This is a genomic window from Runella sp. R0.1_18, assembly GCF_057652155.1.
This window is the reverse complement of sequence record NZ_JBYFCK010000005.1, coordinates 173,014-403,699: the sequence shown is the minus strand read 5'-3', so window position 1 is coordinate 403,699 and position 230,686 is coordinate 173,014. Positions and strand designations below refer to the sequence as shown.

At 45.3% G+C, this 230,686-nt stretch carries 191 protein-coding genes and 1 pseudogene (1 of these 192 cut by a window edge); 115 read left to right on the top strand and 77 right to left on the bottom strand.

Annotation, left to right across the window (positions count from 1 at the left end; all coding sequences use genetic code 11):
• Nucleotides 1–99: 99 nt before the first annotated feature.
• From AC23P2_RS12085 to AC23P2_RS12075, 3 genes are read left to right on the top strand one after another with little or no spacing between them, the layout of a single operon-like run.
• Entirely contained in the window at nucleotides 100–657 is a 558-nt protein-coding gene (locus AC23P2_RS12085) for an RNA polymerase sigma factor (RefSeq protein WP_487773431.1), read from the top strand.
• On the top strand, nucleotides 632–1,429 hold the full coding sequence (locus AC23P2_RS12080) for a hypothetical protein (RefSeq protein ID WP_487773430.1): 798 nt from the start codon (nucleotides 632–634) through the stop codon (nucleotides 1,427–1,429). Before AC23P2_RS12085 ends, AC23P2_RS12080 begins: the two co-directional genes overlap by 26 nt.
• A gap of 15 nt (nucleotides 1,430–1,444) precedes the next feature.
• Nucleotides 1,445–2,557 (top strand): hypothetical protein, encoded by a 1,113-nt coding sequence (locus AC23P2_RS12075; protein ID WP_487773429.1) that lies wholly within the window; start codon nucleotides 1,445–1,447, stop codon nucleotides 2,555–2,557.
• A gap of 111 nt (nucleotides 2,558–2,668) precedes the next feature.
• Here the strand turns inward: AC23P2_RS12075 and AC23P2_RS12070 are convergent, their stop codons facing one another.
• Nucleotides 2,669–3,541: an AraC family transcriptional regulator gene (locus AC23P2_RS12070; protein ID WP_487773428.1), complete on the bottom strand. Its 873-nt coding sequence runs from the start codon at nucleotides 3,539–3,541 to the stop codon at nucleotides 2,669–2,671.
• Between the two features lie 168 nt (nucleotides 3,542–3,709).
• Here AC23P2_RS12070 and AC23P2_RS12065 point away from each other — a divergent pair, with 168 nt between their 5' ends.
• The 3 genes from AC23P2_RS12065 (at nucleotide 3,710) to AC23P2_RS12055 (ending at nucleotide 11,150) form a co-directional block, all read left to right on the top strand.
• Nucleotides 3,710–6,181 carry a glycoside hydrolase family 95 protein gene (locus AC23P2_RS12065; RefSeq protein ID WP_487773427.1) on the top strand — a complete coding sequence of 824 codons (2,472 nt, stop codon included), beginning with the start codon at nucleotides 3,710–3,712 and terminating at the stop codon, nucleotides 6,179–6,181.
• 250 nt (nucleotides 6,182–6,431) lie between these two features.
• On the top strand, nucleotides 6,432–9,590 hold the full coding sequence (locus AC23P2_RS12060; protein ID WP_487773426.1) for a SusC/RagA family TonB-linked outer membrane protein: 3,159 nt from the start codon (nucleotides 6,432–6,434) through the stop codon (nucleotides 9,588–9,590).
• Nucleotides 9,591–9,632: 42 nt separating this feature from the next.
• Entirely contained in the window at nucleotides 9,633–11,150 is a 1,518-nt protein-coding gene (locus tag AC23P2_RS12055) for a RagB/SusD family nutrient uptake outer membrane protein (RefSeq protein ID WP_487773425.1), read from the top strand.
• Nucleotides 11,151–11,334: 184 nt separating this feature from the next.
• Here the strand turns inward: AC23P2_RS12055 and AC23P2_RS12050 are convergent, their stop codons facing one another.
• Nucleotides 11,335–12,093, bottom strand: coding sequence for a LytR/AlgR family response regulator transcription factor (locus tag AC23P2_RS12050; RefSeq protein ID WP_487773424.1), 759 nt, complete (start codon nucleotides 12,091–12,093; stop codon nucleotides 11,335–11,337).
• Entirely contained in the window at nucleotides 12,068–13,189 is a 1,122-nt protein-coding gene (locus tag AC23P2_RS12045; protein ID WP_487773423.1) for a sensor histidine kinase, read from the bottom strand. The genes AC23P2_RS12050 and AC23P2_RS12045 overlap by 26 nt, the downstream gene beginning before the upstream one ends.
• Before the next feature lie 244 nt (nucleotides 13,190–13,433).
• On the opposite strand from AC23P2_RS12045, the gene rsmH reads away from it, so the two are divergent.
• Genes rsmH through AC23P2_RS12030 form a run of 3 tightly spaced genes read left to right on the top strand, consistent with a single transcriptional unit; the run spans nucleotide 13,434 to nucleotide 16,979 of the window.
• Nucleotides 13,434–14,336, top strand: a complete 903-nt coding sequence (gene rsmH, locus AC23P2_RS12040; protein ID WP_487773422.1) for a 16S rRNA (cytosine(1402)-N(4))-methyltransferase RsmH — start codon at nucleotides 13,434–13,436, stop codon at nucleotides 14,334–14,336.
• Nucleotides 14,337–14,357: 21 nt separating this feature from the next.
• On the top strand, nucleotides 14,358–14,750 hold the full coding sequence (locus tag AC23P2_RS12035) for an FtsL-like putative cell division protein (protein WP_487773421.1): 393 nt from the start codon (nucleotides 14,358–14,360) through the stop codon (nucleotides 14,748–14,750).
• 30 nt (nucleotides 14,751–14,780) lie between these two features.
• Nucleotides 14,781–16,979: a penicillin-binding protein gene (locus tag AC23P2_RS12030; RefSeq protein WP_487773420.1), complete on the top strand. Its 2,199-nt coding sequence runs from the start codon at nucleotides 14,781–14,783 to the stop codon at nucleotides 16,977–16,979.
• Nucleotides 16,980–17,357: 378 nt separating this feature from the next.
• Here the strand turns inward: AC23P2_RS12030 and AC23P2_RS12025 are convergent, their stop codons facing one another.
• Nucleotides 17,358–18,224: a TIM barrel protein gene (locus AC23P2_RS12025; RefSeq protein WP_487773419.1), complete on the bottom strand. Its 867-nt coding sequence runs from the start codon at nucleotides 18,222–18,224 to the stop codon at nucleotides 17,358–17,360.
• Nucleotides 18,225–18,510: 286 nt separating this feature from the next.
• Between AC23P2_RS12025 and AC23P2_RS12020 the strand changes: the two genes are divergently transcribed.
• Nucleotides 18,511–19,233, top strand: coding sequence for a head GIN domain-containing protein (locus AC23P2_RS12020; RefSeq protein WP_487773418.1), 723 nt, complete (start codon nucleotides 18,511–18,513; stop codon nucleotides 19,231–19,233).
• Nucleotides 19,234–19,408: 175 nt separating this feature from the next.
• Here the strand turns inward: AC23P2_RS12020 and AC23P2_RS12015 are convergent, their stop codons facing one another.
• From AC23P2_RS12015 to AC23P2_RS12000, 4 genes are all read right to left on the bottom strand, one after another.
• On the bottom strand, nucleotides 19,409–20,170 hold the full coding sequence (locus AC23P2_RS12015; RefSeq protein ID WP_487773417.1) for a LytR/AlgR family response regulator transcription factor: 762 nt from the start codon (nucleotides 20,168–20,170) through the stop codon (nucleotides 19,409–19,411).
• A 93-nt stretch (nucleotides 20,171–20,263) separates the two neighbouring features.
• A complete protein-coding gene (locus AC23P2_RS12010; protein WP_487773416.1) occupies nucleotides 20,264–20,902 on the bottom strand; it encodes a sensor histidine kinase in 639 nt (212 codons plus the stop codon).
• 3 nt (nucleotides 20,903–20,905) lie between these two features.
• Nucleotides 20,906–21,322 (bottom strand): globin family protein, encoded by a 417-nt coding sequence (locus AC23P2_RS12005; protein ID WP_472491057.1) that lies wholly within the window; start codon nucleotides 21,320–21,322, stop codon nucleotides 20,906–20,908.
• Nucleotides 21,323–21,458: 136 nt separating this feature from the next.
• Nucleotides 21,459–24,656, bottom strand: coding sequence for a ligand-binding sensor domain-containing protein (locus AC23P2_RS12000; protein ID WP_487773415.1), 3,198 nt, complete (start codon nucleotides 24,654–24,656; stop codon nucleotides 21,459–21,461).
• 260 nt (nucleotides 24,657–24,916) lie between these two features.
• Between AC23P2_RS12000 and AC23P2_RS11995 the strand changes: the two genes are divergently transcribed.
• The 8 genes from AC23P2_RS11995 to AC23P2_RS11960 all read left to right on the top strand — a co-directional run bounded on the left by AC23P2_RS11995 (nucleotide 24,917) and on the right by AC23P2_RS11960 (nucleotide 34,246).
• Nucleotides 24,917–25,084 carry a class I lanthipeptide gene (locus AC23P2_RS11995; RefSeq protein ID WP_472491054.1) on the top strand — a complete coding sequence of 56 codons (168 nt, stop codon included), beginning with the start codon at nucleotides 24,917–24,919 and terminating at the stop codon, nucleotides 25,082–25,084.
• Nucleotides 25,085–25,142: 58 nt separating this feature from the next.
• A complete protein-coding gene (locus AC23P2_RS11990; protein ID WP_472491054.1) occupies nucleotides 25,143–25,310 on the top strand; it encodes a class I lanthipeptide in 168 nt (55 codons plus the stop codon).
• Between the two features lie 40 nt (nucleotides 25,311–25,350).
• Nucleotides 25,351–25,479 carry a class I lanthipeptide gene (locus tag AC23P2_RS11985; protein WP_472491052.1) on the top strand — a complete coding sequence of 43 codons (129 nt, stop codon included), beginning with the start codon at nucleotides 25,351–25,353 and terminating at the stop codon, nucleotides 25,477–25,479.
• A 188-nt stretch (nucleotides 25,480–25,667) separates the two neighbouring features.
• Nucleotides 25,668–26,882 carry a lanthionine synthetase LanC family protein gene (locus tag AC23P2_RS11980; RefSeq protein ID WP_487773414.1) on the top strand — a complete coding sequence of 405 codons (1,215 nt, stop codon included), beginning with the start codon at nucleotides 25,668–25,670 and terminating at the stop codon, nucleotides 26,880–26,882.
• Between the two features lie 123 nt (nucleotides 26,883–27,005).
• On the top strand, nucleotides 27,006–30,182 hold the full coding sequence (locus tag AC23P2_RS11975) for a lantibiotic dehydratase (RefSeq protein ID WP_487773413.1): 3,177 nt from the start codon (nucleotides 27,006–27,008) through the stop codon (nucleotides 30,180–30,182).
• Nucleotides 30,179–32,413 carry a peptidase domain-containing ABC transporter gene (locus AC23P2_RS11970; RefSeq protein ID WP_487773412.1) on the top strand — a complete coding sequence of 745 codons (2,235 nt, stop codon included), beginning with the start codon at nucleotides 30,179–30,181 and terminating at the stop codon, nucleotides 32,411–32,413. Before AC23P2_RS11975 ends, AC23P2_RS11970 begins: the two co-directional genes overlap by 4 nt.
• Before the next feature lie 12 nt (nucleotides 32,414–32,425).
• On the top strand, nucleotides 32,426–33,700 hold the full coding sequence (locus AC23P2_RS11965) for an HlyD family secretion protein (protein ID WP_487773411.1): 1,275 nt from the start codon (nucleotides 32,426–32,428) through the stop codon (nucleotides 33,698–33,700).
• An 81-nt stretch (nucleotides 33,701–33,781) separates the two neighbouring features.
• Nucleotides 33,782–34,246, top strand: a complete 465-nt coding sequence (locus AC23P2_RS11960) for a pyrophosphohydrolase domain-containing protein (RefSeq protein WP_122934042.1) — start codon at nucleotides 33,782–33,784, stop codon at nucleotides 34,244–34,246.
• Nucleotides 34,247–34,467: 221 nt separating this feature from the next.
• Here the strand turns inward: AC23P2_RS11960 and ald are convergent, their stop codons facing one another.
• Nucleotides 34,468–35,583 carry an alanine dehydrogenase gene (gene ald / locus AC23P2_RS11955; protein ID WP_487773410.1) on the bottom strand — a complete coding sequence of 372 codons (1,116 nt, stop codon included), beginning with the start codon at nucleotides 35,581–35,583 and terminating at the stop codon, nucleotides 34,468–34,470.
• Between the two features lie 195 nt (nucleotides 35,584–35,778).
• Between ald and AC23P2_RS11950 the strand changes: the two genes are divergently transcribed.
• Together AC23P2_RS11950 and menD are read left to right on the top strand one after the other, a co-directional pair.
• Nucleotides 35,779–36,240 carry an Lrp/AsnC family transcriptional regulator gene (locus AC23P2_RS11950; RefSeq protein WP_122934045.1) on the top strand — a complete coding sequence of 154 codons (462 nt, stop codon included), beginning with the start codon at nucleotides 35,779–35,781 and terminating at the stop codon, nucleotides 36,238–36,240.
• Nucleotides 36,237–38,009: a 2-succinyl-5-enolpyruvyl-6-hydroxy-3-cyclohexene-1-carboxylic-acid synthase gene (gene menD, locus AC23P2_RS11945; protein WP_487773409.1), complete on the top strand. Its 1,773-nt coding sequence runs from the start codon at nucleotides 36,237–36,239 to the stop codon at nucleotides 38,007–38,009. Before AC23P2_RS11950 ends, menD begins: the two co-directional genes overlap by 4 nt.
• On the opposite strand, the gene AC23P2_RS11940 is transcribed toward menD, so the two are convergent.
• Nucleotides 38,006–38,659: a class I SAM-dependent methyltransferase gene (locus AC23P2_RS11940; RefSeq protein WP_487773408.1), complete on the bottom strand. Its 654-nt coding sequence runs from the start codon at nucleotides 38,657–38,659 to the stop codon at nucleotides 38,006–38,008. The genes menD and AC23P2_RS11940 overlap by 4 nt on opposite strands.
• A 127-nt stretch (nucleotides 38,660–38,786) precedes the next feature.
• On the opposite strand from AC23P2_RS11940, the gene AC23P2_RS11935 reads away from it, so the two are divergent.
• From AC23P2_RS11935 to AC23P2_RS11895, 9 genes are all read left to right on the top strand, one after another.
• Nucleotides 38,787–40,154, top strand: coding sequence for a Gfo/Idh/MocA family protein (locus tag AC23P2_RS11935; protein ID WP_487773407.1), 1,368 nt, complete (start codon nucleotides 38,787–38,789; stop codon nucleotides 40,152–40,154).
• A gap of 171 nt (nucleotides 40,155–40,325) precedes the next feature.
• Nucleotides 40,326–40,691, top strand: coding sequence for a sugar 3,4-ketoisomerase (locus AC23P2_RS11930; RefSeq protein WP_487773406.1), 366 nt, complete (start codon nucleotides 40,326–40,328; stop codon nucleotides 40,689–40,691).
• Nucleotides 40,688–41,815 (top strand): DegT/DnrJ/EryC1/StrS family aminotransferase, encoded by a 1,128-nt coding sequence (locus AC23P2_RS11925; protein ID WP_487773405.1) that lies wholly within the window; start codon nucleotides 40,688–40,690, stop codon nucleotides 41,813–41,815. The genes AC23P2_RS11930 and AC23P2_RS11925 overlap by 4 nt, the downstream gene beginning before the upstream one ends.
• A complete protein-coding gene (locus tag AC23P2_RS11920) occupies nucleotides 41,784–42,716 on the top strand; it encodes a glycosyltransferase family 2 protein (RefSeq protein WP_487773404.1) in 933 nt (310 codons plus the stop codon). Before AC23P2_RS11925 ends, AC23P2_RS11920 begins: the two co-directional genes overlap by 32 nt.
• Nucleotides 42,717–42,736: 20 nt before the next feature.
• Nucleotides 42,737–43,507 carry a class I SAM-dependent DNA methyltransferase gene (locus tag AC23P2_RS11915; protein ID WP_487773403.1) on the top strand — a complete coding sequence of 257 codons (771 nt, stop codon included), beginning with the start codon at nucleotides 42,737–42,739 and terminating at the stop codon, nucleotides 43,505–43,507.
• Nucleotides 43,504–45,045, top strand: a complete 1,542-nt coding sequence (locus tag AC23P2_RS11910; protein ID WP_487773402.1) for a hypothetical protein — start codon at nucleotides 43,504–43,506, stop codon at nucleotides 45,043–45,045. Before AC23P2_RS11915 ends, AC23P2_RS11910 begins: the two co-directional genes overlap by 4 nt.
• Before the next feature lie 100 nt (nucleotides 45,046–45,145).
• Nucleotides 45,146–46,216 carry a M42 family metallopeptidase gene (locus AC23P2_RS11905; protein ID WP_487773401.1) on the top strand — a complete coding sequence of 357 codons (1,071 nt, stop codon included), beginning with the start codon at nucleotides 45,146–45,148 and terminating at the stop codon, nucleotides 46,214–46,216.
• Nucleotides 46,217–46,408: 192 nt separating this feature from the next.
• Entirely contained in the window at nucleotides 46,409–46,936 is a 528-nt protein-coding gene (locus AC23P2_RS11900; RefSeq protein ID WP_487773400.1) for a hypothetical protein, read from the top strand.
• 4 nt (nucleotides 46,937–46,940) lie between these two features.
• A complete protein-coding gene (locus AC23P2_RS11895) occupies nucleotides 46,941–47,099 on the top strand; it encodes a hypothetical protein (protein WP_169731816.1) in 159 nt (52 codons plus the stop codon).
• Between the two features lie 194 nt (nucleotides 47,100–47,293).
• Here the strand turns inward: AC23P2_RS11895 and AC23P2_RS11890 are convergent, their stop codons facing one another.
• Entirely contained in the window at nucleotides 47,294–48,193 is a 900-nt protein-coding gene (locus AC23P2_RS11890) for an NAD(P)-dependent oxidoreductase (RefSeq protein WP_487773399.1), read from the bottom strand.
• 84 nt (nucleotides 48,194–48,277) lie between these two features.
• Between AC23P2_RS11890 and AC23P2_RS11885 the strand changes: the two genes are divergently transcribed.
• Complete coding sequence (locus AC23P2_RS11885) at nucleotides 48,278–50,023, top strand: DUF885 family protein (protein WP_487773398.1); 1,746 nt, start codon at nucleotides 48,278–48,280, stop codon at nucleotides 50,021–50,023.
• Nucleotides 50,024–50,210: 187 nt separating this feature from the next.
• Here the strand turns inward: AC23P2_RS11885 and AC23P2_RS11880 are convergent, their stop codons facing one another.
• The 3 genes from AC23P2_RS11880 to AC23P2_RS11870 all read right to left on the bottom strand — a co-directional run bounded on the left by AC23P2_RS11880 (nucleotide 50,211) and on the right by AC23P2_RS11870 (nucleotide 53,953).
• The gene (locus AC23P2_RS11880; RefSeq protein WP_487773397.1) at nucleotides 50,211–51,338 is read right to left on the bottom strand and encodes a hypothetical protein; all 1,128 of its coding nucleotides are present in this window, start codon (nucleotides 51,336–51,338) and stop codon (nucleotides 50,211–50,213) included.
• A gap of 138 nt (nucleotides 51,339–51,476) precedes the next feature.
• Complete coding sequence (locus tag AC23P2_RS11875; RefSeq protein WP_487773396.1) at nucleotides 51,477–52,505, bottom strand: glycoside hydrolase family 43 protein; 1,029 nt, start codon at nucleotides 52,503–52,505, stop codon at nucleotides 51,477–51,479.
• A gap of 143 nt (nucleotides 52,506–52,648) precedes the next feature.
• Nucleotides 52,649–53,953 (bottom strand): Gfo/Idh/MocA family protein, encoded by a 1,305-nt coding sequence (locus tag AC23P2_RS11870; RefSeq protein ID WP_487773395.1) that lies wholly within the window; start codon nucleotides 53,951–53,953, stop codon nucleotides 52,649–52,651.
• Nucleotides 53,954–54,044: 91 nt separating this feature from the next.
• On the opposite strand from AC23P2_RS11870, the gene AC23P2_RS11865 reads away from it, so the two are divergent.
• Nucleotides 54,045–55,919 carry an ABC-F family ATP-binding cassette domain-containing protein gene (locus AC23P2_RS11865; protein WP_487773394.1) on the top strand — a complete coding sequence of 625 codons (1,875 nt, stop codon included), beginning with the start codon at nucleotides 54,045–54,047 and terminating at the stop codon, nucleotides 55,917–55,919.
• Between the two features lie 114 nt (nucleotides 55,920–56,033).
• Here AC23P2_RS11865 and AC23P2_RS11860 read toward each other — a convergent pair whose 3' ends face one another.
• Nucleotides 56,034–56,462: a hypothetical protein gene (locus tag AC23P2_RS11860; RefSeq protein ID WP_487773393.1), complete on the bottom strand. Its 429-nt coding sequence runs from the start codon at nucleotides 56,460–56,462 to the stop codon at nucleotides 56,034–56,036.
• A gap of 199 nt (nucleotides 56,463–56,661) precedes the next feature.
• Between AC23P2_RS11860 and AC23P2_RS11855 the strand changes: the two genes are divergently transcribed.
• Nucleotides 56,662–57,363, top strand: a complete 702-nt coding sequence (locus AC23P2_RS11855; RefSeq protein ID WP_487773392.1) for a class I SAM-dependent methyltransferase — start codon at nucleotides 56,662–56,664, stop codon at nucleotides 57,361–57,363.
• A gap of 206 nt (nucleotides 57,364–57,569) precedes the next feature.
• Here AC23P2_RS11855 and AC23P2_RS11850 read toward each other — a convergent pair whose 3' ends face one another.
• The 4 genes from AC23P2_RS11850 to AC23P2_RS11835 form a co-directional block, all read right to left on the bottom strand.
• On the bottom strand, nucleotides 57,570–58,460 hold the full coding sequence (locus AC23P2_RS11850; RefSeq protein ID WP_487773391.1) for a hydroxypyruvate isomerase family protein: 891 nt from the start codon (nucleotides 58,458–58,460) through the stop codon (nucleotides 57,570–57,572).
• A gap of 139 nt (nucleotides 58,461–58,599) precedes the next feature.
• Complete coding sequence (locus AC23P2_RS11845; protein ID WP_487773390.1) at nucleotides 58,600–58,734, bottom strand: hypothetical protein; 135 nt, start codon at nucleotides 58,732–58,734, stop codon at nucleotides 58,600–58,602.
• Between the two features lie 79 nt (nucleotides 58,735–58,813).
• Nucleotides 58,814–59,389 carry a Crp/Fnr family transcriptional regulator gene (locus tag AC23P2_RS11840; protein ID WP_487773389.1) on the bottom strand — a complete coding sequence of 192 codons (576 nt, stop codon included), beginning with the start codon at nucleotides 59,387–59,389 and terminating at the stop codon, nucleotides 58,814–58,816.
• Between the two features lie 25 nt (nucleotides 59,390–59,414).
• Nucleotides 59,415–60,392 (bottom strand): polyprenyl synthetase family protein, encoded by a 978-nt coding sequence (locus AC23P2_RS11835; protein ID WP_487773388.1) that lies wholly within the window; start codon nucleotides 60,390–60,392, stop codon nucleotides 59,415–59,417.
• Nucleotides 60,393–60,553: 161 nt separating this feature from the next.
• Between AC23P2_RS11835 and AC23P2_RS11830 the strand changes: the two genes are divergently transcribed.
• The 4 genes from AC23P2_RS11830 (at nucleotide 60,554) to AC23P2_RS11815 (ending at nucleotide 64,334) form a co-directional block, all read left to right on the top strand.
• Nucleotides 60,554–61,888 (top strand): D-alanyl-D-alanine carboxypeptidase/D-alanyl-D-alanine-endopeptidase, encoded by a 1,335-nt coding sequence (locus tag AC23P2_RS11830; RefSeq protein ID WP_487773387.1) that lies wholly within the window; start codon nucleotides 60,554–60,556, stop codon nucleotides 61,886–61,888.
• A gap of 14 nt (nucleotides 61,889–61,902) precedes the next feature.
• Nucleotides 61,903–63,093 (top strand): DUF2252 domain-containing protein, encoded by a 1,191-nt coding sequence (locus tag AC23P2_RS11825; RefSeq protein WP_487773386.1) that lies wholly within the window; start codon nucleotides 61,903–61,905, stop codon nucleotides 63,091–63,093.
• Nucleotides 63,090–63,656: a Crp/Fnr family transcriptional regulator gene (locus tag AC23P2_RS11820; protein ID WP_487773385.1), complete on the top strand. Its 567-nt coding sequence runs from the start codon at nucleotides 63,090–63,092 to the stop codon at nucleotides 63,654–63,656. Before AC23P2_RS11825 ends, AC23P2_RS11820 begins: the two co-directional genes overlap by 4 nt.
• 69 nt (nucleotides 63,657–63,725) lie before the next feature.
• Complete coding sequence (locus AC23P2_RS11815; protein WP_487773384.1) at nucleotides 63,726–64,334, top strand: hypothetical protein; 609 nt, start codon at nucleotides 63,726–63,728, stop codon at nucleotides 64,332–64,334.
• A 29-nt stretch (nucleotides 64,335–64,363) separates the two neighbouring features.
• On the opposite strand, the gene AC23P2_RS11810 is transcribed toward AC23P2_RS11815, so the two are convergent.
• From AC23P2_RS11810 to AC23P2_RS11795, 4 genes are all read right to left on the bottom strand, one after another.
• Entirely contained in the window at nucleotides 64,364–65,032 is a 669-nt protein-coding gene (locus AC23P2_RS11810) for a Uma2 family endonuclease (RefSeq protein ID WP_487773383.1), read from the bottom strand.
• A 122-nt stretch (nucleotides 65,033–65,154) separates the two neighbouring features.
• Nucleotides 65,155–66,309, bottom strand: coding sequence for a molecular chaperone DnaJ (gene dnaJ, locus AC23P2_RS11805; protein WP_487773382.1), 1,155 nt, complete (start codon nucleotides 66,307–66,309; stop codon nucleotides 65,155–65,157).
• A gap of 4 nt (nucleotides 66,310–66,313) precedes the next feature.
• Nucleotides 66,314–66,862 carry a nucleotide exchange factor GrpE gene (locus AC23P2_RS11800; RefSeq protein ID WP_487773381.1) on the bottom strand — a complete coding sequence of 183 codons (549 nt, stop codon included), beginning with the start codon at nucleotides 66,860–66,862 and terminating at the stop codon, nucleotides 66,314–66,316.
• A gap of 193 nt (nucleotides 66,863–67,055) precedes the next feature.
• A complete protein-coding gene (locus tag AC23P2_RS11795) occupies nucleotides 67,056–69,845 on the bottom strand; it encodes a putative LPS assembly protein LptD (RefSeq protein ID WP_487773380.1) in 2,790 nt (929 codons plus the stop codon).
• A gap of 169 nt (nucleotides 69,846–70,014) precedes the next feature.
• Between AC23P2_RS11795 and AC23P2_RS11790 the strand changes: the two genes are divergently transcribed.
• The 8 genes from AC23P2_RS11790 to dapA all read left to right on the top strand — a co-directional run bounded on the left by AC23P2_RS11790 (nucleotide 70,015) and on the right by dapA (nucleotide 82,518).
• Nucleotides 70,015–71,655, top strand: a complete 1,641-nt coding sequence (locus tag AC23P2_RS11790; protein WP_487773379.1) for a sulfatase family protein — start codon at nucleotides 70,015–70,017, stop codon at nucleotides 71,653–71,655.
• Nucleotides 71,656–71,685: 30 nt separating this feature from the next.
• Nucleotides 71,686–72,828, top strand: a complete 1,143-nt coding sequence (locus AC23P2_RS11785) for a Gfo/Idh/MocA family protein (protein ID WP_028522559.1) — start codon at nucleotides 71,686–71,688, stop codon at nucleotides 72,826–72,828.
• A 162-nt stretch (nucleotides 72,829–72,990) separates the two neighbouring features.
• A complete protein-coding gene (locus AC23P2_RS11780) occupies nucleotides 72,991–73,845 on the top strand; it encodes a type 1 glutamine amidotransferase (RefSeq protein ID WP_487773378.1) in 855 nt (284 codons plus the stop codon).
• Nucleotides 73,846–74,195: 350 nt separating this feature from the next.
• A complete protein-coding gene (locus AC23P2_RS11775) occupies nucleotides 74,196–75,395 on the top strand; it encodes a hypothetical protein (RefSeq protein WP_487773377.1) in 1,200 nt (399 codons plus the stop codon).
• 351 nt (nucleotides 75,396–75,746) lie between these two features.
• On the top strand, nucleotides 75,747–78,824 hold the full coding sequence (locus AC23P2_RS11770) for a SusC/RagA family TonB-linked outer membrane protein (protein WP_487773376.1): 3,078 nt from the start codon (nucleotides 75,747–75,749) through the stop codon (nucleotides 78,822–78,824).
• Between the two features lie 27 nt (nucleotides 78,825–78,851).
• Entirely contained in the window at nucleotides 78,852–80,168 is a 1,317-nt protein-coding gene (locus AC23P2_RS11765) for a RagB/SusD family nutrient uptake outer membrane protein (protein ID WP_487773375.1), read from the top strand.
• 118 nt (nucleotides 80,169–80,286) lie between these two features.
• The gene (locus tag AC23P2_RS11760) at nucleotides 80,287–81,549 is read left to right on the top strand and encodes an aspartate aminotransferase family protein (RefSeq protein WP_487773374.1); all 1,263 of its coding nucleotides are present in this window, start codon (nucleotides 80,287–80,289) and stop codon (nucleotides 81,547–81,549) included.
• A gap of 84 nt (nucleotides 81,550–81,633) precedes the next feature.
• Entirely contained in the window at nucleotides 81,634–82,518 is an 885-nt protein-coding gene (gene dapA / locus AC23P2_RS11755; RefSeq protein ID WP_487773373.1) for a 4-hydroxy-tetrahydrodipicolinate synthase, read from the top strand.
• An 83-nt stretch (nucleotides 82,519–82,601) separates the two neighbouring features.
• Here the strand turns inward: dapA and AC23P2_RS11750 are convergent, their stop codons facing one another.
• A complete protein-coding gene (locus tag AC23P2_RS11750) occupies nucleotides 82,602–85,130 on the bottom strand; it encodes a M14 family metallopeptidase (RefSeq protein ID WP_487773372.1) in 2,529 nt (842 codons plus the stop codon).
• Nucleotides 85,131–85,298: 168 nt separating this feature from the next.
• Here AC23P2_RS11750 and AC23P2_RS11745 point away from each other — a divergent pair, with 168 nt between their 5' ends.
• The 3 genes from AC23P2_RS11745 to AC23P2_RS11735 all read left to right on the top strand — a co-directional run bounded on the left by AC23P2_RS11745 (nucleotide 85,299) and on the right by AC23P2_RS11735 (nucleotide 89,207).
• A complete protein-coding gene (locus tag AC23P2_RS11745) occupies nucleotides 85,299–86,399 on the top strand; it encodes a Gfo/Idh/MocA family protein (protein WP_487773371.1) in 1,101 nt (366 codons plus the stop codon).
• 315 nt (nucleotides 86,400–86,714) lie between these two features.
• Nucleotides 86,715–88,214, top strand: a complete 1,500-nt coding sequence (locus AC23P2_RS11740) for a choice-of-anchor I family protein (protein WP_487773370.1) — start codon at nucleotides 86,715–86,717, stop codon at nucleotides 88,212–88,214.
• A 111-nt stretch (nucleotides 88,215–88,325) separates the two neighbouring features.
• Nucleotides 88,326–89,207, top strand: a complete 882-nt coding sequence (locus AC23P2_RS11735; protein WP_487773369.1) for a serine hydrolase — start codon at nucleotides 88,326–88,328, stop codon at nucleotides 89,205–89,207.
• Nucleotides 89,208–89,571: 364 nt separating this feature from the next.
• On the opposite strand, the gene AC23P2_RS11730 is transcribed toward AC23P2_RS11735, so the two are convergent.
• A complete protein-coding gene (locus AC23P2_RS11730) occupies nucleotides 89,572–91,368 on the bottom strand; it encodes an acyl-CoA dehydrogenase (protein WP_487773368.1) in 1,797 nt (598 codons plus the stop codon).
• A 4-nt stretch (nucleotides 91,369–91,372) separates the two neighbouring features.
• Complete coding sequence (locus AC23P2_RS11725; protein WP_487773367.1) at nucleotides 91,373–93,085, bottom strand: AMP-binding protein; 1,713 nt, start codon at nucleotides 93,083–93,085, stop codon at nucleotides 91,373–91,375.
• Between the two features lie 232 nt (nucleotides 93,086–93,317).
• Between AC23P2_RS11725 and AC23P2_RS11720 the strand changes: the two genes are divergently transcribed.
• The 4 genes from AC23P2_RS11720 (at nucleotide 93,318) to AC23P2_RS11705 (ending at nucleotide 95,004) form a co-directional block, all read left to right on the top strand.
• The gene (locus AC23P2_RS11720; RefSeq protein WP_487773366.1) at nucleotides 93,318–93,866 is read left to right on the top strand and encodes an RNA polymerase sigma factor; all 549 of its coding nucleotides are present in this window, start codon (nucleotides 93,318–93,320) and stop codon (nucleotides 93,864–93,866) included.
• Nucleotides 93,867–93,888: 22 nt separating this feature from the next.
• Nucleotides 93,889–94,218 carry a hypothetical protein gene (locus tag AC23P2_RS11715; RefSeq protein WP_487773365.1) on the top strand — a complete coding sequence of 110 codons (330 nt, stop codon included), beginning with the start codon at nucleotides 93,889–93,891 and terminating at the stop codon, nucleotides 94,216–94,218.
• Between the two features lie 99 nt (nucleotides 94,219–94,317).
• Nucleotides 94,318–94,569, top strand: a complete 252-nt coding sequence (locus tag AC23P2_RS11710) for a hypothetical protein (RefSeq protein ID WP_472488383.1) — start codon at nucleotides 94,318–94,320, stop codon at nucleotides 94,567–94,569.
• 15 nt (nucleotides 94,570–94,584) lie between these two features.
• Nucleotides 94,585–95,004 carry an Hsp20/alpha crystallin family protein gene (locus tag AC23P2_RS11705; RefSeq protein WP_487773364.1) on the top strand — a complete coding sequence of 140 codons (420 nt, stop codon included), beginning with the start codon at nucleotides 94,585–94,587 and terminating at the stop codon, nucleotides 95,002–95,004.
• Nucleotides 95,005–95,120: 116 nt separating this feature from the next.
• Here AC23P2_RS11705 and fumC read toward each other — a convergent pair whose 3' ends face one another.
• Entirely contained in the window at nucleotides 95,121–96,542 is a 1,422-nt protein-coding gene (gene fumC / locus AC23P2_RS11700; protein ID WP_122934614.1) for a class II fumarate hydratase, read from the bottom strand.
• Between the two features lie 305 nt (nucleotides 96,543–96,847).
• Between fumC and AC23P2_RS11695 the strand changes: the two genes are divergently transcribed.
• Nucleotides 96,848–98,509: a UxaA family hydrolase gene (locus AC23P2_RS11695; protein ID WP_487773363.1), complete on the top strand. Its 1,662-nt coding sequence runs from the start codon at nucleotides 96,848–96,850 to the stop codon at nucleotides 98,507–98,509.
• Between the two features lie 197 nt (nucleotides 98,510–98,706).
• On the top strand, nucleotides 98,707–99,933 hold the full coding sequence (locus AC23P2_RS11690) for an MFS transporter (protein WP_487773362.1): 1,227 nt from the start codon (nucleotides 98,707–98,709) through the stop codon (nucleotides 99,931–99,933).
• A 50-nt stretch (nucleotides 99,934–99,983) separates the two neighbouring features.
• Here the strand turns inward: AC23P2_RS11690 and AC23P2_RS11685 are convergent, their stop codons facing one another.
• Nucleotides 99,984–100,217, bottom strand: coding sequence for a PspC domain-containing protein (locus tag AC23P2_RS11685; RefSeq protein WP_487773361.1), 234 nt, complete (start codon nucleotides 100,215–100,217; stop codon nucleotides 99,984–99,986).
• 122 nt (nucleotides 100,218–100,339) lie between these two features.
• A complete protein-coding gene (locus tag AC23P2_RS11680) occupies nucleotides 100,340–100,930 on the bottom strand; it encodes a Uma2 family endonuclease (protein WP_487773360.1) in 591 nt (196 codons plus the stop codon).
• Between the two features lie 153 nt (nucleotides 100,931–101,083).
• On the opposite strand from AC23P2_RS11680, the gene thrA reads away from it, so the two are divergent.
• Nucleotides 101,084–103,546: a bifunctional aspartate kinase/homoserine dehydrogenase I gene (thrA, locus tag AC23P2_RS11675; protein WP_487773359.1), complete on the top strand. Its 2,463-nt coding sequence runs from the start codon at nucleotides 101,084–101,086 to the stop codon at nucleotides 103,544–103,546.
• Between the two features lie 195 nt (nucleotides 103,547–103,741).
• Here thrA and AC23P2_RS11670 read toward each other — a convergent pair whose 3' ends face one another.
• The 5 genes from AC23P2_RS11670 to AC23P2_RS11650 all read right to left on the bottom strand — a co-directional run bounded on the left by AC23P2_RS11670 (nucleotide 103,742) and on the right by AC23P2_RS11650 (nucleotide 109,466).
• Nucleotides 103,742–104,335 (bottom strand): hypothetical protein, encoded by a 594-nt coding sequence (locus AC23P2_RS11670; protein WP_487773358.1) that lies wholly within the window; start codon nucleotides 104,333–104,335, stop codon nucleotides 103,742–103,744.
• A gap of 49 nt (nucleotides 104,336–104,384) precedes the next feature.
• Nucleotides 104,385–105,008 carry an HPP family protein gene (locus AC23P2_RS11665; RefSeq protein WP_472488374.1) on the bottom strand — a complete coding sequence of 208 codons (624 nt, stop codon included), beginning with the start codon at nucleotides 105,006–105,008 and terminating at the stop codon, nucleotides 104,385–104,387.
• 99 nt (nucleotides 105,009–105,107) lie between these two features.
• The gene (locus AC23P2_RS11660) at nucleotides 105,108–105,818 is read right to left on the bottom strand and encodes a class I SAM-dependent methyltransferase (RefSeq protein WP_487773357.1); all 711 of its coding nucleotides are present in this window, start codon (nucleotides 105,816–105,818) and stop codon (nucleotides 105,108–105,110) included.
• A gap of 20 nt (nucleotides 105,819–105,838) precedes the next feature.
• Nucleotides 105,839–106,984, bottom strand: coding sequence for a hypothetical protein (locus AC23P2_RS11655; RefSeq protein ID WP_487773356.1), 1,146 nt, complete (start codon nucleotides 106,982–106,984; stop codon nucleotides 105,839–105,841).
• Between the two features lie 97 nt (nucleotides 106,985–107,081).
• Nucleotides 107,082–109,466, bottom strand: a complete 2,385-nt coding sequence (locus AC23P2_RS11650; RefSeq protein ID WP_487773355.1) for a TonB-dependent receptor — start codon at nucleotides 109,464–109,466, stop codon at nucleotides 107,082–107,084.
• Nucleotides 109,467–109,695: 229 nt separating this feature from the next.
• Between AC23P2_RS11650 and AC23P2_RS11645 the strand changes: the two genes are divergently transcribed.
• Both AC23P2_RS11645 and AC23P2_RS11640 read left to right on the top strand, forming a co-directional pair.
• Nucleotides 109,696–110,757 carry a sensor histidine kinase gene (locus AC23P2_RS11645; protein WP_487773354.1) on the top strand — a complete coding sequence of 354 codons (1,062 nt, stop codon included), beginning with the start codon at nucleotides 109,696–109,698 and terminating at the stop codon, nucleotides 110,755–110,757.
• Nucleotides 110,754–111,452 (top strand): LytR/AlgR family response regulator transcription factor, encoded by a 699-nt coding sequence (locus AC23P2_RS11640; protein WP_487773353.1) that lies wholly within the window; start codon nucleotides 110,754–110,756, stop codon nucleotides 111,450–111,452. The genes AC23P2_RS11645 and AC23P2_RS11640 overlap by 4 nt, the downstream gene beginning before the upstream one ends.
• 25 nt (nucleotides 111,453–111,477) lie before the next feature.
• Here AC23P2_RS11640 and AC23P2_RS11635 read toward each other — a convergent pair whose 3' ends face one another.
• The 9 genes from AC23P2_RS11635 to AC23P2_RS11595 form a co-directional block, all read right to left on the bottom strand.
• Nucleotides 111,478–111,972 carry a GNAT family N-acetyltransferase gene (locus tag AC23P2_RS11635; RefSeq protein ID WP_487773352.1) on the bottom strand — a complete coding sequence of 165 codons (495 nt, stop codon included), beginning with the start codon at nucleotides 111,970–111,972 and terminating at the stop codon, nucleotides 111,478–111,480.
• Nucleotides 111,965–112,261: a type II toxin-antitoxin system TacA family antitoxin gene (locus tag AC23P2_RS11630; RefSeq protein WP_487773351.1), complete on the bottom strand. Its 297-nt coding sequence runs from the start codon at nucleotides 112,259–112,261 to the stop codon at nucleotides 111,965–111,967. The genes AC23P2_RS11635 and AC23P2_RS11630 overlap by 8 nt, the downstream gene beginning before the upstream one ends.
• Nucleotides 112,262–112,716: 455 nt before the next feature.
• Entirely contained in the window at nucleotides 112,717–113,814 is a 1,098-nt protein-coding gene (locus tag AC23P2_RS11625; protein WP_487773350.1) for a redoxin domain-containing protein, read from the bottom strand.
• A 141-nt stretch (nucleotides 113,815–113,955) separates the two neighbouring features.
• On the bottom strand, nucleotides 113,956–114,348 hold the full coding sequence (locus AC23P2_RS11620; protein ID WP_487773349.1) for a DUF1398 domain-containing protein: 393 nt from the start codon (nucleotides 114,346–114,348) through the stop codon (nucleotides 113,956–113,958).
• Nucleotides 114,349–114,471: 123 nt separating this feature from the next.
• Nucleotides 114,472–115,305 (bottom strand): alpha/beta hydrolase family protein, encoded by an 834-nt coding sequence (locus AC23P2_RS11615; RefSeq protein WP_487773348.1) that lies wholly within the window; start codon nucleotides 115,303–115,305, stop codon nucleotides 114,472–114,474.
• 185 nt (nucleotides 115,306–115,490) lie between these two features.
• Nucleotides 115,491–116,312, bottom strand: a complete 822-nt coding sequence (locus tag AC23P2_RS11610) for an alpha/beta fold hydrolase (protein ID WP_487773347.1) — start codon at nucleotides 116,310–116,312, stop codon at nucleotides 115,491–115,493.
• A gap of 128 nt (nucleotides 116,313–116,440) precedes the next feature.
• Entirely contained in the window at nucleotides 116,441–117,349 is a 909-nt protein-coding gene (locus AC23P2_RS11605; RefSeq protein WP_487773346.1) for a helix-turn-helix domain-containing protein, read from the bottom strand.
• A gap of 44 nt (nucleotides 117,350–117,393) precedes the next feature.
• Complete coding sequence (locus AC23P2_RS11600; RefSeq protein WP_487773345.1) at nucleotides 117,394–117,711, bottom strand: nuclear transport factor 2-like protein; 318 nt, start codon at nucleotides 117,709–117,711, stop codon at nucleotides 117,394–117,396.
• A gap of 28 nt (nucleotides 117,712–117,739) precedes the next feature.
• Complete coding sequence (locus tag AC23P2_RS11595) at nucleotides 117,740–118,534, bottom strand: SDR family oxidoreductase (protein ID WP_487773344.1); 795 nt, start codon at nucleotides 118,532–118,534, stop codon at nucleotides 117,740–117,742.
• Nucleotides 118,535–118,656: 122 nt separating this feature from the next.
• Here AC23P2_RS11595 and AC23P2_RS11590 point away from each other — a divergent pair, with 122 nt between their 5' ends.
• Complete coding sequence (locus AC23P2_RS11590) at nucleotides 118,657–119,025, top strand: winged helix-turn-helix transcriptional regulator (protein ID WP_487773343.1); 369 nt, start codon at nucleotides 118,657–118,659, stop codon at nucleotides 119,023–119,025.
• 227 nt (nucleotides 119,026–119,252) lie between these two features.
• Here AC23P2_RS11590 and AC23P2_RS11585 read toward each other — a convergent pair whose 3' ends face one another.
• The 4 genes from AC23P2_RS11585 to AC23P2_RS11570 form a co-directional block, all read right to left on the bottom strand.
• The gene (locus AC23P2_RS11585; RefSeq protein WP_487773342.1) at nucleotides 119,253–120,062 is read right to left on the bottom strand and encodes an SDR family oxidoreductase; all 810 of its coding nucleotides are present in this window, start codon (nucleotides 120,060–120,062) and stop codon (nucleotides 119,253–119,255) included.
• A 154-nt stretch (nucleotides 120,063–120,216) separates the two neighbouring features.
• Nucleotides 120,217–122,388: a xanthine dehydrogenase family protein molybdopterin-binding subunit gene (locus AC23P2_RS11580; RefSeq protein ID WP_487773341.1), complete on the bottom strand. Its 2,172-nt coding sequence runs from the start codon at nucleotides 122,386–122,388 to the stop codon at nucleotides 120,217–120,219.
• Complete coding sequence (locus AC23P2_RS11575) at nucleotides 122,372–122,848, bottom strand: (2Fe-2S)-binding protein (protein WP_487773340.1); 477 nt, start codon at nucleotides 122,846–122,848, stop codon at nucleotides 122,372–122,374. Before AC23P2_RS11575 ends, AC23P2_RS11580 begins: the two co-directional genes overlap by 17 nt.
• A gap of 159 nt (nucleotides 122,849–123,007) precedes the next feature.
• On the bottom strand, nucleotides 123,008–123,385 hold the full coding sequence (locus AC23P2_RS11570; protein WP_487773339.1) for a winged helix-turn-helix transcriptional regulator: 378 nt from the start codon (nucleotides 123,383–123,385) through the stop codon (nucleotides 123,008–123,010).
• 97 nt (nucleotides 123,386–123,482) lie between these two features.
• On the opposite strand from AC23P2_RS11570, the gene AC23P2_RS11565 reads away from it, so the two are divergent.
• Nucleotides 123,483–124,346: an SDR family oxidoreductase gene (locus AC23P2_RS11565; RefSeq protein WP_487773338.1), complete on the top strand. Its 864-nt coding sequence runs from the start codon at nucleotides 123,483–123,485 to the stop codon at nucleotides 124,344–124,346.
• A gap of 56 nt (nucleotides 124,347–124,402) precedes the next feature.
• Here the strand turns inward: AC23P2_RS11565 and AC23P2_RS11560 are convergent, their stop codons facing one another.
• The 3 genes from AC23P2_RS11560 to AC23P2_RS11550 are packed head-to-tail and all read right to left on the bottom strand — an operon-like array spanning nucleotide 124,403 to nucleotide 125,942.
• Nucleotides 124,403–124,705 carry a DUF1330 domain-containing protein gene (locus AC23P2_RS11560; protein ID WP_487773337.1) on the bottom strand — a complete coding sequence of 101 codons (303 nt, stop codon included), beginning with the start codon at nucleotides 124,703–124,705 and terminating at the stop codon, nucleotides 124,403–124,405.
• An 18-nt stretch (nucleotides 124,706–124,723) separates the two neighbouring features.
• On the bottom strand, nucleotides 124,724–125,089 hold the full coding sequence (locus AC23P2_RS11555) for a VOC family protein (protein WP_487773336.1): 366 nt from the start codon (nucleotides 125,087–125,089) through the stop codon (nucleotides 124,724–124,726).
• A gap of 10 nt (nucleotides 125,090–125,099) precedes the next feature.
• Nucleotides 125,100–125,942: a hypothetical protein gene (locus AC23P2_RS11550; protein ID WP_487773335.1), complete on the bottom strand. Its 843-nt coding sequence runs from the start codon at nucleotides 125,940–125,942 to the stop codon at nucleotides 125,100–125,102.
• A gap of 595 nt (nucleotides 125,943–126,537) precedes the next feature.
• Here AC23P2_RS11550 and AC23P2_RS11545 point away from each other — a divergent pair.
• Nucleotides 126,538–129,606, top strand: coding sequence for a PVC-type heme-binding CxxCH protein (locus AC23P2_RS11545; protein ID WP_487773334.1), 3,069 nt, complete (start codon nucleotides 126,538–126,540; stop codon nucleotides 129,604–129,606).
• Between the two features lie 34 nt (nucleotides 129,607–129,640).
• On the opposite strand, the gene AC23P2_RS11540 is transcribed toward AC23P2_RS11545, so the two are convergent.
• Entirely contained in the window at nucleotides 129,641–130,135 is a 495-nt protein-coding gene (locus tag AC23P2_RS11540) for an SRPBCC family protein (protein ID WP_487773333.1), read from the bottom strand.
• Between the two features lie 430 nt (nucleotides 130,136–130,565).
• Between AC23P2_RS11540 and AC23P2_RS11535 the strand changes: the two genes are divergently transcribed.
• The 8 genes from AC23P2_RS11535 to AC23P2_RS11500 all read left to right on the top strand — a co-directional run bounded on the left by AC23P2_RS11535 (nucleotide 130,566) and on the right by AC23P2_RS11500 (nucleotide 137,868).
• Nucleotides 130,566–131,732 (top strand): FG-GAP repeat domain-containing protein, encoded by a 1,167-nt coding sequence (locus tag AC23P2_RS11535; protein ID WP_487773332.1) that lies wholly within the window; start codon nucleotides 130,566–130,568, stop codon nucleotides 131,730–131,732.
• Nucleotides 131,733–131,788: 56 nt separating this feature from the next.
• Entirely contained in the window at nucleotides 131,789–132,526 is a 738-nt protein-coding gene (locus AC23P2_RS11530) for a (Fe-S)-binding protein (protein WP_183970967.1), read from the top strand.
• Between the two features lie 65 nt (nucleotides 132,527–132,591).
• Nucleotides 132,592–133,950, top strand: a complete 1,359-nt coding sequence (locus AC23P2_RS11525; protein WP_487773331.1) for a lactate utilization protein B — start codon at nucleotides 132,592–132,594, stop codon at nucleotides 133,948–133,950.
• Between the two features lie 117 nt (nucleotides 133,951–134,067).
• A complete protein-coding gene (locus tag AC23P2_RS11520; protein ID WP_487773330.1) occupies nucleotides 134,068–134,646 on the top strand; it encodes a LutC/YkgG family protein in 579 nt (192 codons plus the stop codon).
• Between the two features lie 86 nt (nucleotides 134,647–134,732).
• Nucleotides 134,733–136,106 (top strand): neutral/alkaline non-lysosomal ceramidase N-terminal domain-containing protein, encoded by a 1,374-nt coding sequence (locus tag AC23P2_RS11515; protein WP_487773329.1) that lies wholly within the window; start codon nucleotides 134,733–134,735, stop codon nucleotides 136,104–136,106.
• Nucleotides 136,107–136,122: 16 nt separating this feature from the next.
• Nucleotides 136,123–137,133 carry a PDDEXK nuclease domain-containing protein gene (locus AC23P2_RS11510; RefSeq protein WP_487773328.1) on the top strand — a complete coding sequence of 337 codons (1,011 nt, stop codon included), beginning with the start codon at nucleotides 136,123–136,125 and terminating at the stop codon, nucleotides 137,131–137,133.
• 154 nt (nucleotides 137,134–137,287) lie between these two features.
• On the top strand, nucleotides 137,288–137,506 hold the full coding sequence (locus AC23P2_RS11505) for a hypothetical protein (RefSeq protein ID WP_487773327.1): 219 nt from the start codon (nucleotides 137,288–137,290) through the stop codon (nucleotides 137,504–137,506).
• On the top strand, nucleotides 137,506–137,868 hold the full coding sequence (locus AC23P2_RS11500; protein WP_487773465.1) for a type II toxin-antitoxin system VapC family toxin: 363 nt from the start codon (nucleotides 137,506–137,508) through the stop codon (nucleotides 137,866–137,868). The genes AC23P2_RS11505 and AC23P2_RS11500 overlap by 1 nt, the downstream gene beginning before the upstream one ends.
• Before the next feature lie 53 nt (nucleotides 137,869–137,921).
• Here the strand turns inward: AC23P2_RS11500 and AC23P2_RS11495 are convergent, their stop codons facing one another.
• Entirely contained in the window at nucleotides 137,922–141,218 is a 3,297-nt protein-coding gene (locus tag AC23P2_RS11495; RefSeq protein ID WP_487773326.1) for a S41 family peptidase, read from the bottom strand.
• Nucleotides 141,219–141,228: 10 nt separating this feature from the next.
• On the bottom strand, nucleotides 141,229–142,218 hold the full coding sequence (locus AC23P2_RS11490) for an ABC transporter ATP-binding protein (RefSeq protein WP_487773325.1): 990 nt from the start codon (nucleotides 142,216–142,218) through the stop codon (nucleotides 141,229–141,231).
• 48 nt (nucleotides 142,219–142,266) lie between these two features.
• Between AC23P2_RS11490 and AC23P2_RS11485 the strand changes: the two genes are divergently transcribed.
• The 5 genes from AC23P2_RS11485 to AC23P2_RS11465 all read left to right on the top strand — a co-directional run bounded on the left by AC23P2_RS11485 (nucleotide 142,267) and on the right by AC23P2_RS11465 (nucleotide 149,756).
• Nucleotides 142,267–143,199 carry an SGNH/GDSL hydrolase family protein gene (locus tag AC23P2_RS11485; RefSeq protein ID WP_487773324.1) on the top strand — a complete coding sequence of 311 codons (933 nt, stop codon included), beginning with the start codon at nucleotides 142,267–142,269 and terminating at the stop codon, nucleotides 143,197–143,199.
• Between the two features lie 126 nt (nucleotides 143,200–143,325).
• On the top strand, nucleotides 143,326–145,125 hold the full coding sequence (locus AC23P2_RS11480; RefSeq protein ID WP_487773323.1) for a M14 family metallopeptidase: 1,800 nt from the start codon (nucleotides 143,326–143,328) through the stop codon (nucleotides 145,123–145,125).
• 33 nt (nucleotides 145,126–145,158) lie between these two features.
• Nucleotides 145,159–146,976, top strand: coding sequence for a M14 family metallopeptidase (locus tag AC23P2_RS11475; protein WP_487773322.1), 1,818 nt, complete (start codon nucleotides 145,159–145,161; stop codon nucleotides 146,974–146,976).
• Nucleotides 146,977–147,137: 161 nt separating this feature from the next.
• Nucleotides 147,138–148,970: a tetratricopeptide repeat-containing sensor histidine kinase gene (locus tag AC23P2_RS11470; RefSeq protein ID WP_487773321.1), complete on the top strand. Its 1,833-nt coding sequence runs from the start codon at nucleotides 147,138–147,140 to the stop codon at nucleotides 148,968–148,970.
• Between the two features lie 36 nt (nucleotides 148,971–149,006).
• Nucleotides 149,007–149,756, top strand: coding sequence for a glycosyltransferase family 2 protein (locus AC23P2_RS11465; RefSeq protein ID WP_487773320.1), 750 nt, complete (start codon nucleotides 149,007–149,009; stop codon nucleotides 149,754–149,756).
• Between the two features lie 10 nt (nucleotides 149,757–149,766).
• Here the strand turns inward: AC23P2_RS11465 and AC23P2_RS11460 are convergent, their stop codons facing one another.
• The 4 genes from AC23P2_RS11460 to AC23P2_RS11445 form a co-directional block, all read right to left on the bottom strand.
• The gene (locus AC23P2_RS11460) at nucleotides 149,767–150,168 is read right to left on the bottom strand and encodes a type II toxin-antitoxin system VapC family toxin (protein ID WP_487773319.1); all 402 of its coding nucleotides are present in this window, start codon (nucleotides 150,166–150,168) and stop codon (nucleotides 149,767–149,769) included.
• Nucleotides 150,168–150,401: a hypothetical protein gene (locus tag AC23P2_RS11455; RefSeq protein WP_487773318.1), complete on the bottom strand. Its 234-nt coding sequence runs from the start codon at nucleotides 150,399–150,401 to the stop codon at nucleotides 150,168–150,170. Before AC23P2_RS11455 ends, AC23P2_RS11460 begins: the two co-directional genes overlap by 1 nt.
• Before the next feature lie 119 nt (nucleotides 150,402–150,520).
• Nucleotides 150,521–151,588 (bottom strand): branched-chain amino acid aminotransferase, encoded by a 1,068-nt coding sequence (locus AC23P2_RS11450; protein ID WP_487773317.1) that lies wholly within the window; start codon nucleotides 151,586–151,588, stop codon nucleotides 150,521–150,523.
• A 114-nt stretch (nucleotides 151,589–151,702) separates the two neighbouring features.
• A complete protein-coding gene (locus AC23P2_RS11445) occupies nucleotides 151,703–152,254 on the bottom strand; it encodes a cob(I)yrinic acid a,c-diamide adenosyltransferase (RefSeq protein ID WP_487773464.1) in 552 nt (183 codons plus the stop codon).
• 107 nt (nucleotides 152,255–152,361) lie between these two features.
• On the opposite strand from AC23P2_RS11445, the gene AC23P2_RS11440 reads away from it, so the two are divergent.
• A complete protein-coding gene (locus tag AC23P2_RS11440) occupies nucleotides 152,362–152,793 on the top strand; it encodes an ABA4-like family protein (RefSeq protein WP_487773316.1) in 432 nt (143 codons plus the stop codon).
• On the opposite strand, the pseudogene AC23P2_RS11435 reads toward AC23P2_RS11440, so the two are convergent.
• Nucleotides 152,790–153,246 (bottom strand): annotated as a pseudogene (locus AC23P2_RS11435) (Uma2 family endonuclease). The gene AC23P2_RS11440 and the pseudogene AC23P2_RS11435 sit on opposite strands and share 4 nt — an antisense overlap.
• A 158-nt stretch (nucleotides 153,247–153,404) precedes the next feature.
• Between AC23P2_RS11435 and AC23P2_RS11430 the strand changes: the two are divergent.
• Nucleotides 153,405–155,120, top strand: coding sequence for an IlvD/Edd family dehydratase (locus AC23P2_RS11430; protein ID WP_028522496.1), 1,716 nt, complete (start codon nucleotides 153,405–153,407; stop codon nucleotides 155,118–155,120).
• Nucleotides 155,121–155,284: 164 nt separating this feature from the next.
• Here the strand turns inward: AC23P2_RS11430 and AC23P2_RS11425 are convergent, their stop codons facing one another.
• Nucleotides 155,285–156,211 carry a Ppx/GppA phosphatase family protein gene (locus AC23P2_RS11425; RefSeq protein WP_487773315.1) on the bottom strand — a complete coding sequence of 309 codons (927 nt, stop codon included), beginning with the start codon at nucleotides 156,209–156,211 and terminating at the stop codon, nucleotides 155,285–155,287.
• A 132-nt stretch (nucleotides 156,212–156,343) separates the two neighbouring features.
• Here AC23P2_RS11425 and rpsU point away from each other — a divergent pair, with 132 nt between their 5' ends.
• Nucleotides 156,344–156,538 (top strand): 30S ribosomal protein S21, encoded by a 195-nt coding sequence (gene rpsU / locus AC23P2_RS11420; RefSeq protein ID WP_028522494.1) that lies wholly within the window; start codon nucleotides 156,344–156,346, stop codon nucleotides 156,536–156,538.
• 67 nt (nucleotides 156,539–156,605) lie between these two features.
• Here rpsU and AC23P2_RS11415 read toward each other — a convergent pair whose 3' ends face one another.
• From AC23P2_RS11415 to rsfS, 3 genes are all read right to left on the bottom strand, one after another.
• The gene (locus tag AC23P2_RS11415) at nucleotides 156,606–156,893 is read right to left on the bottom strand and encodes a YciI family protein (protein ID WP_487773314.1); all 288 of its coding nucleotides are present in this window, start codon (nucleotides 156,891–156,893) and stop codon (nucleotides 156,606–156,608) included.
• A 118-nt stretch (nucleotides 156,894–157,011) separates the two neighbouring features.
• Nucleotides 157,012–158,988: an ATP-dependent zinc metalloprotease FtsH gene (gene ftsH / locus AC23P2_RS11410; RefSeq protein WP_487773313.1), complete on the bottom strand. Its 1,977-nt coding sequence runs from the start codon at nucleotides 158,986–158,988 to the stop codon at nucleotides 157,012–157,014.
• A 118-nt stretch (nucleotides 158,989–159,106) separates the two neighbouring features.
• A complete protein-coding gene (gene rsfS, locus AC23P2_RS11405) occupies nucleotides 159,107–159,490 on the bottom strand; it encodes a ribosome silencing factor (RefSeq protein WP_487773312.1) in 384 nt (127 codons plus the stop codon).
• Between the two features lie 38 nt (nucleotides 159,491–159,528).
• Here rsfS and AC23P2_RS11400 point away from each other — a divergent pair, with 38 nt between their 5' ends.
• Entirely contained in the window at nucleotides 159,529–160,293 is a 765-nt protein-coding gene (locus AC23P2_RS11400; protein WP_487773311.1) for a biotin--[acetyl-CoA-carboxylase] ligase, read from the top strand.
• A gap of 121 nt (nucleotides 160,294–160,414) precedes the next feature.
• Nucleotides 160,415–161,002: a gliding motility lipoprotein GldD gene (gldD, locus tag AC23P2_RS11395; RefSeq protein WP_487773310.1), complete on the top strand. Its 588-nt coding sequence runs from the start codon at nucleotides 160,415–160,417 to the stop codon at nucleotides 161,000–161,002.
• On the opposite strand, the gene AC23P2_RS11390 is transcribed toward gldD, so the two are convergent.
• Both AC23P2_RS11390 and AC23P2_RS11385 read right to left on the bottom strand, forming a co-directional pair.
• Nucleotides 160,999–161,694, bottom strand: a complete 696-nt coding sequence (locus tag AC23P2_RS11390; protein WP_487773309.1) for a TapB family protein — start codon at nucleotides 161,692–161,694, stop codon at nucleotides 160,999–161,001. The two genes, gldD and AC23P2_RS11390, sit on opposite strands and share 4 nt — an antisense overlap.
• A 32-nt stretch (nucleotides 161,695–161,726) precedes the next feature.
• Nucleotides 161,727–162,602: a geranylgeranylglycerol-phosphate geranylgeranyltransferase gene (locus AC23P2_RS11385; protein ID WP_487773308.1), complete on the bottom strand. Its 876-nt coding sequence runs from the start codon at nucleotides 162,600–162,602 to the stop codon at nucleotides 161,727–161,729.
• Between the two features lie 167 nt (nucleotides 162,603–162,769).
• Between AC23P2_RS11385 and bshA the strand changes: the two genes are divergently transcribed.
• From bshA to AC23P2_RS11325, 12 genes are all read left to right on the top strand, one after another.
• Complete coding sequence (gene bshA / locus AC23P2_RS11380) at nucleotides 162,770–163,966, top strand: N-acetyl-alpha-D-glucosaminyl L-malate synthase BshA (RefSeq protein WP_487773307.1); 1,197 nt, start codon at nucleotides 162,770–162,772, stop codon at nucleotides 163,964–163,966.
• A 20-nt stretch (nucleotides 163,967–163,986) separates the two neighbouring features.
• On the top strand, nucleotides 163,987–164,748 hold the full coding sequence (locus tag AC23P2_RS11375) for a 5'-nucleotidase C-terminal domain-containing protein (protein WP_487773306.1): 762 nt from the start codon (nucleotides 163,987–163,989) through the stop codon (nucleotides 164,746–164,748).
• 39 nt (nucleotides 164,749–164,787) lie between these two features.
• The gene (locus AC23P2_RS11370) at nucleotides 164,788–165,708 is read left to right on the top strand and encodes a bifunctional metallophosphatase/5'-nucleotidase (protein WP_487773305.1); all 921 of its coding nucleotides are present in this window, start codon (nucleotides 164,788–164,790) and stop codon (nucleotides 165,706–165,708) included.
• Nucleotides 165,709–165,962: 254 nt separating this feature from the next.
• Nucleotides 165,963–167,408, top strand: coding sequence for an arginine deiminase family protein (locus tag AC23P2_RS11365; RefSeq protein WP_487773304.1), 1,446 nt, complete (start codon nucleotides 165,963–165,965; stop codon nucleotides 167,406–167,408).
• Nucleotides 167,409–167,524: 116 nt separating this feature from the next.
• Nucleotides 167,525–168,454 carry a citrulline utilization hydrolase CtlX gene (gene ctlX / locus AC23P2_RS11360; protein WP_487773303.1) on the top strand — a complete coding sequence of 310 codons (930 nt, stop codon included), beginning with the start codon at nucleotides 167,525–167,527 and terminating at the stop codon, nucleotides 168,452–168,454.
• Nucleotides 168,455–168,491: 37 nt separating this feature from the next.
• Complete coding sequence (locus AC23P2_RS11355) at nucleotides 168,492–169,826, top strand: DEAD/DEAH box helicase (RefSeq protein ID WP_487773302.1); 1,335 nt, start codon at nucleotides 168,492–168,494, stop codon at nucleotides 169,824–169,826.
• Between the two features lie 208 nt (nucleotides 169,827–170,034).
• A complete protein-coding gene (locus tag AC23P2_RS11350; protein ID WP_487773301.1) occupies nucleotides 170,035–170,739 on the top strand; it encodes an ABC transporter ATP-binding protein in 705 nt (234 codons plus the stop codon).
• A 2-nt stretch (nucleotides 170,740–170,741) separates the two neighbouring features.
• Nucleotides 170,742–171,545: a hypothetical protein gene (locus tag AC23P2_RS11345; RefSeq protein ID WP_487773300.1), complete on the top strand. Its 804-nt coding sequence runs from the start codon at nucleotides 170,742–170,744 to the stop codon at nucleotides 171,543–171,545.
• A 31-nt stretch (nucleotides 171,546–171,576) separates the two neighbouring features.
• Entirely contained in the window at nucleotides 171,577–172,395 is an 819-nt protein-coding gene (locus tag AC23P2_RS11340) for a hypothetical protein (protein ID WP_487773299.1), read from the top strand.
• A 5-nt stretch (nucleotides 172,396–172,400) separates the two neighbouring features.
• Nucleotides 172,401–172,763 carry a GntR family transcriptional regulator gene (locus AC23P2_RS11335; protein ID WP_487773298.1) on the top strand — a complete coding sequence of 121 codons (363 nt, stop codon included), beginning with the start codon at nucleotides 172,401–172,403 and terminating at the stop codon, nucleotides 172,761–172,763.
• Nucleotides 172,750–173,412: a hypothetical protein gene (locus AC23P2_RS11330; RefSeq protein WP_487773297.1), complete on the top strand. Its 663-nt coding sequence runs from the start codon at nucleotides 172,750–172,752 to the stop codon at nucleotides 173,410–173,412. Before AC23P2_RS11335 ends, AC23P2_RS11330 begins: the two co-directional genes overlap by 14 nt.
• 159 nt (nucleotides 173,413–173,571) lie before the next feature.
• The gene (locus AC23P2_RS11325; RefSeq protein ID WP_487773296.1) at nucleotides 173,572–175,176 is read left to right on the top strand and encodes a GMC family oxidoreductase; all 1,605 of its coding nucleotides are present in this window, start codon (nucleotides 173,572–173,574) and stop codon (nucleotides 175,174–175,176) included.
• Nucleotides 175,177–175,272: 96 nt separating this feature from the next.
• On the opposite strand, the gene AC23P2_RS11320 is transcribed toward AC23P2_RS11325, so the two are convergent.
• On the bottom strand, nucleotides 175,273–176,427 hold the full coding sequence (locus tag AC23P2_RS11320) for a 2-isopropylmalate synthase (RefSeq protein WP_487773295.1): 1,155 nt from the start codon (nucleotides 176,425–176,427) through the stop codon (nucleotides 175,273–175,275).
• 357 nt (nucleotides 176,428–176,784) lie between these two features.
• On the opposite strand from AC23P2_RS11320, the gene AC23P2_RS11315 reads away from it, so the two are divergent.
• The 6 genes from AC23P2_RS11315 to AC23P2_RS11290 all read left to right on the top strand — a co-directional run bounded on the left by AC23P2_RS11315 (nucleotide 176,785) and on the right by AC23P2_RS11290 (nucleotide 181,886).
• The gene (locus AC23P2_RS11315; RefSeq protein ID WP_487773294.1) at nucleotides 176,785–177,675 is read left to right on the top strand and encodes a glycerophosphodiester phosphodiesterase family protein; all 891 of its coding nucleotides are present in this window, start codon (nucleotides 176,785–176,787) and stop codon (nucleotides 177,673–177,675) included.
• An 80-nt stretch (nucleotides 177,676–177,755) separates the two neighbouring features.
• A complete protein-coding gene (locus AC23P2_RS11310) occupies nucleotides 177,756–179,285 on the top strand; it encodes a GH3 auxin-responsive promoter family protein (protein WP_487773293.1) in 1,530 nt (509 codons plus the stop codon).
• A gap of 155 nt (nucleotides 179,286–179,440) precedes the next feature.
• Nucleotides 179,441–180,022, top strand: coding sequence for a LemA family protein (locus AC23P2_RS11305; protein ID WP_487773292.1), 582 nt, complete (start codon nucleotides 179,441–179,443; stop codon nucleotides 180,020–180,022).
• A gap of 106 nt (nucleotides 180,023–180,128) precedes the next feature.
• A complete protein-coding gene (locus AC23P2_RS11300; protein WP_487773291.1) occupies nucleotides 180,129–180,560 on the top strand; it encodes a TPM domain-containing protein in 432 nt (143 codons plus the stop codon).
• A 10-nt stretch (nucleotides 180,561–180,570) separates the two neighbouring features.
• Nucleotides 180,571–181,338, top strand: coding sequence for a TPM domain-containing protein (locus AC23P2_RS11295; RefSeq protein ID WP_487773290.1), 768 nt, complete (start codon nucleotides 180,571–180,573; stop codon nucleotides 181,336–181,338).
• Nucleotides 181,339–181,445: 107 nt separating this feature from the next.
• Nucleotides 181,446–181,886: an NUDIX domain-containing protein gene (locus tag AC23P2_RS11290; RefSeq protein WP_487773289.1), complete on the top strand. Its 441-nt coding sequence runs from the start codon at nucleotides 181,446–181,448 to the stop codon at nucleotides 181,884–181,886.
• Here AC23P2_RS11290 and AC23P2_RS11285 read toward each other — a convergent pair.
• The gene (locus tag AC23P2_RS11285; RefSeq protein WP_487773288.1) at nucleotides 181,830–183,245 is read right to left on the bottom strand and encodes a high affinity choline transporter 1; all 1,416 of its coding nucleotides are present in this window, start codon (nucleotides 183,243–183,245) and stop codon (nucleotides 181,830–181,832) included. The two genes, AC23P2_RS11290 and AC23P2_RS11285, sit on opposite strands and share 57 nt — an antisense overlap.
• A gap of 90 nt (nucleotides 183,246–183,335) precedes the next feature.
• Here AC23P2_RS11285 and AC23P2_RS11280 point away from each other — a divergent pair, with 90 nt between their 5' ends.
• Nucleotides 183,336–184,187, top strand: coding sequence for an RpnC/YadD family protein (locus AC23P2_RS11280; RefSeq protein WP_487773287.1), 852 nt, complete (start codon nucleotides 183,336–183,338; stop codon nucleotides 184,185–184,187).
• Nucleotides 184,188–184,196: 9 nt separating this feature from the next.
• Entirely contained in the window at nucleotides 184,197–184,928 is a 732-nt protein-coding gene (locus AC23P2_RS11275; RefSeq protein ID WP_487773286.1) for an esterase family protein, read from the top strand.
• Between the two features lie 3 nt (nucleotides 184,929–184,931).
• On the opposite strand, the gene porU2 is transcribed toward AC23P2_RS11275, so the two are convergent.
• Entirely contained in the window at nucleotides 184,932–189,896 is a 4,965-nt protein-coding gene (porU2, locus tag AC23P2_RS11270; RefSeq protein WP_487773285.1) for a putative type IX secretion system sortase PorU2, read from the bottom strand.
• 164 nt (nucleotides 189,897–190,060) lie between these two features.
• On the opposite strand from porU2, the gene AC23P2_RS11265 reads away from it, so the two are divergent.
• Nucleotides 190,061–191,239 (top strand): acetyl-CoA C-acyltransferase, encoded by a 1,179-nt coding sequence (locus tag AC23P2_RS11265; RefSeq protein WP_487773284.1) that lies wholly within the window; start codon nucleotides 190,061–190,063, stop codon nucleotides 191,237–191,239.
• 74 nt (nucleotides 191,240–191,313) lie between these two features.
• On the opposite strand, the gene AC23P2_RS11260 is transcribed toward AC23P2_RS11265, so the two are convergent.
• Together AC23P2_RS11260 and AC23P2_RS11255 are read right to left on the bottom strand one after the other, a co-directional pair.
• Complete coding sequence (locus AC23P2_RS11260; protein WP_487773283.1) at nucleotides 191,314–191,697, bottom strand: RidA family protein; 384 nt, start codon at nucleotides 191,695–191,697, stop codon at nucleotides 191,314–191,316.
• A 70-nt stretch (nucleotides 191,698–191,767) separates the two neighbouring features.
• Nucleotides 191,768–192,484: a pyridoxine 5'-phosphate synthase gene (locus tag AC23P2_RS11255; protein ID WP_487773282.1), complete on the bottom strand. Its 717-nt coding sequence runs from the start codon at nucleotides 192,482–192,484 to the stop codon at nucleotides 191,768–191,770.
• 146 nt (nucleotides 192,485–192,630) lie between these two features.
• On the opposite strand from AC23P2_RS11255, the gene AC23P2_RS11250 reads away from it, so the two are divergent.
• The 5 genes from AC23P2_RS11250 (at nucleotide 192,631) to AC23P2_RS11230 (ending at nucleotide 197,937) form a co-directional block, all read left to right on the top strand.
• A complete protein-coding gene (locus AC23P2_RS11250) occupies nucleotides 192,631–193,341 on the top strand; it encodes an esterase family protein (protein WP_028522464.1) in 711 nt (236 codons plus the stop codon).
• Nucleotides 193,342–193,416: 75 nt separating this feature from the next.
• Nucleotides 193,417–194,484, top strand: coding sequence for an ATP-grasp domain-containing protein (locus AC23P2_RS11245; RefSeq protein WP_487773281.1), 1,068 nt, complete (start codon nucleotides 193,417–193,419; stop codon nucleotides 194,482–194,484).
• Between the two features lie 33 nt (nucleotides 194,485–194,517).
• On the top strand, nucleotides 194,518–195,615 hold the full coding sequence (locus AC23P2_RS11240; RefSeq protein ID WP_028522462.1) for a carboxylate-amine ligase: 1,098 nt from the start codon (nucleotides 194,518–194,520) through the stop codon (nucleotides 195,613–195,615).
• A gap of 260 nt (nucleotides 195,616–195,875) precedes the next feature.
• Nucleotides 195,876–196,712 (top strand): RpnC/YadD family protein, encoded by an 837-nt coding sequence (locus AC23P2_RS11235; protein ID WP_487773280.1) that lies wholly within the window; start codon nucleotides 195,876–195,878, stop codon nucleotides 196,710–196,712.
• Nucleotides 196,713–197,127: 415 nt separating this feature from the next.
• Nucleotides 197,128–197,937: a hypothetical protein gene (locus AC23P2_RS11230; RefSeq protein ID WP_487773279.1), complete on the top strand. Its 810-nt coding sequence runs from the start codon at nucleotides 197,128–197,130 to the stop codon at nucleotides 197,935–197,937.
• 17 nt (nucleotides 197,938–197,954) lie between these two features.
• On the opposite strand, the gene AC23P2_RS11225 is transcribed toward AC23P2_RS11230, so the two are convergent.
• Both AC23P2_RS11225 and AC23P2_RS11220 read right to left on the bottom strand, forming a co-directional pair.
• Nucleotides 197,955–198,347 carry an HIT family protein gene (locus tag AC23P2_RS11225; RefSeq protein WP_487773278.1) on the bottom strand — a complete coding sequence of 131 codons (393 nt, stop codon included), beginning with the start codon at nucleotides 198,345–198,347 and terminating at the stop codon, nucleotides 197,955–197,957.
• Between the two features lie 56 nt (nucleotides 198,348–198,403).
• A complete protein-coding gene (locus AC23P2_RS11220; RefSeq protein WP_487773277.1) occupies nucleotides 198,404–199,144 on the bottom strand; it encodes a DUF6089 family protein in 741 nt (246 codons plus the stop codon).
• 277 nt (nucleotides 199,145–199,421) lie between these two features.
• On the opposite strand from AC23P2_RS11220, the gene fusA reads away from it, so the two are divergent.
• From fusA to AC23P2_RS11205, 3 genes are all read left to right on the top strand, one after another.
• The gene (gene fusA, locus AC23P2_RS11215) at nucleotides 199,422–201,530 is read left to right on the top strand and encodes an elongation factor G (protein WP_487773276.1); all 2,109 of its coding nucleotides are present in this window, start codon (nucleotides 199,422–199,424) and stop codon (nucleotides 201,528–201,530) included.
• 147 nt (nucleotides 201,531–201,677) lie between these two features.
• Nucleotides 201,678–201,983: a 30S ribosomal protein S10 gene (rpsJ, locus tag AC23P2_RS11210; protein WP_028522456.1), complete on the top strand. Its 306-nt coding sequence runs from the start codon at nucleotides 201,678–201,680 to the stop codon at nucleotides 201,981–201,983.
• A 128-nt stretch (nucleotides 201,984–202,111) separates the two neighbouring features.
• Complete coding sequence (locus AC23P2_RS11205; protein WP_487773275.1) at nucleotides 202,112–202,540, top strand: hypothetical protein; 429 nt, start codon at nucleotides 202,112–202,114, stop codon at nucleotides 202,538–202,540.
• A 325-nt stretch (nucleotides 202,541–202,865) separates the two neighbouring features.
• Here the strand turns inward: AC23P2_RS11205 and AC23P2_RS11200 are convergent, their stop codons facing one another.
• From AC23P2_RS11200 to AC23P2_RS11185, 4 genes are all read right to left on the bottom strand, one after another.
• Nucleotides 202,866–204,308 (bottom strand): ATP-binding protein, encoded by a 1,443-nt coding sequence (locus AC23P2_RS11200; protein ID WP_487773274.1) that lies wholly within the window; start codon nucleotides 204,306–204,308, stop codon nucleotides 202,866–202,868.
• Nucleotides 204,309–204,499: 191 nt separating this feature from the next.
• Nucleotides 204,500–205,741 carry a hypothetical protein gene (locus AC23P2_RS11195; protein WP_487773273.1) on the bottom strand — a complete coding sequence of 414 codons (1,242 nt, stop codon included), beginning with the start codon at nucleotides 205,739–205,741 and terminating at the stop codon, nucleotides 204,500–204,502.
• A 234-nt stretch (nucleotides 205,742–205,975) separates the two neighbouring features.
• The gene (locus tag AC23P2_RS11190; RefSeq protein ID WP_487773272.1) at nucleotides 205,976–208,378 is read right to left on the bottom strand and encodes a TonB-dependent receptor; all 2,403 of its coding nucleotides are present in this window, start codon (nucleotides 208,376–208,378) and stop codon (nucleotides 205,976–205,978) included.
• Between the two features lie 160 nt (nucleotides 208,379–208,538).
• Nucleotides 208,539–209,693, bottom strand: coding sequence for a hypothetical protein (locus AC23P2_RS11185; protein WP_487773271.1), 1,155 nt, complete (start codon nucleotides 209,691–209,693; stop codon nucleotides 208,539–208,541).
• A gap of 212 nt (nucleotides 209,694–209,905) precedes the next feature.
• Here AC23P2_RS11185 and AC23P2_RS11180 point away from each other — a divergent pair, with 212 nt between their 5' ends.
• The 3 genes from AC23P2_RS11180 (at nucleotide 209,906) to AC23P2_RS11170 (ending at nucleotide 212,997) form a co-directional block, all read left to right on the top strand.
• Complete coding sequence (locus AC23P2_RS11180; RefSeq protein ID WP_487773270.1) at nucleotides 209,906–211,312, top strand: glycine-rich domain-containing protein; 1,407 nt, start codon at nucleotides 209,906–209,908, stop codon at nucleotides 211,310–211,312.
• Between the two features lie 81 nt (nucleotides 211,313–211,393).
• The gene (locus tag AC23P2_RS11175; RefSeq protein ID WP_487773269.1) at nucleotides 211,394–212,620 is read left to right on the top strand and encodes a serine hydrolase domain-containing protein; all 1,227 of its coding nucleotides are present in this window, start codon (nucleotides 211,394–211,396) and stop codon (nucleotides 212,618–212,620) included.
• Entirely contained in the window at nucleotides 212,617–212,997 is a 381-nt protein-coding gene (locus tag AC23P2_RS11170; protein ID WP_487773268.1) for a hypothetical protein, read from the top strand. Before AC23P2_RS11175 ends, AC23P2_RS11170 begins: the two co-directional genes overlap by 4 nt.
• Nucleotides 212,998–213,172: 175 nt before the next feature.
• Here the strand turns inward: AC23P2_RS11170 and AC23P2_RS11165 are convergent, their stop codons facing one another.
• Both AC23P2_RS11165 and AC23P2_RS11160 read right to left on the bottom strand, forming a co-directional pair.
• The gene (locus AC23P2_RS11165) at nucleotides 213,173–214,675 is read right to left on the bottom strand and encodes a sulfatase family protein (RefSeq protein WP_487773267.1); all 1,503 of its coding nucleotides are present in this window, start codon (nucleotides 214,673–214,675) and stop codon (nucleotides 213,173–213,175) included.
• A 48-nt stretch (nucleotides 214,676–214,723) separates the two neighbouring features.
• Complete coding sequence (locus AC23P2_RS11160; RefSeq protein WP_487773266.1) at nucleotides 214,724–218,056, bottom strand: VCBS repeat-containing protein; 3,333 nt, start codon at nucleotides 218,054–218,056, stop codon at nucleotides 214,724–214,726.
• Between the two features lie 353 nt (nucleotides 218,057–218,409).
• Between AC23P2_RS11160 and AC23P2_RS11155 the strand changes: the two genes are divergently transcribed.
• The 6 genes from AC23P2_RS11155 to AC23P2_RS11130 all read left to right on the top strand — a co-directional run.
• Nucleotides 218,410–220,479 (top strand): tetratricopeptide repeat-containing sensor histidine kinase, encoded by a 2,070-nt coding sequence (locus AC23P2_RS11155; RefSeq protein WP_487773265.1) that lies wholly within the window; start codon nucleotides 218,410–218,412, stop codon nucleotides 220,477–220,479.
• A complete protein-coding gene (locus AC23P2_RS11150) occupies nucleotides 220,476–221,228 on the top strand; it encodes a LytR/AlgR family response regulator transcription factor (RefSeq protein ID WP_487773264.1) in 753 nt (250 codons plus the stop codon). The genes AC23P2_RS11155 and AC23P2_RS11150 overlap by 4 nt, the downstream gene beginning before the upstream one ends.
• Nucleotides 221,229–221,381: 153 nt before the next feature.
• Nucleotides 221,382–228,107, top strand: a complete 6,726-nt coding sequence (locus AC23P2_RS11145) for a T9SS type A sorting domain-containing protein (RefSeq protein WP_487773263.1) — start codon at nucleotides 221,382–221,384, stop codon at nucleotides 228,105–228,107.
• Between the two features lie 238 nt (nucleotides 228,108–228,345).
• Nucleotides 228,346–229,068, top strand: a complete 723-nt coding sequence (locus AC23P2_RS11140; RefSeq protein WP_487773262.1) for a hypothetical protein — start codon at nucleotides 228,346–228,348, stop codon at nucleotides 229,066–229,068.
• Nucleotides 229,069–229,086: 18 nt separating this feature from the next.
• Complete coding sequence (locus AC23P2_RS11135; RefSeq protein ID WP_487773261.1) at nucleotides 229,087–230,118, top strand: hypothetical protein; 1,032 nt, start codon at nucleotides 229,087–229,089, stop codon at nucleotides 230,116–230,118.
• A gap of 177 nt (nucleotides 230,119–230,295) precedes the next feature.
• Nucleotides 230,296–230,686: the 5' portion of an RNA polymerase sigma factor gene (locus tag AC23P2_RS11130; RefSeq protein WP_487773260.1), read on the top strand. It continues 215 nt past the right edge of the window; only the first 391 of its 606 coding nucleotides appear in the window; its start codon is at nucleotides 230,296–230,298; the stop codon falls past the right edge of the window.

The following is a 230,686-nucleotide window of genomic DNA, read 5'->3' as shown; positions in this document are numbered from 1 at the left end:
AATTGGGGTCAGCGCGCGCGAAAAAACTTTTATATTTTTTTGAAAACGCAGGCAACCTTTCGCCTGCGTTTTTTATTATAAGCCCAAAATTTACGCCATTTGATCACACTCGCTACCATACAAAAAGCCCAGCACCACGATAAAGTCGCTCAAAAACAACTTTTTGAAGGCTACGCAACGGTTATTTATCGGTTGGCTTATAGGTACTTGAGAGAACGGATGGAAGCTGAGGATGTTGTCTCGGAAGCATTTTGTTTGGCATTTGAACATTTACCCAAAGCAACCTTTACGAGTGTTCCGTTTTTTGAGGCTTGGCTAAAGCGAATCACCGTAAATGAAGCCCTAAAATCACTGCGGAAACGAGCTAGTTTTCACTTGTTGTCAGATACTGAGTTGGAAATCGAAGCCGTTAGCGAAAACACCATCGAGAAGCTTTCGGCCGCGCAGATTTGGGAAATCGTTTCGCAGCTTCCTGTCGGTTACCGAACGGTTTTTAACCTGTACGAAATCGAAGGCTACAGCCATGCCGAGATTGCCAAAATGCTGAACATCTCGGAAGGAACATCCAAATCTCAGTTGAGTAAAGCCAAGTCATTGCTGCAAAAAAAGGTCATTGAATTAGAGAAAGACTATGCACAATCAAAAACTATTCGATAAAATTCGGGATACGCTCGCCGAGGAAACACCGCAGGATTTTGCCCCGCTCGATTGGGATAAAAATGCCGTGTGGGAGCGTATCGAAACTCGAAATTCGCCCCGTCGTGGTTTTGCTTTTGGTAGATGGGCGGCGGTAGCCGCTGCTTTTATTGGGATAGTATTGTTGGGTAAATGGTTGTTGAACCCCCATTCTTCGACTAAACTACCTGCAAACTTGACCAAAGTTACTCCGCAACGTAATCTTTCTAATCCCCCCGTTGAGCCATTAAAAGTAGCAGCCACTCAACAAAATAAGTCTTTTGTGAAGAAAAATAAAAGCTACGGATACGTTGAAAGACAGTTAGTTGTAGAAGATACTTGGGCCGTTGAACCAGAAGATTCAAGTAGGCTTGTAGAGGTTGCTGTTCAAACCGACGCAATCACCTCCCCGCAGTCCCTCTCCTTGTTGGAGAAAGGTGAAGCGTTTTCCCGTGCCCAAAAGGAAGAGGGCGAAGCCCAAAAAAGCCCCCTTGTGCTGAAAGGGGAGGGGGAGTCAGGGGATGAGGTTAAACCCAAAGAACGGGTGCTAATTGTCGATATTGATTTACCCGAATTGCCCGAAAAATCTTCGGTCAATGATTTGTTAAAAACCTCGTTTTTAGAGCGGTTTAGCCGAGAAGCTCGCCGTTTTCGTACGGAGCGAAAATTTGATTTACGGGCTTTAGATCGCCGCGCTGGCAAAGGCGTATGGTCGTTGATGGCGCACAGCCTTGTCGTTCCAGCATCCAAATAATAATCTATTACAACCATGAAAACAGTCGTTCTATTTAGCCTTTTGGCAGCTACGCACGTGACCTTCGCTGCCGACTCTCTCATTGTGAATGCGGGGCCCGCGAGCCGTGTTATTTTTTACGGGAAAACGCCCGCAGATTTACAAAAGCTTGAGCGTTTGGACTTAAACAAGCTTCTACGTGACTTGAATCAAACCAAAGACTCTACGTTGGGGCACATTCAGTTGAGTTCAGCGCCTTATCGCTCAACGGCCAAACCACTTCCCAAATGGCAACAATATTGGCAAGATTATAAGAAAAACACGTTTTTTAATTTGCATCTGGGAATGGGTAGTTACACTTTTTTCAACCAGCCCATTGGTCGGTACGAATACTTTCGACTCAATGACCCTTCCGTTTTTATGGACAATCCACCGAGCAAGAGATATACGGTTTTTAATTCGCTTTGGTTACGAACCCGTTCGGTGGTAGGAGTGAGTTTGGTACACGACGCTTATTGGTGGAATGGAAAACGAATGGGGATGAAATTTAGGTACGGAGTAGGGGTAGAGGCGTTGGGGTTGAGGTATCAATATTCCAATGTAGAAAAAATGGATCCAGAACTGTTCTCCGACAATCGAATATCTTCTGCCAGATACGATTATTACACCAATACGTTAGCGCTTACGCCACAGCAAACCGATGTGCGCGCGTTCAGTTATAATTTTCAATTGATGCCCAAAGTGTTCCTTAAAAACAAAAAAGGAAAAGAAACTTTCTCGTTGGGAGTAGGGGTTCGTTACAATGTTAGTAGAATGAAACAGCCATTGGATGCTGGCAGTATGATCATTGGCTGGGGTGGATACTCTATAGATTCAGATGGAGTTTTGGGAGGTCGGGTTACGGCCACTAGTGGCCCCGTTATTAGGTCTAAGGATATGAGTTTCTTTGCGAAAGAGAACGGTTTGAAAAACTTCACTTACATGGCAGAAGTGGGTTACCGAAGTGTGTCACTTTTTTTTAATTATACCCCTTCGTTTACCCAGATTACACCGCGAACAGGAAATAACCCTACTAGCAATGCCCAATACTACAATCAGCAAGGTGGCAAGCTCGGTTTTATCAATTTTGGGGTAAAAATTGGACGTTAGTTCCAGGTTTGCGTCAGAGACGCTGGGCCGTGTGGGTCCCAATTGAAAATTGGGACCAGCGAGTCCTACGGACTCGCCTAAATATGTCATTCGTTCATTCCGTCATTCCTTCTACCGCTCTGCGTGGGCTTTTTGGTACGAAAAGGGACTCATGCCTGTAATGGCTTTGAACTGCTTATAGAAACAAGTGAAGTTGTTGAAACCACTTTCAAAACAAATTTGCTTGATGGTCATGGGTGTGTTGATGAGTAACTTACAGGCATTCCCTACCCGTATTTCGAGCAAAAACTGAGAGTACGATTTACCCGTTCGGTGCTTAAAATACCTACAAAAAGAGTTAGGCGTGAGTCCCGCCAGCGACGCAATTTCTTGCAGTTTTATCTTGTTATGAAAGTTCTGGAGGGTGTATTTATAAATACCGTGCAGGCGCTCATTCTCAAGGTCGGAGGCGTCGTATTGAAAACTAAGGGAAGATAATAGGTCATTCTCGTCGCAGTGTTGAGCCAATAACAAACACTGAATCAGGGCGATGAGTTGGTAAGTGCCTTCCGTGGAGAAAATGACTTCTATTTGTTGTGCCATTTGTTGGCTTAGTTCTTCCGAAAAAGAGATACCCCTTTTGGCTTTATCGAGCACATTTTTAAGCATTTTATTTTCGGGGAGTTGTAGAAACTGGCTTCCCCAAAAATCTTCGGTAAAATGAATTACTGAAGAATAAAACTCACTTCCTTTGGGGCAATCAATTTTCTCTTCGTGGTCAAAGTGCCAGTAATGTGGCAAATTAGCCCCCACCAGCACTACATCTCCAGGTTTGAAGCGTCGGATACTGTCGCCAATAAACTGCGTTCCGCTGCCTCGGTGAAACCAAACCAATTCTACTTCTTTATGGCAGTGCCAACGGTTGTTGATGTTCGGAATTGTATCACGACGAAGGCTAAAGGAGCGATTAGGACTAATCGCGACCTGTAAAAGCTGTGGCTTCATACTGAAAAAGTTAGCAGAAAATACTCGTTTATGTCTGTTTTGTAGTTAAAATAACTTATAATCTTGATAATTTCCAAATTTATACTGGATTAGAAATACACGTACTTTGTAAAACCAATAGTTCTATTTCTAATCATAGCCTTAACTTTACAAGTCTCTACACACATTATGAAGCACTTATTGAAATCTTTTGCCTTCCTCTTTTTATGTTATTTTCAAACCTTTGGCCAATCGAGCCAAAAACTATGGTATGCCAAGCCCGCCGAAAGGTGGGTGGAGGCACTTCCGTTGGGCAATGGTCGGATTGGGGCGATGGTGTTTGGCGGTGTCAATGAAGAACTGATACAGTTGAACGAGTCAACGCTGTGGTCGGGTGGGCCGCTCAAAAAAAATGTTAATCCAGAAGCCCACCAATACCTCAGTGCCATTCGCGAGGCATTGTTGGAAAAAGAAGATTATTCAAAGGCCAACGAACTCACCAAAAAAATGCAAGGTTTTTATACCGAATCGTACTTGCCTTTGGCTGATTTGGTGATAAAACATCGTTTTGCGGGTGGAAGTCCACAGGGGTATTACCGCGACCTTGATATTTCAAAAGCTATATCTACCACCCGTTTCACCATGGATGGGGTCACTTACGTACGGGAAGGGTTTATTTCGGCACCTGCCAATGTGTTTGTGGTTCGTTTGAGTGCAGACAAAGCAAAACAGCTTAATCTTGACATTAGTACCAATTCTAAATTACGGATTCAGAAACAACCGTTGAGTAGCACCGAACTGGTCGTCAATGGCAAAGCACCTGCGAAAGTGGATCCGTCCTATTATAATCCCAAAGGCCGTCAACCCGTCATTTATGAAGACAGCGAAGGTTGTAACGGAATGCGTTTTCAGTACCGAATCAAAGCGGTTGCCAAAGATGGCTCGGTAAAAACTGACACCGCAGGTATCCACATTGAGAAGGCCAGCGAAGTAGTTTTGTACATTGCGGCTGCTACCAGTTTCAATGGGTACGACAAATGCCCCGATAAAGATGGGAAAGACGAAAAACAACTGGCGGCTGGTTTCCTTACCAAGGCCCTCGCACAGCCGTACGCGACCTTACTGAAACAACACCAGAGCGAATATCAATCGTATTTTAACCGTTGCCAACTGACGATTAAAGACACCCTGAATGCCAATACAACCCCTGTACCAACCGACGAACAGCTAAAAGCATATACAGCAGGCCGTTACAATCCCGACTTGGAAGTGCTTTATTTTCAGTACGGTCGTTATTTGTTGATTTCGTCGTCGCGCCCAGGAGGACCGCCTGCCAACTTGCAAGGAATTTGGAACAAAGAGCTTCGTGCCCCGTGGAGTTCCAATTATACCATCAATATCAATACCGAAATGAACTACTGGCCTGCGGAAGTGACCAACCTTTCGGAAATGCACCAACCACTGCTTGATTGGATTCAGCATTTGGCCAAAACGGGTCACGAAACAGCCCACGATTACTACCGCGCCAAAGGGTGGGTAGCGCACCACAACTCCGACATTTGGGCGTTGAGCAATGCCGTAGGCGACGTAGGTGCGGGTGACCCCGTGTGGGCCAACTGGTACATGGGTGGCAACTGGTTGTGCCAACATTTGTGGGAACATTATCGGTTTACGGGCGACAAAACGTTTTTGGCCGAAAAGGCGTACCCTGTAATGAAAGAAGCCGCTCTTTTTACCCTCGATTGGTTGGTGACAAACAAAGACGGCTACCTCGTAACGGCCCCATCTACCACACCTGAAAATAAGTTTTTTGACGCGGCGGGCAAGCAACAAGGCGTATCGGTAGCGACCACGATGGACATGTCGATTATCTGGGATTTGTTTACCAATCTTATTGATGCTTCGACGGTGTTGGGGCAAGACAAAGAATTTAGAGAGTTGCTGATTGCCAAGCGAAACAAGCTGTTGCCGTTGCAGATTGGCGGCAAAGGTCAATTGTTGGAATGGTCGAAAGATTTTCCCGAAACCGACCCCCGCCACCGCCACGTTTCGCACTTGTTTGGTTTGCACCCAGGGCGTCAGATTACGAAAGAAACGCCTGCCTTTTTTAATGCGGCTAAAAAGACCTTGGAACTACGCGGTGACGAAGGAACGGGCTGGAGCAAAGGTTGGAAAATCAACTTTTGGACCCGATTGTTGGACGGTGATCACGCTTATACTCTCATTCGGGAGTTGTTGAAATATACCAATGAAACAGGAACCATCATGAGCCGTGGCGGAGGAACGTACCCTAACTTATTCGACGCTCACCCACCTTTTCAGATTGATGGAAACTTTGCAGGAACGGCGGGTATGGCCGAAATGCTTCTCCAAAGTCACCAAGATAAACTGCACTTATTGCCTGCGATACCTACCAATTGGCCATCGGGCAAAGTCAGTGGTTTGCGTGGGCGCGGCGGTTTTGAAGTGTCGATGCAATGGGAAAAAAATACCCTGACCCAAGCTCAAGTAAAGTCGATAAACGGCGAAGAATTGCGCCTTCTCACCCATAAACCCGTGACTGTCCAAGGAACAAATACCACTTCCGTAAAGACGGCCGATGGGTACGTGTTGCAATTAAAAACGCAAAAAAATAAAACTTATTTACTGACTGTAAAATAAGGCACGAAGCATTAAATAACTAAGGCGTTGCTATGATGACAAATAGCAACGCCTTAGTTATCACTATGCCTAAAACGCGAAAAATAGGTTACAAATAAGTCGGATTTGTACAAATATTTTACGGTTTTCTCCATTCTTTTGCTGCCCTATGGGTCTTAAATTTGTCTAACCATTTCACTGAATCTTCCTATGCACAACAACCCTAACATCTGTTCTTTTACCAAATTTTAACCTTTAATCATTTTAACTTATGGCAATTCATTCTACGCCTTTTGAAAGGAGTACAGGCACCCCTTTGCCCCAAAAACGGGTATTGTACGCAACGCAAGACAGTAACAAACAAGAATTTTTCTCCCTAACGCGTCGGTTACGCATTGGCTTGAGGTCCAGTGTATTGGCGCTAGTGATGTTGTTGGGAGGCATGGTGCAAGGGGCTTTTGCACAAAACCGACAAATCTCAGGGACGGTCTTTGACGCCAGTGGCGTGCCTCTACCAGGCACCAGCGTGAAGGTAAAAGGCACCGTGACGGGTACCATTTCCGACGTCAACGGAAAGTACAGTGTTCAAGCTGCCAACAATGCCACGTTGGTGTTTAGTTACATTGGGTATATTTCTCAGGAAGTGCTGACCGATAACCGAAGCGTTTATGATGTAACCCTCCAAGCCGACGCCTCCGCCCTTTCGGAAGTGGTAGTGGTGGGCTATGGCACGCAGAAAAAAGTAAACTTGTCGGGGTCGGTAGCGACGGTGTCGGGCGTGGAACTGACGCAACGCCCCGTGCCTAACATGCAAAACTTACTTCAAGGACGAGTAGCGGGTTTGGACATCATTCAAAGTACGGGCGAGCCAGGCCGCGACGATGCCTCTTTTCAGCTCAGGGGATTTGGGTCGTTTGGTGCTTCTTCGGCTCCTTTGGTATTGGTTGATGGGGTCATTGCTTCCATCAAGAACCTTTCGCCGCAAGACATTGAAAGCGTGACCGTTTTGAAAGATGCCGCGTCGGCGTCTATCTACGGAGCGAGGGCTGCCAACGGGGTGATTTTGATTACTACCAAAAAAGGGAAAGCAGGCAAAACCCAGATTGAATACAACGGAAGCATGGGCGTGAGTGAAGCCACGAAATATCCTGAACTCATTACCAATTCGGCAACGTATATGGAAATGTACAATTCGGCGCGCCTTCGCAGCGGACAACCTGCGCTTTATACCCAAGCCCAAATTGATTTGTACAAAAACAACCCCAACAGCGACAAGTACCCCAATTTTAATTGGTTAGACCATGTGCTAGGCAAAGGCCCGATTCAAAACCATCACATCGGGTTTTCGGGTGGAAACGAGCAGACGATTTACAATGCTTCTTTTAATTACTTAGACCAACAAAGTATCACCAAAGGGTATAAGTACAAGCGATACAACGGGTTAATTGACTTTTCGTCGCAAGTACACAAGCGGGTGCGCGTTGGTACAAACATCAACTTGTCGTTTCAGGATGCAAAAGCGCCTTGGTTGACCAACGACAACCTGTTGCTGCTCGCCTATGCCTCGGCACCGACAGTGATGCCGTTTTTGCCTGACGGAAGTGGACGAGTAACCAACCGCGATTTTACGACCAACGGAACAGGAAACCGCAGCGTAGAAGAAGTGTATGCAACGGGTGGCCAATTCACCAAAACGTACAACGTCAACGCCCAGGCGTTTGCTGAAGTAAGCATTTTGAAAAACCTAAAATGGATGAGTAAGGGGGCTATTACGTATTTTGATGAACAATACAAAAACCGTCAGTACCCATCGCAGTCGTTTGCATACCAGCCCGATGCCTCAGGAAATTATGTGCAAGTGGCCAACGGTAACCCCGATTTCAACGGGCTTCGACAAAATGAAACCCGCGCTATTACGAAAACCTTTTTCAGTACGCTCAATTACAGCACCCAATTTGGTACCGACCATAACCTGAACTTACTGGCGGGTTATGAGCAACAAAACAATTTCACCGAAAACGTAGGTGGGGCTAGATACGACTTCCCAACTACGTCCATCATGGTGCTTGACGGTAGCGGCCCGACCAACCAAACAACCAACGGTGGTGCTTCCGAATGGGCCTTGCAGTCGTTGTTTGGAAGAGCCAATTACGATTTCAAAAACAAATATTTCCTCGAAGGTAACATTCGCTACGACGGAACGTCGCGCGTGGGAATCGACAACCGTTGGGGGATTTTTGGCGGTGGCTCGGGTGCGTGGAAACTTTCGGAAGAAAATTTTATCAAAAACAACGTATCGTGGATTGACAACCTAAAACTACGCGCTTCGTACGGTACGCTTGGAAACCAAGAAATCGGGAATTATCCTTACCAAGACGTACTTAACTTAACGGCCTATCCTTGGAGCTCGTCGCTCACAACGGGAGCACAGTTGACCCGCTTGGTGACCAAAGATTTGCGGTGGGAAAAAACGTCGATGTTGGATTTTGGGCTAGACGTTGACTTGTTCAAAGGACTCTTTGGCGCTACCATCGACTGGTACAAACGCGACACTCGGGACATCCTCACGCAGCGTCAAGATTTGCCAAACAGTGTGGGACTTACCGCGCCTATTGTCAATGCAGGAGCCATGCAAAACACAGGGATTGAGTTGGAATTGAGACACAACAAAACCATCAATGAATTCAATTATGGAGTGGGTGTGCTTTTCCACCGCTATCGCAACAAAGTGACCAATTTGTTGGCTGAGACCCTAGGTACAATCGAAATAGGACAGCCGTACAACAACTTCTTTATGTATGAGTGGGCGGGTATTTTCCAAAGCCAAGACGAAATCAACAGTTCGCCCAAGCAACCTAATTCAGGTACGCTCAAGCCAGGGGATTTAAAAATCAGAGACTTGGATGGCAACGGTACCGTTGGCCCAGAAGACCGAGTGCGCATTAGCCGTTTTCCTTCGTACAACTATTCGTTTAACCTCAATGCAGGCTGGAAAGGCTTTAACCTAACGGCGTTTTTCCAAGGGGTACAGGGAATCAAGACCCAAGTGAGCGGTTGGGGGTATGAGCCATTCCAACAAGGTTCGGCACCTCCGTTGCGCTTCCTAAACGCTTGGTCGCCTACCAATCCTAGCACCACCGTTCCTGCCGTGTATCAAGTGGGCTACCCAGGGGTGTCAGGTTATACCTCTACTTATTTCTTGCAAGATGCGTCGTATTTGCGCTTGAAAAACTTGTATCTCTCTTACACTTTCAATCAAGACATCCTTAGCAAAGTAGGAGCCAAAGGGTTGATTGTGTATTTCTCGGGTGATAACTTAATTACGTGGACAAAATACGAAGGAAACGATCCCGAAAGAGCAGGTTCAGGACGATTTGCACAATTCCCTCAGTTGAAAATTTTTACGGGAGGATTGAACATCAAATTTTAGGTGATACCGCGCTTTAGTACTCATTTTAAACGTTCGACAACAATGAAATTTTATAAAAAATACATGACCCAATGCCTCGCAGCTTTGATGTGCTTCAGCACGTTGAGTTCTTGCGACAAAGACTTTTTGGATAAAAACCCACTGAATGCCATCTCGGGCGCGACGTTCTGGAAAACCGAAACCGACGTCACTATGGCGTTGGCGGGGGTGTACCGTACGCTTCAAAATGGGATTTATGGCCACCGAAAGCCATTTTTTGATACGTATTCTGACAATGCCTATGACCGACATAATTTCTTTGGCTATCAGGCCGTAACCCTAGGTGTTGTGAATCCAAGTAACGTCAATTCGGGGCTTTACAACCAGCCTTATCAGGGCATTGCGGCTTGTAATTATTTCTTAGAAAATATAGGGTCGGTCAGTGCGGTATCGCAAGCCAACAAAGATGTTTACTCGGCCGAAGTACGCTTCTTGCGAGCCATGTACTATTTCGACTTGGTACAACTATTTGGCGGAGTCGTGTTGTACAAAGTAGCCCCTAAAACTGCCGAAGAAGCCAAAATCAAACAAAGTACCAAAGAAGAAGTACTCGCCTTTGTGTTGGAAGACTTGGACTATGCCATTTCAAAACTGCCCGCCACGGCTTACACGGGACGTGCGGTGAAAGCCAGTGCGCAGTTTTTGAAAGCCCGCGTGCGGCTCTACCAACAAAACTGGGCGGAGGCTGCGACCATCACCAATGAGATCATCAACTCAAAGTTGTTCTCGATTTATCAGGGTGGATATGCCAATCTCTTTTTGACAACAACCCAACAAAACAACAACGAGATATTGTTTTCGACCAAATATTTGGCCCCTAACAACCCCCAAGGCAACGAAGGAATGTTGGTGGAAATTGGTTGGTACGGTGCCATTGCTCCTTATCAAAACTTGGTGGATGAATACGAAATGACGAACGGGAAAATGATTTCGGAAGCAGGTTCTGGCTACGATGCGGCCAATCCGTACACCAACCGTGACCCGCGTCTGCGTATGACAATCAAAGCCCCTGGAGATCCAGAAACAACCAATTATAGTCATACGGACCCACTTCTAACGGGATTTGCCCAGAAAAAATACATGGATTTGTCGAAATTGCCGTACGATAGAACCAAGATTCCACTCACGGATATGAACGTGGTACACATGCGTTACGCCGAAGTATTGTTGGCATACGCCGAAGCCAAAAACGAAGTGTCGGGGCCTGATGCGAGTATTTACGACGCGCTCAACGCCATTCGCACTCGGACGAGTGTGAAACTCCCCGCAGTTGACCAAGCAAAATACAATACAAAAGAATCGTTGCGGGAGTTTATTCGCCACGAGCGCCGTGTGGAATTAGCCTTGGAAGGGCACCGTTATTTTGATTTGAAACGCTGGAACGCGATGGCTTCGAGACTAACCGCGGTAAAAAATCCTGCGGGACAAACCTTGGTGTTTGGGGAGAAAAACAACGTGTTGCCGTTCCCACAATCAGAAGTGGATAGAAATAAAAGCTTGACGCAAAATACAGGATATTAATTGTTGATTGTTTACTATCACAGGCCCCGACATAATGTCGGGGCCTGTATGGTTTAACGTCTCTGACGTTACTCTGCACGAATCAATCATCATCTCGGTAGATGAACTTTTATTGCATTGCTTTCGCCCGTTCAACGGGTATTTTTTTAAGTGTTTTTTGAAACTTTGACAAAATTCTAAAGCTCTACGTCCATTTATTCAAAAAAACGCTGAAGGCATCTTTGTATTGATCGCTGACAGGAATTGTCATCGTCCCAATTTGAATGCTATTTCGGGTGAGACTGGCGATTTTATCCAACGAAACGATAAACGACCGATGTACCCGCATAAACTTGCGGGCAGGAAGTTTGTCTTCCAAAGCTTTTAGGCTCGTCAACGACAAAATAGGTTTGTTGCTTCCCTGAAGGTGAACTTTGACGTAATCCTTTAGCCCTTCGATGTACAAAATATCTTTGAAGGCTACCCGAACAAGCTGGTATTCAACCTTCAAAAAGAGCGAATCTTCTTCGGGTTCGGTGGCAACGGGCGCTGCTGCAACGGCAGGGGCTGGTGCAGGGCGGTTGATTAACTCAAAATACGCCTTGGCTTTGTTGGCAGCCCGAAGAAACTCTTCGTAATTGAAGGGTTTCAACAAATAGTCTAAGGCATCGACTTTATAGCCCTCAATGGCAAAATTGTTGAAGGCGGTCGTGAAGATAATGCGCGGGCCAACGCCATTTTGTTGGGCTTGTCCCAAAACCCTAGCAAGCTCAATCCCCGTCAAATCAGGCATTTGGATGTCCAAAAAAATGAGGTCAACTTTTTGGTCATGCAGCCCTTGTAGTGCTTCTACGGCACTGGAGTATTTGCCGACTAACGTCAGAAAAGGCGTCTTTTCGATAAATACACTGACCAATCCCAAAGCGAGGGGTTCGTCATCAACGGCTATGCAAGTCAGGTTCATAAGAAGGAGTTTGGGTCGATTGCGTTACATTAGGCGTTTGAATCACCAATATCACCAAGTATTCGTTGGTGGGGGTATGCTCGGTGATGTCGAGGCGATAGCGGTTGGGATAAAGCAAATCTAACCGACGGCGGGTATTTACCAAACCAATGCCATTACTCTCGTCCAAAGTAGGCCCTTTTCCCGAAAAGAGGGTATTTCTAACTTCTACTCTGAGGGTAGCGCCTTCTTGTTTCAAACCTACAAAAATTTCGCTAGGTTGTGTGGCACTGACGCCATGTTTGAAGGCGTTTTCCAAAAACGGCAACAAAAGCATGGGTGCAATCGACACATCTTGGTAAGGCTCAGGTTTGTCGAAGGTGATCTTTACTTTGTCCGTTAGGCGCAGTTGCATGAGCTGAATGTAGTCCTGTAAAAATGCAATCTCGTGGCTCAGGCTTACCATGCCCTCTTTGGTTTCGTACAATACATACCGCATCATGCGCGAAAGCCGATGAAGTGCCTCACGGGCGTGTTCTACGTCGAGCATCGTCAACGCGTAGATGTTGTTGAGGGTATTAAAGAAAAAGTGTGGGTTGATTTGCGCCTTTAAAAAAGACAATTCGGAAGTCACTTTTTCTTGTTCAAGCTGTTCGCGGATGCGGGCGTCTTTTTGCCATTTTTGAACCATCGTTAAGCTCGTACTTGCTCCCAGCGACAAGAGCGAATAAAGCAGCGTAAAGGTATCAAAACGACGCCCCCTAGACACGCCATCCCATTTTTTATCGGGGCGAACGGCCTTGTGCCAAAGCTCAGGTAAGTTCAACCACGACTCCACACCCTGAATCGTCCAATAAATGACGAATACCACGGCAGCTATCGAGACTAAGTACCACAAGGTGTGGTTTTTAAAAAGCAATTTGGGAATGAGTACTTTGGCGTTAAAATAAAAACTACTGATAAGCAGCACCAAAAGTATCCATTGTTTGACCCAGTATTCATCGGGAATGGCCAGCCGCCCGCCAAAGGGAGGCATTAAGACCAGTCCTGAGATGAGGGACCATGCCAAGAGATGAATGACAAGCGGTAGGTTTTTTCTATTCGGATTGAGTAACATGTGTTTCCTGATACAGTATGACGGAACAATCTTACTTAAAAAACAAAAATGATGGTTGCTATAATCGGCAGTTTATGGAAATTTACCGATAAAATACAAGTCAGATTCTTTTGGCAATCAGTGAATTGGTTAAGTGTCTGTAAAAAAGAAAGTTTAATAACTGTCCCTCTTCTCAACAAGTTGTTAAATTTGTGGCGGTTCGCATACCCATTTACTAAAACGAACCCAGCAGCTAAAAACCGAGATGTATCATAACCCAGTATTATTGGAAGAATGTTTGGAAGGATTAGACATACAGCCCGATGGCGTGTATGTGGACGTGACGTTTGGCGGCGGTGGTCACTCAAAAGCGATTTTGGCGCGCTTGGGTGAAAAAGGCCGTTTATTTGCCTTCGACCAAGACCCCGACGCGCGGGCCAATGCCGAAGCCATCAACGACAAGCGTTTGACGTTTGTGGATGCCAATTTTCGCTACCTTCAAAAGTACCTTCGCCTGTACGGTGTCAAGCAAGTCAATGGGATTTTGGGCGACTTGGGCGTGTCTTCGCACCAATTTGATACCCCAGAGCGGGGTTTTTCTACGCGTTTTGAGGCATCGCTTGACATGCGCATGAACCCCCGAATTGGCAAAACGGCCCGCGATATTATCGACAACTATACCGTGGAAGAACTACATCGTATTTTTGGGATGTACGGCGAACTCCAAAATGCCAAAACTGCGGCGCAGGCCATTGTGGCGGCCCGTGCCAATCGCTCGATTGAAACAGTGACCGACCTCAAGACGGCCCTGCAACGGTTTGCGCCCCGTGGAAAAGAGAACAAATATTTTGCGCAGGTGTTTCAGGCGCTGCGGATTGAGGTAAACGACGAAATGGCCGTTTTGCAAGAGTTTCTTACGCAGTCGGCCGAAGTGCTCAAGCCTCAGGGGCGTTTGGTGGTGATGTCGTATCATTCATTGGAAGATCGTCTTGTTAAAAACTTCATCGCCAAAGGAAAATTTTTTGGGGAAGTCGAAAAAGACTTTTTTGGAAACGACCTCAAACCATTGCAAGCCATCACCCGCAAGCCCATCGAAGCCAGTCCTGAGGAAATTGCTGAAAATTCTCGTGCTCGTAGTGCCAAATTACGGGTAGCTGAAAAGTTATAAACCCAAACCATTAAAACTGTTATGGCTGTTAACGTAGTAGGTGGGCCGAATGCAAATGGTCGCCCAAATAAAAAAAACAAAACGGGCAATAGTAAAGTCTTGGGGTGGCTGAGCCGATGGTTTAACGTAGAAAATGTAATGGGAGGGAAGCAGTTTCCCGTCAAGTACATCGACGGCTCCCTTTTTTTGCTATTTCTAGGGTTAATTATGGTCTTTTGTCGAATCAACGCCGAGCGCCAAATGCGCCAATTGCGCAAATCAAATGAAGAAGTAAATAACTTACGGGCCGAATATACCATCCTGAAAGCCAATTATATGAAGATGGGCAAACAATCGGAATTGGCTCCCAAGGTGGAGGTGTTTGGTATAAAAGAGAGCCGTAAAACGCCACAGCGGATTGTGGTGGAAGAGTAGTTTGAGGTTTCCATTTTAAAAAATTAAACGATGCTTTCCCGACCCAAAAATATTCGTGAAGATATATCTCGCCGCTCGTGGATAGTGGCTATTGGCCTGATTGTCCTCGGTGCAGTGGTAATTTACCGTATTTTTTATATCCAGCATTTTGCCCTTCACAACGATAAGCCTTGGATTGAGCACATGTCAACCACGATGCACATTGATACCATTGAGGCAATGCGTGGAAACATTTATTCTAATGATGGGAGTTTGATGGCCACGTCGCTGCCGTACTTTGAAGTATCTCTGGATCCTACTGTCACGGATAGTACGTATTTCTATAGTCGCGTTGATTCCGTGGCGACGCTTCTTTCCACTTTATTTAAACAAAGAACGGCTGAAGACTATCGCCGTGAGATGGTTTTTGCACGCCATGAGTTTGAAAAAAATAAGAAAAAAGGGAATCGCAACATTCGGCTGGTGAAACGAAGAATAACGTATCGTGAGTACAATATCATTCTTAACCAGTCTTTTACGGGGGTTGTTTATGATAAAAAATCGAAGAAAAAAGTAAAAGGGACTTGGAAAGGCTGGCCGTTTTTTCGCCGATTTGCCACAACTGGCCGAAGCCGTGGCGGAAAACTAACGGTGGTTTATGAGCGCTATAACCCGTTTGGGTCGCTGGCTGAGCGTACCATTGGTGATTTAGACAAAAAAACACGGCACGGCTCTTTTGGGATAGAGGCTAGTTTTGATAATCGATTGGCGGGGACGCCTGGTATTGGCTTATACCGCGTCTTGGACGACCAAACTTTTATGCCCAACGACGATGATGAAAAAATACAGCCTGTGAATGGTTACGATTTACACACAACCATTGACGTGAATTTTCAGGACATTGCCGAAACAGCCCTGCGCAATACGCTCGAACGCTACAATGCTTCGTACGGTTCGGTGATTGTGATGGAAGTACAAACGGGTGAGATTAGGGCCATTGCCAACTTGTCGCGTTCCTCAGATTCTACCTACAGCGAAACCTACAACCATGCTTTGGCGGGACTTAGTAACCCAGGTTCTACGTTTAAGTTGCCTACGATGTTGGCGGCTTTTGAAGAAGGACTTCCGTTGAACAAGATGTACCATACGGGCAATGGCATCGCCAAATACCGTTCGGCGATAATTCGGGATACCAAAAAAACGGGGCATGGCAGCATTACAGCCCAGCAGGTATTTGAGAAATCGTCGAACGTAGGGGTGCATTTGATTATGAAAGATTATTTCTACGCCCACGCAGACAAGTACGTGGGGTACTTAAAACGTTTTCATTTGCGCGAGCCTACGGGCATTCACATGAAAGGGGAGCCTGCACCACGGGTTCGGACGCCGTCGGACAAGCGTTGGAGCAAAACCTCGCTGACCTACATGAGCTACGGATATGAGTCGGAGCTGACGCCTTTGCAGATGTTGGCTTTTTATAATGCCATTGCCAACGACGGGTATTGGGTGCGCCCCATGATAGTGAAGCAAGTAAAAGATGCTGATAAGGTGATTCAGGAATATCCTGTGTTTAAAAGCGAAGAACGCATTGCGTCGGAAAATTCAATCAGAAAAGCGCGTACGATTCTTGAAGGGGTAGTGGACCACGGAACAGCTACGAACATTAGAAATGAGCATTATAAAATTGCGGGTAAAACAGGAACGGCGCAAAAATTGGTCAATGGGCGATACCTGCAAGGGCTATATAATACGTCGTTTATTGGTTATTTTCCTGCCGACGAGCCGCGTTATACTTGTTTGATTGTCGTTGACAGTCCGCGCGGGTTTAGCATGGAGCAATTGTACGCGGGAAGTGTGGCCGCGCCCGTGTTTAAGGAAGTGGCTGACCGTATCATTGGGTACGACATAAAAATGCACCCGCCGTTGACGAAGCATAAAAATAAAACATCGGAAATGCAGAAACAACTGCGGGCGGGACATTCGGATGATATTCGGATTGTGGCCGAAGAAATGGACATCGAAGCACCTGTGAACGTAGATGGTTGGGTGGAAGCTAAAAAAGACGGGGACAAGGTTGCGTGGGCCAACCGCGATACGGATCCTACGAAAGTGCCTAATTTGAAAGGAATGTCGCTACGTGATGCCTTGTATCTGCTGGAAAATCACGGTTTCAAGGTCAAATATTCGGGGCGGGGAAAAGTGGCTTCTTATACCAATCAGGGAGGCATGTACTCGCTGGTGCTGAGGTAAAAAGTGACGAACTGTCATCAATAAAAAGGGGCTGTCCAAAAAGTAACAGGTTACAAAATATTCTTTGGATTCAACCTCATCCCAACCCTTCTCCTTTCTGGAGAAGGGCTTTAAAAGTCCCCCTCTCCAGAAAGGAGAGGGGGGATTTAGGGGACGGTCGGCCGCTGCCGTGAGGTTGAACAGACGCCGAAGATAATTTGGTGATACCAGACTTTTTGGACAACCCCTTTTTTGTATGATTTGCCTAGATTAACGAGGTTTTGAGAAACCTCGACTTTCGGTTTTGAGAAACCGAAAGCACGTTGAGAAACCTAAAACACGAAAACAGGAAACCGAAAGCACGGAGAGAAACCCGAAACTGAAAACAGGCAACCAAAATTACCCCCACTTAGCAGCTTGGATGTTGTCGATGCTGATTTTGATGCTTTCTAGTGGTGGACGCTGACACACGTCTTGTTCTACAAAATAGTGTTTTAAGCCTGCTTTTTTGGCATCCTTGAACAACGCGCCAAAATCAATGGTGCCTACGCCTACTTCCGCAAACTCTTTCTTTTCGGTATTGGCCATGTCTTTTACGTGCCAAAGCGGGAAACGACCTGGGAATTTTTTGAAGTATTCGTTGGCATTTTCACCTGCTTTAGCTACCCAATACAAATCAACTTCCATGATGACGTTGGTGTTTTTCAACAACAAGTCGTATGGTTTTTCGCCGTCAATTTTTTGGGTAAATTCAAAGTCGTGGTTATGGTAGCCGAGCGTAAGACCTGCTTTTTTTGCTACTTCTGAGCCTTTGTTCAACAGGTCAAAAAGTTGTTTGTAATCTTCAGGTTTGCGTTCGTTGTCAATCAAATAGGCGATAACTGCGTATTCTTGCCCAATCGCTGCGGCATCTTCCACGATTTTATCCCAATTTTTGGTCAAGCCATCTGAGTCTCCAAATGCCTTAGAGCGGGCTGTCATGTAGTGACCGCTGATGGCTTTGAGGCCATTGTCGTCAAGAATCTTACGGTATTCGGTCGGCGTTTTTCCAAAAAACTTGCCTTGGTTATACCCAAAGTTTTCTACTTTTTTATATCCAAGTTTGGCAACTTCGGCCAAAATTTTCTCAATTCCCTGCTTTTGGATGTCGCTGCGAAGGGTGTACAACTGTAATCCTACAGATTTGGCATTGGGGCGGGCTTCCAACCCGAGCATGGTAAGAGCACTAAGACCCGCTGTGCTTTGAAGAAAGGTTCTACGGTTCATTTGGTACAAAAGGTGATTTGATAGGTTGAACTTCGTACAAAAGTAATCAGAATCTGATAATTACTTGAAAAGTATTTATCAATTTGATACTAAGTTGTATTTCAGTGTGTTATGAATTAAAAAAGAGCTTTGTGCTAAAACAAAGACGTTTGCGTGCTAAAAACGGCAAAAACGACTTAGTAGTATGACGATTAAAAAATAACTTTGAGGAAAATGCAACGTTAGCCGTTTTAGGTGCATCTTATAGATAAATACCAAATACAACCGTTTTAACAATAGTAACCACATGAAAACAATCTTCAGAAGTCAGTTAATGCTTGCGATGTTGGCAAGCGCATTGGTAGTAGTCGCCTGTTCATTTTCTTCAAAACAAGACGACAGCCGCATTTCGCGCAACTACGATTTAAAAGGTTTTGACCGTTTATCGTTGGGAAGTGCGTTCGAAATTTCGGTAACAAAAGGCAATTATTCGGTCAAAGTGGAAGGTCGTAAACAGGATATTGACGATTTGGAAGCAGGTGTTTCGGCGGGGAAACTTCGGATTCGCTACAAGGACTCATTGGGCTGGGGCAGAAACCGCAAGCGTGTGACAGTGACGATTTCGATGCCTACGCTCAAAGGACTGGACTTGTCGGGCGCAACGACCTCAAGGGTTTCTGGTTTCAACGATTTAGGAACACTCGATTTGGATATTTCGGGGGCTTCTAAGTCGGATATTCAAGTAAAAGCACAAAAAATAATTATGGACGCCTCGGGTGCTTCTAGCATTACATTGACAGGAAATGCCAACCGTATCGAAGGAGATGTATCGGGAGCAACGTCGCTTAGAGCGTATGATTTTCCCGTAAAAGAAGCATTTTTGGACGTATCGGGCGCAAGCAATGTACGCGTGAGTGTCAATGGCAAAATGGACGTAGAAGCGAGTGGCGCTAGTAGTGTGCGTTACCGTGGGACGGCCTCGGTTCGTTCAAATACTTCAGGTGCCAGCTCCGTCAAAAGCGAATCATAGTTGAGTGTCGAATGTCAAGTGCAGAATGTCAAATGGAGTGCAGAATGTCGAATCCAATGTCGAGTGCAGAATGTCGAATCCAATGTCAAGTGCAGAATGCAGAGTGTCGAATATTTGTTATTTTTTAAACTTTGTATTTTCTTATTCGACATTCTGCACTTGACATTCGACATTCTTATCTATCTATCCAGCGCTTGAAAACGGGTGCTTTTTCACGACTAATTTCTACTTCGGAGAGGTGATTGGTTTTGAGTTTTAGGTATAATTTTCCTGCCGCGTCTCCTTTATAACTTTCAATGGCTTGCTGATTGATAATTTGTCGGCGGCCTGTTCTGAAAAATTCAATAGGATTCAGAATATCTTCTACTTCATCAAGCGTGTTTTGTTCGGCAATGTATTTTTGTCCGTCGTGCGTAACGACATAGATGACTTGGTCGAGGTAAAAAGCGGCGATGTCGGAGATAGAAATAGGAATGGAGGCATTGCGGTGCTGCACAATGAGTTTTTCTTTGTACAACTTCCCTTTTTGCGCTGGGTGATTGACCAACGTCTGGAGCAACTCAGTCGGCATCTGGGCATTCTTTTTCAGCGCTTTGTATTTTTCCAACGCCCGAATAAGATCCTCTTCATCAATGGGCTTGAGCAAATAGTCGATACCGTTTACTTTGAAGGCTTTGATGGCGTATTCGTCGTAGGCGGTCGCAAAAATAATGGGGCATTTGATGTCGAAATAATTGAACAAGTCGAAGCTGATACCATCCGAAAGTTGGATATCCATAAACAGCAAATCAGGTTCAGGATTTTGCATAAACCAACGGCGGGCGGTTTTGACGCTGTGGAGTACGTCAAGGATTTCCGTTTGGGGGGCGATGTCTTTTAGCATCCGTTGGAGCTGTTCAGCAATCAAAATTTCATCTTCTACGATTAGGACTTTCATATAAGTTAGGACTTGGGAATTACGAATTGAGAATTACGAATTAGGGAAAACCAATAACCAATCAATCAGTTAACCCATAACCAACAACCAAAATCACAGCAAAGGCAGGGTGACTCGGAAGGTTTCGGGGGTTTGTTCTACGACCATGGGTACACTCGAAAAATAAGCATACAAGTCGGTGAGACTTTGAAGGGCTTCGTTGCGTTTTGGTTCTAAAATTTGCTTCTTTTGAAGGTTGTTTTCTATAATTAATTGGTTATCAATTGATTTTATTGATATTGTCAATGGACTATCGGGGTCGGTAATGTTGTGACGGGTCGCGTTTTCTACTAAAATTTGCAAAACAGCAGGAACAAGCTTTCGTTCAAAATACTGAGGTGGCACGTCGATGAGCACCGTAAGTCCTTTCCCAAAGCGAGTTTGGAGCAAGTCGGCATAATCTTTAATAAAATTTAGCTCATCGCTGAGTGGTATGAGCGGGGTGTTGCGGGTCGAAAGTAAGTAGCGATACACCCGCGTAAGTTGGCTCAGAAACTTGACGGCGAGTCGTTGATCGCTGTAAATGAGGCTTTCTAAGGTGGCGAGGCTATTAAACAAAAAGTGCGGGTTTAGTTGGCTAACTAAACTCTGGTACCTGACGTCGGATTGGGTACTGTCATAGTTGGGTACTTCACTCGCTGGTGTTGCGGGGATTTCGGGGGATTGGTTAGGTTGGTTAGCGAGTGGTTTCATAGATTAGGTGATTTCTTGGCTGGCTGCCTCGGTCATAGCAGCAGCCATTAGGCTGTAAACATCGAGCCACGCTTGCCGAATTTCGGGCGTGAAATCGTCTTTAAGTACTTTATCAAGTGTCCAAATCAGTGATTCTCCAATAAAGGCATAATGTTCATTTTTTGTGCCATATTTTACGTGGCGGCGCCCCAAATCATGGAGCAAAGGGAGCAACTCGTCCATGTTATCTAACGAACAAACCGCAAAACTTATGACTTGAAACAACTTAATACCTTGGGTTTTAAGGTCGCTTTTAAACAAAGGTTGTACTTCGGGGATAATTTCAAATAAGCGACCATAAAAAACTTTGGCGGCATATTCAGATTTAGGAACAATACGCGCAAAACTTGTTTGGACGAGTCTTTTCTGTTGGTCATTCATGGTTTCAACAATTGAGCAAGGGTTGATGTACTAATCAGATGGCTGAAATTATGTAAATTCAATGGGGACTTTACAAAAAAAGCAATTGAGTCGTGGGTTTCGCGACTTAATCCGTCCTAAAAACTTGGGCGAACCGTTAATCTAATAAGGGCACCCGTACGACAAAATGCGTGTTTGTTTCTTCGATAAACAGTGGTCGGTTGGTTAGGTAGCTGTACAACGCCTTAAAATCATTGAGTCCACGTTTGTTGGAGGTCGCAACGGTGCCTCGTTTTTGTAAGTTATTTTCAAAAATCAGGTAATCATTGTCTTCATATATCAGCACTTTCAGCGGTGATTCCAAAGCGGTAACGTTGTGTTTGATGGCGTTTTCAATCAGGTTTTGGAACGTCACTGGGACAATTCGTTTTTGGTTTAAAGTTTCCGACAGGTGGATGTCAATCTGTAGCCCGTCGCTATAACGCATGTGAAGCAGGCTGACAAAATCGCGGGCAAAACGTAATTCTTGTTCCAACGTCACGGTTTCGTGGTCGTCGTTTTCGATGAGGTAGCGATATACCTTTGTTAGCTGACGCAGGTACTTCGAGGCCAGTTTATGGTCTTTGTAAATCAAACTGTCGAGCACGGCCAAACTATTGAACAAAAAGTGCGGATTGAGCTGATTGACAAGGTTTTGGTATTTGGATAAAAACTTTTCTCGTTCCAGCAAAATCGTTTTACGTTCTGTCTCGGCTTGTTGTTTTTGGGCTATTTCAAACTTCTGTTGGTAGTCGAGTTTTTCGGTCAATTCTTGGTTCAATTGATTTTGAAGCGTTTGTTGTTCCTCCAACAGTTTTACTTCGGTGGCGTGTTCGTGTTCAATCATTTTGACCCGCCAGCGGTACAAATACACGCCCGAACCAATCAGGGTAGCAAGCACCAAAAGCCGAAACCACCAACGTTGCCAGAAGGGTGGATGAATGATGATGTGCAGGTGGTACGGGACAGGGTTCCAGACACCGTCGTTGTTGGCCGCTCGCACGTGCAAAATATATTCATTGGGCTGTAAATTGAGGTAATTGAGGGTGGTTTGATGGGTGGGCGCTCCCCAGGTTTTTTCAATGCCTTCGAGCCAAAACGAAAATAGATTGTTTTCGGAATGGTCATAACTCAGGGCAGCGACCTCAATCGTCAGGTCGTTTTGGTCATAATCTAGCTCTATTGGGACGTTGGCCTGACGGTAAAGCGTTGGCAATACTTCTTTGCCATACACTTTGACCGACGTTACGGCCACGGGGGGGATAAACGAATTGGTCTTGACTTGATTGGGATGAAAACTCACCAGCCCGTACAAGCCGCCAAAAAGCAAATTGCCTTGGCTGTCTTTGGCGACGCATTCGGTTTCTATCGACAATACCTGCAAGTTGTCGGCCGAGCCAAAAGAGGTAAAGCGTTTGCCATGTTCTTCGAAACGAGTTAAGCCATTGGCCGTTCCCATCCACAGGGTATTGCCCACACGAATCAAGGCCGATATGTAGTTGTTGGCCAGCCCGTTGTGGGTAGTAAAGTTGGTAAATTGCTGCGTTTGTCGGTTCAAACAACCCAATCCGTTGTCGGTTCCCATCCAGATATTTCCCCTGGAGTCTTCGGCAAAAGCCATGACGCCGTTGTCGGGTAGTCCTTTGGGGTTACTTTCTTCGTAACGGTATGAAACAGTTTTGGTCAAATCGGGGCTAATGCAAAGCACCTCATCGACCCCGCAGCCTACCCATAGGTAATTTTTACTGTCGAAATAGAGGGAATTAAAACGATTGACGGGCACTTTCCGCACCTGCGCATCATTAAAATGGTTGGTGAAAATGCGCGTTTTAGGATTGTAAATGGTCAGACCTTCTTCAGTCCCGATAAAAATGCGCCCGTCGGCACTTTCGGCAAGGTCGTAAATCAGTTTGCCTGCCACAAAATCGGTACGCGTAATATCCTCCGAAGGGGAGGGGTTGGTTTCGTTTGGCAGGTGGTCGAAGTGCGTAAATTTGCCCGTTTTAACGTCAAAATAGTGTAAATACGAACGAGTTCCTACCCATACACCGTCGTTGCGATCCACCAGCACACTGTTGATGTAATTGTCGGTCAGGCTATAAGGGTTGTTGGGATCGTGTAAATAGCGTTTATGGGCAGTTTTTTTTGCATCAATCCAGAGTAAACCTTCGCTTGTGGCCAGCCAAAGGTTGTCTTTGCTATCGACCGCAATCCGATTGATGGTACTTGCGTTGGCATTGGGTTGAGGAACGTTGGCATCTTTGAGTAACGAGCGAAACGACTGATTATAAGGGTTGAACCGACTTAGTCCTTTGTAAGAAGTAGAAAACCAAATAACCCCCGCACGGTCTTGAAAAACGGATTTGACGTAGTTGGAGCCAAGGCTGCTTGGGGTATTGATGTCAGATAAAAACTGCCCTACTTTGTCCGAATTTTTGATAAAATAAAAAACGCCTTCGCCCAAGGTAGAAATCCATAAGGTCTGGTCACGGTCAAAGAAAATACGGCTGATTTCTTGGGGTTCTTTGAGGGGGAGTTTGATGATCCGAAAAAGCTCACTGGATAAACTCAACGACGCCACCATTCCGCTCCGCGACCCTACCAGAATATCGCCCGTTTGGGGGTGCTTGGCCAAGGCCGAAAGCGAATTGTCGGGGATGCTGCCAAGCTCATCGCTTTTGCAAAATACCTGAAACGACTTAGACGAACGATGATAACGATACAACCCCATGTCGGTACCCACCCAAATCGTCTCGCCGTCGGCCATAATGCTCCTGATGGAATAAACCTGGGCTTTGGAGGATTCGTCGGTGGGGAGCTTGAGTAGTGCTGATTTTTTGGAGATTGGGTCAAAAACGATAAGCCCAGAAGCGGTGCCTAGCCAAAGTTTCCCTTGGGTATCTTCGGCAACGCAGCGAATGTAATTGCAGCGCTTGCCGTGTTGGCTAAAGTAAAATCGTTCAAATTGCTGAGTTCGGAAGTCAAAGCGGTTAAATCCATTTTGGGTGCCGACCCATAGCGTACCATTTTTGGACATAAAAACGGTACGCACTAGCATGTCCGACAAGGAATGAGGGTTGAGCCGTTCGTGGTCGAAGATACGGCACTGTTTTCCATCGTATCGAACCATTCCCATCATGGTGCCCACCCACATAAAACCTGAGGTATCCTGCACTGCCGCCGTGATGTAATGAATGGGAAGCCCTTGTTCGGGGCCGAGGTGTTGGAAAGAAACGTTCGAGAATTGGGCATGACTCCTATGCTGCCCCCAGCAGATGAAAACCAAAAAGAGCAGGGACGACAGGCGAAATGGCATAAATGCGACCAATTTTAGAGGGTTAAAGCTAAAATGTTACGAAGTAAAAACCCAAAAAGAGAAAGCGAGTCGTGGATTTTGGGAATTAAACCGTATTGAAACGACAAATGAACCGTTGGAAAGGGAGTTAAAACGTTTCAATGGAGAATTTAACCGCTTTACTTTTTTGATTTTTCCTAGCGTCGTTTTACCCGCCACCTTTGCAATGTCAATCACGACAAACAAATCAAACAAAACACAAAAACAAAACAAACACAACAATGAAAAAGCAACTTTCAAAATTGAACTTGAAGACCGACAAAGTAGTAAACTTGTCAAAAGACAACAGCCAAGGCGTAGTAGGTGGTCGTCCGCAATCGAACCCTACCTCAAAACACTACTGCTACTCAGATTTATGCTCATTTACTTGCGCATCTTGGAGCTGCTAATTTTTTAATCTCTCATTTTTCAAATCAAACAAAACACAAAAACAAAACAAACACAACAATGAAAAAGCAACTTTCAAAATTGAACTTAAAGACTGACAAAGTAGTAAACTTGTCAAAAGACAACAGCCAAGGCGTCGTAGGTGGCCGTCCGCAATCGAACCCTACCTCAAAACACTACTGCTACTCAGATTTATGCTCATTTACTTGCGCATCTTGGAGCTGCTAATTTTTCTTTCCATTCACTTACAGCCAAAAAATCAATAGCAATGAAAAAGCAAATGTCGAAACTCAGCCTGAAAACCGACAAAGTCGTATCGCTTTCAAAGACCCAACTTCAAGATGCTCAAGGAGGTGCCGTGCCTTTTACGCAGAAAAAAACTTGTTTTTGCTTGTAGTAGCTAGCTTTTAGCGGTCTTATGTGGCAGCCATCCTTCTTTAGGATGGCTGCTTTTTTATAACCAATATTCGCTTTCTTACGGTGGCTTGCCTACGCTTCAAGAGAGATTTATGACGGTTTAGCAAAATTGATTTTAGACCCTGAGAAAGTTCAATGAATTTTAAGCCTTACTCATCTAAGTTAACCATGACAAGTGTTTATACGCTTACTTCGGAGGATTTCTCCGCCAACTGTAGAACTATTTTAGATCGAATCTATCAGCATATTGCGGGTCAGCCAACCGATGGGCACGCGTCGCTGTTGGGGGGGCAAATGGGCTATGCCTTGTTTGAGGCGTATTATCACCGCCATTTTGGAATCAAAGACGATGGACGAATTTGGGAACGGGTGTCATCGAGCCTCAATGATGTTCAAGAAGGCAAACTCATTCATTCGTTTGCGGGTGGAATCGCGGGGGTCGCGTGGGGCTTTTTGCATTTATTCAACGAAGGCTTATTGCAAGACGACGAAACAGACCCGCAGTCGATTGTCGAAGACCTCGACGAAGGGTTGTTTGAAAGTGCGATGTTGTTGTTGGCCGACGGTAATTTTGACTATTTGCACGGGGCGCTTGGCGTGTGTTTGTATTTTTTGGAACGAACCCCCAGTCCTAAAATAACTTCGTACATCGACCACATTGTCGAACAGCTATCGTTGGTAGCCGTTCGTTTTCCAAGTGGTAGCATTACGTGGGAGTTTGATGATTTTGGCCGTCGAGGCGCTTCTTCGCCTCCTTTGTATAATTTGGGGTTGTCGCACGGAACCGCCAGTATTGTGGCTATTTTAACACTTCTTTACGAAAAAGGCCATGCACCAGCTCTTTGTAAAGAACTGATTGCGGGGGCGCTTCGGTGGATGTGGAACGTTCGTAATAAAAGTGCGCAATCGGTGTTTCCGAGCGTAATTCAGGCCAATGCGCCCGACCAAGAGAGCCGCCTTGCGTGGTGTTATGGAGATTTGGGCATAGCCAATACGTTTTTGTTGGCGGGGCAAAAACTCCAAAACGAATTTTGGGTCGAGATTGCCGAACAAACGATTACCCGCGCAGCGGCGCGTCGAGGCCGTGATGTGGCGATGAAAGACGCGGCACTTTGCCACGGCACTTTGGGGGCGGCGTATCTCTTTGGAAAATTTGCCAAAGCTTTTCCACAACACCTGCTGGGAGCAACAGAAGCTCATTGGCTCTCAAAGACATTTGACTACGTCCAACCGACTGAGAGCAACGACGTTTTTTTGAGTTATAACGGCGAGAGATACGAATCAAACTTATCATTACTCGACGGAGAGGCTAGCATTGGCATGGCGCTTTTGACGTATTTGGGGGCGCCAAGGGCTTGGGAACGGTTTCTGTTGTTGTTGTAAAAATTGGTAAATCGCTTCCGTAGCAAAATGACACTGCTTAATGGCAAAAAACCACGCTTCGCTCCCCTTTTTTTGAGTCAGGCAGACAGTCTCGCTAGTTTTACTAAAAAATCAGCCACAGTCATGTCAACTACCTATTTTTCAACGGCCTTTGTACGAGTGCCTCTCGCGGGGAGCGAAGCAATTGAAAACATTGATTGGGAAAAACTCAGCTGCCAGCTCACCCAGCCAGCTTTTTTGGAAGCACTCTATATTGCTTCTCCCGCTTTGTATGAAGAAGTAACAAAACTGGACTTTACGCAACGTCCTGACGAAAAATCGAAGCGAATCATTTATTCCCTCATCAAATACTTAGCTCGCTATTCAACCCGCTGTACGCCTTTTGGGTTGTTTGGTGGGTTCGCTACATTACCCATTTCAAACGCGCCTACTGAAGTACGTATAGAGAATATCGGTATCCCTCGTAAGGTTACCCGCCTCGACATGAACTACCTCTGTGCGTTGACCCAAGACCTTGAAAAACACCCTGATATTAAGCCTTTCCTTAGGTTTTACCCCAATACCAGTTTGTACAGTATCAACGGCCAATACCGCTACGTGGAGTATCGGTACAACGGCGGCGGAATGCGCGTTCATCACTTGAGTAGCGCCGAGCAGTCGGAATACTTGGAGGCAGTGCTGGCACGGGCTCAAAAAGGAGCGTCACTATATAACTTGGCCGAAGTGCTTGTTTCGGAAGAGATTACGCCCCAAGAAGCCCTCGAATACGTCGAAGACGTGGTAGCTTCGCAGCTACTGGTGAGCGAGCTAGAACCTGCGCTTACGGGCGGTGACTTTTTGGCACAAATCATCGGGACGCTTCAAAAGATTGCGGAGATTGAAACTTCGGAACATTTAATAGCAATTTTGGGCCTTCTGGGCGAGGTTCAGCAGGCATTGGTTGCCATTGAGCAATCGGGGAGCGATTATGGTAGCGTCAAATTTGAAAAAGTTGAAGCCCTATTAAGCCAACTTCCGACGCCATTTGACCGTAAAGTGCTGTTCCAAATAGATACATATTTACCCGAACTTTCAGGCCAATTGAACCGTGGTTTACTGAATAAATTAGCTTCCAAAATCCCTACTTTATTAAAACTGTCGCCCGCAGGAAACCCGATGCTCGACGAATTTCGTAATCGGTTTTATGAAAAATATGAAGACGAAGAAGTTCCTTTTGTATTGGCCCTCGACCCCGAAGTGGGCATTGGGTATCCTGGAGGGCAAGCCAAAAACGATATTTCGCCTTTGGTGGAAGGCGTGTGGGTGGGTAGCAACCATCCATCCAATCAAACCCTCAATATTCCGCCTGAACACAGCTATTTGTTGCAAAAAGTAGCCGAAGCCCAACTGACAGGTACGTACGAAATTTGTCTCAAAGAAGAAGACCTGCGTGCCTTAGAAGTACGTCAGCCGCAGTTGCCGCTTACCAACACGGCCATGTTTTCGGTGATTCGTGAGGAAGGGCGGGAGAAAATTGTACTCGATACCTTTGGCGGTACTACGGGAACGTTTTTGCTCGGGCGCTTTGGCCATACCGACGCCTCGGTGTTGGCGTTGCTCAAAGAAATTAGTGCCGCCGAAGACCGCAGCGTGCCCGAGGTGATTTTTGCGGACATTGTCCACTTGCCCGAAGCTCGGACGGGTAATGTCATCATTCGCCCTCAGTTAAAAAATTACCAAATTCCGTTTTTGAGTAAAGCCTCCACGGCGTCTGAATTTGAAATCGCGCTTTCGGATTTGATGTTGAGCGTACGGGGTGGGACTATTTTTTTACGGTCAAAATCACTGAACAAAATCATCGTTCCGCGTTTGTCCAATGCCCATAATTTTTCGGGCACTCAGTCATTGGATACGTACCACTTTTTGTGTGCTTTGCAATCGCAGCACGTGCGCTCAGGACTCAGTAATTTTACGGGTAGTTTTGCGCAGTTGTTTATGTTTATTCCGCGTTTGGTACTCGACAACATTGTGTTGGCCGAAGCCCAGTGGAGTTTTAAAGAACAGCACGTAAAGGCGATGGTAGCGGCGTTTAAAAATAATCATTGGCCTGCGTTAAAAGCCGAAATTGAAGCGTGGAGAGCGCAGTATTCGGTGCCGAGATACATCTGTTTGACGCAGTTTGACAACGAACTGTACGTTGATTTAGAAAACCAATGGATGGTCGAAACCTTCTTAAATGAAATAAAATCGCTCGAGCAGTTCAGCATCAAAGAGTTTTTGCACCGTGCCGATTCGTCGGTGGTGCAGTCGGGGCGGGGCTGGCACACCAATCAGTTTGTTGTTGCTTTTGACAATACCGCTTCGTATGCTACAGTCTCGGCAGCCTCCCCTGCGTTGCCCGTGCGGAACACCACTCAAACTACGCGTAAATTTTTTACAGGTTCGGAGTGGCTCTATTATAAAGTTTATACGGGTATCAAAACCGCCGACCGCCTTTTGACCGAGGTGCTTTATCCTCTGACGGAACGCTTTAAGGCTAACGGTTGGACCGATAAGTTTTTCTTCATTCGCTATGCCGATCCGAACGTGCATTTTCGTTTGCGTTTTCATTTGGCAAATCCTGTGCACATTGGGCAGGTAGTGCAAGAGCTTCACGATGCCTTGGCGCCGTACATGGCCAACAAAACCGTCACGTCGGTCGTAAACGATACCTACAACCGAGAATTGGAGCGATATGGAAGCAATTCTATTGACGCCATTGAAGACTACTTCCACCTCGATAGTGACACTATTCTGCGGTTTTTGTCGATGATTGACGGCTCTGAAGGCGAAGAATGTCGCTGGCGTTTTGGCATGAAACTTACCGACGACCTGCTGACGGCATTCGGGTTTGGTTTAAAACAAAAAATGGAGTTTACCGAAAAACGTGCTGCCGATTTTGGCCGTGAGTTTGGGTACAATGCTGGGTTGAAAAAACAGCTGGATGCCCGTTACAAAGACGTTGAACCTGCGCTCCAAGAACTATTTGCGTTGGCGAATCCCGAACACGAGTTTTTCTACGAATTGTCAAACCAACGTACCGAGGATTTGCAGTTGATGATTGAGTACGTTCGGATGTTGCACGCGCAGTCGGAGTTGCAAATTTCGTTGGAAGACTTGCTGGCGAGCTTGGTTCACATGAACATCAATCGCCTGTTTCGTAGCCAACAACGCTTGGTGGAATACATGGTTTTTTACCACCTTCATAAATATTATCGCATCAACTACGGACGTAACGTATTAGCCAAAAAAACAGCCGATTCCAACGTAATAGCCCAATGAAAGACTTCACAAAAACCATTTTTGGTGGTAAAATGAGTTCCTATGGATTAGTTGACCGCTTCCCCCATATTCAACAGGGGGCGTCGATGGACTGTGGTCCTACCTCGTTGGCCATCATTTTTCGGCACTATGGCGTTGATAATGTCAAGCATTTGTTTACGCAGTTGGCCGAAATCAATCAAGAAGGGACGAGCTTATACGCCTTGCTCGAAATTGCCGAAAATTACGGTTTCAAAGCCGAAGGTTATGAGCTGGATTACGACTATTTACAGCAGATTCAGCTGCCCTGTATTGCCCATTATGAAGGGCAGCATTTTGTGGTGATTTACGAAGCCCACGACAACTATGTACGTGTTTCTGACCCTGCTTTTGGAAAAGTTCGTTATTCCAAAGAAGAGTTTACCAACAAATGGAGCGGGATTGTGCTTGAGCTTAAACCCACCGAGGCATTTTTTCAAAACAAAGAACTAGAAGAAGCGGGTAAAAAGCACAAAGCAGAAACTACCTCTATTTTTCGCCAGATTTATTGGCCCATTATCAAAGAAAACAAGCGAGTTTTGGGTGAAATCTTACTATTTTCATTGCTGCTCGAATTGGTAGGGTTAGTGATGCCGCTTTTTACTCAAACCATGCTCGACGACGTACTGGTCAACCAAAATAAAAAGCTGATGCTGGGGCTGCTGGTAGGGCTTGGGTTGGTGTTTGTCGTGCAAGTCATTCTCACCTACACGCGTAGTATGCTCATGGTGCATTATCGGTTTCGGTTTGAGGTCGATTTTATGACGAAATTTTTTGACCGCCTCATTTCGCTCAAACAAAAATACTACGATAGCCGCAAGCGGGAAGAGTTTATGTCGCGCTTTCAGGAAGGTATTGGGATTCGGCAGCTCACCAATCCCATGATTATCCAAAACTTCCTCGACATCTTTTTCATGCTTATTTATTTCCCCGTGTTGTTTGCCTTTAGTGGCTCGCTGGGGCTTATTTCTTTGGTATGTTTTTTAGCTTACTGTGTTACCACTGTTTTCTTCATTCCCATTGTCAAAAACCTCCGTTCTAAAGTGTATCACAAAAACCAAGCATCGTTGGGAGGCTTCTTGGATACCCTTTTAGGAATTAAGACGGTCAAGTTATTATCCCTCGAAAAATACAAATTGGTAAAGTGGAAGCACCTTCACCGCGAGTCCATCAACTCAGTGATGCAAGATGAGCAAAAGCAAATCCTAATCAACTCTCTTCAGCGCCTTATCTTTATTTTTAGCCAAATTGCGGTGTTTTGGGTGGGAGCTTATCAGGTGTTTACGGGTCAACTGAGCATTGGGCAATACATGGCGTTTTCTTCGATTTTTATGACCCTGATGAACTCCGTCAATAGCGTAAGTACACTTTGGATGATGATGACTCAGCTGACGGTGAGTTTTGAAAAAGTCAACGAAATTTTCTTAGAAGAGCGCGAAACGAGCAATTACCAAGAACAAATCAATGCCTGTTCGAGCAAAGTTGTAAAGTTTGAAAATGTATCATTTCGGTATAGTCAACGCGATGAAAAGTACCAATTGCGCAATATTAACTGCGAAATCAAAAAAGGAGAGCGCATTGGTATTGTGGGTCGAAATGGCGCGGGGAAATCAACTTTTGTGAAACTACTCGTAGGGCTTTATCCCGAATACGAAGGGAAAATACGTTTTGATGGCGTTGAGCTTCGTGAAATCAACCCCAAAGTGCTGCGCAGCCATGTACACATGTTCCCGCAGGATACGTACATTTTCAACGATACCATCAAAGAAAATATCCGCTGTGCCAACCTCGCTGCTTCCACGGAAGAAGTCGTTGAGGCTGCCAAGCTGGCTGATTTGCACCATTTTGTTAAAGGCAACCACCTCGGATACAACCAAATGGTGGGCAATTTTGGCGGAAACCTTTCGGGCGGACAAGTACTCAAAATTGGTTTTGCACGCTTGTTTATTTGCCCTGACCCTGACATTATTATTCTGGACGAAGCGAGTAGTGCGTTGGACGTAGAAACTGAGCGTACCATCTTAGAAAATATCTATAAACGTTTTGAAGGTAAAACCATCATTTCGATTGCGCACCGCCTGCATACACTCAAAAAAGCCGACCGTATCTTGGTGTTTGACGATGGAATGATTTCCGAACAAGGCAAGCACGAAGAGCTCATTGCGCAACGCGGCATTTACTATGATTTTATGAAAACATACATTGATTATTAATTAGCATCAGCCATGAACAATCCTGCATTTCAAGATCTTCAAGCCACGCAATACGAAGATTTGTACCACGTTGACGATGCGCCCGTGGCCGATTTGCGCGTCAAAGCCCTCAGCCGAATGGGGTGGTGGGTCGTTATTTTTGCCCTGACGGGCGTGTTAGCGGGCGCTCTGATTATTTTGCCCGATACCATCCAAACCCCCTTTGTGCTAAAATCAGAAGTGACCGAAGATATTTATCGTTTTCCATCGGCGGTGTATGTGGAGCGGGTACATGTTCATAATGGTCAGCAAGTAAAGGCAGGCGATACGATTCTCGAAATCAGTGCTCCTGACATTGCCGCATTAACAGCAGACCTGATTTCTGCCCAAGCCAATTTGAAAAGTTTTGAGCAGTTTAAATCAGTGGCAACGCAAAATGAACGGCAGATTATCGAAGTCAATATTCAACGGATTCGAGAAGAAATTGCGTTGAAAAAATCGCAGTTAGCCATCGCCGAGCAAAAATGGGCGTCGGAATCACAAAAATTAACCCACGAAGCCCAAGAAATGAAACGCCTTTTTGTGGTAAATCAAGATTTATACAAAAATGGAGACGTGAGTAAAAACGAGCTTAATCAGCACGAAACCAACGCTTTGCGGGCTAAAAATGCCCAAGAAATAGCGTACCAAAGTTATTTAGAGAACCGTAATCTACTTCAGCGTGACATCGCCTCTAAAGAACTGGAAATAAGTGGCTTAGAAAAACAAATTGCCAAAAATAACAATGACCATTTGCTGGAAGGCGACCGCCTCAAAGGAAGTTATTCGTCGGTGCAGCAGCGTTTGAAAGGGACGTACGGAGTTTTTGAAACGACGGCCGACAACCATTTGCTCTTAAAAGCCAAGCACAACGGCACGGTTTCATTTGTGTTTGAAGGTGATAAAGAAGTAGCTCCAAGCACCATTTTGCTCAAGATGATTTATGAAAACGCTCCTTTGTACGCTTATACTCAGGTCAATTCGTCGCAAATTGGTAAAGTAAAAGTGGGACAAGAAGTCGTGATGAAGCTGGATGCCTACCCCGTGTATGAATGGGGAGGCGCTACGGGCATCGTATCAGAGGTATCGCTGACGCCCAATGAAAAGGGACTGTTCAACGTGCGGGTACAAGTCGAAGACCTACAAAAACTGCGCGGCCGCCTCAACATTGGGATGCAAGGGAAAGCCAACATTGTGACGGATGAACGCACGATTTTTGGGTACTTGTTCCGCAAGTTTCAAAAAACAACGTCCGAGTTAGTTGAGTAGGTATTTTAGAGAAGTTAGCCACCTTACTCAAAATTTTGTTATTTTTGGGCAACGTTAGTCAACAACACACTCGTCCCAAGCATGGAAAAATTAGACTGTCTCAATCAAGTCGCTGAATTTCACCGTACCTTCAAACATCCTATTCTCTCTACTCCCCAAATTCCTTCTGAAGACCGTTGTAAATTGCGCGTTGCCCTTATCGCCGAAGAGTTAAAAGAATTGGAAGTAGCTATTTTAGAAAAGGATATTGTTGGGGTGGCCGACGCACTTGCCGATATTCAGTATGTATTATCAGGAGCAGTGCTTGAATTTGGTTTGGGGGAGCAGTTCAAAGCATTGTTTGACGAAGTGCAGCGCTCCAACATGAGCAAAGCTTGCAACACCGAAGAAGAAGCCCAAGCAACCGTAAAACACTTCCAAGACAAAGGCACGGAATGTTATTATGTCGAAGATGCAGGGAAGTATTTGGTGTACCGTACCGCCGATAACAAAACGCTCAAATCTATTTTTTATTCACCTGCCGATTTGGAAGGTGTCTTAAAATAATAAATTATGTCGTTTAAGAAACTTGTTTGGCATGGAGTTTGATGTCAAATTAAGTATAATAATAGAGTAGGGTAATTTGGCATTAGCCCCGTTCCATTGGAGCGGGGCCATGTTTTTTTATAAGGGTAACTCATTGAGTCGCATTTAATAAAAAAGGCCGAACCAAAGTTCGGCCTTTTCAGACATCAATCTCAATTTATAAAAAATTAACCCACCAGTTCTTAATTTAGGACCTCCTCAAGGGGAGTATATGTGAGGCCCCACGCATCGGCAACGGCTTTGTAAACAATCTTACCGTTTACGACGTTTAGACCTTTTTTCAATTCTTCGTTTTGTGCACAAGCTTGTTGCCAACCTTTGTTTGCCAATTGGATTGCGTACGGCAAAGTCGCGTTGGTCAATGCAAGTGTCGAAGTATAAGGTACGGCACCTGGCATGTTAGCTACGCAGTAGTGAACAATACCGTCGATTTCGTACGTTGGATTCTCGTGCGTAGTCGGCGTACATGTTTCGATGCATCCGCCTTGGTCAACGGCTACGTCCACCAACACCGTTCCTTTTTTCATCAATGAAAGCATATCGCGTGTGATAAGGTGTGGTGCTTTCGCGCCAGGAATCAATACCGCTCCTACGATAAGGTCAGACTGACTTACCAATTGACGAATGTTGTACTCGTTCGACATGACGGTATCGGCATTGGCAGGAAGTACATCTTCCAAATAACGTAGGCGATTGAGGTTTACATCCACAATCGTCACGTTTGCGCCCAAGCCTGTTGCCATTTTAGCGGCTTGTGTTCCTACAATACCACCGCCCAAAATCAGCACATTGGCAGGTTTTACGCCTGCTACACCGCCGAGCAAAATACCGCGTCCGCCCATTGGTTTTTCCAAATATTTGGCACCTTCCTGAATCGCCATCCGACCTGCTACTTCCGACATAGGTACAAGAAGTGGCAACGAGCGATCCGCTTTTTCTACGGTTTCGTAGGCCAAACATACGGCGTTACGTTCAATCATTGCGTGCGTCAAAGGCTCTGACGATGCAAAGTGAAAGTACGTAAACAACAATTGATTTTCTTTGATTAATGCGTATTCCGACGCAATCGGCTCTTTCACTTTCACAATCATTTCGGCGATTTCGTACACCGCTTCAATGGTTGGAAGGATAGTCGCACCTGCTTTTTCGTATTCTGAATCTTCAAATCCGCTACCTACCCCTGCCGTTGACTGTATATAAACGGGATGGCCATTTTTACGAAATTCTGCTACTCCTGCGGGAGTTAACGCTACGCGGTTTTCGTTGTTTTTAATTTCCTTAGGTACGCCGATAATCATTGTCGTAATTGGTTTAGAGTAAGTGTCAGAATGTTGATTTTTGGAATACGATACAAAATTACGGGGAACGAAAATATTTTCTGTTATTGAAAAATAAATAAGAAAATAAAACTTATTAATCAAAAAAAAGATGAAAAATTTCTATTATTGGGCTAAATTTTGATTGAAAGACGAAAAATATTCGCCCCCTTTATTATGGTTCATCTTGACGATACCGATTTGCAGATTTTGAGGTTACTACAAACCAATGCACAGCTGACAATCAAAGAGATTGCGACGCAGATTAATCTCTCCATTACGCCCGTTCATGACCGTATCAAAAAACTGGAACGGGAAGGAATTATCGAAAAATACGTGACGATGCTAAACCGTAAAAAACTAAATAAAGGTTTGGTGGTTTATTGTAACGTAACGCTCGATAAACAACAGCACGAAAATTTTCGCGAGTTCAACGAAGCCATGCTCCAAATGCCTGAGGTGGTAGAATGCTGCGTCGTGTCGGGGACGTTTGATTACCTCATCAAAATCGTAGCGACCGACGTGGAGAGTTACCACGCCTTTTACCAAGAAAAACTGGCCAGTTTTAAAGCCATTTCGCACATAAGCAGTTTTTTTGTGATGTCGGAAGTGAAAAGCACGACGGCCATACCGATATGATACTTCAATCCATCAATAACATCGCCGAACTCTGCGCCCGAAAAGGAGTTCAAAACGTAGTCATTTCACCTGGCTCGCGGAGTGCGGCGCTTACCTTGGCGTTTGCGCGTCATCGTGGCATAAAAACAAAAGTAATTCCCGACGAACGAGTGGCGGGTTTTGTCGGTATGGGTATGGCACAGTACAGCGGCCAGACGGTGGCCTTGGTATGTACCTCTGGCAGTGCAGCTTATAACCTTGCCCCTGCGGTAGTGGAGGCGTTTTTCCAAGAAATACCATTGCTGGTTTTGACCGCCGACCGCCCCAAAGAATGGATACATCAACAAGATGGGCAAACAATTTTTCAAAATGAGTTGTACGGCAAGCACGTCAAAAAATCGTTTGAATTACCCGCGGATTATGCTCATCCTGATGCAAATTGGTACATCGAACGCGTGCTCAACGAAGCGATCAACCTTTCCCAAGCGTATCCCAAAGGCCCCGTACACGTCAATGTGCCGATTCGGGAGCCGTTTTACCCCACAGCCAACGAAAAAATTACCTACGACCGCAACGTTCGATTGGTCGAGCGACTTTCGACACAACCGACCCTTTCTCCCGAAACGTGGCACCGTTTGCAAGGGGAGTTTGAAAATACGTCTCGCGTATTGATTGCGGTGGGACAGCTTCCACCCCAATCGGCTTTATGGAAGGTTTTGAAAGAATTTAGCGAAGAAATGGGCGTGCCTGTGTTGGGAGATATTATTTCAAACATTCCTGCCGATGATGCTTTTGTTCGTCACCATGATGTGTGTTTACGACCAAAAAATCACGAACAATTGGCTGATTTACAGCCTGATTTGTTAATCACCGTGGGGGATTCGTTTATTTCTAAAAACCTGAAACTGTTCCTTCGCAAGTTTGCTCCCGCGCGCCACTGGCACATCAAACCCACCGAGCAGTTGGTAGATACCTTTCAAACCCTGTCGTTGCAGGTACCTGTGGAACCAGTTTATTTCTTTCAAAAATTGCTGGAGGATATTGATTATCAGCAGTTTGTGCATCAAGATGATGACAGTGAGGAGCGTGCTCAATACCGCGAAAAATGGTTGCAAGCCGACCGTAATGCCCAACGGAAACTTGCACAGTTTTTCCGTCAAGAAAAGCGTTGGAATGAATTTACGTTGGTTGATTCACTCATGCGTTTGTTGCCCGAAAATTGCGTCTTGCATTTAGCCAACAGTATGCCCGTGCGTTATGCAAACTTAGTGGGCACAAGCACCCAAGTTGAAGTGTTTGCAAATCGTGGTACAAGCGGGATTGATGGTTGCACAAGTACGGCCGTCGGTTCGGCGATGATGACCGATAAGTTGGTGTTTTTGCTGACTGGCGATGTCTCGTTTTTTTACGATCGCAACGCGCTTTGGCATCCACATATTCCTGAAAATCTGCGCATTGTGCTTTTTAATAATAACGGTGGAAATATTTTTAGGCTGATTGATGGGCCATCGGCACAACCTGAATTAGAACAATATTTTGAAACGCGCCACCATACATCGGCACGTAATGCGGCAGAAGATGCAGGCGTAGCCTATTTTGCTTTGGATAATAATACGAATAATCACCAAGACATGATGGCGGCTGTTTTGACTGGGACTGTCAAAGAAGACGCATTTGAATCCATCTGGAAGCAATTTTTGGTTCAAGATGGCAAAGCCAAACTGTTAGAAATTTTTACCGATCCCGTGACGAATGGAAATGTTTTTGAGGCGTATCGAAAAATGAGCTAGCTTGAACATTTAACTGTTTTGAAATAAGATAATGTCCCAAAGAGGGTGGATTGATTCCCAAGAATTTCCACCTCCTTAAAACCTGCTTTTTGCATTAAATCGGGGAGTTTTCCTTTGACGTTATCGTTGGTGGTATAAAAATTATCAAACACCTGTAACACAAAAAATAAAAACCTCATCAGTGTGGTTTCTGATTTCCCCCAATCCGCAATGTGCAACTCTCCTTGTGGTTTTAGTACCCGATTGATTTCTTTAAAAGCCGTTATTTTCTGGGCAGTAGTCAAATGATGAAATACCCAAGAAGATAAAACCTTATCAAAGGCACAATCGGGGAAAGGGAGGGCGGTTCCTTCGTATGCTAGCAAGGTAATTGCTGACTTTTTTTGACTTATTTTCGTTTGAGCGATGGCCAATATCTGCGGGTCGGTATCTAAGCCAATAACTGTAGCACTGTTACACTGCTCTTCGATGAGTAGCGTCAGGGTGGCAGTACCGCAGCCAAAGTCTAATACTTTTTCATTCGGACGAAGTTGTGCTTGGTGAATCAAACGATTTTTGACTTTCAGCTCAGGCATGGTCAATCGGATAAACCAATCGTAGAAGGGTGTTAGAAAGTGATATTTGAGGGCTGGGATGTAGGTTGTGGGCATCAATTTTGGTGAGGTTGTGGGTATAATAGACAAATAAATGACTCATATTGCAGTAATTGCAAAACCTGATGTACTTTATTTCAGAAAATAAGCAATCCAATAAGAAACAACCGCTCCTTTTCCACAAATGAATAATTTTACGCTCAATCGTCGTCGATTTCTTCAAGGGACTTCTGCTTCTATAGCATTATCCACCCTAGATGCTAGTGGTTTGAATGTGAATAATCCTGCCAAAACGTATCGTGTGGCCTTGATTGGAACTGGCTGGTACGGAAAAAGTGATTTGTTTCGCCTTATTCAAGTGGCTTCGGTAGAGGTAGTAGCCCTTTGTGATGTGGACAAAAATATGCTTGAAGCCGCTGGAAAGCTGGTAAGTCAACGTCAGAAATCAGGCAAAGTACCTCTGCTGTACGGCGATTACCGCAAAATGCTGGCCGAAAATAAACTCGATATTGTGCTGATTGGCAGTCCTGACCACTGGCATGCCATGCAAGCGATTGACGCCGTTAAGGCAGGAGCGCACGTATATGTACAAAAGCCGATTAGTGTCGATGTAATGGAAGGCGAAGCGATGGTAGCGGCTGCCCGTAAGTACAAGAAAGTAGTACAAGTAGGTACCCAGCGAAAAAGTACGCCGCACTTGATTGAGGCCAAAAAGAACATTGTCGATGCAGGTTTGTTGGGAAAAATATCGCACGTAGAAATGTGTTGCTATTATCACATGCGCAACAATGGAAATCCACCTGTGCAAGCCGTTCCCGACTTCTTTGACTATGAAATGTGGACAGGCCCCGCGCCAATGCGTCCGTACGATGGTTTGCCGCATATTCGTTGGTGGCGGACGTTTAAAGAATACGGAAATGGCATCATGGGCGATATGTGTATTCACATGTTTGATACCGTGCGCTGGATGTTGCATTTGGGCTGGCCCAAGCGCATTACATCGTCGGGAGGGATTTATGTGCAAAAAGAGGGTAAATCAAATATTTCAGATACGCAGTCGGCGATTTTTGAGTATGATGAATTGAACTGCGTATGGCAACATCGTACGTGGGGAACACCCGCAAATCCCGATTATCCGTGGTCATTTACGCTCTACGGAGAAAAAGGGACGCTTTGGGCCAGTACGATGGCCTATGATTTTATTCCACAAGGGAAGGGCGAAAAAATCCATAAAGATGTGGTGTATGAAAAAGAAAAATATCCCGAAGATTTGACCGAAGAGCGCATTGAGCTAAATGCTGCTCCTGCAACCCGCCTTCACATGCTCGACTTTATTGCGGCTATTGAAAATAATTCGCGCCCAGTGGCAGATATTGAAGAGGGGCATATTTCGACGGCTAGTTGTATTCTTGCCAACATGTCGATGGAATTAGGACGTCCTTTGGTATATGATCCTAACAAACGGGTGGTCGTAGGTGATGCCGAAGCAACAAAAAAATTAGCTCGACCCTACCGAGGCTCGTGGGTGCATCCAGACCCCAATCGTGTCTGAAAACTAGGCGAAAAGTAGGTTTTAGGAGCAGCAATGCTCCTTTTTTGTTTTTTACGTCAAGGTTAAAAATATCCTTAGACGATGGTAACAGGAAGGTAGATTCAAAAATTTTGTGTTTATTTAGGGGATTTTTAATGCCCTTTTAATCTAGCAGCATTACTTTACCCCATTATGCCCCAATTGATAGATTTAAGTACCTTCGGAGAAGAAGAAGGGAAATTGACTGTTTTTGAGAAAGTTTTACCAGGAGATATAAAACGAGCTTTTTATATTTATGGTGTGCCTTATGACCAAGAGCGTGCAAAACACGGTCATTTTACGGCAACAAATGCCTTAGTGATGGTCGCGGGGAGTTGTCGGGTTCGGGTTAGTCATAGTGGACAAGAAGATACGTATATTCTTAATTCGCCTTCACAAGCACTTGTTTTACATCCAGGAGATTGGCACATTATGGATCAGTTTACGGCAGATGCGGTGCTGTTGGTGATGTCAAATCAGTACTATGATAAGAGCGACTATTTCTTTGAAAAACCATGATACTTCATCTCGATCTTAAACGTACAAATCAGCCGTATCAGGCTGAAATAGCGGAAGCGATGCAACGCGTGGCGGAGTCAGGATGGTATGTGTTGGGAAAAGAAGTGGCGTCGTTTGAAGAAAATTGGGCGGAGTATTGTGGTACTTCTCATTGTTTGGGAGTTGCCAACGGACTAAATGCCCTCGAACTGATTTTTAAAGCCTTTGATTTTCCCGCAGGAAGCGAAGTCATCGTTCCTGCCAATACCTACATCGCGTCGATTCTTTCGGTTACTACTTTAGGTTTAACTCCGATTTGGGTAGAACCAGACCCCAAAACGTTCAACATTGACCCACGTAAGATTGAAGAAAAAATTACGCCTCGTACCAAAGCCATTTTAGCCGTACACCTCTACGGAAAGTGTTGCGATATGAAACCCATTTGGGACATCGCGCGCCGATATAGCTTAAAGATTGTTGAAGATGCAGCCCAGGCTCATGGCGCCACTTACCAGGGTCACAAAGCGGGTAATTTGTCGGATGCGGCGGCCTTTAGTTTTTATCCTACCAAAAATCTTGGTGCACTCGGCGATGCAGGAGCGATTACGACCAACGATGCCGACTTGGCCCGCAAAATTGCCAGCTTGCGCAATTATGGTTCGACTATCAAGTACTACAACGACCACGTAGGAACCAATAGTCGTTTGGATGAATTGCAAGCGGCGATTTTGAATGTGAAATTGAAGTATTTAGAAACGGAAAACCAGCGCCGTCGCGAACTAGCGCGCTTTTATTTGTCTGAAATAAAGCATCCTGATTTGGTGCTTCCGAGCCTCAAAACGCTTTACGAAGATGCATGGCACTTGTTTGTGGTTCGTCACCCCAAACGGGAGCAATTCATTGATTATTTGATGGACAACGGCATTCAAGCAACGGTGCACTATCCAGTTCCTCCGCACAAACAAAAAGCCTATTCAGAATATAATCATTTGAGTTTGCCTATTTCAGAACAAATTCACAATGAGGTGATTAGTCTTCCTCTGAACCCTTCATTAACCGACGAAGAGGCGCGCCATATTGTTCAAGTTATCAACCAATCTGTCTATCAACCCCATGCTGCTGTCGGTTATCATTCCCGTCTATAACAGCGAACAGACGATTAATCGACTCGTTGAGCATGTACTGGAAACGCTAGACCGAACTACCCTTGAAATCGTTTTGGTCAACGACGGCAGTCGCGACCGTTCGGAGCAGGTATGCACTGAATTAGCAAAGCGTTTTTCGGAGGTGAAATTTATTTCATTACGCCGTAATTCAGGGGAGTTCAATGCCGTCATGTGCGGTTTGAACCATGCTTCGGGCGATTATTGTGTGATGATTGACGACGATTTTCAGAATCCTCCTACTGAAATTTTAAAACTCGTTGAGACCGCCCAACAAGGCGATTATGACGTGGTATATTCATTTTATGCCACAAAAAAACACTCGTGGTTCCGAAATTTTGGCAGTTGGTTGGTCAACCGTGTGACTACGTGGTTACTCGAAAAACCCAACGATTTGTACTTGTCGAGTTTCAAGTTGATTAATCAAGCTGTCGTTCAAGAAATTATCAAATACAAAGGCCCGTATCCGTACCTCGACGGCCTGATTTTTAGAGTCACCCGCAACGTCGGACGAGTGCAGGTGTCGCACAATGCCCGCGAAGAAGGTGAATCGGGGTACACTTTGCGCAAACTTACTTCGCTTTTTATGACGATTCTGTTTGGGTATTCGCTCAAACCTTTGCGGTTGCTGACGGCTACGGGTTTGGCCTTTTCGGGTTTCTCACTATTGGCAGTGCTGATAGATTTGGTGTTGTACGCCATTCATTCTGAATTTTTCATTCTTAATTCGGTACTCATTCTGCTTACTTTTTTTAGTGGATTGATTTTGACCTGCTTAGGGATTGTGGGGGAATACATTGGCCGCATTTTTATGGCCCAAAGTGGCTTGCCACAATACGTGGAAAAAATGGTGATTACAAAGGAACCGCAAATAAAAAAATAAGAATCTTTAACGCGATTGCGATGATAGGTAAACAGGATGAATACGAACGGATGTTCAACGCTGAACGCCAATTGTGGTGGTATAAAATTTTGCATCAGAAGGCAACCGAGCGTATCAAACAACATTTTACGAACCCAACAAACCTTACTATTTTGGACGCAGGATGCGGAACGGGCGGAATGTTGATTCATTTAAAAGAACAAGGTTTTAAGGCCATCGAAGGGTTTGATTATTCGGAAGATGGTGTCAAGTTTTCGCAGTCGAGAGGCTTGGACGTGACGTATTTTGACCTAACAAAAATTGCGACTTATAAACCCGAAAAAAAGTTTGACGTTATTATCTGCAATGACGTTTTTACGTATTTTTCGGATGCAGTTATTGTGGATGTTTTGGCCGCTATTAAGGCTAAATTGGCCCCAAACGGCATTTTTATTACCAATAACAATGCCCATGCTGCTTTTGCGGGAGTACACGATGTGGTGGTGGGAGGACAAAAAAGATTTGTCAAAGAGGACATGCAAAGGTTGGCAAAAGCCGCCGATTTGGAAGTGACCTACGCCACCTATTGGAGTTTCTTTTTATCGCCGCTTATCATGGCAGTACGGGCATGGCAACGGTTTCAGATGAAACGGGGATGGATTGATCTTAGTAAAGAGTCGTCTGATGTGGCAGTTCCGCCGTCTTTCATCAATAATACGCTGTATTGGTTGGTAAAAATTGAAGAAAGTATCATTGGTAAAGGCCCTTTCGGAAGTTCGGTTTTTGTGACAATGGCTCCTAAGAAAGTATGATAATAAAACGCGCTGAAGCTTGGTGGAATATCCTCTTTGTCAGTAGTTTACTTGTATTGATAATCATTAGGTGGTATTATCAAATTCCAACCGAACTGGATGTGGATACGAGTACGTGGATCAGTTCGGCCATCAGTACAGCGCACGCTGACCGCCCGCTTTGGACCTTACTCAATTACTCCGACAGCCGCCCACTCACGGTATTTCCTTTGGCGGTGGCCGAAATGGCAGGAATCAAAGTCGATTGGGCGCTGGCCGACGGGATTGGGGTCATGCTCTGGGTCGCCACGCTGACGTTTGTCTTTCTGATGTTTAAACATTGGTTTTCTTCGGCACGGTCATTTTTGTTTACTGCTCCTCTGCTGTTCTTCCAAGCGTTTCATTTGTGGCCTGGTTTTATGACCTACAATTCAGAACACATTTGTATTCTGATGTTGACAGTGGGTTTTTGGGCGGTTATCAAACTGAAAGACAGCGTTTATCCTTCGTGGTGTTATTTTCTTCTGGGGTTGTGGCTGGGGCTTTTGCCGTTTGCTAAGTTTCAAACCATTCCGATGGGGTTGATTTTGGCGCTTTTTCTCCTTTTTTTTCTACTCAAAACCCAACAATGGAAACGTCTTTTGGCGTTGATAGGAGGCGGAATTTTGCCTCTGTTGTTAGTAAATGGGTATTATTATCATTACGACCAACTGGAAACATTCTGGAATGATTATTTCTGGAATTATTATTACTACTCATTTTCTACCGTTCATTCAAAACTAGAAACCAGTAACCGTTTTAGTCCACTTACCATCGGGCGATTTGTGTTTCAGCCTGCCGCTACCCGTGTTTTTTGGGGAGTTCAACTTGTATTAATTTCGATAGGGGTTGTTCAGTTTTTACGATTTCCTTCGCGGCGCGTGGTCGTTTCCCGCTCCGTGATCGGCCTTGCGGTGGGAGTGGCCTTGGTAAGTTTGTACGCCGTTTTACAAGCAGGAAATCCGTTTGACCATTACTTATTGTTTTTGTTTGTTCCTTCGGTCGTGTTGGCGAGTTTTTGCTCTCTGTACTTTTCGCCCAAAACGTTTTCTAGCTTGTGGACAGTGGCCCTTTTGGTAATCGCCTTAGAAGGTGTGAGAAATGTGATTGCGTTTCCTTTGGGAACTATTCCTAAGCTGCCTAAGTCAGATGCAATGATACGCAGGGCAATACAAGCGAATATTTTTCCCAACGAAACAATGACGATTTGGGGCTATGCCGACCGTTTTTTTGTGTATGAACACTTGCCAGCAGGCAATCGCCTCCCACACTCATACTGGATTTATACCAAAAGCCCCTTGCAAACCCACCGTCAACGCGAATTGATTGATGATTTAGACCAAAATAAACCCGCGTTATTTATGGATGCCATGGTGGCCCCTGTGTCAACCATTTATGTTCCTGACAATGTGAATTACCGCCACGAAAAATTTCCAATCATTGCAAAATATGTTAGGGAGCATTATACGTTGGTAGATGTAGTGAAAGGCGCTCGCTTTTACCGACGAAAAAAAGAGTGAAATTTGAATCTAAGTAGCCTATCAGCGAGAGAGTGTCAGGCGCTTCATTAAATTTGTATTTATAAAAATGAGTAGTGAGTTAAATAGCAAATAAAACATCATGTCAGACAAAAGCACCGAATTCCTTTATAATTACTTAAACAACGCCTCTCCGACGGGTTTTGAATCGTCGGGACAACAAATTTGGCTTGATTACTTGAAGCCTTACATTGACGATTATCTCGTGGATACGTACGGAACCGCCGTAGGTATCATCAATCCCAACCAGCCTTACAAAGTGGTGATTGAAGCGCACTCGGACGAGATTTCTTGGTTTGTCAATTACATCTCCGAAGATGGCTATATCTATGTGATTCGCAATGGCGGTTCTGATGCCCTGATTGCTCCTTCAATGCGTGTTAATCTTCATACAAAAAAGGGTACTGTCAAAGGTGTTTTTGGGTGGCCTGCCATTCACGTTCGCGACCTCGCCAAAGAGATGGCCCCCAAAGTGGCTGATTTGACCATCGACGTAGGTGCGAGCAGCAAAAAAGAAGTAGAAGAAATGGGTATCCACGTGGGGACGGTCGCTACGTTTTCGGACGGGTTGTTTGAAATGAACAATCGCTACTACGTAGGGCGTGCGTTGGACAACCGTATGGGTGGGTTTATGATTGCAGAAGTAGCGCGTCGTTTGAAAGAAAACAATGTTGAACTTCCGTTTACGCTGTACATCGTCAATGCGGTACAGGAAGAAATCGGTTTACGCGGAGCTGAGATGATTGTACGTCGCCTGAAGCCCGACTTGGCCATTTGTACCGACGTAACGCACGACACACAGTCGCCGATGTACAAGAAAAAAGAACAAGGAGACATGAAGTGCGGTGGTGGCCCTGTATTGTGCTATGGCCCTGCGGTGCAAAACAACGTGTTGGACATGCTAATCGGAGTAGCCGAAGACAAAAAGATTCCGTTCCAACGCCAAGCCGTAAGCCGCTCGACGGGCACGGACACCGACGCTTTTGCTTACGCGACCGAAGGGGTTGCTTCTGCATTGATTTCATTGCCATTGAAATACATGCACACCACGGTGGAAACCGTCCACAAAGATGACGTGCAAAATGTAATTAATCTCATGTATGAGGTGCTCGTTCAACTCAAAGGAAACGAGGACTTTAGATACATTAAATAGGGAATATACTGCGGTTATGAGAAACCGCAGGCATGGGCGCTGCCCCCGAACTACGATTCGGGGGCAACAAGGCCCAGCGTCTCCGACGCGTCTTTTTGCAGTAATTGGGGTTTGAGAAATCGCAGGCATGGGGGCGTAGGTAACGACACCTCAAGACTTTGTAGTTCCTCAAAATTTTTGTAAATTCACAGAGTGAAAAAAGGGAAAGAAATATTATTAGACTTCTTTGTGGATAGGTTGACAAACTCCATCCAAAATACTATATCAGGAGATAGTTTCCCTACTGAAGTCTCTCGCTTTACGCTCAAAGACAGTAAACGAACTGCCAAGAAAAATGGTTGGAACTTCAATTGGAAAGCAGAATTGAAGGACGATATTAATGAAGTTTATAAGCTTACGATTGTACATAATCCTGATATTATTCAGGGAGTTTTGAGTGTTCGTAAAGAAAGTGACCATATTTTCATGAACTTGCTTGAGAACGCACCTTTTAACATTGGACAAAATAAACTCTATGTGGGCGTTGCAGGAAACCTCGTTGCTTATGCCTGTAAACTTTCTTTTCAATACGGTTTTGATGGGTTCGTGGCGTTTACTGCTAAGACGAAACTAATAGCCCATTATGAAGCTTCCTTGGGGGCTAATCACATTGGGGGGCATCGAATGATTATTGAAACCCACGCAGCAAGATTTTTAGTCGAAAAATATTTTAAATCATAATTCTATGGGATTTATAAAAGAACCTAAGGGTATTGACTTTATTATTCAAAGTAAACCCTTGACTGAGAAAGACAGGCAAGATATCAGTAAACATATTGCAGATTATAAAGAGAAGTACGCTAAGAAGCTGGTTGTCAAAACGAAAGCAAAACAACCAGCCTGAAACAGACAACTTCAGAACGAACACCACTGCCCCCGAACTACGATTCGGGGGCAACAAGGCCCAGCGTCTCCGACGCGCATTTTTGCAGCAACTGGGTTTTGAGAAACCCTGCTGCGGTTATGAGTAACCGCAGTCACGGGCGCCGCCCCCGAACTACGATTCGGGGGCAACAAGGCTCAGCGTCTCTGACGCAACTACCCCAAATAAGCCCTTAAATTAGCAATTACTTTCTGCGTCAAACGTACCTTTGACTCCTCCGTAAAACCCGCAGAATGCGGGTACAGCAAGACATTCTTCATTGTCGAAAATGCTTTATAATGTTTTCCTGCTCCATCGGAATCCAAGATGGCAAAAGACGTCGGGTCGCTTTGAAGCCAAGCCGCAAAGGCATTTACGTCAAACGTAGGCCCTAGCGAAGTATTGATGAGAATTGAGTTAGGTTTTTTGACCAAAAACTCCCGTTCTCCCAACAAAATCGTGTGTTTAGGTAAATGCGTCGTGACCACGTCGCAGGTAGCTAATAGTTCATGAAGAGGTAAAAAATGAATGCCGTTTTGTTCGGCTTCGGGTTTCGGTTGTCGCCCAAAATAATACACCGTCATGCCAAAGTGCAGGGCTGTTTTGGCGACCATCATTCCTAACGTTCCCAGTCCAATCACCCCCAAGGTTTTTCCTCCCAATTCTACGGGCTGTGGTTTCCATTGGTGCGAGCCAAAGCCTTTAAAAAGTTGAATAAGTTGCGCAAAAATGTATTCAACAACGCCTTCGTCCCCATAATCACGCACTCCCAATACCTTAATTCCTAACTCACGCGCTTTACCAATGTCAACGTTGGCCGAAGCTTCACTGTACAAACTACAACACATTCCGATGTACTTGAGCGAGGGCGCAGCGGCAATCACATCGGCCGAAACAGGCGTTTGCCAGCTGACAAGCACACAATCACTTTGCCCAATTCGAGCTAAGGTTTCTTCATCAGAGGTCGGGAGGTCGTAGTAACGAAGCAGAGGTTGGCGGGAAAAAGTGGCAATTTCTTGAATGCCTTCTTCGGTAAGGCGGCAGGAATCAATGATGGTAATTTGGTCAAATAGCATCCCAAAAGCTTTTTGTGAGAAGGTGCAATAGTATGAAGAATTTGGCCTAAATTCACACATTCATTTACAAACTCTCCCTTTTCTATGCTCCAACTTAGACCTATGTTGCTGAGTGCGTCGTTGTTGCTAAGTACCAGCGCAATCGTACTGGCACAACCTGCTCCGCTTTCTTCTTTGTACAAACAAACGAGCGACGTGCATCATTTGATGGCTAATTATGCCGCCGACCGTGGAAGTCTAATCCGTTTTTACGTCATCGAAAACTCTCCCGAGCGCCGACAACGCCTCGAACGGCTTTCGACCGATTACCTTCAGCAACTGAAAAAACTGGATTTTGATAAACTACCTGTTGATAGTCAGGTTGATTACCTGTTGTTTCAGCGCAATTTGCAGGTGGACTTACGCGAACTCGCCAAAGAAGCCAACGAAGTTTCGCAGACCCAAGCGTGGTTTCCGTTTGCCGACCGTATTTATGCTTTAGAAAAATCGCGTCGCCGTGGGACGTCGGTGGAGGGAGAAAAAATAGCTGTTGAGCTAAATACTCTAGCGCGTGAAGTGGCAGAAGCCCGAAAAATGGTTGAGAAACTCGATAAGATTGACCCAATTTTGGCCGACCGAGCATCAGGAACGGCCACGGGGCTAAAATCGGCCATGAAAAGTGTGTTTGAATTTTATAATGCCTACGACCCCGATTTTACGTGGTGGGTGCCGCAGCCGTACCAAAAACTTGATAGTGCGCTGACGTCGTATGCCTCGTTTTTTGCCAAAAAAGCCAAATTAGCTGCTCCTACAAAAGACGACGGAAGTGGTATCAATGGCGTGGCCGTGGGGCGGGATGAACTTATTCGACAGCTCGAATTTGAATTTATTTCCTACACTCCCGAAGAACTCATTGACATAGCCAACAAAGAATTTGCGTGGTGCGACCGTGAGTTGCTCAAAGCATCTCGCGAGATGGGCTTTGGCGACGATTGGAAAAAAGCACAGGAAAAAGTAAAAAATTCGATGGTGCCCGTGGGGGAACAACCTGCCATGATTTTGCGACTTTACAACGAGTCGGTTGATTTTCTTAAAAAGAATGATTTGATTACGATTCCACCAATTGCGGAAGAAACGTGGCGGATGGCGATGATGTCGGCAGAACGTCAGAAGTTTAGCCCATTTTTCTTGGGAGGTGAAACTATCTTGATTTCGTACCCCACGGCGGCAATGTCGCACGAAGATAAATTGATGAGTATGCGGGGAAATAACCCTCATTTTTCGCGCGCTACCGTTCACCACGAACTGATTGCGGGACACCACTTACAAGGGTTTATGAACAATCGCTACAAGACGTACCGCCGTTTTCGTACGCCGTTTTGGACCGAAGGCTGGGCCTTGTATTGGGAAATGATTTTGTGGGATATGAACTTCCCGCAGTCGCCCGAAGACCGCGTGGGGATGCTGTTTTGGCGAATGCACCGTTGCGCTCGGATTATCTTTTCGCTCAATTACCATTTAGGAAAATGGACGCCGCAGCAGTGTATCGACTTTTTGGTGGATAGGGTAGGGCACGAGCGTGCCAATGCGGAGGGAGAGGTGCGTCGCTCGTTTGTAGGTGGATACGAGCCACTCTATCAGTTGGCGTATATGACGGGAGCGTTCCAGTTTTATGCGCTCAAAAAAGAGTTGGTTGATTCCAAAAAGATGACTTACAAGCAGTTTCACGATACCATCATGCAGCAAAATTCATTGCCCGTGGACATGGTACGCGCTGTGATGACCAACAAAAAACTTGCTCCTGACTACAAGTCTTCGTGGAAGTTTTATGTACCTCCTGTGATGAAGTAGGGACTATTTATTTACCACATAGTACACATTAGTTTTTCACATCAGGAATCATAGCTTTCTATGTTTACTATGTGACAAATTCTAAAGTGCACTATGTGGTAAAAATATTACTTCGGAGCCATAAGCACTTGTTCGGTAGAAAAAGGCTTACCAAACGAAGGGGGAGATGGATGGATAATTTAGGAATTCATGGCTTGATTTTTACAACCGTAATGGGAGGGCACTTCTCAGTTATTGGCTCAAAGATTTGATAATTACTGTACATTGGGCATAAGCCATAAAAAAGCTCCAATCGATACCTAACACCTTTTTTTAGTGTTAATTGGGGGAGTTCATTTACGAAAGCCCAATTGCCAGGGAAATCTTCTTCTGTTAGTATGTAGGCACTAATAGTACCTTGATAGGAGATATTCAATTGGTAGTCACTAGTACAAGCACTAGTAAGCTTGTGAATTCTGGGGGTAACACATTCGCTACATGGTTGTACGTAAGATCTAATGATGGTATCTTTATAACATGAATTACTACCTTCAAATCTAAAACGCATAGAATTCATGTGAGTGCCATAAACGGTTACCGTATCGTTTATAAGGGGTTGATTAAAACTAGATGGAGTTTCAAACGTAAAATAGTTGACAAAAAAGCCATAACCATTTTGGTACCTATTCGATTTGTCAGCATTGTTCGTTTGTATAATTAGTGAACCATCACGGCTTACACCACTAAGTGAACACAAGGAGGCTTGTACAGTCAATTTTGTAATTTGCACATCACAGTTACTCAAGCCTTTGGCAACGAAGAAATAATTGATACGAAGCGTAGGTCGTATAAGTGGAGCAGGATTACTGACTGACAGAAAAGAGACGCTATTGAAATTATAAATTGTTTGAAAACTGACCTGATATTTATTTCCCCCCAAGGGCTTAATCATTGAAGGAGCAAGGGTTATACATTCCGAAGGGGTGTTATTCCACTCGGTGCAGAGTTGGTAGAAGAAAGAGTCACTCGGTCGAGTAAAGTGCTGGAGAGAATCTAACTCAAAAACAAAACCTACAATGGTTCCTTTGGGGAAAATAGTATTTGTGATAACTTTTAATTTTTTGTTATCTGTTGAAGTAGAAAATGTAAAAGTGTCAGTTGTGTCGTTATCAATTACTTGAGGAATAGAAGTGATAACAGGAGAGTTGGGATTTATGTCATATAACCCAGCACTTTTAACTACTTCTGAGCCTACTAAAGGTTTTAAACCGACGAAATTCTGCCCCAAAATGTTATTAGACAACAGTAGGAACAAGCAAATAATCAGTGACTTCATGTTTTTTAGAGTAGAGTTGTTTACCTAAAAATACAGCAAAAATTATGCCGTATTTTTAGGTGTCTTGAGACTGGTTTCTCTAGTAATAAGTCACTTTAGCTGAACTTTAAAATGCAGTTATGTACAATGGCTAGGAGGTTATTTTCCTTGTGGCGCAGTCATCTCTTGGTCGGTTGAAACGGGCTTGTCAAAGGAAGGCGTGCCGTCTTTCAAAAACGTAAACGACTGAATACGAGGCGAGCGTTTGCCTCCGCAGCCCTGACCTGCTTCGCTGTTGGCGTGGTAAAGAATCCAGTTCTGACGTCCATCAGGTGATTTGAAAAAACTGTTGTGTCCCGCTGCGTGCGTTCCGTTGGTATTCTCGGCCCAAAACACAGGATTCGGGTGCTTTTTCCACGAAGCTACTTTCATCAAATCATCGCTGGGAGAAGCGTAAATCATCCCCAATGAATAGAAGTCTGTCCAGCAACCACTGGCTGAAAAAATAATGTTAACACGGCCGTTAGGACTTTTCAAAAACTGAGGGCCTTCGTTGACCAACACCAACGGTTTGTCGTCGGGGCCTGGGCGGCTGATGGTGCCGTGTTTTTCCCACGAAAACTGAGGCTCAGAGATTTTGATTCGTTCGCCCACGCACGTCCATGGGTTGCTCATTTTGCATAAATAAATCGACTGTTGCCCGTTTTCGTCGCCTTCCCATCCTGACCACGTCAGGTAAAATTGTCCCTTGTGCTCAAACACCGAGCCATCAATCGCCCATTTATCTTGAGGCGTTTTTAGCTGTCCTTTCATTTCCCAGCTTCCTTGGGTAGGGTCTGCCGATGCATTTTCAAGTACAAACAAGCGGTGATTGCGGTTTTGGCCATCGTCGGCAGCGAAGTAGATGTACCATTTACCTTGCAAAAAATGCAATTCAGGTGCCCAAATTTCTTTGGAATAAGGCCCCGTCGCAGGAGGTGTCCACACAATTTTTGGGCTAGCGGAAGCCAGCTCCGTTAAGGTTTTTACTTTCCAGATACTCAGGTTTTTACCCGTGGTGTGCATGTAATAGTAAAACCCATCTTTGTAAATCGACCACGGGTCAGCCCCTGCGGGTAACAAAGGGTTTTTGAACGTTTGGGCGTGGATAAGAAAAGGAAAAAGTACTAGAAATATGATTTTTTTCATTGGATAAAAAGCGCTGATTTTGTTGAGATTTGCTGTTTTTTTGGAACACGGATGACACAGATTGGACGGATATTCACGGATTTTGGATGAACTCACGCTCACCTAAAATTCGACATTCTGCACTTGACATTTTGTCATTCCCTTTACACTTTCGGGTATTCCCAGCCTTTGCGGTAGGGGCGTTCGAGGAGTTTATTGGCTTCGGGGTCGTTTTTGATGAGTCCTTTTTCTCCGTCCCACTCAATACTTCGCCCCGCTTTCATCGAAAGCATTCCTAACAAAGCCATGTTAGAAGAGCGGTAGCCAATTTCAATGTCGCATACCGACGGTTGATTTTTCTCAATCGACATCAAAAAATCGGCCCAAAGATTGGCGATATTTTGCTGGTCAGGTATGTCGAGTTTGGCATCTTCGTGGATGATGGGCTTTTTGGAATCGGTCGGGTAAAACGTCCAGCCGTCGAGCCAGCCCATGTGGAAAGTACCTTCTGTTCCGTAAAAATAACAGCCTACGGCCTGTTGAGGGTGGGTTTTTTCGGCGTTGTTTCCCGCAAATTGACGATGTTCCCACGTCGCGGTGAAGTTTTCAAATTCATACACCGCCACTTGGTGGTCAGGGGCATCAGTATTGTCGGTTTTGATGGCGCGTCCTCCCGTCGAAAATACCTTTCTGGGATATTTTTCTTCCATAATCCAAAGTAACTGGTCGAGCCAGTGAATGCCCCAATCGCCGAGCGTTCCGTTGGCATAATCTAAATATTGACGAAATCCACGCGGGTGAATTTTCGTGTTAAACGGTCGTAACGGCGCGGGGCCACACCACATATCCCAATCCAACCCTTGGGGCGTTTCGGAGTCGGGCGTCACTTGGCCTGGGCCGCCGCCGTAGTGAACAAACGTCCGAATCATTCCGATTTTGCCCACTTTCCCCGAGCGGATGAAGTCGCGACCAGATAAGTTGTGGGGAGATACCCGACGGTGAGTTCCTACTTGCACAATTTTGCCAGTCTTGCGTGCAGCGGCTACCATGGCTTTGCCTTCGTTGATGGTATGGCTAATGGGTTTTTCCACATACACGTGTGCCCCTGCTTGCACGGCGGCGATGCAAATCAGCGGGTGCCAATGGTCGGGCGTGGCGACGATGACAATTTCGGGTTTTTCGGTCGCCAAAAGCTCACGAAAATCGCGGTAAAGTTTGGGTTTGTCACCGCTCAGTTTTTCTACTTCCGCCGCAGTTTTGGTGAGCTGACTTTGGTCCACGTCGCACAAGGCAACAATTTTGGATTGACCTGCGGCCATTGCCACGCGGAGAATATTGCCTCCCCACCAGCCTGTGCCAATGAGGGCGGTACGGTACTTAGAAGCACGGGGCGCAGCAATGCCATAGGGAGAAAAAAGCGTGGCAGTAGCGCCAGCGGCCGAATTTTGGATAAAGGTGCGACGGTTCATGGGGGATGTGATAGGTGTTAAAATGAATGTTGGACGAAAGTATAAAGTCAGAAAATCGGTTTGGTTACTGAATGCTTGCTACCTTTGCGGTATGAATTACCTATCTGCAGAAAATATATCGAAGTCCTTTGGCGATAAGTGGCTATTTAAGGGCATGACGCTGGGCCTGAGCCGAGGAGATAAAGTGGCGCTTATTGGGGCCAATGGTACGGGGAAAACGACGTTGATGACCATTTTGGCGGGGCTCACTCCTCCCGACGAAGGGGTGGTGAGTGTCCGCAAAGACATCCGAGTAGGGTACCTCGACCAAGCGCCTGATTTTGATGCCCAACTTCCTGTCATTGAAGTGATTTTTTCGGGCAAAAATCCCGTGGCGGCGGCGGTTAAAGAATACGAACGCGCTTTGGTGCTAGGCGATGATGCCGTGTTGGCGCGCGCCATCGAGCAAGTCGATTCGCTGGAAGCCTGGGATTTTGAGGCAAGGGTCAAAGAAATTTTGGGAAAACTAGGCATCTATGATGTTGAGGCAAAAATCGGGACACTGTCGGGCGGGCAGCGCAAGCGCGTCGCATTGGCTAAAGTACTTATCGAAAGTCCTGATTTGGTGATTCTGGATGAGCCTACCAACCACCTCGACTTGAGTATGGTAGAGTGGCTCGAAAATTACCTCAATACCCAAAACACAACGCTCCTTTTGGTAACGCACGACCGTTACTTTTTGGATACGGTTTGCAACGTCATTGTCGAACTCGACAACGGGAATTTATATACTTACAAAGGCAATTACGCCTATTTTTTGGAGAAAAAAGCCGAGCGAGAAGCCGTAGAAGCATCCGAAATCGACAAAGCGCGTAACTTATACCGCAAAGAACTCGACTGGATTCGTCGTCAACCCAAAGCGCGCGGAACCAAAGCCAAGTACCGCGTCGATGCCTTTGAAGATACCAAAGAAAAGGCGCAGCAACGCAAGTACGACAACCAAATCGAGTTGAATATCAAGTCCACCCGCTTGGGAAGCAAGATTGTAGAGCTCAACAGTGTTGGTAAAAAATACGGTGATAAAACCATCATCAATAATTTTTTATACACCTTCAAAAAAGGTGATCGCATTGGGATAGTTGGAAAAAATGGCGCAGGAAAGTCAACTTTGCTGAACATGATTACGGGCGAACTTCGTCCCGATAATGGCCAAGTCGTGCGCGGAGATACGGTGCAGTTTGGCTACTACACCCAATCGGATTTGGAATACAAAGACGGACAACGGGTCGTGGACTGGGTCAAAGATGTGGCCGAGGTGATTCGCTTAGGGACAGGGCAAACCGTGACGGCTTCGCAGTATTTGCAGGCGTTTTTGTTCCCGCCCAATAAGCAAGGAACAATGATTGAAAAATTGAGCGGGGGAGAAAAACGTCGTTTGCAGCTTTTGCGCGTGATGATGCACGAGCCTAATTTTTTGATTCTTGATGAGCCTACCAACGACCTCGACATTACGACGCTCAACGTATTGGAAGAGTTTTTGATGAATTTTCCTGGCTGTTTGGTGATTGTTTCCCACGACCGCTATTTCCTTGACCGTTTGGTGGATCACTTGTTTGTATTTGAAGACAACGGTCACATTCGCGATTTCCCAGGAAATTATACAGATTACCGCAACTTCTTAGCCGAAAATAAAGAGCAAGCAGCTGCTGCCAAACAGACAGTAGTAGCCCGCCCGCAAGCTCCTTCTGCTACGCCTGTTTCGGCTCCCGCCAAGCGTAAGCTGTCGTTTAAGGAACAACGTGAATTTGAGACGTTGGAAAGCGACATGGCGAAGTTGGAAAGTCAAAAAGCGGATTTTGTCGAAAAAATGAACGCTGGAGTAGGCTCGCACGAGGATTTTGCCACTTGGGCCAAAGCCGTGGAGCGTATTACCGAAGAACTAGAAGAGAAAGAAATGCGCTGGTTGGAACTGAGTGAGTTTATGTAATCCTCACGCCTCAGCGTACTGTATCTAGGCTTCAGGCATTCTTTTTATGGGATGCGATAACAAAAAAATAGCTTTCAGGGTCTTTTTCCCTTAAAGCTATTTTTTGTTTTTGGGCTATTTTTTAACACCTGCGTAGTAGAAAAATGCTCCTTGGGAAGTATCGGTATAGCTTACTCTCAGTACTTTTGAGCTTACTTCTTTTTTGCCATCAAACCACTTTCCATCTTCGTACGTCCCAATTTGTTGGTTTTGATAGCGCAGCGAAAACCCGCCTGACACCGCCACCGCCGAAATGTTTTCGAGGGTAGTGGTAGCGGTCTTGGGAATAAATGTGGTGCGTACCAAACGGTAGCTTCCATCCGAATTTTTAAGAATATCAAGACGAGGAAGCTGATTTACGTCGGTAATGGCAATGCACAATGGATCTAAGAAAGCGTTGGTTTGATATGCTCCTTCAAGCACGTTTGGGTCTTGGGTAATGGCTTCGCGCTGGCAATTTGTGAGCAGCAGCACTGCGAACAATAACAGAGATAAGTATTTCATTGGCGTATCATTAAGGGTTTTTAATACGACGCATTGACGTACGAAAGAGTTGGAACTTACGCCTTAATGACCAAAAATAACGGTTGAAAAGCATAAACCTACGCCTCAAAAAAGCAGACTTGAGTACCCTATTTTTCTCCATTACTTTTGAACCAACAATCAGTTTTATCCCCTAAACACTCTTTAATCAACTACAGCTATGGAAGCAAAATTTTGGTTCGACTCATGGGACAAGGGCGGTTTTTACACGAGCTTTCACCGTCGCGACATTCATCCGTTTGTTTTAACATACTTTACCCCCAGCGAATTACGCGGTAAAACGGTCCTTGTCCCTTTGTGCGGCAAAAGTCTTGACATGGTTTATCTTGCGGCTTTTGCCGACAAAGTAATCGGAGTCGAGATTGTTGAAAAAGCCATCATTGAGTTTTTTGAAGAGAATAAATTATCGTATCACCAACCAGACGAAGAGACTTACGTCGCAGGCAATATTACCCTACTTAGAAAAGATTTTATGGCGCTTACTCCCGAAGACCTCGGCCCCATCGACTGGGTGTATGACCGTGCTTCGCTCGTGGCATTGCCGCTCGACATGCGCCAAGAATACCTGCGTGCCATCGACCGCCTCACCGACGTAGGTACTCAGTCGTTAGTAATCACACTCGAATATTTCCCGCTGATTAATTCGGCACCGTTTAGCATTACTGCCCAAGAAATGGATGACTACTACGGACTGGGTCATTTTATCAACCATGCCGAAAGCCCGTTGTTGATGCAGCACGGAATGGTACGCCGCTGGAACTTAGAGTATTTGTACGAACATGGTTTTATTTTATCAAAACATACCAATGGGTTGATTTTGGAGAAAAAAAACCTTGTTCAACCAGTTTTTTGCCCTGCTTAACTTGTCTTTATATACCCATTAACAATAAAAAAGAGGCTGCCCAATGTTGTTCAACCTCACCCCCTAAATCCCCCTCTACTGAAAGGAGAGGGGGACTTTTTAAGCCCTTCTCCAGAAAGGAGAAGGGTTGGGATGAGGTTGAAGCCAAAGAATATTTTGTGACCTGTTACTTTTGAGACAGCCTCTTTTCTAGTTATTGCGTTATACTAAACGTCGCAAATCAACACGCACTTTTTCAAAGCTTCTAGCATTCCTGCTTTGTCTTTGGCTTTTGGTACAAATTCTTGTCCGATGTATCCTTTATAACCTGAGGCCACTATCGCCTTCACAATGGCAGGGTAATAAATCTCTTGGGTATCGTCGATTTCGTTACGGCCAGGGTGCCCGCCTGTGTGGTAGTGGCTGATGTATTTACCATAGCGCTGAACATTGCGAATGTGGTCTCCACTCATGCTCTGCATGTGGTAAATGTCGTACAAGAGCTTGAATTTTTCTGAGCCTACCATTTCGCACAATACCGCTCCCCATTCTACATTATCGGCTTGATAATCAGGGTGGCTAGCGCGCGAACTCAACAGCTCCATCGTCAGGGTTACGTTGTATTTTTCGGCCAATGGAATCAGGCGTTTAAGCCCTTTTTGGCAATTGAGTAAGCCTTGATAATCGCCCAAACCACGGCGGTTTCCTGAGAAACAGATTACGTTGGTGATTCCGTACTCTTGGGCTTGGGGCAACAATTCTTCGTAGCATTTGACGATGATGTCGTGGTTTTTAGGGTCATTTAAAAAACTACCTAAGCCCGTTTTTTCAGGCCAAGGGTCGGCCCATCCCAAGGCAGAGGTCAAGCCGTAGTTTTTCATAATTGCCCACTCTTTTGGCCCTGTTAACTCAATCGACTCAATGCCCATGTCTTTGCTCGCTTGGCAGAGTTCTTCGAAAGGGATAGAGGCGTAGCACCAGCGACTTACTGAGTGCTTGATATTTCCTTTGAGTTTAAGGGGGGCGTGCGCTTCAGCAGAATCGACAATAGTAGGAATGGTAGCCGCCGAAGCTCCTAAGGTTTTGAGGGCATCGCGGCGAGAAAGGTTTGATTTCATTTGATACAATGGTAAGTGTTGACTGTCCATTTATTTACATCCTACAAAAGTGTCTTTCCTTGCTAAATTACTGCTAAAGTAGAATATTACCTTTCAACCCATTTGCTGTCAGGCCGTTGTCAAATAAAACGACTATTGGCTATTTGGCGACAGGAAGCTGAGTGCTGATGGCAATTCGATTCCAAGAATTGATAACGACCGACACCATGATGAGTTGGGCGATGCTTTTTTCGTCGTAATACTTTTGGGCATTTTGATAAGTAGCCTCCAACAAGCCTTTTTACCTCTGTTTATGATATGTGAAATGATGGTACAAAGGTGAGGCAACAACGGTCAAAAAAACATAAACTGGTTTAAGAAATGCTTTTTTTTCTGATTTCGCTTAAATATTCGGGGGTAAAACCGAGGTAGGAAGCAATGAGGTATTGTGGAACGCGCTGAAGGAATTCGGGTTGGCTCTTCCGAAAAAAGTGGTACAGCTCTTCGCTAGAGTGCTCGTGCCGAAATTTGAGGCGCTTTTGAGTAGCTGCATACGCCCTTTGATAAACGCACCTAAAATATTTTTCCATTGCAGGATGGGCGTCCAGCAGCTTGTCGTGGGCATCCCGAGGGAGTGTTAATACCTCCGTATTTTCGACTGCCTGAATATAAAACTCCGTAGGCGTCTGACTGATAAACGAGAAAGTATCAGTCATCCACCAGTTTTCGAAGGCAAATTCGGTGGTTTGTTCGACGCCCTTTTCGTTGATAAAATACTTCCGTAAGATTCCCTTGGTTACAAAATAAGTTGCTTTGCAAACTTGTCCTTCGGTCAATATATTTTCCTTTTTTTTGACCGTTTGATGCTTGAAATAGCCGAAAATTTCGGCCATTTCGTCATCGTTAACAGGGACAAATTTATTGATATGTGCTTGAAGCAAGGGAGACATATAGAGCGATTTCTACGAACATAAGTTAGCTTTCGCGCCCTACCAAAAAGTCCGCAAAATCGAGTAATGGTTTCTTACGGTTTTCGGCAACGGGTAGGTTTTGCAAAACTTCAAAACCATGGGCAAAATACGCATTGGCTTTTGCTTCCGCAATTTTATCAATCCCCAGTTGGGTATAAATATCGGTCACAGCAGCTACTTTGGTAGCAGTATCATACGTCCCTTGCTCCTGAGCCAGCCAGTAGTGAAGTTTTTCTTTGCTCTCTCCTTCGGCCAACAAAAGGGCCTCGATGAGCATAAACGTTTTTTTGTTGGCAATGATGTCGCCGCCGACTTGTTTTCCAAATTTTTCGGGGTCGCCATACACGTCCAGCAAGTCATCTTTTAACTGAAAACCTAGCCCCATGCTTACGCCTGCGTCGTAGAGGGCTTGGGTGGTCGCATCGTCAGCGCCTGCAATAATTCCACCTAACTCCATAGCAAAACCCAATAAAACAGAGGTCTTGAGGCGAATCATTTCGATGTATTCTTCCTGCGACACGTCGGTACGCGTTTCAAAGTTCATGTCAAATTGCTGCCCTTCGCACACTTCCGCTGCCGTCCGATTAAAGCGCTTGATGACTTTGGGTAAATAGGCGGGTTCTACATCCAACAAAAGTTCATAGGCATTGACCAGCATCACATCGCCCGACAAAATTGCTGTATTGGCGTTCCATTTTTCGTGGACTGTCGGTTTGCCACGGCGCAAAGGCGCACAGTCCATGATGTCGTCGTGCATGAGGGTAAAATTATGAAACACTTCGACGGCCACGGCGGGTTTGAGGGTCTTCTGCCAGTCGTCCGTAAAAAGATTGGCCGAAAGTGTTGTCAAAAGAGGGCGCAAACGCTTGCCTCCCAAAGACATGATGTACTGAATAGGTTCGTATAATTCGATGGGGTTTGCTCCGTAGGTGGTGTTATCGACTTGCTTGCCAATGGCCTCTAAGAAAGGTTGAAACGTCATGCTATAAATAGGAATAAAAAGCTTTGAAGCCCAAAATAAGGGAACTTATACGTATAAACGGTGGCTGGCCAAAAAAGTTTTGAGGAAATTATGTAAAAACCTTTGGCAAAGTCCCCAACTTTGGCAAAGTTCGCGAACGTACCACCCACAAGCTTGATTTTATGCTACGTCCTCTACAAACCCTTTTTTTTGCCTTTATTGGCAGTTTTTTATTGACGAGTTGTGCTACTTCCCAAACCAAATCGACGGCCAAAGCCAACACTGCACCGCCTGCTTCCAAGTGGGGAGAACTGGTGAGTAATTCGGCGGTTTTTCGTCAAAACCATACGGGATTTGCCTTGTATGACCTCGAAAAACAAGAAACCGTGGCCGAATACCAAGCCGATCGCTATTTTACGCCAGCCTCCAACACCAAGCTTTTTACGCTCTACGCAGGGCTGTGCTTGCTCGGGGATTCTATTCCTGCTCTGCGTTACACTACCAAAGGCGATTCGTTGATTTTTTTGGGAACGGGCGACCCCTCTTTACTTCATCCCGATATGCCTGCTTCAAATGTGTTTTCCTTTTTGAAGAACTGGCGTGGTCATTTGTTTTACTATCCGCATAATTATACAGGCAAACGCTTTGGGGCGGGTTGGTCGTGGGCCGATTATGCCGACTACTACCAAGCCGAAATTTCAGCGTTGCCTTTGTATGGTAATGTCGTACGCTTTACCAATAATACTGTCAGCCCACGTACCTTCAAAGACAGCTTGCGCACGGCGGCTTGGTCAGAAAAATTCAAACTAACGCGCGACGAATTTGCCAACAATTTTTATTCAATGGGTTGGCCTACCAAATCTTTTACCGAAGACTTACCCTTCCGTGTTGCTAACTCTACCATAACGTACTTGCTTTCGGATACGCTCAAAAAAGAAGTTCGGTTGTTTCCCAAAACAGCCCTCGGGCCACAGTTCAAAACACTTTACAGCTTGCCTATTGATACCCTTTACCGCCGTATGTTGCAGGTGAGCGACAACATGTTTGCCGAACAGATTTTACTTTTGTGTGCTTCTCAAATCGACCCTAACAACGAAGGCATCGACGCTACGAAAGCCATCGAACACGTCAAAAAACAGTTTTTGGCCGATCTCCCCGATGAGCCCATTTGGGAAGATGGTTCGGGCTTGTCGCGTTACAATTTGTTTACGCCGCGTTCGGTGGTGAAATTATTGCAAAAAATACATGCGAAAGTTCCTCAGCAAGAACGTCTCTTTGGGCTCATGGCCATTGGTGGAAAAGCGGGAACTATTCGGAATCAGTACAAAAGCAAAACGCCTTTTGTTTTTGCCAAAACAGGTTCGTTGGCCAATACGTATTGCTTGAGTGGTTATCTTCGTACCAAAAGCGGCAAAACGCTGATATTTAGCTTAATGAACGGAGCATATATCAAAAAAACGGCCGAAATTCGCGCGGAAGTAGAGAAAATTTTGACCGAAATTCACGAAAAGTACTAGACGTAATTACACTTATGACAGTCAACGAACACATAAAACAGTCGAATCAAGGGCGCAACCCACAGTTGTTGGAACAAAAATACGAGCGCATGTCGGAAGGGTCGTTCCTATTTTTTCGGGCAACTTCCTCGGTCTTTTTTCAAGACTTTACGCAACATTTTTCGACCACTGACCCGACCCGCGTTTGGGGGTGTGGAGATTTGCATTTGCAGAATTTTGGTACCTACAAAGCCGAAAACCGCTTGGTTTATTTTGACATTAACGATTTTGATGATGCCGCTCTCTTGCCCGTTACTTGGGAACTAGCGCGAATGCTGACGAGCATTTACATTGCGGGCGAAGAGTTGGATTTGGAACCCGAAGAAAACGAACAAATGGTACTTGCGTTTTTGGACAGTTATACCAAAACCCTGGTTTCGGGAAAACCCATCGACATTGAGAGGCGCATTGCCACAGGTATGTTGGCCGAGTTTTTTGATCAACTCGAAAAACGCCGCCGCAAGGATTTTATCAAAGCACGTACGGTAAAAGTAGAAGGTGAACGCAAACTCAACCTCGAAAATGGAAAGGTGTTGCCTATATCGGCGCAAAAGCGTTCGGAAATCGAAACATTGCTAACGGCTTGGCTTCAACAACACCCCAATCCGTTTTTTACCCGTATTTGTGACATCGGTGTGCGGCTCACGGGTACGGCCAGTTTGGGTTTAGAACGTTACGTGATTTTGGTCGAAAATACGAAAGAGAAACAGTATTTGCTTGATCTTAAAGAAGCAAGAACGTCCACGCTAACACCGCTTTTGCCGCTTTCCCAGCCCATTTGGCCTACTGAAGCCGCTCGGATTGTGGGTATCCAAAGTCGGGTCAATAATGTACTACCAACCTTGTTTTGTGAAATTGTAGGTCAGGGAAAATCGTTTGTGTTGAAAGAACTTCAACCCGAGCAAGACAAGCTAGATTTTCATTTGTGGGACGGTGAGCTGGAAACGCTTGAAGACCTAATCCGAACTACAGCCGTTATTGTTGCCTCGGGGCATTTACGAAGTGCAGGGCGTCAAGGTTCGTCGATTGCCGATGAGCTGATTGACTTTGCGAAGCAATCGCAGTGGCAGCAAGACCTACTCACGTTTTGCCGTGAATATCCCAATAAAGTTCATCAAGATTATTTCGCATTTTGTGAAGCTTACGAAGAAGGTTTTTTTGAATGATGTCGCCCATTATTCGCTTTTTTGATGAAATAGAACGGCTTCCCGAGGAAGCAAAAGCGCTCATTGCCCAAAAAGCCAAGCTTTTCCGATTTACCAAGGGAGAAATTATTTTCCAACAAGGCCAAGTCTGCCACAATATGTTTTTTATGGTGTCGGGCTTGGCGCGTGTTTTTCACGGAAAAGAAGATAAAGAAGTGGTCGATTGGCTGGCGATACAGGGAAACCCTTTTACGGCTATCGACAGCTTTTATGCTCGGCAGCCCAGTCGATATACGATTGAAATTCTCGAAGATTCGCAGGTGTATTCCATTGGGTATGATGATTTAGAAACGCTCTGTCGGCAGTTTCACGTCGTGGAGCGCATCGCCCGTTTGGTTACAATGGAGCAATTCTTGATTTTACAAGAACGCATTGACATGATTCAGTTTCAAAATGCCCAACAGCGGTACGACACCTTTCTTCGCCGTTTTCCCGACCTCAGCAACCGCCTACAACTGACGCATATTGCTTCTTATTTGGGAATTACCCTCGAAACCTTGAGCCGTATCAGGGCCAAATATTGATTTTTTGATTTTTGTCAAATGAAGTGTTTGGCGCTTTCCTGACTTTTGGGAGTATAAACGCTCGCCACAATGAACAAGATAAAAAGCCTTCACCGAATTTCGGGAATCATCATTGCGCTCTTTGCCGCAGCCCACCTTTTTAATCATGCAATGGCGTGGTATGGCATCGAAACGCACCGCGAAATAATGGAAGCCCTGCGCAACATATACCGCCAGCCCGTTGTTGAGATAGTACTTCTGTTATGCTTTGGGTTTCAAGTATATAGCGGTATCAGGCAAGCGATGATCCTTAGAAAAGTGCCTCATTTGAGTTTAAACGACCGTTTGCAAATGTTTGCTGGTTGGGCTTTTGCCTTTTTTATTGTCCAGCATATTGGGGCAGTAGTTGGGCAGCGTCTCTACTTTGGTACCGACACTGACTTCTATTTTGCAGCTAGGGTAGTGTTAGAAGCACCTTTTAAATATTACTTTGTCCCCTATTATTTCTTGGGAATCATGGCGTTGGGCATCCACGTAGCAGCTACGCACCGTAAAAAAATCGCTGGAATGGTGAGCGACAAGCAAGCTACGTTTCATGCTTTAGTCATCGCGGCCCTGGCTTTTTTTACTGCGATGCTGATTTTGTATGTTTTTATGGGAGGGCGTTATGCGATTTTGATGCCTACTGGGTCTTTTTAAGTGTTTATTATTTGGTCTTTTAAGACTCATCAACCTTGTTTTATTAACTCCTGCAAAGCCTCTACGTTGGCGGCTTCGTCAAAGATAGCTGCTACGGGAATGGCAAAGCCCTTGATTACCCAACTTTCGATGTAGTCGCTGAAGTAAAAAGTACGGGCGGGCAAATAGTGTGTATCGTGGTCTCCGAGCAGCACGTACTGCTCAATAAAGCGCTGATTGGGGTCAATAACCCAGTATTCTTTGATGCCATGAGCTGCGTAGTCTTGCTTTTTGAGTCCACGGTCGCGAGCCGCCGTTTTTTTAGATAAGATTTCTACTACAAAATCGGGCGCGGGAAAAAGCATTTGGTCGTCGGTAAATGTATCGTATTTTTCTTTTGAGAAAAACACCAAGTCGGGCTCGTAGTCGTTGCGCGTAAGGGCAATCATGGCTTTTTCGGTCGCCACCCGCCCTAATTTATTGATGCGCACATAAAAACTCAACAAGCTCGAAAGTAGGTCTGTCACGCTAAAATGACGCTTTTTGACGGGTGAATGAAGTACAATTTCGCCATTGATAAACTCCGCTTTCACCCCAGGCGACACCCACTCCCGAAACTCATGCCGACGTTTTTTTTCTTCTAAAAGCACCTCATTGAGCTTTGCTATTTGCTCAAACGCATCGGGGGAGGCTAATATTTTTTCAACATAATTTGCCATCTTACACGGGGCTTTTTCTACAAATATACATTTTTTAAAGAATAGCGTGTAGTTACCCCTCTGCTCTATAAACAAAAAACGGGCACCTTTCAGCGCCCGTTTTTTGTTTATCCTTGCTATTTCTAGTGGAAGAAATCCTTCATTTTTTCAAAAAATCCTTTCTCATTTTTTCCAGGTTTAGGCTGGAAATTGGGAGAATTACGGAGTTTTTCGAGCAGGGCACGTTCGTCGCTGCTTACTTGTTTTGGCGTCCAAATATTAATGTGAATCAACTGATCACCACGGCCGTAGCCATTGAGTTCTTTGATTCCTTTTCCTTTCAAACGCAAAATTTTACCGCCTTGAATACCCGCTTCAATCGGTACGCGTGCCTTACCGTCGAGGGTAGGGACTTCTACGGCTGTGCCCAATGCAGCATCAATAAAGCTGAGGTGCAAGTCATAGACCAGGTTGTTGCCATCGCGCTTCAACTGTTCGTCTTCTTCTTCCTCTACGACAATCAACAAATCTCCTGCGATACCGCCACGTGGAGGCACGTTTCCTTTGCCACTCATGGAAAGTTGCATTCCGTCGGCTACTCCTCCAGGAATTTTGATGCTAATCAAATCCTCTTCCAACACGCGCCCTTCGCCTGCGCATACCTCGCAGCGTTCAGTAACGATTTTGCCGTCGCCGTTACACGTAGGGCAGGTGCTGGTCGATACCATTTGGCCGAGCATCGTGCTTACTACTTTTCGTACTTGGCCGTTTCCGTTACAAGTATGACAGGTTTTAAGCGAGCCACCATTTTTAGCGCCGTTGCCGCCGCAAGTGTTACAACTTACGTAGCGTTTTACTTTGATTTTTTTATCAGCTCCTTCGGCTACTTCGCGAAGGTCTAATTTAAGTTTGATGCGGAGGTCGGTTCCACGGCGGACGCGACGGCCACCGCCGCCACCACCACCGCCAAACATATCCCCAAATGGCGACGAATCGCCAAATATATCCCCAAACTGAGAAAAAATATCATTAATGTCAAAACCTTGGCCACCACCAAAGCCACCGTTTCCGCCCATGCCTGCGTGCCCAAACTGGTCATAACGTTTGCGTTTTTCGGCATCACTAAGGACTCCGTAGGCTTCGGCAGCTTCCTTAAACTTTTCTTCTGCCGACGGGTCGTCAGGATTTTTGTCAGGGTGGTACTTGATAGCCAACTTACGGTAGGCTTTCTTGATTTCATCCTCAGACGCCCCTTTGCTTACGCCAAGAATTTCGTAATAGTCTCTTTTTTGTGCCATTATCTTAACTGCCTATCACTACTTTAGCGTAGCGAATTACTTTTTCGTTCAAGAAATACCCTTTTTCAACCTCATCAATTACCTTCCCTTTTAAATCTTCGGTTGGGGCAGGAAACTGCGTAATCGACTCGTGTAAGTCGGCATCAAACACTTCACCTTTTGCTGTCATTGGCTTCAAGCCTTTGGCCTCCAGCGTTTTTGAGAATTTGTTGTAAATCAATCCAACGCCTTCTTTCAGTGGGGCAATCTCACTTACCGTTTCAAACGATGCCATTGCACGTTCAAAGTCGTCAACTATTGGCAATACAGCCTTCATCAATTCCTCATTGGCGTTTGAAATAAGGTCGAGTTTTTCTTTGGCAGTACGGCGGCGGAAGTTCTCAAAGTCAGCGTACAAACGCAAGTATTTATCTTTCAATTCCGCTACTTCGGCTTCCAATTTTTCCGTTTTGGTTACTTCCGTTTCTTGGGCTATTTCTGCGGCCTCTGGGGTTGGCGTAGTTTCTTCTGCAACAATCTCTTCGTTATGGATTGGTTCGTTCTCAGTTGTCATATTTTTAAGAATACCTTTATTGCTCTTTTTATAATTAAGAAGGTGTAAATTTCTTTGCCACTTTCGCAAAAACTGACACATTGGCAGGGGTTTGTGTTAAGGTTGCTTCACAACCTGCTTAAAAAGGTAAAAGTGAAGCTGAAAAATTTTAAACTGAAAAAATGCAAACAGGAAACTGAAAACCCCAAACTGACTAAAACCCACCCTGATCGTAGAATGTACGGCGGCGCGAAAGTTTCAGGTCTCGCAAGAGGGCGGATTTAGCGCGGATTTCAAAATTATAGTTGTTGGCACGGAAGCCCGACCCCGCAAAAGGCGTCCAGTTGAACGACATTTCCCAGCAGTGTAAGTCGCGAATGATACCGACATTGGTAATCGAAGGTGCTTTGGCCACCACGTCAACGCCCGTTGAATACGTAAATTTCCACTTGGGGGTCAAGCTAAAGTCACCCTGCATGGTCAGGGACTGAATGGTCGTTGCTTTGGCCAAGCCTTGTTTTGTGTATCCGAAGTTGTAACTAAAGTTAATCGTCCACGGAATATTAAAGTCAACATATGCAGCAGGATTGGCATTAATCATCCGCTGCTGTTCTTCGGTATTAGGGGTATTTGCTTTTTTAGGCTTATCGGCACCTTTGGGCGCAAACCGCGTAGAAAAGGCAATGTTCATATTCGACAATTTTGCCAATCCTTGGTTGGCCATCACCGAATACTTATTGATTTTACGTCCAACCGTACCGTAGGCGGCATCTTGCACGTAAGCGTAAGGGTCAAAACTGGCTGAGAAGTTGAAATTCAGGTTTTTAAACAACTGCGCATTGGCCGCTAAACTAATATCCGACATATTGAGTGAGTCGGCCATGAGGTTATACGAACCGTTTAAGCTCAAGTTGTCCAAAATAGATTTTTTCTCAAACTGCTTGCCCGTCGAGTCGGATTTAGGGCGGAGTTTGGCTTCAAATAAGTTGTTCAAACTCCACGAAATTGCGGCGGCTGAGGTACCTGAGGTCGTTAAGTTTCCACCCACGGTACGATAACGGTTCAAATAGCGTACTTCGCCCCGCTCATTAACCACCGTTTTTTCGTACAAATTAGACTGGTCAGGAACATAACTAATACTTGCCGAAGGAATCACGGTATGACGAATGGCCTCCAAGCGTTTGCCTTTGATAAACATTGTACCGTAGAGTCGGGTGTTGACACTGGCACTGAACGAGACGTTGTTGGCAAAATAGAACCCTTTGAGGGTATCGACTTGTACTTTGTTTCCGCTGATGTATTTATATTGAAACTTCTGCGTAAAGGCATCGCCCGACATCGAAATCCCTGGGGTGATGTTGATATAGCGGAATAGTTTAATGTTAGGCAAAGAAATAGGAATCGAAAAACGCCCTGTAAATTGCGAATTTTTGATAAACTGGCTGAATGTTTCGGCGTTCAACGCATAAGTAGTGATGGGACTTGTGCTGCTTCCAACCACGTTGGTAGGAGGGTTCGCCCATACAAATCCCAGGCGTGCACTTGACGTATCGGCATACACAATGTTGTTGTTGGCCGTCAGCCCTCCGCTGAAATCCATCCCCAAGCGAAAACTTTCGTACCACGCACCTGTTCCACCTTTGAGGGCAAAAGGAGCGATTTGGTTGATACCGAAGTTAAAATCAATGCCCGCATCAATCGAACCTGGGTCTATTTGGTTGCCATCGGCATCTACTTTGGAGCGATCGGGGAAACGCTGGTTGACGCGCACACTGGTTCCCATTCGCGCAAATTGCCCAAACTGCTTGTTGTATTGTACCGACGACCCCGCCACGTTCTGGATGTAACGCTGGGTGCTAAATTCGTTGAACTGGTTAAAGCTATTGCTACCGATGTTGACCGAAGCGCCAAAACTTGATGTCCCGCGTGTAACGGGTGTGTGCGTCCAGTTGAGGCTAAAATCGTTACGTGGTTTGTTCAATACCTTGATTTCGTTTCCTTGAACGTTGCGGTTGAAGCGCAGGTTAAAGTTACCGTTGAAACGGTATTTGACCGCATACGGCATGGCTAGTCCTACCCCCCAGCTTCCTCTGGAGTAAATCTGCCCCGTAATGCTCATGTTGATTTTATCACTAATGGCCCAGTAGTATCCCCCGTCGCGGAGGTAGTAACCACGGCCATTGGGTTCTTCGCCGTAGGTAGGCATGATGAGGCCCGACGTGCCGATTTCTTTTTTCTTAGGAATGGGGAAAAAACCAAAAGGTAAACCAATAGGCAAAGGCACATCGGCGATTACTAAATTGAACGGCCCTGAAATGACCTGTTTTTCGGGAATGACTTTGATTTTTTTTGCCGCGATGTGGAAGTGCGGGTGAGTCAGGTTGCAGGTCGTATAAATCGACCCACGAATGTACATATTGTCCTCGGCGTCTTTCTTTACGGTTGTCCCACGGATATTGCCATCGCCTTGTTGGGTAACAATACCTTTAATAAATCCTTTTCTTGTCTTGAAATTATACCGCAGTTCTTTGGTGTCATACTTTTCGCCGTTGTCCTCAAAAATAGGTTCTCCAACCCATTTTTTGGAGGTTGTATCGTATGTTCCTTTGGCAAAAACCTCGTTGGTTGTCCAGTTTAATCGAATGTAATCCGCCTGTAGCACAATGGCTCCGTAGGTTACTTTGGCTTGCCCGTAAAGATGCACTTCTTGGGCGGTAGGGTCCATAATGGTCGAATCTTTGGCGCTATAGACCACCGTGCTTTTGAGGTCGCTTTCGGCTTGGAGGGTATCTTTTTTTGTGCTATCGGCACTGGTCATCGTGACTCCAACGCCAGGCAGTGATGCCGAGCGCTTTTGGAGCGAATCGGGAGCCACAACGGGATTCGTTGGTTTACGAGGGAGCAGCCTTTGGGCCATTAACCCAAAGTTGCCCATCAAGATTAGGGCCAAACATAGCAGCCAAAGGGCGGCACTTGCGATACTCTTCTGTGTTCGTGGAGACAACTTTACAACTACTTTATTTGCAAAAGTACGGCATTCCGCGTTTTGAAGGGACGAAAGTTTGTTAAAAGTTATTAAAGCCCTTTTTTGTCGCATCTCAATTTGCTTCTCTCATCAGTAAAATCAGACTAGCCAAGTCTTAAAACGTCAGACTGTTAAACTTCGTATTTTTATGAAACACGTCTTTGTGGGGGTGCTAGTCATCGCCTTTATACTGTCAAGTTTCAAGCAAGCGACTTTCGAAGCCCTGCCGCCAAAGCATCCTAATATCCTGTGGATTACGTGCGAAGACATGAGTTATCAGTTGGGTAGTTTCGGCAATAAAATCGTCAAAACGCCCCAGCTTGATCAACTTGCGGCTGAGGGTACGCGCTACACCAACGCGTTTGCTACTGCGGGCGTATGTGCTCCTAGCCGTTCCGCGATTATTACGGGGATGTATCAACAATCCATCGGTACCCAACACATGCGTACCTTGGCCGCTTCAGCGGTGGCTTCCGACGCCTATCCGCCTGGTTTTAAGGGTTATTCGGCCGTCATTCCTGACTATGTCAAATGTTTTCCTGAATACTTACGAGCGGCGGGCTATTATTGTACCAACAATTCCAAAGAAGATTATCAGTTTGAAGCTCCTCCGACGGCTTGGGACGAAAGTAGCACGCGGGCACATTGGCGTAACCGCCCCGATAAAAATCAACCTTTTTTTGCCGTTTTTAATTTGACGGTCACGCACGAGTCGCAGGTATGGGCGCGGTCGAAAGAGCCTTTGCTCGTCAAACCCGAAGACATAACAGTCCCGCCGTATTATCCTGATACCCCAGAAGTCCGCCTTGATATTGCGCGACATTTGTCGAACGCCATGGTGATGGACCAACAAGCAGGGAAAATATTGGAACAACTGCGCGAAGACGGTCTTGCCGACAATACCATCGTATTTTTCTTTTCCGATCACGGCGACGGCCTCCCCTTTGTCAAGCGGGAAATCACACAGCGAGGGTTGCGGGTTCCGTTTATTGTTAAAAATCCGTTTATCCCCCAAAAACAAAGAGGAAAAGTGGACAGCCAACTGATTAGCTTTGTCGATTTAGCTCCTACGTTGTTGTCGTTGGCGCACATTCCTATTCCTAAACATTTGCAAGGGCAGGCATTTTTGGGAGAACAAAAAGCCCAAAGCCCACGAAAGTTTGTGTTTGCCGCCCGCGACCGCATGGATTCTGAGTATGACCGAGTACGGAGTGTCCACGACGGGCGTTATCAGTACCTCCGCAACTATATGCCCGAAAAGTCGTACTATCAGCATATTCGCTACCGATTGCAACAACCGTCGATGCAATCCATTTTAAAACTCAAAGAAGCAGGTCAGCTTAATGCTACGCAATTACGGTGGTTCAGTCCCAGCAAGCCTACCGAAGAATTGTACGACTGCCAAAACGACCCTCACCAATTTGCCAACCTTGCAGATGTGGCTCAGTATCAGCAAAAATTAAAAGAAATGCGGGTCATCTATGACCGTTGGATTCAGCAAGTAGGTGATAAAGCCGCCGAACCCGAAATGGAAATGGTCGGTCGGTGGTGGGGTGGGAGCGACAGCCCTCCGCAAACGCAAATCCCGATTATCTCCGTCAATTCTTCTAAAATTGCATTAACTTGCGCCACCAAAGGAGCCTCAATTGGGTACAAAAAGCATTGGAAAGATGCCAGTTGGCAGGTATATACTCACCCTTTAGAGCTATCCAAAGGCGATTCACTGTACGTGATTGCACAGCGAATTGGTTATCGACGTAGTGGAATTGTCATTTATCCTCAATTATAAACCCACGTTCAAACCCAAATCACTATTACTATGTCCAAAACTCAAGTAGCCGTAGTAGGTCTTGGCTTTATCGGGCCAGCCCACATCGAAGCTCTACGGCGTTTGCCCGACGTTGAAGTAGCAGGTATCGCCGATTTTTCGGCCGAAATCGCCCAAGCCCGTGCCCAATCACTCGGCACAGCGGCTTACGATTCGTTTGACGACCTTCTTCGCGACGATTCTATCGAATGCGTTCACATTTGTACGCCTAACTTCCTTCACTACGAGCAAGCCAAAAAAGCATTGTTGGCGGGCAAAAATGTGGTTTGCGAAAAACCACTTGCCACCACCACCGCTCAAGCAGAAGAATTGGTAGAGTTGGCCGATAAATTGGGCTTGGTTAACGCCGTTCACTTCAATCTTCGCTATTACCCGTTGATTCGTCAGATGAAAACGATGCGTGAAAAAGGCGAACTCGGCGATATTTATTCGGTACAAGGTAGCTATTTGCAAGACTGGCTTTTCTTACCGACCGATTACAACTGGCGTTTGGAGCCTTCTCAATCGGGTGACTCACGTGCCGTTGCCGATATCGGTTCGCACTTATTCGACCTTATTGAATACATCACGGGGCTTCATATCACCGAAGTAATGGCAGATTTCAATACGGTTCACAAAACGCGTATGAAGCCTAAAAAAGCCATCGCAACCTACTCAGGCAAATTGCTCCAAGCTTCTGATTACGAAGAAGTACCTATCACAACGGAAGATTTTGCCTCGATTTTGTACCGTTTCGACAACGGAAACACGGGCGTAGCTACCGTGAGTCAGGTGTCGGCAGGTCGCAAAAACCGCTGCTCACTCGAAATCAGCGGTGCAAACCAAACCTTCAATTGGTGCTCAGAAACTCCTAACGAAGTATGGATGGGGCGTCGTGAAGTAGCCAACCAAGTGTTGTTGCGTGACCCTGCCCTGGCCCACGAAGAAGCACGTGCGTTGATGACTTTCCCAGGAGGCCACAACGAAGGCTTCCCTGATACTTCGAAGCAGTTGTTTAAAGAAGTATATGCGGCGATCCGCAACGGAAAACCAGCCAACCCAACGTATCCAACGTTTGCAGACGGTTTGCGTGAACTTCGCCTTTGCGACAAAATCGTAGAAAGTAGCCGCGAGCGCCGCTGGGTGCAAGTGTAAGAAACCTCTTAAACCTTACAGGTTTGATAATATTTCCGTAACTTTGCGGAGAAAATAGTATTTTTACATCGTACCGCCACTGACCTTTATCTCTCTCTTTCAGGAGTTTGAAGTCAGCGGCAGTACGATTTTTTTGTTAAGTAAATACAGAGAGACATCACAATGGAGCCACTAAAGATTGCCATTTTGGACATGTACGATGGGTATGCCAACGAAGGAATGCGTTGTATCAAAGCCATCACAGAGCGTTTTGTAAATCAAGAAGGAATAGAGGCAACCTATGAGGTATTTGATGTGCGCCAAAAATGCGAAGTGCCTGATTTGAGTTTCGATATTTTTATTTCTTCGGGAGGCCCAGGCAATCCTCAACCTGTGGGCGAACCGTGGGAAAAACCTTTCTTTTTGCTCCTTGACCAGATTTGGCAATACAACCGCCAACCGCATCATCCCCGCAAAAAACACCTCTTTTTGATTTGTCACTCCTTCCAAATGGCGTGTTTGCACTGGGGCGTTGGATTGGTTTGTAAGCGCGGCTCGACTTCTTTTGGGATATTTCCAATGACGAAAACACACTTCGGCCAAAAAGAACCGTTTTTCAAAAACTTGCCTGATCCATTTTATGCCGTTGACTCGCGCGATTTTCAGGTGATTGAGCCTAACCATCATCATTTAGAACGGATTGGGGCAAAAATTTTGGGTATCGAAAAAGAACGTCCGCACGTGGCGCATTTGGAAAGAGCAGTGATGGCGGTACGCTTTTCTCGCGAAGTATTCGGTACACAATTCCACCCCGAAGCCGACGCAGAAGGGATGCTTCGTCACTTCCAAAAAGACGAGAAACGTGAAGGAATCATTAAAAACCACGGGGAAGAAAAATACAATGACATGGTAACTCACCTCCAAGACCCCGACAAAATTATGCTTACCGAAGCGTCTATTATTCCTACTTTTCTGCGCAAAGCTGCCGAACAACTCAGTGTAACGAATGTCGAAGTCCAAATGCAGATTGTCGAATAAAATACGATACGTTAAACCTGGACCAAAGTAAGTTTTATTTCAGATTTAACGCATTAAAATATAGGGTCGCTATTCATTGCTCCAGAGGAGCTACATCTTAGTAGAAAAATGAATCAAATCCACCACAAAGCCCCATCGGGGTGACACCGACGCTCGATAAAAGATGCCACCGAGCGCTGGCCGCCCTGGTGGGGCTTTTGGATTGCTTTTGCCCCTTTTGCTACTAAGATTTCGCCTCGCTGACGCTGCTTTTTTTAATGCGTTTAACCTAGTTTTATTTGGAAGAATTGATTTGTTGATTATTTTTGGTTGATGTACCAACCTTTATTGGGGTAAACCTTTTAGTTCCTATGATTACACAACTTCGACAAACGTACAACGCAGCTTTTAGCGAGGAAAAATACAACGAATTTGTTGCGGGCATTCATACCGATTGGCCCAATCAACTCGAATTTAGGGTGGCAGAAACGCCCGTTTTTGTGCCAAAATCCTTAAAAAATAAACTCATTGAAGCCTGTGAATCGTTTGTGGATGTGATTGTGGGAAGCGAGTTTAAAAACCAAACCCAACCCGCCATTCCTGCTGACCAAAACGTACCAAACGAAAATAATCATAGCTCATTTCTGGCCATTGATTTTGCTATTTGTAAAGATGCGCAAGGGGAGCTAGTTCCTCAACTGATAGAATTGCAGGGCTTTCCGTCGGTTTTTGGGTTTCAAAGCTACGTCACTGAGAAGTTTCGCGATTATTTCCCTATTCCTGCCCACTTTAGTAATTATTTCAGCGGGGTGAGTACGCAAGCCGAGTACATTGCCAAGTTGAAAGAAGTAATTGTTGGGCACGAAAACCCCGAAAATGTCATTTTGTTGGAAATTTATCCAGAACAACAAAAAACCCGCATCGACTTTGCCGTAACAGAAGCATTTTTGGGGGTAAAAGCAGTTTGTTACACAAAAATCAAAAAGCGTGGACGGGAATTGTTCTACGAAAAAGACGGCCGAGAAATCCAAATAAAACGTATATATAACCGTTTGATTTTTGACGATTTGGGTAATTTCCCTGACCTTCAAACGGAATTTAACCTTACGGATGATGTGGACGTGACTTGGGTAGGGCACCCCAACTGGTTTTTTCGCATCAGTAAATACACCCTTCCATTTCTCAAATCTCCCTACGTACCCGATACCCGCTTCTTGAGCGAATACGATGGGCAATTTCCTGCTGATTTAGAGAATTATGTCCTAAAGCCTTTGTTTTCATTTGCGGGAAGTGGCGTAAAAATCCACATTTCTCTCGAAGACTTATCGTCGGTTGCTGACCCTGAAAATTGGATTTTACAACGAAAAGTGGCTTACGAGCCTATCATTCAAGCCTTGGATGGGTTGGTGAAATGTGAGATTCGGATGCTTTATGTATGGGACGACAATGCCCCGCGCCCGCAGTTACTCACAAGCTTGAGTCGCTTGAGTCGCGGTGAAATGATTGGCGTTCGCTTCAACAAAGACTTTACGTGGGTAGGAGGGAGCACTTGTTTTTACGAGCCTGACTAAGTATATCTCCTAAGTATAGCTAACTTTTGATACGGTAAGGCTTTGACTTTTCGGTAATTGTGCGTTATGTTTGTGTTACCAAATAGTCGTTTTCCACACAAAAGGGTATTGTATGCCGAAATTGGCCAAGAAAATCAAGCAGGGTCTTCACCTGCCAATGGATGATTTGTTAAGTAAAACTTCTCAGACAATCTCATCGTATTTTCGCGTCGTTTTTTTAGTCCATTTTGGCCTAACAATTCCTCATTTGTGTAACTTTTATCGTATCCAAAGTATTCCTTAAAGACTTTGATTGGACAAGGTTCTAATTTGGTACTTTTTTTATTTTTTAACTCTAACAAACTAAACTGTATGAGACACATTTTACGTGTAAGCCTATTAGTGGCTACGTGCTTGTCGGTTCTTCTGGCAAGAGCGCAAGACAAGGTGGTGACAGGGAAAGTCACCTCGGCAGAAGATGGGGTAGGGATGCCTGGTGTCGCTGTTGCCGTTAAAGGCACAACCAAAGGAACAAACTCTGACGTTGAAGGCAACTATCGGTTGGCTGTTCCTGACAATGCAACGTTGGTTTTTAGTTTTGTAGGCTTTACTATTTTAGAAGAAAAAGTAAACGGCCGCTCAGAAATCAACGTTCAGCTAAAACCTGAAACAAGAAGTTTGTCTGAGGTAGTCGTAACGGGTTATGGCTCACAAATCAAGCGTGAATTAACGGGAAACATTGCCAAAATTCGTCCTTCTGACATTCAAGACATGCCTGTCAATACCTTCGACCAAGCCATCCAAGGTAAGGCTGCTGGGGTACAAGTGACGGCAGGTTCGTCGAAACTAGGTCAAGCGATTCAGGTGCGGGTACGTGGTAACTCCTCAGTATCAGCTTCTAATCAGCCTTTGTATGTGTTGGATGGAATCCCCGTAACTACCCAAAACTTGAGTAACAACGGAGGTGCGACCAACCCATTGGCGGATATTAACCCGCAAGACATTGAGTCGATTGAAGTGTTGAAAGATGCTTCTGCGGCAGCCATTTACGGCTCGCGCGCGGCCAATGGCGTTGTGCTTATTACGACCAAACGTGGTAAATCAGGGCGTACAAACATCAATTTTGGCTATCAGTTTGGCTCAAGCAAGCCTACGAAGCAAGTGAAGTTTTTGAATACCGAACAGTATTTGAAATTATACCGCCAAGCTGCTGCTAACTCTGACCGTATCGATGGCCTTGATCCTAAAGCCGCTGATTCGTACACGGCTTACATGGAAGACTTCTTCCAAACGCAAAGTTTAGGAACATTTGGTACTGCCAACCAAGCAAGTACCGACTGGGGTGGTTTGGCTTACCAAAAAGCACCTATGAGCCAGTATGACTTAAATATCAGTGGAGGAAATGACAAAACTTCGTTCTTTGTGTCGGGACAATTGCTTGACCAAAAAGGGATTTTGATTGGAAACGCCCTCAACCGTATGTCGGGCCGTATCAACCTCGACCAAAAAGTATCTGATCGTTTCCGCATGGGAATCAACATGAGCATGGCCCGTACGTTGAACAATCGTTTATCGGGCGACCGCCAGTTTGATAACCCGATTCAGATGGTAGCTTTGCCTCCGATGACCCCACAGAACGACCCAGAAACGGGCCTTCCAGTAGGAACGCCTCCAGGTGATATTTCGATTCCTGTGTATTATAACCCACTTATCAACATTGGTAATGCCTACTACAATACAACCGTTAGCCGCAGTATCAGCAGCATATATGGCCAATTGATGATTGTAAAAGGATTGAATTTCCGTTCTGAACTAGGGGTGGATGTACTGAACCAGCAAGAAGAGTCTTACTATAACAGTAAAACACAACGTAACTTTGGGGCGCCTAGTGGTCTGGGCGAAAATGCCTTTACTCGGGTTGAAAACTACAATACCAACAACTATTTTACGTACAATAATAGCTTCGGAAAACATACCATTGACGGAACGTTGGGGATGTCTTATCAGCAATCGCAAGAAAAATTTGCCCTTACCCAAGGCCAAGATTTTCCTTCGGATGCGTACCGTATGATTGCGAGTGCGGCCCGTAAAACGGCTGGTACTTCTACCGAAACAAACTTCCGTTTCTTGTCGTATTTTGCCCGTGCCAACTACAAATTCAACGACCGTTACCTCTTAGGATTGAGCGCACGTATCGACGGTTCGTCACGTTTCGGACGCGACAGCCGTTACGGTTTCTTCCCTGCGGTTTCGGCGGGTTGGGTACTTTCGGAAGAAAGCTTCTTGCAAAACAATGCTGTTATCAGTTTCTTGAAACTTCGTGCTAGTTACGGACGTACAGGTAATGCCGAAATCGGAAACTTCCCACAACTTGGACTATACACAGGAGATGCCGCTTATGCAGGTTTGCCAGGCCAGCGCCCTTCGCAGTTGGCTAACCCTGATTTGAAATGGGAAACTTCAGACCAAGTTGATATTGGTATCGACTTTGGTATCCTTAACAACCGTATCAGTGGGGAAATCGATTACTACAACAAACAAACCTCAGGACTTTTGTTGAACGTAAACGTACCTGGTACGACTGGTTTTACGACCCAAGTGAAAAACGTAGGTCGTTTGGAAAACAAAGGGGTTGAGTTTGTGTTAAACACCGACAACTTAGTAGGCGCATTTAAGTGGAAAACAAGCATCAACTTGGCCGCTAACCGCAACAAAATTACCGATTTGCAAGGACAGATTATCGAAGCGGGTCTTAACAACATGAGCCGTGCCGTAGAAGGACAACCACTCGGTACATTCTTTACCGCAGAATACGCAGGTGTAGATCGTGCCAACGGAGACGCTCTTTGGTATAAAAACGTGACCAATGCAGATGGTACAATCGACCGTAGCACAACAAATAGCTACAACCAAGCACAACGCGTAGTGGTGGGTAATCCACAGCCCAAACTTATTGGTGGTTTGACAAACACCTTTAGCTATAAAGGATTTGATTTGAGTATCTTCTTCAATGGCGTGTTTGGTAACAAACTCAATTTCTACGGCGTAGGACGTTTCTCGTCGGCCAACGCTCGTTTTGAAGACAACCAAACAGCTGACCAGTTGGATTCTTGGACTCAAGACAATCCAGGGGCTCAGTTCCCAGAAGCGCGTTTGTTCTTCAACAACGGAGCGCAACCTTCGAGCCGTTTTATCCAAGATGGTTCATTTGTTCGTTTGCGTAACGTGACACTTTCATACAGTTTGCCAAAATCATTGTTGAACAAAGCCAAAATCAACAGTGTGCGTTTGTTCTTGACGGGTCAAAACTTGTTGACCTTCACGAAATACACAGGTTGGGATCCAGAAGTAAATGCCGACGACATCGTAACCAACATTGCGCAAGGCTATGACTTCTACACGGCACCTCAAGCGAAAACCATCACGGGGGGTATCAACATTGGTTTCTAATTTTTCAACACTTTGATTTTTCACACAATGAATACATCCATTAAATCTTTTGTACTTGCAGGCTCAGTAATGCTCTTGAGCGCTGCTTGTGCCAACCGACTCGATGTACAGCCAACTCAAAGTATCGACGAATCGACAGCGTTGGCAACCGAACAAGACGTAACCGTAACCCTCGTAGGTGCTTACGACGGCATGAGTAGCATCAATGTATATGGTGGTGCTTTCCAATACATGGGCGACCTTCTTGGAGATGACCGTGAGGTGGTTTTTGGAGGAACATTTACGACGTTGGACGAACTATGGCGTAAAACCATGACGCCAGGAAACGCCCAAACTACGCTCACTTGGAACAACTCGTACGCGGCTATTAACCGTGCCAACAACGTCTTGAGTGCGCTCGATAAGGTAAGTACTGCCAACCGAGGTCTTGTTGAAGGTCAAGCGCGGTTTATTCGTGCAGCGGTTTATTTTGAACTCGTACGTTTGTATGCCAAAGCATGGGGTGATGGTGACAATGCCACTAACCCAGGCGTACCGTTGGTGTTGACACCTACTCGTGCTGTCACTGACGAAGATTACAGAGCGCGTAATAGCGTTGCAGAAGTGTATGCTCAAATCATTGATGACCTCACAAAAGCGGAGCAATTGTCGAAGTACCCACCTGCCATTGCCCTTTTGTCACGCGTGTATTTGATGCAAGGAAACTATGCTTCAGCGCGTGATGCGGCCAACCGTGTGATTGCATCGGGGCAATTTGAACTTGAGCCTGATTTTGCGAATGCTTTTGTTGATGATAACAACGAAAGCATCTTCAGCATCGTCGTGACCGACCAAGATGGTGCCAACGATATGAATACTTATTACGCTTCTGCCTTGAACCAAGGGCGTGGTGATATTCGTGTTCAAACAAAACACTTGGCACTCTACGAAGCAGGTGACTTGCGCGGTAAGTTTTTTGATACTAGCAACGGAGGATCACGTACGTTTACTAGCAAATTCAACGACCGTTTTGGTGACGTTCCCGTGCTTCGTTTGGCGGAAATGTACCTTACACGCGCCGAAGCAAATTTCCGCTTAGGAACAACGGTAGGAGCTGCGCCTTTGGCCGATATCAACTTGATTCGCGAACGGGCTGGTTTAGAACCACTTACATCGTTGACGATTGCGGCTGTTTTGAAAGAGCGTAAATTGGAATTAGCGTTTGAAGGTCAACAAATCCATGACATCAAGCGTACCAAAGGAACGGTTGGAACAACAGTTTTCAGCGCCAACAACTTGGTTTGCCCAATTCCACAACGTGAGATTGATACTAACAAAAAATTAGTACAAAACCCAGGTTATTAATCACTTGGGAGTTTCTTTATCAACAATTTGAAGAGTAGTTCAGACACGTCGCATATTAATTTGTGCGACGTGTTTATTTTATTCGTAAATCGCTTTTGATACCATTGTTTTAGACAGTATGACGAATCGCCACGAGCTTTTTTATAATTACCTTGCCCAAACGTCTGATTTCCCGCTTGCACTTGACATCGACCGTGCGGAGGGCATCTACCTTTATGGCGCCAACGGCGAAAAATACGTTGATATGATCTCGGGGATTGGCGTCAGCAATGTCGGCCACCGCCATCCGCATGTGCTGAAAGCCATTCATCAGCAGTTAGACAAATACCTGCACCTCATGGTGTATGGCGAATACATTGAAACACCCCAAGTCAAACTAGCGGAGGCGTTGGTTGGAACTTTACGACCCCACCCCATGCCCCCCTGTGAGGGAGGGGAACTATTGAATCTTCCTCCCTTACAGGGGAGGGTAGAGGAGGGGTTAGACAATGTCTATTTCACCAACTCAGGCGCGGAAGCCGTCGAAGGTGCCATGAAACTCGCCAAACGATTTACGGGGCGAAGCGAAATCATTTCTTGTTTCAATGCCTATCACGGTAGCACCCAAGGCGCTTTGAGTTTGGCAGGGGCGGAGTTTTTTAAACGCAATTTTCGCCCGTTGCTTCCCGATGTTCGTCACATTCGCTTTGGCGTGTTGGAAGACCTTGCCCTAATTACTAACCGAACAGCTGCCATCATCATCGAAGTGATTTCGGGCGAAGCGGGGGTTCGGGTTCCCGACGCTGCGTACCACCAAGCTTTGCGCGCGCGCTGTACGGAAACGGGTACTTTGTTGGTTTATGATGAAATTCAGACGGGATTTGGGCGAACGGGAACGTTCTGGGCGTTTGAGCAATTTGGAGTAGCTCCCGATATTTTACTGTGCGCCAAAGGCATGGGGGGCGGAATGCCCATTGGAGCGTTTATTTCGTCCAAAGACATTATGTCGGTTTTTAAAAATAATCCCATTTTAGGACATATCACTACCTTTGGTGGACATTCTGTGAGTTGTGCTTCTTCATTGGCTACGCTAGAAGTGATTCATTCAGAGGGGCTTGCTGAAAGTGCCGTCGCTAAAGGGCAGCTTATTCGTGACTTATTACAGCATCCTTCCATCAAAGAAATTCGGGGAAAAGGACTGATGTTAGCGGTCGAATTTGAGTCGTTTGAAGTGCTAAAACCCATCATCGACCGAGCGATATTGCGGGCAAAACAGGGAACAGGAGTGATAACCGATTGGTTTTTGTTTTGCGATAACTCGATGCGAATTGCACCGCCGCTTGTTATTACAGATGACCAAATTAGGGAAGCGTGTAATATCATTTTAGAAGCAATAGATTGACAAATTTTAATACCTTTGTGGCCTCAATCTACCAATCATCTACCAGTATATATTGACGGGCAAGTTGTCCGTACCACAAATCAAATGGATACCCGATTTTTAGGAGTGGGTGTGGCTTTAGTTACCCCCTTCGACACCAACCACGATATTGATTACACTGCGCTCAAAAAACTCATTGATTTTGTAAGCGATGGCGGTGTAAACTACCTTGTTGTTCAAGGTACAACGGGCGAAACCTCGACCACTACTGCTCAAGAGAAGCTCGATTTGTTGAAGTTTGTTCAAGATAATAATGCCAAAAAGCTCCCAATTGTATATGGTTTAGGTGGTAACAACACCCGTGCTGTGTTGGAAACGTTGAAACAAACCGACCTTTCGGGGGTAGATGTTATTTTGTCGGTATGTCCTTATTACAATAAACCCTCACAGCGTGGTTTGATTGCTCACTTTACGGCCATTGCCGACGCGAGTCCCGTACCTGTGTTGTTGTATAACGTACCTGGGCGTACGGTGGTAAACATGAAAATCGAAACCATTGTAGAACTCGCCAAACACCCCAACATCATTGGTATCAAAGACGCGTGCGCCAATTTTGATCAATATATGGAGTTGGCCAAACTGTGCCCAAGCGACTTTTTATTGATTTCGGGAGACGATAACCACGTTTCGCCCATGATTAGCATTGGCTGGAAAGGTGTTATTTCGGTGATTGCCAACGCTTTCCCGAAAGAATTTACGGAGATGACGTGGCACGCCCTCGAAAATCGTCCTGACGAAGCCGCCGCCATTCAGTACCGTTTCTTAGATATGGACGGCCCGTTGTATGCAGAATCAAATCCTGTAGGTATCAAAAAATGCCTTGAAATTAAAGGGATATGCAGTAGCGAGGTACGTTTACCATTGGTGAAAGCTTCGGACGAGCTAGGTGTTCAGCTTACGACGATTATGACCCGCGAAGGGTTGTTGTAGTCAATAAAGACCTCTTGATAATCAAAAAGCGGCTGCTCTCATAAGGGCAGCCGCTTTTTGATTATCTTCAAGTATGGAAACTACTACGGCAACATAAACACCGCATTAGAAAACAGCAGCTTACCGTTGTACCAGAAACCACGGAAAAGTGGGTTGTTGGCGATGTAAACGATTTTGCCACGTCCTACTTCTTCCACGCCTAAGAAAAGAGAATTAGGAAGCTTTTCTTTTACGTTTTTACCCGTAAAGCCAGCTACGTAGCCATCTTTTTCGCTTTTTAAATAGCCAACGTTCCAACCGTTTTTCAAGAAATCGTAGTTATAAACGTTGTTGACAAGGGCAAAATAGTGGTCGGGATACCCAAATGCCAATGGATGCGTGTTGTCCAATTTGATTTTATAGATACTTCCTGGCGACTCGTCTGACACCGACTCACGCTCACGGTTGGCAAACGCCTTTAGGTGATCGTCATCGTTCTTTTTGTCCGTTTTTTTGCTATCATCTTTTTTGTTTTTCAAGCCAAAACCTTCTTTGTCGGCCAAAAGAGAAGTAGCGTTTTCTAACAAAATCAAACGACCACCACTGCGAAGCCATTCACGCAAAGCTGGGAATTGACTTTCACGAATAAGTGAGCCAAAGCCTGATGGAACAATTAATACGTCCAATTTTGCAAAGGGAATACCTGCGCCGAAACGGCTGTTGGGGTCGATGAGCGTCAGCGGATAGCTGAGTTCTTGGTCGAAGAAATGCCAGATTTCGCCTACGTTGGTAGCGGTTGTTCCTTCACCTGCAAGTAGTCCAACCCGTGGGGTTGATTTGAGATTATAGACATAATCAGAGCCAAAATCCGAGCCTTTTGACGCCGCACCACTTTCGGTGGCACTGAGTGCTACGCCAAATTTAGTGGCTTCGGCCTGTACAATCTTGTCGAACGAATCGCCTAAGCCTTCGTTTCCTGCTCTGGTAATAATGAGGGTACCTGCGGCGTAGGTTTTACCTCCCATGTCAAACGTTTTTTCGGCCGCTCGAACCCGTACTTTTTGTTTTGAAATAGCGGCTAAAAACTTGGCATCTTCCGCCGATTTCCACGAAACAATATAAGCGTAAGGCTTTCCGCTGATGGCGGGTTGTGGGTTGCTGGCTGGCGCTTGTTGGCTTGGTGTGAGGCGCTCTTTTACGCCGTAGGTTTTTACACCGTATGCCAATGGTACACACCACGATGTGATGTCATATGTAATAGAATCTTCAAGCATTGGCTTGATTTCAAACAAAATCTTCAATAAGTTTGACTTGGGTTGGTAAGCACTGATGACCAAGTCGCCTGCTTCAGTTTTAAATGGCTCGTCTTTCTGGGTCAAATAGTTGTAGCCAGTCAATGCACGGTTGTCATTGGCGTATCCATAGCGGATTTGGTTTTTATCCAACAACGTTTTCAACGCTTTTACGCGGCCTTCGTCGCCTGCTGTTTTTACAACGTATGATTTATAAAGACCAATGGGACTATTTTGGTTGCGGTCGTAGAATTTCACAAACTCTTCTACTACTTTCCCCGAACGGTCAGCGATGGCTTCCATGGTGGCAATACTTGCCGCCGATACGTGCGCTACGCGGTGGGTCAAGCGAAGGGTATCTCCTTCTTCGGGGCGTTCGTAGGCCAATCCAGCGATGCCGCCACCGCCTTGCTCGTAGGTCATGGCAATCGCACCGTTGTAAGTAGGCCAAGTATCACCATAACTTGGGTAAAACAAATCGAAACGCTCGCGGGTATAATAGAGCCAGTTGTTGCGGTCAAAGTAGCGTTTGTTGTAGGTACCTACAACATCCTGCATTTCACGTTGCCACGGTGTGATGTCCTCGTGGTAAGGTTTGGCCGATGGAGCAAAATAGTAAGGGCTGTTGGGACCCATTTCGTGGAAGTCGCCGTGTACTTGCGGCATCCATTGTTGAAAAGCCGCCACGAGTTGTTGCATAATCTCTTGGGTCTGCCAAGCCCAGTCGCGGTTAGGGTCAAACAGATAGTGATTCCAACGACCTCCTGGCCAAGGTTCGCCATGTTCCCAAGCTGAGGTATTGGCATTGGCTGTCACACCCACTTTTTGATTGTACCAGTTGACGTAGCGGTCGTGGCCGTCGGGGTTAAGGCAAGGAGCCAAGATAACCACAGTATTTTTTAGAATCTTGTCGGCTACAGCTCCACCTGCCAACAATTCGTGTAATACTTTGGGAAATGCGGCCGAATTGGTTACTTCGTTTCCGTGGACGTTGTAGCTCATCCATACAATGGCAGGACGTGTTTTGCTGGTCGGTTGGCCAGCCATCAAGCCAATGCTTTTGAGGTTGTCGGTACGGATTTGGTCAATATTTTTAATGTTTTCTTCCGAACTCACCACCATCATCATCAATGGGCGTTTTTCGAAGGTCTGTCCGTAAGACATCAGTTTCACTTTAGAAGGAACTTGCTGAGAAGCGTGCACCGCATACTGATACAGACGGTGGGTAGGGACCATTTGCTCGCCAGGAGCAAAGCCAAAAAATTGGGTGGGTGATTGAAGCTGGGCTAGCGATTGTAAGCTCAAAAGTAAGCCCGTCAAAAACAATAAGGGTTTTCTCATAGAGGTCTTTAGTTGGGATGAATAGTGCCGAATGCTTGGTTTGATATAACAATTAGAAATGAATGGCCAAAAATACGCAAACTTTAAAGATACCATAAAATTATTGGACAAGCCTGAAAGAAAAAGAGATGTAGCTGCTTTTAATGGAAACTAATCCTTCTACTTTTTATGAACTCTCGTCGTGATTTTCTTCGCCAAGTGGGCGGGTCTGCTCTTACGTTGTCTTTGGCTACTACTACTTTTCCCGAACACGCCCTCGCCGCCGATGGTAAGCAGCTTGGGGTGGCTTTGGTGGGTTTGGGAAGCTATGCCGACCGCGTGGCAACGGCCATGAAAGACTGTAAACTGGCAAAACTCATAGGAGGTGTCACAGGAACCCCCGCCAAAATTGATACTTGGTCAGCCAAGTTTGGATTGGACAAAGCTAACTTTTACAGCTATCAGAATTTTGAACAACTGAAAAATAATCCTGCCATCGACGCGGTGTATATTACGCTCCCCAACTCTATGCACCACGAATACGTGATTCGGGCGGCCAAAATGGGGAAACACGTAATTTGTGAAAAACCTATGTCGGTGACGGTCAAAGAAGCCGAAGAAATGATTGCGGCCTGTAAAAAAGCAAACGTAAAACTATATATAGGTTATCGATTACATTTTGAACCTTACACGCGTGAGCTGATTCGCTTGCGCAAATCGGGCGAACTAGGAAAAATTTTGCACGTAAATACGTATGATGGATTTAAAATAGGTGATCCTACCCAATGGCGCCTCAAAAAAGCTTTAGCAGGGGGCGGCGCTATGATGGACGTGGGGATTTACTGCATCAACGGCGCTCGTTATGCCACGGGCGAAGAACCGATTTGGGTATCGGCGGAAGAAACCAAAACCGACCCCGTTAAATTCAAGGAGGTTGACGAAACCATCACTTGGCAAATGGGCTTTCCTAGTGGTGCTATCGCATCGTGCGTGACTACTTATAATTTCAATAACCTAGAACGGCTTTATGTTATTGGGGAAAAAGGCTTTGTAGAACTCGGGCCAGCGTTTGGTTACGGACCTATTAAAGGGCGTACCAACCAAGGCGCAATGAGTTGGGACACCACCAAAATGCACCAAACGTGGCAAATGGATGGCTTGGCTGATTGTATTCTCAACGGTAAACCCGATCCTAATATGACGGGAGAAGAGGGACTCAAAGACATGAAAGTGATTGAAGCCGTTTACAAATCCATCGCTGCGGGGGGCAAAAAGATTTCACTGGTCTAGCCCACTGATTGTCAGTGTACATACAGGTCGGGGTGTGAGCACCCCGACTCACCCGAGCAAAGGGGTGCTCACACCCCGACCCCACACCTAGGTCAGACGACAGTCAGACCGAAACCTAGTATTTCAGACGACGGTCAGACCGAAACCTAGTATTTCAGACGACAGTCAGACCGAAACCTAGTATTTTGCCTCTGGTTATAAACGAATTGTAAAAAAATACCCATAAATCTATTCAAAACTTCATTTGAGCTTAACTTTTGCGTGAAATTGGGGTAATACCACGAAGGTATTTTTGCGGCTTAATCCATTTCGCTTATGCAAAAGATACTTTTACCCCTCACGCTATTGTTGTTTGTATATGCTTGTGCCGACCACCGTCTCGACCCAGCATTTAATGAAAATCCAGCTACGTTTTCTGAAATTGCGAGCATTGACATCGGTGATGTAGGTGCGGCCGAAATCAGCGCGTATGATCCCACTACTGGACGTTTGTTTGTAGTGAATAACGGCACCGTTAATAAAATTGACATCCTAGAAGTATCCACCAATAGCCAACTGAAAGTTATTGGAAACATCAGTATGGCTCCTTATGGTGGAGCGGTTAATAGCCTAAGTATTTACAACGGCAAACTTGCCGCCGCCATTGAATCTTCGACTAAAACTGATCCAGGGAAGGTCGTTGTGTTTAGCACCATTGACCAAAAAGAACTCAAAGTAATTCCAGTAGGTGCTTTGCCTGACATGGTTACATTTTCTCCTGATGGTCGTTATATACTTACTGCCAACGAAGGAGAACCCAACGACGCCTACACCATCGACCCCGTCGGAAGTGTTTCTATCATTTCGGTGGATGACAATTATTCTGTAAAAACCCTTGATTTCTCAGGTTTTGCTCCTCAACAAGCAGCCCTTAGAGCCCAAGGGTTTCGTATTTTTGGGCTCAATGCCAGTTTTGCCCAAGATATTGAGCCAGAATATATTACCGTCTCGGAAGATTCAAAAACGGCTTGGGTGACGTTGCAAGAAAACAACGCCATTGCCAAAATTGACCTTACGTCAAAAACGATTAGCACTATTTTTCCGTTGGGCTTCAAAAATTATAACCTTGATGAAAACGCCATTGACGTAAGCGACCAAGACAATGCCATTGCGTTGAAAAAATGGCCTGCTTTTGGGATGTATCAGCCCGATGCCATTGCCGTTCTTGAGTCGGGTGGTGTGCCTTATCTTTTCACCGCCAACGAAGGTGACGCCCGCGAGTACACTGGTTTTTCTGAAATCCGTCGTGTAAATCACAGTTCAGTCGTTCTTGATCCAGCAGTTTTCCCGAACGCCGCAACCCTCAAAACGAATACTCAAATGGGTCGCTTGAATATTACGACTACCCTCGGTAACACCGACGGTGACACTGAATATGAGGCAATTTATTCGTTGGGAGCTCGCTCGTTTAGCGTTTGGAACGGAAATACAGGAAGCCAAGTGTTTGACAGCAAAAATGAGCTTGAAGTACGCAGCATTGCTGCGGGAGTTTATGACGATGCCCGTAGCGACGACAAAGGTGTCGAACCTGAAGGCATTGCCATTGGCCAAGTAGGGACGCGCAAAGTAGCTTTTGTGGGCATGGAACGTGCTGATGCAGTGGCTATTTACGACGTTACTAACCCTACTGCTCCCGTATTTTTACAACTCCTAAAGACAGGAGATGCACCCGAAGGCGTTTTGTTTGTCCCCGCAAACCAAAGCCCACTCAAGAAAAGCTTATTGATTGTCAGCAGTGAAAACGACGGCGTTATCAAAATTTACCGTCCTCAATAAGGTTTCCACCAAAAACAACAACGGCGTTGTCTATTTTTAGGCAGCGCCGTTGTTGTTTTTGGTGCTAAATTCCTGAAAAATCGTTATGTTTCGTGTTCAAACATCATCAACATGAAACATCTTTACCTGCCCTTTTTGTTGAGTCTATCGCTTTGCGCTTTTGCCCAAAAACCCTCGCTTTCAAGCCTAAAAGAAACGATTCAGGCCCATCTCAAAACCGTAGAAGGTGAATTTGGCGTGGCCTTTAAAGACTTACAGACCCAAGAAACCCTTTTTTTTAACGAACGTGAAAATTTCCACGCGGCTAGTACCATGAAAACGCCCGTGATGATTGAGGTCTTTAAACAAGCCAAAGCCAAGAAATTCAAACTTACGGATTCGATTTTGGTCAAAAATGAGTTCAGAAGCATTGTCGATGGCAGCCCGTTTAAGCTTGACATTAGCGACGACAGCGCCGACGATATGTATCGCCAAATTGGCAAAAAAATGACGATTTATGACCTCACCTACCAAATGATTATTGTGAGTAGTAACCTTGCCACGAATATTTTGATAGACCTTGTCGATGCCAAAAATGCCAATGCGACCATGCGTCAACTTGGGGCACAGGATATTCAGGTTCTGCGAGGTGTGGAAGACACCAAAGCGTTTCAGAAAGGGCTCAACAACTCCGTCACGGCTTATGATTTGATGCTTATTTTTGAAAAAATTGCGTTGAAAAAAGTGGTCAATAAAAAAGCCTGTGATGCCATGGTTCGCATTTTGCTTGACCAAAAATTCAACGAAATTATTCCTGCCCAACTTCCCAACAACGTCAAAGTAGCCCACAAAACGGGTTCTATTACGGGAGTTCAGCACGACTCGGGCATCGTATTTTTTCCCGATGGACGAAAATATGTGCTAGTTTTATTGTCAAAAAAATTAACCAACCCCAAAGAAGGAGTAAAAGCACTCGCGGATATTTCAAGGCTGATTTATGAGGCAGTAAAATAAGTTTGGGCTATTTTTGGAAGGTTTAGGGGCGCTAATCGTAAGTTTAGTAAAAAAATTTGTGTTAAAAAGAAGGTAGAACATAGCCTTTTTTAGCCTTTTCGTGGGCTTTTTGATGATTTTTGTCTTTTTTTCAATGAAATGTATTTCTTTCTACCAGAATAAGTCACTAACTTTGTAGAGTTGTTTAAACGACTGCCGCCCAAATAGGCTGTCTTTAAGTAAACTAGAAGCTACTACATTTACTAATGATGTTACTTCTTATTATAAGAAGAGTCAAAATAAAGAGTTTTTCATAACGTTGAGTAAAGTCAAAAAGCCGCGCGGATCTTCTGCACGGCTTTTTTGTTTTATACGATTTTTAAAATTAGAACCACTCGGGCTGCATCTCCACCGTTGCTCGACTCTGACTAAGAAGACGCTTAGCCAGCGCCGTAGTTTTTACCAGTTCGTATTCAAAGAAATAATGAGCAGTAGCTATTTTCCCCTGGTAAAAATGGCGTTCTGAATCAGCATGGGCATCGGCCAGTTTTTTGTTTGCTTCGGTGGCTTGTTTGAGCCACTGCCAAGCGATGGTCGTAATTCCAAACATTTCTAAGTATAGCGTGGCGTCGGCCAAAAATGCCTCCACATTTTGCGGAGCTAGCGCCAACAGATGTCCCGTTACTTGTTGCACTTTGAGCAACGCCTTTTCTAACTGCTCGGCCCAAATAGATAGCTTTGGTTCGTTGGCAGCGGCTTTGGCCTGCGCGATGGCTAGACTCATTTCTTCGGCCAGCAATTGTACCGCTTTTCCACCTTTGAGGGTAATTTTTCGACCCAACAAATCGAGGCCATGAATCCCCGTTGTGCCTTCATGAATCGGGTGAATGCGGGCTTCGCGGTAGTATTGTTCAAGCGGAAAATCTGTCGTATAGCCTGCTCCTCCCAAAATCTGCACGGCTGCGCTGGTCGTTTGGCAGCACATTTCAGACGGGTATGATTTGGCAATGGGCGTAAGTAAATCGAGTAAAAGTTCGGCTCTTTCTTTATCGGCGCCTTGGGCTACGTGGGCAATATCGGCCCAAAGTCCGCACTGCAACAACAATGACAAAGAGCCTTCCACCACCGACTTTTGAAATAATAACATTCGTTTGACATCGGCGTGGTGGATAATCAACGTCTGAGGTTGGGTGGGGTCTTTGGCCGCGATGGGCCTGCCTTGTGGACGCTCTTTGGCGTAGGCCAAAGAAGCGTGGTAAGCCGCCGTACCGATGGCCGCCGCGTTGGTGCCGACTCCAACCCGCGCTTCGTTCATCATTTGGAACATATAACTCAAGCCTCTGTGTTCTTCTCCCACCAAATAGCCCAAACAGTCGGTATCAGAACCAAACATCAAGTGCGCAATGGGTGCTCCTTTGTAGCCCATTTTATGATATACTCCTGCCGTGGTGACGCCGTTTGGCACCAACCCTTCAGGGGTAACGCGTTGCTGAGGTACTACAAACAAAGAAATTCCTTTGGTGCCAACGGGGCCGCCTTTGATTTTGGCCAACAACAAATGAACTACGTTTTCGCACGCGTCGTGGTCGCCGCAAGAGATAAAAATTTTTTGTCCTTGAATTTTGTAAATACCTGCAGTTTGGGTAGGTTCGGCGCTGGTAGAAATATCTGATAATGAGCTTCCTGCGTTGGGTTCAGTCAGTGCCATGGTTCCTTGCCAACGACCGTTGTACATGTTGGGCGTGTAGGTGTCAATCAGTTCGGGAGAACCAAAACTCCGAATCAAGTTGGCTGCTCCTGTGGTCAAAAACGGATACACACTGGCCGAATAATTGGCGGCTTGAAAAATAAATGCTGCCGCATTGTGAACGGTGGCGGGGAGTTGCTGCCCACCTTCTTCGTAGCGAAAAGTGGCATTTATCCAGCCATCTTCCCCAAAACGCCGCGTAATGGCTTTCATGCCTTCGTGGACGCGGATTTTGCCATCGACAAATTGGGGCTCATTTCTGTCCATTTCGGTGAGTAAAGGGCGCAGCATTTTGTCGGCTATTTGCTCGGCAGCGTCCAGTACCATGTCAAACGATTCCCGATTGTGGTCTTGGAAGTACGGGTACTGCACCAACTGCTCCACGTCAAGCAGTTGGTACAGGTTAAATTGAAGGTCGCGTTTTGAAAAAAACATACAATTATTTTTTGACCTCATCCCGCAAAGCCTTCCGTAGAATTTTGCCTACGTTGGTCTTGGGCAATTCGGTACGGAATTCGATGTGCTTAGGGCATTTGTAGGCCGTCAAATTTTCGCGGCAATAGGCCATAATTTGCTCTTTTGTGAGGCTTTCGTCTTTTTTTACCACAAAAATTTTCACCGCCTCGGTCGTTTTTTCGTCGGGTACGCCAATACAAGCGACCTCCAAAACACCCTGACATTGGGCTACCACATCTTCTATTTCGTTGGGATACACGTTAAAACCTGACACAAGTACCATGTCTTTCTTACGGTCAACGATTTTGAAAAACCCATCGGCATCCATCACCCCAACATCTCCTGTTTTAAACCACTGACGGCCATCGGCAGGGTCGGTAAACATCACTTTGGCGGTTTCGTCGGGGCGGTTGTAGTATCCTGGCATTACCTGTGGCCCTAATGCACAGATTTCTCCCGCTTCGCCCACATCTGCCCACGTGCTATCGTCGCGCATGATGCGCATTTCGGTACTAGGGAAGGGTATTCCGATGGTGCCAACGCGGTTGTCGGTGGTTTTCAATGGGTTGGCACAAAGTACGGGCGATGTCTCAGACAAGCCGTAGCCCTCGGTTGGCAAATTGCCTGTGAGCTTATACCATCGTTCGGCCACCACTTTTTGTAGTGCCATTCCTCCCGCCGAGGTTATTTTGAGGCCGCTAAAATCAACTTCGCCAATTTTAGGGTTGTTCATCAAGCCGTTGTACAGCGTATTCACACCCGTAAAGGTGGTCACTTTGTATTTTTTCAGGTCTTTGATAAACGCCTCCATGTCGCGTGGATTTGTAATCAACAGGTTCATTCCGCCGTTTTTAAGGGCCGAAAGGGCGTTGCACGTAAGCGCGTACACGTGGTACAGCGGCAAAGCTGCCACAATCACGTTGGTTTGTCCTTCAGGAATGGTATTGAGCATTGGGCTCAAATAAACGCAGTTGGCTTCTACGTTAGCAATGATGTTGCGGTGCGTCAGCATAGCTCCTTTGGATACCCCCGTTGTCCCACCCGTATATTGAATAAATGCCAAGTCTGAATTGCTCAAATCAGGTTTTTGGTAGTCGGCGGCGGCACCTTTGCTCAACGCATCCGTAAACGACTTTGCTGTAGGAAGGTCATAGTCAGGAACCATTTTCTTGACATTCTTTACGACAAAATTGACAAGTTGTTTTTTGCCAAAACCCAACAAATCACCAATCTCGGTGACCAGTACGTGCTCGATATTGGTATGAGGAAGTACTTTTTCTAGGTTAGAAGCAAAGTTGGCCAAGATTACAATGGCTTTTGCGCCCGAATCTTTAAACTGGTGCTCCATTTCGCGGGGCGTATAAAGCGGATTGGTATTGACCACTGTGAGCCCTGCCCGCAATGCACCAAACATCGCAATGGGGTATTGCAGTACGTTGGGCATTTGAATCGCAAGGCGGTCGCCTTTTTGGAGGCCAATGCTTTGCAGATAGGCCGCAAAATTGCGCGATTGTTTATCTAACTCAGCATACGTAATTTCTTTGCCCATGCAGGAGTAAGCTTTACGCGAAGCATATTTGGTAAAGCCTTCGTCAATCATTTCTAACAACGACGAATAGACATCTGGATTAATTTCAAAGGGCATTCCCGCTGGATAAAACTTTAGCCACGGAAAGGTATCTCTAGTTACAGCCATTCAGATTTTAGGTTGATGTTTAGAAAAAATTGTACACTACAAAGATATAAACGAAGTTAGAGGGAAGAAGTTTTACCCCTGACTTTTCATGACAAAAAATGATTTTAAGGTCTTTTCCACTATATTCAGTACGACAGAATGAGCAAAAACGTCTATTACAAAAAAAACTTTACACGGTTTAAAGTAATTTTCAAAGTTGTTCGTCTAACCAATTAACCACTTAAAATTAACATTGGCAACCGCACGACTACCTATTGTTCAGACCATCAAAAAGTACAGCAAGCAACTTTTTGGCTTCATTCGTCAGCGCGTAAGCAGTGACGAAGATGCTGAGGATATTTTGCAGGACGTTTGGTACCAACTGAGCAGTCAGCCCGAAGTAGAAGCCATTGAACAAGTGGGAAGTTGGCTGTATCGCGTGGCTCGGAACCGCATTGTGGATAGTTACCGCAAGCAGCGCCCCGAAACCCTCGAAGATTACGGCTACGAGGATGAAGACGGCGAAATCGTGTTCAAAGATTTATTGCTCGCCGACGACGGAACGCCCGAAAGTGACTATCTCCGCGAGTTGTTTTGGCAACAACTCATGGAAGCCCTCGATGAGCTTCCCGAAAACCAGCGCCAGGTCTTTGTGTGGAACGAACTGGAAGATCAGACGTTTCAGGAGATTGCCGACCGCACGGGAGAGAACATCAAAACGCTGATTTCTCGCAAGCGCTATGCCGTGCAACATTTGCGGCAGCGTTTGGCGGGTTTGTACCAAGATTTATTGATTGATTAACCATTTTTTGACCAACGTAAGCATGACTACTAAACACAATCGTCGGGCCTATTTTTTCTTATTTCCGCTTTTTGCGGTGGTGGCCGTTTTGGTACTTGGCGCTGCCGTCATGTGGCTTTGGAACGCTATTTTGCCTGCGTTATTGGGAGTGGCTTTTATCTCTTATTGGCAAGCCGTGGGGTTATTGATTTTGTGCCGTTTGTTGTTTGGGAACTTTAGCCGTGGCAAGGGCGCACCTTGGGCACAACACGCCCAAAAAAAAGCTGCTTTTCGGGAAAAGTGGCTACACATGAACGACGAAGAACGCGCTCGCTTGCGCGAAGAATGGCGCAAACGTTGCGGCAAAAATTAATTCAAAAAAAATCGAAATTCGTTAAAGTAATTTTTGATTTCAATCGTCATCCTATTTGTACAGGGTTTGTACACATCACCATATAACTATTTAACAGCTATGTTTACTATTTTGAGAGTTATCGGAGCCGTATTTTTTGGCGCATTATTTTTGTTCATGTTGCCTTTCTTATTGCTAAAAGCGTTCTTCTTTTTCTTGTTTTTTGGCTTGGCATTTCGACTTATGATGGGTCGTCGCCGTCGCCAATGGAAACGCTATCAGGCGTATTATACACCTTATGAGGATGTAACAGCGCAATACCGTAAAGAAAACCTGAACGATTCGTTTCAACACCCTATCACGAAAATTTAATCAATTTTAATAGCCATGTATCATCATCACAGAAAATGTGGGCACGGACACCCTGGAATGGGGTTCGGCCCGTTTGGAAAACAGTTCGGTCGTGCCTTCGCAGGTAATCAATACCGAGTACCTGTCAATGTACTAAAAACCGAAAGTAGTTACGAAATCTTCGTCATTGCTCCCGACCGCGCCAAGGAAGACTTTAAAATCAATCTCAAAGGCAACGAGTTGACGATTGCGTATCAGGCCAAAGAAGACATCAAAGAAAACCAACAGTGGATTCGCAACGAATTTACCAAGGCTTCGTTTGAGCGTACCTTTGTAATTGACGAAACCATTGAGTCGGAGGGAATTAAAGCCGAGTACAAAAACGGCGTATTGCAAGTGACATTGCCTGTTGTGCCTGGGTCAGCAAAACCCGCACAGGAGATTGCAGTGGCGTAGATGTGGAGAGGGTTGCTCACAACCCGCCCCAGGTGCATAACAAAAATAGTCGGCTGCCTTCGCAGCCGACTATTTTTGTTATGCACCTGTCAACAGGCAACCTGAAAACCACAAACTTATTTCAATCCTCCCACCATGTCTTCGGGGCGCACCCACTCGTCAAATTGGTCAGAAGTCATGTGTGTGAAATCCAAGCCTTTGAGTTCAAACTCAAGCGCGGCTTGTTTGAGGGTAATACCACGCTTGTGGGCATCTTGGGCGATGGCGGCGGCGTTGTAGTAACCAATTTTCGGGTTCAATGCCGTTACCAACATCAATGAGTTGTTGACATGCTTGCGGATGTTATCCGTCAATGGCTCGATACCTACGGCACACTTATCGTTGAACGCCACGCAAACGTCACCAATCAAACGAGCCGAGTGCAAGAAGTTGTAAATCATGACAGGCTTAAATACGTTCAACTCAAAGTGACCGTTTGAGCCACCGATGTTGATAGCCACGTCGTTGCCCAATACTTGGCAAGCGACCATGGTCATGGCTTCGCACTGCGTTGGGTTCACTTTTCCTGGCATGATAGAACTTCCTGGCTCGTTGTCAGGAATGAAGATTTCACCGATGCCCGCGCGTGGTCCCGACGAAAGCATACGGATGTCGTTAGCGATTTTCATTAAGCTAACGGCTACCGTTTTGAGGGCGCCGTGCGCTTCTACGATGGCATCGTGCGCGGCCAAGGCTTCAAACTTGTTTTCGGCCGTGATGAATGGAAGACCTGTCAACGCCGCGATGTGACCTGCTACGTTTTCAGAATATCCTTTCGGTGTGTTGATACCTGTTCCTACGGCTGTTCCACCCAACGCCAACTCTGACAAGTGTGCCAAGGTATTGTTGATGGCGCGCAAGCCATGGTCAAGTTGTGAAACATAGCCCGAAAATTCTTGCCCGAGGGTCAACGGCGTAGCATCCATGAAGTGCGTACGGCCAATTTTCACCACGTCCTTAAACGCCTCCGATTTTGCTTTGAGCGTATCGCGGAGTTTTTGGATGCCAGGGATAGTAACTTCGATCAAAATTTTATAGGCCGCAATGTGCATCGCCGTCGGGAACGTGTCGTTAGAAGACTGCGATTTATTGACGTCGTCGTTGGGGTTCAAGAATTTTTTCTCGTCCAACAACGAACCACCGTTGATTACGTGGGCGCGGTAAGCGATCACCTCGTTGCAGTTCATGTTTGACTGCGTGCCTGAACCCGTTTGCCAAACGACCAACGGAAACTGGTCATCGAGCTGACCTGCCAAAATTTCGTCGCACACTTGTGCAATCAAATTCTTTTTGTCTTCTGGAAGGATACCTGCCTCAAAGTTGGTGATAGCAGCCGCTTTTTTCAAGTAAGCAAACGCCCGAATGATTTCCTTCGGCATCTTGTTAATGTCTTGGGCAATCGGGAAGTTCATGATGGAGCGTTGTGTTTGTGCTCCCCAATACACGTGTGCTGGTACTTCTACCTTTCCCATCGTGTCTTTTTCTATACGGAATTCCATTGGATGAATGACGGGGCCGCCCGCGCGGTGAATTTGAATGAATGATTGAGTCGATGGATGAGTTAATTGGGACAATTGTTCAGCCATCTTGCAAAAGTAAACACAAATCGCTTACCCGCTTTTGATAGAAATCATAATCTCTCTAATTTTACCAAAAAAATAAACAGAGCGCTAAAAACCGCGATAAAAGATTGTTAGCGCAAATTAAGCGTTAAAAGTCTCGGAGAGACACAACCTTTGTAGAACCTACAAGATTAACCAATAATTAATAACTGTGGCCACGCCACTCATCTCAATTTGTTAAAATGCTTCACAAAGTATTAAAAGTAAACCCCAACGATAACGTAATCGTAGCTTTGCGCGACCTACCAGCGGGTGAAGTTGTTGAGTTTGAAGGAGAATCTTATCTCTTGCCCCACACCGTTTATGCTAAGCATAAGTTTGTAACCCACGATTTGGAAACGGGTGACGCCGTGACCATGTATGGCGTATTGGTAGGCCGAGCCTCTCAGCCCATCAAGCGCGGCGAACCCATTACCACTTATAACCTCAAGCACGACTCTGAGCCGTACAGCACAGCCAAGCGTCAGCCGTATAGCTGGACCCCGCCCGACGTAAGTAAGTGGGTGGGACGCACGTTTAAAGGCTACCGCCGTTCAGACGGAAAAGTAGGAACCTACAACTACTGGTTGGTGATTCCGTTGGTATTTTGTGAAAACCGCAACGTATTGACCCTGAAAACTGCTTTTGAGCGTGAGTTGGGCTACGCACAACCTGAACTGTACCGCGACCAAGTGCGCGAAATGTTGCACTTGTACCAAAATGGTCAGTTAGAAACGGTTCAAAAATTAGCGCCTTTCACCGATGCTTCAACGCCTCGCCCGTGGTCGAATGACTTAAATCGTCCTTTCAAAAATGTTGATGGGATTAAGTTTTTGACCCACGAAGGTGGCTGCGGAGGAACACGCCAAGACGCCCACACGCTTTGCTCGTTATTTGCGGCTTATGCCGTTCACCCCAACGTGGCAGGTGTGACGGTGCTGAGTTTGGGTTGTCAGAACTCGGAAGAAAAAATCTTGATGGACGAAATCCACAAGCGTAGCCCCAAGTTTGATAAACCGTTGTATATCTTCGAACAACAGCAAGGAACGGAGTCGGCGATGATGTCGGCGGCGATTAAGCAAACGTTCTTGGGCTTAATTAAAGCCAACGAATGCGAGCGCGAAGACGTGCCTATTACCGAACTGGTTGTTGGCTTAAAATGCGGCGGATCAGATGGTTTCTCGGGAATTTCGGCAAACCCCGTTTTGGGTCAGGTATCGGACATTTTGGTGACATTGGGTGGAAAAACTTTGTTGGCTGAGTTTCCAGAACTACACGGGGTAGAGCAAGAACTCCTCAACCGCTGCGTAACGGAAGAAAAAGCGGCTAAGTTTGAAAAACTCATGCGTGATTATTCGGGCAAAGCCGACGCCGTAGGTTCCGCTTTTGCGTTTAATCCGTCGCCAGGAAACATCAAAGACGGGCTTATCACGGATGCCATTAAATCGGCAGGAGCAGCCAAAAAAGGCGGTTCAGCACCGATTCAGGACGTGACCAACTACACAGAAATTTCTCACGAAAAAGGCTTGCAGTTGGTATGTACTCCAGGCAACGACGTAGAAGCCACCACGGGAAAAACCGCCGCAGGAGCAACCGTGATTTTGTTTACGACGGGCTTAGGCACACCCACAGGCAACCCGATTTGTCCCGTGATGAAAGTGTCAACCAATTCGAAATTAGCCGAAAAAATGGCGGATGTGATTGACTTTAACTGCGGAACGGTCGTGACAGGAGAGGAGACTATTGCCGAAAACGCCGATGCCTTACTCGAAGAAATCATCGCCGTAGCAAGTGGTAAACTAACTCACGCCCAGCGCCTTGGCCAAGATGACTTTATCCCGTGGAAACGCGGAGTCTCGCTCTAGCTAGGTAAACAGTACGATAGATTCAAAAGGGTCAGTCGGAACTATACCGACTGGCCCTTTTCTTTTACTAGCTTGTCCCGAACTCCGGTTCGGGACACACACGGTTCAGCGTCTCCGACGCCACAAGCTTGTCCCGAACTCCACTTCGGGACACATACGGTTCAGCGTCTCCGACGCCCATCATCACAGCTAAAACAATGATACAGAAAACAGCCACTCTCTATCGAAATGCGTACGGCGGAATGTCGCGCGAAATATGGTTACTTGCCGCCGTGATGCTCATCAACCGCTCGGGAACCATGGTAATCCCATTCATGAGCGTTTACTTGACCCAATCGCTGCATTTCACCCTGTCGGACGCGGGTTTGGTCGTAAGCTGTGCGGGAGCGGGAGGAATCTTGGGGGTCTATTTGGGTGGAAAACTCACCGACAAACTCGGCCATTATTACGTGCAATTGTGTAGTTTGGCCTTGGGTGGAATGACATTTTTTGTCCTAATGCAAATGCGAACCCTACCGACGTTGTGCATAACGGCCTTTTTTCTCAATCTCGTAGGAGAAGGATTTCGGCCTGCCAATTCGACTTCCATTGCTTATTATAGCACTCCCGAAAACCGTACGCGTGCGTACGCCCTCAATCGTTTGGCCATTAATGTCGGCTGGGCAATAGGGCCTGCTTTGGGTGGGATTTTTGCCACCATTGGGTACAAATACCTATTCATAGCCGACGGTATCACTAACATTGCCGCAGCAATGTTTTTGTTGTTATTGGTAAAAAATCGAAATGCCCAAAAAGCCGACCGTTCGTCAACGGAGGAGACAGTACCAGTGACTCAATCCGCCTTTCGAGATGGTATTTTTATGCGAATGTTGGTTTTTACGGTACTTTTTGCCATTGGTTTTATGACATTTTTTAGCATTGTACCCGTCTTTTGGCGTTCCGAACTGAAAATCAAAGAAGTCTATATTGGACTGCTGCTAGGAATGAACGGAGTGATGGTGGCGGCGATAGAAATGCTCCTCATTTATCGCATTGAGCGCCTGCGTTCCAAGCTAACGTTTATTGGATGGGGCGTGCTGCTGTGCGGTTTGGCCTATTTGTTTTTTGTTATCTTCCAAGGAATGGTCTGGATTTTGCCCATTGCGGTAATCACCATTACATTTAGCGAAATGTTGGCCATGCCGTTTCTCAATTCCTTAACGATTGAACGTTCGACACCCCAAAACCGAGGTCAGTATTCGGCCTTGTATTCGATGTGTTATTCAATAGCGCAAGTTACGGCTCCCGTTTTGGGAGGACAAATCGCTACCCGTTTTGGGTTTTATACGCTTTGGGGCGTATTGGTGGCTGTATCGGTGGTAAGTTACGTTGGTTTTCGGTGGGTAGAATCATTGGCGGAAGGGCGAAGCCGTGCGCTTTCTTAAAAAACAAAACAACCCGAAAGTTAAGAACTTTCGGGTTGTTAAAATCGCCGTTAATTCTGTAACCTAATCACGTGGATAGGTTTTTCTTCCATAATGGCTTTGGGTAAAAATGCCCATAAAAGCACATAAATAAAGACGACAGGCACGCCTGCAGTGAAGAAAAATGCCAAGACAAACAAGATACGAACAATCGAACGGTCGATGTCGAAATAATGTGCTAAACCTGCGGCTACCCCACCAATGGCGGCTTGATTTTTTATGCGATACAATCTGTTAGTTTCCATGGCTGTTAAATAGTTTTTGTGTTATTGTTGAATCAAAGGTACTATGTAATACCCAATAGTTGCAACAACACCCACACCAATGGAAAAAAAGCGGGACAAAGGGAGATTTTTAGGGACGAGTTTTAGTCGTTGATGTGCAACAACCCCACCGTTTGGGCATAAATATCTTGGAGCGAAATGGCTGATGGAAGCATCATTAATTGAATAGAATCGTCCAAACGACTGGTTTCGTGTACCAATGCCCATACATTAGGTGATTCTAGTTTTTGCCACACTTCTATTTTAACTCGCTCTGAATCAATGAGAACGTATTCTTTAAAAGAAGGAATACTGCGGTAGTATTCAAATTTTTCGCCACGGTCGTAGGGAGCAGTACTTTTAGATAAGACCTCAATAATGGTCGTTGGATTGAGCATGGTGTCAAACTGGTCATCGAGCAGCTCAAGCTTTCCACAAACAATCGTTAAATCGGGGTAGGTGTAAAATTCTTCGGTAGGAATCCAAAGACGAAAGTCATTGCCAAAATATTGGCATGATTTTCTTTTGAGTGAAATGTAAAGCTCGCCCGCCAAATTATCACGGATGCGATTATGGTTATGGCTTGCACCAGCCATCAACGTGACTGTACCTCGATGGTACTCACTTTTAAATTCAGCAGCGCGTTCCCATTGCAAATAATCATCGGGCGAGAGTGTTTTTTTAACAGCAGACATAACTTTTAAGGCATTGTTTACAACAAAAATACGATAATTCCCCCATCACCGCACTATATTTGCAGCTATACAAGTAAAAGCGGTGCTAGTCACCCGATTATTCACTCACCGAGGCGGTTCGCCGCTCCAGTTTAACGATACGCTATAGTTAGAATGAAAGTCCTCAAGTTTGGCGGCACATCGTGCGGCACAGTCGAAAGTATCCAGCAAGTCATTCAGATTTTACAAGATAATATTGCAAAAGGCGAACGCATTGCCGTGGTGTACTCGGCGATGGGGGGCGTCACGAATAAACTGATTGAGATTGGCCGCATGGCTTCTACGGGTAATACCGATTACTACGATGCGCTCAAAGCCCTCGAAGAACGCCACTTTACGGCCGTGCGCGGGTTGATTGATATTAAAAGTCAGAGTAGTTCGATTGCCAAAGTACGTGGGTTGGTCAATGAATTAGAAGATTTGTTGAAAGGTATCTCGCTGATTCGTGAATTATCGACGCGCACGCTCGACTTGTTGATGTCGTTTGGCGAACGCCTTTCAACGACCATCATTACTGAAGCCCTCAAAGCACGCGGCGTCAATGCGGAGTTTTGTGACGCGCGCACGCTCATTCGTACCAATAATCACTTTAGCTACGCCGAAGTAGATTTTGAGGTGACAAACGCCCAAATCAACGCACATTTTGCCAAAACAGACGCCTTGTTGTGCATCACAGGCTTTATTGGTTCTACCGAAGACGGAATCACAACGACGCTTGGCCGCGGAGGCTCGGACTATACAGGGTCGATTTTTGGGGCAGCCTTGGACGCCGAGGTGATTGAAATCTGGACGGACGTGGACGGAATGATGACTGCCGATCCGCGTAAGGTGTCGAATGCTTTTACCATTCCGACCATTACGTACGCCGAAGCAATGGAGTTAAGCCATTTTGGAGCAAAGGTGATTTACCCGCCGAGCTTGCAACCTGCCTTTGCCAAGAACATTCCCATCAAAGTACTCAATACTTTCAACACGGCTTCGGAAGGAACAACCGTGCACAACACGGCCCTCGAAACTCCCTACGCCATCACAGGAATTAGTTCGATTGATGACATTGCGTTGGTCAACGTCCAAGGAAGTGGGATGATTGGGGTGGCAGGGGTATCGGCTCGTTTGTTTTCGGCCATGTCGCGCAATAAAATCAGCGTGATTTTGATTTCGCAAGCTTCGTCGGAGCACTCGATTTGCTTTGCGATTGACCCAAAAAATGCCGAACGGGCTAAAGATGTTCTCGACCAAGAGTTTTCGGTTGAAATTGCCGCAGGCGACATCGACCGCGACGGTATTCAGATTCAGCGTAACGTCTCTATCATCGCGATTGTGGGAGAAGGAATGCGTCGGAGTACGGGGGTGTCGGGGAAATTGTTTACCGCCCTTGGGAAAAACGGTATCAACGTGATTGCAACTGCTCAAGGTTCATCCGAGTTGAATATTTCGGTAGTGATTCAGAAAAACGACCTTTCGAAGGCATTGAATGCAATTCACGGCGTATTTTTCCAATCAGAAGTACGGACACTCAACTTGTTTGTGGTAGGTACGGGCTTGATTGGAAGTACGTTCTTGAAACAACTTGCGGCGCAGTCTGATTATTTAGCCCAAGAAAAATTATTGAAAATCAACGTAGTAGGGTTGGCACGTAGTAAAAAAATGTGGCTCAATCCAGAAGGAATAAGTTTGCAAAATTGGACAGAAGAACTCGACGAAAACGGAAAAACGACCAGTCTTTCGGCGTTTGTACAGCGTATTCGGGAGTTCAATTTGCCCAATAGTGTCTTCATCGATTGCACGTCCGATAAAGACATCATTCAGTATTATTTCCCGTTGCTCGATGCGAGCGTGTCGGTGGTGACTCCCAACAAAGTAGCCAATTCTAGCAGCTACGCGGAGTACCGTCGTTTGCAACAAACGGCCGTTCGCAAAGGGGTAAAATTCTTGTATGAAACCAACGTAGGGGCTGGTTTGCCCATTATCAATACGATTCAGGGCTTGATGGCCAGCGGGGATAAATTTGTAAAAATTGAGGCGATTTTGTCAGGTACGTTGTCGTTCATCTTCAACAGCTTTGTGGAGGGAACGCGCTTTGTGGACATCGTACGTGAAGCCAAAGAAAAAGGCTATACCGAACCCGACCCACGCGACGATTTGAGTGGCTTGGACGTGGCGCGTAAAATTTTGATTTTAGCGCGTGAAACGGGCATTGCACTTGAAATGAGTGATATTCAAATTGCGCCAATTTTGCCTGAAAATTGTTTACAAGCTCCTACAGTCGATGCGTTTTTTAAGGAAGTAGAAGGTTCCGATGCGTATTTTGCAAATTTGCTCAACGAGGCCGTAGCCAAAGGTGAGAAACTTCGCTACATCGCTACCCTCGAAAATGGCAAAGCTACGCTCCAGCTTCGTACGGTCGATGCCGATCATCCTTTCTATTCGCTTTCGGGTGCTGATAATATTGTTTCGTTTACAACGGAACGTTACAACAGCCGTCCGTTGGTGGTCAAAGGCCCTGGGGCAGGCGCAGAAGTGACGGCTTCGGGAGTATTTGCCGACGTCATGAGTATTAGTAGTTACTTGGCATAACCCTACATCTTCTTTTCTTCGGTTTTGAGAAACCTCAGGCACAGTGCGTGTTGCTGGTTTCTCAAAACCAAGCTTGTGTGTTGCTGGTTTCTCAAAACCAGCTCTTTGGTAGCGAAGTTGGTGCGGCATTGGGTTTTGAGAAACCTCAGGCACAGGGTGTGCCGCTGGTTTCTCAAAACCAGCGCATTACAATACCTAGAAATCTGCGCGCAAATAGATTGCTTTTAATTGGACTATTTTCCACCTTTTATCGGCAAAGTCAAACACTTTTTTTTCTATCGTTAATTCAAAAGAGTCAGAGTTAATCGGTTCTAAATGAGTAATGGTGCCTATCTTTTTGTTGCTAATTGGTAGTTTATCAATGAGTTTGATTTGCTGATCTTTTTGTATTTCGTACGTAAATCCTTCAAAAGCAGGTTGGTACCAGTGTAGAAAATAGGCTCGGTTCGACAAAGAAGTTGAATCAATGGCTTGGTGCGGAAAGTTAAAATCAATGCTTGCAGCCTTGTTTTGATTACCAGCATGGGGTCTTATTTCGGCGTTATACATAGAACCTGTTGAAGCAAACATGGGAATAGTAGCCTGCTGCGTATGGTCGTAATAGCGGGCTGTTAATTCACCCAAAAAATCAAGCGAGCGTACTCCGTCGTTGTTTAAATCCACGGGAGTGTCAGAGGAAACAGACGTAAGTGTGTACCAGCCTCCTAGTGTATTGACAGGTGAGTTGGAGTTGCTAAAACAACTTTGAAGGACGAGGGATACGAGTAAAAGAAGAATAAGGTTTTTCATAACATGTTGGTTTTGTGGCAGTGTGCCGCTGGTTTCTCAAAACCAGCCGTTAGCGGTGTTTTCTTTTGATTTTCTTTAGTAGCCTTCTTGTGGGTAGTGCGGCCCATTGGAACGTTCTCGAAAAACGACTGTTGGTAGGGTATTTGCGGTTAGGGGTAAGGTTGTTAAAAATAAGTGCTACAATAAGCAAAATAAACACGCCAGTAGCAACGGGCGAAAGCACAAACCAATAGCCCAAGTGCTTGATTTTTTCTGAACCTATGACGGCAATCAACGCCGTCGCACCTCCAGGTGGGTGCAACGTCTTGGTGATTTGCATACACAAAATGGACAAAGACACTGCCAAAGGGGCTGTAAACCAGATGATATTGGGAAAGACTTGGTAGATAGTTACTCCCAAAACGGCTGAAATGAGGTGCCCGCCGACCAAGTTTCGCGGTTGAGCCAGTGGACTTTGAATCGCTCCAAAAATCAATACGGAAGATGCCCCAAATGAACCAATTAAAAATAAATTGTCAACTTCGGAGAGGGTAGTTTGCAAAAAGGCGATTAGCCCAATGCCTAAAAAAGCACCCGTAAACGACCAGAAATTTTCAACGGAATCGACGAGCGTTTCTTTGTACACGATGTACTTGGCTATGCGATAGCCTCTTCTGATTTTTGACTTGACCATTTGTGGAATACAACTTAAAGGGGGCGCTACGATGTGCGGAAATGGTAGCGAATCTGATTTTACTGCAAATATCTAAAAGTTGTCCCAAATTTCAGTAGGCTATTTTTTTACGGCCCGAATGCACATAAACGCAGGAAACGCATTGAGCTCCTTAAAATGCTTCGGGTCAAGGGTCTCAAATTCAGGTGTGGGCTTGGGTTCTACGAGTTTATCAATGTAAAAACCATTGTCGGTGAGCGGAGTGATGCACTCACTCAGAGGCCTTCGGAAACTGTTGATTTCAACGGGCGAGCCAAATCCTTTCCAAACACACTTGACGTGTTCGACCTCAAAATACTTCGTTGACTGGAAATAATTGTACTCAAAAAACGGATGTTCCATTGACACGATAAGCGTACCTTGAGGCTTGAGAACCCGACAAAACTCTTGTATTGTTAATGTCCAATCGGGTAGGTAATGCAGGGCGAGGGCGCACAGCACCAAGTCGAAGGTACCATCCGAGTGTTGTTCAAAAGGGGCCGAAAGGTCATGAACGTAGAAGTTGTTTTGGTGCTCAGGGTTTCGCTCTTTGGCCAATGAAACCATCGTGGGGCTTAGGTCAAAGCCTGTTACCTGCGCTCCTTGCGATAGTAAGATTTGGGCGTATTTGCCTGGCCCACAAGCGGCATCTAAAATTTTCTTTCCTTCTACATCGGGCAGCAAGCTAAGTGTATTAGGGCGGTCGTAATGCGCGTTATGAGGTTTGTATTCAATGAGTTCGCTGTATTTGAAAGCCAATTGCTCGTAGGCTTGTAAGATGAGGTCTTTCATGGATAGGAATGGTATAGAAATCATTTCCCCGTCACAGGCATTCGCACTGTTTTGATCACAGGCTCGGAGAATGTCTTTTTTTCGTAGCGAGGTGTGAGGTTTGTTTCGGTGATAACTTTGTCTTCGTAGGTGGTGGTTTCTACGATGGCAATCACTTTTACCGACGCATCTACGCCCTGAACGAGATTGTCGTTGGAGAGTAAAATGTAGTACGCCCCTTGGCACAGGGCAGGGTCAGAAAATTTCCTAAAACCTGCGACGCCCTTCCCTTGATCAATGACGCGGTTGGGCTGGCCCGCCATAAACAAGTCACGGTTGGTTTTGTCGGCGACGGCATAATATACGTCTTCTCCCATTTTAGGAATGGCCAAATCGGTGACAACCCCCGCTGCCAACGCCCCGAGCGGGGTGGTAAAATACGCCGCAGCTCCTTTGGCAATACTTACGATGATTTTGGAATTTTGCTTCCACGCTTCGTTGGCCTCGCTGCCCACACCTACCCAGTACGCCCACGATGCCACTTTGGTCGTTTTGTAAGGGGTAATGACGTTTTTGGGAAGGGTAAACGACAACGATGCTTTGTTGCCGTTGGTGTTGGCCGACGAATGTACCCGCTGTGGTTTGTCAAAAACCAATTCCTCGCGCTGCTCCGATTTTACCACTACTTTTTGGGTTTTTCGGGTGTAAGTAGTGTCGTAGCCTGCCAATACCTCTTTGGTATAGGTATTGTAGGTGGTCTCTTGCTTATCTTCCCACGACACGGCGGTATTGAAGTTAATCGTAGCCTCGCTGGCGGGTACGCGCTGGATTTTTATTTTACAAATACGCCCCAAAATGGCCCCGTTTTTAAACTTAAACAAATACACGCCCTGCTTCACCACCTGAATGGTTTTGGTGTCTATTTGGGTGGTTTTGTAGTCCGAAAACTTTGGCGTGTTGGGGTATTCAATGACCTCAATTTCTTTGAGTTCTTTGTCGTTGATTTCTTTGAATTGAAACAAAATTTTATCGCCCGCCGCAAATCCAAACTGTAACTCTTGCTCCTGCATGGGGCCAAGTTTGATGGTTTGTTCGGTGACGTCGATGGGGGCTTGCTGGGCAAAAACGGTGGTAGTGAAAAAAAGCAACCCAATGTGAGCCCAACGGCATAGCAACTTGAAAGTCATTTGCTTAGTACTGTTTTCTTAGATGAAGTTGACGACAAATAGAAATAACAGTAGCAAAGTTCGTAAACAATACCCAAAGAACAGAATTTTTAATTCACTACTGCACTCTTCGGCGTTCTTCTTCGGCGGCGTCTTCGGTTTGGCGGCGACGGGTGTATTTTTCGTTGCCAAAACGATAGCTAAAATTCAGCCCAATGCGGCGAGTATCGTTCTGACTTTGGCGGTATTGGGTCGTATTTTGGTAATTGTTGATGGTTTCGGTGCGGTAGTTGGTAAAAGTCGGGTCGTCAATTAGCAAACGAAGGCTGCCTTTGTCCTTCAAGATTTTCTTGCCTACGCTCACATAAATTGAGTAAAAACTACTCATCGTCATGGTAAACACCTGGTCTCGGGCTGCAATTTGGGTGTACAATTCTGCCGACCACCCTTTGCCAAAACTAAACTGCTGGTTCGTGTTGAAACGAAACGAAACGTAGCGGGTCACGGCTAGGTCGCCATTGACGGTGCCTTGAATGTTGAAACGAAACCCCTGAAAACTCACGTTGGTTGTCCAATACTTGTTGATTTTTTTGTTGTAATTACTCACAATTCCAAACCGATAGCCTTTCCCCAAATTGAACGGTTTACGCACAAATACATCACCCTCCCGAATGTTCAAATATTCATTCAACCCGTCGGCAAAATCCACCGCTAGACCTACACTTATGCCGCTGCTGTTTTGGTAACGAAGCTGGAGATTGTGTAGGTAAAAAGGTTTTAAGGAAGGATTGCCGCTGGTAAAAGTATAGTCGTCGATGTAGTTTAGGAAAGGATTAAACTGCTGGTAACTAGGGCGATTGATGCGGCGGCCGTAGTTGAAACTTAGGTTGTGTTTTCCCAAACTGTCTAACGCTCGCCGAAAAAAGAAGGTAGGAAAGAGATTGGTAAAATGTTGCGAAAACTGCTCGCCCGTCGTAGCGATATTAGGCAGCAGATTGCCCTCAATATTGGTGTTTTCGGCACGTAGCCCCATTTGTAGGCTCGTTTTTTTGTTGAGGGTATGACGTAAGCTCAGGTAGGCAGCGTTAATGTTTTCGTTGTAAACAAAATGATTGCTTTTGGTGGGGTCTATCACAAAATTTTGCTCTAGCTTATTTTCCACATCGGCTTCGTTGGTGTTTTGGACAAAACCAGTTTTTAATCCTGCTTCCACCGTTGTTTTTTTGGAAATAGGGAGTCGATAATCGGTTTTAATGGTGAAAATGGTGGCGGGGGTAAAGAAAATATTGTTGAAAATCTGGGTGTTGTCGTCATGGCTGCTTTGAAAGTTTCGCACCCCTTCCGATTTAAATCGTTGATAGCTGACATCGCCGCTCCACTCGCTGCCAGGCTTTTTGGGTTTGTGGGTAAAATTGAGACTGGTACTTAGGCTATTCCAATCAAATTGTCCACGATTGGTGCCAAAATAGGGTTCGTTGTTGATTAAATTAGTAAACACCGCCCCGTCGTTTCGATGGCTCTTTTGTACAAATAGCTGACCGCCGATGACCATATTTTTACTTTTATCGTAATCAAAACCAAGCCGAAGCGTGCCTCCCAAACTCTGATTGGTTCCGATGTTTTCGCTGCTATATTGTTGATTGTTAGTGTTTTCGGTGGTGGTGCGTGTAGAAGTCGTAACCGTACGATTGGCGTCGCGAGGTAAACCGACGCCCCCAAACAAGTTCAGTTTTCCCAATCGATAGTTGAGGTTTAGGTTGTTATAGCTTCGCCACGTGTGTCCTACGCTTTGGCTGGTACTTACGTTGCCCGTCAGGCCATACAGTCTATTTTTTTTCAGCACAATATTAACAATAGCCGAACCAGCGGCATCGTATTTGGCAGGAGGTGAATCCATGAGTTCCAGCTTGTCCAGCATTTGGGCGGGGAGCGATTTGAGGTAGGTCGATAAGTCGTTGCCACTCATGTAGGTAGGCCGCCCGTCGATGAGCACCAGCACGTTGCCGCGCCCGTTGAGTTGGACATTTCCGTTTTGATCTACCAGCACATTGGGCGTTCTTTCCAACACCTCTTGGGCGGAAAGCGTGGCAGCGCCGTTCATCGCTTCCACATTAATCACGGTTTTGTCATCTTCTTGTACCACCAATGGACGAGTCGTTTTGACAACGACCTCCGCAAGTTGTTGCGTTTTGTCAGGGAGTAAAAAAATGGTGGGAAGCGAAATAGGCGCTGTTCCCAACCGAATCGTGGGGCTTTGGTATTTTTTTGAACCTAGGTAGCTAATTTTTAGAAAATAACTGCCTTGTTTGAGGTTGGCAAACTCAAATTTACCTTGCGCATTTGCCGAGTTACCTGCCACTTGTTGACTATCGGGCAACGCCATCAGCAGGACGTTGGCTCCTACGGCGGCCTCGTTGTGGTGGTCTTTGATTTCACCTCGGAGGGAGTTTTGAGCCCAAGTCGTTGAGGCAATGAATAGAAAGAAAAGGAGATACTTTTTCATGGTGTTTTGTGGTTTTTGGGCAAAACTCGGAAAGGAGCTGCCTTTTAGAGAAGGGGACGGACAGAAAGGGCAGCTGCTGTGATAAAAAGGGAAAATCGACTGACGAGGGGAGATATGAAAAGTATAAATTCGTATTTTACAGTTTTCGTCAGTCAAAAAAGCCTTTCTGTCAGTCAAGGAGAAAAATAATGAAACAGAACCCCCATTTTTGACCAAAAATTGAAACAAAATGGCTGGAAATATTCTCGTTTTTACCCTTTCGGTGGTTGTACTTTGGCTCATTTTTGGCAAACCAAAGCAGATTGTTATCACCCTTTTTTTGTGGGCTTTGGGCTCGGTAGGGCTATTTTTTGCGGTGCTTTTCACATTTCACATCATTGATTTAGACGGTGAAAAGAACCAAGCCTTGATAAGTAGCGTGTTGACGATAGGCTGCGCGGCGGCAGGGCGTTTTATTGCGGAGTATTATTTGAGCAAAAGCGCTCGTAATGAAGACCGCGCTGTGACAATTTTGGGGATATTGTTTGTAGGTTTTTTGCTGGGCTTTGGGTTGGCAATCAATTATTTGAGGTTCAATTTGAGCTTTGTGGTATTGTTATACGTTAATTTGGCCTTGATGGGGCTCGGGTTTGTGACCACGATGGGCGTTACTATTATCAAACACCAAATAGAACGAAAGATTACCACCGCCGAAACCAAGGCCAATGTGAGCGATGCGGAGTTGAAGTTGCTGCAAAGTCAGTTGAGTCCCCATTTTTTGTTCAATACGCTCAATAACCTGTATGCGCTTTCGATACACGATGCGACTAAGCTGCCTCCGCTGCTGCTCAAATTGTCGGACTTGCTGCGCTATACGGTGTATGATACCAAAGCCACGATGGTAGCCCTCGACGACGAAATTAACTACCTCAAAAATTACATTGACTTTGAAAAAATACGCCTTGGAGAGCGCTTAGAATTGGCCGCGAATTGGCCCGAATCGTTGGCTGAAGCTCCTCCGATTGCTCCTATGCTGTTGATTGTGTTTGTGGAAAATGCGTTCAAACATTCAAAAAACACCCAAAATCCGACGATAAAAATTGCCATAGATGTGCAGATTTGGGGGAAAACAATCCTTTTTTCGGTACAAAATAGTTTTGACCCCAACGTGACCACCAATGCGTTGGAACAACACAGTGGCTTAGGTTTGGAAAATGTAAAAAAACGGCTGGAGCTGGCGTACCCCAACCGTCACGATTTAAGTATTGAGCAGAAAAACAATACGTTTATGGTTAAATTAAGACTCACATGACACTGAAGGCACTCATAGTAGATGATGAACCGCTGGCGCGCCAATTGATTGAGGGGTATTGTAAGCATTTGCCTGACATAGAGGTGGTTGGTTCGGTGGTGGATGTGTTTATGGCAAGGCCGATTTTGGAGACGGGCAGGGTGGATGTGCTGTTTTTGGACATCAATATGCCCGTGATGAGTGGGATTAGTTTCTTAAAAAGCCTACATACCAAGCCTATCACGATTTTCACGACTGCCTACAAAGAGCACGCTTACGAGGCTTTTGACCTCGCCGCCACTGACTACCTGCTCAAGCCGTTTTCGATGGAACGTTTTCTCCAAGCCATTGACAAGGCCAAAGCAGCCCTGAAACAGCAACCCAACACGCCCGAAAATTTTGTTTTCCTAAAGTCGGACAGTAAGTTGATTAAACTGTTTTTTGATGAACTGTATTACGTGGAGGCACAGGGTAATCAGGTGAAATTTGTAACCGAACACAGCACGTTCAACATTACGCAGACGTTTAGCTCGGTGTTGGAACTGCTACCTGCGTCGCAGTTTGTGCGAGTACACCGTTCGTTTGCGGTCAATGTTCAGAAAATCAGTATTATAGAGTCGTACCGAGTGCTGTTACTCCAAAAAGGCGAAGTGCCGCTCGGAAGTAATTTTCGGGAAGATTTTTTGAAAATGGTAGTGAGTAAGGGAGGGGAGTGAGGAGAGTTTCTTTGTGATAAACTTTCTAGGTAAACAGTTGTTCTAATGTTTTAACAGCGATGAACATTTTTTGGCTGCCAGGAAGCTTTATGAAGTCATATTTCGTATAAAAGTTTTCGGCTTCTTCATCTATTGGGTCAACAACAACCGCGAATGAACCTATTTCTTGTGAAATTTGGTAACTTCTTTTCAATGCATCAATCAATAATATTTTTCCAATCCCCTTTCCTTGATATTTGCTGTCAATAGCCAATCTTCCGAGTAAAGTAGTTGGGATGGAAGTGTAGGCTTTTGGGAGTTTCTTCCGAATTTGCTCGGGAAAACTACTTAGGGGAATACTATTGTTTGAAAGTGTATGATATCCTTGGATATCATTTGTTTCTCTATCTGATAGTACAAAGCAAGCCGATAGTTTCCTTTTAATGTCTTGACCAGCTTGGGTTTTTAAGTAATTATTTAGAAACTCCTTCCCACAGTCAAAATCTTCTCGGTTATGTTTTTTGTCTAAAAGCTCAATCATTTTTTGAGTTTGATATGAAGGTGTTATAATCCTCATGAGCGCTTTTCAGGGTTTTTGAGGGGGCCTTTGGGTTGGTGATTGCATCAAAAAAGAGTTGACTGTCCTTTTCAGAAGCGATTATTTGCTCCTTTTCCTTTATTATTTCTTTCGCTTTTTCTTGTACTGTCAGAATAACAAAATCTGTCAGACTTCTAAAACCACCTAAGTAAGCGGCTTTCTCAAAAAAATGTTTTTGTTCTTTTGAAAGCCTTGCGTTAAATCGTGCCTGTTCTTTGGTTGTTGTGTTCATAAATAAAATCTTTTTGTAAATGTGCTAAAATACCTGTACAAATTACTTCTTGTGTACAGATATTTTACGTACAATAGCTTGTTTTGGTATTACAAAATACTCTTCTTTAGAGAGCATCTGCCTCATGCTATCAAATGGCGTTTACAATAATTTTTCCTGTTACGAAGCTACTGTTAAGAGCTTTAGCCCTGACTTTCAACTATTACACTAAAAAAGTCAGGGCTAAAGCCCTTTTGGTATTACCCTATTTTTTAGCCCCAGCCTAAAGGCGTGGGGTTTGAGGATATTTTGGGTAGAGTCACAATAAAGCCTTTTTTGTTCGTGCTCATTTACTTGGTGCTCTAACAAACAGGAATGCCTTCTAGCTGCCCTAAAGCCAAGCCAGAAGGCTTAGAACAAATAACAGAAGGCCAAGCGTCGTGTTATCTTTCCTAGAAAACAGCCTTTTTCAAGGTTTATTGTCGAAAAATTTCGGCGAGTTTTTGGTCTAATTGTTCTCCCCGTAAGTTTTTTCCAATGATTTTACCATTAGGGTCGATGAGGAAATTTTGTGGAATAACTTGAACGGCATATTGTTTCACTATTTCGGCCTTCCATTGTTTTAGTTCCGATACATGCGTCCAGTCAAGTTGGTCTTTGTGGATAGCTTTTAACCAAGCATTTTTCCCGTCGGGTTTATCCAATGAAATGCCTAAAATGGTAAACTTCTGGTTTTTGTATCGACGATAATTCTTGACAAGATTCGGGTTTTCGGCGCGGCAAGGCCCGCACCAGCTCGCCCAAAAATCGACCAATACATATTTGCCTCGAAAACTACGCAGAGTCACAGCGTTCCCTGAAGTATCAGGTTGGGTAAAATCAGGGGCCAATGCCCCCACAGAGATTGCTTGAATAGCCGCTAATTTTTTTTCGTAATCTCTTCCTGGAATGCTGGTTTTAATTTCGTCTGATAGGCCGTTGTATAATGGTTGTATTTCAGCATAATCTGGGGCATACCAATCGGTATATTGATCCAAAATACACAGACTTAGCATAGAGGCTGTATTTTCCTTAATAAACTGTGCTTTAATATGTTGCTGCTTACTGTAAACAGCTTTCTTTTGGGTTTCATACGCCTTGGTAAACTCTTTATGCTTTTTCTGTTCGGGGGTAGCTGCCTCGTATTGTTTCTCTATGAGCTCCAACTGGTCTGCGGTGGGTTGAAGTGCCATTTTAAGCCTCTTATGGTCGATGTTCATGGGCGAAATCAGCACTGCTTCTTTGATTGAAGCAGGACTTGTTACTAAAGTAGTGCCAGGTTCTAAGTAGAAGCGGATTGTTTCTTCTCCCACTGAAAGCCACCCATAATGTGGTCGATCAATCGTTCCTGTAACAACAAATTTTCCGTTTTGAACTTGGACGGAATCTGTATGACCTTTATTGTCAAAAAAATACCCTACATAGGCTTTATCGGTGGGTTTATACGTTTTTACTTCCCCTTCAATTCGATAGTTGCTTTGCGACCAAAGGAATATTGGAGTTAGGAGCAGAAGAGCTAATGGTAAAGATTTCATGGGAGTAAATAGGTTTAGTGATTATTATGTATGAATATTGTATATGCAAGTTAGTTAAAAATACAACAACATCCACTAGCGTATCTATATATAAATAACGCGAAGCCCTGCCTCGCGTTATCAAATTGTTTTTTCCAGAAACTAAAGCTGTGGTATTTGCTCTACCAAAACTTCGACACCTGCTTTGTCAAAATAAGTACAGGTCATTTTGTCAAGGCAGATTTCCCATTTCTCGATTCCCGTTTCGGCGCACATCGCAATGAAAGTGAGGTAATCGGTTTTGCCTTGTTGGTGCGCAAGCAGTTCTGCTTTGAACGTCTCTACTTGTGCGGTATCGGCAATGGCCAATGGGGCGTATTTCTCAGGAACTTTGGCGGTGTGGTTGTTGGCACCGTGGTAATCAATGTGCCCGTCGCTGACGTAGGCTTCATAGTGGGTCACGCCCAATGCCTTAATTTCTTTGATGTAAGCGGGAAAGTCGGCACCTGATTTTACTTTGCTGTGGGCTGCTTTGATTTGCTCTGCGGTAAACATTGTTTCGTACGTTTAAAGGATGAAATAAATAACGATGCAAAGTTGCACTACCGCATTCCCCCGTAATTGTAAAAAATCGTTTTTCTACAAAAAGCGCTTAAAATTTTTAGGTATGTTGGCCGTTTATTCTTGATTTCCAGTGCTTTTTAAAATAAAATCAACAATCGGTTGGGGGTCTTTTAGGCTGTGTGGGTGATGGCCCACGCCTTTTTTTACGATGAGTTCAATCGTTCCTCCTGCGTTTCGGTACGTTTCGGCTAGTCGATACGTATTTTCCTCAATGGGGACGACATCATCCGCGTCGCCGCAGACGTGTATGAGTGGGATTTTTGCTGCCGCAAGTTGTACACAATTGTTGATGGGGCTGTCTTTCAACTCATTGACCGTCGTTTCTGTCAAACCGTATGCTTTGAGGCATTTTTCCCAATCGTTTTTTGAGCCTTTTCCCTTGCCTAAGCCGCCTGGCCAACTTTTTATGTCGCACACAGGGGCATCGGCGTAAATACAATATACTTTGTCCACGTTCCGCGAAGCCCAATTGTAGGCATCCAAACCACCTCGACTCAACCCCTCCAAGACCGTTTTACGATTTAGCCCGAAGCGTTGAATCAAATGATTGTAAAAGCCGTCGAATCGGCTCACCGATTTTGGCCCACCGTACAAGTCCACCACATCGACATACACCACATGAAACCCTGTTTGTAACAAGGCAATGTCCACTTGTGGTTCGTGCGCCCAAAACTGAGTACGCCAAATCCAGTTTTTGTTTTGGTTGGGTTGACGGGGGAAAACCACTTTGGCCTCGACGCCCTCAAATTGAAACTCCAGCATTTCAAAGCCGTTCCAGGTAGTGTAAGTAGAGGCTTGATTGCCGCCTGCATAGCTTACAAACGTAAGATTAGCTAGTAGAAATAGTAGAAAGTAGCGTTGAAACGTGGTTTTCTGGCGTGTCTTCATGGGGTGTAAGGTGAATGATAGTTTGGATTTTTCCAATTCACGAAGATAGCAATGTATTCTGTGATGTTGCCGATAGCCATTGTTAAATTTAGATGGTTCTTCGCACCCAGTTTTTTCTTTTTTAGGCCCTACAACGCCAAAAGCCCATCCGTGGATGAGCTTTTGGCGTTGTAGGCATCTTTTCGTTAAGAATTGATGAACTTTAAAATGTCGTTGTTGATGGTTTCGGCTTCGGTGGTAGGCATACCGTGCGAAAAGCCTGGATAGATAATCAGGGTTCCGTTTTTCAAAAGTTCGTGGGCTTTTACGGCAGTGGTAGCATAGGGAACAATCTGGTCGTCGTCGCCGTGGAGTACCAAAACTGGGATGTCCACACTTTTTAAATCTTCGGTGAAATCTGTTTCAGAGAATACCTTGACACAATCGTACTGCGCTTTGATTCCCCCCATCATTCCTTGTCTCCACCAATTGTCTTGGATGCCTTTTTTCACTACTGCGCCTTCGCGGTTATATCCAAAAAAGGGAAAAGTAATGTCTTGGTAAAACTGAGCGCGGTTGTGTTGGGTATTGTGGCGAATGTTATCAAATACTTCCAAAGGTACACCGTCAGGATTTCTTTCGTCGGCAATCATGTAGGGAGTAATTGCGCTGATCAATACCACTTTAGCTACTCGGTCTTTGCCGTATTTGGCGGCATATCGTATGGCCTCGCCACCTCCCGTAGAATGCCCAATGTGAATGGCGTTTTTAAGGTCTAAAAATTCGGTAAGTTCTGCTACGTCGGCTGCATAGGTGTCCATATCGTTGCCTTGGTAGGTTTGGGTAGAGCGCCCGTGGCCACGGCGGTCGTGAGCGATTACTCTAAACCCTTTTTCTAAGAAAAACATCATTTGGGCATCCCAATCGTCAGAAGATAATGGCCATCCGTGGTGGAAAAAAATGGGTTGTCCTTGGCCTAAATCTTTGAAATAAATTTCAGTTCCGTCTTTTACTGTTAGCTTGTTCATTGTTTTGATTGTCAAATGGTTAATGATTGATTTGATGATGCAAAGGTCTTTCAAAAAGCGATGGCCATCAATGGACAAACTTCGCCTTGAATTGCACATTTTGCCTCAATCATTAAAAAATGACAAAATCAGAACTGTTTTCGGAACGATGTAGGGGAAATTCCCGTGTGTTTGGTGAAGAACCGAACAAAATAAGCGTCGTCCTCGTAATTTAGGCTGTACGCAATCTCCTTGACCGATAATGACGTGTGGGCCAAAAGGCGCTTGCTTTCGAGGATGATTCGGTTTTTGATGATGTCGTTGGGGGTGTCTTTGCTAAGTAATCCTATTTTTTTGCTGAGATTTTTGGGCGTAATAGAAAGTATATCGGCATAATCTGCAACCGTATGGTGGGTTTTGTAATGCTGCTCTACCAGTTTGCTAAATTTCCTCAAAAATTGCACATCAGCATGTTGTTCATTTTCAGCCAATTGATGTTGTTCTTTCCAAGTTCTTGTGGACTTGAGAATAATAAGTTTGAGCAAAATCCGTAACATTTCTTCGGTGCTGGCATCGTCGTTTTCCATCTCATGTTGTATCTCTCTAATGATTGCCTGCATGGCCGACGATTGGTCGTCACTTAGCTTAATGAAAGGAACTTCAAACACATTATTGTACAAAATCCCGTCGCAGGCCACTTCTTGGTCGTGAATTTCGACGCAATAAAAATCTCGGTTAAAGTGCAATAATACTTCTTTATTGTACTCATTTTGAGAGAATTGTATCACTACTTTAGGGTTAATAAAGAGCAGTGCATCCGAGTCCAAGAGGAAGTGTTGGAAGTCAACTTGAATCGCCGTGTTTTTGGGCAAAAAAAGAATTTTTATGTGCTCTTCGATGGATTGTAGCACACTTTCGCTGATTTCGCTATCCAAAGAACGAAGGTTGCCAAATTGCTTTAATGAAAATTCTTTGAGCATTGCTTGTAACGTTTTTCGTTCTTTTGATTGGGTTGTAGATGATAGTTTTCGGCTGCTACTGCGTGGCAATTTAAGCATACTTTTGCTCTCTTGCCACGCGTTGTAGCATAGCTGTTCTAATCTCAGCCGATTTTTAAGGAATGAATCTGGTCATTTTTAATATCGAACCGATAGGTCAATACAAGCGGGCTGCCAGGGAAAGTACCCGAAATCTCTGCCTTTAACGTCTGGGTGTTTGCTGAATACTCACGTGGTCGCATGACTGCTTTATAGGTATCATTGGCTTTTTTTATCCAATTCCTAATTTCTGTTTTTCCTTTGTGTGTTCTTCCTTCGTCAAAAACGACGGCCGTTTCGGCAAAACAATTGGCATACGCAACGCTGTCAAAATTGTTTTGTGCTTTTATTAAATGGGCTACTACTTCTGGTAAATTACTCATACTTTTAATTGATTATAGTGGATAAATATTAAATCGTTGGGATGGTGCCGCCGTCGATGACAAATTCGGTGCCAGTGAGATAATTAGCTCTGGGTGAGACCAAAAAGCCAACGAGTTCGGCTACTTCTTCGGGTTGGGCAGGCCTGCCGAAGGGGATTCCACCTAAGGCATCCATGACGCTTTGGGTGGCTTGCTCAATGGTGCTGTTTGAACTTGCGGCGATGCGTTCCATCATTCTGGTGGAAGCGCTTGTCATGATCCAGCCAGGTGAAACTGTCAGTACCCTAACACCTTTTGGGGAAACTTCATTGGATAGGCTTTTACTGTAATTGATTAGTCCTGCTTTGGCGGCGGCATAAGGCAAGGTCGAATCGTATAAAGGTAATTTGCCTTGAATGGAAGCAATGTGAATAATTACTCCGTTTCCGCGTGTGATCATTTGTGGTAAAAATCCTCTATCTAACCTCACGGGGGCAAGCAAATTGCTTTGGAGCGTTTGCTCCCAGTCGTCGTCACTCAAAGCCGCAAAGCCACCTCCTGAGGTGTCGGAGCCACCTAGGTTGTTGACCAAGATGTCTAATCGGCCATATCTTGCCAATACTTCATTCACTACTTTTTGGGTTCCTAAGGGTTGGCTTAAATCCGCCGAGATAAAATCCAGTGCTTCGTTGGGTACTTCGGGGGCATTTCGTGCCGTGATTATTACGGTGGCACCTGCCTTCGAGAGGCGTTCAGCGATGGCCTTTCCAGCTCCTTTTGTTCCACCTGTTACCAATGCAATTCTGCCTGATAGCTCATTATTGAAATCAAAATCCTGTTTCATTGATTCTTTTTTGTGCAAATTTCAGACATACATTCAGGTGAAGCAATTACGGAAATACGATTCGGATAGGGATAAATTTTTCCCCTATTGTACGATTTGGAGCATAGGTCTAATTTTGTAGTATGTATGAAAGAAAAATTTTACCAAGCCTAAACTGCGGTTTAGACTTGATTGGCGAAGTGCTGTATGGCAAATGGAAAATCCGTTTGTTATGGTTTATCAGTGAAGGGCATCAACGACCAAGCGAACTGCAACGCAAAATCCCCGATGCAACCAGACGGGTATTGAATATTCAGTTGAAAGAACTGGAAGACCACGGGTTGGTCACTAAAGAAATTTTTCCAGTTCTTCCGCCCAAAGTGGAATACCGACTTACAGAGTTGGGTCAAACGATCATCCCCGTGATTTCAGCTTTGGGTCAATGGGGCGACACCAATGAAGATCATTTACGGTCGGTTATTTTAAAACGGCTGACGAACGAAAGCCAATAGTAAACTGCCCAAAAACATCTTTTTCATAGTTGTTGCAGGTTAAACGCATTAAAAAAAGCAGCCTCAGCGAGGCGAAATCTTAGTAGAAAAAAAGGGATAAAGGTCACCCAAAAGCCCCATCGGGGTGACATCTTTTCCGAGCGTCGGCCGCCCCGATGGGGCTTTGTGGTGGATTTGATTCATTTTTCTACTAAGAGGTAGCTCCTCTGGAGCAATCAATAGCGACCCTATATTTTAATGCGTTCAACCTGTAGTTTTTGGTTGTTTTTAAGCTTTTTAATCTCTTTAAATTCGCGGTGTCCAAAGTTTAACAACACATTGGGCATTAGTCTGCTGGCTAATTTGATAATGTTGATTGCAAAGGGTTTCAATTCCTTTTTGTCTTTTAGCATACCGTTAATCGCCACTTTTACCATGTCGTCTGCGTTCATCATCATGCTTTCGTTAGGCTGTTTTACCCAATCGTCTTGCAATTTTGTTTTTACCCCTGGCGGAATCATTTCAAATACCTTTACATGGGTATCTTCTAATTGTAATCGTAAGGATTGGGTGTAGGCGCGAACCCCTGCTTTGGTTGCGCTATAAATGGGTGCTGCCGAGTAGCTCATAAAGGCTATCCCCGATGAAACGTTGACAATGGCTGCGGATTTTTGTTTCAATAAATGGGGTAAAAATTGATGCACCATCTGAACCATTCCCGAAAGATTAGTAGCGATTTCGCGGTTGATATTTTCCAAGTCTAATGATTGGTCTCGTACATTGATTAAACGCATCAAACCTGCGTTATTGATGAGGATATTCAAATCGGGAAATTGGAGCGTAACTTCTTTGTATAATTTCTCAATATCCTTCGGATTACTTACATCACTTTGGAAAGTATGTACGTTGGGAAATTGTTTTTTTGTTTCGTTAAGAGCATCCAGTTTTCTGCCTGTAACAATGATAGTTGACCCTATCTCAGTCAATTGTTTTACAAATTCCAAACCGATTCCACTTGTGCCTCCTGTGATAAGAATTGTGCTGTTTTTTAAGTCCATTTGTTTGCGTGTTTTGTTAATGCAAAGGTCAGCACTAACCCGCAAATGGATGTAGCTAAAAGTCGGTTTGTTGTAGTCAAAAAGGAAGAAGTATTTTTAATAAAAAAAGCTATAAGGTTTTAGAAACCTTATAGCTTTGGAAAAATGAAAAACTTTATTGATTTGATGCGTTTTGGAGCGCCAATTGCAAGGGCAGTGATCTCAAACGCTTACCTGTCAAGTCAAAAACCGCATTGGCAATGGCGGGGGCAATGGGGGAAAGCGGAGGCTCTCCAACCCCAGAAGGTACCTCAGAACCTTCGTGTAAGATAACCTCTATTTCGGGCGTATCGCTGAGCCTGACTACTTGGTAATTGTGGAAATTGGTTTGCACAAATTGCCCATTTTCTACCGTGCCTTGTTCGTAGAGGCTGGCACTGATGGCCATCATGGTAGCACCTTCTACTTGCTGATTGATGCCGTCGGGGTTAATGATTTTGCCAGGGTCAATGGCTTGTATCACTTTCACAATCTTAATGGCACCATCGACTATTTTTACTTCTACCACCGCCGCTGAAACCGTTTTGCGGTCATCGCATACTGCCAAGCCACGGCCAATCCCTTCCGACTTTGGTAAGTGCCAGCCTGATTTTTCGCCAATGATTTCGAGCAACTTTTTCCGACGAACCAATTGCGGCGTGTCGTCGCAGTGATCGATTCTCAACTTCAGAGGATTAACTCCTGCTTTATGCGCCAATTCATCCATAAAACTTTCGATGGCAAACGTGTTAGCAAACATTCCCACCCCCCGCCATATACTGGTTTCAAAGGGTAGGTTGTTGTGCCATACCGTGGTTTTGACGTTGGGAACATGGTACGCACACCGCGCGCCGTGTCCTGCCACGATAAAGTCAGCACCTAAGATTGTTTCGGCTATAGCAGGGACGGAGTTAAATATCATTGGACCCGTGGCAAGGTGGTGTTCAAAGGCCAAAATTTTGCCGTCTTTACTCACTTTCCCTTTTAAAACGTGGTGGGTATTGGGCCTTACGTACCCGTTTTGAAACTCTTGCTGACGGGTAGCAAGCAAGTGAACGGGCTTCCCGACGGCCTTTGATAGTTTGGCGGCCTCTACGGCGTTGCTCTTAAATGCCTTTCGGCCAAATCCTCCTCCCATGTACGTTGGCATAATGGTAACGTCCTCGGTTTTAAGGTCTAAAGCCTCCGCAACGGAAGTTTGTAAATAGGCAGGATTTTGAAAAGAGGCGTAAAGCGTTATTTTGTTGTCTTTATAATCAGCGACGACAATGGAAGGCTCTAAATTGCCGTGAAAACCAATTGGCGTACGAAATTCGGCCGTTAGCACCTCATCGGGTACGCTGTTTGTGTCGCCATCGTTTTGGATATTGACCTTTTTGCCGTTTCCAACTGTTATCAATTTGTCCAGGTCTTTGGTAGAAACGTTGGGGTTGTAGTCCCACTCCGCCTTGATTCTCTCCACCGCCGTTTGTGCGGCGTAGCGAGACGTGGCCACCACGCCAATCCAGTTTGTTTCTTCTACAATCTTTAGTACACCCGCCGAATTTTTTGCACCACTGGTATCGGCACTTTTGAGCGTTCCTTTAACATAGGGAGAATAAAGCACCGCGCCATAGACCATATTGGGCAAGGTAGTATCAATGCCGTAAATCGGTTTGGCAAGGACTTTATCGGGTAAATCAATTCGTTTTTGTTGTTTCCCAACGTATTTGAACTGTGAAGACGGTCGTAACGCGGGTGTTTCGGTCGTTTCCCATGTGGTAATTTGTTTGGCCAAGTCGGCATACGATAATTGCTTATCACCAGCCGTCAACACTCCGTCGTTGGTTGTGATGGAAGCAACGGGAATATTCCACAATTTCGACGCCTGAAGTTTAAGGGTTTCTCGCAGGGTAGCGGCCACTTCTCGGATGGTGACATAAAAAGAAGAGGTGCTATTGCTTCCCCCCGTGTTTGAGAGAAGTCCGTTTAAGGAGTTGGCATGAACAACCTTAATTTTCTCCACTGCAATGTCCAGTTCCTCGGCGGCAAGCATGGCAAAGCCCGTAAAGATTCCCTGTCCCATCTCGGCTTTGGGCGATTTTAGGGTAATGGTATTGTCGGCATTGACTTCAAACCACAACTTGGGGTCAAAATCTGAGACATCTGCTGGAATGTCCATTTCTGAAGTGACGTCACTTATTTTTCTTCTAATGGCTCCTCGTCCGAAATAGAGCAAGGCCAACGTTCCTGCTACGCCCGAACCAGAAATGGCCAAAAATTTTCTTCTCGAAAATCCTTTTTTAGGTTTTTTATCCTTGTTTTCCATCGGTTTTCAGTTTTGCCGCCAAAAGAATTGCTTTAATAATGCGAGGATGAGTACCACACCGACAGATGTTGGAGATACCGTTTTTGATGTCATCAACTGTGGGGTTGGGGTTTTCCTCCAAAAGCTTAGCTGCCGCCATCATAAAACCCGATTGGCAGTAGCCGCATTGGGGAACTTGAACCTCCAGCCATGCCTGCTGTACGGGGTGCAAGTGGGTTTCGTCTTCCGAAAGCCCCTCAATGGTGGTTATTTTTTTGCCATTGGCCAGTTGGGCAGGATACGAACACGAGCGAATTAGGTCGCCGTCAACGTACAGGGAGCAAGCGCCGCACAGGGCTTTGCCACAGCCAAACTTTGTGCCTTTAAGCTGGGCTTCATCGCGAATGAGCCAAAGTAAAGGCATGTCGGGCTCGACATCCAAAACCGTAGGCTTGTTATTGATGGTTAGTGAAAGTTGCATAGTGATTCAATTGAGAAGTCATTTTTCTATCACTGCAAGGTTCAAAAAAAATAATGAGAAAGATGTAGCCAAAAGGCACATTGTTGTAGCCAGAAAGAAAAGAGCTGCTACGCACCATAGAAGTTGCGGAGGCTCGCAGCGGTAGCAGCGCCGAGGCGATTATTTTCCGATAATTTCTTTTCGGTGTTTTACGCCCCATTCAGACATAATCTGAATGAGTTCTTTGAAGGAATTGCCGTATTCGGTAATAGCGTATTCTACTGAAATGGGCTGGGTATCTTTGACTGTTCTCGAAATCAATTTGTTCATTTCTAGGTCTTTCAACTCGCGGCTCAATACCTTCCCAGAGATACCGTCCACCAGTTTTAATAACTCGCTAAACCTTCTTGGACTAAAACAGAGGCAGGTAACGATGGAGATTTTCCATTTTCCGCCCAATACGTCCATAATGTCTTGAATAGCCCTCATAGAGGCGGTGCAAGTGTCGTTGTCCGACACACAAGTGGCTGGTTTCTTAATTGTCACAAGCTGACTCATTGGTAAATTGGTAGATTAAAATAAACTATTACCTTATGACACAAAGTTACAAAATGTCACCACATTTGCAGCGTACTTTTTAAAATTATTACTTCAAATGAGCAACAAAGTTGTATTAATCACTGGCACAAACAGTGGATTTGGTTGGTTGACAGCCAACACGTTAGCAGGACTAGGTCACAAGGTATATGCTACGATGCGAGATACCGCATCAAAGAATGCCGAAAAGGCAAAAGCACTTTCACAGGTTGAAAACATTACGGTGCTAGATGTTACGCTGACGGACGATGTCAGCGTAAAAAAGGCGGTAGATTCAATTATTGCGGCCGAGGGACGCATTGATGTGTTGGTCAACAATGCAGGTTTTGGAGCTGCGGGTGTGGCCGAAAGCTTTACGACGACCGACGTAGAAGAAATGTTTGGCTTGCATGTGGTGGCATACTGGCGATTGATGAAAGCCGTTTTGCCCGTCATGCGTCAACAAGCCGACGGACTCATCGTGAATATCTCAAGCGGTGCGGGACGATTTGCGTTTCCGTTTATGACAGTCTATAGCGCTGCCAAATTTGGCTTAGAAGGGTTGAGCGAAGGACTACACTACGAAGTAAAACAGTTGGGCGTGGACGTAGCGATTATTCAGCCTGGTGCCTTCCCGACGGACATTTTGCACAAAGTCAGAACGGGTTCGGATGAGTCGGTCGTGGCAGGATACGGCGCATTGGCCGAAATTCCGAACCAGATGGGGAGTGGTTTGGCCCAATTATTTGAAACCACCAAACCAAATCCGCAAGAAGTAGCCGATGCCGTAGTAACGCTAATAAACTTACCCAAAGGCGAACGCCCCCTCAGAACGGTCGTTGATCCATCAACGGGTTACATTGTAGAGGCAGCCAACGAAGCGGTACAGGTAGAATATGAAAAAACAATTACCGCATTTGGCATGGGTTCATTGTTAAATTAAGACTTCGATGCCTTGAAACGGGTCAAGCAGAATACATGTTGCTTGACCCGTTTTTGTTACAATTTTTGTCCCAAATAGAGCACAGATGCCTTGATGGATTGCTCTTTGAGGTGCAAAATCTTTTTACGGTCTTCGTCTTTCATGAAATTTTGGAAGTCTTCGTGGGCGTCAAACTCCACCAAATGGATTTCGTAAGGAGGGTCGATTTGCACCTCAATAAAGCTTTCTTTGGGAGGGCGTACCCTAAACAAAAGGCGACCATTGTACTTAGCAATGGTAGGGATGGCCACGCTTTCAAACTCATCAAAAACAGCCTCTTGGCCTTCAATGACGTAAATAAGTTGAGTGATGTGTATCATTTCTTAGTTTATTTGTTGCTAAACTTTTAACCAATCAGGGGACTCTGCGGTCGGCTGATTCACTCGAATTAAATAACCGTCTGGGTCATTAAATTCAATCGAAAGCATCCCCAAATGCGATTTTTTTGGCTCGCTAAAAACAATTTTATGACTAGAGAGCCTTTCCATCAACTCTTGTAAATTATCAGTCAAAAAACTCGTTACGGTAGTTTGGGCAGAGAAATGTGTTGATGTATTAAAGTCGATTCCTGCCACTCCCGAGTTAAAAACGTTGAGCTCTGCTTGTTCTACTGATGCCTCAAGTCCCAAAATGGAGCGATAAAATGATTTACTTTTGGTGGGGTCGTTAGTGCCCAGCTCAATTTCTTGAAGTCTTATTTTCATGACATTAGAATTAATGATTCACTATTTTAGCCGCAGATACTGTCCGTGTGAAGTAAATTCCATTGTATCTTTCTGTATGGTTTTCTGGAAATAGTAACAAATAGCTATAAAAGTCTACTGATTGTGAATAAATGGATGGCTCATTGTTTATCTCCCTCATTTTTAGTCTATTACCTGTGTTGTTTAGCATTGTGCCGCTCTGGTAGAAATGGTTTAGCGAACATATTTTCTTAGAAATATTTAACTCTTCGTCTTTCATAAGATACAGAGCCATCTTAGGAGTATCTCTATAGGGTAAAATCATATTATGGATATTGCCGCTTAACGTGATGGTTTTCCAATGAGGAAATAACTTGATTTGCTTCTTGATTTTCAAATACATTAAGCTGTCCGCTGATACTACACTTTCATTGGAATCTATGTCGTAGAAGAAGATTTTAATTTTTGAATCTTGATTCAGCTTAGAAATTATCTCCGCCCAAGCGTGGGATGCTCTACCATCTTGAGAACTTTTTGCAAAAAACTCAGAGGTGTAAATATTTTCATCCGTTTGATTATTAAGGTATTGGTTCATTAATTGGGCTGGAATTTCAAGCCCAATTTGAACACTATCATTATGGCTTGTAAAAATATCGGCTAATTGAGTGACCAACTTTGCAGGTTCGTTTGTGCCGTGCATTTCACCAATCATGATAAGCTTAAAACCACTTAAAAGGTTATATACTTGATTGTTGGATGTGGCTAGTGAATCTGTTCTCACGGCGTTGTTTCTTATGTAGCTAGCAAAGTCTTGTCCGTTGGCAGGCAAGTCCCAAATTCCTACTGATAAAATGAAAAATAGCTTTTTTATCATAATACTCGAAAGTTATTCTCTATAGTGATCTTATCCATTGCTGGTAAATAAACGCCTATCCCTTTGATAAGTTTTTAATTACATGTTTTCCTTCGAGTTTCCCAAAAGTTCAACACGAGCTGATTCTTTTTAACAGATGTTATTGAGGCTACGGGACTTTAAAAGCGCCTTACGAATACTATTTTTTTACCCGATGGCGTTAAAAAAATCTTCAAGTTTTTGTTTGTCGAGTTTTCCGTTGGTTCTCACGCTACTGCAAAGGTCAACGCCAATAATGCCTGGGTCATTTGGCATGTGCCAAACCCAAAATTTTTACTCTTGGTCTGGTCAGGTTAAACGCATTAAAAAAGTAGCCTCAGCGAGGCTAAATCTTAGTAGAAAAAAAGGGATAAAGGCCATCCCAAAGCCCCATGGGGGTGGCATCTTTCCCCGAAGCCAAATATACAAAAATTTATAAGGTACTTCCTATCCCCTTTGCTGCAACAATTTTAACTATTCCCTGAAAAAACAAAAGGATTTTGGGTAAAAAAGAGCAGGTTTTTCATTTTAATAACAAATCTGCTCCACTCTTTTCTAAATTCCTTCTTCCTGCCAAATGAAAAACACGGTTCCGTTTCAGCGTAGCTCCTTCTTGGTCTGCACCGCCCTGTTGTTGTACGCCCAAGGGTGCAACGTTCCCCAGAAACAAGTAATCTCTAAAGACAAATTTGCCGACCACGTACGTACCACCGATTTCAGAACGCCCGAGCAAGAGCGGCGAGGCTTTAGGTTGCCGCCAGGTTTTGAAATAACGCTTTTTGCCTCCGAGCCGCAGATTGCCAAGCCCATCAATATGGAGTTCGACGACCGTGGGCGGCTGTGGGTTTCGCACTCGCTCGATTACCCCATGCCTGCGGTTTCGGGGGGCGGGAAAGATAAAATCACCATTTTGGAAGATACCAACGGCGATGGCAAAGCCGATAAATTTACCGATTTTCAGGATGGCCTCAATATCCCTATCGGCATCATGCCCGTAACTGACGGTGCGATTGCGTACAGCATTCCTAACGTGTATCATTTTACGGATACCAACAACGACGGCAAAGCCGACCGCCGCAAAGTGGTTTTGGGGGAGTTTGGCTACAAAGATACCCACGGCATGGTGAGCAATTTTGTGCGGGGGTTTGACGGTTGGATGCACTCGTGCCACGGGTTTACCAACACCTCTAAAATTGCGGGAACGGACGGAGATTCGGTGACGATGGTGTCGGGAAATACCTTCCGTTTTCGCACCGACGGCAGTCGCGTAGAACAAACTACCTATGGGCGTGTCAATCCGTTTGGATACGCCTACGACGAACGCGGGTTTTTGTATTCCGTCGATTGTCACTCAAAACCCATTTACCAACTCATCAAAGGTGCTGATTATCCGCATTTTGGCAAGAAGCCAACGGGAATTGGTTTTGGCCCCGAAATGATGAGCTACGAACTAGGCTCAACGGCACTTTCGGGCCTGGCGTATTACATTGGCGAGCAGTTTCCTGCCGAATACCGTAACAGCTTTTACAACGGCGATGTGGTTACGTGCCGCATCAACCGCAATACCATTACCTACAATGGTTCGACACCCGTGGCGCACAAAGAAGCTGATTTTTTGGTCAGCGACGACCCATGGTTCCGCCCCGTGGATGTGAAAGTAGGCCCCGACGGAGCGCTCTATATTGCTGATTTCTACAATCGAATCATTGGGCACTACGAAGTACCGCTCAATCACCCAGGCCGTGACCGCACCAGCGGGCGTATTTGGCGGATTACTTACAAAGGCAGCTCTGTCCAACCCCCTTTTAAAGATTGGTCAAAAGCCTCTATCGACGAGTTGGTGGCGGGGTTGAGCCATCCCCAACTGAACGTCCGTCTAAAAATAGCGGATCGTTTGGTGGATGGCTGGAAAGAAAAGGCTATCCCGCCTGTGTCGCAGTTGATGGCCTCAGCCACGACCGATGCGAAGGTGTTTGTGCAGGGACTTTGGATACTTCATCGCTTGAACGCCCTGCCCGTTTCGGCCTTGGAAAAAGCCTTGCACCATCCCGACCCGCTGGTGCAAGTACACGGATACCGCGTGTTGGCGGAGTCGGCGGCCATTAGCGATGCCCATCAGGTGTTGGCAGTGGGGGCATTGGCCGATAAAGACCCTTTTGTGCGCCGAGTAGCGGCCGAGGTTTTGACTCATTTTCCTGCTTTGAAAAATATCGCTCCTTTGGCGGACTTGTACCAACAAACCAGCGACGAAGATTCGCATTTGAAATATACAACCCTGCTAGCTATACGTACAAATTTGGCCGCAAAAGGCATGATTCGTCAGGTGGCAAGTGCCACTTGGAGCGAGGCCCAACGGACTATTTTAAGCAAAGCTGCGGTGGACATTCCCTCGCCCGAAGTGGCATCCTTTGTGTTGGAATATGCTACCCAACGCTCATTACCTACCGAGGAGTTGGCAAAATACCTGGAATACACCGCTCGTTACACGGATGCCCCTGCGCTCAACGAAACCATTGGCTCTTTGGAAAAACGTTACGCAGACAACCACGAGGGGAAATTTGCGTTTTATAACGCACTGCGAAGAGGGCTGGCGCAGGGAGGAAAAACGGTGACTAGCCGTATGCAAGAGTGGGGGACAACATTGGCAAAGCAGTATTTGGAACAACCGTTGGTGGAAAAAGAAACGGCGCAGCAATTGGCGCGTCGGGTGCAAGCGGCTGAGGTCGCGGGTGAGTTTAAGAGCAAATCTTTGGAGCCGTCGGTGCTTCGTTTGTTCAAAAATACCCAAGCCGACGACCGAGTGCGGGTAGCGGCTGCCAGTGCGCTCATGAGTACCGATGCTTCCGCGTACACGCCGCTGATTGGTGGGGTGTTTTTGGAACGTTCGGAAAAGGTAGCGTTGCGGGAAAAACTGGTGGGGGTACTGACTCGTACCCATACGCTCGAAGTAAACGGATGGCTGCGAAAAGGACTGAACGGGGGAGCACGTAGCTTACAAGGGGTGATTGCGGCGGCATTGGCCAACTCCGAGTCGGGCATTGACCAATTGCTCAATGCGTTAAAAGAAGAAGAAATCAACGTGGACGTGGTCAGGGAAGGGGCGGTGAAAGAGCGTCTGGCCTCTAAGATGACGCCTAAGCAACAAGCTTTGCTCAACGAATTGACGGCTGGCAGTGCCAATGAATTTGAAGAGCGACAACAGCTGATTCAGGCGCGTTTGGCGGGGTTTGAGTCGTCGAAGGTAACGGCCGAGGCGGGTAGAAATGTGTTTGTACAAAATTGCAGTTCGTGTCACCAAATCAAAGGTGCGGGTGGGTTGATTGGCCCGCAGCTAGACGGCATCGGTAATTGGGGTAAAAAAGCACTGGCTGAAAAGATATTAGACCCCAATCGGAACATCTCGGAGGCGTTTCGAAATTATAACATTACGCTCAACAACGGCCAAACCATGACGGGACTTTACCGCCGCACGGAAGGGCAAACGATGATTTTTGCCAACAATGCTGGACAGGAGTTTTCGGTGGCGAAAAATGACATCAAAGACTACAAAGCCTCTAAATATACACTCATGCCCGACCAATTCAGAAATACCATTCCAGAAAAGGATTTCTACGCGCTTTTGGGATTCTTGTTGAAAACGAAGTAGGTGGTGGTGCTACTTGATTGAAGATAGGCGTAGGTTACTTTTTCAGGGATGGCAATAGGTGATTGAGTTCATCCAAGATCGCTGTAAATCCTTCTTTGAATCCCATTTCAATCATTTTCTCCATCCGTTCGAGCGAGTCATTGTAAATGATAATGCTAACTTTTGTCTTGCCGTTTTCCTCACCGAAGCTATAATCCCAATCAGAACCTGGTAGGTTGGGGTTTTCGTCGGCATCCGCAAATGCGCTCAAGTACTTAAAATTGGTTTTAGGCGTGATGGAAGTATATTTCTGGACCGACCACGTCATGTGTCCTTCGGGACTTACCATGGCATAAAACCTTCTGCCACCAACCGTAAAGTCCATAACTTTGGTTTTTGAGGTCCAAGGTTTGGGTGCCCACCATTGGTCGAGAATTTCTTGTTTTGTGAAGGCATCCCAAACCAGCGAAAGGTCAGCGGCAAATTCGCGGGTTATAAAAACCGTTTTAGCGGCTTTGTCAACGGTAAAGTCAAACAATAAATGGTTCATGTTTAGTATGTTTAAATGGTTGATAATAGGCGCTCTCGTTGTTTTAAGTTGAGAAACTAAACGGTTGTAAATTTATATGCAACTTTTCGGTTTCGCAAAGTTTATCTTGAAAAAATTTAGAGGAAGTTTACGAATTGGTGGTGTTAGTCAAAGCGTTCTGCGGGAAGTGAATAGTTTGAATTTTTATTGTTCTTTTTCAATTGTACTCATTTCGTTCAATACTAAGGTCTGTAGTTCCTCTTTGGGTAGTAAAAATTGATATACTCCGCCCGAGTATTTTTTTAATCCATAAAATCCGTGTCTAATCCATATCGTCCGTGTGCTCAAATCGTCGATGAAAAAACAAACCAACTGTGGGTAAAAAAGGAGGGGAGGGACACTTTAATTAAAAATTTTCACCCCTTTTCTAAACTCCTTTTTCTCCCCAAAAATGAAAACGTATTCTTTGCCTCTAGCCCTTGGGCTGCTTATCGCGTGGATGGGCTTGCCTGCTTCTGCACAAACCAATCGCCCCATTAAATTTAAAAAAGAGATGCTGACCAACATGTTTTTCTCGGAAGGCGTAGCCGTGGGCGACGTCAACCGCGACGGAAAAAAAGATGTGCTGTCGGGCGCATTTTGGTACGAAGCCCCCAACTGGAAACAGCACGAAATTGCCAAAGGCGATACATTTACGGTCAACGGTGGCTACAGTAATTCGTTTTTGAACTTTAGCATGGACGTTAACCAAGACGGTTGGATAGATTTTATTCGGGTCGATACCCCAGGCGAATCGGTAGTTTGGTACGAAAATCCTAAAAATAAAGCGGGACATTGGAAGGCTTACACCATTCACAAATCCATTGGAAATGAGTCGCCTGCTTTTACGGACCTCGACGGCGACGGACGTCTCGACATCATCGGAAACGACCCCGAAGCCAAGCAAATGATTTGGCTCAAAGCACCTTCCAAAAAAGGTGATATCGAGTGGAAACGATACGTGATTAGTACCGATAATATTGGAATACACAAATATACCCACGGCTTGGGCGTGGTGGACATGAACGGCGATGGGCGCTTGGATGTGCTGATGCGCGAAGGTTGGTGGGAAGCCCCTGCTGATCGCACGCAGCCTAATTGGACGTTTCACCGAGCCAATTTGGGGGAAGAATGCTCGCAGATGTACTTACTCGATGTCAATAAAGACGGTTTGAAGGACGTCATTAGTATGTCGGCGCACAAATACGGCATGTGGTGGCATCAGCAAGGCAAAGATGCGCAAGGAAATCCGACTTGGGAAAAATACGAAATTGGGAAGCTATTTTCACAAACCCATGGTTTGGCCCTGGCCGACATCAACAAAGATGGAAACCCCGATTTGGTGACGGGCAAACGCTTTTTTGCCCATAACGGCAAAGACCCAGGGGCGTTCGAGCCAGCGGTATTGTACTGGTTTGAGTTTAAACCAGGTGCTACGCCTACGTGGACTCCCCACCAGATTGACGATAACTCAGGCGTAGGGCTTCATTTGGTGGTCGAAGACATGAACCGCGACGGGCTGCTGGACATCATCACCGCAAACAAAAAAGGCGCTCACGTGTTTCTTCAACAGAAATAAATAAAACAGGTGCGTACAGGACAGAATTTTGAAAGAAGGTGTCGTAAGTTTGTCGTATGAAAGTTGGTTTATTCATCCCGTGTTATGTAGATCAGTTTTACCCCAAAGTGGGTATTGCTACACTCCAATTGTTAGAGAAATTTGGTTGTGAGGTGGGTTATCCTGCCAACCAAACCTGCTGTGGTCAGCCCATGGCCAATTCTGGTTATGAACACCTGACGCATGATTGCAACCGCCTTTTTGTACAAAACTTTGCCGATTTTGACTACATCGTTGGGCCGTCGGGTAGTTGTGTTTTGCACATCAAAGAACACTTGCACACCGAAGGTGAGGGTGAAGCGAAAGCGACTCATATCCGCCAACGGGTGTATGAACTGACGGAGTTTTTGACCGATGTGCTCAAAGTCGAAAACCTATCTGCGCATTTTCCGTATCGGGTTGGGCTACACCAAAGTTGCCACGGGCAGCGCGGATTGCACCTTTCGCAGATGTCGGAGTTGGTAGCGCCTGCGTTCTCAAAGCCTGAAAAACTCTTGAGAATGGTTGATGGAATAGAATTGGTTCAACTCACACGTAGAGACGAATGCTGTGGATTTGGTGGAACGTTTTGCGTTGCAGAAGAAGCAGTTTCGGCGCGTATGGGTGTTGACCGCATTGACGACCACATCAAGAACGGTACCCAAGTCCTGACGGGAGGCGATATGTCGTGTTTGATGCACTTAGAAGGCATCATTCGCCGCCGTGAGCTGCCCATCAAAGTAATGCACATCGCCGAAATCTTAACGGCGAATTAACCTCATCTTATATCCCTCTCCTGATAGGAGAAGGACTTTTACATTCTCCTAGAAAATAGTCGGTTATGAATCATTCTGAGGCTGCTGATAAATTTAATAAAGATTTTGACCGCACTACCTGGCACGATGAAACGCTGTGGTGGGTGCGCCAAAAACGCGACCGAGCGGCGTTTGCCATTCCCGAATGGGAAGACCTGCGCAACATGGCGTCGCAGATTAAACACAACGTACTGTCTAATTTAGATACGTACTTGATGGAGTTTGAAAAAAATGCTAAAGCCAACGGCATCACCGTTCACTGGGCTGCCGATGCGCACGAACACAACCAAATCGTTCTTTCGATTCTCCAACAGCAAGGAGTGCAGCAACTCGTCAAGAGCAAATCTATGCTCACCGAAGAGTGCCACCTCAATCCTTTTTTAGAAAAAAATGGCATTGAAGTAGTTGATACCGATTTGGGTGAACGCATCGTTCAGTTGGCCGACGAGTCGCCGAGCCACATTGTATTGCCTTGTATTCATTGGAAAAAAGAAGAAATTGGGGTGCTGTTTCATAAACATTTGGGTACGCCCGAGGGTTGCGCTGATCCCGTACTACTCACCCACGCCGCCCGCGAAAACCTACGCGAAAAGTTTATGACGCGTCGCGTGGCCATAACGGGTGTTAACTTTGCGGTGGCCGAAACGGGAGAATTTGTGGTGTGTACCAACGAAGGCAACGCCGACATGGGTACGCACTTGGCCGACGTCCACATTGCCTGCATGGGCATCGAAAAAATCGTCCCTAAACGCAAGCATTTGGGGGTTTTCTTGCGTCTGTTGGCGCGTTCTGCTACGGGACAGCCTATCACAACTTATTCGAGTCACTTTGCCAAACCCCGCGAAGGTCAGCAAATGCACATCGTATTGGTGGACAATGGCCGCTCTCGACAGCTAGGACGAGAGGAGTTTCGTAACTCGCTCAAATGTATCCGTTGTGGGGCTTGTATGAATACCTGTCCCGTATATCGTCGCAGCGGTGGACACAGTTACCACAATGCCGTAGCGGGGCCGATTGGGTCGATTTTAGCTCCCAATTTGGACATGACCAAAAACGCTGATTTGCCGTTTGCAAGTACGCTTTGTGGAAGTTGCTCAAACGTTTGTCCCGTCAAAATCAACATCCACGAACAGCTTTACAGCTGGCGACAAGTACTTACCAAAAGCGGACATTCACCTACTGCCAAAACGATAGGAATGAAAGCCATGGCAGCGGTATTATCGAGCCCATCGGTGTATCGTTTTTCGGGAAAAATAGGCCGTTTGACGTTATCAAATACGCCGTTTGTAGTCAATAACTCTTTGAATCCGTGGTACAAACAACGCGAAATGCCCGAACCTCCCAAAGAGTCGTTTGGTGAATGGTATAAGAAGAATCGGAAGTAGTTACTTGGTTTCTTGTTTCGGGTGTGGAGGGTTGCTCACAACCCGACGAGTTCAGAATCAAAACACCACTTTATCTAAACAGGCAACCCGAAACGGGCAACCCAAAACAAGTACAAAATGAGTCGTGAAAAAATACTAGCGGCCGTGGCGAAAAACAAACCCACGTTGACACCGCTACCAGATATTCAAGATTTTGGAAATCCATACAGCGATTTGGCCGCGCAGTTTACTTCGGTACTGACGACCATCGGCGGTACGGTGGTGGAAGTGGGCAGTTGGGAAGAAATCCAGCAGTACGTTCAAACGCATTTTGCGGGGCGGCGTATGGTCACTAACCTTGCACCATTGGCGGATATGGCTCAGCAAAGCTGGCTAACGTCTGATCCCCATTCGTTGGACGACGTAGGGTTGGCCATTTTACAAGGACAGTTTGCTGTTGCTGAAAATTCGGCGGTGTGGGTCACAGAAGCCGAAATGGGGCAGCGGGTGACGCCTTTCATTGCCGAAACACTGGCATTGGTAATAAAAAAATCGGCGATTTTACCCAAAATGCACCACGCTTACGCCCAAATTGGCGCGTCCGAATACGGTTTTGGGGCTTTCATCGCAGGGCCTTCCAAAACCGCCGACATTGAACAATCGCTGGTCTTGGGCGCGCACGGCCCCAAGTCGATGGTCGCCTTTTTGATAGATTGAAAAAAAGGTGAAACTTTGCTAAAAGTGGCTTCCCGAAAGTGCATTAACTTTCGGGAAGTTTTTTATACAAGCAATTCTTCATTTGTATGCGATTCCTAAAGATTCTTCTCAAAGTACTTGGCGTTTTTTTATTGCTAATTGTCGCCTTGTTGGCCTGTATGCTCGCTCCTGTCGATGAGACGCCCTACCAACAAACCAGCTACTACCAAGACTGGAAAAAGTCAGTGAATGGCTTAGCAACCACCGACACCACTCGTAATGCCTCACTCTTAACTCCTAATTCATTAAAGGTTGGTTGGGCCAAAGTAAATTTCACGCCCAAATCTCCGACCCCTACGGCGGGTTACGGAGTACGTCGGGGAGCTTTGTACAAATCGGTGCATGATTCTATTTACGTTCGGGCAGTGGTGTTTGACAATGGAAATACCAAGGCTGCAATGGTGGTGGCCGATTTATTAATTCTTCCCCCCGCCGTGACCGAACAAGTAAAAACCAAGCTTTCTGCCACTGGCATTCCGTTTGAACAAGTGTATTTTGGCGCTACTCATACCCACAACAGCATGGGAGGATGGAGTGGTGGCATTGTGGGCGAGCTATTTGGCGGGAAATTTAATCCCGACAATGTGACATGGGTGGCTGATGCCATCGTAAAAGCCGTGACTTTGGCACAAAAAGATCTTAAACCTGCTACCGTAGCGTATCATCAATTGGCCGATACCTCAAAGGTACGCAATCGGGCGTTTGATGAAGGAACGATTGACCCGTTTGTCCGCACCATCCAACTCGTACGCAACGATGGGCAAAAAGCCCTGATTTGTTCGTACGCGGCACACTCTACCATTACCAGTTCGGACAATATCGTTTTATCGCGCGACTACCCAGGCGTACTGGTCGATTCGTTGGAAAAAGGCGAAGCTAATTTTGCGGTATTTCTTTCGGGTGCGGTTGGGAGTATGGGGCCAAAAGTGGGTGTGGAATCAGATTCTGATTGGGTAAAAGTAGGAACGGAAGCCGACAGTTTGGAGTCGGATGTGCAGAAACAATTGGCACAACTAAAGCCTATCGAAAACCCTGCCCTGCGCATCGAAACGCTCACCATTCCGCTCCGCGAGCCTAATCCCCGCGTTACGTTGGGGTGGCGACTACGTCCGTGGGTATTCCATTGGGCGTTTGGCAATTTTCCCAATTACGTCAAAGCCCTACGTATTGGTAATGTCCTGATGGTCGGTTTTCCCTGCGATTTTTCGGGGGAATTGGTGGCAGAAATGAGCGCCTACGCCGAAAAAAAGGGGCTTAAATTGATGGTAACAAGCTTTAACGGAGGATATATCGGCTACATTACTCCCGACAAATACTACGGCCGAGATACCTACGAAACCCTCACCATGAACTGGTTTGGCCCGTACAACGGCGCGTATTTTCAGGAAATTGTGCGGGATTTGGTGGATAAGATGTCGTAAAAGAGGAATTATAGAGATGGCCATTGAAATTCATGAACAAAAGCTGCTTGAACAGCTTTTAAACCTAATTGAGCATAGCAAAAAACAAGTAGCTATTCAGGTAAATAGTGAATTGACATTGCTATTTTGGGAAGTAGGAAAACATATCAATGAATACATTCTTCAAAATCAAAGAGCCGATTATGGTAAGCGTATTTTTCCTACACTCTCAACAAAATTGCAGGAAAAGTACGGGCGAAACTTCGAGGAAAAAAACTTACGAAGAATGTCACAATTTGCCGAGCAATTTGGTGATTATAAAATTGTCGTGCCACTGGCACGACAATTAAGTTGGTCGCACTTCCTTATTTTGTTACCTCTCAAAAACCGAGAAGCTCAACTGTTTTATGCTCAAAAAGCTGTACAGGAAGCTTGGGGCAAAAGAGAACTGCGAAGTCAAATCAATCAAAAGGTTTTTGAACGCACTACCATTGCCAATAGCCAACTGCCGATTACAGAGACGTTGATTGCGCCCAATATCTTCAAAGACCCCTATTTTCTGGAATTTTTGGGGCTGAAAAATGACTACCTCGAAAACGACCTTGAAAATGCTATACTCAGAGAACTCGAACAGTTTATCTTAGAGTTAGGGCGGGGTTTTGCGTTTGTAGAGCGCCAAAAAAGAATGATTATTGATGGCGAGGATTTTTACCTAGATTTACTTTTTTATCATCGTAAACTCAAACGATTAGTCGCCATTGAGCTCAAAATTGGGAAATTTCAGGCAAAGTTTAAAGGGCAAATGGAGCTGTATCTGAAATGGCTCAACCGATACGAGCGACAAGAAGGGGAAGAAGCTCCTATTGGTCTTATTCTATGCGCCGAAGCCAGTCACGAACAGATTGAACTCCTCGAAATGCACAAAGATGGGATTGTAGTAGCTGAATACTGGACAGAACTTCCGCCTAAACATGAATTGGAGGCCAAACTTCATCAAGCATTGTTGGAAGCCAAAGAAAGAATCGAAAATCGCAGGTTATTGGAATGAAATAAAGCAACTTGCCCCAAACTGTGATTTGGGGCAACAAAGGCACAGCGTCTCCGACGCCCTCTGAAAATATCGACAAGGTATTCGGGTTGTGAGCAACCCTCAGCAAGGAGAAAGTATCTGTTTTTGCTATATTTGTTAAAAATCAACTGACATGGAAACATTACTTATTGAAATCCGTAATCCGAAAGGAATAAATTTGCTTCGAGACCTTGAGGAAATGGATATTATAAAAATATTGAAACAGGAAGAAGCCCCTAAACCCCCTCAGAAACTTTCTGAGCTTTTGAGAGGAAGTATCTCTGCCGAAGAAGCCGAAAAATTTAACGAGTACATACAAGAATCAAGGAAGGAATGGGATAGAAATTTCTAATAGATACCAATGCTGCCTCAGACTATTTAGGAGGAAGGCTACCAGTAGGTGGGCTTCAGTTTATGGATACAATAGTTAACGATGCTCCTATTATTTCCATAATAAACCGTATTGAATTACTTGGACATAATCAGGCAGGAATTGAAAAATTTAAAATTTTAGTAGTTTCCTGCATTGTTGTAGAATTGACAGAAAGTGTAATCCTAAAGGTAATTGCTATTCGTAAATCTCGCCGAATCAAAATTCCTGATGCTATCATAGCTGCTACGGCGTTAGTCTATGATTTAACCTTAATCACGCACAACCTATCTGATTTTGAGGGAATTTCAGGTTTAAAAATAATAGATGCCCATTTGCTTTAAGCAAAAAATACCTTGGAAAGGTTGAAAAACCTTTCCAAGGTATGATACTACTTCTAAGGTCGGCGGTAGCGAATAGGGGCTGCTGGCTCAGGTTTGAGCGTTACCCCTTGGGTTTTTAGCAAGTCTAGTGCTACTTGCACCGATTTTTCGAGTTGAGGGTCTTCGCCTTTGGCTACTTTGGCGGGGTCTTGGTGTACCTCAATGTCGGGGGCAATGCCTTCGCCTTCTACCGCCCATTTTCCGTCCACGTCATAAAAACCACCGCGTGGAGCCACCATGCGCCCCCCGTCGATAAACGGTGGCGTGTCCCACGTTCCGACCAATCCGCCCCAAGTGCGCGTTCCGACAAGCGGGCCTACTTTGGCTTGGCGGAACAAAAACGGCATCAAGTCGCCGCCCGAACCCGCGCGTTCGTTGACAATCATTACTTTAGGCCCCCACAAGCCTGCCATCGGCGTCGTGAAAGGTTTGTGGTCGTTGGCGCGGCTGTTGAAATATCCTTGCAGTTTTCGGGCCAATACGTCCACGATGTAGTCGGCGGCTGAGCCCCCGCCGTTGTTGCGTTCGTCGATCACCGCACCTTTTTTATCTTGTTGGGCAAAATAATAACGGTTAAAATATTCGTAACCACCGTTGCCCGTGTTCGGAATCCAAACGTAGGCCAGTTGTCCCTTTGAAAGTTCATCCACTTTACGGCGATTACCTTCCACCCAAGCGCGCGTGCGAAGCTGGGTTTCGTTGGCGACGGGCACCACCGTAACCGACTTGGCCGTGGCCAAATCAGGCGTAGCGTTGATCTTAATTTTGATTTGTCGGTTGGCCGTGCCTTCCAGTAAACTGTAAATATCCACGTCAGCCGTCAGAGGAATGCCGTTGATTTCCAATAAATAATCGCCTTCTTTTACGTCGATGCCAGGGCTAGACAAGGGCGCTCGCAAATCTGGGTTCCAGTTTTCGCCCGTTAGAATGCGCTTGATACGGTAAAAGCCGTTCACTATCGTAAAATCAGCCCCTAAAAGCCCCGCAGGGTTGTTGTTGTCGAGGGTTGGAAAATCACCTCCTGAGGTGTAGGAGTGTCCCACGGCCACTTCGCCGCCCAAAATATCCACCACGTAGTTAAGGTCGGTGCGGTGGCGTACGTGTTCTACCCAGGGTGAATACCACTTATAGATGTCGTTCCAAGGCGCTCCGTGTACATTGCTGACGTACAAAAAATCACGTTGATAACGCCAGCCTTCGCGGAAAATCTGTTTGTATTCAGCTTTGGGATCTACCCATATTTTCATTTCGCTGGTGTTGAGGCGACCGTCACCCATTTTGGCCGTGGCTGCGGTTGCATTGGCAATTCCCCACGTGCCCCCACTGCGGTAGAGTAAGTTTTTGCGGTCGTGTGAGGTGATTGCCCCCTGAATCCCTTTCAAAAACTCTTCTCGTTTTTGGTCTTTCAACGTGTATTTGTGCAGCGTAACGCCCGATTGGTCAGCGACATTTTCGGTAAAAAATAAACTGCCTTCAGGTCCCGCAATGATTTCGTCGTATTCTTTCAGTGCTACTTTGGGAAGTGCCAAAATCCGTTGGTCGATGCCTTCTAGGTCAATTTTTACCAAAACTTCCTTTTTGGCCTCAGCGGGTTTTTCGTCTTTTTTAGGCTCGGTTTTGGCTTTCTCGTCTGTTTTAGCGGGGGCAGCTTCTTTCTTTTCTACTTTGGGTGCTTCTTCTTCGTCACTTTTGGGCAAAAAAGGCGATGGTTCACCTTTGGCAAGAATGACCATATACACCCCGCGCGTAACGGGACGTTCGTACGAGCTCATATCAAGCCAACCCGTATTGAGAGCAAAGTTGGTACTGGCCAAAAAATACAAATACTTTCCGTTTGCATCCCACACGGGCGACATCGCATCCGACATCCCGTCGGTCAATTGGTGGCTAGCGCCTGTCTCAATGTTATACACCTTTATGGCCTTGTACTGATTGTCCAAAAGACGGGCGTAGGCAATCCATTTGCCATCGGGCGACCACACAGGGTTGAGGCTGCGGTTGGGGTGGGCGTAGCGCTCGGTGTCTATTTTTTTGGGCTGTCCCGTTTCGGTATTTATCACCCATAAATTATAGTCGGTATCGGTGTAAGCAAGGTGTTTGTTATCCGACGACCATGCGGGGCGGAAGTAAAATGTAGGCGAAGGCAACGAAATCGCTTTTGGTTTTTGAAGCCCTTCTTGGTCCGAAACCATCAGTTGATACTCACCGCTTGCATCCGAAAACCATGCTATTTTTTGCCCGTCGGGCGACCAAGTAGGGTAGCGGTCGGCCACGCCTGAACTGTGGCTGATGTTACGCCAATCGCCGTTTTCTTTGGGTACGGTAAAAATGTCGCCACGGTATTCAAATAACGCACGCTTGCCCGTAGGAGAAAGCGAAGCATTGAGTAAACCTCCCGAACGTACATCCTGCCAACGCGGACTCGCCCACGTAAAATCTCCTTGTACGTTGATAACGAGCTGCTTGGCTTGCCCCGTTTGGGGGTCGAGCAAATGCAAGTAGCCGCCTTGCTCATACACAATGCGGTCGTTGGAGGCGTCTAAGCTTTTTACGTCAAAATCTTTGTGAAACGTTACCTGTTTGAGTTCGTTGGTTTTGGGGTTAAACGACCATACGTTGTTGGCATAATCGCGTTCCGACAAGAAGTAAACGATGTTTTTGTACCAAACAGGATCGGTATGGCGTTCGCGGTCGGTTTGGGGAGTGGTTTTGAGCGATAGTGTTTTTAAATCCACAATCCAAATCGGCTGGGCTTGTCCTCCTCGATAGTTGCGCCACTCGGGGTCCCAAAAACCAATGGTTTGGTAAGCCGCCATTTGGCCATCGGGCGATACTTCTCCCGCGTAGGCTTGTGGCATGGGAAGTTCTTCTTGGAAGCCTCCTTTAAAGCTTACTTTTAATAATTTGGTCAGGGCAGTAGGGTAGCCACTGCGTCCCGAACGAAAGATAATGCTGGCGCCGTCGGGTGTCCAACCTTGCACGGCATCTTCGCCTGGGTGCCACGTAAGGCGCTTGGGTTCACCGCCCGTGGCAGGCATCACATACACGTCGGTGTTGCCTGCGTACTGGGCCGAAAAGGCAATCATGCTGCCATCGGGCGAAAAATGCGGGAGCGATTCGGTGCCTTCATGCGAGGTGAGGCGGCGGGCAGAGCCACCGTCGCGGTCGGCGATCCACAAATCATCGGCATACACAAATACCACCGAGCGGTCGCTGACGGTAGGCTGGCGCAAAAGCCGTGTGCCTTGCCCGATGGCCGACACGCTGCACAAAACCCCCGCCGCAAGGGAGAGTAAAGACGTTAGTTTCATATGAAAGTGGTTAGTAGGTTGTTGGAAAATTATAGGTCAAAAATACACTTTTCTCTTTGGGATATGCAATGGGGGAATAGACGATAAACGATTGTTGTTCAGCGATTAACTGAATTCGGTAACGACTACCTTCAAACATACTGCGTTGTGCTGTCGCCCAAATGCCTTGTGCGCCTTCAGTTTCGGTGATGGTCAGTTGCTCTGGGCGAATCAGCAAGGTGTCAGACGGTTGGGGAGGAGTTCCAAAAAACTGCTCAAACGTGCTACGATGCACAACATTGATTTCTCCCGTCAACTCCGCTACGTATTCACTGACGGGTTGTTGATATACTTCTTGGGGTGTGCCCACTTGTAATAGTTTCCCTTGGTATAAAATTCCCATTCGATCCGAAAGGCTCAGGGCATCGGGGGCATCGTGGGTGACAAAAATGCAAGCAGTGCCCGTTTCTTCGGCCAGTGTGTGGATGGTTTGGGCGAGGCGACGGCGGTTGGCAAAATCCAAATGCGCAAACGGTTCGTCGAGGAGCAACACTTTGGCTTCTTCGGCCAAGGCGCGGGCAATAGCGGTGCGCTGTTTCTCCCCACCCGATAGCGATTTGGCAGGTTTGTCGGCGACCGTTTCTAAGTGACAAAGCTCGATGAGCTCATCCACCCGCTCGTCGCGATAGGCTTTTTGGTAATACCGAAGCGCGTAAGCAATGTTTTCCCGCACACTGATGGGCAACGACAGGTTGTAGTCTTGGTGAACAATTTTAATGTCAGGATGCCCAGGAATGAGCTGGTCGCTGGCAAGTCGTAATTTTTCACCGTTGAGCCAAATCTCACCCTCGTCGGGGTCAATCAGCCCTGCCGCCAAACGCAACAACGTACTTTTCCCCGAACCACTTTCGCCCAAAAGGCCAAGAATTTCGCCCGTTTGAAGTTCCAACTGAATGTCGGAAAGAACCGATTGAGGGGGGTAGTTTTTAGAAAGATGACGTAATTCTAACAAAGAGTACATTCCGACGTTTAGTTGCTTTTGTTGGTGAACACAAAACAAGTTGATAAAATGCCATTTCTACGAATTCTTCTCTTTTTGTTGGTTGCTCAAATGAGTTTCTCTCAAGGCATCCCGCCGCAGGTACGTCGGGTGTTGTTTTTGGGAAATAGCATTACGTACGCAGGAAGTTACGTCACCGATATTGAAGCCTATTTTGTGACGAATTATCCGCAGCGTTCGATTGAATTTATCAACGTAGGGCTACCTAGTGAAACGGTTTCGGGGCTTTCGGAAGAGGGTCATGCGGGTGGGCGTTTTCCTCGTCCCGATTTGCACGAACGCCTCGACCGTGTGCTCAAAGCCACAAAACCCGACTTGGTCTTTGCCTGCTACGGCATGAACGACGGGATTTACCTGCCGTTTGGAGAAGACCGTTTTCAAAAATTTCGGGAAGGAATCGAATGGCTGCACGAAGAAGTAGAAAAAACGGGCGTAAAAATTGTTCATCTTACTCCCCCTATTTTTGACGAATTGCGGGGAAAAAATGCAGGTTATGCCGCAGTCCTCGATCGATATTCTGACTGGTTGCTGAGTTTACGTAAAACCAAAAAATGGGAAGTTATTGACATTCATTACCCCATGAAAACGTATCTCGATGCCCACCGAAAAATCGACGAACAATTTGGCCTTTCGGGCTTTGCCTTGGCTGAAGATGGCGTGCATCCTGGCGAGGTTGGGCATTGGATTATGGCCAAACAAGTGCTTCTGTATTTGGGTGAAAAACAGGTCGCTAAAGCGGGGACGCCCAAAAGTGCCTTGCCCGACCGTCCCTCATCGGAGGCTGTTTTTAAGTTGGTTCAACAACGCCAAGCGCTGATGAAAGACGCGTGGCTAACGGCAACTGGACACAAGCGCCCAGAAATGAAAGTAGGCCTGCCCTTGGAAGAAGCCCAGAAGAAAGCGGCGGAGATTGAGCAAGAAATTAGGGCATTGTTAAAATAAAAAAGGAGCCAAAACTTCGCTTTATCTCTATACAAATTTGGTTTTTATCGCTCTCTTTACCTGATTGGGTAGAAGAGTCACAATTCTTGTAGTAAATTGCCGTGTCAAACTAAAAACCAAACCCAAATGATTCGTCAATTACTCTACGGAGGAGTGGTGGCGTTGGTAGGAATGGCGTCCGTCAGCCAGGCGCAAACTTCCTACAACAATCACGCCCAACTTTCCACTCGTCTCAAAACTCTCTCCACAAAATACGCTGCCCAAGCTACCGTTAGCTCGATTGGCAAGAGCTCGGGCGGGCGCGACCTGTGGTTGCTTACGCTTGGAAAAGGAGATGCGACCAAAAAACCTGCCATCTTAGTCGTTGCAGGTTTAAACGGTACGCACTTAGCTGGAACTGAGTTGGCCATTCAAACGGCTGAAAAAATGCTTGCTTCGGCCAATGCTGATAGTATTGCTAAATTGTTGAATACCAAAACGTTTTATTTTTTGCCAAGCATGAACCCTGATGCGCAGGAGCAGTTTGCGGCAAAGCTAAAATTTGAACGTACTGGAAATGATACCAAAGCCGATGACGACCGCGATGGCCGCATCGATGAAGACCCGTTTGAAGACCTCAACGGCGACGGAATGGTTACTTGGATGCGCGTAGAAGACCCAACGGGATCGTTTGTTGCGAGCAAAGAAGACCCACGTATCATGGTGAAAGCCGACCCTACGAAGGGTGAAGTGGGTAAGTATTTGTTGCACAGTGAAGGTATTGACAACGACAAAGACCGCGTATATAACGAAGACGGTCAAGGAGGTATCAACCCAGAGCGTAACTTTACGTTTGACTACCAAATTTTCGTGACAGGCTCAGGTGAGTACGCCGCTTCTGAACCTGAAGTACGCGCCTTGCTTGACTTCTTGTACCGTGCGCCAAATATTTTTGCGGTATTGACTTTCGGGCCTAATAACAACCTCAGCGAAGCGCCACGTTTCGATGCGTCTAAAGTAGCTCGTCGTATCATCACGGGGCCACTTTCTAAAGATGCCAAAGCCATGGAGCAAGTGTCGAAGTTGTACAACAGTCGTACGGCCATGAAAGATGCGCCAGCGATGCCACAAACCCGTGGAAACTTCTCGCAAACGGCTTATTTCCACGCAGGTCGTTACAGCTTTACTACCCCAGGTTGGTGGGTACCAAAAGTAGAAGCCCCACGCGACTCTACACGTCGTGGTACTGGTGCTGGTACTGCTGCTCCTTCAGGTGCAGGTGCTCCATCAGGTGCCGCAGCTCCCGCAGCAGGTGGTGGTGGCGGTGGCCGAATGGGTGGCATGATGGGCGGTGGTGGTGCGGCCGCAGCGGCAGCCGCAGCGGCTTCGGCAAGTGCTGCCAATGCAAGCGAAGACGATACTCGTTTCTTGAAATGGGCGGACAAAGAAAAGTTGACGGGTGTTTTTGTGGATTGGAAAACTATTCAACATCCTGATTTCCCTAACCAAAAAGTAGAAGTTGGTGGCGTAGCTCCATTTGTAAAATTGAACCCACCACTTTCTTATTTAGAGCCTGTTGCTGACAAACACCTCAAATTTTTGTCAGGATTGGGTGCGCAAATGCCAGAAATTCAGTTGGTAAATGTAAAAACCGAATCACTTGGAAATAACTTAACGCGCGTTACTGCGACGGTTATCAACAAAGGTTTATTGCCAACGTATGCCGAAATTGGTGACCGCGTTCGCTTTGTTCAAAAAGTAAAAACAGAACTTAAATTGGGCAGTGGCCAAGCGATTGTTTCAGGAAAACGTCTCAACCTCAGAGGAGCGTTGGGCGTAGATGAGTCAGAAGAATATACGTGGCTTGTGTCGGGTACTGGCAAACTTACGATTGAGGCTGGATGCCCAACGGCAGGCGTACAATCGACCGAGGTGACGTTGAAGTAAATTTGTTCCGCAAATCGTTAATCGAAATTTCCAATGAAAAAATACATAAAATCAATCATAACTGCTACGCTTTGTGCTCCTATGTACATGGGAGTAATGGCGCAAACAGCTCCAAATATCGACGCTGACCTGACGGGAATGCGGGCGATTGGTTCGCCTGCCAATCCGAAGGTAAAATGGGCGTGGAATTATTACATGGATTACGCTGGTTTCAACAAACTCACCCAAGAGTTGGCCAAAGCGTACCCTGACTTGGTCAAATACGAATCGATCGGAAAGTCGTACCAAGGCCGCGAAATGTACGTCATTACCATTACAGACTTCAAAAGCGGTCGTCCTGAGTCAAAACCTGCCTTCTGGATTGATGGAAACATCCACGCCAACGAGCTTCAAGGAACGCAGTTTGCAATGTACACGGCTTGGTATTTGGCCGAAAGCTTTGGTAAAATGGATTTTGTAACGGACATGCTCAAAGGCCGTACGTTCTATATTTTGCCCTCATTGAACCCTGATGCACACGAGAATTTTATTTACAAAGCCAATACGACAAGTTCGTCGCGTTCGGGTATGATGCCGTTGGATGACGACGGTGACGGCTCGGTGGATGAAGATTCTTACGATGATTTGGACGGAGACGGGCACATTGTGAACATGCGCCGCAAGTCACCAACGGGACGCTATAAAATTGATCCTGAGTTTCCTGAACGCATGATTTTGGCAAAGCCTGACGAAAAAGGCGAGTACGAATTGCTTGGTTTTGAGGGGATTGATAACGACGGTGACGGACGTGTCAACGAAGATAACCCTGGCGCATACGACCCGAACCGCGACTGGGGCTGGGGCTGGCAGCCAGACTACATCCAAGGTGGTGCATTGTTCTACCCTGGAAGTTTGCCCGAAACGCAAAACGTGAAGAAGTTTTTCTACAGTCACTCAAACATCGCTGGCGCACAAAGTTACCACAACTTTGGGGGAATGTTCTTGCGTCCTCCTGGCGCGGAAGAAGATGCGATGTACGTTCCACAGTCGGACATCGCTGTGTATGACGTCATCGGAAAAACGGGAGAAAAGATGATTCCAGGGTACCGCTATTTTGTACTTTGGAAAGATTTATACACCGTTTATGGTGGTGAAATCGACTGGATTGGCCTTGGACGTGGGGTATTTATGTTCTCCAACGAAATTAATACGTCGTATCGTTTATTTAACAAAAATTCAACCGAAAATAGAAATCAAAACGTTGAATTTGAGGAGTTTGATAAGTATTTGTTGTTGGGCGATAGCTACGTAAAATGGAAGCCATTCAAGCACCCACAATACGGCGATATTGAGATTGGTGGAACGAAAAAGAACTACATCCGTAACACCCCAGGTTTCTTGTTGGAAGAAGAAGGACATCGTAACATGGCCTTCACGATGTTGCACGCCTACCACATGCCTAAAATCGAGATTGTGGACATCAAGTCACGCGCTTTAGCCAATGGACTTAGCGAAGTAACGGCTACGATTCAAAACCAACGGGCCATCCCGACGCACTCAGCGCATGACCTTCGTTTCAAAATCGAACGCCCTGACTACATTACCTTGAAAAATGCGCAAGTAGTAGCGGGTATGATTGTGGAAAATGATGATTTGGGCCTTACGCGTGAGCAGAAATACAACCCACAAACGATTGAAGTTCCGAACCTTCCTGGTACAGTTGGTGGTGGCTTTGGCGGCGGCGGTGGGCCTTTCGGTGGCGGTGCTGGCGGTAATGCCGTGAAGGTTCGCTGGATTGTGAAAGGAAAAGCTGACAAATGGACAGTAGAAGTCGATAGCCGCAAAGGAGGTATCGTTTCAAAAACCCAATAAATAATGTCCTAATTTTAGTGGACGAACAATAACTTTAAAAGCGGTTGGCGTGATGTCAACCGCTTTTTGTGTTTCAAGTTGACCACTAACTAAATTGTGTTAGTGTTGATGCAAGAAAATTAGGAAATTCGCCTAATAAAATCAGAAGAGGAAATTCTTATATGAGATGTAGGCGATATATTGGGATAGTGCTCTGGGCGTTGGGAACGGTGGTGTACGCTCAGAATAAAATGGTCGATAGCTTGCGGCACTGGCTGGATACGCATCCTACACTGGATAGTGTGCGGGTAGTGACCTTGCACCGCCTTTCGTATCGGTTGTCAGAAATCGACCAAGCTGCTGCTTGGCGTTATGCCAACGAGGCCAATCAGTTGGCCAAACAGCTTAATAATCAAGTAAATTTGGGTCAAAGCTTTATCAATTACGCCATTTTGGAGTCGTTGGAAGGGAATTATGCCAAAGGCCAAGAGTATTATTTAAAAGCGCTTCGACTGTTTGAACAATCGGGTTGGGAGCGGGGGCAAGCGATTTGTTTGAATAACATCGCCGAAAATTATAAGTCGATGAATCAGCTTCCTAAAGCCTTGGAATATACCTTTAAGGCACTGGAATTGAACCAGAAGCAGGAAAAGCCCGAAAAGCGAGGAATGGCCGTCAACCATGAACAAATCGGAGACTTGTATCGGCGAATGGGGCGCTACGAAGAATCGTTGAAATACTTGCAAAAAGGGCTGGTTTTAGCCAAAGAGGCCGACCAAAATTACCAAATTTTACCCCAAATCTTGCTCGGCATTGGCCGCAATTACAACCACCGCCGAGAGTTTAGTACGGCACTTGACTACCTCAATCAAGCCATTGAAAGAAGCCAAATTCACGGCGAAAAATTGCTCCAAATTCAGTGTTATCAAGAAATAGCCCAAACCTACCGACTGCAACAAAATTTTGGAGAAGCCAAAGCATACTTACAAAAGGCGTTTGAGACGGCGCAGGAATTTGGGTCGCTGGTTGAAACAGCCAAGCTGAACAAAGAATTGGCCGATTTGGAAGAATTGCAGGGAAATTACCGCGATGCGCTGGCTTATTTTCAGAAATATAAATCCCTCAACGATTCGATTGAACAAAAGAAAAACGTCGTGCGGGCGGAGTTGGTGGAATTGAAATACAATGCGTTTGAAAAGGAGAAAGAAAACCAGCGTTTGAAGCAAATCAAGTCAGAACAAGAGGCTCAACTGCACCAAAAAACCGCGCTAATAGTGGCCTTGGCGCTAATCGTAGTGTTGTTGATGGGTTTCATTGGCTATGCCTTTTACCAAAATCGGCTAAAAGAAATCCGTGATGCTCAAAAAGTTCAGGCCGAAACCATCCGCCAAATGCAGTTGTCAGATAAAATTCGTACCCAAATTGCGCGCGATTTACACGATGACCTGGGAGCTACGCTGAGTGGCGTCGCGATGCTGAGTCAGGCTGCTAAACGTCAAGTGAGAGAAACCGATAGTCAACTGCGGGAGCTATTGGATTTGATAAGTGTTAATTCCCAACGGACGGTTGCTACCATCCGCGATATTATTTGGACGACCCGCCCGATGAACGACAGTTTGGAGAGCATGTTGAACAAAATGAAAATTTTTGCGTCCGAAATGCTCGACCCCAAAGGGATAAAATACGAATTTTGTGTCGCGAACGACCTAGAAGAGTATAAACTCCCGTCGAACCAACAGTACAATTTCTATTTGATTTTTAAAGAAGCCATTAATAACGTCGCCAAATACGCTCAAGCAGAGCACGTTTGGGTGCAAATTTTTAAAGAAAACGACCGCCTGCATCTGCGCATCAAAGACGATGGCGTAGGCTTTGACAAAGAGGCAGTGCGGGGCAGCGGCAATGGCTTGTTTAACATGGAAAAACGAGTAGAAGAACTGGATGGGAACTTACTGGTGCGTTCGGTCATTGATGAAGGAACGGTGATTGCACTTACGCTACCCTTGGCGGCTTAATCACCGTTTCGTAACTATTTCAACCAAACGAAGCCTGTGTTACTTCCCCTTTCGGCGGTGATTATTACCGTAAACCAAGAGAAAAAAATCGCTAAAACGATTGAAGCCCTCAAAACCCTGACCGACGACATCGTGGTGGTGGACTCAGGTAGCAAAGATGCCACTCGTACTGTGGCACAAGCCCTTGGCGCGCGCGTCTTTGAGCGGCCATGGCCTGGGTATTCGGAACAAAAAAACTTTGGAAGTGAGCAAGCTAAGTACGACTGGATTTTGTCGGTGGACGATGATGAGGTTGTGAGCGACGAACTTGCAAAAAGTATTCGAGCTGCGTTTACGCCTCAACCCAAGGCCGACGCGTACAACTTGCCTTTCCGAACCGTTTTTGCTGGCCAACTCATTCGTTTTGGAGGCTGGAATCCCGAAACCCACATCCGAATTTTCAATAAGAAAAAAATCCACTGGAATACCGACGCCGTACACGAGGGACTCACCATCCGCCCTGAGCATTCGGTTCAAAAACTCGCGGGCTATGTGTATCATTACACGGTAGATACCCCTAAGCAATTTGCCCAAAAAACCGATCGTTATAGTACGTTATTTGCCGAAAAAGGAATAAAAGCGGGAAAAAGAGCAAATTTTATCAAAATATACCTGAGCCCCGCCTTTCGGTTTTTGGTGGAGTACGTGTTTAAATTGGGCTTTTTAGACGGCTACTACGGCTTATTTATTGCCAAAGAAAACGCCCGTTATACGTATTTGAAGTATAAGAAATTGGGGGAGGGGTAATGTAGTATGTTTATGCTTTTATCAGCGTGACAAGGTTTTGATAAAGACTAAATTTCTCATCGGCGGAGATGATTGGTAATCCTTCTGAAATGGCAGTAGCAATAATAAGTCTATCGAAAGGGTCTTTGTGATTAGGTAATAATGGAACAGTACTATACTCGGCGAGGTGTTCATTTTGCAAAGGGAGAATGTCAAAACCATCGTTGGTAATAATTGTAGTTAGTTCACTAATTGATTTATCTAACTCAGGTAGCTTGCCAATGGTTTGTTTTATTGCTATTTCAAATAAACTGACTTGGCTTACAAGAATAGAATTATTGGTATCAATGAGGAGATCGTAAATTGGAGGGGTCAAGTTATCATCGAATAACAGAAACCAGATAACAATTTGAGTATCTACAAGATAAACCATCACATATAGTCATTTAGATCATCTAATGGCTCATTAAAATCCTCAGGGATACTGTATTTTTTCCCTTCAAGCATACCGATTCGTTTTAAACTGCCAGGCACCCTTGGACGTACCTGTTTTATTGGGTCTTCATTTAGAAACATCACGATAACTTCTGATTTTTCTACATTGGGTATAGGCTCTAGAAATGTTAATGAGCCATTTTCATAAACACCTTTAATTGCTGTGTACATATTAGTAGGTTTATACAATGAAATTTAAAACATGATTAAAGATAAAAAAAACAAATACAAATAAAAAAGCGCCAACCGATTCTGAATCAGTTGGCGCTTTTTTTAAAATGTATATACGCTTACGCTTTCACAATCCAGCCAAACGGGTCTTCTACTTTGCCCGTGCGGAGGTCGCTCAAAAATACTTTTACTTTCGTTGTAAATGACTCATCCGTTGGAGTAGGAAGTTCGTAATCCACGCCTTCGTAGCCGATAACGCCAAAAGGAGAAACTACTACGGCCGTTCCTGCACCAAACGCCGCTTCCAAACGACCTTCTTTGAGGGCGTCGATGATTTCTTTGACCGCCACTTTACGCTCTTCTACAGGGATACCCCAATGACGCGCAATGTCCACAATGCTCTTGCGGGTCACGCCGTTGAGGATAGTGTCGGAAGTAGCAGGCGTAATTAGTTTTCCATCCATGAAAAACATCACGTTCATCGTACCCGATTCTTCCACGTACTCGTGGTCGCGGGCATCTGTCCAGATGATTTGGTCGTAGCCTTGTTGCTGGGCCAAACGTGCAGGGTACAACGAACCCGCGTAGTTACCAGCGCATTTTGCGAAACCAACCCCACCTTCTGCCGCACGGATGTAGTGTTGTTCCACTTTCACGCGTGGAGGTTTTGAGTAGTACTTTCCTACGGGGCTAGTGAAAATGATAAACTTGTACGTATCAGAAGCTTTTACACCTATGTACGCGTCCGTTGAAAACATATACGGGCGGATGTAAAGCGAAGTATCAGGGGCAGTAGGTACCCAAGCCGAATCCAAACGAAGTAATTCTGTGAGGCCGCCCATAAAAATTTCTTCTGGGATTTCGGGCATACACATACGAGCCGCCGATTTGTTGAAGCGCGCCCAGTTGTCCAATGGACGGAACATGAGCACTTCACCTGCGTCGTTTTTGTAGGCTTTCATACCTTCAAAAATCGCTTGTCCGTAGTGGAGAGAAGCGGTAGCAGGGCTGAGGCTGAGGTTGGCGTAGGGTACAATTTGAAGGTTCGTCCATTCGCCGTTGACGTAATCGGCGACAAACATGTGGTCGGCATAATGGCGACCAAATACCAAATTGTCGAAATCTACTTCATGGATACGCGAAGCTTCTACGCGTTGAATTTCCATGGCCAATGTGTCCGTTGTCATTGTAATTGGTGGTTTACTTTATGTGGTTGACTAAAAATTAGTTGTCAATGCAAATATTTTTATTTTTCCTCGAAAACCCAAGAAAATCTTGATTTACTTATCAAACTATCGGTCTCACTTCTTCCGCCCTGCCCATTTAATCTCTTCTACCCCCAATTCTTGTGCCATTTTACGCGAAAGCACAAACAAATAGTCAGAAAGGCGATTTAAGTACCGAATTACCTCCGATTCTACCGTTTCGGCTTCGTTAAGGGCAATCACCAAACGCTCTGCACGGCGGCATACCGTACGGGCCACGTGCGCAAACGATACCGACGGATGTCCGCCTGGTAAAATAAATGCCCGCATGGGCTCAAGCTCGGTATTCATTTCGTCCATGGCAAGTTCGAGCGCCGTAATGTCTTCTTCGTGCAAGTCGGGAATAAAGTGTTTTTTATTGTCAGGCTCAGAAGCCAAAATCGAGCCAATCGTAAACAAGCGGTCTTGGATGTATTTTAAAAAATCGCGTCGAGCAGCGTTGACTTCTTGGTCGCGCACCAAACCGATGTACGAATTAAGCTCATCGACAGTACCGTACGTATCAATGCGCAAATCGGCTTTGCTTACCCGTGTTCCGCCCACGAGCGAAGTCGTCCCTTTATCTCCAGTTTTTGTGTAAATTTTCATAAGTGGTACGGGCGTCTCGCCCATCAAAACGATTAATAAACTCATTAGTAGCAACAAACTTACCCACAAAAGGGTTTTAGGTACAAACGCTAAAGCTCAGTTCAACAATGGAAACCGCCTTTCAAGTCGCCAATATGCTAGTATTCCCGCAGTGGATGCTCATGATTTTCGCCCCACAATGGAAAGGAACACAGTGGCTTGTAAAGAGTTATCTTGTGCCCGCTTTATTGGCTTGCCTGTATGCGTACTATATTTTCAGCGGGGCTTCGCTCGATTTTAACGATTTTAGCACGCTTGCAGGAATCAAAAACCTATTTGCCAAAGGGGGAGATACGGCGCTGTTGGCAGGTTGGATACACTATTTGGCGTTTGATTTGGTGGCGGGAAGTGTAGTGCTGCAGGATGCCCAACGTAAGAATATTGCCCATTTTTGGATAATTCTACCCCTTGTATTCTGTTTTATGTTGGGGCCTGTGGGACTGCTGATGTATTGGTTGGTGCGTTTGTTTAAAACCAAACGAATAGCAGGTGAAAATTAGGCCGTTACTGGGTTTGATTCGTCGGCAGAGGGAGGGAGTTGAACTTTTTTGTAGATAACTGACAGGGGCAATTGAATATTCAATGTAGGTAAATCAATGCTTTCGTTGATATCACTATAAAACTCTACGTACCAGCGCTTTCCCTCACGGTTGAATACTTCGACCAAGCATTCGTCTTGTTCAATAATTAGATAATACTCCAACGTGGGGAGTTGGGTGTATTCAGCTAATTTCGTCACACGGTCCGTATTGATACTGCTTTCTGATAATACTTCAACAATGAAAATAGGCTCGGTTGCAGCGATGAATATTACCCGCAATCTGATTAGCTGCTACTGATTCGCCTGACATTTCAATAATTTCTCCGTTTACGTATTCAAAACGACCTTCATTTTTTTCGCAAAAAGCGAAATACTCTTCAGCTGTATATAGTTTTTCGGTTACTGCTTGCATGGCTAGTAAGTTGATTTGTTCAAAAATACATCTTCTGTCCTAAAACTACAACTATTAGATTTTACACCTTTTTGCCTTTTAAAAAAGAACACAGGGCTTGTTACCTGGCTACTTATCAGTGTCACTACAAACGGTGCAATCGCACTTTTCAGAATTAAATGGAACAGAAACTACGCAGCCAAGATTGGTTTGGCAAAGAAGGTAAAGACGGTTTTATTTACCGTAGTTGGATGAAAAACCAAGGCCACGCGCCGCATCAATTTAAAGGGAAGCCTGTTATTGGGATTTGTAATACGTGGTCGGAAGTAACGCCTTGTAATGGCCACTTTCGTGATTTGGCGCAAAGTGTCAAAAACGGAGTCTATGAAGCAGGAGGGTTTCCGTTGGAGTTTCCTGTTATGTCATTGGGAGAAACCCTAATTCGTCCTACTGCCATGCTCTATCGCAACTTGGCAAGTATGAGTGTCGAAGAAAGCATTCGTGCCAACCCGTTTGACGCCATTGTGTTGTTGACAGGTTGCGACAAAACCACTCCTTCGCTTATCATGGGGGCTGCCAGTGTCGATTTACCAACGATTGTACTTCCAGGTGGGCCGATGTTGGCAGGGCGTTTTCAAGGCAAAGCCATTGGTTCGGGAACCGACGTGTGGCGTTTTGCTGACGACGTAAAAACGGGTAAAATGACACCCGAGGAGTTTGAAGAAGCCGAAAGCTGTATGAGCCGTAGTATTGGTCACTGTTCCACGATGGGTACAGCCTCTACAATGGCTACAATGGCAGAGGCTTTAGGATTGACACTACCAGGTTTGTCGGCGATTCCTGCGGCCGATTCTCGCAAAAAAATGAACGCTCACTTGACGGGGATGCGCATCGTTGAAATGGCGAAAGAGAACCTGACACTCTCAAAAATATTGACCCGCGAGGCTTTTGAAAATGCCATTATGGCCAATGCCGCTGTAGGAGGTTCCACCAACTTTGTATTGCACTTGTTGGCGATTGCGGGACGAATGGGCGTTGATCTTACCCTCGATGACTTCGACCGTGTAGGCTCACGGATGCCTTTCTTGCTGAATGTGATGCCATCAGGGAAATACTTGATGGAAGATTATTTCTACGCAGGGGGCTTGCAAGTAGTTATTAACGAAATCAAAGAACATTTACACAAAGACGTTATCACGGTCAATGGCAAGTCGTTGGTTGAAAATTCAATCAATGCCAAAAACTGGAATCCTGACGTGATTGCCTCGGGGGCAGAACCGATTTTGGAAGAAGGAGGCATCGCGGTTATCAAGGGTAATTTGTGCGAAAACGGTGCGGTGATTAAGCCTTCGGCGGCTTCGGCGCATTTGATGAAACACACGGGGCGTGCGGTGGTGTTTGAAACCATCGAAGATTACCACGCGCGTATCGACGACCCCGAGTTGGACATTGATGAAACCTGCGTAATGGTACTCAAAAACGTAGGGCCGAAAGGGTATCCAGGAATGCCTGAAGTGGGAAATATGGCCTTGCCGAAAAAGATTTTGGACAAAGGGGTTTCGGACATGGTGCGAATTTCGGATGCGCGTATGAGCGGAACGGCCTACGGGACGGTATTGTTGCACGCGTCGCCCGAAAGCGCTATTGGTGGCAACTTGGCATTGGTACAAAATGGTGATTTGATTGAAATCGACATCCACGAACGCTACATTCATTGGCACGTATCTGACGAGGAAATCGCCCGTCGTCGCGCCGAGTGGAAGCCGATTGATTTAGGCTATAACCGTGGTCATAACAAATTATACATTGAACACGTGACGCAGTCGCACGAAGGCTGTGATTTTGACTTTCTCGTGGGTAAATCGGGCAGCGAAGTAAGCCGCGAATCGCATTAATCGCTTAATTTCTGTAAAGTTTCCCCGCAGATAGGCGCAGATTTTAAAAGCGCAGATTTTCGCAGACGAATATTATTCTGCGGAACTCTGCGCTTTTTATTGCTCAGCGAGTTTCTGCGGTTAAAAAATGATACAATGGCGACAGTGAGTAGTTTGGATGAAACCTACCCCAACGCCCACTGCATCATCCCTTCCTTGAGGGCGTAAGTCGTACTGCGTATTTGCTTGATTTGCAAGCTACGTAGCACGTGCGCAATGAGTACTACCCCTGGTACAATCATTTCTACGCGCAATTCAATCATGCCTGGAATCGCCATGCGTTCTTCTCTTGAAAGGGTTGTGAGCAAATCATAGGCGCGGTAAAACTCGCTAAGGGGCAATTCAAAACTCGTTTGCGTAGGGGAGGGGAGTTGTCCTAATCGGTGCATAAAATCCATGTCAACGAGTGTATCAAACGAACCCGATGAGCCTACCAATGTTTGGGGTGCATACTGATGGGCGGCGTTGACAAGAGTCAATAGCTGTTCTTGAAAATAACTGTGCATTCGTTGAATTGCGGACGGGGAAATGGGGTCGGTCAAAACAAATTTCTCCAGCAAACGCTGACCACCGATTTCAAAACTTTGTTTCCAAAAAATGCGCGAAGCATTCCCAATAATAAATTCAACACTCCCGCCGCCGATGTCCATCAGCAGGGAAGGCGTTTCGCCAAGGTCAATGCCTAGCCTAACGCCTTCATAAATCAGCTCAGCTTCGCGCGCTCCGCTGATGACTTCGATAAGAATCCCCGTTTCTCGGGCGACAATCTGACAAAACTCCTCGCTGTTTCTAGCATTACGAATGGCACTCGTTCCCATCGCTTTCACGTTTTGCAGTAAAATGCCGTGCGCGTCGATGTGCTGGCGGAACAATCGCAGTACCGCCAACGCTCGCTCAATCGCATCTTCAGTGATTTGGCCTTGATTAATTCCAGCTTTGGCAATTTTTGTAGGAAGTTGTTCTTTGAAAAGTTGTTGGAAGGTATCTCCTTGTTTTTCAACAATCAATAGGTGGAAGGTGTTGCTTCCGAGGTCAATAATGGCGTATTTCATGCCTGCAAGAATGTACTCAGGGGAGTGTTATAAATAAGTTGAAAGAAAAAACACAAAGAAAATTGATTTTTTAAAAGGAGACACTTATTTTTGCACTCCGTTTTATAAAAAGAGAAAAAAACACTAACAAATATGTTGCTTATACAAGTTAAAGAAAACGAATCAATTGACAAGGCACTTAAGCGTTTCAAAAAGAAATTTGAAAAAACTGGTGTTTTGAAAGAGTTACGTTCACGCTCGGCTTTTACGAAAAAATCAGTACAACGTCGTAAAGAAGTAATTCACGCAACTTACGTGCAGAAAATGCGCGAAAACGAAGTAATCTAAGTCGATACTCTTCCTTAGAAAATATACTTTAAGGCACTACGCTACGGCGCAGTGCCTTTTATCGCTTCTATACATCTGCTTTCCGAAACGGCCTGACGTCTATCTTCTCCCAGACTTTGCCCGTTACATAAGGGTCGTTTTGTAGCCACTCGTTCATTTGGCTTTCGGTGTCAAAATCAACGACCATCATCGACCCCATCATTGTTCCTTCGGGACTAAGCAAAGCGCCTCCCATTACAAAATGGCCGCCTGCCTTTAGAATTTTAGCGCCTTCTAAATGACGCTCCCGAACCGACATACGGCGCTCAAGGGCCTGCTCGTCGGTATAATCATAAGCATGTACTACGTAAAGCATATTGGTTAAGTTTAATAGATATGAAAGATACGCATGTTGGAAAAAAGAAGTCAAATAAAAAAGGTTAGAGAACAGAATTCTGTTACTCTAACCTTTTAAGAAGTTAACGAATTACCTTTTAGGCGTTATTTTCGGTCGAATTTTCTTCTTTAGCTTTGCTATTCATGAACTCTTGGTAAACTGTTTCTCTTTCAAAAGGACGTTTACCAATCAAGCGCTCTAAGTCGCTTTGGAACAAAATTTCTTTTTCCAAAAGCTCTTGCGCAATGATTTCAAGGGCAGCAAGGTGCTGCGTAAGAAGTGCCTTACTGCGGTTGTAGGCTTCGTCAATGATTTTGCGAACTTCTTCGTCAATCATACGTGCTGTTTCTTCCGAATAAGGTTTGTTGAATGAGTATTCCGACTGTTTAGAGTCATAATACGACATGTTACCGATTTTGTCGTTTAAGCCATAGACCGTAACCATGCTGTGCGCAAGTTTTGTGACACGCTCAAGGTCGCTTAGGGCACCTGTCGATACTTTTCCAAATACAACATCCTCGGCGGCACGACCTCCAAGGGTCATACACATTTCGTCTAAAAGCTGTTCTGAACGGTACAAATACTGTTCGCGAGGTAAATACTGGGCATAGCCCAAAGCTGTCATACCACGTGGTACAATCGTCACTTTGACCAATGGATCAGCATGTTCCAAGAACCAACCTGCTACGGCGTGACCTGCTTCGTGGTAAGCCACAATTTTCTTCTCGTCGGGCGAAATGATTTTGTTTTTCTTTTCCAAACCGCCAATAACGCGATCCATCGCATCTTGGAAGTCTTGCATCGTTACTTCTTCACGGTCGCGGCGAGCGGCTATAAGAGCAGCTTCGTTACAAACGTTGGCAATTTCGGCTCCTGCAAAACCTGGCGTTTGAGTGGCCAATTTTTTAGGGTCAACGTCGGGCGACAATTTGATGGGTTTCAAATGCACCTTAAAGATGGCTTCTCGGCCTACAATATCTGGTTTGTCCACCGAGATTTGACGGTCAAAACGGCCTGGTCGAAGCAGCGCAGAATCGAGTACATCAGGACGGTTGGTGGCCGCCATAATAATGATACCAGAGTCAGTAGCAAAACCGTCCATTTCAACCAACAGTGAGTTGAGTGTGTTTTCGCGTTCGTCGTTTGCGCCTGGCATACCACCACGGCCACGTGAGCGACCTACAGCGTCGATTTCGTCAATAAAGATAATACAAGGTGCTTTTTCTTTGGCTTGTTTGAAAAGGTCACGTACACGAGCGGCACCTACTCCCACAAACATTTCTACAAAGTCAGAACCCGAGAGCGAAAAGAAAGGTACGCCTGCTTCGCCTGCTACCGCTTTGGCGATAAGGGTTTTTCCTGTACCTGGAGGGCCTACTAGAAGTGCGCCCTTTGGAATTTTAGCACCAAGTTTTGTGAATTTGGTGGGGCTTTTAAGGTAATCCACGATTTCCATGATTTCCTCTTTGGCTTCTTCCAAACCAGCGACGTCGTTGAAGGTAATCTTCACTTTATTTTCAGCGTCAAAGAGTGTTGCCTTTGAGCGGCCAATGTTAAAGATTTGACCACCAGGGCCACCTCCACCTGTCATACGACCTAGCAAGAAGTACATGGCCAAAATCATAATGATAAGGAAGCCCCAAGTACCCAAGAAACCTGTCCAGTCGCTCCGACGGTCGAAATCGTAATCAATGGAGTCGCTGTCAGGTTTAAGTTTTTGAAAATCGTCCAAAAATTTATCGGCCGATGTTACCTCAAACTGAAAGTGAGGGCCGCCGTTGTTGAAGTAAGCCTTGTTATCAAAAAGAGCGCGGTATTTCGGATCTTCGAGGGCTTTGGCGTTAAGGGTTACTTCTACGTATTCACTATTAACGATAACGATGCTTTGCACTTCGTGTGCTTGCACCATCTTCTCAAATTTCTTTTGCGTAATGGGGCGAATGGCCGTATTGCGACTGAAAAAGGTAATTCCCAAAATCGCTAACACCAAGGCCGCAATAATCCATCCCTGATAGCCCGTACGGCGTGGATTGCGGTTGTTGGGGTTTAGCGGGTTGCCATTGTTTTCGGACATGATTATTTATTAAATTAAATTAACGGGTTTTGTGGTGTATTCGCCTGAGTACGTTTGGAGTGGTAGGTAACTACAAACGTACTATCAGACCAACACTATTTTTAAGGGTAATGTTCAATTATGCGAACTCTTCCTCCACCAGTGTGATTTTGGCGTCACCCCAAAGTTGTTCGAGCCCATAAAATTCGCGCCGTTCTTTCTTGAAAACGTGAGCAACTACGTCCACATAGTCAATGAGTATCCACTCTTTGGCTTCTTTGCCTTCGCGCTGCCAAGGGTGTTCTGAGGTAATCTTATATACCTCTGTCTCAATAGAATCGGCGATGGCATCGACTTGGGTATCGGAGTTACCAGTACAAATTACAAAGAAGTCCGTAATGGCGTTTTTAATGTCGCGCAGGTCCATCACTACTACGTCCACTGCCTTTTTTTCCTGCATTCCTTTTACTACAAGATGGCACAGTTGTTCTGAAGATATACTATCTGATTTGCGTTGTTTCATGCGTTAGTCTTAAATTGCATCCCTAAAAATAAGAAATATTGTACAAAATTAAGTCCAAAACGCTTTTTATTGGAAAAAATTTGATTTATCTGCCAACTTGTCAGTCAACAAACGATGAAGCGGCGGATTTGGTGCGCCTTGGGCAGGGCTGGGAAGGCACTGTTGTCATAACTGACTTCCAAACGGCAGGCCGTGGGCAGCGCGGAAATCAATGGTTGGCGCAGGCTGGCGAGAACTTTATGCTCTCGCTCATTCTACGTCCTCACTTTTTGAGCCCATCTCAGCAGTTTCGTCTCAATGTGGCCATTTCAGTGGGGATATACGAATTCTTTAAGCCTTATTTGGGGGAGTCTCTTAAAATAAAATGGCCCAATGATGTCTATGTGGACGATCAAAAACTGGGAGGAGTATTGATAGAAAACTCTATTCAAGGCGGCCGACTGGAAACGTCTATTGTGGGAATGGGACTAAATATCAACCAACTTTTATTTGAAAATCCACGGGCTACTTCCTTGCGTAAAGCCACTCAAAAAGAATACGTGCGGGAAGAGCTTTTGCCCGATTTGTTGGCCTCGCTTGAAAAAAACTACCTGCTTCTTCGCAACGGCCATTTTGATGCTTTGAAGATGCGTTATCTACAAAGTTTGTTTCGTTATCAAGAACAACACAATTTTCGGCGGGAAGAAAACGTATTTACGGGGATGATTGTCGGAGTTACCGATGCAGGGCTTTTGGCGGTTCAAATTGACAATCGATTAGCGTATTTCGACTTTAAAGAGATTAGTTACGAGTTTGGGCGTTGAATTCGGTTGTGAGCAACCTCATACACTTTTGGGTGTTGAATTCGGTTGTGAGCAACCTCATACATGATAGAATAAAATGGTAAATGTCAGTAAAATAGTGAGCAAAAGATTGGTTAAAAAAATGGTTTGGGTCATCATGCCACTTTGTGTCAGCATGGGCGTGAGTTGTTCTTCTTCTGAATCTGATTATGTCCCCAAACCCAAAGGATTCCCTCGCCTCGATTTGCCTGCCCAAGTTTACCAACCATTGACCGAAGACCATCCGTACTCGTTTGAATATTCAAAAAGTGCGGTAATATTGCCTGATACCTTCAGTGACGCCGAACCTCACTGGATTTTTATTGCGTATCCTTCCCTGAAAGCCAGTATTCAGCTGACGTACAAGCCTGTCCAAAACAATCCACAGCGCCTTGGTGGGTTTATCAATGATGCGTATAAATTGGCTGGTCGGCACCAAATTAAAGCGACGGGGATTCGGGAACAAGTGGTAAAAACAAAGTCGGGGCAGCGGGCCGTGATGTTTGAATTGGAGGGCGATGTGCCAAGCTACGTCCAATTTTTTACCACCGATACCACCACTAATTACCTTCGCGGAGCGCTTTATTTTTCGGTAGCCGATAAGCAAGACTCATTACAGCCCGCCATCGACTACCTTCGCAAGGACATTGTTCACTTGCTGAATACCCTGAAGTGGAAGAAAAAATCTTAAAAAACTTTTGACAAAACGCTGTAAGCCATCAATTTGTCTTTGCGGTAAGTTTCGGTTTTAATATCCCACAAAACACCAGGAGCACGGTAACTAACCGCCTGGAAATCAAAGGAAAGGTTGACAATTGTTTTGGTAGCCACGCTCATGTCTGCTGTGACTTTATAGGCGTTGTAGGTGCCTGCGGGTACCGTAATACTCTCTTGACTTGCGACCTTTCTATTCTTCAAAGTCAAGTTGTAAGTGATATTCATAGAGCCGCCCATGGTGCCATCTCCCGTAAGAGAAGCATCTTTGAGGGTACTGCCTACGGTGTAGGTATCGCCGTATGTGAGATCGTTGGAGGTAAACGTCATTTTGGCGTCTTTCATCATGGGGTTATCTTGAGTGGCCATCATAGAACTCATGTCCACCATAAATTCATTGCCTTTGCAACGGCACTGGTAACTGTTGGTCATTTGGGGCTTATCTTTGGCATCAAACGACTGCACTTCCATTTTCATGACCATCGTTCCGTTGTCATTTGCGACATCTTTCACAGTGTAAAGGAGCCGACCCGTAAGTTTGTCTTTGGCGTTGTAGTTGAGCAGCTCAAAACCCGACCCCGCTTTCATTGTAACGCCAAGGCAAGACTGAGCACGAAGCTGTAGGGTTAAACCAACGAGGGTAAAACAAGTAATCAAAAACCGTTTCATACGCTTGAAAATTGAGGTGAAATATTAAGGGATTAATACGCTAACCAGATCATACTCAGCATTCCGATAAGCATAACAAGTTTACACAAACTACTTAACGAACCAAATTCTTTTTTGGTGTCGGCGCGGATAAGACGATATACCAACCAGCTAATTAGCCCAAGTAGTGCCACAAACATCCACGTCAATTGGGAGTTTTGTAGCCAATGTGCTGCCAGAAACAGACTGGGAACAAAAATGGCAATCAGCCCATAAAGGAAAACCTTCGTACGACGAATGCCCCAAAGAATGGGGAGTGTTTGACAGCCGTGAGAGGCGTCTCCGCGTACATCTTCCATGTCTTTGATGATTTCACGAATAAGCGATATACCAAAGGCAAACAAGGCATACAAAATGACCAACGAGCGATTTTGGGGGTAATAAACGGCTAAAATAATGAGGGAAAGACCCGTTAGAAGTGCGACAATGAAATTGCCAATGAAAGGTCGTTTCTTGAAATAAGAGGCATAGACCCAAAGAAGCGTAACCGATAGCACACTAAGGAGAAAGACCCATTTATTCACCAATAGCCCTAAGCCACAACCCAAAATATTAAAAGCTTGGTGGGTAGTTATGGCGACACGACGCTTGAGGTACCGTCCAATGATGACGCGGTCGGGTTTGTTGATAAGGTCAATTTTGATGTCAAAATAGTCGTTGATGACATAACCTGCAGCCGCGACAAGCACGGTAGAAAGCGTGATAAGAAAAATCTCTTTTTCGAATAAAATACTTTTCCAGTCGCTGATGGGGCCAATTAAAAACAGGCGGGTCGTGTATTGCGTCAGGGCAATCATGAGTAGGTTAGGCCAGCGGATAAGCCGCATAAACCCAAGCGAAATGTCTTTGATGGTGAGGCGGCGTTTCACAAATAGGACGAATTATGGGTTTGTGGATGTTTTCAAAGCTGTATGCTAAACAACGGATAAGTTAGATGCGTTTCGGGACTTCACAAAATCTTTATACAGAATGTGGAGAAAAAATTGGATTTTTTTTGTTGTGCCGAATAATACCTCAACTAACTCCCCGTCCGCGAATGAAAATCGGAATTGTTTGTTATCCAACATTTGGTGGTAGTGGCGTAGTCGCTACCGAACTTGGAAAGGCGCTTGCTGCCGTCGGACATCAGGTTCACTTCATCACTTACTCACAACCTACGCGCCTAGATTTTTTCAGTGAAAATATTTTTTACCACGAAGTTCATATTCCCAATTATCCGTTGTTCCAGTACGCTCCGTACGAGTCGGCGCTGTCGAGTGCGATGGTGAATGTGGTGAAGACCGAAAAACTGGATGTTTTGCACGTACATTATGCCATTCCGCACGCCTCAACGGCCTACATGGCAAAGCAAATTTTGAAATCGCAAGGCATTCATATTCCTGTCATTACGACCTTGCACGGAACCGACATCACGCTCGTGGGCAAAGACCGCTCGTACGAACCCGTGATTACGTTTAGCATCAATCAGTCGGACGGTATTACGTCGGTGTCGGAGTTTTTAAAACAAGCTACCTACGATTATTTTCCCATTACGAAAGACATTGAAGTGATTCCTAACTTCATTGACTTAGATCGTTTTAAGAAACAGAAAAAAGACCATTTCAAGTTGGCAATTTGCCCCAACGGTGAAAAATTGCTGGTGCATACCTCCAATTTCCGAAAGGTAAAGCGGATTGAAGATATTGTGCTGATGTTTGAAAAAGTACGCCATGAAGTGCCCAGCAAATTGCTGTTGGTGGGCGATGGTCCCGAACGTGCCAAAATAGAAAATATGTGCCGTGACTTGGATTTGATGCAATGTGTTCGCTTCTTGGGAAACTTAGACGCGATTGAAGAGGTACTTTCGGTGGCAGATTTGTTTGTAATGCCTTCTGAAACAGAGAGTTTTGGCTTGGCGGCGTTGGAGGCAATGGCCTGCGAAGTTCCTTTGATTACATCCAATGCAGGCGGTTTGCCAGAGTTGAACGTGCAAGGCGTTACTGGTTTTATGAGCAATGTGGGTGACGTTGAAGACATGGCAAAAAATGCAGTCTATATTTTACAAGACGAAAATTTGCCTCGCTTTAAAGCCAACGCATTGGCCCGGGCCAAAGAATTTGAGTTGGCGAATATTCTGCCACAGTACGAAGCCTATTACGAAAAAGTAGTGGCCGAAAGTCTAAACGCATTGACCGAACCGCTGATAGCATCAACCGACCGTCCAATGCGCGAAGTATTGGTAGGCAAACACTGAGGAATCAATAAACCAAAACCATGAGAAAAATTGTATTGCCGTTGGTGCTGCTTGCTCTTTCCTTGGGAGCTTGTACGCGCTATTTTGTAGGAAAACCAGTTAAACTTCAGCCGATTGCCATCAGTGACACCGTCACTGCACCGTCTTCGGCTTTGTCACAAACGGTGGATAAGTACCTTAAACCTTACCATGACAGTTTGGATGCCCAAATGACGGCTGTCCTGACTACCTCACCTCGTAGGCTGACCAAAGGAACACCTGAATCAGAACTAGGAAATTTGATGGCAGATCTTTTTCGGGAAATGGGACAAGAACGTTTCGGAAAACCTATTGACGTGGCCGTGACCAACAACGGAGGAATTCGGACAGATTTACCCCAAGGAAATATTACCCTTGGAAAAGTATATGAAGTAATGCCTTTTGACAACGATTTGGTGGTGCTTACGCTTTCGGGCGCAACCATGCAGAAAGTAATTGACTTTTTGGCACAACGCAAGGAACCTCAGTCGGGCTTAAAACTTGTTGTTGACAAGGCGACCAACAAACCCAAAGAAGTGCTGATTGGTGGAAAACCGCTTAATACGGAGCAAACTTATACACTGATTACAAGCGACTACATGGCCATGAGTAGCGACTTAGCACCCATTGTAAAAAATAACCAGGGATACAAAGCGCTCAACTACCTCATGCGCGATGCGATGGCGGATTATTTGCGGCGCAAAGGAAAACAAGGTCAGGCGATTGACCCTAAAAAAGACGGCAGAACGACCGTCGTTGAGTAAGTAGTCACATTTGAACCAACTTGTTGCTTTATCATTATCATGCAAAGACGTATATTTCTTCAACATATTTTTGGAGCTACAGGAGCTGTAGCGTTGGGTACACTGCCCTTTGAAACTTGGGCTTCGCCGTTGGCAAAAGAAGTGAAAATCACCATTTTACATACCAACGACCAGCACAGCCGCTTGGAGCCATTTCCCAAGGGCGAACGCATGGCAGGGCGCGGTGGTGTGGTGAATCGGGCGCGAATTTTGAGCAAAATTCGTTCGGAAGAGCAGAACGTGTTGCTTTTTGACGCTGGTGATATTTTTCAAGGAACACCCTATTTTAACTTCTATAAAGGTCGCCCTGAAATCGAACTGATGAGCCAAATGGGCTATGATGCCGTGACAATGGGCAACCACGATTTCGACGGCGGACTCGACTTGTACGTGAACCAAATCAAGGCGTATGCTAAATTTCCCGTGTTGGTAGCCAACTATGATTTTACGGGAACGTCGATGGAAGGATTAGCCCAACCATACAAAATTTTTAACGTACAAGGTGTAAAAGTTGGCGTGTTTGGGATTGGAATTAGCCCCGATGGCTTAATTCCGCAAAAGTTGTTTGGTGGAACGAAATACCTCGACCCCGTAAAAACCGCCAACGAAACCGCCGCCATGCTCCGCAATGAAAAGAAATGTAGTTTGGTGGTTTGTCTTTCGCACTTGGGATATAAAATGGACGGTGGCGAAATGTCGGACTTACTGATGGCGCCCCAAACCAAAGACATTGACGTGATTATCGGAGGGCATACGCATACGTTCTTAAACGAACCTACAATACTTAAAAATCAAGCAGGAAAGTCGGTGATTATCAACCAAGCGGGCTGGGGCGGTGCAAGCCTTGGTCGTTTGGATTTTAAGTTTGATCGCGTTTCTAAAAAAGTCTATTTCGAAAGCCAAGCCGTTCCTGTTCAATAATGGTGTCTCGGGTATTCTTTCGTGCAGCGGGATGCTCATGATAGTGGAGCGGGTTGCGTGATAGTGCAGCGGGTTGCTCACAACCCGCTGTTAGTCAAAATGACTTAATAAGTTGAAATAAAGTAAATTATATTTCTGAAAATTAGATTTTTGCGTCTTTTTGTCTTATAAATCCTTTGTTTTGGGTCAAAAGTGTATTTTGCGAAAAAACAAAAATACCGCGGCTTACCAAGCTCTTTCACCAAGTTTTCCTTATGACATTCGACAACCAACTCAGAGTATCGTCCGAGGTAGGGACGCTTCGTAGATTGCTTATTCACAGCCCCGACCGTGGTTTGGGCAAAGTCGTTCCTTCTAAAGCGCAGGACTGGCTTTTTGAGGACATCGTTCATCTCGACACCATGCGTCGCGAAGAGTATGATTATTATGTTAAGATTTTACTCTATTTTCTTGATCCTGAAAAAGTTAGAGGGAAAATAAAAGAGATAGATGCCGACCCTGAGCGCTTGTTTTATAAACCAGGAAATGCTGCCTATTTTAATTCAGATAAAGTTGTAGATATTCAGAAATTATTGGCGGAAATCCTTGAAGACGACGCGATTCGGGTAAAACTCATTGCTTCGATTTGCGCCGTTGAACGTTGTTCATTCAAGATCCAAGAGAAACTTAAAGCATACGACCCGATTGAACTGGCCAAAATCTTGATTTCAGGGTCATTGCCCGACCTTCACATGATTTTTGCACCACTACCTAACTTCATCTTTACGCGCGACATTGGGATTGTCATCAACGACCACGTACTGCTCAACAAACCCGCTAAGGCAGCCCGCACGCGGGAGTCGCTGTTGACCCAATACATCTTTTTTTACCATCCACAGTTTGAAGGTTGTCGCAACAATATCATCGAAATCCCCGATAATGAGCACCATTTTTTACTGACTGAAGACGAGCTCAAAAGCGATTATCACCGTTCTACGCTAGAAGGAGGCGACGTGATGATGGTCGCGCCACGGCACTTGCTGATTGGATGCAGCGAGCGCACGACCTTGTACGCAGCCCAGCAGGTGATGAAATCATTATTTGAGCGTAATGTGGTGGATACCATCACCATCGTGAAAATACCCAAAAAACGGGATTATATGCACATTGACACGGTTTTTACGCAAGTAAAACGCAACGTTTGGGTGCTGCTAGGCTCGATTGCTCGCCAAGGTGACGAAGCCAAAAAACGGGATGTTCTTCATTTTTTTGCCCCGAAAGAAGACCCTGACCGTCTGCAAATTATGCAGTTCAACAAAGGCTGGGAAAACAAACCTACAGAGATTGAAAACTTAGAAGATTTATTAACCGACATCAGTAAAAACGATTTAGGCTGCAACGAACCTGTCGAATTTATCTATTCGGGAAACAACGAATTTCCGTTTGGCGCACGTGAGCAATGGACGGATTCGTGCAATTTGCTGGCCCTGAAAGACGGCGTAGTGATTGGTTACGACCGCAACGACAAAACCCTTGAAGCATTTCGTGCTAAAGGCTTCCGAACGGTGCGGGCCAAAGATTTATTGGAAGAATTTGAGGCAGGCATTTCATCGCCAGAAACCATCCAGAATACGTTCATTATGCTGCCTTCGGCTGAGCTTTCACGGGCGAGAGGTGGCTCACACTGCATGAGTTTGCCCATTTTGCGCGACGGATTTTAAGCACCTTGTCTTTTTAATTCATTGGCTTTATCATTAACTTTAGGGTAAAATCAAGCACGTTATACAATTATTTTCCTAAAAATCAGCAACTAGAGATGAGTAGTATGTCGTACAAAATGCAACCTCAAGCCACCACGCACATTATGATGATTCGGCCTGTGCGTTTTGGGTTTAATGAAGAAACGGCCGAAAGTAATGCGTTTCAAGATGCTGTCTTGGCTGCTCAAACCAAAGACAGAGCGCAGGAAGACGCGTTGGCGGAGTTTGAAAACATGGTAGCACAACTCACAGCTGCAGGGGTGAATGTGATTACGTACGACGATACGCCTGAACCTTATACGCCAGATTCAATTTTTCCGAATAACTGGATTTCTTTTCACCAAAGTGGTAAAGTGATTTTGTACCCAATGCAAGCCGAAAATCGACGTTTAGAGCGTCGTATGGACATTCTTGAAGATCTTAAAAACTACTTTCAAGTGGATGAAGTCATTGACCTGACGCATTTTGAAAAAGAAGGAAAGTTCTTGGAAGGTACGGGAAGTATGGTGCTAGATCGCCGCTATAAAACGGCTTATGCCTGCCTTTCACCGCGTACGCATCCTGAGGTCTTGGATGCATTCTCAGAAGCTACGGGTTTTAGTATCGTGAAATTTAACGCGGCCGATGCCAACGGGAAAGCAATTTATCACACCAACGTAGTTATGTGCATAGGCGATGCGTTTGCGGTGGTTTGTTTGCAAGCCATTACCGACCCCGACGAGCGATTGTATGTGCGCGAAGAATTAGAAAAAACGGGTAAGCAGGTGATAGAAATTACGCTGGAACAAATGAATAGCTTCGCAGGGAATATGCTATTGGTATATAACAAACGAGGCGAAAAACTCCTCGTGATGTCCACGCAAGCTTTCGAGTCATTGACGGCCAAACAGCGCGACGAACTTGATGATTATGCCGTACTGCTCCACTCCGATTTGTCGATTATCGAAACAAATGGCGGTGGTTCTGCCCGCTGCATGATGGCCGAAGTGCATCTTACTGAGAAATAAGTCGTACCTTTGTGGCTTATTACGATGAATAAGCCACATGAAGTTTGACGAACTAAATCTGAACAAATCCCTGTTGAAATCCCTTGATGACTTGGGTTTTACGACGGCCACAACCATCCAATCGAAGGTTTTTCCAGTGGTCATGTCAGGGAAAGACGTATATGGAATTGCACAAACAGGTACGGGAAAAACCTTCGCGTATTTGTTGCCATGCTTGCGTCTGTTTCAGTTTTCCAAAGAGAAATCTCCGCAATTAGTGATATTAGTGCCTACCCGCGAGTTGGTGGTGCAGGTCGTGGAGTCGGTAAAACAACTGACGACCTACATGAACCTACTCGTGGTGGGCGTATATGGAGGGGTGAACTTTAAACCTCAAGTAGCTGAAGTGTCTAATGGCGTTGATATTTTGGTGGCTACGCCAGGCCGATTGGTTGATTTACTTTCGAGTGGGGTAGTAAAACCTAAGAATATCAAGCGGTTAGTGCTCGATGAGGCCGACGAAATGCTCAACTTAGGGTTTCGGGCGCAGCTAAAATTGATTTTAGATACACTGCCCGAACGCCGCCAAAATCTTCTTTTTTCGGCTACTATTACCGACGAAGTAGAGGCGTTGATGAATAGCTACTTCGACAGTCCTGTTCGAGTGGAGGCAACTCCTGTAGGAACACCTTTGGATAATATCTACCAAACGGCTTACGACGTTCCTAATTTTTATACCAAAATCAACCTACTATCGCTCTTGCTTGGCCACGATCCAGACATGACAAAAGTGTTGGTGTTTGTGGCCACAAAGCAATTGGCCGAGCGGGTGTACGAAGAACTGTCGGTGGAGTTTGGCGAAGAATTAAGCGTCATTCACTCAAATAAAGCCCAAAATCAGCGTTTTGAAGCCGTAAATCGTTTTGAAAAAGGCGAAGCACGTATTTTGATTGCTACCGACGTCATTGCGCGCGGCTTGGACATTGCCGAAGTGTCGCACGTCATTAATTTTGACATGCCAGAGTTTCCCGAAACCTACATTCACCGCATCGGTCGTACAGGTAGGGTCGATAAAAAAGGTGTGGCCATTAGCTTCGTTACTGAAAACGAGAAAGAACAACAGTTGGAGGTGGAAGTGCTAATGCAGCAGGAGATTCCGATGCGTCCATTGCCCAAACATCTCGAAATTTCGGATGAACTGATTGAAGAGGAAAAACCGAAGCAGATGATGAAACTCCCCCAAGTAAAAATCGCCTACAGTGATTCTTTCGGAGGGGCATTTCATGACAAATCGGAGAAAAATAAAAAAGTGAACGTGCGCCGTGACCATGCCAAAGAAATGATGAAGAAGTACGGCAAGCCTATCAGAAAAACACGCCCTAACAACGGGTAATTGGGGGCGTCGGAGACGCTGGGCCGTTGGGGTTCCAAATAGAATTTGGGCCCAGCTCACCAGCTGCACTGGGCGCTTCGCATGTGCTTCTGGTTGCTCACAACCAGAAGGTTTAAAAAAAAATTAAGCCTCTCTATTGACATGTATGGAGAGGTTTTATATGTTTGCAGTGTATTAGTTAAATAGTACACTAAATCTCAAGCACTCCATGATACATTTAGACGCTATTTCGTTCAGCTATGAAAAGAAACCTCTGTTCTCGGGGTTAACAATGCACTTGCAGCCAGGGCATATTTATGGGCTTTTGGGGGAAAACGGGGTGGGTAAAACGACCTTACTCAAACTACTGGCAGGGTTGGTTTTTCCCAAAGGAGGGATGTGTAACGTATTGGAGCACGAGCCCCGTCACCGCAAGCCTTCATTTATGAGTCAGCTGTATTTTGTGGCCGATGAGCCTCATTTGCCCCACACAACAGCAGCGCGGTACGCAGATACGTACGGTGTTTTTTACCCAAATTTTGATAAATCCCTGTTTTTCGATTACCTAAAAGAGTTTCACGTCCCAGCGGAACAAATCTTTTCTAAACTATCGTTTGGACAACGTAAAAAGGTCGTCATTAGCTTTGCCTTGGCGACCAACGTACCATTGGTCTTGATGGACGAACCTACCAATGGCTTGGACATCCCTTCAAAAAGTACCTTCCGAAAATTGGTAGCAGGTGCAATGACCGATGAACGTTGTCTCGTGATTTCGACCCACCAAGTACGCGATTTGGATAGCTTGATAGACGCTGTTTTGATTCTTCACCAAGGAAAAATTGTCTATAACGAAGACCTCAATGCCTTAGCCGATAAGGCCACCGCACAGCCTAATCTCGAAAGTTTGTTCCAAGAAGTTATTCAATTTCACTGATTATGAGCGATGTATTTAATATTCGTCGATTTGGGTGGTATGCCCAAAGGGAGTTTCGAGAAAACTGGAAAGCTTATGCGTTGGGGCTAGTGGGAATGATGGCCTTGATGGCTTATTTTATTTATTCGGAAAGCCCTAAATTACCTGCACAATACATCAAGGCTCCCATAGACATCTACCCTTCTTTGATTATAACAATGGGTCTGTTGGTCTGGGTAAGCAGTGTATTTAGCCTGAAAGGGTTCTCACAAACTAATGAGCGGTTGAGGACATTGCTATTGCCCGTGTCCAACCTTGAACGTTGGCTGTATGCGTGGTTGGTATCGGTTCCAATTCCGATGCTTGTTTGCTTCGTTGTTTGGAAACTCAGCTGGTTGTTAGTCATCGAGCAATGGCGGCAAGACATCCCTAACTTGCCAATCAACACTGATTTAGCCTACTGGAACGATGGCTCCTACTTCTCCATTTTTACTTTGACTAGTTCGGCGGTTTTTATGCTGGGAGCCATGACTTTGGGAAAACTCAATTTCCTGAAAACAATAGGGATTTTACTGCTGTCGGGGCTTGTCATCCTCAAATGGGGGCAAGGGTATTTACTGCGTGCCTTATTTCCTGCCGAAGGGCTGCGGTATCCTACACCAGCCCCTTGGGTAGCTCCTACGATTACAGTACGAAGTGAAGCAGGGATTACCGTAGAGCGGATTCATTCTCTGTATGAAAACATCTACCAAGGCTGGTGGGTACTGTGTTTGCCGATTTGTTTGTACGTCATTGTGTTTCTCAAAATGAAAGAACGAGAAGTGTAGAGGATTTTAAAACAAATTAATCTCATTGATTATGAACGACTTATTTGATATTCGACGATTTGGGTGGTATGCCCGAAAAGAATTTCGTGAAAACTGGAAAGTGTATGCGCTGTTTACGGTAGGTATTGTATTGATGCAGTTGGTATTCATTTATCTGACGTGTAAGCCATTGGAGAATAAATTTTATTATGACCAGTTGAAAACCTATAATTTAAACTCTTTTGCTGGGCTTTTTAACTCTGCCGTAATAGCCACTTGGATTACAGGAAGCTACGCTTATTCTTATTTTTCTTCTTCTTCCAAAACTTTATTTTCTCTAACCTTACCCGTCTCCCCCTTTGAACGATTTTGTTTCGCTTGGCTTCTTACTATCCCTTTAAGCTTGATAATAACGGCTATTTTATGGCGTGTAACGTGGTTCTTTGCAACTCCGTTTATCCTTTCGACTTTTCCTAAAGCAATTATCAGAATGGATTATACGAAGGCATTTCGGAATGTAGTCGAAACAATTTTAGCGATTGGGGTTTTGGGATTTTCAGGAGCGTTTATGTTGGGAAGTGTGATTTTTAGAAAATATAGCTTTTTCAAAACGTTGGCTATTGGCGTAGGAACGGTGCTATTTCTTTATACGTTTCAGCAAGAGGTACTAACCGCAATTTTACCAAATGCCGACAAAGTAGTCACGTCCCCTTATCCAGGTTTTATATACGCCAGTGTACGAACCATTTCCAAACTTCATATCCAATTTGGCTCAACGCTTGAGTTGCCTTACTTGGTTTGGTGGGTGGGGTGTTTACCCCTCATCTTGTGGGTGGTTACTTATTTGAAAATCAAAGAAAAAGAAGTTTAACAGCCATGAATTTTCATAACCAAATCCCTATTTATCTGCAAATCGCCGAACACATCGGCGAGCAGATTTTGACCCAACGCTGGAAACCCGATGACAAGATTCCGTCGATTCGGGAATTGGCCGTGCAATTGGAGGTAAATCCCAACACGGTGCAGCGTACGTACGATTTTTTACAAACGCAGGAGGTAATTTTTACCAAACGCGGATTGGGCTATTTTGTGACCCCCAACGGCGAACAAAATTACCTTACCTGGCGTAAAGAGACGTTTATCCAGAACGAGTTACCGATTTTTTTCAAACAAATTCGCTTACTAAAAATGAGTTTTGAAGAACTCGAAAAACGATTTTACGAACATGAAAACATCTAATAAATTGCTAAGTGCGACGGTCATTATCACCTTGGTTGTTCAGGCACTTTTAGTATTTGGGTACAAAAGCGCCTATTTAGAGCAGCTGACCGAAAAACAAAAGAAAGCGCACACAATTTTTGAAGCGTTTAGAATCGAAAACACGCCAATAAAAGTTCTAAAAGCCAATGGCATTCGCTTTGTATTGCATCTTGGAAGCAGCAAACAAGGTTTCCGCCACGATTATCGTCGGGTAGGTTTTAGTTATAGTAAAAAAGGAGATACGCTCGAAATCTCAGCCGTCACGGGGCGGTACGATGACATCAATTTTTGTGAATTATACTTCCCCGAAATGCCTGCCATTGAGTTGTACGATTCAAATGTCAGTATTGTTACGGCAAAGCCGATGGATGCATCGTTGTTGATTAAGAAAAATAGCGTGTGTGCGCTAGAAAAAGGAACATGGGGAAATGTCAACGCTCAGGTAGAAGACATCTCAAAACTTAGACTGGTGGAGGGTAGCGAAATCAATAATTTGGTGGTCAGTTTGAAGGATAAAGCTGGGTTAGAGGATGCTGGTACAGTCGTGAAAAAAATTCGTTTGGCTACACAATCAGACAGCAGTGAAGTAACCCTGTCGGGTAAAGTTTGGAAGAATTTACAAAAATAGCTGTTGGCGTCGGAGACGCTGGGCCGTTGGGGACCCAAATGGAATTTGGGCCCCGCGCGCAGGTGCTTCTGGTTACTCACAACCAGATGAGAGAAAGTGATTTGTGAAAAACCAACAAAAAACAGTACATTTCCTGAAAAATAAACCCTTTTCACGGAAATGACATTCGATTACATCATCATCGGGGCGGGCTCGGCAGGTTGTGTGTTGGCGCATCGCCTTTCGGCCAATCCAGCGATTCAAGTATTGCTTTTAGAAGCTGGGGGGCCTGACAAAAAAATGGAAATTCATATTCCTGCGGCCTATTCTAAACTCAATCGCACAGAAGTTGACTGGGGATTTGAAACCGAGCCTCAACCGCACGTACTCAATCGAAAAATGTATTTACCGCGCGGAAAAGCCTTGGGAGGAAGTAGCTCCACCAATGCCATGGCGTACGTGAGAGGCAACCGCGCCGACTATGACCAATGGGCAGCGATGAGCAACGAAGGCTGGAGCTACCAAGACGTGCTGCCTTATTTTAAAAAATCGGAACACAACGAGCAGATTCACAACGAGTACCACGGGCAGGGCGGCCCGCTCAATATCACGTACGCGACGGGCTATCGTACGCCTGTAGCCGATGCGTTTGTCAAAGCCTGCGCCGAAAAAGGCATCCCCGAAAACCCCGATTACAACGGTGCCGAGCAAGCAGGAACGAGTTTGTTTCAATTTACCATCAAAGACCAAAAACGCTGGAGTACAGCCGCCGCTTTTTTGAAGCCTAGTTTGAAGCGTTCCAACCTGAAAGTCATCACGTTTGCACATACAACGCAAATCATTTTGGACAACGACCGTACGGTAGGCGTAGAGTTTTTGACAGGAAAAAACACCACCGAAAAAGCGTTTGCCAAAAAAGAAATCATCTTGTCGGCAGGGGCTTTTAACTCTCCCCAAATTTTGATGTTGTCAGGAATCGGTGATAAAGACGAATTAAAGAAACAAGGAATCCAAGCTAAAAAGCATTTGCCAGGAGTGGGGAAAAACCTTCAAGATCACCTGTTTACGGGAGTGAGTGCCTTGGCAAATGTTGCGACCGCCAACGATTATTTATCCGTTTGGGGCCAAGTCAAAGGGTTGGCGCAGTATGTGTTTATGAAAAAAGGGCCGATGACGATTAGTCCGTTGGAAGCCAATGCCTTTACCAAAATTCATTCGGGCCCCGACCCCGTCGATTTTCAGTTTCATTTTGCACCAGTACATATGGGCAACGACGGGAAAGCCGATTTTTACAACATCGATACCTTTCCGCATACCAGCGGTTTTACCATTTTACCGACGCTCCTCAAGCCCAAAAGTGTTGGTTATGTGGGGCTTCATTCGCCAAATCCGTTGGATGCGCCACTGATTGACCCTCGTTTTTTATCGGAAGAAGAAGACGTGGTAACGCTATTGAAAGGTACTAAAAAAGCGCTGGAAATTATGGATGCCAAGGCATTTGATGTGGTGAGAAAAGAAGTAATTCTTCCGCTTCAACGTAGTTCCGACGAGGCACTTATTTTACACATCAAAACGTTGCTAGAGACGGTGTATCACCCCGTCGGTACGTGCAAAATGGGCAACGACGAAATGGCTGTGGTGGACAGTCAATTGCGGGTACACGGTATTGAAGGGTTGCGAGTGGCTGATGCGTCGATTATGCCGCGTATCATTGCAGGAAACACCAACGCCGCTTGTATTATGATTGGCGAAAAAGCCGCTGATTTGATTTTGGAGGAAGGATAAAGTACGAACTGGAAAACTGCAAAATGTAAAACCGCAAAAATAAGCTTAATCGCCACTTTTGCGGTTTATCGGTTTTTACAGTTTTATATTTTTCGGTTAAGCCACTACAACCTCACGAGCAAGTTCTACTAAATCCTTGTCGTTTACTTCCTTTTTGATGTCGGCTACGTCCAAAAACTGCTTGTAAATAACGTCCAATGTTGGTTTGTCGAAGGTGTAACCCAACAATTCCAAGCGGTGCTTTAACGCGTGGCGACCGCTACGTGCCGTCAAGACAATCATAGATTTATCTACGCCTACGTCGTTAGGGCTCATGATTTCGTAGTTCAAGGTATGCTTCAAGAAACCATCTTGGTGAATACCTGAAGAGTGCGCAAACGCGTTACGCCCCACAATCGCCTTGTTGGCTTGTATTGGCATACGCATCATTTTTGACACCAACTGACTTGTAGGGAAAAGCAACTGAGTATTGATGCCCGTTTCGTATCCTAACTCTTTGTGTACGTTGAGCGCCATTACGACTTCTTCCAACGACGTATTACCAGCCCGTTCGCCAATGCCGTTCATCGTTACCTCTACCTGACGTGCTCCATTCATGATACCTGCGAGTGAGTTGGCTGTTGCTAACCCAAGGTCATTGTGGCAGTGAATCGAAATGGTCGCAAGGTGAGCATTCGATGTATTTTCAAAGATATACTTAATTTTATCGCCGTACTCGTTAGGCAAACAATAGCCTGTTGTATCTGGGATATTTACTACCGTAGCGCCTGCTTTAATGACCGATTCTACCAAATGGGCCAAGAAAGCTACATCCGCACGTCCCGCATCTTCACAATAAAACTCCACATCCTCCACGTACGATTTGGCGTGTTTTACGGCGCCAATCGCTTGTTCTACGATTTTCTCACGCGTGCTGTTGAATTTGTGCTGAATGTGAATATCGGACGAACCAAGTCCCGTGTGAATCCGTCCGCGTTGAGCATATTTGAGGGCTTCTCCAGCGGCATCAATATCCCCTTTTACGGCGCGTGAAAGGGCGCAAATAACAGGCTGACGAACAGCTTTTGAAATTTCTACCACCGAACGAAAATCACCAGGGCTCGAAACAGGAAAGCCCGCCTCGATGATATCAACACCCAGTTTTTCGAGTTGTTGTGCTACCACAATCTTTTCATCGGTTGTCAATTGGCAGCCAGGCACTTGCTCGCCGTCCCGCAACGTGGTGTCGAAAATTTGGACTTTTTGGCTCATTGTGTGTAAAGAGAAATTATAAATTGGTTAGATTTCAACTTTTGGGATTTTTATTCACAAAAAACCCTTTCTCAACGTGAGAAAGGGCCTTTTTACTACAAAGGTTTCCTTTCTCACATGACGTGTGTGAGGAGAAGACCGAGCATATTATTAGGTTGTAATGTCATAAATTGTGTTGCGAATTTTCGCTGTACGCGTATTTCTTCTACAAAAATAGCGGAATAATTTTTTGGTGCAAAAAGTTTTCAAAAAAAATGTAGCGGTATATAAATTTTGTTCTTGTAGTAGATTTTCCTATTTTTCTACAAATAAAGCAGAAATACCTAGTTTTGTAAAAGACATACATTCCAGAATCAGATGAAACCCCGCTTTTTATTTATTTTTCTCCTAACTATTGGTATGGAAGTTACCTTTGCCCAAACGCCACTTTTCAATTGGCAAGGCCACCGTGGCTGCCGCGGATTGATGCCCGAAAACACCATTCCTGCGTTTCTCAAAGCACTCGATTATGGAGTGAATACCTTAGAATTGGATGTCGTTATTTCTAAAGATAAGAAAGTAGTCGTTTCGCACGACCCTTATTTTCATCCTGATTTTTCGATAAAACCCGATGGGACGCCCGTGCCAAAAAGTCCCAAAATTGTGTTGTATGACCTTACCTACGACGAAATCAAACGCTATGATGTAGGAAGTAATGGCAATGCGAGCTTTTTGGAACAACAAAAACAGAAAACGTATAAGCCGCTTTTAAGCGAGATGATTGAAGCGGTGGAGGCGTACCGAGTTAAAAATAAACTGCCGTTTTTTTTATACAACATCGAAATCAAGAGCGAAGAAAAGGAATACGATAAGTCGCAGCCACAACCTGCGGAGTTTTCGGACTTGGTCTATCAAGAAATCATGGCTCAATTGCCACCCGAACGGGTTGTTCTTCAAAGTTTTGATTTTAACGTTTTAAAACATTGGAAGAAACAAATTGACGCGGGCAAGTACAAAAAAGTAGCCTTGTCGGCGCTGGTAGCCAATGCCAAAGGGATTGAAAAAAATATAGAAGATTTAGGGTTCACCCCCGAAATTTACAGCCCTTACTATTTATTGCTTTCGACGGAGCGGGTACAACAACTACACAAGATGGGAATGCAAGTGGTGCCTTGGACGATAAATACGACCGAAGAAATGCGTAAAGTCAAGGCCATGGGCGTGGATGGCATTATTACGGACTACCCCAATCGGATCCCGAAATCCTGATTTTTACCAGAACCCATTAGGAGGGTAGTGTATGATTCATTGCTTTTATTTATGTTTGAGAAAATTAAACCCGATTTTCTGTGTCTCTACTGAACGACATAATGGTCTTTTTTATGAAGCGTCGCGCCGAGCGTATCGAACACTTCAAGGCGAATCCCATCGAGGTTCAGTACAAAGTATTCCACGATTTACTGGAAGCGTCTCGCTATACCGATTGGGGGCGAAAGTACCGCTATGATTCCATTCAAACCATCAAACAATACCAAGAACGCGTACCGATTTCGAGCTACGAAGACTTGTATCCGTCGATTGAGCGGGTGTTGCACGGCGACCAAAACGTCCTTTGGCCGTCGGATGTAGAATGGTTTTCAAAATCGTCGGGAACGACCAATGCCCGTAGTAAATATTTACCCATCACGCCCGAATCGTTAGAGGAGTGCCACTACCGAGGTGGTCGCGATGTGATGACGCTGTACGCCCAAAATCGGCCAGGGACGTTGGTTTTTGAAGGAAAAGGGTTGTCGATTGGTGGAAGTTTGCACGATAATCCCTTCAACAGCGAGGGCGGAATGGTAGGCGATGTGTCGGCGGTGATTATGCGGAATTTACCCGCGTGGGCCGATTACATTCGCACGCCACCCATCGAAATTGCTTTGATGGACAAATGGGAAGAGAAATTGGTCAAGATGGCTGAAATCTGTGGCAACGAAAATGTAACAAGTATATTGGGGGTACCGACTTGGACGATTGTGCTGCTCGATCGCATCATGGAAGAACGTGGAGCGCAGCACATGCTCGATATATGGCCTAATTTTGAGGTATTTATCCACGGAGCCGTTGCCTTTCAGCCTTACCGTGAGCTGTTTATGAAAAAATACTTTCCAAGCGACAAAGTAACCTACATGGAGACGTACAACGCTTCGGAAGGATTTTTTGCGGTGCAAGACGACCTTGCCCACCCAGGAGAAATGCTGTTGATGCTCGATTATGGTATTTTTTATGAATTTGTCCCCGTAGAAGAGTGGGACAAGCCTCACCCCAAAGCCGTTACGCTGGATGAAGTAGAGTTGGACAAAAACTACGCGCTCATTATTTCGACCAACAGTGGTTTGTGGCGCTATCAGATTGGTGATACCATTAAGTTTACCTCAAAATACCCTTTCCGTATCAAAATTAGCGGCCGTACCAAGCACTTTATCAACGCTTTTGGCGAAGAAGTCATCATCGAAAATGCCGATGAAGCTGTTACGTTTGCTTGTGAAAACACGGGAGCCGTGATCAATGATTACACCGCAGGACCTGTTTATATGGACGATGGCAGTAAAGGCCGCCACGAATGGGTGATTGAATTTAGTACGGCCCCGTCCGACTGGCAAAAGTTCTGTCATTTGTTGGACAAACGCCTTCGGGAAGTGAACTCAGACTACGATGCCAAGCGTTATCAAGACCTTGCGTTGTTGGCGCCGCTCATGCACAATGTTCCGTCGGGCACATTTTATGAATGGATGGGACGTCGAGGAAAATTAGGAGGCCAAAATAAAGTACCACGCTTGAGTAATTCGCGGGAGTACTTAGAAGGAATTTTACAAATGGTGTATCAAATGGAGTAAATGAACCGAAGGTAAAACCGAAAACTAGGTTTGGTCATTTTTTTGAAACGTAAAAAGCCTATTTTGCCACGAAAACAGACCATCGGTGTAAATAGTCCACCAGAAATTTTAGAATTATACAACTTTGCAACCGTTAACTAAAACCTAACAAAACCATGTCAAAAACCACATTAATTGTCATTGTCGTCCTTGCCATTTTTGGAATGTACGGCTGTAGTACTTACAATGGCCTCGTGAGCAAAGACGAAACTGTCAACAATGCTTGGGCCAACGTACAAAGCGCCTACCAACGTCGTGCAGATTTGATTCCTAACTTAGTAAATACGGTCAAAGGAGCGGCTGATTTTGAAAAAAGCACGCTTACCGCAGTGATTGAAGCGCGTTCAAAAGCTACGTCTATCCAGTTGAAGCCAGATGAGTTGACTCCTGAAAATATGCAGAAGTTTCAGGCGGCCCAAGACCAATTGAGCGGAACACTTTCGCGCCTTTTGGTATCGGTAGAGCAGTATCCACAACTAAAAGCCAATCAAAACTTTTTGGAATTGCAGGCGCAGTTAGAAGGAACTGAAAACCGTATCAAAGTTGAGCGTGACCGTTTCAATGAAGTTGTAAAAGGCTATAACCAATCGGTACGTACGTTCCCTGCCAACATTTTTGCTGGTATGTTTGGCTTTGCGCAAAAGGGCTATTTTGAAGCTTCTCAAGCAGCGCAAACGGCACCTACGGTGAAATTCTAATTTCGTTTCTTCCGAAAGACTCCATTACCTTCCCGAAAGATTCGAAACTTTCGGGAAGGTATGTTTCCTAACCGTAAACTTGTAAACTCTAAACCGTACATTGTTCATGTCTCTTCTTTTGACTCCTTCCCAACAAGAGCTAGTCGTGGCGGCAATTCGTTCGGCCGAATTGGTAACTTCGGGTGAGGTACGTGTCCATATTGAGACCAATTGCCTCGAAGAGAATGTACTCGAACGCGCCAAGCAAGTCTTTGCGGACCTTGGAATGCACCGCACCGATTTGAAAAACGGGGTGCTGTTTTATTTGGCAACAGACGACCGAAAGTTTGCCGTGCTGGGTGACAAAGGCATCAACGAACGCGTTCCTGATAACTTCTGGAATAATGTGCGCGATACAATGCGAGCTCATTTCAAAAAAAATGAATTTGCGGAAGGTCTCAGTCAAGGGATTCAGTTGGCAGGTGAGCAACTGAAAACGTTTTTCCCTCGCCAAGCAAACGACATCAACGAACTCTCCGACGATATTTCGTTCGGGTAACTTTTTTCCAATGCGTCATTTCTTTTTTCTTTTACTGATAACCTTGTGTACCATTCGTGTTTGGGCACAAGACATTCCCGAACCGATGAACCCACGGCGTTTGGTCAACGATTACGCTGGTATGCTAAACGGGACAGAACGTGAAACCCTCGAACAAAAACTGCGGGTTTTTAATGATTCCACTTCGACCCAAATTACGGTGGTGATTGTGAAATCAACGTTGCCTTATCCTCCAGGTGATTATGCGTTTGAGCTGGGACGACGTTGGGGAGTTGGACAAAAAGACAAAGACAATGGCGTAGTGTTGTTGTGGGCGTCGGACGACCGTAAAATTTTTATTGCCACGGGTCGTGGGGTAGAAGGGGCTTTGCCCGATGCAATTGCCAAACGGATTATTTCGACGGTTATATCCCCTGAGTTTAAACAAAAGATGTATTACCGTGGCCTTGACCGTGGAACGGATGAAATCATCAAATATACAGCAGGTGAATACAAGTCGGACGGCACCGAGGGCGGCGATGGAGAGTTTCCCTTGGGTGTTATTATTTTCCTAATCATCATTGTCATCATTATTATTATCATCATTTCCAAAGCCAATAAAGGCGGCGGTGGCGGCATAAGCCGACGCGGCGGCGGATGGTATCCGTACACGACCTACACGGGCTGGGGAAGTTCGTCGGGCAACTGGGGCAATAGCGGCGGCGGTGGCGGTGGTTCGAGCTTTGGTGGTTTTGGCGGGGGAGACTTTGGCGGTGGGGGCGCTGGAGGAGATTATTAGAAATGTCGAATTGGGGAGTGCAGAGTGTCGAATAAAACTGCGTTTCCTTTTGTAATAACCATGTTTTCGGTTGCTCACAACCGAAAGAATACCCAAAAAAAGTCCTTATGAAAGTACGGCCTGCGGCGCTTATTATTGAAAATAATCATTTGCTTTTGCTGCGCTATAACTACAGCGGCAATGACGTATTTGCTTTGCCTGGTGGCAACCCCGACCGTGGCGAAACCCTCCCACAGACGATTGAACGTGAACTAAGCGAAGAGTTAGGAATCGAGGTAGAAATTCAGGGAATGCTTTTTTCGGGTGAGGTGCTACTGTCGCATCAAAAAGACGATGTGCTTCATGTGATTTTTGGGGCTCAAATCATCGGAGGAATCCCGCGACTGAATCCCAACGAGACGACGGCCTTGGAAATTTGTTGGAAGCCCATCAATGTTCTTCATCAGTTGAATCTGTATCCCAACGTTGGGCAATACATTCAAGATGGATTACTAGGTAGCCCGCCCCATCCCTACATCGGGCAAATCAACCAGCCTTTTTTTAGTTAATAAGGATCCCACAAGCATTCCCAACAAGCTTGCAGCTGTTCCGTAGAGAATGGCAGGAAACGTTGTTTTCCACACAAACGCACACGCCACCCAAACGGCAAGCCCAAGAATCATGGACGCCATACATCCTACAGCATTAGCGCGTTTCCAATAAAGTCCAAAAGTGAGTGGTACAAAAAGAGAGACCAAACTAAAGGCCGATGATTCTCCCACTAATTCAAAAATATCTTGCCGTGTTTGTGCCATCCAAATAGAAGCAAACGTCACGAAAACAACGCCTAAACGAATGACAAGCAAAAGGCGAGTGTCAGATAGGTTGGGAAGATAGGGTTTGACAAGGTTTTCGCCCAATACTGCCGCAGGGGCCAAAATCGCTCCGCTACTTGTACTTAACAAAGCCGAAATCAATGCGCCAAAAAATAAGATCTGAATCCAAAGCGGTGCGTGTTGAAGCACCATATTGGGGATGATGAGGGAAGTATCACCATTCATCAATTCAGGATAAAGCGTTTTGGCTGCTAAGGCGATAAACAAAGGCAGAAGCGCTACCGTTAGATAAAGCCCTCCTGCAAAAATCGAAGACTTCACGGCGGTATCGGCATCTTTGGAAGCCATAACGCGCTGAAAAATATCTTGTTGGGGGATAGAGCCTAAACCTACCGTAATCCAAGCAGCAACGTATTCGGCGTAGCTTTGCAAACTCATTTCTTTGGGGGTAATGCGGAAAAAATCGGCAGGCTGTTGGCTGGTGACGGGCGTGATTCCTCCAGTTTTGGAAAAGAGAATGATGGCTAAAATGATAAGCCCAAAAATTAAGATGATATTGTGTAAAAAGTCGGTAATAGACACTGACCACATCCCGCCCATAAACGTATAGAACATAACGAGGATGGCGCCAACCCAGATGCCAGTGCTCAACGGTAGCCCAAACACCACTTGCCCAACGATGCCCATGGCGACAAACTGAGCAGCGATCCAACCAAAATAAGAAGGGATAATCATCACCGCCGAAACAAACTCTGATGTCCTACCAAAACGCATCAAGAAAAAATCACAAAAAGTAATAATGTTCCAACGATAAAAAGTTCGAGCAAAAAATATACCGACAAGTATCAAACATAATGCCGCGCCGAAGGGCTCCTCAATGACATTTAGGAAACCGCCTTCGATAAATTCTTTGGGAGCGCCCATCATGGTTTCGGAACCAAACCAAGTCGCGAAGGTGACCATAGTGGCAAGCCCCATTGGTAAACGACGCCCAGCCAACACAAAATCTTGGGTACTGTGTACGCGTCGAGAGGCCCAAAAACCGACGGCGACGTTGATGAGAAGATATATACCAATGGAAAAAATAAGCATAAATCAAGCAATGGAATGAAGAGAGTACCAATTTGGGAACATAAACTGATTTTTGCAATTTTGTTTGAGTAAAACAATAAATCAGCATTTGTGGCAAACGATTACGACAAAATTTTTAAAGAAAATATTGAGAATTTAATTCCTTTTCTCGCTCGTAGAGTACTGGGCATCGACGTCGATATTTTAATCGAACTTCCTGATGGTATTCAACTGACGGTAGAGCGAAAACCTGATTTTTTGAAGAAAGTGGTGCCTAATGACGGCTCTGAACCCTACCTACTTCATTTGGAGTTTCAGACAGCATTGGACAAGGATATGCCTTATCGAATGCTTGAGTATTATGCACTTCTTTTGCGAAAATATCGTTTACCTGTACGACAATACATCGTATATCTTACCAAAAATGGAGGAGATAAATGGGAAATAAAGTATGATTTTGGTAGTTGCCAGTTTGAGTATAACCAGCGCAGTCTTCAGTCGTTTGATTATGAACTATTTTTAAACAGCACTTCGCCTGAGGAGGTATTACTGGCTATTTTAGCCAACTTTAAAAACATTCCACCCATTGAAGTGGCACATCGCATTATTACAAAACTTCAAGAATTGGAGCCAAACCATTTTTCTTTGGGGCGATACACCAATCAGTTGGTAATTTTGTCAGGAATACGTAATTTAGATGAGACAACCTTAAAACTTTTAGAAGATATGCCAATCACAGATATTTCACTGGAGGATTTCTATACCTACCGTAAAGGTATGGAGAAGGGAATGGAGAAGGGTATGGAGAAGGGAATGGAAAAAGGAATGAAAAAAAAGCAACAAGGTATTATTATCAAAATGCTTCAATCTAAACTACTGACGATAGAACAAATTGCTGATATTGTAGGAGTGGAGGTGTCGGTGGTAGTAGAAATTCAGTCAGAAATTAAACCAAATGTCTAAGGTCTGAATATGCAACGTTTTTTAGACGGATGGCACAGTCCATCGCTCAATAAGCACATGGAAATTGCGGTGTATGGTCACTACGGATTCGCTCTATTGATGATTCCAACTGCCGCCGCTGATTACCTCGAATACGAACGTTTTCAACTCATTGATACGATTGCGAAACCTATCAGTGAAGGAAAAGTAAAAGTGTTTTCGGTCAATAGCATCAACACTGAAAGTTGGCTGAACAATCACATGAGTGGGCGGGATAAAGCTGTTCGTCATCAGCAGTTTAACGAATACATTTTCAACGAAGTGATTCCGTACATCAAAAGCCAAACAAGCCCTGATACGCCGATTATTGCGGCAGGTGCGTCGTTTGGGGCGTTACATTCGGCCAATCTTTTCTTTCGTCGTCCCGATTTAATTAATGGGGTACTTGCCATGAGTGGATGCTATGACCTAACGGCCTACACCAAAGGTCATTACGACGATAATGTCTATTTCAACTCGCCTGTTCATTATTTGCGCAACCTTTCGGACGAAGCCTATTTGGCAAAATACCGCGCGAGTAACCACATCCACATCGTCACAGGCTCGGGCAGTTACGAAGACCCCGATTCATCACGTTACCTTTCGAGCGTGTTGAACTCCAAAAATATCCCGCATGAGTTAGATGTTTGGGGACACGATATTCCGCACGATTGGCCGTCATGGCGCAAAATGTTGCCTTATTACCTTGAAACTCGCTTCTGATTTTTAGCGAATCACCACGATTTTTCCTGTTGTCTTGACTCCGTCGGCAACAGGAATATCTTCTCCGTTCTTCTTGACAGTCACCCGATACACGTACGTTCCTGCGGGTAGGTCGGTAGTATTTGTCCAAATCCATTCATTAAAGCCAACCCGTGGAACAAACGAAGCGGTTTTGAAGGCTCGTCCTGTCATATCTACCAGCGTAATCGTCGCTTCGTTAGGATTTTCTTTGCCCGAAACTGTAAAAGAAACTTTAACAAGCTCACTGGCTGGGTTGGGAGTGGCTTCTACCGAAACCAGTTTTTGTTCATTTATCACTCGGAAACTGATTTGATAAATACCTGTTCGGTTTAAGGTAGCATCGGCACCTTGAAAACGAAGGGTATAAATTCCGTCGGGAAGGGTGGCGGGGCGAAATTCAATTCGAGCTACATTTTGGTTGTCGGCAGGTATAAATCGAACGACAGAACTGGAAAAAGCGATGCGCTGAAAGGCTGTTTGTGAGGGACGTTGCAGAAACAAATCCAGTCCTAACGTATCTCGTTTAAAAAGAAAACGATTTTCGTCTTTGAGTTGAAACAAAATCGTTGGTGTAGCCGAAACTACTTCACCGTCGCGGATGCGCTGTCCGTCAAAAAATACGTCGAGTGTGGGGGCAAAGCGGTCAGGTACAACTGTAAACGGTAGATTGATGGTGTTGTTGTCGTAGTTTTGCTCTGGCTGACGGCGTGGGTTTATTGTTACCAACAAACGGTTATCTCCTCCTTTCCCCAACGTAGGCATTGAAACGGTAAACGCCGCTTCTTCATTGGGTTGCAGGCGACCCAATTTTCGCTCACTCATTTGGGGGGCACCAGTGGGGCTAAAAATCGTTTGCTGCACAACAAGCGAATCGCGAAAAGCGACGGGAGAGATGTTTTTGAACGAGACATTGACTGAGACAACTTCGCCTTCTTGACGTTCAAGAGCGCCATTAAGGCTTGCCGTGGCACTTCCTTCGGGAACGGGCGTGTAGCTGATCCACCAATTTCGTAATTGCAAAGGTGTACTCATCCGTGCATCGTTATTGGCCAGTCGAAGCCTTAAACGAAGGTAAGGATAGATATTGGCGTCAACGTCTTGAAGAGAAACTGTCCCCATGGCTAGGCCCGTTTTTAACACCTTTTCAGTGCCGTTGAGGGAAATCCCAATCACTTCCAGGGTTGCTTGTGTTTGGTTGGAAGTGAGCGGTCCTGTTTTATAGTTTAGCGTTTTCCATTGACTAGCTGGCCCCACCAACGAAGAGATAATTTGTCCTTTTCCACTGTTACTTTTTAAGGTAAAATTATCCAATGTAAGTGTCCGAAGGCTCGGGGCAAGGTCATTGGGGTCTGGGACAACCTCAACGACAGGTTGTTTGGTTCCTTTTTGAACAATCAGTAAATAAGGGCTTTTAAGTCGTGTCAAACTCGCTTGCGTCAGTCCAAGCTCAGCTAGCTTAGTAAGTTCTGAGGCTGGCCATAAATCAAATTGAATACCGTTGAGCGTCATCAACACAATCCAATCACCGTCAGGAACTGCGTCCACCCATTTGCTAAAAAGTTGATCGTTCACAATCTCACGTTGGCGGAGAGTATTCATAACGTAAGGCGGATTTCCGCAATTGCGGCTGGGCATCACTGAATACGCTTGAAGGTTGTCGCGGTGAAGTGCCGTGACGGCAAGATTGGCACCAGGTCGCCAATTGTCTATTTGGTCGAAAGTCGTGCAATTCCCTTCTACCACCAGCAAAATGTCGTTGATGGATAATTGTGACGCTTTGTAACCCTCATTGAAAGCTCCGACGGAACTTCCTGCGACTACGGCTTTGACGTTGGTGGAAACGGTCTTATACGACCAAGTTGGTTGGGTGTTGACGGACAAATTTACCTCCAATGGAGTGGCTTTGGTAAACTGAGAAGGCTGACGCTGTGCCCAACCTTCTCCGCCATTTTTGACAAAAGTAAACGAACTTTCAGTCCAGACATTGTCGCTGCTTGCGGGGCGGTCGGCGTAACGAATGCGCCAATAATAGGTGGTTGAATCGCGGTTGAGAAGTATTACTTTCCAACTTGGCAGTACCGTTGCGGCGATAGCTTGGGTACGTTTGAATGGACTGTCAAAACGGGCAGTCGTGTCAATTTCAACGGTATAATTTCGGTTACTATTGTCTATTTGCTGGGCCACCAGCAGCGTGGTTGGCGTGCCATTTTCGGTCGTAGAAACCACGGAATACTCAGCAGGTAATAAAGGATAAGCCCCCGCTACGGGTAAACTTAATTCAACAGAAGCTAAATTATTCGTACGACTGTTTTCTGCCAAAACGCCATTGGGATCAATTTGAACCTCAAAACGATTCAAGCCGCTTTGGCTACGGTCGTGGGGAAGGCTGAAGGAAAGTGTATCAAGGTAAGCAACAGCTGAAAAGGTAGCGTCATAGACCGAAACGACGCCGTCGCGGGTAGTACGGGTAAGGCGAATGGGTAGTTTTTCGTTGCGATAAAGCCCCAGATTAGTTACTACTACTTTGATTTTGAGCGAGTCACTAAAAGCAGAAACAGTAGCTCCGTTTTTACCTTGAACCAAAATACTTTGGCTATTAACAGTATAATCAGGTTTTTGGGTGGGGAAAATAACCACGGCAGGGTCGCCTTGAAGCGTCATCTGTTGGGCGTCTGCTTGGTAAGTGGGGTCTTCGGGATAAAGCGCCAACGTTTTACGGATAATTTGCTGGTAAATCTCTCCAAACGGTCGATTGAAGTTGGTACTATCACCCAGCATGACGTTATAAAAGGTATTGGCATAATCATTCAACGAATAGACGTAAGCCACGTTGGAGTGTGCTAAAAATAGAATCGCTCCGCGGTCTTTGGCCGTAATCCAGTCTTGAGCGTAGGTTCGGCTGTACCCAAATGTAAAATTGCCAACGACACAGCCATTGGCAAATACCAACGGATAACGGCCTTTGTTGCGGTAACCAAACACGTCGTTGGAAACCATGCCCAAATCAATATCGGTGACGTTGAGGGCCGAATGCCCAAACAGCGTCATAATCCCTGCTCCTTCGTTGACCTCGTTGGTAATGCCCACGTACTCAATGGCTTCGTCGGTTTTTTTTGTGATGGTCGTTACTTTGGCACCTAAAAACTCTTTTTGGGCTTTTTTCCTGAAAGACTCCATGATACCCAAAAATTGTCCTTGCTCAAAAGAATTGGTACCGCCACTCAAATGCAAGATGTTTTTTCGCCAAAGGGCGTTCATGGGCGTCGCTTCGTGCTCTTTTACTTTTTCCAAATAGTTGAGCACTTCTTGGGGATTATCGGTCCAAATGCGCCCCGTAGGCAGGGCGGGTACGAGCGAGGGTTGCCCCTTCAAGCCGTGCGAAAAAAGGTTGTCGGAGCCAGGCCATCCAAACGTTGGCACCATGTCCGCATTCGCAAGGTTGGAATTGGTACGGTTAAAGTCGATTTGTTGGGTACGTCCTACAATGAATAAAAATTGGGGACTCCCTTTTTCGACCATAAATTGTACAAAACGACGCACTGCCAACGGACTAAACTCACCGTAGTTGAATTGATTAACGAGCAAGTCCATCTGCACGGTGAGGGTGTCGTATTTGCCTCCTGCGACAGATGCTCGGTAGCCACCAAACTGCTTGGCGACGTTGATAAGGTTGCGATGTGTCACTACCAAATAATTGGCTTTGGTAGGGTCAATGTTGCGGAATGAAACGCGCTGTATGCTCGGAACGGCCAATGAGGTACGCGTGGCAAAAAGCGTTTTTTCGGAGGCAGTTTCGCGAACTACGGCTTTTAAGGTGGTGTTGTCGAGGGTCGAGCCAATACGGCCTACGTTGTTTTTGTCGCTGATGTCAAACAAGCGTGTGGTAGCGGTGGCATTGGCAATTTCGAGGTATGATTTGTTTTGAGAATTGGGTAAAAGGTAAAAGTATTTCTGAGGATGATTGAGCACATCAAAACGTTGGGGGTAGCGGAGGCGATAATAAGTGACACTATAAACATCTTCGGCTTGGTTAGGAAAACCGCCTCTTGAAATCGTGGCAATTGAAATACGATTGCTATCGAGCGACACGTCTGAAAATGAAATAGGATACTGAGCCAACAACGCATTTTGGTAACTGAACCGAACCGTATCCACCAACCGATTGGCATTGACCGCACTTCCAACGCTGATTTCGATAAAATGGGAACGGTGGTCGCGGCCCATCAAATGCAGCTCAAGTTGAGGTTGAAAACCCGTTCGGACGGGATTTTCGAGGGTAAATCTCCGTTGGTTTTTTTTATTGATGGAAATTTCTGGCCCCGTCCATCCTTCGCCATAATCATAAAAAGAGTTCTGCGCCCCACTCGGTGAACCTAATGGGTACATTAACCCTTCTGACATCCCTGTATAATTGTAACTAGCGATGTTAGAAACCAATAGGTCTTCGCGGTGAAATGGCTCTGGCGTGAGCGCAGCTGACAGATTTTCTTGGTAAAAACCCATTCGTTTTCCTGATTGCCCGTCGAGTCGCCAGGTGAGGAAATAGGCGGTGGTATCCGAGTAAAGGTTATAAATTTTATGAGGTTGTGCGCTGTGGGGCAGATAGAGGAGAGAGTCTTGTGTACCGTCGTTACCTTCCCCGTAAAACTCAAGGTAGTCGCTCTCGTCTAATCGGTTGTCGGTTTCGCCTTGAATAAAAATGGCCTGTTCTGTTCCCCGAAAAAACAATTGAATGGAGGTAGGGTTGAGGGTCGAAACAGGAACCCCCGCTTGGCGAAGTTCGTTGGTGGAAATACGATAAAGCCCTTTTTGAGCAACAGAAATTTTAAAATACGTTTGCTGAAAATTAATCCACTCGTTGCCGTAGCGCTGGGCATTGGTTGAGTGTGCAACAATAAAAAAGAAAACCGTAGCAATTATCGCCTCTACCTCAAATTTAAGTTTCATGGGTTTTACTCGCTGATATTGAAGATGCAAGTTAACGACTCAGCGAAGAAATGCCAAGTATTTAAAAAAATGTTATGCTTGCAGAGTAATTTTTGCAAAAAAAATGGTTGTTTTGTGGTAAGGAATCTAAAACGTTAAACAATAAGACGAAACAACCTTAAAACATGAACGCATACATTGTAGCAGGATACCGCACCGCCGTGGGAAAAGCCCCGAAAGGTGTTTTTCGTTTTACACGCCCCGACGACCTTGGTGCAGAAGTAATCAAACACATGATGGCGCAGTTGCCGCAACTTGACCCTGCTCGGGTGGATGACCTCATCGTAGGAAATGCCGTACCCGAAGCCGAACAAGGAATGCAAATTGCGCGTTTTATTTCGCTGCTTGCTTTGCCTAAAAGCGTCCCTGGTTTTACAATTAACCGTTACTGTGGGTCAGGGGTAGAAGCGATTGCGATTGCGGCGGCTAAAATCAACGCTGGTATTGCGGATTGCATCGTGGCTGGAGGCGTAGAGTCGATGTCGATGGTGCCTACAACGGGTTGGAAAACGGCCCTCAACTACGAAATTGCGAAAGAACACGCCGATTATTACATCGGAATGGGGCTAACGGCCGAGCAAGTAGCCAATCAGTTTAAAATCAGCCGCGACGAGCAAGATGCGTTTTCGTTGGCTTCGCACCAAAAGGCATTGGCAGCGCAAGCGGCGGGTAAATTTGACGGCGAAATTGTGCCTATTACGGTAAAAGAAACGTTTTTTGACGCCAACTCAGGAAAGAAAAAAACCAAAGAATATGTAGTAAACAAAGACGAAGGCCCACGCGCTGATACTACCCTCGAAGCCTTGGGGCGTTTGAAACCTGTATTTGCAGCAGGAGGAAGTGTGACCGCAGGAAATTCGTCTCAGACGTCAGATGGAGCGGCGTTTGTGGTGGTGATGTCAGAAAGAATGGTAAACGAGCTGAACCTCAAGCCAATCGCGCGCATGATGTCGTACGCATCGGCAGGAGTAGAACCGCGCATTATGGGTATCGGTCCTGTGGCGGCGATTCCGATTGCGCTCAAACAAGCAGGTCTTACCCTCAACGACATTGATCAAATCGAATTGAATGAAGCGTTTGCGGCCCAATCATTGGCAGTTATAAAAGAATTGGGCATTGACCCGACTAAACTCAACCCTAACGGGGGAGCCATTGCTCTTGGACACGCCCTTGGCTCAACGGGTGCGCGTTTATCGGTGCAATTGTTCAATGAAATGCGTCGTCGCGATCAGAAATACGGTATGGTGACCGCCTGCGTTGGTGGTGGCCAAGGCGTAGCAGGTATTTACGAGTTTTTGAACTAATACTGTGCAGAGGGCTTTGTGCAGAGGGTTTAGGGCAAAGGAAGTTTTTCCGTACCCTAAGCCCTCTGCCCCACCTAATCTTTTACCGCAATTACCGAAATTTCAACGTTAACATCCTTCGGTAGGCGCGAAACTTCTACGGTTTCACGGGCAGGGTAGTGACCCGAAAAAAAGTGCCCATACACTTCATTTACCTTCCCAAAGTTATTCATGTCCTTTAAAAAAATGGACGTTTTGATGATATTGTGGTAGTGAAGCCCTGCTTCTTTTAGGATAGCCCCAATGTTTAACATCACCTGACGCGCTTCGTGTTCAATATTTCCCGTGATGAGGTCGCCATTGTCAGGGTCAATGGGAATCTGACCTGAAACATACAACGTATCGCCAACCATCACAGCTTGCGAATAAGGGCCAATGGGCGAGGGCGCCGCAGTGGTGAAAATGATTTTCTTCGACATAACTATAAAATTATAAGGTTAATTTAGTCACTTCGGCTACGATTAATACGATTGACGTTCAACGATGAACTCATTCTAATTCGCGTAAGTACATCTGAATGGTGTTTTCAAGGCCGTAGTAAAGGGCGTCGCAGATGAGCGCGTGGCCGATGGATACTTCGTCCAAGTGCGGTATTTGTTGCTTTAAAAACCGCAGGTTATCCAAACTTAAATCGTGCCCCGCATTCAGCCCCAAACCTACTTCTTTCGCAACGTTTGCCGCCCGTACGTAGGATGCCACCGCTTCCTCACGGTTGTCAAAATACTCAGCGGCGTAAGGTTCGGTATAAAGCTCTACTCGGTCGGCTCCGCAAATTTTGGCACCTTCAACCATGGCTTCGATGGGGTCAACGAACACCGAAACTCGAATCCCTGCCGATTGGAAGGTCTGTACTAAATCAGTCAGTCGGTCGCGGTGAGTGATGGTGTCCCAGCCTGCGTTTGAGGTAATTGCTCCCAGTGCGTCAGGAACCAACGTTACTTGGGCGGGTTGGGTTTGAAGTACCAACTCAACAAACTTCTTTTCGGTAGGATTTCCCTCAATGTTAAATTCAGTGGTGACGACTTCTTTGAGGTCAAGTACGTCTTGATAACGAATATGACGCTCGTCGGGACGGGGATGAACCGTGATGCCCTGCGCTCCAAATCGCTCGCAATCAAGCGCAGTTCTTACGACATTTGGATTATCGCCTCCCCGCGAGTTGCGGAGGGTAGCAATTTTGTTGATGTTTACACTAAGACGAGTCATAAGCGGTAGTTAATTAATGGTCGAATAGACACACCCAAAGGTATTCGGAAAACGACTTTTTGACAATTTTTAGTTCAGAAACTTGATATTCTGAGTTTTTATCTATATTTCGTCAAAATATTTATTCATCAAACACTTTATCAACCTTGAAAGAAACCTATCACAAATGGTATTCCCCCACCTTGGGGCGCGACATTGAGATGCAGGTATTTGGGCATTGGGGGTATCCCATTTTGCTCTTTCCAACGTCGATGGGGCGTTATCACCAAAACAAAGACTTCGGACTGATTGAATCAGCGCGATGGTTGGTTGAATCAGGCAAAGTAAAGCTCTATTCGGTTGACAGCATCGACCGTGATAGTTGGTATGCCAAACACCTTCATCCTTCGGTGCGCGTACACAATCACAGTATTTACGATAGTTTTTTGACCAACGAACTTGTGCCTACGATTCGTCACGAAAGCAATGTTGACAAAATCGGAGTCGCGGGTTGTAGCTTTGGCGGCTATCATGCCCTCAATTTTGCCATGAAACACCCCGATAAGGTCGCGTATCTGTTTAGCATGAGTGGCGCGTTTGATATTCGTAGTTTTTTGGAAGGCTACAGCGACGAGACGGTCTATTACAACAACCCCGTAGATTTTATGCAAAACGAGGAAGGTTGGAAGTACAATCACATGAAAATTGTGCTTGGGACGTCCGAATGGGACATCTGTCTCAACGATAACGTGCGAATGTCACAAATCTTAAATTCCAAAGGCATTAATCATTGGCTAGACATTCGTGGATGGGAGAGCCATGATTGGCCACTTTGGAACAAAATGTTTCCGCATTATCTCTCATTAATGGGTTTATAGAAAGCCCCCCCACCCCAATGGGGGCTTAACAATAACAATAAAACTCCCCCATTGGGGATGGGGGGCTCAAGCATCATGAAAAAAATAGGAATTTTACACGGAATGGAAAATACGTTTCCACAGGCATTTGTGGAGCGTGTCAATCAATTGGATGGAAAAAATATCGTAGCCGAACCTGTCCTTATCGACCGCGTCGTACAGGGTGAAGCCACGGACTATGCCGTTATTATCGACCGTATTTCTCAGGATGTACCGTTTTATCGGGCATACTTAAAAAATGCAGCCTTGTGCGGAACGGCCGTTATCAATAACCCCTTCTGGTGGAGTGCTGATGAGAAGTTTTTTAACAATGCGTTGGCTGTAAAATTGGGCGTCCCTGTACCAAACACGGTGTTGATGCCATCTAAAGAGCGCCCAGATGATACGAGTGAGACTTCTTTCCGTAACCTTAAAATGCCGATGGCATGGGGCGAAATGTTTGACTACGTCGGTTTCCCTGCGTACATGAAGCCACACGCGGGTGGTGGTTGGAAGAGCGTTTATAAAATCAACGACATGGACGACCTTTGGCACAAACACGCCGAAACGGAGCAGTTGGTGATGCTTCTCCAGAGCGAAGTAACGTTTGAAGATTATTACCGTTGCTACTGCCTTGGTGGAAAATACGTCCACATTATGCCTTACGAACCACGCAACCCGCACCATTTGCGGTATGCGACGCAGCCAAAAACAACGGGCGAAGCGCACAAAAAACTAATTGCGACGATTACCGACTACGTACTCCGTTTGAACAAAGCCTTAGGGTACGATTTTAACACGGTAGAGTTTGCGGTTCACAACGGCATTCCGTACGCGATTGACTTCTGTAACCCCGCTCCTGACGCCGATATTCATTCGGTAGGGCAAGAAAACTTTGACTGGATTGTTGATAACGCGGCTAAAATGGCGATTGAAAAAGCCCAAGCCCACAAAGATGGTCAAACCAACTTGACGTGGGGCTCGTTTGTGCGCACTTCGGCGATGAACCTACCGATTAGCCATTTGGCCAAAGGAGATGTAGAGCCTACCGAAGAAAAGCCTAAAAAAGCAGCGCCAAAGGCCAAAGCCGAGGAGCCTGCCAAAAAAGCGCCTAAAAAGAAATAAGTTTTTCAGCGGACGATTCACTACCCAAGATCTATGCACCAGTTTACAATCGGTATTGAAGAAGAATTCCAGACCATCGACCCCGAAACCCGCGCATTGCGTTCGCACATGTCGAAGATTGTTGAGAACGGAAAAATCATTCTCAAAGAGCGTGTGACGGCCGAAATGCACCAGTCAGTAGTGGAGGTGGGGACCAATATTTGTACCAATATTGAGGAAGCGCGGAAAGAAGTAACTTACCTGCGCAAGATGATTATTGACCTCGCAAAGCAGCAAAATTTACGAATTGCTGCCGCAGGAACGCACCCGTTTTCGGATTGGCAAGACGAGTTAATTACGCCCAACGAACGCTATGACAAGCTCATCGAAGAAATGCGCGACGTGGCACGGGGAAATTTGATTTTCGGTTTGCACGTTCATATCGGGATTCCAGACCGCGATACAGGGGTGAAGTTGCTCAACTCACTGACGTATTTTTTGCCGCATATTTACGCGCTTTCTACCAATTCTCCTTTTTGGTGCGGGCGCAATACAGGCTTTAAGTCGTATCGGTCGAAGGTGTTTGATAAGTTTCCGCGCACGGGTATTCCCGAGTATTTTGAAACTGCCCACGATTACGACGACTACGTGAACCTGCTCGTTAAAACAGGATGTATCGACAACGGTAAGAAAATCTGGTGGGATTTGCGTTTGCATCCTTTCTATAACACGATTGAATACCGCGTGTGTGACATTCCGATGCGCGCCGACGAAACTATCTGTTTGGCAGCGTTGATGCAGGCATTGGTGGTGAAGATTTATAAATTGATGAGCAAAAACCTCAATTTTCAACACTATCGCAAAATCCTCGTCAATGAAAACAAATGGCGGGCGGCTCGGTATGGTATTCACGGAAAACTTATTGATTTTGGACGCAAAGAAGAAGTGCCTTATTTCAAATTGGCGGAAGAACTCCTTGAGTTTGTCGATGATGTTCTGGACGAACTAGGCAGTCGTAAAGAAGTAGAGTACATCCACAAAATCTTAGAAATGGGCACAGGCGCTGACCGACAATTAGCCGTCTGGGAAGCAACCCACGATTTGAGCCGAGTAGTGGATTATATTGTGGAAGAAACCGAGTATGGTCTCTAATAATTTGTTGAAAAGTGGGAGAATTGCCTCATTGGCAATTCTCCATTCATTAAAAAAACGCAACAAAAAGGAGCGAATTTGCTCGTATGTATCGTTAATAGTACACGGTACAAACGTTGTTCGGGGTGTTATGAAAGAGAACCGAATCAAAGACAAGTAAGATTGTTTGTAACACGATAAGTGTCATGCCATCTACCTAAACACCTTTCAAAGGCGTTTGCTCACTTTCTAAAACGCCTGCTTTTGTGTAGATTTGCTGTATGAATCAGAATAGAAAACAGGCCAATCAGTACGACAAGATATTCAAAGAAAATATCGAAGCGGTAATACCGAGCTTGATGCAAAATGTGTTGGGTATGAGGGCTGTTTCTTTGGAGGAACTGCCTGACGATGTGCAGCATACAAAAGAGCGGAAACCCGATGTTCTGAAAAAAGTGACTGATCATGAAGGCAATACCTTTATATTGCAAATTGAGTTTCAAGTAGCAAACGATGATGAAATGGTGCATCGTATGCACGAGTACAAAGCAATGCTTATACGGAAGTATCGACTTCCCATTTATCAGTATGTCTTTTTCTTAGGGAGAGGACAACCCAAAATGGAAACTCATTTGACCAATGTCGGCTTGACTTTCGAGTATAACTTGCTTGCAATCAATTCAGTAGATTATAAAATATTTCTAAAATCAAACCGCCCAGAGGAAATTGTTTTATCGGTTTTAGCTAATTTTAACAATGACACCCCTGAAAATGCCTTGAAGTACATAATTTCACGACTTGAAGAAACTACGGGTGGCGATTTAGCGTTAAAGAGGTATTTCAAACAGTTACGTGTTTTAGCCCAACTGCGTAAATTAGAACAGAAATTAAAAAATATAGTTATGGACAGCATCGCAAAATATATTGACGAAAAGAAAGATGTAGCTTTCTTGTTAGGGCTTGACAAAGGAGAAGCAACGGCTCGTGAAAAAGAATTAACAAAATTTGTTACAAACTTACTTCAAAAATTAAATTTACCTTTTGAGCAAATTGCAGATATTGCAGGTACTACGGTGGATTTTGTTAAGTCTGTACATTTGCAACTGAGTAAAAAATAGGTATTTAGCTGAAATTTTACTCATTCCCCCGTTATTCAAGCTGTTCTGAAAAACAACCTTGAACTATTGTTTAGAACACGGTAATTATCCATAATTTGCCTAAACGTCTTCCAAAATAGTCAGATTCCTTTCTACAATGCCTGCTTCTATTTCATGGCAAAAAAACGCTACTCCGTGATTTGTAAAACCGTGACCTCGTGTCCCACATGCCACAACTTCTAACAATAAACTTTCAGAAAGATTTGCTTCTATGTAGTTTTGCACCGTAAAAAAAGACCGAAAACGAGCAAATCAATACAATCACCTGCTTCTAAAGGAGTAATAAAGTTGCTTGTTTCTAAAAAACTTCTTTTTGAAACAAGCGAAAATCTGTGTTGTGTACGTTGTTAAAAACCAGTCCATATAGAACCACTCCATGAAAAAAGCCATTCTTATTTTGTCCTTGTTCGCTTTTATTTCCTGTAAAGAAAAAGAACCTGTCCCCACACCCGTTACAACCCCCACTTGCAACATCAGTAGCGAAACAGGTAGAGACAATGCCTATCGACTCGACTACGTATATGCTCCCAATGGCGTGCCTGAAGGAGTAAATATTTCGGTAAAAGATAATGCGACAGGGCAATTGAAAGCTACTGGCAAGGCGGTATATACTTATTCAGACAACCGATTGGTGAAAGTAGTGGATGGAGACGTAGAAGAAACTATCGAATACAACGCCAATGGTTCCATTGCTCGATTAACTGTGGTAAAAACCCCCGAAGCGAATTATGTCAATTACGTACTGAACTTCACCACCGATGCCAATCAGCGCATCACGAAAGTGACGGACTCAAAGGGTATGGAAGCGACAATCACGCGTGATGCACAAGGCAATATTCTGGAAACAATCACCAAAGACACCCGTACCAATCAGGAGGTGTTTCGGGTTGTACTAACAGGTTATGATAACAAAAAGACGATGTTTGACGCTTTTAAGGGCTGGCAGTTCAGCGTTTTGGGGTATTATGCCGATTACATCAAATTTCCACTTTTTACCACAAAAGCAGGGGGCAATGCTACCAAACGGACTGAATACGAATCAGGTAAAGCCGTGAGAGAAACGACTTATACGTTTACTTATACCACTGACGGATTTCCGTTGACAGAGCAAACCCTTACACGGTTTTTGGACGGTTCGGGGATTTCGACTTACAGTAAAACATTTACTTATACCGATTGTAAATAATAAGAAAGGAACTGCCCCTATAGCAGTTCCTTTCTTATCTTCTTGGCTATCTCTGCCAGTTCTTCTTGGCTCATTTTGAGCTTGTTATTGAAATTCATGTCTGCCATGCTGTTGAGTGGGATGAGGTGTACGTGGGCGTGAGGAACTTCGAGCCCAACTACTGCAACGCCAATTCGCTTGCACGGAACCGCTTTTTCTACGGCGGCCGCCACTGTTTTTGAAAACTGCATCAATCCAGTGTAAAGGGCATTGTCTAAATCAAAAATATAATCGACTTCTTGTTTTGGAATGACGAGCGTATGTCCAGGTGCACAAGGAAAAACGTCAAGAAAAGCTAAAAAATCGTCAGTTTCGGCGATTTTGTGGCAAGGAATTTCTCCATTAACGATACGAGTGAAAATAGAAGGCATAACGGTAATTGTTAAATTTGGCGAGCAATATACAAACAAAAATGGCTTCTTTGGGCCTACCATCGGCGACGAATTCGCATTTTGTATAGCCCTAATCGGCGGGTAATGTTGAAGGTAGCTACTTGATACGCGTCATTTTTCTTAGCATTACCTGCATGACTAACGCCATCTAAATAGTCAGAAGTTGAAAGCCTAAAAGACGCTTCAAGCCCTACAATCCACTCGGGAGACACATCGTATTTAATACCTAGTCCAACGGGAAAAGACAAATGAAGTGCATTGTAGTTGGCGTCGCGGTCGATGGCAATACCTTCACGTATCCAAGTGTAGGGAGTCTGGCTTTCGTCGAAGTTGATTTGAGGTTTGGCATAAACTACCGACACGCCCGAAAAGAAATAAGGCGAAAAGAATGATTGAAATCCATTTTGTTGACGATAAAAAATCGGGTTCATGTTGTAGAAATCCCATTCGAGTAAGAGTGAATTTTCAACAAAATTAGTTTCGAGGGTCAAATTGCGGGAGAGCCGAGTGGGATAGTGCTTATCTCGCCCCCAAAATTGCCCTCCTTGAACGTTGTAGCGAAGCGCTACTACGTCTCCAATGTACTTTCTTGCATAAAGATTGATGGAGGGACGAAATTCTCTTGGCCATAAATCGTGTCGATTGAGGTCGCCTAAATAACCTACTGTGCCCGTGCCAATACCTACTTCCCAGCGGTGCATCGACTGGCAAAATGCCGCACCGGCCAGTAACAATAATAGTGCCGAAATAACAAATGAACCCAATAATCGCGTCATTATGGGGATTTTGAAGGTGATGTGATTGATTGAATAGGGTAAGTTCTGAGAACGATAAATAGTAAGCAAAAATAGTACCAACGTCTAGTAATTAAGTAGAGAAAATAAAAAATAGGGTACTTTGAAGGGGGCGTTTTTAAATTTGTAAAAAACGACTTTTGGTTTTTCAGGACAAAACTTCTAATTTTGCGCTCTGATTTTCAGGGGTGTGTCAGAATTGATACATTTTTTTGGTCAAGAAACAGACTTAACAGATTCAATAACAATCACAAAAACCATGGCACGTGATTTAAAATTCACAAGAAACATTGGGATTGCGGCTCACATTGACGCGGGTAAAACCACCACAACGGAGCGTATTCTTTATTATGCAGGGGTAAGCCACAAAATCGGTGAAGTACACGACGGTGCAGCGACGATGGACTGGATGGCGCAAGAGCAAGAGCGCGGTATCACTATTACGTCTGCGGCGACAACAGTAGATTGGAAATGGAGAGACAACAATTACCACATCAACATCATTGACACTCCAGGTCACGTTGACTTTACGGTAGAGGTAAACCGTTCACTCCGCGTATTAGATGGTCTTGTGTTTTTGTTTAGTGCAGTAGATGGTGTTGAGCCTCAATCTGAAACTAACTGGCGTTTGGCCAACAACTATAACGTGGCTCGTTTGGGCTTCGTGAACAAAATGGACCGTTCGGGTGCTGATTTCTTGAACGTGTGCAAGCAAGTAAAAGAAATGTTGGGTAGCTATGCAGTACCTTTGCAGTTGCCTATCGGTGCAGAAGACCAATTCAAAGGGGTAGTTGACTTGATCAACAACCGTGGTATGATTTGGAACGAGCATGACAAAGGAATGACGTATGAAGTTGTGCCTATTCCTGACGATATGAAGGAAGAAGCGGCTGAGTGGCGTGAAAAACTCCTCGAAGCAGTAGCTGAGTATGATGAGACGTTGATGGAGAAATTCTTCGAAGACCCAGAGTCAATCACTGAAGATGAAATCTTGACAGCATTGCGTGCGGCGGTAATCGACATGAAAATCGTTCCAATGCTTTGCGGTTCTTCGTTCAAAAACAAAGGAGTACAAACAATGCTTGACTACGTGATGGCATTGTTGCCTTCACCACTTGACAAAGAAAGCATCAAAGGTACAAACCCTGACACAGGCGCTGAGATTTCTCGCAAGCCAAGTGTTGACGAGCCTTTCGCAGCCTTAGGATTTAAAATTGCCACTGACCCTTACGTAGGTCGTTTGTGCTTTATCCGTGCTTATTCAGGAGTATTAGAAGCAGGTTCTTACGTTTTGAACAACCGTTCAGGTAACAAAGAGCGTATTTCTCGTATCTTCCAAATGCACGCCAACAAGCAAAACTCAATCGAGCGTTTGGAGGCAGGTGACATCGGTGCAGTTGTTGGTTTTAAAGACATCAAAACGGGAGATACCCTTTCGGATGAGAAAAACCCAATCGTTCTTGAATCAATGGTATTCCCTGATCCAGTTATCGGATATGCCATCGAGCCTAAGAAAACAGCTGACCAAGATAACTTCTCGAAAGCAATTGGTAAGTTGATTGAAGAAGATCCAACGCTTCAAGTAGAATCAAACGAAGAAACAGGCCAAACCATCATCAAAGGGATGGGTGAGCTTCACTTAGAAATCATCATCGACCGTATGCGTCGTGAGTTCAAAGTAGAAGTAAACCAAGGTGCGCCTCAAGTAGCTTACAAAGAAGCACTTACTAAAAACTTTGAACACCGCGAAGTATATAAGAAGCAGTCGGGTGGTCGTGGTAAATTTGCTGACATCGTGTTCGAAATCGGGCCACGTGATGATCAGAAAGAAGGAGAAGAAGCCCCAACTGGTTTGTTGTTCGTCAACGAAATCGTGGGTGGTGCCATTCCTCGTGAATTTATCCCTGCCGTACAGAAAGGTTTCACCGATTCGATGAAAAACGGTGCATTGGCAGGTTACCCAATCGATTCAATGAAAGTTCGTCTCTTCCACGGTTCGTACCACGATGTTGACTCTGACTCATTGTCGTTTGAATTGGCAGCTCGTATGGGCTTCAAAGAAGCGGCTCGTCAGGCAGGTCCAAAATTGTTGGAACCAATCATGTCAGTAGATGTAGTAACGCCAGACGAATATACGGGTCCTATCACAGGTGACTTGAACCGTCGCCGTGGTATGATGAAAGGAATGGACTCAAAAGCAGGTGCGCAAGTTATCAAAGCCAATGTGCCATTGTCTGAATTGTTTGGTTACGTAACTGACCTTCGTACGATTTCATCAGGTCGTGCAACTGCCAACTTGACGTTCTCGCACTACGAATTCTTGCCAAACAACTTGGCAGAGACCGTAATCGCCAAGTCGAAAGGATAGTTTTAAGTTTACTGTTTTGGGTTTATTGGTCAAATACAAACCGTAAACCCAAAACTAAAAACGGTAAACATTAAAGATATTTCCTATCGGAGTTAATGGCTCTTTCGATGGGAGAAATTAATAATCAATCAGAGCCAACCAATTATAATGAACCAGAAGATTCGTATCAAATTGAAGTCATTTGACCACAACTTGGTGGACAAATCGGCCGATCGTATCGTGAAAGCGGTAAAATCAACGGGAGCTGTGGTAAGCGGACCTATTCCATTGCCAACAGAGAAGCAAATCTACACAGTATTGCGTTCACCTCACGTAAACAAAAAATCACGCGAGCAGTTCCAACTTTGCACTTACAAGCGCCTTATCGACATTCACTCGTCAAGCGCTAAAACAGTAGATGCATTGATGAAGCTTGAATTGCCAAGTGGTGTTGATGTCGAAATTAAAGTTTAATGACATTTGGTTTCAAATAAAAAGCCGACCCTGCAAAGGGTCGGCTTTTGTTGTTTTTGGGTTATTCTTTGCTTTTTTAATAGATAGCCTTGTTCCTAAAAGAAACTCTTATACGTTTAACTCAACTTATGGCTCAAATCTTTGTTTTTAGATTTCTATTTTGGGGATTATGCCTTACAGTTTCACCTGTTTTTTGCCCAAAAGTAGATGGAGTAAAAGTGACGTTGCAAGTAGTTCATAAAAATAGGGTAGATACCTCTAAAAATATTAAGCCCGAACTTGGATTAATTGTTGAGTTAGTGAATCAATCATTGAAAAACATAGCTATTCCTATTTCAGGCGTTAATTACGAAAAGCAAATAAATTTCTACCGTAAGAATAAAAATGGAGACTATGAATTAATCGTTCACCCTCAGATTTTGCTTCAAAAACAGCAAAAAAGAACGCAAGAATACCTGCTAAAACATCATCGTTTATTGGTTGATTATTTTGGCGTAGATTATAACTCTAAAACTAACCTATCTTTAGACCTTTTTTCGATACTAGGATACTTTTGATCAAGATACGTTTTCCCAGAAAATGGGAGATGGACTCACTACCCAAGAATTAGTAAATTTTAAAAAGAGGTACCTTGGTTTGATTCATCCCTGAACTTCTATTTTCTAAAAGCAGGCCAACGGCAGACAGTTTTTTGGAACCTTGATTTTATGTTGAAAGAGAAAGGAGATTACAAAATTACATTTGAACCTTTTCCCTCTATTATTTTAAAATCACCGCTTACATTAACTGAAAATTATAAGGTTGTTGACCACCAATTTTTTCATGCTAATGAGCTGTTTATTATAACATACTGAATAAACTTGATTAAAAGATAGATAGCATTCATTGTTTCATTTTGAGCGTTATGTCACCAATATTATAACTATAAACAGAAGCAGGTACAAATGATAACGAAAGCTCATCTATCATTTTTACCCCTGTTTGGTCAATCGAAGTTACCAACGCTTTTTTGAAGAAATTGGCTTTACAAAACTGAATTAAGCTTTTTAGTTCTTGGGGGCGTTCAAAATAACGATTACTCCATTTTATTTCGACCCCCCACACAGGTTTGTATTTTTTGTCATCTACCAACACTAAGTCCACTTCACCCTCCGTCTTACCTTCTCTCCAGTGAGCGTAGGTCAAATCGAGCTTTTCACGGTGCATCCACTGCGCTAACACGGCGGTCTCCACCATATTTCCTATTTCGTGGTCGGTTTCAGAAATAGGTGAAAATAGTGCCGTTCTTAGCGAAGGGTTGGTTAAATACACCTTAAAACTTGTCACTCTTTGTAATCTTTTTGCATTGACATCCACCTTGTTGAGCACTTTGACAAGAAAGGCCGCCTCTAGGTATTCCAAGTATTTTTTAAGTGTATCTTTCTGTATGCCACTTTCTTTGCTCATCCTTTCGTACGAAAATTCATTCCCCGTGTTATAGGCAATGTAAGTAAAAAAACGGTTTAGTTCTTGTACATCTTTGATACCGTACAGACTCGGTAAGTCTCGCAAGAGTACTTTATCTACAATATCGTTTTTTACGTACCTTCCCATGTCGCTTTGTATTTTTTCGGACAAAACTACTTCGGGGTAGCCTCCAAAATTCAAATAATGGATAAACTCCCTATTGAGCACCTTTATGTCATGCGTAAGGCAATAAGGTACTTGATTTCCACCATACACAACATGGCCATCGTACATAAGATGGGCCATTTTTTTTAGATGAATGTACTCTTGAAAAGTAAGGGGGGGCAACATAAAATCGGTAAATCGGCCTGCTCCACTCTCGGTACTGTGCCATTTTAGGGCAGCCGCAGCCGACCCTGATACAATAAATTTGGTTTCAGGAAACGAATCAACCAACACTTTCAAATGACGTTCCCAATCTTTGAGGTATTGGATTTCGTCAAAGAAAACATAGCAGCCGTCCAAGTTGCTTAGGTGAAGCGATTTTTTACAAAGGTCTAAAATGTCTTCTAAACTTAGATGTAGGTAAATAGGATTGTCTATGCCTACGAAGAAGATTTTTTGTGGGTTTATCTCTTCACTCAATAATTGCTGTATGCTATGAAATAGCATAACCGTTTTGCCTACCCGCCTTGGCCCCATCAGGACCAAAGCCCTACGGACATTTTTTTCGACTACATACGGGTAAAAAAGAGTAAAGTATAGCCGTTTTGCCATGGAACTGTACACTTCTGGTATTCTTTTGTTGATCCACCAAGGATTTTCGTACCGTAGCCGCTCCACTATTTTTTCGGTAGGAATAAGGCTTGAATTTTGCATAAAATTTCTTATTTTGACAAAAATAGTAAAAATAAGAATAGTAAAATCTACTTATTTTGCCATTTATCTTAAAATAACTTCATTGCTCTCCTACTTTTCTATCTAATGCACCAAGCCCAAAATAAGTAATAAAACAAAACGAGCATGAACCCAAAAGCCCATGCTCATTTGCAATGTATGACCCGTCGTATTTACTTAAACCCAAACAAAAACGGGAATAAGAACGTAACGACGATGGTCCAGAGGCTGTAAATAGGTAAATAAATCGCAATTGTTCTTCCTACGTCGGCGAGAGAAGCTTTACGGCTTAGCACTTTCGAGAGCTGTATCATCACGAGCAGCAAATTCACTAAAATCAGTAAGTTCCCGCCCAATACTGCCGTACGGTTGGGGGTGATGCCCCATTCGGAAATTCGGAACAAGATGGCCGAAAGTGCCACGCCGTTGACCACAATTGTCAGCGCCGAGAGCAGAAACAACACCCACACTTGGGCACGGTGGTGGGAAGTTTTGGAGGTTTCGGCAATCGAAAAGAAAATAAGTGCCATCACCCCAATAAGCAGGGCATTGAATACCATCAAAAACTCACGGTTGTTGTACGGGTCTTTGCCCGAAAAAACAATTGCGCCGAGGTAAATCACTAGCATTACCAACACCAACGGACTGAAAATTTTGGCAATAACGGGCGATACTTTACCCACCAACTGCGGATTGGTTTGGGTAAGGTAAGTCCCCACCAAAGGCGCTGCCGCAAGTCCGAAAACACCGATATTTTCAAAATAAAATTTACTGATGTCAAGATTTATCAACGAAAACAGGCCGACGGTAATCGCACTTAATATGCCGCCCGAAATGACAATCAGCGTGGTCATCACCACCAAATCCCCGTTGTATTTGAGGTAACCCAGTCGTTTTTCGGAGTTGTTGGAACTGCCCACAAAAGAAAATCCGAGAATAGACCACGAAAACAAAACAAGGTGAATGCAGGAGAGCGTCAGGGTATCGCTTGTGGGTTGGTTGGGAAGACTATTGATAAAGATAGCTGCCACTACAAATGCTCCTGCAAGTAACGCTATGGTCTTCGTCGAAACTTTGTTTTTCCAACCAAAATAAGCGGTCAGGAGTGGAAAAATGATAAATCCGATGTTGCGGGTATAAAAAAACTCTTCGTTGAGTTGAGTAAAAGCGGGGAGTTTGGCAGTGAGACCCGCCACCAAAGATGCCCCCACCACCAAGGCGAGGTCTTGGCTTGTGCCCCATTGAATATCGTCGCTGTCGTAACTCAAGCGCTCGTGCCAAACGTTGGCAATCGTGTTGCCTTTAAGCTCGGGATAAACGGAGCTAAAAGCACGTTTGAACAGTGCTTTATTGGAGCGGTACAGCTTCTCAAGCTGCTGTGGCTCGTTGATATGGGCCGTGATGAGGTCTTTCATAGGAGAGCTAGATGAAGATTAGTTCCACAAAGTACCAATTGATTGGTGCCATGATAAGTGAGTTTTGATTGGTTTAAAAAATGACTGCGATTGAAATAAGTAAAAGTACTTTGTTTTACAAAGTAAGTACTTTTACAATCTACCATCCAAACAAAATCTCAAAATTATTTTTGAAGCCTTTCCAAGTTGCCGATAGGCGAAAGTATAAAACTTGGAAAGGTTCATTCAGACTGCTTAAATTTCAAATCTTACCCCAAAAGTTGGAAACACCCCCAAGCCAATGTTGAATACTTTACCCGTCTGTGGCACAAAAATCTCATTGGCTACATTGAAGCGTTGGTTAAAATTGGCTAAGTCAAGAAATGCCGAGAACGTGCCTGACCTCATTTGTTTGTAATAATCTACTCTCACGTCTAAGGCCATATAATCAGGAAGCCTTTTTCCGTTGATAGCCGTGATTTCTTGGGAATAGGTTGGTTTTTTGAGGTTATTCAATACATTTTCGTGGACGATATACGCATCCGTAGGTCGGCCTGTACTGTATCGAAACTTTGCCGAAAACAACCACTTATCACTAGGTTTGTAACTGGCCAATGCGGTAAAAGTATGTGGTACGCTAAATGTATAGTCGTATTCGCCTTGCCCGTTGTTGTCATTTCTTTTACTTACCATGTATGAATAGCCGATTTGGCCAAAGTACTTGCGAGACAACCTTTTGATTAAATTAAAATCGGCGCCGTAAGCGTAGCCATCACCATCGTTGTTTAATTGACTTTGAGCGCGATTAGGCTGTACTACCATGTAAAAAAACTGCTTATGCCATCCTTCCGCGACAAACTTTAAATCGGGCGAAAATTGAATTTTGTACCCTAGTATGTTGTGGAATGCTTCTTCGTTTTTGAGTTTATTTCCAATGGCTTGGCTGGCTACATCAGAGTAGGCTATATCTTGAAAGTAGAGCCCAGAGGCAAAGTTGATGCTTTGTTTTTCATCTAATGCGATACTTCCACTTATTCTTGGCGAAATATGGGTGGCTTCATTAAATCCAAAATAATCCAACCGCACCCCTGGATTTAGGGTTATTTTGTCGGTCAACTGCCAAGAAAGTGACACGTAGCCAGCTCCATTAAAGGCGCTGTTGTTGTATGCGGTATTAAATAATGAAGGTACTACTATTTGGTAATATTGGTTCGGATTAGGTCGTATGTCTGTACTACGGAAAGTAAAAAGTGTATCGGTACGTTTTAGGCGCCTTTCGTATTCGAGATTCACCACCATGGCATCCACACCAGCTGTAAGGGTAAGTTTATTGTAGCGTTTTGTGTAAATGCTTCGATATCCGATTTCTTGCTGGTTGTTGGTGATATGCCGTAAGTCATTTTCAAAATGTCCAAATTTGGGGTCAATTATGTTTCCCTCCGCATCAAGCGATGGTGTGTACCTTCCAAAGTTATTATCGACTGTTGAGGAGCGATAGTATAGTACATTTTTCCAGTAACTACTACTACTTAGGAGGGTTCTAAGATTGAGTCCTACCAATGTTTTGTTGCCCTTGTGGTTGAACAAAAGAGTTCCTGCGCTGTTATCTTCGTTGATATTTACCCCCGAACTGACATCATCAATGTTTCGGTAAGGACGTTCGGGGTTAACCATGACGATGAAAGACAATTTATTTTTTTTAGAGAGTTCGGTGGTAGTTTTGATGAGATAATCTCCAAAAGAGATGGCTCCTACACTGCTCACATTCAGCAGATTGGTTAAGGCGGCAAAGTTTTGGTAACGGGCAGAGGCAAACACACTGGTTTTCTTACTTAAAGGGCCATCTGCCACTAGGGTCGCTCCTAACAAATCAAATTGTCCACTAAATGACCAAGAGGCTTTGTTTCCTTCTTTGATACCAAGGTTCAAATAAGAAGATGATCTACGGCCATTGGTTGCATCAAAACCACCGTTTTGAAAAGTAACGTTATCAATGATTTTAGGGGCAAATATGCTAAAACGGCCGCCATTTGGGTCATTAAAGCCTGAGTTAAAACCTTCCGCCTCTAAGTGTGCAAGCGTAAACATGGGCATATCGTCCACCATGTATATATTGTCTTGGGTGCCCTGCCCACGGGCCGCAATCGCCGAAAATTGTGAACCGCTACTCGTAACGCCAGGCAATATGGCCAAAGCCCTCATAATATCGCCCTGTGCACCTGGATTTCTAAAAATTTCCTCTCTGGACATCGAAAAGGTGGACACAGGCGTAAGTGGATTCACTTCTCCTTTGTACATCCTTACGCTCACTTCTTGGAGTTTGTTGGTTTCTTCCAAAAGTTCAAATTCAGAATAGTAGGTCTTATTTGGATTGATAACGATATCGGTAATTTTTCTGGTTTGGTAACCTACCGATGAAATCGTAACCGAATAATTTCCCGCAGGAATTTTGTTTACTTCAAAAACTCCTGAAGTGTCCGTGGCTGCACCTAACGAAGTACTGGCCAACAATATATTGGCACCGATGATTGGCTGTTTGGTAATTTGATCAATGATTTTACCCTTCAATTTTCCAGTAGTTTGGGCAAAAGCCGATATACTGATTAAACTAACAAAAAAGGCTTTAATTGAAATGTGGAGCTGTTTTTTCAAGTTCATTTTTCCTTTGTTTAAATTAACTTCACAAAGGTCAGATGAATCAAAATGGCCTTTTTAGCCAAAAGGACTTTTGTTGTAGCCAAAAATCCTACAAAGGACTTTCCAAGTTTTTGAAACTTGGAAAGTCTGTCCCAGTGGGTTGTTCCGAATTGCGATTTGTTTAGAGGTTTTTCTTCGGCTTTTGAAACAAATAACTCTCGTCTTTTGGCAAAAAACGCTCAAGCCAAGGAGCTTGAGAGGGCGTAAGGCTTTGCGCACCTGCTTTTAGAGAATCAAAAGAGGTTGTCGCTTGCCGAATAAGGATTTCGCGACTGGCCAGAGGTTCCCCCAAATGACTGTCACTGAAATTATAAGAGGTACAGATACAACTTAGGGTGTCGGCGTGCATCCAATCGGCGTTTTCGCCCCAAATTCCACAATTAAAATGTCGATAACCAACGGGGTTTTTGTAGCCACTACCGTTTTGATAAACATTCACAAAAAAGTGAAGCTGAGGGAAAGTACCGCCGATAAACTCCGTCCAACCATCAAATTCAATGGCTTTCCAATAACGTTTTATCGCTAAATATCCATGATTGTCCACCGAAATTTGCCATGCAATGCGGTTGAACGTATAACCATCATTTTTGCCACGCGCTTCATAGTTGCGGTTGTAACTGTACCAATTCCCTACAATACCTTTGGCAAGGGTGGACGTATCGGCCACCGAGCGAATGATTTTGCCCGCTGTATTTTGCCCCGTGAAAAATAAATTCCAAGCGGTCATGGCCAGTAAACCAGTACAGGCAATAACTGTAGCTATTTTCCAGCGTTGTTCAGAAGATTGGACGACTTTGGTTTCTTCCGACGGAGAAGATTCGATGGAAGGCTTGTTGATATTTGTGCGGACGGTGGTGGGCTCAAAACCATTGGCTTGTCGGTACGCATCGAGGGTCGCGTACCCAAGGGTACGCACCAAGGCCAGCATAAAGTGGTCGGTGGTGCCAATAAATGCTTTTGTCGATTTTAGGAGGTCATCATGGCGATCACGGAAAGTGCTGCCGCCAAATTTATAGGTTTCGGGGCCAATGCCTTTTTCGTGCAGTTCGAGGCTTTTTTGGTGGGTGGCGTTGCCAACAAAAGCGGGAAGCTGTCGTTTTTGTTGTTTTTCGTAATGGCTACTTTTCGACCAATTGGCGTTCCCTAGCACCTGATTCATGGAGTGCGGAGGAGTTCGGAAATCGGTATAGGGCAAGCCCAGTTCTTCTTGAAAATATCGTTCTAGTACTTGGTTCCAAAGCTTTTCAAACAAAGGGCGGGCTACTTCAATGTTCATGGTTGTAAAGTGTTGTACAATGGTCAGACGATAGTCAGACCGTTTTGTGCGTTAACTCTGTCTGAGTCGTGCAAGTTATCTTTTTTTTAGAAAAAGCTGTGTAATCCCGCTGTAACTACCCCTTACAGAGCAAGCCACTAGCAGTTACCCTTGACTTTGAGGTAGGAAAACGCCCAATTTTCGGCCATAAACATAAACCGAACTCTTACCCGATGAACCCCCAACTTTCCCAACCCTCGCTCTGGCAAAAATTGAGCGATTTTCAATTAGACGATTCTCCAGAGGCTGCTGTGCAGTTTTCTGATAAGTTAATCAAAGAACAAAGATGGTCACCTGAGTTTGCCAAACGGGCGATGGCCGAGTATAAAAAGTTTTTGTACCTCTGTCTTACGATGCCCCAAGGAGCGTCGCCTTCGGAGATCGTCGATGAAGTCTGGCATTTACACCTGACCTACACGCAAAGCTACTGGCAAAAACTCTGCGGAGAAGTACTCCAACGACAACTTCACCACTATCCCAATAAAGGAGGTGCTTCTGAAAATCAACGCCACCGTGACTGGTACGCTGCTACTTTAATTACCTACGTCAAAGAATTTCAAGAACTGCCCCCTGCCGATTGTTGGCCTTTGCCCAAAGGGTTAGAACTCGAAAATCACTTAGCCCCGACTTCACCTTTCCGAACGCCAACTTTGCAGATGACGCCGCTGTGGGAAGGACATCAGTACTGGCCCGTCGGAGCGGCGGTTATTGGGCTATGTTCGCTCGGGATGTTTATGCTGTCGGGGCCGCACTTTTTATTGACTTTTCCCCTTTTGATGGCCTGGGCTTGGTGGGGAACTTACCACAAAATTCAGTATAAAAAACGAGTCGTAAAGGAGGCTACGCGGCAGTTACACCCCTATCATTTTGCAGCCTTGTTTAAAGACACCGAAACTTTGTTCAGAACCCTTGTGGCCGATTTTGCCGAAAGGGGCTGGATTCGTTACCAAGACGAAGGGAAATTTGGGTGGGATACACAGGTGCAGCAACCGATGATGTACTCGTTGCAAGCCCAAGACCAAAAGGAACTACCAGCGGGGCTTTTGAGGGCGTTTTTGTATCCGTTTGCAGAAACAATATCGAAAAAAGCCATCGCGTTGAGAAATGAACTTGCCAAAGATACGGCGGTTAGCTTGTTTCAATGGTGGGTAATCATGCTGGGACTGGCACGCATGGCGCAGGGATTACTCAACGGCAAGCCCGTGATTTTTTTGCTATTAATGCTGATTATTTATGTACTGGTTTGGATTGTGCTAGGGCAATTGCCATTGATAGACAATGAGACAAAAAGAACGTACCAAGCCAACGACTGGGAAGGGTACATCACAGCAGGAGCCTTAACTTTTTTACTGTTTGATGCTTCGTATAGTTTGGGCAACGACCAAACTATACAGCGGGTGTTTAGCAATGCTCCCAAATCGGACGATGGGGTAGGCTGGTTGGGAGGGGCTGTAGCTATCAATACGTCTAAAAATACCAGTGGAGGAGAAGGAGGGGCAGGGTGTGGTAGTAGCGGCAATGGTGGTGGCGGCGGTTGTGGAGGGGGTTGCGGTGGTTGTGGAGGCTGTGGGGGGAGTTAGTAGAGAAATAAGTTTTTACAAACACTTCAATTCGACGTATCTTCGTGCAAACGCTTTTTTAACACCTTGATTGCTGATTCAATGAAACCCGCCTTTTTTCTGTTTCTGTTCGCTGTTCAAATTGTTTTTGCGCAAAAGAATACCTCTCAAGTATTGGACAGTGAGGTGAGTGCTGTTGTGGAGAAATACATCGCAGAAAATAAGATTCCTGGGGCGGTCGTGGCCATTAAAAAGGGAAATAAGCTTTTGCTCAAAAAAGCATTTGGATACGCAAAATTGAAGGAATTTGACGGCTCGGTATCGGAGCATCCCGAAACGATGACGGTCAACCACTTGTTTGATATTGCGTCGTTGACCAAAGTGGTTGGGACAACGACCGCAATGATGAAGCTACACGACGAAGGAAAACTCAACGTGGACGACCCAGCTTCAAAGTATGTCAAAGGCTTAGACGAAGGTGAAAAAGCCAAAATTACCCTTCGTCATTTGTTGACGCATACGTCGGGGATGTACGAGTGGTATCCGTTGTACTATTTTTCGCAACAACGCGCCACGACTTATGCGTTTATCAAACAACTACCATTGAAATACCCCGTGGGAGAAGGCCGTCATTATTCGGATTTGGGCTTCACGATTTTGGGCGAAATTATTGAAAAAGTGTCGGGGAAATCGTTGGAGGTATATCTCAAAACGGAAATTTTTGCCCCGCTTAAAATGACCAAAACGACCTATAAACCCGATAAAAAGGCAAATCTCATCGCAGCTACATCGTTAGGGAACCCCTACGAAAAACGAATGGTGGAAGACCCATCTTTGGGTTTTGTGGTCAAAGACCTTGACCCGAAAAGCTGGAATGGCTGGCGGCAGTACGTATTACAAGGTGAAGTAAACGACGGCAATGCATGGTACGCCAATGAAGGGATTTCGGGGGCGGCGGGGTTGTTCTCGACCGTGGATGACCTTCAAAAATTGGTGGATATGCTCAAAAACAAGGGGAAAGCAAGAGGCAAATCGTTTATTTCGGAAAAAACCGTAACGCTTTTCTTGACCCAAGATAACTTTAAGAACGGATTAGGCTGGATGATGGATCCAATCAACTCCTTTATGAAAAACGGTCCAACGGGCACGTTTGGTCATACGGGTTTTACGGGCACGAGCATTTCGGTAATTCCTGAAAAAAAACTCTCGGTCATTATTCTCATCAACCGTCAAAACATGGGTTTACAAGCTACCCGAGACTATTTCAATCCAAATCCAATTCGAGACGCAGTATTTAAAGCCGCAGTAAACACACCTTTTAAACCATGAAAAATTTTAGAAAACGCCTCAACCTCAGTTTTGTGCTGTTTGTTGGATTATTGGTCGGTTGTCAAGACAACTTCAAGTACCAAGAGCTTGAATCGAGCTATTTTATTGGGAATTGGGAACGAAGCAATGCTTTCTCGCCTACTATGACGATAATACATAAGCTCATTTTTGATGAAAATGGAAGCGGAAAAATGACGTCACCCAATGGCCTTGTGGTAAGTGCAGATGGCCGCCTGAGTAATTTTGAATGGATGTTTAATAAAACAGACAGTACGCTACTGATCAACGAAGAAGCATACAAAATAATAGAGTATGGGAAGGGTTATTTTGTATGGAAAAAAGGAGAGGAAAATAGCCAGAGAGTTGTACGAAAATAATCTTATACGGGCATTCTGCTCGTTCATAGTTATCTAATAGTAACCGCGTCAGAGACGCGATGCTGTGTTTCGCCCCGAATCGGAGTTCGGGGCGAGCGGAGTAATAGTAACTGCGTCAGAGACGCGATGCTGTGTTTCGCCCCGAATCGGAATTCGGGGCGAGCGGCGAGCGGGGTTATTTTTTCAGATCTTTCACGCTTTTGAGTAAGGCTTCCAACTCTTTCAGCTTTGCAGGGTTGGTTTTGGCTAGGTTGTTTTTTTCTCCCAAATCCCTTTTTAAATCGTACAATTGCGGTTTGGGGTCATTTCCTAGTTCGGTATTGGTTTCAACGCTCATTTTTGCGCGATTGCTTGGTTCGATGTACTTCCAGTCCCCTTGAATGACCGAGAACGTCCCCGCGTGCTCAATCACGTGGTCGCGCCCTTTCTTGTCTTTTCCCAAAAGAGTCGACAGGTAATCGCGCGTGTCGGGGGCGGTAGTAGCGTCAAACGTTTGTCCTGTCAAACTGGCAAACGAAGCCAGCAAGTCGATTTGGCTCACCAACGCAGGCGAAACCCCCGCCTTGATTTTTTGCGGCCAACTTACAATAAACGGTACGCGTGTTCCTGCATCAAAAGCGCTGTATTTTCCACCCCGCAGCGGCCCAGCGGGCGTGTGTCCATTGAGTAGTTCGACGGCTTGGTCTTGGTAGCCATCGTCCACCACGGGGCCATTGTCGCTCGAAAACACAATCAGCGTATTTTGGGTAAGTCCCAGACGGTCGAGCGTTTCCAACACTTTACCAACTGCCCAGTCCAACTGTAGAATTACATCACCCCGTGGCCCCATGCCACTTTTCCCTGCGAAGCGCTCATGTGGTACACGAGGAACGTGGATGTCTTGGGTAGCGAAATAGAGAAAAAACGGTTGCTTCGCGTGGTTTTCGATGAATGAAACGGCTTTTTGGGTAAAAATATCGGCCATGTCTTCGTCTTTCCAACGGGCGCTTTTCCCTCCCGTCATGTAGCCAATGCGCCCAATTCCGTTGACGATGGTAAAATCATGCCCGTGCGAATGTTTCATTTTGAGCAATTCGGGATTGGCACGCCCTGTCGGTTCGTTTCCGATAGGCTCTTTAAAGCTCACCTTGATGGGGTCGTTGGGGTCGAGGTTAACAACGCGCCGATTATCGACATACACACAGGGCACGCGGTCGCCCGTAGCCGCCATGATAAACGATTCATCAAAACCAATGTCCAATGGGCTAGGTTTCACCTCACCATTCCAGTTGGGCCCTCCTTGCGGCCCTAGCCCCAAATGCCATTTTCCAACAACCCCCGTTTGGTAGCCTGCTTGTTGGAATACCAACGGCAAGGTGCTGCGTCCTGGTAAAATCAACGCTGCCGCATCGCCCGTCGCTACGCCCGTGCCAGGTTTTCGCCACGCGTATTCCCCCGTGAGTAACGAGTAGCGCGAAGGAGTACAGGTAGCGGCGGTGGTATGGGCGTTGGTAAAGCGAATTCCTTTTTTAGCCAATCGGTCGATGTTAGGCGTAGCGACTTTTTTTGCACCGTAGCAACTTACATCTCCATAGCCGAGGTCGTCAGCATAAATGATAATGACGTTGGGTTTGGAGGTTTGGCTATGCGCCAATAAAGAGAAGCTAAATAAGACAAAAGACCAGAAAATTTTTCTCATAAAAAGGTTGGGATAACTAGGTTTAGGAGGAGGCAAAAATAGTTCAGCTTACTGCATTATCTCGCCCCGTCCATTGTTTTTTAGAAAAAAATAAAAAAACGGGTTTTCTACTACTTTCAACCTAATAACTCGGCGATAATCCCCTTCGAGGTATAGTCCAGAACGATGGGCAGGAACAGACGTAAAGTGTCCTTTTCCATTACCCAACAAAAGCAATCCTAGCGATGCATCTTGCCGCCCAGAATCTACGTCACTCCCGTGGTCATTTCCACAAAGCAGCACATCGGGGTGTTTATCGGCATTAAAATCACCTACCAACATACTTTGCACGGTCGAAAACTGCGCTTCAACGGGAAGAGGAGTGAGTCCAAACGTCAGGTTTCCATTGTTTTGGAGGTAAGAACTGGAAAAAGTATGCGCAAACCGCTTTTCAGCCGCATTGGCTTCTTTGGCGCCAATAATATCCTCGATACTCGCCTTAGAATACGTGGCGTACCGAGTCATTTTCTTTTTAATCAACGGAACTTGGTTTGCCAACTCATCCAAACTGTGTTTGGGATACGCACGCCCATCTTTAAAGTAGTAACACGGAATGGCATCCAAACGACCATTCTGGTCATAATCTCCCGCGTACAAACGCGCAGGCTGAGCGGGGGTTGCCTTGAAAAATGAATTCTCCCCTCGATTGCCTACTACAAAGTCAACGTCGCCATCTTGGTCAAAATCAGCACCTTCGATGCAATTCCACCATCCACTCGATTGAGCCAACTGCGCTTTGGAAGTAATATCTAAAAATTGGCGCGACGAATTTTTGAGCATCGTAATGGGCATCCATTCTCCTACAATCACTAAATCAGGAAAACGGTCGTGATCCAAATCGGCCCAAAGCGCATCGTTGACAATGCCTAATTTACCACCATTGGGCAGTAAGTGAGACGCATCGCGAAAACTCCCTTGGTCATTAAGGAGTAGAAAGCTTTTTTCAAATAATGGATACGAATGAGGCGTAACTCCCCCACCAATGAAAAGGTCTTGGTCACCGTCCAAATCTAAGTCTTGTGCCTTCACGCAAGTAGCATTAGAAACAAACGGCTGCGGAACGAGCGCGAACTGTCCTTTCCCATCGTTGAGATAAAGACGATGGCGGTAAAGTGGCGAAGAACGCTCCTGTTGATAGCCTCCACTATTGACCCACAAATCCAGGTCTTTATCGCCGTCGGCGTCAAAAAACAGCGCCCCTGCATCTTCGTAGGCCGCATCTTTTTCAAACGCAGGTTGTACCGATTTTTTAAAACTGCCTTTTTGTTGTTGTAGAAAAAGCGTGCCCGATTGCCCTGCCGCCCCTCCAATAAAGAGATCCTCCAGTCCATCTTGATTTACATCGGCCTGTGCCGTATAGGGGCCTTTATTGGAATAAAGATGCTCCAGCAAGGGTTCATCTTTAAAATCTATGTAGTTGTTTTCGAGGTGCGTATAGGTATCAAGCGGTGTTAAAGATGCTTTCTTAAAAATAAATTTTGGAGAGAAACTGCGAGAGATGGCAGGTTGGGCCTCTTTCTGTGCTAGGACCACCAATTGGTCCACGGGCGGTTTTGAAATGTTTTGTGTGGTTCCATCTGGCCACGTAACTTTCAGTTCTTTGATTGCGGTTGTTGTCCCTAAACCAAAGTGAAGGGGCGTACTGGTAGAAGATAAAAATCCGCGGGTAGATGCTACTAGCTGAGTTTGTTGGCCTTCGTCGGTGACTAACGTTACTTGAGCGCCAATCCCCGTTGGATTCAGCGGCGTACCGTGTAACTTCACTTGTAAATAGTGATTTTTGTTGTGCAAACGACTGTTGTTTTGGTACAAAAAAGCCTCACTGTTGTAATTATTTATCACTAAATCTAAGTCGCCATCTGCATCTAAGTCGGCATAAGCAGCGCCATTGGAAAACGAGGGGAGGTTGATTCCCCACTCTGCCGACTTATTTTCAAAACGCAAACCATGGGTATTACGAAAGGCATAATTGGTTAGTGGCGTGCTTGTCATCAGTTTTAATAACTCCAGCGGGTTGATTTTTTTTGCGTTTCCTGCTTTTTGCAGGGCTTCCACCGAATGGTATCGAAAATAATCCAAATCAGCGACATCTCGCGCGTAGCCGTTGGTCACGAAAAGGTCTTTCCAGCCGTCGTTGTCAAAATCAGCAAAAAGAGGCGACCAGCTCCAATCGGTGTGCGATACGCCCGCGAGCTGCGCAATTTCGCTAAATTCGGGGAGGCCGTTTGCATTAAGGCCATTGTTGAGCTGAAGCGTGTTGCGTACTACTTGGTGGTGTAGTCCCAGCCCCACGGCTAAGAAGTATTTATCATAAGGGCTGTTGCCTTTGAGTTGTTTTTGACGGTAGTTGTCTTCGGCTACCATGTCTAAATTCATGAGATCGAGCCAGCCGTCGTTGTTAAAATCGGCGATATCGTTTCCCATCGCATTTTTACTAATGTGCCTAAACATACGGTTGAGCTCGTCCGAAAAACCACCTTTTTGGTTGTTGATATAAAAGAAATCTTTGTCACCGTAGTCGTTAGCCACGTAAATGTCGGGCCAGCCGTCGCGGTTGATGTCGGCTACCGAGCAGCTCAACCCAAAAGTGCTCTGCGCAATCCCCGCTTTTTTTGATACGTCTGTAAAAGAGCCGTTTCCATTGTTTCGGTAGAGTTTGCTATGGGTCGCAAGGTTAGTTTGGGGTGCCACTAACGTTTTCTTCCCCGATGCATTCGTAGTAGTGTAAAGCGTCAAAGCCGATTCAAAATCGACGCGGTGATTGAGCAAAAACAAATCCAAATCGCCGTCTCGGTCATAGTCAAAAAAATTGGCATGATTAGAATAACCTGTGTCAGCCAATCCGTATTCCTTTGCTCGTTCGGTAAAGGTATTGTCGCGATTATTGATGAGCAGTAAGTTGGCCCTATTTTCAGGATGCAGGTCTAACGAGCGACACAAATAGATGTCGAGCCAGCCATCTTGATTGATGTCAACCATGGTCACTCCCGTCGTAAATCCTCCATAAAAGACGTTGGCTTTCTCCGAAATTTGTTCAAATTTCATATTTCCTTTGTTTAGGAACAGCCTTCCCCCAAAGAGGTTACCCGTCATAAATACATCTGGTAAACCATCATTGTTGATATCCCCAATGGCCACCCCTCCGCCATTGTACAGGTACTCATAGGTGAGAATATTGATTTTTTCATTCTCGTTCACTTCGTTAATAAAATAGAGCCCGCTTTCTTGAGGAGATAAAAGCGTGAAAAGAGAGTTTGTCGAAGAGTGGGTCGTTTCGGACGACTGGCATCCTATTACAAACAGTAGTATCCAGCAAACAGGGATAAGGGAGCGTAAAAACATTGGAAAAACTAGATTTAAGGCGATTACAAATCAGGTTAATGGTCTAAATCTACATTGCCTCGTTATGGATTAAAAACCTGACGCTTGTTCGCAATGGCCTAATAACCAATATTTTTGAGTTTTTGAAGGGTTGTTTTGTTACAGTTGTTTTCAAAAAACAAACAGTTGTTTATAAAAAAACGACAGTTGTAAAAAAAAGGGAGTTTAACGGCTTCTACTAGCGTTAATTTGAAAAATGGATGACACTACTACTTTGAAAAATTAGTTTGACTTCTTGGTTTTAACATCTTACTTTTATCGTCTGTGGGTTTCTTCCTGAAAAGGTAAAATTCAACATCAACGGTATAAAACTTATGCTTTTTCGGAAAATTACCCTACTCGTTATTTTAAGTGTTTCCCATGCTTACCTATGGGGGCAAACCGTCGAAGAACCCAAGGCATTACTTCAAAAGTTTTATGCCAACGTCACCTCCAATGCCCGTGGCGAGGCGTTGGTGCAGTTGTGCGATGTATTTAGCGCCATGAATCAGAGCGATTCGGTTCGTAAATACATTCAATGGGGCGTTCCATTGCTGCCTACCATTACTGAAGACGAAACAAAAGCATGGCTAGAACATTACTTGGCCTCCTCCCTCGTACGCACCCTTCCCGACAGCTCACTCAGGTTACAAACGCGTAGTCTCCAGTATTTTACCAAAACGAATGATACCAAAGGGCTCCTGAAAGTCAACCACGCTTTAGGCATTTATCAATCGTATCATGGCAAACCTGCCAAAGAGCGCGCTTATTATTTTGAAGCCCTGAAATACAATGAGTTATACAACAAAACCCGCGAACCCAAGCGTTATGCGCGGTTTCGGGCCGCGATGTACAATAACATTTCGATCAGCTACGGAGCCGAAAACGATTACGAAAAGTCGCTGGAAGCTATTCACGAAGTGGAAAAAGTAGCGCGTGAAAGCCAGTCGGATGAACTCCATTACTTAGCCGCTCAAGGGTACGGTAATATTTACAGTAAAACGAAGCAATTGGATAAATGTGAGTTTTACTACCGAGAAGCGTTGATGTACGCCGAAAAACTCAATCGAATTCCGTACATAGCAGTGTGTTTGAGCAACTTAGGGACGTACTACACGTTTACCAATCAGTACGACGAAGCCCTCAAAATGAACAAACGTGCCCTGGATATTGCCTATCAAATGAAAGATTATTTGGGTGCCTCAAACCGCCTAAACAACCTAGGGAGTATTGAGTCAATGCGGAATAAATACAAAGAGGCGGAGGCGTATTTTCTTCAAAGTATTGACTATGCCGATAAGCTCAAAGCCAAAAGGCCACGACTCAATGCCATGTCGAATCTAGCCCGTATTTATTTACAGTTGGATCGTATTCCTGAGGCGCAAAAAACCGCCCAAGAAGCCATTGTTTTGGCCGAAGAACTGAATGACCGAGAGGTGCTGAGCAAACTGTACAATACCCTCACCAAAAGCTACGAAAAGCAAAACGATTTTGCGAAGGCGCTGGTTTATCAGCGGCAAAAAGCCAAAATGCAAGACAGTATTTTAAACGAAAAGAGCTTATCAAAAATCCACGAACTTCAAGTAAAGTACGAAACTGAGCGTAAAGAATACGAAATCAGAGAGTTGAACCGTCAGAATCAAATTCAAACGTTGGAGTTGCAAGAGCGTAACCTTTGGTTTGCGCTTTCGGGAGTTACCTTGTTTGGATTGGTGTTGTTAACAGCTTTTTATGCCCGTCATCAAATTCTCAAGAAACAAAATCAAGTACTAGACATCAACCAAAAATTATTACGTACCCAAATCAACCCTCACTTTTTTTTCAATGTATTGTCATCCATTCAGACGTATTTGTTAGAAAAAAAGGAGCCTATGCAAGCGGTTTCTTATTTATCAAAATTTGCCAAATTGATGCGTTCAGTGCTGGAAACCAGTCGAGTAGAATTCATTGCGATAGCGGAAGAAGTATCCATGGTCCAAAACTACCTCGAAATTCAAAAAATCAGATTTGGGAATCAGTTTGACTATGAAATAAGGCTAGAAGAGGGCGTGTTGGCGGAAGAGTGGGGCGTTCCTCCCATGTTAGCCCAACCTTTTTTGGAAAATGCCCTCGAACACGGCATCCGTACGTTGGCACAAAAAGGTAAAATTGAGGTCACCTTTCAAAAATATGGCGCAGGGATTCGACTGATTATTAGGGATAACGGAATAGGCCGACAAAAAGCCGCGACCCTTACACCAGAAGCCGAAAAACAGTCGTTGGCTACCCAAATTACCAAAGAGCGTATTGCGATTTTGAATAAACAGGTACGTGGCAAAATAGATTTTACCGTAGAAGATATTCTCGAACACGAACAAGTCATTGGCACCCAAGTGCTGTTTCTCCTACCCCTGATTGAAGTATGAATTGTTTTCTGATTGACGACGAAGAAGTACACCGTCGCGGCTTGCGGCAATTAATTGAACAGTTTTTCCCAGAAATACAAATTGTCGGGGAAGCAGGCTCGTTGTACGAAGCACAAAAATGGCTACGCACTCATGCCGTCGATATTGTTTTTTTGGATGTAATGCTAGGCGACGGCACAGGCCTTGATTTGCTCAAAGCAATGCCTGCGCGCCCGTTTCAAGTGGTGCTGGTATCGGCTCACAACGAATTTGCAGTAGAAGCGTTTCGACTTTCAGCCTTAGATTATTTACTAAAACCTATTGATCCTGACGACTTTCAAGAGGCTATTCATCGAGCAAAACAACAACTTCAATTTAACCAAACGCACCTTCAGCTTGAAATTTTACGCGAAAACCTAGAAAAACTCACTCACCAAAACCGTAAAATGGTGCTGCGGGATGCCGACACCATTTATGTGGTCACTCTCTCAGACATCGTTTATTGTCGAGCGGAAGGAAGTTACACAGCATTTAGACTCATCGACGACCAAGAAATTTTAGTGTCAAAAAACCTTGGCGAATACGAAAAACTGCTAGAAACGGCCTACTTTATCCGTTCGCACCATTCGTACATAGTTAACCTCAATCAAATTAAAAAATTTGATAAAACGGACGGTGGGCAACTCATCATGCTTGGGGGCCATACTGTTCCAGTGGCAGTTCGCCGAAAAGAGGCGTTACTCAATGCGATGAGCCGATTTTTACAATAAAACCCAAACAGTTGTTGGTTTTTTATGACCACTTACTGAGCAGTAGGCCGCGACTATCAATCTACCCGATTCGACTTCAATTAGGCATCTATTTTCGTAGTTGCCACAGAGTCGTTTGGCACGATTATCTTCAAAACCTTATTCGCTTCGTCTATGAAAAACTATGTACTAGGGGTATTTTTTATGCTTTTAGGGCTATTGCAGAGCCACGCTCAATGTCCCAAAGGAACACTAGCTTTTGTGGGTACCAATTTTACTACCCCCGACGGCCTAACTGTGGGGACTCGGGCAGAGTTAGTCAATAGCATGTGGCCAGGGGAGTATGTGGAGGTCAACCTCACCGCAGGGAATGCCTACCGATTTGATGGTTGTGAAAACGTGGGAGAGGATACTTACTTGACAATCCGAAATCCATCTGATGTGGTAGTAGCATGGAACGATAACACCTGCAACAATAACCCACAAATCAACTATACACCTACTGTATCAGGGAAATACTCCTTCTCAATCCACCGAAACGGATGTGGTACTACGATCAATCCTACACCCCCAATGTTCCATATTCATGCTACGTTGGTGTCGGTCGCGGGTGGTGGGGGAGCCACCGTTTCGTCCATTGTGCGGGCATCGCCTAATCCTTCCAATTCGAGTGTGGTGAATTATACCGTAACTTTTTCAGGAAATGTAACTGGGGTGTCAGCCAGCAACTTTTCGCTCACCACAACAGGGGGTATTACAGGGGCAAGTGTGGGGACGCCTTCTGGTTCAGGCACTACCTGGACGGTGCCTGTCAATACAGGTTCGGGTGATGGTACGATTCGACTGGACATGGTAAATGCGACAGGGGTAAACCCAACGGTTACGGTTCCTTACACTTCAGGAGAGGTCTATACCATTGACAAATCACCTCCAACGGTAAGTATTGGCTCGCCTAGTGCAAGTGCTGCCAACTGCGGGTCGGTTACCTATACCATTTCCTATACAGGAGCTTCAACTATTACTTTAGCCCCTGCTAATGTCACCCTTAACATTACGGGAACTGCCACTGCCTCCGTAGCGGTTGCAGGCTCAGGAACGAGTACTCGAACGGTAACTTTAAGTGGAATAACGGGTACTGGAACATTAGGGATTAGTATTGGAGCCAATACCGCTGCTGATGCTTTGGGAAATAGCGCGACTACTGCGGGGCCAAGTTCAACTTTCACAGTTACTGCACCCACCGCCTCCATTTCAGCTAACAACAGTCCCATTTGTGCCAACAGTACGGCCACATTTACTTTGAGTGGCACCAGCGGCGCGACAGTGACTTATACGATAAATGGCGGTGGCAACCAAACGACGGTATTAACGGGTGGAACGGCCACGGTCAGCGTACCGAATGTAACGGCGAATCAAACATTAACTTTGGTGTCGGTAAGCGACGGGACTTGCAGCCAGAACCTCACAGGAATGTCAACGGTAACCGTAAATAATTCACCCACCGCCTCCATTTCAGCCAACAACAGCCCGATTTGTGCCAACAGTACGGCCACATTTACTTTGAGCGGCACCAGCGGCGCGACAGTGACTTACACGATAAATGGCGGCGGCAACCAAACGACGGTATTAACGGGTGGAACGGCCACGGTCAGCGTACCGAATGTAACGGCGAATCAAACATTAACTTTGGTGTCGGTAAGTGATGGTAGTTGCAGCCAGAACCTCACAGGAACGTCAACGGTGACCGTAAATAATTCACCTACGGCCTCCATTTCAGCCAACAACAGTCCCATTTGTGCCAACAGTACGGCCACATTTACTTTGAGCGGAACCAGCGGCGCGACCGTGACTTACACGATAAATGGCGGCGGCAACCAAACGACGGTATTAACGGGCGGAACGGCAACGGTCAGCATCCCGAGCGCGACGGCGAATCAAACATTAACCTTGGTATCAGTAAGCGATGGTAGTTGCAGTCAAAACCTGACGGGGACTTCAACGGTGACGGTTAACAATTTACCCAGCGCTTCCATTTCAGCCAACAACAGCCCCATTTGTGCCAACAGTACGGCCACATTTACTTTGAGTGGCACCAGCGGCGCGACAGTGACTTACACGATAAATGGCGGCGGCAACCAAACGACGGTATTAACGGGTGGAACGGCCACGGTCAGCGTACCGAATGTGACGGCGAATCAAACATTAACTTTGGTGTCGGTAAGTGACGGTAGTTGCAGCCAGAACCTCACAGGAACGTCAACGGTGACCGTAAATAATTCACCTACGGCCTCCATTTTAGCCAACAACAGCCCGATTTGTGCCAACAGTACGGCCACATTTACTTTGAGTGGCACCAGCGGCGCGACTGTGACTTATACTCTCAACGGCGGCGGCAACCAAACGACGGTATTAACGGGCGGCACGGCCACGGTCAGCGTACCGAATGTGACGGCGAATCAAACCTTGACGTTGGTGTCGGTAAGCGATGGTAGTTGCAGCCAAAACCTCACAGGAACTTCAACGGTGACGGTCAACAATTTACCCACCGCCTCCATTTCAGCCAACAACAGTCCCATTTGTGCCAACAGTACGGCCACATTTACTTTAAGCGGCACCAGCGGCGCGACAGTGACTTACACGATAAACGGCGGTGGCAACCAAACGACGGTATTAACGGGCGGAACGGTAACGGTCAGCGTCCCGAGTGCTACGGCCAATCAAACCTTGACGTTGGTGTCAGTAAGCGATGGTAGTTGCAGTCAAAACCTGACTGGAACGTCAACGGTGACCGTAAATAATTTACCCAGCGCCTCCATTTCAGCCAACAACAGTCCCATTTGTGCCAATAGTACGGGCACATTTACTTTGGGCGGCACCAGCGGCGCTACCGTGACTTATACGATAAACGGCGGCGGCAACCAAACGACTACTTTAACTGGAGGCACGGCCACGGTCAGCGTCCCGAATGTGACGGCGAATCAAACATTAACTTTGGTATCAGTAAGCGATGGTAATTGCAGCCAAAACCTGACAGGGACGTCAACGGTGACGGTCAACAATTTACCCAGCGCTTCCATTTCAGCCAACAACAGCCCCATTTGTGCCAACAATACGGCCACATTTACCTTGAGCGGCACCAGCGGCGCGACTGTGACTTACACGATAAACGGCGGCGGCAACCAAACGACGGTATTAACGGGCGGCACGGCCACGGTCAGCGTCCCGAATGTGACGGCGAATCAAACATTAACTTTGGTGTCAGTAAGCGATGGTAGTTGCAGCCAGAACCTCACAGAAACTTCAACGGTAACGGTAAATAATTCACCTACGGCCTCCATTTCAGCCAACAACAGTCCCATTTGTGCCAACAGTACGGCCACATTTACTTTAAGCGGAACCAGCGGTGCGACAGTGACTTACACGATAAACGGCGGCGGCAACCAAACGACGGTATTAACGGGTGGAACGGTAACGGTTAGCGTCCCAAGCGCGACGGCGAATCAAACATTAACTTTGGTATCAGTAAGCGATGGTAGTTGCAGCCAAAACCTCACAGGAATTTCAACGGTAACGGTCAACAATTTACCTACGGCCTCCATTTCAGCTAACAACAGTCCCATTTGTGCCAACAGTACGGCCACATTTACTTTGAGCGGAACTAGCGGCGCGACAGTGACTTACACTCTCAACGGCGGTGGCAACCAAACGACCACTTTAACGGGCGGAACGGCCACGGTCAGCATCCCGAGCGCGACGGGGAATCAAACATTAACTTTGGTATCAGTAAGCGATGGTAGTTGCAGCCAGAACCTCACAGAAACGTCAACGGTAACGGTAAATAATTCACCTACGGCCTCCATTTCAGCCAACAACAGTCCCATTTGTGCCAACAGTACGGCCACATTTACCTTGAGCGGGACTAGCGGCGCGATAGTGACTTACACTCTCAACGGCGGTGGCAACCAAACGACGGTATTAACGGGTGGAACGGCAACGGTCAGCGTCCCGAGTGCTACGGCCAATCAAACCTTGACTTTGGTGTCGGTAAGCGACGGGACTTGCAGCCAAAACCTGACGGTGACGTCAACGGTGACGGTCAACAATTTACCCAGCGCTTCCATTTCAGCCAACAACAGCCCGATTTGTGCCAACAGTACGGCCACATTTACCTTGAGCGGGACTAGCGGCGCGACAGTGACTTACACGATAAACGGCGGCGGTAACCAAACGACCACTTTAACGGGCGGAACGGCAACGGTCAGCGTCCCGAGTGCTACGGCCAATCAAACCTTGACTTTGGTATCAGTAAGCGATGGTAGTTGCAGCCAAAACCTGACGGGGACGTCAACGGTAACGGTCAACAATTTACCCACCGCCTCCATTTCAGCCAACAACAGTCCCATTTGTGCCAACAGTACGGCCACATTTACTTTAAGCGGAACCAGCGGCGCGACAGTGACTTACACGATAAATGGCGGTGGCAACCAAACGACTACTTTAACGGGAGGGACGGCAACGGTCAGCATCCCGAGCGCGACGGGGAATCAAACATTAACTTTGGTATCAGTAAGCGATGGTAGTTGCAGCCAGAACCTCACAGAAACGTCAACGGTAACGGTAAATAATTCACCTACGGCCTCCATTTCAGCCAACAACAGTCCCATTTGTGCCAACAGTACGGCCACATTTACCTTGAGCGGGACTAGCGGCGCGATAGTGACTTACACTCTCAACGGCGGTGGCAACCAAACGACCACTTTAACGGGCGGAACGGCAACGGTCAGCGTCCCGAATATGACGGCGAATCAAACATTAACTTTGGTATCAGTAAGCGATGCGAATGGATGTTCGCAACCATTGGCGGGGATGGCGACAGTTACTATTCAAACAAAACCCTCTATTTCGCTACAAGTGCAGAGCCAAGAATTAAACGAAGGCAATAACCAAGTATTCTGCGACACAGACGCTAATCTTGTCAATAGTTTACAGTTTGGTATTTCGAGTTCGTGCGTTTCGGTTTCTCCTGTTTGGCGAGTGCAAGTAGGCAGTGGCGCATGGAGCAACTGGGCTCCCAATCCCCCAATTTCTCAATCCTCCAATAATCAACTCCACCGTTATCAAGCGGCCTGCGACGCCAATTGTGCTGCTACTTACTCGGGGGTGATTGAAGTAACTATCAACTATCGGGCTTCTGTTCCCCAGAACGTATCGCTGATAACAGATGCAGATGGCGTAGCGGTGGCAGTTGGTGAAACCAAGGAAGTTTGTGCCTTATCAACAACTCCTATTTTATTCACAGCGACTTGTGGGACGGGAGAAATCATTGTTTACTCCGTTGATGGCGGTGAATATACGACAGGAGTACCCTCAGGACTGGCAGACAATCAGTACCACAATTACCGTGTTCGCTGTCGAGAGGCAAATGGTATTCCGTCTTGTGTAGAAAGCGAATCTGGGGTGATGCGGTTAAAATTAGTTCCAATTCCCGCTGCCCCTCAAGTGTCCCTTTTCCCTGAAACCAGTTGCAACCCAACCACAAGTTTTAGCGGGCAATCATCTTGCGGTTCCCTAAAAACAGTTTGGTACAATGCCACTACCAACATTGCTTTGCCTAACTTGCCTTCTACTATTCCTGCCGAAACGACTTCTTACTACGCTCGTTGTCAGACGGAAACGGGTTGCGTAAGCGAAAGAAGTCAAGTTGTGACTTTTACGCTCCAAACGACTTATCAAGCCCCTGTTGTGACTGTTTCGCAAGAAATTGTGTGTATAGGGACGACCGTTGTTGTCTCAGCCAACTGCCCCGCAGGAAGTCGAACGTTCTGGAATACAGGTATCACCGCAGCAAGTTTTGAAGTGGCATTCAGCAACGTAATCAAACAGACCTACTGGGCTAAATGCCTTTTTGACGGTGGTTGCCAAAGCCAAGAAAGTAATCGTAAGGATGTATATTGGAACGCCTTCGTGGTCACCTTGATCAACATTGGCGAATCAAGGTCGTCGGTAAAAATCAACGACCGAATGGCTTGGTCTAGCCAATTCATTACCCGTGATGGTGGTCCTACTTTAGAACAAAGCACCCAGCAAAATCCGACGTTATTTTTTGTGGAGAATCCCAACAAAATGGCTCCTCGTTTCTGGACAATCAATGCCGATGCCTGTGCCTTGGGAACAAACGGCTCTTTGACTTTTGACATGTTGGCAACGCCCGAAATGGGTGTGATTCGTTCGTTTAATACCCACGAAAATAATGCCCCTTATTTTATGTATGCCAATCGTGAAGGCTGGACGGAATTATACGCCCAAAATCACCCAGCTTATGGTTTTTACGCCGACAATGGCGCGGGAGGAAATGCCTATGATTCAGGTTTACCCAAAGGGCTATACAAATTGAGTATTCGTTATTGGGACCAAAAAGGCTGGGGAAGTATTTATCCCTCCACCCGCCAAGCGCAAGGCAATGTCCTGGCTTATCAAGAATATTGGTTCCGAATCCAATCGAAAGATGGCGTAGGAGTAGGAGCTGCGAGGGCGGAGAGCAGTGGGCAAGGGTCGGACCGTCGCACGGTAAATGGCAAGGAGCAAATGGCAACTACTTTGTCATCCTGGCGGTTCGCCGATGCGAGGGATCTAAAATCGACTGATAACGTTTTCGCTACGGTCTTTCCCAACCCAGTAACCAACGCTCTACGGCTGAAAATGGCTGATAACAGCGGGGTTCTAGTACAAGTTTGCTTGAGAGATGCAACAGGCCGAAAGGTGTTAAATCAGCGATTTATTCCTGAAACCGACGCCCATATCGAAGAAATACAGGTGAGTTCGTTAGCAATTGGTGTGTATGTCTTGGAGGTAAGGACGGCTCATTCTATTACTTACTTGAAAGTAATTAAAACAGAGTAGGGTTTTTCATAAAGTGTATTTAAACCGCCGCCTCTTTTTGAGGGTGGCGGTTTTTTTGTAAAATTCATCCTCAAAAACCCTAAAATTAGCCCCGTTTTCAACCACTCTTCTACTTCCCAATGCCCGCCAACCAAAATCTTTTCTACCTTTATCCGCCTTATACGAAGGTTTTTATAACTTTCGTGGTAATACGCATTGGCATCCAAACAATCATTGAAAACATCAAACCTTTACAACAGTGGCAGACGAACCCCAAAAAAGTAAAATGAGCGGTTGGCTCCGCGATTTAGCAGGAGTTTTTGTAGTACTAGACGACCAAAAGGCCGAAGAAAAACCAGTCGCTCCTGCTTCCGCACCCGCACCCGCCGCGCCGCCTAAAAGCACGCCCGTGAGTGCGCCCGTGTTTGTGGCTCCCGCTTCTAATGACTTTGTGGAAGACCTACGAAACCGTTTTCGGAAGATTTTAGAAGAAAAAAATCAGCCTGGTTTCGACTTTTATGAGTTTTCACAAATGCTGTTGCGGACGAGCAACAACCCTAGTGTAGAGCATTTTAAGACGGCCTATGAAGGCGCTAAACTCCTCAACCCTAATTGTAATCAACAGTTCTTGTTGGAGTCGGCGGCTTTTTATAAAACAGAATTACAAAAAGCGTTTGAAGCGACGGTTTCGGCGGGAGAGCAAAAGAAGAATGCCCTTACTACCGAAAAAGCCAAAGAACAACAGCAACTCAATACCGAAGTCAATACCATTGAGCAACAGTTGGCTAAATTGAAGCAAGAAATTGCCAATTTGGAAAAGATACAAACCGAGAAATTGGCCGCTCTTAACGGAATAGATAGTAAGTTTACGGATAAGTTTGCCGAAATTGAGCAAAAAATTCAAGCGACGATTACGGCCAAAGAGGGCGTTGCCAGTGAAATTAGCTTGATTGAAAACGGCATAAAGCAGTATATTTCGTAAAATTTAACCACAACTACTATGAATCTAACAGGTGCAGGCAAAGTCCTTTTGATTTTATTCATCGCGGGGTTGTTGGGCGCAGGGTATTATTTCTTGGGTCCCGATCCTAAAAAAGCAATAACAGAACTTACGACAAAATCGCCCGAAGGTGGCCCGTCGGCAAGTACAACAACCGAATCGACGGCCTCGGACGAGGGTTCTTCGTCGGCCAGCAGCGAGTCGTCGGCAGAGGCTACTTCGACAGCTGGCGCTTTTTCTTATACTGCTCCCGAGCCCGTGGACGGGAAACTCAAAGGCGTCGTTGAGTTAGGAGCTAGCGGTTTCAATTCGTTTGTGGTGAACATCGATAAAGACAAGAACTGGAAGCTCGAACACGCTGAGTTTGGCAATAGCATGGTCATTGAAAACATGGCCTCTGATTATGACATTCGCATTGGCCTAAAACGTTATATTGGTAACATGATGGACCACGGTGTAAGCGGTAAAGATATTCACTTTGTGGTGAGTTCGGGTGCATTGAAAGCTGAAGTAACGGGTAAAATTATCAAAGTGTTGAAAGACATGGGTTACATGGTCAACACCGTAACGCCTGACCAAGAAGGTTCGCTGGGCTTGAAGTGCGCCTTGCCTGCTTCGTTTAGCGACAAAGGTTTCTTTACCGATATTGGTTCTGGAAATACCAAAATCGCATGGACGGAAGGTGGTTCAATTAAGACCCTTGAAACGTACGGCGCTAAGTACTACGAAAAAGGAGTAGCCGACGACAAAGTGTATGAAGAAGTAGGGGCAATGTCGAAACAAGTACCGAAAAGCAAACGAGAAATATGCTTTATCATTGGCGGTGTACCGTTTGACTTGGCCAAAGAGGTACGCAATGGCAAAGAAAGATATACTGTTTTGAAGGCCGCCGAAGCTTACAAGCTCGATAAAGCAAAAACAAAAGCAGGAGGAAATATTTATAAAGCTGTTGCTGATGCTACGGGTTGCAAAACCTTTGTTTTTGACTGGGATGCCAACTTTACTATTGGCTTCTTGTTGGGCTTGAAGTAACTGTTAGTTTTTTCTTTCAAAAGAGGCTGTTTCACCAAACAGCCTCTTTTGTTTTTATTTGTTTATGTTGTTTTGTACTTTTCCACGATTTTAAAAGATTTGAAAGAAATTTATATAATCTATTGTTTATATATTCTATTTTTGCCTTGAAAAACTCGGCTTTCATTTTATGCAGGTATGAATTCTGACCAAAAGGATACACATTTGACCAGTTGGAATCGACTCAGGGCGGGTGATAACTATGCTTTGGGAGAATTATATGATGGGTATATACAAATCTTGTACAAATTTGGCCGCCGACTTTGCAACGATGAAGAACTACTGACGGACGCTATCCATGATGTATTTGAGGATATTTGGAAATACCGAGCGTCATTGAGTGAAGTGGAGGCAAATAACATTCAATTTTATTTGTGTAAATCCCTAAAAACCAAACTTCTCAAGTACCTCAATCGGCAGTCGAGACATACACAACTTTCTGAATTTGAGGAGATAAGTGATGACTACATAGAGTCGGTTGACACTTGGTTTGTCAACCAAGAAACGGAATCCCTCCAAAAACATCAGC

Bases quoted from the DNA above. Each gene is read 5' to 3' on its own strand.
- AC23P2_RS11695 (WP_487773363.1), top strand. From the start codon at position 96,848: ATGCTTCACAAAGTATTAAAAGTAAACCCCAACGATAACGTAATCGTA.
- AC23P2_RS11780 (WP_487773378.1), top strand. From the start codon at position 72,991: ATGGAGCCACTAAAGATTGCCATTTTGGACATGTACGATGGGTATGCC.
- AC23P2_RS11455 (WP_487773318.1), bottom strand. From the start codon at position 150,401: ATGTACACAGCAATTAAAGGTGTTTATGAAAATGGCTCATTAACATTT.
- AC23P2_RS12025 (WP_487773419.1), bottom strand. From the start codon at position 18,224: ATGAACCGTAGAACCTTTCTTCAAAGCACAGCGGGTCTTAGTGCTCTT.
- AC23P2_RS12055 (WP_487773425.1), top strand. From the start codon at position 9,633: ATGAAATTTTATAAAAAATACATGACCCAATGCCTCGCAGCTTTGATG.
- AC23P2_RS11735 (WP_487773369.1), top strand. From the start codon at position 88,326: ATGAAACATCTTTACCTGCCCTTTTTGTTGAGTCTATCGCTTTGCGCT.
- AC23P2_RS11530 (WP_183970967.1), top strand. From the start codon at position 131,789: ATGAAAGTTGGTTTATTCATCCCGTGTTATGTAGATCAGTTTTACCCC.
- AC23P2_RS11180 (WP_487773270.1), top strand. From the start codon at position 209,906: ATGAACCCCCAACTTTCCCAACCCTCGCTCTGGCAAAAATTGAGCGAT.
- AC23P2_RS11495 (WP_487773326.1), bottom strand. From the start codon at position 141,218: ATGAAACTAACGTCTTTACTCTCCCTTGCGGCGGGGGTTTTGTGCAGC.
- AC23P2_RS11445 (WP_487773464.1), bottom strand. From the start codon at position 152,254: ATGAAAATTTACACAAAAACTGGAGATAAAGGGACGACTTCGCTCGTG.
- AC23P2_RS11135 (WP_487773261.1), top strand. From the start codon at position 229,087: ATGAATCTAACAGGTGCAGGCAAAGTCCTTTTGATTTTATTCATCGCG.
- AC23P2_RS11320 (WP_487773295.1), bottom strand. From the start codon at position 176,427: ATGAGCCAAAAAGTCCAAATTTTCGACACCACGTTGCGGGACGGCGAG.
- AC23P2_RS11605 (WP_487773346.1), bottom strand. From the start codon at position 117,349: ATGCTTAAATTGCCACGCAGTAGCAGCCGAAAACTATCATCTACAACC.
- AC23P2_RS11745 (WP_487773371.1), top strand. From the start codon at position 85,299: ATGAACTCTCGTCGTGATTTTCTTCGCCAAGTGGGCGGGTCTGCTCTT.
- AC23P2_RS11590 (WP_487773343.1), top strand. From the start codon at position 118,657: ATGTATGAAAGAAAAATTTTACCAAGCCTAAACTGCGGTTTAGACTTG.
- AC23P2_RS12015 (WP_487773417.1), bottom strand. From the start codon at position 20,170: ATGAAAGTCCTAATCGTAGAAGATGAAATTTTGATTGCTGAACAGCTC.
- rsfS (WP_487773312.1), bottom strand. From the start codon at position 159,490: ATGAAACAACGCAAATCAGATAGTATATCTTCAGAACAACTGTGCCAT.
- AC23P2_RS11370 (WP_487773305.1), top strand. From the start codon at position 164,788: ATGCAAAGACGTATATTTCTTCAACATATTTTTGGAGCTACAGGAGCT.
- AC23P2_RS11815 (WP_487773384.1), top strand. From the start codon at position 63,726: ATGAACAAGATAAAAAGCCTTCACCGAATTTCGGGAATCATCATTGCG.
- AC23P2_RS11895 (WP_169731816.1), top strand. From the start codon at position 46,941: ATGGGATTTATAAAAGAACCTAAGGGTATTGACTTTATTATTCAAAGT.
- AC23P2_RS11580 (WP_487773341.1), bottom strand. From the start codon at position 122,388: ATGGAAAACAAGGATAAAAAACCTAAAAAAGGATTTTCGAGAAGAAAA.
- AC23P2_RS12020 (WP_487773418.1), top strand. From the start codon at position 18,511: ATGAAAACAATCTTCAGAAGTCAGTTAATGCTTGCGATGTTGGCAAGC.
- AC23P2_RS11275 (WP_487773286.1), top strand. From the start codon at position 184,197: ATGCAACGTTTTTTAGACGGATGGCACAGTCCATCGCTCAATAAGCAC.
- AC23P2_RS11775 (WP_487773377.1), top strand. From the start codon at position 74,196: ATGATTACACAACTTCGACAAACGTACAACGCAGCTTTTAGCGAGGAA.
- AC23P2_RS11545 (WP_487773334.1), top strand. From the start codon at position 126,538: ATGAAAAACACGGTTCCGTTTCAGCGTAGCTCCTTCTTGGTCTGCACC.
- AC23P2_RS11970 (WP_487773412.1), top strand. From the start codon at position 30,179: ATGAAAGACTTCACAAAAACCATTTTTGGTGGTAAAATGAGTTCCTAT.
- porU2 (WP_487773285.1), bottom strand. From the start codon at position 189,896: ATGAAACTTAAATTTGAGGTAGAGGCGATAATTGCTACGGTTTTCTTT.
- AC23P2_RS11850 (WP_487773391.1), bottom strand. From the start codon at position 58,460: ATGAAATCAAACCTTTCTCGCCGCGATGCCCTCAAAACCTTAGGAGCT.
- AC23P2_RS11525 (WP_487773331.1), top strand. From the start codon at position 132,592: ATGAATCATTCTGAGGCTGCTGATAAATTTAATAAAGATTTTGACCGC.
- AC23P2_RS11975 (WP_487773413.1), top strand. From the start codon at position 27,006: ATGTCAACTACCTATTTTTCAACGGCCTTTGTACGAGTGCCTCTCGCG.
- AC23P2_RS11965 (WP_487773411.1), top strand. From the start codon at position 32,426: ATGAACAATCCTGCATTTCAAGATCTTCAAGCCACGCAATACGAAGAT.
- AC23P2_RS12050 (WP_487773424.1), bottom strand. From the start codon at position 12,093: ATGAACCTGACTTGCATAGCCGTTGATGACGAACCCCTCGCTTTGGGA.
- AC23P2_RS11375 (WP_487773306.1), top strand. From the start codon at position 163,987: ATGAGAAAAATTGTATTGCCGTTGGTGCTGCTTGCTCTTTCCTTGGGA.
- AC23P2_RS11200 (WP_487773274.1), bottom strand. From the start codon at position 204,308: ATGCAAAATTCAAGCCTTATTCCTACCGAAAAAATAGTGGAGCGGCTA.
- rsmH (WP_487773422.1), top strand. From the start codon at position 13,434: ATGTATCATAACCCAGTATTATTGGAAGAATGTTTGGAAGGATTAGAC.
- AC23P2_RS12070 (WP_487773428.1), bottom strand. From the start codon at position 3,541: ATGAAGCCACAGCTTTTACAGGTCGCGATTAGTCCTAATCGCTCCTTT.
- AC23P2_RS12065 (WP_487773427.1), top strand. From the start codon at position 3,710: ATGAAGCACTTATTGAAATCTTTTGCCTTCCTCTTTTTATGTTATTTT.
- AC23P2_RS12075 (WP_487773429.1), top strand. From the start codon at position 1,445: ATGAAAACAGTCGTTCTATTTAGCCTTTTGGCAGCTACGCACGTGACC.
- AC23P2_RS11190 (WP_487773272.1), bottom strand. From the start codon at position 208,378: ATGAACTTGAAAAAACAGCTCCACATTTCAATTAAAGCCTTTTTTGTT.
- AC23P2_RS11740 (WP_487773370.1), top strand. From the start codon at position 86,715: ATGCAAAAGATACTTTTACCCCTCACGCTATTGTTGTTTGTATATGCT.
- AC23P2_RS11645 (WP_487773354.1), top strand. From the start codon at position 109,696: ATGGCTGGAAATATTCTCGTTTTTACCCTTTCGGTGGTTGTACTTTGG.
- AC23P2_RS11915 (WP_487773403.1), top strand. From the start codon at position 42,737: ATGATAGGTAAACAGGATGAATACGAACGGATGTTCAACGCTGAACGC.
- AC23P2_RS11155 (WP_487773265.1), top strand. From the start codon at position 218,410: ATGCTTTTTCGGAAAATTACCCTACTCGTTATTTTAAGTGTTTCCCAT.
- AC23P2_RS11330 (WP_487773297.1), top strand. From the start codon at position 172,750: ATGAAAACATCTAATAAATTGCTAAGTGCGACGGTCATTATCACCTTG.
- AC23P2_RS12060 (WP_487773426.1), top strand. From the start codon at position 6,432: ATGGCAATTCATTCTACGCCTTTTGAAAGGAGTACAGGCACCCCTTTG.
- menD (WP_487773409.1), top strand. From the start codon at position 36,237: ATGATACTTCAATCCATCAATAACATCGCCGAACTCTGCGCCCGAAAA.
- AC23P2_RS12030 (WP_487773420.1), top strand. From the start codon at position 14,781: ATGCTTTCCCGACCCAAAAATATTCGTGAAGATATATCTCGCCGCTCG.
- AC23P2_RS11415 (WP_487773314.1), bottom strand. From the start codon at position 156,893: ATGCTTTACGTAGTACATGCTTATGATTATACCGACGAGCAGGCCCTT.
- AC23P2_RS11475 (WP_487773322.1), top strand. From the start codon at position 145,159: ATGAAAAAATACATAAAATCAATCATAACTGCTACGCTTTGTGCTCCT.
- AC23P2_RS11260 (WP_487773283.1), bottom strand. From the start codon at position 191,697: ATGTCGAAGAAAATCATTTTCACCACTGCGGCGCCCTCGCCCATTGGC.
- AC23P2_RS11930 (WP_487773406.1), top strand. From the start codon at position 40,326: ATGCCCCAATTGATAGATTTAAGTACCTTCGGAGAAGAAGAAGGGAAA.
- AC23P2_RS11300 (WP_487773291.1), top strand. From the start codon at position 180,129: ATGTCTCTTCTTTTGACTCCTTCCCAACAAGAGCTAGTCGTGGCGGCA.
- AC23P2_RS11160 (WP_487773266.1), bottom strand. From the start codon at position 218,056: ATGTTTTTACGCTCCCTTATCCCTGTTTGCTGGATACTACTGTTTGTA.
- AC23P2_RS11920 (WP_487773404.1), top strand. From the start codon at position 41,784: ATGCTGCTGTCGGTTATCATTCCCGTCTATAACAGCGAACAGACGATT.
- AC23P2_RS11635 (WP_487773352.1), bottom strand. From the start codon at position 111,972: ATGATTGAGCTTTTAGACAAAAAACATAACCGAGAAGATTTTGACTGT.
- AC23P2_RS11660 (WP_487773357.1), bottom strand. From the start codon at position 105,818: ATGAAAGACCTCATCTTACAAGCCTACGAGCAATTGGCTTTCAAATAC.
- dnaJ (WP_487773382.1), bottom strand. From the start codon at position 66,309: ATGGCACAAAAAAGAGACTATTACGAAATTCTTGGCGTAAGCAAAGGG.
- AC23P2_RS11830 (WP_487773387.1), top strand. From the start codon at position 60,554: ATGCTACGTCCTCTACAAACCCTTTTTTTTGCCTTTATTGGCAGTTTT.
- AC23P2_RS11325 (WP_487773296.1), top strand. From the start codon at position 173,572: ATGACATTCGATTACATCATCATCGGGGCGGGCTCGGCAGGTTGTGTG.
- dapA (WP_487773373.1), top strand. From the start codon at position 81,634: ATGGATACCCGATTTTTAGGAGTGGGTGTGGCTTTAGTTACCCCCTTC.
- AC23P2_RS11175 (WP_487773269.1), top strand. From the start codon at position 211,394: ATGAAACCCGCCTTTTTTCTGTTTCTGTTCGCTGTTCAAATTGTTTTT.
- AC23P2_RS11230 (WP_487773279.1), top strand. From the start codon at position 197,128: ATGAAAAAAGCCATTCTTATTTTGTCCTTGTTCGCTTTTATTTCCTGT.
- AC23P2_RS11145 (WP_487773263.1), top strand. From the start codon at position 221,382: ATGAAAAACTATGTACTAGGGGTATTTTTTATGCTTTTAGGGCTATTG.
- AC23P2_RS11810 (WP_487773383.1), bottom strand. From the start codon at position 65,032: ATGGCAAATTATGTTGAAAAAATATTAGCCTCCCCCGATGCGTTTGAG.
- AC23P2_RS11365 (WP_487773304.1), top strand. From the start codon at position 165,963: ATGACATTCGACAACCAACTCAGAGTATCGTCCGAGGTAGGGACGCTT.
- AC23P2_RS11430 (WP_028522496.1), top strand. From the start codon at position 153,405: ATGGAACAGAAACTACGCAGCCAAGATTGGTTTGGCAAAGAAGGTAAA.
- AC23P2_RS11585 (WP_487773342.1), bottom strand. From the start codon at position 120,062: ATGGACTTAAAAAACAGCACAATTCTTATCACAGGAGGCACAAGTGGA.
- AC23P2_RS11710 (WP_472488383.1), top strand. From the start codon at position 94,318: ATGTTTACTATTTTGAGAGTTATCGGAGCCGTATTTTTTGGCGCATTA.
- AC23P2_RS11855 (WP_487773392.1), top strand. From the start codon at position 56,662: ATGGAAGCAAAATTTTGGTTCGACTCATGGGACAAGGGCGGTTTTTAC.
- AC23P2_RS11290 (WP_487773289.1), top strand. From the start codon at position 181,446: ATGAAAGTACGGCCTGCGGCGCTTATTATTGAAAATAATCATTTGCTT.
- AC23P2_RS11305 (WP_487773292.1), top strand. From the start codon at position 179,441: ATGTCAAAAACCACATTAATTGTCATTGTCGTCCTTGCCATTTTTGGA.
- AC23P2_RS11315 (WP_487773294.1), top strand. From the start codon at position 176,785: ATGAAACCCCGCTTTTTATTTATTTTTCTCCTAACTATTGGTATGGAA.
- AC23P2_RS11870 (WP_487773395.1), bottom strand. From the start codon at position 53,953: ATGAACCGTCGCACCTTTATCCAAAATTCGGCCGCTGGCGCTACTGCC.
- AC23P2_RS11670 (WP_487773358.1), bottom strand. From the start codon at position 104,335: ATGAAAAACCTTATTCTTCTTTTACTCGTATCCCTCGTCCTTCAAAGT.
- AC23P2_RS11350 (WP_487773301.1), top strand. From the start codon at position 170,035: ATGATACATTTAGACGCTATTTCGTTCAGCTATGAAAAGAAACCTCTG.
- AC23P2_RS11825 (WP_487773386.1), top strand. From the start codon at position 61,903: ATGACAGTCAACGAACACATAAAACAGTCGAATCAAGGGCGCAACCCA.
- AC23P2_RS11235 (WP_487773280.1), top strand. From the start codon at position 195,876: ATGAATCAGAATAGAAAACAGGCCAATCAGTACGACAAGATATTCAAA.
- AC23P2_RS11880 (WP_487773397.1), bottom strand. From the start codon at position 51,338: ATGAAGTCACTGATTATTTGCTTGTTCCTACTGTTGTCTAATAACATT.
- AC23P2_RS11625 (WP_487773350.1), bottom strand. From the start codon at position 113,814: ATGAAATCTTTACCATTAGCTCTTCTGCTCCTAACTCCAATATTCCTT.
- AC23P2_RS11680 (WP_487773360.1), bottom strand. From the start codon at position 100,930: ATGTCTGCTGTTAAAAAAACACTCTCGCCCGATGATTATTTGCAATGG.
- ctlX (WP_487773303.1), top strand. From the start codon at position 167,525: ATGCAACCTCAAGCCACCACGCACATTATGATGATTCGGCCTGTGCGT.
- AC23P2_RS11345 (WP_487773300.1), top strand. From the start codon at position 170,742: ATGAGCGATGTATTTAATATTCGTCGATTTGGGTGGTATGCCCAAAGG.
- AC23P2_RS11790 (WP_487773379.1), top strand. From the start codon at position 70,015: ATGAAACACGTCTTTGTGGGGGTGCTAGTCATCGCCTTTATACTGTCA.
- rpsJ (WP_028522456.1), top strand. From the start codon at position 201,678: ATGAACCAGAAGATTCGTATCAAATTGAAGTCATTTGACCACAACTTG.
- AC23P2_RS11450 (WP_487773317.1), bottom strand. From the start codon at position 151,588: ATGACAACGGACACATTGGCCATGGAAATTCAACGCGTAGAAGCTTCG.
- gldD (WP_487773310.1), top strand. From the start codon at position 160,415: ATGGTTTGGGTCATCATGCCACTTTGTGTCAGCATGGGCGTGAGTTGT.
- AC23P2_RS11865 (WP_487773394.1), top strand. From the start codon at position 54,045: ATGAATTACCTATCTGCAGAAAATATATCGAAGTCCTTTGGCGATAAG.
- AC23P2_RS11715 (WP_487773365.1), top strand. From the start codon at position 93,889: ATGACTACTAAACACAATCGTCGGGCCTATTTTTTCTTATTTCCGCTT.
- AC23P2_RS11240 (WP_028522462.1), top strand. From the start codon at position 194,518: ATGCACCAGTTTACAATCGGTATTGAAGAAGAATTCCAGACCATCGAC.
- AC23P2_RS11520 (WP_487773330.1), top strand. From the start codon at position 134,068: ATGAGTCGTGAAAAAATACTAGCGGCCGTGGCGAAAAACAAACCCACG.
- AC23P2_RS11665 (WP_472488374.1), bottom strand. From the start codon at position 105,008: ATGGTCAAGTCAAAAATCAGAAGAGGCTATCGCATAGCCAAGTACATC.
- AC23P2_RS11480 (WP_487773323.1), top strand. From the start codon at position 143,326: ATGATTCGTCAATTACTCTACGGAGGAGTGGTGGCGTTGGTAGGAATG.
- AC23P2_RS11960 (WP_122934042.1), top strand. From the start codon at position 33,782: ATGGAAAAATTAGACTGTCTCAATCAAGTCGCTGAATTTCACCGTACC.
- AC23P2_RS11820 (WP_487773385.1), top strand. From the start codon at position 63,090: ATGATGTCGCCCATTATTCGCTTTTTTGATGAAATAGAACGGCTTCCC.
- AC23P2_RS11295 (WP_487773290.1), top strand. From the start codon at position 180,571: ATGCGTCATTTCTTTTTTCTTTTACTGATAACCTTGTGTACCATTCGT.
- AC23P2_RS11690 (WP_487773362.1), top strand. From the start codon at position 98,707: ATGATACAGAAAACAGCCACTCTCTATCGAAATGCGTACGGCGGAATG.
- AC23P2_RS11340 (WP_487773299.1), top strand. From the start codon at position 171,577: ATGAACGACTTATTTGATATTCGACGATTTGGGTGGTATGCCCGAAAA.
- AC23P2_RS11890 (WP_487773399.1), bottom strand. From the start codon at position 48,193: ATGCTATTTGACCAAATTACCATCATTGATTCCTGCCGCCTTACCGAA.
- AC23P2_RS11255 (WP_487773282.1), bottom strand. From the start codon at position 192,484: ATGACTCGTCTTAGTGTAAACATCAACAAAATTGCTACCCTCCGCAAC.
- AC23P2_RS11760 (WP_487773374.1), top strand. From the start codon at position 80,287: ATGACGAATCGCCACGAGCTTTTTTATAATTACCTTGCCCAAACGTCT.
- AC23P2_RS11195 (WP_487773273.1), bottom strand. From the start codon at position 205,741: ATGAAAGACCTCATCACGGCCCATATCAACGAGCCACAGCAGCTTGAG.
- thrA (WP_487773359.1), top strand. From the start codon at position 101,084: ATGAAAGTCCTCAAGTTTGGCGGCACATCGTGCGGCACAGTCGAAAGT.
- AC23P2_RS11940 (WP_487773408.1), bottom strand. From the start codon at position 38,659: ATGCCCACAACCTACATCCCAGCCCTCAAATATCACTTTCTAACACCC.
- AC23P2_RS11170 (WP_487773268.1), top strand. From the start codon at position 212,617: ATGAAAAATTTTAGAAAACGCCTCAACCTCAGTTTTGTGCTGTTTGTT.
- AC23P2_RS11485 (WP_487773324.1), top strand. From the start codon at position 142,267: ATGCCATTTCTACGAATTCTTCTCTTTTTGTTGGTTGCTCAAATGAGT.
- AC23P2_RS11995 (WP_472491054.1), top strand. From the start codon at position 24,917: ATGAAAAAGCAACTTTCAAAATTGAACTTGAAGACCGACAAAGTAGTA.
- AC23P2_RS11835 (WP_487773388.1), bottom strand. From the start codon at position 60,392: ATGACGTTTCAACCTTTCTTAGAGGCCATTGGCAAGCAAGTCGATAAC.
- AC23P2_RS12080 (WP_487773430.1), top strand. From the start codon at position 632: ATGCACAATCAAAAACTATTCGATAAAATTCGGGATACGCTCGCCGAG.
- AC23P2_RS11655 (WP_487773356.1), bottom strand. From the start codon at position 106,984: ATGACTTTCAAGTTGCTATGCCGTTGGGCTCACATTGGGTTGCTTTTT.
- AC23P2_RS11950 (WP_122934045.1), top strand. From the start codon at position 35,779: ATGGTTCATCTTGACGATACCGATTTGCAGATTTTGAGGTTACTACAA.
- AC23P2_RS11630 (WP_487773351.1), bottom strand. From the start codon at position 112,261: ATGAACACAACAACCAAAGAACAGGCACGATTTAACGCAAGGCTTTCA.
- AC23P2_RS11505 (WP_487773327.1), top strand. From the start codon at position 137,288: ATGGAAACATTACTTATTGAAATCCGTAATCCGAAAGGAATAAATTTG.
- AC23P2_RS11640 (WP_487773353.1), top strand. From the start codon at position 110,754: ATGACACTGAAGGCACTCATAGTAGATGATGAACCGCTGGCGCGCCAA.
- AC23P2_RS12000 (WP_487773415.1), bottom strand. From the start codon at position 24,656: ATGCCATTTCGCCTGTCGTCCCTGCTCTTTTTGGTTTTCATCTGCTGG.
- AC23P2_RS11910 (WP_487773402.1), top strand. From the start codon at position 43,504: ATGATAATAAAACGCGCTGAAGCTTGGTGGAATATCCTCTTTGTCAGT.
- AC23P2_RS11570 (WP_487773339.1), bottom strand. From the start codon at position 123,385: ATGAGTCAGCTTGTGACAATTAAGAAACCAGCCACTTGTGTGTCGGAC.
- AC23P2_RS11205 (WP_487773275.1), top strand. From the start codon at position 202,112: ATGGCTCAAATCTTTGTTTTTAGATTTCTATTTTGGGGATTATGCCTT.
- AC23P2_RS11540 (WP_487773333.1), bottom strand. From the start codon at position 130,135: ATGAACCATTTATTGTTTGACTTTACCGTTGACAAAGCCGCTAAAACG.
- AC23P2_RS11705 (WP_487773364.1), top strand. From the start codon at position 94,585: ATGTATCATCATCACAGAAAATGTGGGCACGGACACCCTGGAATGGGG.
- AC23P2_RS12035 (WP_487773421.1), top strand. From the start codon at position 14,358: ATGGCTGTTAACGTAGTAGGTGGGCCGAATGCAAATGGTCGCCCAAAT.
- ald (WP_487773410.1), bottom strand. From the start codon at position 35,583: ATGATTATCGGCGTACCTAAGGAAATTAAAAACAACGAAAACCGCGTA.
- AC23P2_RS11875 (WP_487773396.1), bottom strand. From the start codon at position 52,505: ATGAAAAAAATCATATTTCTAGTACTTTTTCCTTTTCTTATCCACGCC.
- AC23P2_RS11615 (WP_487773348.1), bottom strand. From the start codon at position 115,305: ATGAAGACACGCCAGAAAACCACGTTTCAACGCTACTTTCTACTATTT.
- AC23P2_RS11560 (WP_487773337.1), bottom strand. From the start codon at position 124,705: ATGATACACATCACTCAACTTATTTACGTCATTGAAGGCCAAGAGGCT.
- AC23P2_RS11285 (WP_487773288.1), bottom strand. From the start codon at position 183,245: ATGCTTATTTTTTCCATTGGTATATATCTTCTCATCAACGTCGCCGTC.
- AC23P2_RS11610 (WP_487773347.1), bottom strand. From the start codon at position 116,312: ATGAACAAGCTAACAGTAAAAGACGGAACTGAAATTTATTTCAAAGAT.
- fumC (WP_122934614.1), bottom strand. From the start codon at position 96,542: ATGGAATTCCGTATAGAAAAAGACACGATGGGAAAGGTAGAAGTACCA.
- AC23P2_RS12005 (WP_472491057.1), bottom strand. From the start codon at position 21,322: ATGAATGACCAACAGAAAAGACTCGTCCAAACAAGTTTTGCGCGTATT.
- AC23P2_RS11765 (WP_487773375.1), top strand. From the start codon at position 78,852: ATGAATACATCCATTAAATCTTTTGTACTTGCAGGCTCAGTAATGCTC.
- AC23P2_RS11905 (WP_487773401.1), top strand. From the start codon at position 45,146: ATGTCAGACAAAAGCACCGAATTCCTTTATAATTACTTAAACAACGCC.
- AC23P2_RS11355 (WP_487773302.1), top strand. From the start codon at position 168,492: ATGAAGTTTGACGAACTAAATCTGAACAAATCCCTGTTGAAATCCCTT.
- AC23P2_RS11575 (WP_487773340.1), bottom strand. From the start codon at position 122,848: ATGCAACTTTCACTAACCATCAATAACAAGCCTACGGTTTTGGATGTC.
- AC23P2_RS11925 (WP_487773405.1), top strand. From the start codon at position 40,688: ATGATACTTCATCTCGATCTTAAACGTACAAATCAGCCGTATCAGGCT.
- AC23P2_RS11725 (WP_487773367.1), bottom strand. From the start codon at position 93,085: ATGGCTGTAACTAGAGATACCTTTCCGTGGCTAAAGTTTTATCCAGCG.
- rpsU (WP_028522494.1), top strand. From the start codon at position 156,344: ATGTTGCTTATACAAGTTAAAGAAAACGAATCAATTGACAAGGCACTT.
- AC23P2_RS11800 (WP_487773381.1), bottom strand. From the start codon at position 66,862: ATGACAACTGAGAACGAACCAATCCATAACGAAGAGATTGTTGCAGAA.
- AC23P2_RS11470 (WP_487773321.1), top strand. From the start codon at position 147,138: ATGAGATGTAGGCGATATATTGGGATAGTGCTCTGGGCGTTGGGAACG.
- AC23P2_RS11555 (WP_487773336.1), bottom strand. From the start codon at position 125,089: ATGAAAATAAGACTTCAAGAAATTGAGCTGGGCACTAACGACCCCACC.
- AC23P2_RS11265 (WP_487773284.1), top strand. From the start codon at position 190,061: ATGAACGCATACATTGTAGCAGGATACCGCACCGCCGTGGGAAAAGCC.
- AC23P2_RS11220 (WP_487773277.1), bottom strand. From the start codon at position 199,144: ATGACGCGATTATTGGGTTCATTTGTTATTTCGGCACTATTATTGTTA.
- AC23P2_RS11460 (WP_487773319.1), bottom strand. From the start codon at position 150,168: ATGGTTTATCTTGTAGATACTCAAATTGTTATCTGGTTTCTGTTATTC.
- bshA (WP_487773307.1), top strand. From the start codon at position 162,770: ATGAAAATCGGAATTGTTTGTTATCCAACATTTGGTGGTAGTGGCGTA.
- AC23P2_RS11990 (WP_472491054.1), top strand. From the start codon at position 25,143: ATGAAAAAGCAACTTTCAAAATTGAACTTAAAGACTGACAAAGTAGTA.
- AC23P2_RS11935 (WP_487773407.1), top strand. From the start codon at position 38,787: ATGAATAATTTTACGCTCAATCGTCGTCGATTTCTTCAAGGGACTTCT.
- AC23P2_RS11840 (WP_487773389.1), bottom strand. From the start codon at position 59,389: ATGTCTCCCTTGCTTCAAGCACATATCAATAAATTTGTCCCTGTTAAC.
- AC23P2_RS11440 (WP_487773316.1), top strand. From the start codon at position 152,362: ATGGAAACCGCCTTTCAAGTCGCCAATATGCTAGTATTCCCGCAGTGG.
- AC23P2_RS11245 (WP_487773281.1), top strand. From the start codon at position 193,417: ATGAAAAAAATAGGAATTTTACACGGAATGGAAAATACGTTTCCACAG.
- AC23P2_RS11535 (WP_487773332.1), top strand. From the start codon at position 130,566: ATGAAAACGTATTCTTTGCCTCTAGCCCTTGGGCTGCTTATCGCGTGG.
- AC23P2_RS12010 (WP_487773416.1), bottom strand. From the start codon at position 20,902: ATGAAACCACTCGCTAACCAACCTAACCAATCCCCCGAAATCCCCGCA.
- AC23P2_RS11620 (WP_487773349.1), bottom strand. From the start codon at position 114,348: ATGTTTACCGCAGAGCAAATCAAAGCAGCCCACAGCAAAGTAAAATCA.
- AC23P2_RS11150 (WP_487773264.1), top strand. From the start codon at position 220,476: ATGAATTGTTTTCTGATTGACGACGAAGAAGTACACCGTCGCGGCTTG.
- AC23P2_RS11885 (WP_487773398.1), top strand. From the start codon at position 48,278: ATGCTCCAACTTAGACCTATGTTGCTGAGTGCGTCGTTGTTGCTAAGT.
- AC23P2_RS11770 (WP_487773376.1), top strand. From the start codon at position 75,747: ATGAGACACATTTTACGTGTAAGCCTATTAGTGGCTACGTGCTTGTCG.
- AC23P2_RS11860 (WP_487773393.1), bottom strand. From the start codon at position 56,462: ATGAAATACTTATCTCTGTTATTGTTCGCAGTGCTGCTGCTCACAAAT.
- AC23P2_RS11165 (WP_487773267.1), bottom strand. From the start codon at position 214,675: ATGAGAAAAATTTTCTGGTCTTTTGTCTTATTTAGCTTCTCTTTATTG.
- AC23P2_RS11490 (WP_487773325.1), bottom strand. From the start codon at position 142,218: ATGTACTCTTTGTTAGAATTACGTCATCTTTCTAAAAACTACCCCCCT.
- AC23P2_RS11785 (WP_028522559.1), top strand. From the start codon at position 71,686: ATGTCCAAAACTCAAGTAGCCGTAGTAGGTCTTGGCTTTATCGGGCCA.
- AC23P2_RS11515 (WP_487773329.1), top strand. From the start codon at position 134,733: ATGCGATTCCTAAAGATTCTTCTCAAAGTACTTGGCGTTTTTTTATTG.
- AC23P2_RS11425 (WP_487773315.1), bottom strand. From the start codon at position 156,211: ATGAAATACGCCATTATTGACCTCGGAAGCAACACCTTCCACCTATTG.
- AC23P2_RS11185 (WP_487773271.1), bottom strand. From the start codon at position 209,693: ATGAACATTGAAGTAGCCCGCCCTTTGTTTGAAAAGCTTTGGAACCAA.
- AC23P2_RS11595 (WP_487773344.1), bottom strand. From the start codon at position 118,534: ATGAAACAGGATTTTGATTTCAATAATGAGCTATCAGGCAGAATTGCA.
- AC23P2_RS11650 (WP_487773355.1), bottom strand. From the start codon at position 109,466: ATGAAAAAGTATCTCCTTTTCTTTCTATTCATTGCCTCAACGACTTGG.
- AC23P2_RS11510 (WP_487773328.1), top strand. From the start codon at position 136,123: ATGGCCATTGAAATTCATGAACAAAAGCTGCTTGAACAGCTTTTAAAC.
- AC23P2_RS11550 (WP_487773335.1), bottom strand. From the start codon at position 125,942: ATGATAAAAAAGCTATTTTTCATTTTATCAGTAGGAATTTGGGACTTG.
- AC23P2_RS11390 (WP_487773309.1), bottom strand. From the start codon at position 161,694: ATGAAACGGTTTTTGATTACTTGTTTTACCCTCGTTGGTTTAACCCTA.
- AC23P2_RS11750 (WP_487773372.1), bottom strand. From the start codon at position 85,130: ATGAGAAAACCCTTATTGTTTTTGACGGGCTTACTTTTGAGCTTACAA.
- ftsH (WP_487773313.1), bottom strand. From the start codon at position 158,988: ATGTCCGAAAACAATGGCAACCCGCTAAACCCCAACAACCGCAATCCA.
- AC23P2_RS11335 (WP_487773298.1), top strand. From the start codon at position 172,401: ATGAATTTTCATAACCAAATCCCTATTTATCTGCAAATCGCCGAACAC.
- AC23P2_RS11600 (WP_487773345.1), bottom strand. From the start codon at position 117,711: ATGAGTAATTTACCAGAAGTAGTAGCCCATTTAATAAAAGCACAAAAC.
- AC23P2_RS11565 (WP_487773338.1), top strand. From the start codon at position 123,483: ATGAGCAACAAAGTTGTATTAATCACTGGCACAAACAGTGGATTTGGT.
- AC23P2_RS11985 (WP_472491052.1), top strand. From the start codon at position 25,351: ATGAAAAAGCAAATGTCGAAACTCAGCCTGAAAACCGACAAAGTCGTA.
- AC23P2_RS11730 (WP_487773368.1), bottom strand. From the start codon at position 91,368: ATGTTTTTTTCAAAACGCGACCTTCAATTTAACCTGTACCAACTGCTT.
- AC23P2_RS12045 (WP_487773423.1), bottom strand. From the start codon at position 13,189: ATGTTACTCAATCCGAATAGAAAAAACCTACCGCTTGTCATTCATCTC.
- AC23P2_RS11685 (WP_487773361.1), bottom strand. From the start codon at position 100,217: ATGGAAACTAACAGATTGTATCGCATAAAAAATCAAGCCGCCATTGGT.
- AC23P2_RS11980 (WP_487773414.1), top strand. From the start codon at position 25,668: ATGACAAGTGTTTATACGCTTACTTCGGAGGATTTCTCCGCCAACTGT.
- AC23P2_RS11225 (WP_487773278.1), bottom strand. From the start codon at position 198,347: ATGCCTTCTATTTTCACTCGTATCGTTAATGGAGAAATTCCTTGCCAC.
- fusA (WP_487773276.1), top strand. From the start codon at position 199,422: ATGGCACGTGATTTAAAATTCACAAGAAACATTGGGATTGCGGCTCAC.